General features: G+C 54.3%; 212 protein-coding genes (2 of these 212 only partly in view). 109 read left to right on the forward strand and 103 right to left on the reverse strand.

Annotated elements, in window-relative coordinates; all coding sequences use genetic code 11:
* On the forward strand, positions 1-30 hold the 3' portion of the coding sequence (locus tag O5O45_RS22390; RefSeq protein ID WP_305901552.1) for an acyl-CoA thioesterase. Its footprint begins 366 nt before the window's first position; the window shows 30 of its 396 coding nt (coding positions 367-396); the start codon falls outside the window, past its left edge; its stop codon occupies positions 28-30.
* A 69-nt stretch (positions 31-99) separates the two neighbouring features.
* Here O5O45_RS22390 and O5O45_RS22395 read toward each other — a convergent pair whose 3' ends face one another.
* Positions 100-1,203 (reverse strand): TRAP transporter substrate-binding protein, encoded by a 1,104-nt coding sequence (locus O5O45_RS22395; RefSeq protein ID WP_305901553.1) that lies wholly within the window; start codon positions 1,201-1,203, stop codon positions 100-102.
* A 217-nt stretch (positions 1,204-1,420) separates the two neighbouring features.
* Positions 1,421-3,586: a DNA helicase II gene (gene uvrD / locus O5O45_RS22400; RefSeq protein WP_305901554.1), complete on the reverse strand. Its 2,166-nt coding sequence runs from the start codon at positions 3,584-3,586 to the stop codon at positions 1,421-1,423.
* A 406-nt stretch (positions 3,587-3,992) separates the two neighbouring features.
* Here uvrD and O5O45_RS22405 point away from each other — a divergent pair, with 406 nt between their 5' ends.
* The 5 genes from O5O45_RS22405 (at position 3,993) to O5O45_RS22425 (ending at position 10,474) form a co-directional block, all read left to right on the forward strand.
* Positions 3,993-6,908 (forward strand): EAL domain-containing protein, encoded by a 2,916-nt coding sequence (locus O5O45_RS22405; RefSeq protein WP_305901555.1) that lies wholly within the window; start codon positions 3,993-3,995, stop codon positions 6,906-6,908.
* A gap of 146 nt (positions 6,909-7,054) precedes the next feature.
* Positions 7,055-7,912 (forward strand): MurR/RpiR family transcriptional regulator, encoded by an 858-nt coding sequence (locus O5O45_RS22410; protein ID WP_305901556.1) that lies wholly within the window; start codon positions 7,055-7,057, stop codon positions 7,910-7,912.
* Between the two features lie 180 nt (positions 7,913-8,092).
* Positions 8,093-8,290 (forward strand): PA3496 family putative envelope integrity protein, encoded by a 198-nt coding sequence (locus O5O45_RS22415; protein WP_305901557.1) that lies wholly within the window; start codon positions 8,093-8,095, stop codon positions 8,288-8,290.
* Positions 8,291-8,455: 165 nt separating this feature from the next.
* Positions 8,456-9,256 (forward strand): class I SAM-dependent methyltransferase, encoded by an 801-nt coding sequence (locus O5O45_RS22420; RefSeq protein ID WP_305901558.1) that lies wholly within the window; start codon positions 8,456-8,458, stop codon positions 9,254-9,256.
* A 108-nt stretch (positions 9,257-9,364) separates the two neighbouring features.
* Positions 9,365-10,474, forward strand: a complete 1,110-nt coding sequence (locus O5O45_RS22425; protein ID WP_305901559.1) for an HD domain-containing phosphohydrolase — start codon at positions 9,365-9,367, stop codon at positions 10,472-10,474.
* 111 nt (positions 10,475-10,585) lie between these two features.
* On the opposite strand, the gene O5O45_RS22430 is transcribed toward O5O45_RS22425, so the two are convergent.
* Positions 10,586-11,374: a PEP-CTERM sorting domain-containing protein gene (locus tag O5O45_RS22430; protein WP_305901560.1), complete on the reverse strand. Its 789-nt coding sequence runs from the start codon at positions 11,372-11,374 to the stop codon at positions 10,586-10,588.
* Positions 11,375-11,771: 397 nt separating this feature from the next.
* On the opposite strand from O5O45_RS22430, the gene O5O45_RS22435 reads away from it, so the two are divergent.
* The gene (locus O5O45_RS22435) at positions 11,772-12,440 is read left to right on the forward strand and encodes a hypothetical protein (protein WP_305901561.1); all 669 of its coding nucleotides are present in this window, start codon (positions 11,772-11,774) and stop codon (positions 12,438-12,440) included.
* Positions 12,441-12,462: 22 nt separating this feature from the next.
* On the opposite strand, the gene O5O45_RS22440 is transcribed toward O5O45_RS22435, so the two are convergent.
* From O5O45_RS22440 to O5O45_RS22450, 3 genes are all read right to left on the reverse strand, one after another.
* The gene (locus O5O45_RS22440; RefSeq protein ID WP_305901562.1) at positions 12,463-12,747 is read right to left on the reverse strand and encodes a DUF427 domain-containing protein; all 285 of its coding nucleotides are present in this window, start codon (positions 12,745-12,747) and stop codon (positions 12,463-12,465) included.
* Between the two features lie 118 nt (positions 12,748-12,865).
* Positions 12,866-13,531, reverse strand: a complete 666-nt coding sequence (locus O5O45_RS22445; protein ID WP_305901563.1) for a M50 family metallopeptidase — start codon at positions 13,529-13,531, stop codon at positions 12,866-12,868.
* A 104-nt stretch (positions 13,532-13,635) separates the two neighbouring features.
* Positions 13,636-14,418: a YopT-type cysteine protease domain-containing protein gene (locus tag O5O45_RS22450; protein WP_305901564.1), complete on the reverse strand. Its 783-nt coding sequence runs from the start codon at positions 14,416-14,418 to the stop codon at positions 13,636-13,638.
* A gap of 301 nt (positions 14,419-14,719) precedes the next feature.
* Between O5O45_RS22450 and O5O45_RS22455 the strand changes: the two genes are divergently transcribed.
* The gene (locus O5O45_RS22455; protein ID WP_305901565.1) at positions 14,720-16,087 is read left to right on the forward strand and encodes a glutamine synthetase family protein; all 1,368 of its coding nucleotides are present in this window, start codon (positions 14,720-14,722) and stop codon (positions 16,085-16,087) included.
* Between the two features lie 92 nt (positions 16,088-16,179).
* On the opposite strand, the gene O5O45_RS22460 is transcribed toward O5O45_RS22455, so the two are convergent.
* A complete protein-coding gene (locus O5O45_RS22460; RefSeq protein ID WP_305901566.1) occupies positions 16,180-16,872 on the reverse strand; it encodes a PEP-CTERM sorting domain-containing protein in 693 nt (230 codons plus the stop codon).
* 391 nt (positions 16,873-17,263) lie between these two features.
* Here O5O45_RS22460 and O5O45_RS22465 point away from each other — a divergent pair, with 391 nt between their 5' ends.
* The gene (locus O5O45_RS22465; RefSeq protein WP_305901567.1) at positions 17,264-18,640 is read left to right on the forward strand and encodes an aldehyde dehydrogenase family protein; all 1,377 of its coding nucleotides are present in this window, start codon (positions 17,264-17,266) and stop codon (positions 18,638-18,640) included.
* Between the two features lie 310 nt (positions 18,641-18,950).
* Entirely contained in the window at positions 18,951-19,589 is a 639-nt protein-coding gene (locus O5O45_RS22470) for an alanyl-tRNA editing protein (RefSeq protein ID WP_305901568.1), read from the forward strand.
* A gap of 32 nt (positions 19,590-19,621) precedes the next feature.
* On the opposite strand, the gene O5O45_RS22475 is transcribed toward O5O45_RS22470, so the two are convergent.
* Positions 19,622-20,371 (reverse strand): hypothetical protein, encoded by a 750-nt coding sequence (locus tag O5O45_RS22475; RefSeq protein WP_305901569.1) that lies wholly within the window; start codon positions 20,369-20,371, stop codon positions 19,622-19,624.
* A 193-nt stretch (positions 20,372-20,564) separates the two neighbouring features.
* On the opposite strand from O5O45_RS22475, the gene O5O45_RS22480 reads away from it, so the two are divergent.
* Positions 20,565-20,960, forward strand: a complete 396-nt coding sequence (locus O5O45_RS22480) for a DUF6795 domain-containing protein (RefSeq protein WP_305901570.1) — start codon at positions 20,565-20,567, stop codon at positions 20,958-20,960.
* Positions 20,961-21,258: 298 nt separating this feature from the next.
* On the opposite strand, the gene O5O45_RS22485 is transcribed toward O5O45_RS22480, so the two are convergent.
* The gene (locus tag O5O45_RS22485; protein WP_305901571.1) at positions 21,259-22,026 is read right to left on the reverse strand and encodes an SDR family NAD(P)-dependent oxidoreductase; all 768 of its coding nucleotides are present in this window, start codon (positions 22,024-22,026) and stop codon (positions 21,259-21,261) included.
* 253 nt (positions 22,027-22,279) lie between these two features.
* On the opposite strand from O5O45_RS22485, the gene O5O45_RS22490 reads away from it, so the two are divergent.
* Complete coding sequence (locus tag O5O45_RS22490) at positions 22,280-23,008, forward strand: substrate-binding periplasmic protein (RefSeq protein WP_305901572.1); 729 nt, start codon at positions 22,280-22,282, stop codon at positions 23,006-23,008.
* A gap of 32 nt (positions 23,009-23,040) precedes the next feature.
* Here O5O45_RS22490 and O5O45_RS22495 read toward each other — a convergent pair whose 3' ends face one another.
* The 5 genes from O5O45_RS22495 to norR all read right to left on the reverse strand — a co-directional run bounded on the left by O5O45_RS22495 (position 23,041) and on the right by norR (position 27,120).
* On the reverse strand, positions 23,041-23,514 hold the full coding sequence (locus tag O5O45_RS22495; RefSeq protein WP_305901573.1) for a hypothetical protein: 474 nt from the start codon (positions 23,512-23,514) through the stop codon (positions 23,041-23,043).
* 29 nt (positions 23,515-23,543) lie between these two features.
* On the reverse strand, positions 23,544-23,972 hold the full coding sequence (locus O5O45_RS22500) for a hypothetical protein (RefSeq protein ID WP_305901574.1): 429 nt from the start codon (positions 23,970-23,972) through the stop codon (positions 23,544-23,546).
* Positions 23,973-23,989: 17 nt separating this feature from the next.
* Positions 23,990-24,493, reverse strand: coding sequence for a hypothetical protein (locus tag O5O45_RS22505; protein ID WP_305901575.1), 504 nt, complete (start codon positions 24,491-24,493; stop codon positions 23,990-23,992).
* A gap of 89 nt (positions 24,494-24,582) precedes the next feature.
* Entirely contained in the window at positions 24,583-25,470 is an 888-nt protein-coding gene (locus O5O45_RS22510) for an AraC family transcriptional regulator (protein WP_305901576.1), read from the reverse strand.
* 120 nt (positions 25,471-25,590) lie between these two features.
* Positions 25,591-27,120 carry a nitric oxide reductase transcriptional regulator NorR gene (gene norR / locus O5O45_RS22515; protein ID WP_305901577.1) on the reverse strand — a complete coding sequence of 510 codons (1,530 nt, stop codon included), beginning with the start codon at positions 27,118-27,120 and terminating at the stop codon, positions 25,591-25,593.
* 155 nt (positions 27,121-27,275) lie between these two features.
* Between norR and ytfE the strand changes: the two genes are divergently transcribed.
* The 5 genes from ytfE to O5O45_RS22540 all read left to right on the forward strand — a co-directional run bounded on the left by ytfE (position 27,276) and on the right by O5O45_RS22540 (position 31,778).
* Positions 27,276-27,944: an iron-sulfur cluster repair protein YtfE gene (ytfE, locus tag O5O45_RS22520; protein WP_305901578.1), complete on the forward strand. Its 669-nt coding sequence runs from the start codon at positions 27,276-27,278 to the stop codon at positions 27,942-27,944.
* A complete protein-coding gene (locus O5O45_RS22525; RefSeq protein WP_305901579.1) occupies positions 27,937-30,207 on the forward strand; it encodes a nitric-oxide reductase large subunit in 2,271 nt (756 codons plus the stop codon). The genes ytfE and O5O45_RS22525 overlap by 8 nt, the downstream gene beginning before the upstream one ends.
* A gap of 115 nt (positions 30,208-30,322) precedes the next feature.
* Positions 30,323-30,676, forward strand: a complete 354-nt coding sequence (locus O5O45_RS22530; RefSeq protein WP_305901580.1) for a winged helix-turn-helix transcriptional regulator — start codon at positions 30,323-30,325, stop codon at positions 30,674-30,676.
* Positions 30,673-31,389 (forward strand): serine aminopeptidase domain-containing protein, encoded by a 717-nt coding sequence (locus O5O45_RS22535; protein ID WP_305901581.1) that lies wholly within the window; start codon positions 30,673-30,675, stop codon positions 31,387-31,389. The genes O5O45_RS22530 and O5O45_RS22535 overlap by 4 nt, the downstream gene beginning before the upstream one ends.
* 56 nt (positions 31,390-31,445) lie before the next feature.
* Positions 31,446-31,778: a hypothetical protein gene (locus tag O5O45_RS22540; RefSeq protein WP_305901582.1), complete on the forward strand. Its 333-nt coding sequence runs from the start codon at positions 31,446-31,448 to the stop codon at positions 31,776-31,778.
* 22 nt (positions 31,779-31,800) lie between these two features.
* Here O5O45_RS22540 and O5O45_RS22545 read toward each other — a convergent pair whose 3' ends face one another.
* Positions 31,801-32,649, reverse strand: a complete 849-nt coding sequence (locus O5O45_RS22545; RefSeq protein ID WP_305901583.1) for a substrate-binding periplasmic protein — start codon at positions 32,647-32,649, stop codon at positions 31,801-31,803.
* A 210-nt stretch (positions 32,650-32,859) separates the two neighbouring features.
* Between O5O45_RS22545 and O5O45_RS22550 the strand changes: the two genes are divergently transcribed.
* Complete coding sequence (locus tag O5O45_RS22550; RefSeq protein ID WP_305901584.1) at positions 32,860-33,645, forward strand: substrate-binding periplasmic protein; 786 nt, start codon at positions 32,860-32,862, stop codon at positions 33,643-33,645.
* Between the two features lie 3 nt (positions 33,646-33,648).
* Here the strand turns inward: O5O45_RS22550 and O5O45_RS22555 are convergent, their stop codons facing one another.
* Entirely contained in the window at positions 33,649-35,061 is a 1,413-nt protein-coding gene (locus O5O45_RS22555; protein ID WP_305901585.1) for an aminotransferase-like domain-containing protein, read from the reverse strand.
* A 98-nt stretch (positions 35,062-35,159) separates the two neighbouring features.
* On the opposite strand from O5O45_RS22555, the gene O5O45_RS22560 reads away from it, so the two are divergent.
* Positions 35,160-36,542: a pyridoxal phosphate-dependent decarboxylase family protein gene (locus O5O45_RS22560; RefSeq protein WP_305901586.1), complete on the forward strand. Its 1,383-nt coding sequence runs from the start codon at positions 35,160-35,162 to the stop codon at positions 36,540-36,542.
* A gap of 25 nt (positions 36,543-36,567) precedes the next feature.
* Here the strand turns inward: O5O45_RS22560 and O5O45_RS22565 are convergent, their stop codons facing one another.
* Positions 36,568-37,317, reverse strand: coding sequence for a spermidine synthase (locus O5O45_RS22565; RefSeq protein ID WP_305901587.1), 750 nt, complete (start codon positions 37,315-37,317; stop codon positions 36,568-36,570).
* 429 nt (positions 37,318-37,746) lie between these two features.
* Between O5O45_RS22565 and O5O45_RS22570 the strand changes: the two genes are divergently transcribed.
* The 6 genes from O5O45_RS22570 to O5O45_RS22595 all read left to right on the forward strand — a co-directional run bounded on the left by O5O45_RS22570 (position 37,747) and on the right by O5O45_RS22595 (position 44,310).
* Positions 37,747-39,339: a peptide ABC transporter substrate-binding protein gene (locus tag O5O45_RS22570; protein WP_305901588.1), complete on the forward strand. Its 1,593-nt coding sequence runs from the start codon at positions 37,747-37,749 to the stop codon at positions 39,337-39,339.
* A gap of 68 nt (positions 39,340-39,407) precedes the next feature.
* The gene (oppB, locus tag O5O45_RS22575; protein ID WP_305901589.1) at positions 39,408-40,334 is read left to right on the forward strand and encodes an oligopeptide ABC transporter permease OppB; all 927 of its coding nucleotides are present in this window, start codon (positions 39,408-39,410) and stop codon (positions 40,332-40,334) included.
* Between the two features lie 36 nt (positions 40,335-40,370).
* Complete coding sequence (gene oppC / locus O5O45_RS22580; protein ID WP_305906239.1) at positions 40,371-41,276, forward strand: oligopeptide ABC transporter permease OppC; 906 nt, start codon at positions 40,371-40,373, stop codon at positions 41,274-41,276.
* A 17-nt stretch (positions 41,277-41,293) separates the two neighbouring features.
* The gene (locus tag O5O45_RS22585; RefSeq protein ID WP_305901590.1) at positions 41,294-42,262 is read left to right on the forward strand and encodes an ABC transporter ATP-binding protein; all 969 of its coding nucleotides are present in this window, start codon (positions 41,294-41,296) and stop codon (positions 42,260-42,262) included.
* Entirely contained in the window at positions 42,259-43,302 is a 1,044-nt protein-coding gene (locus O5O45_RS22590) for an ABC transporter ATP-binding protein (protein ID WP_305901591.1), read from the forward strand. The genes O5O45_RS22585 and O5O45_RS22590 overlap by 4 nt, the downstream gene beginning before the upstream one ends.
* A gap of 291 nt (positions 43,303-43,593) precedes the next feature.
* Positions 43,594-44,310: a BamA/TamA family outer membrane protein gene (locus tag O5O45_RS22595; RefSeq protein ID WP_305901592.1), complete on the forward strand. Its 717-nt coding sequence runs from the start codon at positions 43,594-43,596 to the stop codon at positions 44,308-44,310.
* A 38-nt stretch (positions 44,311-44,348) separates the two neighbouring features.
* Here O5O45_RS22595 and O5O45_RS22600 read toward each other — a convergent pair whose 3' ends face one another.
* Positions 44,349-45,710, reverse strand: a complete 1,362-nt coding sequence (locus O5O45_RS22600; protein WP_305901593.1) for a sigma-54-dependent transcriptional regulator — start codon at positions 45,708-45,710, stop codon at positions 44,349-44,351.
* Positions 45,707-47,575: a sensor histidine kinase gene (locus O5O45_RS22605; RefSeq protein WP_305901594.1), complete on the reverse strand. Its 1,869-nt coding sequence runs from the start codon at positions 47,573-47,575 to the stop codon at positions 45,707-45,709. Before O5O45_RS22605 ends, O5O45_RS22600 begins: the two co-directional genes overlap by 4 nt.
* A gap of 268 nt (positions 47,576-47,843) precedes the next feature.
* Here O5O45_RS22605 and O5O45_RS22610 point away from each other — a divergent pair, with 268 nt between their 5' ends.
* From O5O45_RS22610 to O5O45_RS22635, 6 genes are all read left to right on the forward strand, one after another.
* Entirely contained in the window at positions 47,844-48,002 is a 159-nt protein-coding gene (locus O5O45_RS22610) for a hypothetical protein (RefSeq protein WP_305901595.1), read from the forward strand.
* Positions 47,995-49,356, forward strand: coding sequence for a cytochrome ubiquinol oxidase subunit I (locus O5O45_RS22615; protein WP_305901596.1), 1,362 nt, complete (start codon positions 47,995-47,997; stop codon positions 49,354-49,356). Before O5O45_RS22610 ends, O5O45_RS22615 begins: the two co-directional genes overlap by 8 nt.
* Before the next feature lie 10 nt (positions 49,357-49,366).
* Positions 49,367-50,362 (forward strand): cytochrome d ubiquinol oxidase subunit II, encoded by a 996-nt coding sequence (locus O5O45_RS22620; protein WP_305901597.1) that lies wholly within the window; start codon positions 49,367-49,369, stop codon positions 50,360-50,362.
* 591 nt (positions 50,363-50,953) lie between these two features.
* The gene (locus O5O45_RS22625) at positions 50,954-51,463 is read left to right on the forward strand and encodes a porin family protein (RefSeq protein ID WP_305901598.1); all 510 of its coding nucleotides are present in this window, start codon (positions 50,954-50,956) and stop codon (positions 51,461-51,463) included.
* 8 nt (positions 51,464-51,471) lie between these two features.
* Positions 51,472-51,948 carry an MgtC/SapB family protein gene (locus O5O45_RS22630; RefSeq protein WP_305901599.1) on the forward strand — a complete coding sequence of 159 codons (477 nt, stop codon included), beginning with the start codon at positions 51,472-51,474 and terminating at the stop codon, positions 51,946-51,948.
* Between the two features lie 26 nt (positions 51,949-51,974).
* A complete protein-coding gene (locus tag O5O45_RS22635; RefSeq protein ID WP_305901600.1) occupies positions 51,975-52,508 on the forward strand; it encodes a MauE/DoxX family redox-associated membrane protein in 534 nt (177 codons plus the stop codon).
* 18 nt (positions 52,509-52,526) lie between these two features.
* On the opposite strand, the gene O5O45_RS22640 is transcribed toward O5O45_RS22635, so the two are convergent.
* The 3 genes from O5O45_RS22640 to O5O45_RS22650 form a co-directional block, all read right to left on the reverse strand.
* On the reverse strand, positions 52,527-53,552 hold the full coding sequence (locus O5O45_RS22640) for a phosphoribosyltransferase (RefSeq protein WP_305901601.1): 1,026 nt from the start codon (positions 53,550-53,552) through the stop codon (positions 52,527-52,529).
* Between the two features lie 118 nt (positions 53,553-53,670).
* Positions 53,671-54,075: a hypothetical protein gene (locus O5O45_RS22645; protein WP_305901602.1), complete on the reverse strand. Its 405-nt coding sequence runs from the start codon at positions 54,073-54,075 to the stop codon at positions 53,671-53,673.
* Between the two features lie 85 nt (positions 54,076-54,160).
* Positions 54,161-54,454, reverse strand: coding sequence for a hypothetical protein (locus O5O45_RS22650; RefSeq protein ID WP_305901603.1), 294 nt, complete (start codon positions 54,452-54,454; stop codon positions 54,161-54,163).
* A gap of 372 nt (positions 54,455-54,826) precedes the next feature.
* Here O5O45_RS22650 and O5O45_RS22655 point away from each other — a divergent pair, with 372 nt between their 5' ends.
* The gene (locus O5O45_RS22655; protein WP_305901604.1) at positions 54,827-55,660 is read left to right on the forward strand and encodes a peptidoglycan-binding protein; all 834 of its coding nucleotides are present in this window, start codon (positions 54,827-54,829) and stop codon (positions 55,658-55,660) included.
* A gap of 15 nt (positions 55,661-55,675) precedes the next feature.
* On the opposite strand, the gene O5O45_RS22660 is transcribed toward O5O45_RS22655, so the two are convergent.
* From O5O45_RS22660 to O5O45_RS22710, 11 genes are all read right to left on the reverse strand, one after another.
* Complete coding sequence (locus O5O45_RS22660; RefSeq protein ID WP_305901605.1) at positions 55,676-56,695, reverse strand: hypothetical protein; 1,020 nt, start codon at positions 56,693-56,695, stop codon at positions 55,676-55,678.
* Positions 56,662-57,612 (reverse strand): tetratricopeptide repeat protein, encoded by a 951-nt coding sequence (locus tag O5O45_RS22665; RefSeq protein ID WP_305901606.1) that lies wholly within the window; start codon positions 57,610-57,612, stop codon positions 56,662-56,664. The genes O5O45_RS22660 and O5O45_RS22665 overlap by 34 nt, the downstream gene beginning before the upstream one ends.
* A complete protein-coding gene (locus tag O5O45_RS22670) occupies positions 57,609-58,088 on the reverse strand; it encodes a hypothetical protein (protein WP_305901607.1) in 480 nt (159 codons plus the stop codon). Before O5O45_RS22670 ends, O5O45_RS22665 begins: the two co-directional genes overlap by 4 nt.
* Positions 58,075-58,968, reverse strand: coding sequence for a hypothetical protein (locus O5O45_RS22675; protein WP_305901608.1), 894 nt, complete (start codon positions 58,966-58,968; stop codon positions 58,075-58,077). The genes O5O45_RS22670 and O5O45_RS22675 overlap by 14 nt, the downstream gene beginning before the upstream one ends.
* Entirely contained in the window at positions 58,955-59,815 is an 861-nt protein-coding gene (locus O5O45_RS22680; RefSeq protein WP_305901609.1) for a hypothetical protein, read from the reverse strand. The genes O5O45_RS22675 and O5O45_RS22680 overlap by 14 nt, the downstream gene beginning before the upstream one ends.
* A gap of 163 nt (positions 59,816-59,978) precedes the next feature.
* Entirely contained in the window at positions 59,979-60,677 is a 699-nt protein-coding gene (locus O5O45_RS22685; protein ID WP_305901610.1) for a zinc metallopeptidase, read from the reverse strand.
* Between the two features lie 354 nt (positions 60,678-61,031).
* Positions 61,032-62,330, reverse strand: coding sequence for an ATP-binding protein (locus O5O45_RS22690; RefSeq protein ID WP_305901611.1), 1,299 nt, complete (start codon positions 62,328-62,330; stop codon positions 61,032-61,034).
* Between the two features lie 61 nt (positions 62,331-62,391).
* Complete coding sequence (locus O5O45_RS22695) at positions 62,392-62,997, reverse strand: chemotaxis protein CheC (protein ID WP_305901612.1); 606 nt, start codon at positions 62,995-62,997, stop codon at positions 62,392-62,394.
* A 2-nt stretch (positions 62,998-62,999) separates the two neighbouring features.
* Positions 63,000-63,368: a response regulator gene (locus O5O45_RS22700; RefSeq protein ID WP_011394649.1), complete on the reverse strand. Its 369-nt coding sequence runs from the start codon at positions 63,366-63,368 to the stop codon at positions 63,000-63,002.
* A gap of 98 nt (positions 63,369-63,466) precedes the next feature.
* The gene (locus O5O45_RS22705) at positions 63,467-64,054 is read right to left on the reverse strand and encodes an acyl carrier protein phosphodiesterase (RefSeq protein ID WP_459077235.1); all 588 of its coding nucleotides are present in this window, start codon (positions 64,052-64,054) and stop codon (positions 63,467-63,469) included.
* Between the two features lie 69 nt (positions 64,055-64,123).
* Positions 64,124-64,894: a substrate-binding periplasmic protein gene (locus O5O45_RS22710; protein WP_305901614.1), complete on the reverse strand. Its 771-nt coding sequence runs from the start codon at positions 64,892-64,894 to the stop codon at positions 64,124-64,126.
* Between the two features lie 321 nt (positions 64,895-65,215).
* On the opposite strand from O5O45_RS22710, the gene O5O45_RS22715 reads away from it, so the two are divergent.
* Positions 65,216-65,905 (forward strand): hypothetical protein, encoded by a 690-nt coding sequence (locus tag O5O45_RS22715; protein ID WP_127968251.1) that lies wholly within the window; start codon positions 65,216-65,218, stop codon positions 65,903-65,905.
* A 29-nt stretch (positions 65,906-65,934) separates the two neighbouring features.
* Here O5O45_RS22715 and O5O45_RS22720 read toward each other — a convergent pair whose 3' ends face one another.
* Complete coding sequence (locus O5O45_RS22720) at positions 65,935-67,206, reverse strand: esterase-like activity of phytase family protein (protein ID WP_305901615.1); 1,272 nt, start codon at positions 67,204-67,206, stop codon at positions 65,935-65,937.
* 263 nt (positions 67,207-67,469) lie between these two features.
* On the opposite strand from O5O45_RS22720, the gene O5O45_RS22725 reads away from it, so the two are divergent.
* The 3 genes from O5O45_RS22725 (at position 67,470) to O5O45_RS22735 (ending at position 73,554) form a co-directional block, all read left to right on the forward strand.
* Positions 67,470-69,233 (forward strand): di-heme-cytochrome C peroxidase, encoded by a 1,764-nt coding sequence (locus O5O45_RS22725; RefSeq protein ID WP_305901616.1) that lies wholly within the window; start codon positions 67,470-67,472, stop codon positions 69,231-69,233.
* 39 nt (positions 69,234-69,272) lie between these two features.
* On the forward strand, positions 69,273-71,591 hold the full coding sequence (locus tag O5O45_RS22730) for a c-type cytochrome (RefSeq protein ID WP_305901617.1): 2,319 nt from the start codon (positions 69,273-69,275) through the stop codon (positions 71,589-71,591).
* A 283-nt stretch (positions 71,592-71,874) separates the two neighbouring features.
* Positions 71,875-73,554 carry a diguanylate cyclase gene (locus O5O45_RS22735; protein ID WP_305901618.1) on the forward strand — a complete coding sequence of 560 codons (1,680 nt, stop codon included), beginning with the start codon at positions 71,875-71,877 and terminating at the stop codon, positions 73,552-73,554.
* Between the two features lie 78 nt (positions 73,555-73,632).
* Here O5O45_RS22735 and O5O45_RS22740 read toward each other — a convergent pair whose 3' ends face one another.
* From O5O45_RS22740 to O5O45_RS22755, 4 genes are read right to left on the reverse strand one after another with little or no spacing between them, the layout of a single operon-like run.
* Positions 73,633-74,421, reverse strand: coding sequence for an alpha/beta hydrolase (locus O5O45_RS22740; RefSeq protein ID WP_305901619.1), 789 nt, complete (start codon positions 74,419-74,421; stop codon positions 73,633-73,635).
* A gap of 29 nt (positions 74,422-74,450) precedes the next feature.
* Complete coding sequence (locus tag O5O45_RS22745; protein WP_305901620.1) at positions 74,451-75,704, reverse strand: ABC transporter permease; 1,254 nt, start codon at positions 75,702-75,704, stop codon at positions 74,451-74,453.
* Between the two features lie 20 nt (positions 75,705-75,724).
* The gene (locus tag O5O45_RS22750) at positions 75,725-76,498 is read right to left on the reverse strand and encodes an ABC transporter ATP-binding protein (protein WP_305901621.1); all 774 of its coding nucleotides are present in this window, start codon (positions 76,496-76,498) and stop codon (positions 75,725-75,727) included.
* Positions 76,499-76,515: 17 nt separating this feature from the next.
* Positions 76,516-77,097 (reverse strand): DUF2796 domain-containing protein, encoded by a 582-nt coding sequence (locus O5O45_RS22755; protein WP_305901622.1) that lies wholly within the window; start codon positions 77,095-77,097, stop codon positions 76,516-76,518.
* Between the two features lie 222 nt (positions 77,098-77,319).
* Between O5O45_RS22755 and O5O45_RS22760 the strand changes: the two genes are divergently transcribed.
* Both O5O45_RS22760 and O5O45_RS22765 read left to right on the forward strand, forming a co-directional pair.
* A complete protein-coding gene (locus O5O45_RS22760) occupies positions 77,320-77,817 on the forward strand; it encodes a DUF3299 domain-containing protein (protein ID WP_305901623.1) in 498 nt (165 codons plus the stop codon).
* Between the two features lie 104 nt (positions 77,818-77,921).
* The gene (locus O5O45_RS22765) at positions 77,922-79,070 is read left to right on the forward strand and encodes an HD-GYP domain-containing protein (protein ID WP_305901624.1); all 1,149 of its coding nucleotides are present in this window, start codon (positions 77,922-77,924) and stop codon (positions 79,068-79,070) included.
* Here O5O45_RS22765 and thiI read toward each other — a convergent pair.
* A complete protein-coding gene (gene thiI, locus O5O45_RS22770; RefSeq protein ID WP_305901625.1) occupies positions 79,067-80,518 on the reverse strand; it encodes a tRNA uracil 4-sulfurtransferase ThiI in 1,452 nt (483 codons plus the stop codon). The genes O5O45_RS22765 and thiI overlap by 4 nt on opposite strands.
* Before the next feature lie 381 nt (positions 80,519-80,899).
* On the opposite strand from thiI, the gene ppnN reads away from it, so the two are divergent.
* Positions 80,900-82,267, forward strand: coding sequence for a nucleotide 5'-monophosphate nucleosidase PpnN (gene ppnN, locus O5O45_RS22775; RefSeq protein ID WP_305901626.1), 1,368 nt, complete (start codon positions 80,900-80,902; stop codon positions 82,265-82,267).
* A gap of 315 nt (positions 82,268-82,582) precedes the next feature.
* Here the strand turns inward: ppnN and O5O45_RS22780 are convergent, their stop codons facing one another.
* The 3 genes from O5O45_RS22780 to O5O45_RS22785 form a co-directional block, all read right to left on the reverse strand.
* Entirely contained in the window at positions 82,583-82,939 is a 357-nt protein-coding gene (locus tag O5O45_RS22780; RefSeq protein ID WP_305901627.1) for a helix-turn-helix domain-containing protein, read from the reverse strand.
* Entirely contained in the window at positions 82,863-83,189 is a 327-nt protein-coding gene (locus O5O45_RS32040) for an AraC family ligand binding domain-containing protein (RefSeq protein ID WP_371747871.1), read from the reverse strand. The genes O5O45_RS22780 and O5O45_RS32040 overlap by 77 nt, the downstream gene beginning before the upstream one ends.
* A 198-nt stretch (positions 83,190-83,387) precedes the next feature.
* Positions 83,388-83,711: a c-type cytochrome gene (locus tag O5O45_RS22785; protein ID WP_305901628.1), complete on the reverse strand. Its 324-nt coding sequence runs from the start codon at positions 83,709-83,711 to the stop codon at positions 83,388-83,390.
* A 299-nt stretch (positions 83,712-84,010) separates the two neighbouring features.
* Here O5O45_RS22785 and hemH point away from each other — a divergent pair, with 299 nt between their 5' ends.
* On the forward strand, positions 84,011-85,012 hold the full coding sequence (gene hemH, locus O5O45_RS22790; protein ID WP_305901629.1) for a ferrochelatase: 1,002 nt from the start codon (positions 84,011-84,013) through the stop codon (positions 85,010-85,012).
* Positions 85,013-85,028: 16 nt separating this feature from the next.
* Here hemH and O5O45_RS22795 read toward each other — a convergent pair whose 3' ends face one another.
* The gene (locus tag O5O45_RS22795; protein ID WP_305901630.1) at positions 85,029-86,675 is read right to left on the reverse strand and encodes a tetratricopeptide repeat-containing response regulator; all 1,647 of its coding nucleotides are present in this window, start codon (positions 86,673-86,675) and stop codon (positions 85,029-85,031) included.
* A 123-nt stretch (positions 86,676-86,798) separates the two neighbouring features.
* Complete coding sequence (locus O5O45_RS22800; protein WP_305901631.1) at positions 86,799-87,554, reverse strand: ElyC/SanA/YdcF family protein; 756 nt, start codon at positions 87,552-87,554, stop codon at positions 86,799-86,801.
* Positions 87,555-87,793: 239 nt separating this feature from the next.
* Between O5O45_RS22800 and O5O45_RS22805 the strand changes: the two genes are divergently transcribed.
* From O5O45_RS22805 to O5O45_RS22855, 11 genes are all read left to right on the forward strand, one after another.
* Positions 87,794-87,967 (forward strand): hypothetical protein, encoded by a 174-nt coding sequence (locus O5O45_RS22805; RefSeq protein ID WP_305901632.1) that lies wholly within the window; start codon positions 87,794-87,796, stop codon positions 87,965-87,967.
* A 413-nt stretch (positions 87,968-88,380) separates the two neighbouring features.
* Entirely contained in the window at positions 88,381-89,877 is a 1,497-nt protein-coding gene (locus tag O5O45_RS22810; protein ID WP_305901633.1) for a CoA-acylating methylmalonate-semialdehyde dehydrogenase, read from the forward strand.
* A gap of 38 nt (positions 89,878-89,915) precedes the next feature.
* A complete protein-coding gene (locus O5O45_RS22815; protein ID WP_305901634.1) occupies positions 89,916-91,076 on the forward strand; it encodes an acyl-CoA dehydrogenase family protein in 1,161 nt (386 codons plus the stop codon).
* On the forward strand, positions 91,076-91,858 hold the full coding sequence (locus O5O45_RS22820) for an enoyl-CoA hydratase (protein WP_216738836.1): 783 nt from the start codon (positions 91,076-91,078) through the stop codon (positions 91,856-91,858). The genes O5O45_RS22815 and O5O45_RS22820 overlap by 1 nt, the downstream gene beginning before the upstream one ends.
* Positions 91,859-91,900: 42 nt before the next feature.
* Positions 91,901-93,022 carry an enoyl-CoA hydratase/isomerase family protein gene (locus tag O5O45_RS22825; RefSeq protein WP_305901635.1) on the forward strand — a complete coding sequence of 374 codons (1,122 nt, stop codon included), beginning with the start codon at positions 91,901-91,903 and terminating at the stop codon, positions 93,020-93,022.
* A gap of 66 nt (positions 93,023-93,088) precedes the next feature.
* A complete protein-coding gene (gene mmsB, locus O5O45_RS22830; RefSeq protein ID WP_305901636.1) occupies positions 93,089-93,979 on the forward strand; it encodes a 3-hydroxyisobutyrate dehydrogenase in 891 nt (296 codons plus the stop codon).
* A 322-nt stretch (positions 93,980-94,301) separates the two neighbouring features.
* Complete coding sequence (locus O5O45_RS22835; RefSeq protein ID WP_305901637.1) at positions 94,302-96,956, forward strand: bifunctional serine/threonine-protein kinase/ABC transporter substrate-binding protein; 2,655 nt, start codon at positions 94,302-94,304, stop codon at positions 96,954-96,956.
* A 683-nt stretch (positions 96,957-97,639) separates the two neighbouring features.
* The gene (locus O5O45_RS22840) at positions 97,640-98,128 is read left to right on the forward strand and encodes an Hcp family type VI secretion system effector (protein WP_011394613.1); all 489 of its coding nucleotides are present in this window, start codon (positions 97,640-97,642) and stop codon (positions 98,126-98,128) included.
* Positions 98,129-98,805: 677 nt separating this feature from the next.
* Entirely contained in the window at positions 98,806-99,057 is a 252-nt protein-coding gene (locus tag O5O45_RS22845; protein WP_305901638.1) for a BufA1 family periplasmic bufferin-type metallophore, read from the forward strand.
* Positions 99,054-99,908, forward strand: a complete 855-nt coding sequence (gene bufB, locus O5O45_RS22850; protein ID WP_305901639.1) for an MNIO family bufferin maturase — start codon at positions 99,054-99,056, stop codon at positions 99,906-99,908. The genes O5O45_RS22845 and bufB overlap by 4 nt, the downstream gene beginning before the upstream one ends.
* Positions 99,895-100,656: an HvfC/BufC N-terminal domain-containing protein gene (locus tag O5O45_RS22855; protein ID WP_305901640.1), complete on the forward strand. Its 762-nt coding sequence runs from the start codon at positions 99,895-99,897 to the stop codon at positions 100,654-100,656. The genes bufB and O5O45_RS22855 overlap by 14 nt, the downstream gene beginning before the upstream one ends.
* A 47-nt stretch (positions 100,657-100,703) precedes the next feature.
* On the opposite strand, the gene O5O45_RS22860 is transcribed toward O5O45_RS22855, so the two are convergent.
* The 3 genes from O5O45_RS22860 to O5O45_RS22870 all read right to left on the reverse strand — a co-directional run bounded on the left by O5O45_RS22860 (position 100,704) and on the right by O5O45_RS22870 (position 104,175).
* Positions 100,704-101,156 (reverse strand): DoxX family protein, encoded by a 453-nt coding sequence (locus O5O45_RS22860; RefSeq protein WP_305901641.1) that lies wholly within the window; start codon positions 101,154-101,156, stop codon positions 100,704-100,706.
* 78 nt (positions 101,157-101,234) lie between these two features.
* Positions 101,235-103,304, reverse strand: coding sequence for a sensor domain-containing diguanylate cyclase (locus O5O45_RS22865; protein WP_305901642.1), 2,070 nt, complete (start codon positions 103,302-103,304; stop codon positions 101,235-101,237).
* A 115-nt stretch (positions 103,305-103,419) separates the two neighbouring features.
* Entirely contained in the window at positions 103,420-104,175 is a 756-nt protein-coding gene (locus tag O5O45_RS22870) for an ankyrin repeat domain-containing protein (protein WP_305901643.1), read from the reverse strand.
* A 145-nt stretch (positions 104,176-104,320) separates the two neighbouring features.
* Between O5O45_RS22870 and O5O45_RS22875 the strand changes: the two genes are divergently transcribed.
* Positions 104,321-104,608, forward strand: coding sequence for an Rdx family protein (locus O5O45_RS22875; RefSeq protein WP_305901644.1), 288 nt, complete (start codon positions 104,321-104,323; stop codon positions 104,606-104,608).
* Positions 104,609-104,725: 117 nt separating this feature from the next.
* Complete coding sequence (locus O5O45_RS22880; RefSeq protein ID WP_305901645.1) at positions 104,726-106,978, forward strand: ATP-dependent helicase; 2,253 nt, start codon at positions 104,726-104,728, stop codon at positions 106,976-106,978.
* A gap of 6 nt (positions 106,979-106,984) precedes the next feature.
* Here the strand turns inward: O5O45_RS22880 and O5O45_RS22885 are convergent, their stop codons facing one another.
* The 3 genes from O5O45_RS22885 to O5O45_RS22895 form a co-directional block, all read right to left on the reverse strand.
* Entirely contained in the window at positions 106,985-107,296 is a 312-nt protein-coding gene (locus tag O5O45_RS22885; RefSeq protein ID WP_305901646.1) for a putative signal transducing protein, read from the reverse strand.
* Between the two features lie 40 nt (positions 107,297-107,336).
* Positions 107,337-109,157 (reverse strand): ABC transporter ATP-binding protein, encoded by a 1,821-nt coding sequence (locus tag O5O45_RS22890; protein ID WP_371747872.1) that lies wholly within the window; start codon positions 109,155-109,157, stop codon positions 107,337-107,339.
* 166 nt (positions 109,158-109,323) lie between these two features.
* On the reverse strand, positions 109,324-109,806 hold the full coding sequence (locus tag O5O45_RS22895) for a DUF4442 domain-containing protein (RefSeq protein ID WP_305901647.1): 483 nt from the start codon (positions 109,804-109,806) through the stop codon (positions 109,324-109,326).
* Between the two features lie 128 nt (positions 109,807-109,934).
* Between O5O45_RS22895 and O5O45_RS22900 the strand changes: the two genes are divergently transcribed.
* Both O5O45_RS22900 and O5O45_RS22905 read left to right on the forward strand, forming a co-directional pair.
* Positions 109,935-110,207 carry an acyl-CoA-binding protein gene (locus O5O45_RS22900; RefSeq protein WP_127968214.1) on the forward strand — a complete coding sequence of 91 codons (273 nt, stop codon included), beginning with the start codon at positions 109,935-109,937 and terminating at the stop codon, positions 110,205-110,207.
* Between the two features lie 195 nt (positions 110,208-110,402).
* Positions 110,403-110,720 (forward strand): site-specific integrase, encoded by a 318-nt coding sequence (locus tag O5O45_RS22905; RefSeq protein WP_305901648.1) that lies wholly within the window; start codon positions 110,403-110,405, stop codon positions 110,718-110,720.
* 20 nt (positions 110,721-110,740) lie between these two features.
* Here the strand turns inward: O5O45_RS22905 and O5O45_RS22910 are convergent, their stop codons facing one another.
* The 4 genes from O5O45_RS22910 to O5O45_RS22925 all read right to left on the reverse strand — a co-directional run bounded on the left by O5O45_RS22910 (position 110,741) and on the right by O5O45_RS22925 (position 113,179).
* The gene (locus O5O45_RS22910; RefSeq protein ID WP_305901649.1) at positions 110,741-111,115 is read right to left on the reverse strand and encodes a hypothetical protein; all 375 of its coding nucleotides are present in this window, start codon (positions 111,113-111,115) and stop codon (positions 110,741-110,743) included.
* A gap of 104 nt (positions 111,116-111,219) precedes the next feature.
* Complete coding sequence (locus O5O45_RS22915) at positions 111,220-112,191, reverse strand: VanZ family protein (RefSeq protein WP_305901650.1); 972 nt, start codon at positions 112,189-112,191, stop codon at positions 111,220-111,222.
* 17 nt (positions 112,192-112,208) lie between these two features.
* The gene (gene greB, locus O5O45_RS22920; protein ID WP_305901651.1) at positions 112,209-112,712 is read right to left on the reverse strand and encodes a transcription elongation factor GreB; all 504 of its coding nucleotides are present in this window, start codon (positions 112,710-112,712) and stop codon (positions 112,209-112,211) included.
* A 29-nt stretch (positions 112,713-112,741) separates the two neighbouring features.
* Positions 112,742-113,179, reverse strand: coding sequence for a hypothetical protein (locus O5O45_RS22925; protein WP_305901652.1), 438 nt, complete (start codon positions 113,177-113,179; stop codon positions 112,742-112,744).
* 533 nt (positions 113,180-113,712) lie between these two features.
* On the opposite strand from O5O45_RS22925, the gene O5O45_RS22930 reads away from it, so the two are divergent.
* Together O5O45_RS22930 and O5O45_RS22935 are read left to right on the forward strand one after the other, a co-directional pair.
* Positions 113,713-114,369: a TetR/AcrR family transcriptional regulator gene (locus O5O45_RS22930; RefSeq protein WP_305901653.1), complete on the forward strand. Its 657-nt coding sequence runs from the start codon at positions 113,713-113,715 to the stop codon at positions 114,367-114,369.
* 123 nt (positions 114,370-114,492) lie between these two features.
* Positions 114,493-114,789, forward strand: coding sequence for a hypothetical protein (locus tag O5O45_RS22935; RefSeq protein ID WP_127968207.1), 297 nt, complete (start codon positions 114,493-114,495; stop codon positions 114,787-114,789).
* A gap of 70 nt (positions 114,790-114,859) precedes the next feature.
* Here the strand turns inward: O5O45_RS22935 and O5O45_RS22940 are convergent, their stop codons facing one another.
* The 9 genes from O5O45_RS22940 to ftsY all read right to left on the reverse strand — a co-directional run bounded on the left by O5O45_RS22940 (position 114,860) and on the right by ftsY (position 123,726).
* Positions 114,860-116,293, reverse strand: a complete 1,434-nt coding sequence (locus O5O45_RS22940) for a sensor histidine kinase (protein ID WP_305901654.1) — start codon at positions 116,291-116,293, stop codon at positions 114,860-114,862.
* Complete coding sequence (locus O5O45_RS22945) at positions 116,280-116,960, reverse strand: response regulator transcription factor (protein WP_011394559.1); 681 nt, start codon at positions 116,958-116,960, stop codon at positions 116,280-116,282. Before O5O45_RS22945 ends, O5O45_RS22940 begins: the two co-directional genes overlap by 14 nt.
* Before the next feature lie 71 nt (positions 116,961-117,031).
* Complete coding sequence (gene djlA, locus O5O45_RS22950) at positions 117,032-117,838, reverse strand: co-chaperone DjlA (RefSeq protein WP_305901655.1); 807 nt, start codon at positions 117,836-117,838, stop codon at positions 117,032-117,034.
* A gap of 133 nt (positions 117,839-117,971) precedes the next feature.
* A complete protein-coding gene (hyi, locus tag O5O45_RS22955; RefSeq protein ID WP_305901656.1) occupies positions 117,972-118,739 on the reverse strand; it encodes a hydroxypyruvate isomerase in 768 nt (255 codons plus the stop codon).
* Positions 118,732-119,622 carry an NAD(P)-dependent oxidoreductase gene (locus O5O45_RS22960; protein WP_305901657.1) on the reverse strand — a complete coding sequence of 297 codons (891 nt, stop codon included), beginning with the start codon at positions 119,620-119,622 and terminating at the stop codon, positions 118,732-118,734. The genes hyi and O5O45_RS22960 overlap by 8 nt, the downstream gene beginning before the upstream one ends.
* Positions 119,623-119,710: 88 nt before the next feature.
* Positions 119,711-120,565: an RNA polymerase sigma factor RpoH gene (rpoH, locus tag O5O45_RS22965; protein ID WP_305901658.1), complete on the reverse strand. Its 855-nt coding sequence runs from the start codon at positions 120,563-120,565 to the stop codon at positions 119,711-119,713.
* Positions 120,566-120,805: 240 nt separating this feature from the next.
* Positions 120,806-121,840, reverse strand: a complete 1,035-nt coding sequence (gene ftsX, locus O5O45_RS22970; RefSeq protein WP_305901659.1) for a permease-like cell division protein FtsX — start codon at positions 121,838-121,840, stop codon at positions 120,806-120,808.
* Positions 121,841-121,873: 33 nt separating this feature from the next.
* Positions 121,874-122,536: a cell division ATP-binding protein FtsE gene (gene ftsE / locus O5O45_RS22975; RefSeq protein WP_305906241.1), complete on the reverse strand. Its 663-nt coding sequence runs from the start codon at positions 122,534-122,536 to the stop codon at positions 121,874-121,876.
* 59 nt (positions 122,537-122,595) lie between these two features.
* Complete coding sequence (gene ftsY, locus O5O45_RS22980) at positions 122,596-123,726, reverse strand: signal recognition particle-docking protein FtsY (RefSeq protein WP_305901660.1); 1,131 nt, start codon at positions 123,724-123,726, stop codon at positions 122,596-122,598.
* A gap of 183 nt (positions 123,727-123,909) precedes the next feature.
* Here ftsY and rsmD point away from each other — a divergent pair, with 183 nt between their 5' ends.
* Positions 123,910-124,503 (forward strand): 16S rRNA (guanine(966)-N(2))-methyltransferase RsmD, encoded by a 594-nt coding sequence (gene rsmD / locus O5O45_RS22985; protein WP_305901661.1) that lies wholly within the window; start codon positions 123,910-123,912, stop codon positions 124,501-124,503.
* A gap of 96 nt (positions 124,504-124,599) precedes the next feature.
* Here the strand turns inward: rsmD and O5O45_RS22990 are convergent, their stop codons facing one another.
* Positions 124,600-125,793: a DesA family fatty acid desaturase gene (locus tag O5O45_RS22990; RefSeq protein ID WP_305901662.1), complete on the reverse strand. Its 1,194-nt coding sequence runs from the start codon at positions 125,791-125,793 to the stop codon at positions 124,600-124,602.
* Positions 125,794-126,108: 315 nt separating this feature from the next.
* Between O5O45_RS22990 and mutM the strand changes: the two genes are divergently transcribed.
* On the forward strand, positions 126,109-126,924 hold the full coding sequence (gene mutM, locus O5O45_RS22995) for a bifunctional DNA-formamidopyrimidine glycosylase/DNA-(apurinic or apyrimidinic site) lyase (RefSeq protein WP_305901663.1): 816 nt from the start codon (positions 126,109-126,111) through the stop codon (positions 126,922-126,924).
* Between the two features lie 202 nt (positions 126,925-127,126).
* On the forward strand, positions 127,127-127,471 hold the full coding sequence (locus O5O45_RS23000; RefSeq protein ID WP_305901664.1) for a hypothetical protein: 345 nt from the start codon (positions 127,127-127,129) through the stop codon (positions 127,469-127,471).
* Between the two features lie 89 nt (positions 127,472-127,560).
* Here the strand turns inward: O5O45_RS23000 and cysQ are convergent, their stop codons facing one another.
* Positions 127,561-128,394: a 3'(2'),5'-bisphosphate nucleotidase CysQ gene (gene cysQ / locus O5O45_RS23005; RefSeq protein ID WP_305901665.1), complete on the reverse strand. Its 834-nt coding sequence runs from the start codon at positions 128,392-128,394 to the stop codon at positions 127,561-127,563.
* 115 nt (positions 128,395-128,509) lie between these two features.
* On the opposite strand from cysQ, the gene yrfG reads away from it, so the two are divergent.
* The 4 genes from yrfG to O5O45_RS23025 all read left to right on the forward strand — a co-directional run bounded on the left by yrfG (position 128,510) and on the right by O5O45_RS23025 (position 132,268).
* Positions 128,510-129,187, forward strand: coding sequence for a GMP/IMP nucleotidase (gene yrfG, locus O5O45_RS23010; RefSeq protein WP_305901666.1), 678 nt, complete (start codon positions 128,510-128,512; stop codon positions 129,185-129,187).
* 13 nt (positions 129,188-129,200) lie between these two features.
* Positions 129,201-129,614: a ribosome-associated heat shock protein Hsp15 gene (gene hslR, locus O5O45_RS23015; RefSeq protein WP_305901667.1), complete on the forward strand. Its 414-nt coding sequence runs from the start codon at positions 129,201-129,203 to the stop codon at positions 129,612-129,614.
* A 30-nt stretch (positions 129,615-129,644) separates the two neighbouring features.
* A complete protein-coding gene (gene hslO, locus O5O45_RS23020) occupies positions 129,645-130,502 on the forward strand; it encodes an Hsp33 family molecular chaperone HslO (RefSeq protein ID WP_305901668.1) in 858 nt (285 codons plus the stop codon).
* Positions 130,503-130,732: 230 nt separating this feature from the next.
* The gene (locus tag O5O45_RS23025) at positions 130,733-132,268 is read left to right on the forward strand and encodes a phosphoenolpyruvate carboxykinase (protein ID WP_305901669.1); all 1,536 of its coding nucleotides are present in this window, start codon (positions 130,733-130,735) and stop codon (positions 132,266-132,268) included.
* A gap of 77 nt (positions 132,269-132,345) precedes the next feature.
* Here the strand turns inward: O5O45_RS23025 and O5O45_RS23030 are convergent, their stop codons facing one another.
* The 3 genes from O5O45_RS23030 to O5O45_RS23040 form a co-directional block, all read right to left on the reverse strand.
* Positions 132,346-134,436: a TRAP transporter large permease subunit gene (locus tag O5O45_RS23030; RefSeq protein ID WP_305901670.1), complete on the reverse strand. Its 2,091-nt coding sequence runs from the start codon at positions 134,434-134,436 to the stop codon at positions 132,346-132,348.
* 84 nt (positions 134,437-134,520) lie between these two features.
* On the reverse strand, positions 134,521-135,540 hold the full coding sequence (locus O5O45_RS23035; protein ID WP_305901671.1) for a putative solute-binding protein: 1,020 nt from the start codon (positions 135,538-135,540) through the stop codon (positions 134,521-134,523).
* 62 nt (positions 135,541-135,602) lie between these two features.
* Positions 135,603-136,685, reverse strand: a complete 1,083-nt coding sequence (locus O5O45_RS23040; RefSeq protein ID WP_305901672.1) for a hypothetical protein — start codon at positions 136,683-136,685, stop codon at positions 135,603-135,605.
* A gap of 341 nt (positions 136,686-137,026) precedes the next feature.
* Between O5O45_RS23040 and O5O45_RS23045 the strand changes: the two genes are divergently transcribed.
* A complete protein-coding gene (locus O5O45_RS23045; protein ID WP_011394537.1) occupies positions 137,027-137,302 on the forward strand; it encodes an HU family DNA-binding protein in 276 nt (91 codons plus the stop codon).
* A gap of 116 nt (positions 137,303-137,418) precedes the next feature.
* Here the strand turns inward: O5O45_RS23045 and O5O45_RS23050 are convergent, their stop codons facing one another.
* The 8 genes from O5O45_RS23050 to gshB all read right to left on the reverse strand — a co-directional run bounded on the left by O5O45_RS23050 (position 137,419) and on the right by gshB (position 143,780).
* On the reverse strand, positions 137,419-137,808 hold the full coding sequence (locus O5O45_RS23050; RefSeq protein ID WP_305901673.1) for a ComEA family DNA-binding protein: 390 nt from the start codon (positions 137,806-137,808) through the stop codon (positions 137,419-137,421).
* Positions 137,809-137,884: 76 nt separating this feature from the next.
* Complete coding sequence (locus O5O45_RS23055; RefSeq protein WP_305901674.1) at positions 137,885-139,180, reverse strand: dihydroorotase; 1,296 nt, start codon at positions 139,178-139,180, stop codon at positions 137,885-137,887.
* Positions 139,177-140,181, reverse strand: coding sequence for an aspartate carbamoyltransferase catalytic subunit (locus O5O45_RS23060; RefSeq protein ID WP_305901675.1), 1,005 nt, complete (start codon positions 140,179-140,181; stop codon positions 139,177-139,179). The genes O5O45_RS23055 and O5O45_RS23060 overlap by 4 nt, the downstream gene beginning before the upstream one ends.
* 59 nt (positions 140,182-140,240) lie before the next feature.
* Positions 140,241-140,756 carry a bifunctional pyr operon transcriptional regulator/uracil phosphoribosyltransferase PyrR gene (pyrR, locus tag O5O45_RS23065; RefSeq protein ID WP_305901676.1) on the reverse strand — a complete coding sequence of 172 codons (516 nt, stop codon included), beginning with the start codon at positions 140,754-140,756 and terminating at the stop codon, positions 140,241-140,243.
* Positions 140,740-141,216, reverse strand: coding sequence for a Holliday junction resolvase RuvX (ruvX, locus tag O5O45_RS23070; protein ID WP_305901677.1), 477 nt, complete (start codon positions 141,214-141,216; stop codon positions 140,740-140,742). Before ruvX ends, pyrR begins: the two co-directional genes overlap by 17 nt.
* Positions 141,217-141,259: 43 nt before the next feature.
* Positions 141,260-141,817 carry a YqgE/AlgH family protein gene (locus O5O45_RS23075; protein WP_011394531.1) on the reverse strand — a complete coding sequence of 186 codons (558 nt, stop codon included), beginning with the start codon at positions 141,815-141,817 and terminating at the stop codon, positions 141,260-141,262.
* A gap of 94 nt (positions 141,818-141,911) precedes the next feature.
* On the reverse strand, positions 141,912-142,805 hold the full coding sequence (locus O5O45_RS23080; RefSeq protein ID WP_305901678.1) for an energy transducer TonB: 894 nt from the start codon (positions 142,803-142,805) through the stop codon (positions 141,912-141,914).
* Between the two features lie 6 nt (positions 142,806-142,811).
* Positions 142,812-143,780 carry a glutathione synthase gene (gshB, locus tag O5O45_RS23085; protein ID WP_305901679.1) on the reverse strand — a complete coding sequence of 323 codons (969 nt, stop codon included), beginning with the start codon at positions 143,778-143,780 and terminating at the stop codon, positions 142,812-142,814.
* A 381-nt stretch (positions 143,781-144,161) separates the two neighbouring features.
* Here gshB and pilG point away from each other — a divergent pair, with 381 nt between their 5' ends.
* From pilG to O5O45_RS23125, 8 genes are all read left to right on the forward strand, one after another.
* Complete coding sequence (pilG, locus tag O5O45_RS23090; RefSeq protein WP_011394528.1) at positions 144,162-144,548, forward strand: twitching motility response regulator PilG; 387 nt, start codon at positions 144,162-144,164, stop codon at positions 144,546-144,548.
* 59 nt (positions 144,549-144,607) lie between these two features.
* Complete coding sequence (gene pilH / locus O5O45_RS23095; RefSeq protein ID WP_011394527.1) at positions 144,608-144,970, forward strand: twitching motility response regulator PilH; 363 nt, start codon at positions 144,608-144,610, stop codon at positions 144,968-144,970.
* Between the two features lie 18 nt (positions 144,971-144,988).
* Positions 144,989-145,534, forward strand: a complete 546-nt coding sequence (locus O5O45_RS23100) for a chemotaxis protein CheW (RefSeq protein WP_305901680.1) — start codon at positions 144,989-144,991, stop codon at positions 145,532-145,534.
* A gap of 77 nt (positions 145,535-145,611) precedes the next feature.
* Entirely contained in the window at positions 145,612-147,678 is a 2,067-nt protein-coding gene (locus tag O5O45_RS23105; RefSeq protein ID WP_305901681.1) for a methyl-accepting chemotaxis protein, read from the forward strand.
* Positions 147,679-147,742: 64 nt separating this feature from the next.
* On the forward strand, positions 147,743-148,636 hold the full coding sequence (locus tag O5O45_RS23110; protein ID WP_011394524.1) for a CheR family methyltransferase: 894 nt from the start codon (positions 147,743-147,745) through the stop codon (positions 148,634-148,636).
* Positions 148,637-148,647: 11 nt separating this feature from the next.
* On the forward strand, positions 148,648-156,828 hold the full coding sequence (locus O5O45_RS23115) for a hybrid sensor histidine kinase/response regulator (protein WP_305901682.1): 8,181 nt from the start codon (positions 148,648-148,650) through the stop codon (positions 156,826-156,828).
* Between the two features lie 4 nt (positions 156,829-156,832).
* A complete protein-coding gene (locus tag O5O45_RS23120) occupies positions 156,833-157,879 on the forward strand; it encodes a chemotaxis protein CheB (RefSeq protein WP_305901683.1) in 1,047 nt (348 codons plus the stop codon).
* A 136-nt stretch (positions 157,880-158,015) separates the two neighbouring features.
* On the forward strand, positions 158,016-158,486 hold the full coding sequence (locus O5O45_RS23125) for a chemotaxis protein CheW (RefSeq protein WP_305901684.1): 471 nt from the start codon (positions 158,016-158,018) through the stop codon (positions 158,484-158,486).
* 48 nt (positions 158,487-158,534) lie between these two features.
* On the opposite strand, the gene malE is transcribed toward O5O45_RS23125, so the two are convergent.
* Entirely contained in the window at positions 158,535-159,764 is a 1,230-nt protein-coding gene (gene malE, locus O5O45_RS23130; RefSeq protein WP_305901685.1) for a maltose/maltodextrin ABC transporter substrate-binding protein MalE, read from the reverse strand.
* A 362-nt stretch (positions 159,765-160,126) separates the two neighbouring features.
* On the opposite strand from malE, the gene O5O45_RS23135 reads away from it, so the two are divergent.
* From O5O45_RS23135 to O5O45_RS23155, 5 genes are all read left to right on the forward strand, one after another.
* Entirely contained in the window at positions 160,127-160,615 is a 489-nt protein-coding gene (locus O5O45_RS23135) for a Fur family transcriptional regulator (protein ID WP_305901686.1), read from the forward strand.
* Positions 160,612-161,379, forward strand: coding sequence for a zinc ABC transporter ATP-binding protein ZnuC (gene znuC, locus O5O45_RS23140; protein WP_305901687.1), 768 nt, complete (start codon positions 160,612-160,614; stop codon positions 161,377-161,379). Before O5O45_RS23135 ends, znuC begins: the two co-directional genes overlap by 4 nt.
* Entirely contained in the window at positions 161,372-162,163 is a 792-nt protein-coding gene (znuB, locus tag O5O45_RS23145) for a zinc ABC transporter permease subunit ZnuB (protein WP_305901688.1), read from the forward strand. The genes znuC and znuB overlap by 8 nt, the downstream gene beginning before the upstream one ends.
* A 170-nt stretch (positions 162,164-162,333) precedes the next feature.
* A complete protein-coding gene (locus tag O5O45_RS23150) occupies positions 162,334-164,079 on the forward strand; it encodes a PHA/PHB synthase family protein (protein ID WP_305901689.1) in 1,746 nt (581 codons plus the stop codon).
* A 131-nt stretch (positions 164,080-164,210) separates the two neighbouring features.
* A complete protein-coding gene (locus tag O5O45_RS23155) occupies positions 164,211-165,134 on the forward strand; it encodes a hypothetical protein (RefSeq protein WP_305901690.1) in 924 nt (307 codons plus the stop codon).
* A 23-nt stretch (positions 165,135-165,157) separates the two neighbouring features.
* Here O5O45_RS23155 and O5O45_RS23160 read toward each other — a convergent pair whose 3' ends face one another.
* Positions 165,158-166,159 (reverse strand): AraC family transcriptional regulator, encoded by a 1,002-nt coding sequence (locus tag O5O45_RS23160; RefSeq protein ID WP_305901691.1) that lies wholly within the window; start codon positions 166,157-166,159, stop codon positions 165,158-165,160.
* Positions 166,160-166,817: 658 nt separating this feature from the next.
* On the opposite strand from O5O45_RS23160, the gene O5O45_RS23165 reads away from it, so the two are divergent.
* Positions 166,818-167,501, forward strand: a complete 684-nt coding sequence (locus O5O45_RS23165) for an SIMPL domain-containing protein (protein WP_305901692.1) — start codon at positions 166,818-166,820, stop codon at positions 167,499-167,501.
* Between the two features lie 55 nt (positions 167,502-167,556).
* A complete protein-coding gene (locus O5O45_RS23170; RefSeq protein ID WP_305901693.1) occupies positions 167,557-168,603 on the forward strand; it encodes a succinylglutamate desuccinylase/aspartoacylase family protein in 1,047 nt (348 codons plus the stop codon).
* 54 nt (positions 168,604-168,657) lie between these two features.
* On the opposite strand, the gene folE is transcribed toward O5O45_RS23170, so the two are convergent.
* From folE to O5O45_RS23185, 3 genes are all read right to left on the reverse strand, one after another.
* Positions 168,658-169,224, reverse strand: a complete 567-nt coding sequence (folE, locus tag O5O45_RS23175) for a GTP cyclohydrolase I FolE (RefSeq protein WP_216738893.1) — start codon at positions 169,222-169,224, stop codon at positions 168,658-168,660.
* A gap of 35 nt (positions 169,225-169,259) precedes the next feature.
* Positions 169,260-169,988: a dihydromonapterin reductase gene (gene folM / locus O5O45_RS23180; protein WP_305901694.1), complete on the reverse strand. Its 729-nt coding sequence runs from the start codon at positions 169,986-169,988 to the stop codon at positions 169,260-169,262.
* Positions 169,989-170,097: 109 nt separating this feature from the next.
* The gene (locus O5O45_RS23185) at positions 170,098-170,940 is read right to left on the reverse strand and encodes a 23S rRNA (adenine(2030)-N(6))-methyltransferase RlmJ (protein ID WP_305901695.1); all 843 of its coding nucleotides are present in this window, start codon (positions 170,938-170,940) and stop codon (positions 170,098-170,100) included.
* Positions 170,941-171,107: 167 nt separating this feature from the next.
* Here O5O45_RS23185 and O5O45_RS23190 point away from each other — a divergent pair, with 167 nt between their 5' ends.
* Both O5O45_RS23190 and O5O45_RS23195 read left to right on the forward strand, forming a co-directional pair.
* Positions 171,108-172,073 (forward strand): DnaJ C-terminal domain-containing protein, encoded by a 966-nt coding sequence (locus O5O45_RS23190; protein ID WP_305901696.1) that lies wholly within the window; start codon positions 171,108-171,110, stop codon positions 172,071-172,073.
* Positions 172,074-172,076: 3 nt separating this feature from the next.
* Positions 172,077-172,415, forward strand: a complete 339-nt coding sequence (locus O5O45_RS23195) for a chaperone modulator CbpM (protein ID WP_305901697.1) — start codon at positions 172,077-172,079, stop codon at positions 172,413-172,415.
* Between the two features lie 193 nt (positions 172,416-172,608).
* Here the strand turns inward: O5O45_RS23195 and trhO are convergent, their stop codons facing one another.
* Complete coding sequence (gene trhO / locus O5O45_RS23200; RefSeq protein ID WP_305901698.1) at positions 172,609-173,607, reverse strand: oxygen-dependent tRNA uridine(34) hydroxylase TrhO; 999 nt, start codon at positions 173,605-173,607, stop codon at positions 172,609-172,611.
* 269 nt (positions 173,608-173,876) lie between these two features.
* Here trhO and O5O45_RS23205 point away from each other — a divergent pair, with 269 nt between their 5' ends.
* Positions 173,877-174,383: a DUF1993 domain-containing protein gene (locus O5O45_RS23205; protein ID WP_305901699.1), complete on the forward strand. Its 507-nt coding sequence runs from the start codon at positions 173,877-173,879 to the stop codon at positions 174,381-174,383.
* Here O5O45_RS23205 and O5O45_RS23210 read toward each other — a convergent pair.
* The gene (locus tag O5O45_RS23210) at positions 174,365-176,212 is read right to left on the reverse strand and encodes an ABCB family ABC transporter ATP-binding protein/permease (protein ID WP_305901700.1); all 1,848 of its coding nucleotides are present in this window, start codon (positions 176,210-176,212) and stop codon (positions 174,365-174,367) included. The two genes, O5O45_RS23205 and O5O45_RS23210, sit on opposite strands and share 19 nt — an antisense overlap.
* A gap of 269 nt (positions 176,213-176,481) precedes the next feature.
* Complete coding sequence (locus tag O5O45_RS23215) at positions 176,482-177,417, reverse strand: alpha/beta hydrolase (RefSeq protein WP_305901701.1); 936 nt, start codon at positions 177,415-177,417, stop codon at positions 176,482-176,484.
* Positions 177,418-177,587: 170 nt separating this feature from the next.
* Here O5O45_RS23215 and O5O45_RS23220 point away from each other — a divergent pair, with 170 nt between their 5' ends.
* Both O5O45_RS23220 and O5O45_RS23225 read left to right on the forward strand, forming a co-directional pair.
* Entirely contained in the window at positions 177,588-178,472 is an 885-nt protein-coding gene (locus tag O5O45_RS23220) for a LysR family transcriptional regulator (RefSeq protein WP_305901702.1), read from the forward strand.
* Positions 178,473-178,726: 254 nt separating this feature from the next.
* Complete coding sequence (locus O5O45_RS23225; protein WP_305901703.1) at positions 178,727-180,082, forward strand: cytochrome-c peroxidase; 1,356 nt, start codon at positions 178,727-178,729, stop codon at positions 180,080-180,082.
* Positions 180,083-180,094: 12 nt separating this feature from the next.
* On the opposite strand, the gene O5O45_RS23230 is transcribed toward O5O45_RS23225, so the two are convergent.
* Together O5O45_RS23230 and O5O45_RS23235 are read right to left on the reverse strand one after the other, a co-directional pair.
* Positions 180,095-181,213, reverse strand: coding sequence for a GGDEF domain-containing protein (locus O5O45_RS23230; protein WP_305901704.1), 1,119 nt, complete (start codon positions 181,211-181,213; stop codon positions 180,095-180,097).
* A 90-nt stretch (positions 181,214-181,303) separates the two neighbouring features.
* A complete protein-coding gene (locus tag O5O45_RS23235; protein ID WP_305901705.1) occupies positions 181,304-182,638 on the reverse strand; it encodes a DUF2235 domain-containing protein in 1,335 nt (444 codons plus the stop codon).
* Positions 182,639-183,025: 387 nt separating this feature from the next.
* Here O5O45_RS23235 and xdp1 point away from each other — a divergent pair, with 387 nt between their 5' ends.
* Entirely contained in the window at positions 183,026-183,757 is a 732-nt protein-coding gene (xdp1, locus tag O5O45_RS23240; RefSeq protein WP_305901706.1) for an exosortase-dependent surface protein XDP1, read from the forward strand.
* Positions 183,758-183,831: 74 nt separating this feature from the next.
* On the opposite strand, the gene O5O45_RS23245 is transcribed toward xdp1, so the two are convergent.
* Positions 183,832-184,287, reverse strand: coding sequence for a MarR family winged helix-turn-helix transcriptional regulator (locus O5O45_RS23245; protein ID WP_305901707.1), 456 nt, complete (start codon positions 184,285-184,287; stop codon positions 183,832-183,834).
* Positions 184,288-184,480: 193 nt separating this feature from the next.
* Here O5O45_RS23245 and O5O45_RS23250 point away from each other — a divergent pair, with 193 nt between their 5' ends.
* The 8 genes from O5O45_RS23250 to O5O45_RS23285 all read left to right on the forward strand — a co-directional run bounded on the left by O5O45_RS23250 (position 184,481) and on the right by O5O45_RS23285 (position 193,278).
* Positions 184,481-185,698, forward strand: a complete 1,218-nt coding sequence (locus tag O5O45_RS23250) for a GGDEF domain-containing protein (RefSeq protein WP_305901708.1) — start codon at positions 184,481-184,483, stop codon at positions 185,696-185,698.
* Positions 185,699-186,069: 371 nt separating this feature from the next.
* Positions 186,070-186,744, forward strand: a complete 675-nt coding sequence (locus tag O5O45_RS23255) for a methyl-accepting chemotaxis protein (RefSeq protein WP_371748014.1) — start codon at positions 186,070-186,072, stop codon at positions 186,742-186,744.
* A gap of 470 nt (positions 186,745-187,214) precedes the next feature.
* Entirely contained in the window at positions 187,215-187,427 is a 213-nt protein-coding gene (locus O5O45_RS23260) for a hypothetical protein (protein ID WP_127968149.1), read from the forward strand.
* Positions 187,428-187,970: 543 nt separating this feature from the next.
* Positions 187,971-188,993 (forward strand): 2-dehydropantoate 2-reductase, encoded by a 1,023-nt coding sequence (locus O5O45_RS23265; protein ID WP_305901710.1) that lies wholly within the window; start codon positions 187,971-187,973, stop codon positions 188,991-188,993.
* Between the two features lie 149 nt (positions 188,994-189,142).
* Positions 189,143-191,590, forward strand: a complete 2,448-nt coding sequence (locus tag O5O45_RS23270; protein ID WP_305901711.1) for a putative bifunctional diguanylate cyclase/phosphodiesterase — start codon at positions 189,143-189,145, stop codon at positions 191,588-191,590.
* Positions 191,591-191,662: 72 nt separating this feature from the next.
* Positions 191,663-192,073, forward strand: coding sequence for a CoA-binding protein (locus tag O5O45_RS23275; protein ID WP_305901712.1), 411 nt, complete (start codon positions 191,663-191,665; stop codon positions 192,071-192,073).
* A gap of 12 nt (positions 192,074-192,085) precedes the next feature.
* Positions 192,086-192,790: a DUF502 domain-containing protein gene (locus O5O45_RS23280; protein ID WP_305901713.1), complete on the forward strand. Its 705-nt coding sequence runs from the start codon at positions 192,086-192,088 to the stop codon at positions 192,788-192,790.
* Positions 192,787-193,278, forward strand: coding sequence for a glutathione peroxidase (locus O5O45_RS23285; RefSeq protein WP_305901714.1), 492 nt, complete (start codon positions 192,787-192,789; stop codon positions 193,276-193,278). Before O5O45_RS23280 ends, O5O45_RS23285 begins: the two co-directional genes overlap by 4 nt.
* A gap of 56 nt (positions 193,279-193,334) precedes the next feature.
* Here O5O45_RS23285 and O5O45_RS23290 read toward each other — a convergent pair whose 3' ends face one another.
* Together O5O45_RS23290 and O5O45_RS23295 are read right to left on the reverse strand one after the other, a co-directional pair.
* Entirely contained in the window at positions 193,335-193,997 is a 663-nt protein-coding gene (locus tag O5O45_RS23290; RefSeq protein ID WP_305901715.1) for a 2OG-Fe(II) oxygenase, read from the reverse strand.
* A 147-nt stretch (positions 193,998-194,144) separates the two neighbouring features.
* Complete coding sequence (locus O5O45_RS23295; RefSeq protein ID WP_305901716.1) at positions 194,145-195,050, reverse strand: alpha/beta hydrolase; 906 nt, start codon at positions 195,048-195,050, stop codon at positions 194,145-194,147.
* A gap of 279 nt (positions 195,051-195,329) precedes the next feature.
* Here O5O45_RS23295 and O5O45_RS23300 point away from each other — a divergent pair, with 279 nt between their 5' ends.
* Together O5O45_RS23300 and O5O45_RS23305 are read left to right on the forward strand one after the other, a co-directional pair.
* Positions 195,330-195,710, forward strand: a complete 381-nt coding sequence (locus tag O5O45_RS23300) for a DUF3461 family protein (RefSeq protein ID WP_305901717.1) — start codon at positions 195,330-195,332, stop codon at positions 195,708-195,710.
* Between the two features lie 179 nt (positions 195,711-195,889).
* Positions 195,890-196,849: an AEC family transporter gene (locus tag O5O45_RS23305; protein WP_305901718.1), complete on the forward strand. Its 960-nt coding sequence runs from the start codon at positions 195,890-195,892 to the stop codon at positions 196,847-196,849.
* An 11-nt stretch (positions 196,850-196,860) separates the two neighbouring features.
* On the opposite strand, the gene O5O45_RS23310 is transcribed toward O5O45_RS23305, so the two are convergent.
* Positions 196,861-197,364 (reverse strand): GNAT family N-acetyltransferase, encoded by a 504-nt coding sequence (locus O5O45_RS23310; RefSeq protein ID WP_305901719.1) that lies wholly within the window; start codon positions 197,362-197,364, stop codon positions 196,861-196,863.
* Positions 197,365-197,479: 115 nt separating this feature from the next.
* Here O5O45_RS23310 and O5O45_RS23315 point away from each other — a divergent pair, with 115 nt between their 5' ends.
* On the forward strand, positions 197,480-198,808 hold the full coding sequence (locus O5O45_RS23315) for an SLC13 family permease (protein WP_305901720.1): 1,329 nt from the start codon (positions 197,480-197,482) through the stop codon (positions 198,806-198,808).
* Here the strand turns inward: O5O45_RS23315 and O5O45_RS23320 are convergent.
* Positions 198,755-199,717, reverse strand: a complete 963-nt coding sequence (locus O5O45_RS23320) for a DMT family transporter (RefSeq protein WP_305901721.1) — start codon at positions 199,715-199,717, stop codon at positions 198,755-198,757. The two genes, O5O45_RS23315 and O5O45_RS23320, sit on opposite strands and share 54 nt — an antisense overlap.
* A gap of 469 nt (positions 199,718-200,186) precedes the next feature.
* On the opposite strand from O5O45_RS23320, the gene malT reads away from it, so the two are divergent.
* The 3 genes from malT to malK all read left to right on the forward strand — a co-directional run bounded on the left by malT (position 200,187) and on the right by malK (position 205,915).
* Entirely contained in the window at positions 200,187-202,943 is a 2,757-nt protein-coding gene (malT, locus tag O5O45_RS23325; protein ID WP_305901722.1) for an HTH-type transcriptional regulator MalT, read from the forward strand.
* A 199-nt stretch (positions 202,944-203,142) separates the two neighbouring features.
* The gene (locus O5O45_RS23330) at positions 203,143-204,765 is read left to right on the forward strand and encodes an alpha-glucosidase family protein (protein ID WP_305901723.1); all 1,623 of its coding nucleotides are present in this window, start codon (positions 203,143-203,145) and stop codon (positions 204,763-204,765) included.
* A gap of 34 nt (positions 204,766-204,799) precedes the next feature.
* Positions 204,800-205,915 (forward strand): maltose/maltodextrin ABC transporter ATP-binding protein MalK, encoded by a 1,116-nt coding sequence (malK, locus tag O5O45_RS23335; RefSeq protein ID WP_305901724.1) that lies wholly within the window; start codon positions 204,800-204,802, stop codon positions 205,913-205,915.
* 148 nt (positions 205,916-206,063) lie between these two features.
* On the opposite strand, the gene O5O45_RS23340 is transcribed toward malK, so the two are convergent.
* Positions 206,064-206,288: a hypothetical protein gene (locus tag O5O45_RS23340; protein ID WP_305901725.1), complete on the reverse strand. Its 225-nt coding sequence runs from the start codon at positions 206,286-206,288 to the stop codon at positions 206,064-206,066.
* 17 nt (positions 206,289-206,305) lie between these two features.
* The gene (locus O5O45_RS23345; RefSeq protein WP_305901726.1) at positions 206,306-206,833 is read right to left on the reverse strand and encodes a GNAT family N-acetyltransferase; all 528 of its coding nucleotides are present in this window, start codon (positions 206,831-206,833) and stop codon (positions 206,306-206,308) included.
* A 219-nt stretch (positions 206,834-207,052) separates the two neighbouring features.
* On the opposite strand from O5O45_RS23345, the gene O5O45_RS23350 reads away from it, so the two are divergent.
* From O5O45_RS23350 to O5O45_RS23365, 4 genes are all read left to right on the forward strand, one after another.
* Positions 207,053-207,955: a sensor domain-containing diguanylate cyclase gene (locus tag O5O45_RS23350; RefSeq protein ID WP_305901727.1), complete on the forward strand. Its 903-nt coding sequence runs from the start codon at positions 207,053-207,055 to the stop codon at positions 207,953-207,955.
* A gap of 47 nt (positions 207,956-208,002) precedes the next feature.
* Positions 208,003-208,548, forward strand: a complete 546-nt coding sequence (locus tag O5O45_RS23355; protein ID WP_305901728.1) for a hypothetical protein — start codon at positions 208,003-208,005, stop codon at positions 208,546-208,548.
* Between the two features lie 230 nt (positions 208,549-208,778).
* The gene (locus O5O45_RS23360) at positions 208,779-212,909 is read left to right on the forward strand and encodes an RHS repeat-associated core domain-containing protein (protein ID WP_305901729.1); all 4,131 of its coding nucleotides are present in this window, start codon (positions 208,779-208,781) and stop codon (positions 212,907-212,909) included.
* Entirely contained in the window at positions 212,909-213,292 is a 384-nt protein-coding gene (locus O5O45_RS23365) for a hypothetical protein (protein WP_305901730.1), read from the forward strand. Before O5O45_RS23360 ends, O5O45_RS23365 begins: the two co-directional genes overlap by 1 nt.
* Positions 213,293-213,337: 45 nt before the next feature.
* Here O5O45_RS23365 and O5O45_RS23370 read toward each other — a convergent pair whose 3' ends face one another.
* Entirely contained in the window at positions 213,338-214,546 is a 1,209-nt protein-coding gene (locus tag O5O45_RS23370) for an IS256 family transposase (protein ID WP_305901731.1), read from the reverse strand.
* A gap of 601 nt (positions 214,547-215,147) precedes the next feature.
* Between O5O45_RS23370 and O5O45_RS23375 the strand changes: the two genes are divergently transcribed.
* The 3 genes from O5O45_RS23375 to O5O45_RS23385 all read left to right on the forward strand — a co-directional run bounded on the left by O5O45_RS23375 (position 215,148) and on the right by O5O45_RS23385 (position 217,444).
* Complete coding sequence (locus O5O45_RS23375; RefSeq protein WP_305901732.1) at positions 215,148-215,594, forward strand: hypothetical protein; 447 nt, start codon at positions 215,148-215,150, stop codon at positions 215,592-215,594.
* A gap of 101 nt (positions 215,595-215,695) precedes the next feature.
* Positions 215,696-216,181, forward strand: a complete 486-nt coding sequence (locus O5O45_RS23380) for a DUF7919 family protein (protein ID WP_305901733.1) — start codon at positions 215,696-215,698, stop codon at positions 216,179-216,181.
* Positions 216,182-216,256: 75 nt separating this feature from the next.
* Positions 216,257-217,444 (forward strand): aspartyl protease family protein, encoded by a 1,188-nt coding sequence (locus O5O45_RS23385; RefSeq protein ID WP_305901734.1) that lies wholly within the window; start codon positions 216,257-216,259, stop codon positions 217,442-217,444.
* Between the two features lie 57 nt (positions 217,445-217,501).
* Here O5O45_RS23385 and O5O45_RS23390 read toward each other — a convergent pair whose 3' ends face one another.
* A complete protein-coding gene (locus O5O45_RS23390) occupies positions 217,502-219,889 on the reverse strand; it encodes a purple acid phosphatase family protein (protein WP_305901735.1) in 2,388 nt (795 codons plus the stop codon).
* Positions 219,890-220,252: 363 nt separating this feature from the next.
* Here O5O45_RS23390 and O5O45_RS23395 point away from each other — a divergent pair, with 363 nt between their 5' ends.
* On the forward strand, positions 220,253-220,963 hold the full coding sequence (locus O5O45_RS23395) for a UTRA domain-containing protein (RefSeq protein WP_305901736.1): 711 nt from the start codon (positions 220,253-220,255) through the stop codon (positions 220,961-220,963).
* Between the two features lie 3 nt (positions 220,964-220,966).
* Positions 220,967-221,428 carry a GNAT family N-acetyltransferase gene (locus tag O5O45_RS23400; protein WP_305901737.1) on the forward strand — a complete coding sequence of 154 codons (462 nt, stop codon included), beginning with the start codon at positions 220,967-220,969 and terminating at the stop codon, positions 221,426-221,428.
* Here the strand turns inward: O5O45_RS23400 and O5O45_RS23405 are convergent.
* From O5O45_RS23405 to O5O45_RS23440, 8 genes are all read right to left on the reverse strand, one after another.
* A complete protein-coding gene (locus O5O45_RS23405) occupies positions 221,425-222,510 on the reverse strand; it encodes a protein-glutamate methylesterase/protein-glutamine glutaminase (protein ID WP_305901738.1) in 1,086 nt (361 codons plus the stop codon). The two genes, O5O45_RS23400 and O5O45_RS23405, sit on opposite strands and share 4 nt — an antisense overlap.
* Before the next feature lie 50 nt (positions 222,511-222,560).
* Complete coding sequence (gene cheD, locus O5O45_RS23410; RefSeq protein WP_305901739.1) at positions 222,561-223,196, reverse strand: chemoreceptor glutamine deamidase CheD; 636 nt, start codon at positions 223,194-223,196, stop codon at positions 222,561-222,563.
* Between the two features lies 1 nt (position 223,197).
* Entirely contained in the window at positions 223,198-224,046 is an 849-nt protein-coding gene (locus O5O45_RS23415; RefSeq protein ID WP_305901740.1) for a CheR family methyltransferase, read from the reverse strand.
* 13 nt (positions 224,047-224,059) lie between these two features.
* The gene (locus tag O5O45_RS23420; protein WP_305901741.1) at positions 224,060-224,359 is read right to left on the reverse strand and encodes an STAS domain-containing protein; all 300 of its coding nucleotides are present in this window, start codon (positions 224,357-224,359) and stop codon (positions 224,060-224,062) included.
* On the reverse strand, positions 224,356-224,871 hold the full coding sequence (locus O5O45_RS23425) for a chemotaxis protein CheW (protein WP_305901742.1): 516 nt from the start codon (positions 224,869-224,871) through the stop codon (positions 224,356-224,358). The genes O5O45_RS23420 and O5O45_RS23425 overlap by 4 nt, the downstream gene beginning before the upstream one ends.
* Positions 224,871-227,597, reverse strand: coding sequence for a methyl-accepting chemotaxis protein (locus tag O5O45_RS23430; protein WP_305901743.1), 2,727 nt, complete (start codon positions 227,595-227,597; stop codon positions 224,871-224,873). The genes O5O45_RS23425 and O5O45_RS23430 overlap by 1 nt, the downstream gene beginning before the upstream one ends.
* An 81-nt stretch (positions 227,598-227,678) precedes the next feature.
* Positions 227,679-230,012: a methyl-accepting chemotaxis protein gene (locus O5O45_RS23435; protein ID WP_305901744.1), complete on the reverse strand. Its 2,334-nt coding sequence runs from the start codon at positions 230,010-230,012 to the stop codon at positions 227,679-227,681.
* Between the two features lie 89 nt (positions 230,013-230,101).
* Positions 230,102-230,686, reverse strand: the final stretch of a protein-coding gene (locus O5O45_RS23440; protein ID WP_305901745.1) for a methyl-accepting chemotaxis protein. It continues 1,737 nt past the right edge of the window; 585 of the gene's 2,322 nt are visible here — the last part of the coding sequence; its start codon lies off the right edge, out of view — the gene reads right to left on this strand; the stop codon is at positions 230,102-230,104.

A 230,686-nucleotide genomic window follows, 5' to 3' on the forward strand; every position in this document is an offset into this window, starting at 1 on the left:
CGCATTCGCGCAGTGCCTGCCGGAGAGTGAGCGGGCGCAAGACGCGAAGCATAAAAAAAACCGCAGCCTGTGCTGCGGTTTTTGTGTCTATCGAGCGCCTTAGGATCTGGCGTTGATATAAGCTTTTTCTGAGATCTCATGATATTTCCACACATTGCTGCGGAACTTCTCGTAAGACTCATACACTTTCTTCACCGCGGGGTCTTTCTCCGCAATCTCCTGAATCGTCTGACGGGAGATGTCCTGCAACTCCTTCAGCACGTCATCAGGGAAACGTCTGACATCCACGCCGTGGTTGTTGACGAGTTCGTTCAAAGCAGCATTATTACGCGCCGTATATTCATCCAGCATGTCCTGGTTGGTCATACGCGCAGCGACCTCGACGATGGCCTGCAGATCTTTCGGTAGAGCTTCAAACGCTTTCTTATTGAACGTGAATTCCAGGGAAGTACCAGGTTCATGCCAGCCAGGGTAATAGTAATGCTTGGCGGCTTTATGCAGGCCAAACGCCAAATCATTGTATGGACCTACCCATTCGGTGGCGTCAATAGCGCCGGTCTGCAGGGCCGTGAATATTTCTCCGCCAGGCAGCTGCACAGGCGTGCCTCCCGCCCGTTGCAATACTTCTCCGCCCAACCCAGGGATACGCATCTTGAGGCCTTTCAGGTCATCCAGAGAGTTGATCTCTTTGTTGAACCAGCCTCCCATCTGCACGCCGGTGTTGCCGCCAAGCATAGGAATGACGCCGAAAGGTTCATACAGTTCACGCCATAATTCCAGACCCCCGCCGTAGCTGATCCAGGAGTTGATTTCCTGAGCGTTCAAGCCGAAGGGAACGGTGGAGAAAAACTGTGCGGCGGGAATTTTGCCTTTCCAGTAGTAAGCTGCTGCGTGGCCTGCTTCCGCAGTGCCCTGGGAGACGGCGTCAAACACTTCCAGCGCGGGAACCAGTTCTCCGGCGCCGAAGACTTTGATCTTCAGACGACCGTCGCTCATACGTTCGACTTCTTTGGCGAAGCGCTCTGGAGCCTCGCCCAGTCCTGGGAAGTTTTTAGGCCAGGAAGTCACCAGCTTCCACTGGATGGTTTGCTTGGGCGCCTGCTGGGCAACCGGGGCCGCCGCTTCTTTCTCGGCGGAGCATCCGCCCAACAGCATTCCCAACATGCCTGCGCCCATCAGGGAAAACAGATAGCGTCTTTTCATTCGATTGCGTCTCCTTTGTCTTTATTCTTATGTGATCTCGGCGCCTTGCGCAGCCAAGCATCCAGCGCCAGTCGCCAAGCCATCCAAATGGGCGGGTAAAGCCTGCTTAGATGAGCCGGCGAGAAGGCTGCGCTCCGCAGTATAACTCTATTGTCCGGCAAAAGGACACTGGCGGAGCGCGCACAAAATCTAACGGGTCACTTAACAGCCATACAGTTCAAATCACTTCCAGTCTGGCGTATGAAAGCACCAACCATTTACTGCCCTGATCATCAAAGTTCACCTGAATACGAGAATGCGGCCCACTGCCTTCATAGTTCAGCACGACGCCTTCGCCAAACTTCTCATGTCGCACCCGCTGTCCAAGTGAAATACCCGACTGCTGCGCGGATTCGCCAATAGCCCCATGCGCCGGCCCACGATCCCAAAACATAGGCTTGCTTACGACAGAGCGCAAACGCACTTCACGCAATAGCTCATTGGGAATTTCGCGGACAAAGCGAGAAATGGAGTGGTATTTATCCTGACCGTATAAGCGGCGACTTTCCGCAAAAGTAAGCACCAATTTTTCCATCGCGCGAGTGATGCCGACATAGCACAGACGGCGCTCTTCCTCCAAGCGACCCGCCTCTTCCAGCGCCATCGAGTGAGGGAACAACTCTTCCTCCATACCTGTCAGAAAGACCAGGGGAAATTCCAAACCTTTGGCGGAATGCAGCGTCATAAGTTGCACAGCATCCTGATCCGCATCCGCCTGACGCTCGCCCGCATCCAGCGCCGCCTGGGTCAGAAACTCCGCCAACGGCGATTCATTGTCGAGCGTTTCATACTCAGCAACCGCATTCACCAACTCTAGCAGGTTTTCCTTACGCGCTTCCGCCTTATCTCCCTTTTCATTGGCGTGATGCTCCAATAGGCCGCTGACATCCAACATATGCTTGGTCAGATCCTGCAAGCTGTTCTCTTTCGCATACTCACGCAGGGTTTCGACTATTTCAATAAATTGCTTCAGACCAGCCCCCGCCTTGCCTTTAAGCAAGCCTGCGCCAACCGCCGCCACCGTAGTCCGCCATAACGATTCTCTGCGCTCGCGAGCGGCGTCGCGCAATGTCTCCAACGACTTGGCGCCAACGCCGCGAGGGGGGATATTGACCACCCGCTCAAAGGCGGCGTCATCATGAGCGAAGTGAGCCAGACGCAAATACGCCACAGCGTTTTTAACTTCCAAACGATCATAGAAGCGCAAACCGCCATATATCCGATAAGGCACGCCGCGGCGAATCAGCGCTTCTTCCAATACCCGCGATTGCACGTTGGAGCGATACAACAGCGCCACTTCCGAACGGGAGCGCCCCTGATTCACCCAGGACTGCACCGACTCGACGATATAATTGGCTTCATCCTGCTCGTTAAAAGCGGCGTAAACATCAATCGCCTCACCGTCTCCTTGATCCGTCCAGAGCTGTTTGCCAAGGCGGCTCGGATTATGGGCAATGACGTGGTTAGCGGCCCGCAGAATAGTCTGCGTGGAACGGTAGTTCTGCTCCAGACGCACCAACGCAGCTTCGCTGAAGTCATTCTGAAAACGCTGTATGTTCTCAATCTTGGCCCCGCGCCAGCCGTAGATGGACTGGTCGTCGTCTCCGACCACGGTCATGGGGACGCGATCCCCCGCCAACACGCGCAGCCAGGCATACTGAATAGTGTTGGTGTCCTGAAACTCATCCACCAGAATATGTTGAAAGCGTTGCTGATAATGTTGCAGCAAATCCGGCTTCTGCAGCCAGAGTTCATGAGAGCGCAGCAGTAACTCGCCAAAGTCCACCAGCCCACTCTGCCGACAGTATTCGTCGTAACGCTGGTATATCTTGTTCATGGTCTGCCGCCAGGCGTCGCTACCAGGCTCAATATGTTCCGGTCGCAGCCCTTCGTCTTTCTGGCTGTTGATAAAATACTGCGCCTGGCGCGCAGGCCACTTGGACTCATCCAGTCCCAGCTCCCGAATCACCCGCTTCAGCATGCGCTGCTGATCATCGGAGTCGATGACCTGGAAGTTTTCCGGCAGGCCGGCTTCCCGCCAGTGCGCGCGCAACAGTCGATGCGCCAGGCTGTGAAAAGTGCCAAGCCACATGCCGCGCGTAGGAATATGCAACAGCGACTCCACCCGCTCGCGCATTTCCCGCGCCGCCTTATTGGTGAACGTCACCGCCATTATTGCGTGAGCGCCAATGCGCTCAACTTGAATCAACCATGCCATGCGGTGCACAAGAACGCGGGTTTTGCCGCTGCCGGCGCCAGCCAGAACCAGCAGGTTGCCGGCGCTGGCGGTAACCGCCTCACGTTGAGCATCGTTAAGCGGGTCCAATACCGCCGTTACGTCCATTGCTGAGACTTACCTCTCTTTGTTTGAAGGGCTTTGTTGTTAACGGCTTTCCGCGAATGACATGTCAGGGAATTTAACCGCAGACCAATCTCCGATTTTATTCGAAGTGCTTGTGCGCAAGTTCACTATCGGGTTAAATGGGACAACGAACAAAAAATAACAAAATGTTACATACAATAAGCACACTGAACCGCCAACCGGAGTCGCCGCCTTGCACATTTGCGGCGATTAATACTGGATAATTTTACAGCCTATTACAACATTGCATCGCTGCTTTTCAGGTTCGCCGACCGTCAAAAAGCAGATATGACGGGTTTGTTTGTGCGGCGGGATTCCAGTGAAATCGGACAATTATACTAACATGCACCCCGGGACAAACGATATTCAAGCAAGCAGTTTAAAGCTGATGTCGACCATGGCGCGCCCCAAACCTCTTATGGTGCGTCGGGAGCAACTCATAAAGCTGGGGCGACGCAGTCGTCACGCCGCCGCATTGCTTTTTTTAATCACAATGGGGTTCGTCGCCACCGCCTTTCCTCACCACGCTATAGCGCCACTGATCGGTCTCGCTGCGCTGGGTGCTATCTGTTCACTTCTGCTCGCCGCCTTCGGCTCACAGGCTCAGGCGCAATTGCAGGATGAGAGCGTCAACCTACCCCGCAACGTCGCCAACCTTAGCAGGCTTTATGTATTGCTCAGCAGCGCAATCGCCACTGTGTTGGGGCCGATAACCGCTTACGTCATCCTGGATCTCCCTGCATCATGGCTGGACAGCCTCACTATCGCACAATTCTTAGGCGCAGGCCTTCTGTCCTTTTTTCTTGGCGTCTGGCGCACCCCATTTATTATTCTTAGCGCGATGCCTCTTCTGTGGCTTGCGGTGCTGTTACAGGGCAGATCGCCCCTCCCTCCAGAGTTACTGACCAACGCCGCCATTCTCAGCGTCTTCCTGTATCCGCTCGCCGCGCTATGGTACCTCGCGTCCAGTCGCTACCTTAACCAGAATCTGCAGATGCAAGGTTTGATCGACTATCTGGATAACGCCCGCTCCGCCTCAGAGCAGCTTAATCAACAGCTCGCCTATGAAATAACCCGCCGCGAAGCAATCGAACATGAACTGCGGGAAACGCAAAAGGAGCTTGAAGACGCAATCTGCGAGCGCACCCACGAATTGTCCGAAGCCAACCGTATTCTGAGTCAACAAATCAAGCTGCGGAAAAATATCAGCGATGCGCTGATGAAAAGCCAGACCCGTTTATCGCAAGCCATTGAAGCCACCGGGTTGGCCTTGTGGGATTGGGATATACCAAGAAACTCCCTTTATCAGTCTTTCTTTCACGACGCCTTTGGTCCTCGCGAAATGTCGGCGACCGCCTTCGTCGAGCGTATGCATGGACTGATACATCCTGACGACCGTCCACGCATCAGAAAGGAAATGATGCTGTGCCTGAAAGGCTTGAGTAACACTTATCGGGTGCAGTACCGCGTCACCACCGCCAAAGACGCCTGGATATGGGTTGAGGATTGCGGCAAACCGGTAAGCTTCGACAAGCTTGGCCGCATTACTCGCATGATCGGGTCGCGCCGCGACATCAGCAAAGAGAAAAGTCGCGATGAACAGCTGCTTCTGGCCAAGTCTGTCTTTGATCATACGCCTCAGGGCGTCTTCGCGCTGGATACCGAGTTCCGTTTTCTCACCGTCAACAACGCGTTCAGCCAGATTACGGGTTACGAAACTGAAGAAGTGATCGGTAGCAGTCTTGAGGATTTCAGCAAGGCTCCCAACAAGCGACAGGTTTTCAGTCGTATTCGCGACGAGCTGTCATTGCGGGGCCGTTGGCAAGGCGAGTTATATGAAAAGCGCAAGTCCGGCGATTTCTATTGTCAGTGGCTGCAAATTACTTCGGTTATTAATACAGAAGGCGCCACTACGCACTACGCCGGCCTCTTTTCTGACCTGACTGAGCGCAAGCAGGCGGACGAAAAGCTTCACTATCTGCTCAACTACGACGAACTGACCGGGCTGGCGAATCGCATGCTGTTCCGCGAGCGTCTGGATAAAATTCTCCGCAAAGTAAGGGAGCAAGGACTCAGCATTAATATGCTGCTCCTGAATGTCGACCGTTTTCGACAGGTAAACGAAAGCCTGGGGCAGGACCGAGGGGATGAGCTGTTAAAGCAGGTTGCTACGCGCATCTCACAAACCGCATCCCACGCACATACCTTGGCGCGCCTTGGTAGCGATGAATTTGCAATTCTCACCCCCGCGAAAAGCCGCTCCCAAGTGAGCCGCTTCTGCGAGCAACTACTGGATGAACTGAAAGCGCCATTCAATATCGATGGCCACGAGTTTTATGTTTCAACTTCAATAGGCGTCACTCAGGCCCCTGACAACGGCTGGGAAATCCAAACCCTGATGCAGCAAGCCAATATGGCGGTGCGACAGGCGAAATACCTCGGCGGCAACACCTATGAGTTTTACAGTCGCATGTTGCGCAGCATGTCGCGTATGCGTCTGGAGGTGGAAACCGAGTTGCGCCGGGCGATACAGAATCAGCAGATGGAAGTCTTCTTCCAGCCCAAGCTATCGCTGGATAGCGGCCGCATTACCGGAGTTGAGGCGCTGGCGCGCTGGCGGCACCCGCAGAGGGGTCTGATCGGCCCCAGTGACTTTGTGCCCATGGCGGAGGAAAGCGGCTTAATCACCGAGCTGGGAGAACAGATGCTCGGCGCAGCCTGCGCTCAAGCCGCCGCCTGGAGCCGGGAAGGGCTGGATAATATCCAGGTATCCGTCAACCTTTCCGCTCATCAGTTACGTCAAAGCAATTTGCCGCAGATGGTGCGTAAAGTCCTGCAGGACACAGAGCTTCCCCCTCACCTGCTGGACCTGGAGCTGACGGAAAGCACGCTAATGGAAAACATGAGCCGCACCCAGTTTATGCTCTCCCGTCTGAGAGAGATGGGCGTACGCATAACCGTGGACGACTTCGGCACAGGATACTCCTCTCTCTCCTACCTCAAACGCTTTCCGCTAAACGCCCTGAAAATAGACCGGATGTTCATCAAAGACGCACATCACAACGCCGATGATGCCGCTATCACCCGCGCCGTCATAATGCTGGGTAAGAGCCTTAACCTGGAAGTCATCGCCGAAGGAGTAGAACACGAAGGACATTTGGAATTCCTGCGGGAAAGCGGCTGCCACACCGTGCAGGGATACCTCATCGCCGAGCCGCTGGGGGCAGAACAGATGGCGAACCTGTTGCGAAAGCAACGCATCGGTTCTGCAGCCCTGCAAAACCCATCACCGGTTATTCAATAACGTCAGCGACTTTAGTCAGTGTAATCCTGCTTCGCTTTTGTCTATTCTTAAAACACGTTTTTCAATCTCGCCCCAAAGGCGAAATCACGGGCTTACCCTGCCTACTGATTCCGCTATCGGGCTCATAAACACACCAAGGTAGTTGGATGGGACGCCCCCACGATATATTGAATTGGCTTCGACAAAACCGGGACAGGCTACGCAAAAGCGAACAGAAAGTGGCGGAGTGTGTGCTGCGTAACCCCAACGATGTTATTCACATGCGTATCGTTGATCTGGCGACTGAGGCTGGCGTCAGCGAACCGACCATTGTGCGCTTCTGTCGCACCATCAGTTTTGACAGCTTTCAAAGCTTTAAAGTGAGCCTGGCCCAACAGCTTGCAAGCATCCAAAAGCAAACGCCATTCCCAATAAACTCCGGAGATAGCCTGCAGCAGGTAGGCGCCAAGATATTCAGCGACGTGCAGTCGTCATTGCAGCAGGTCTTCAACCAACTCGCCTGGGAGCGAATTGAGCAGGTATGCGCCTGGATTTCCGAATCCTCCCGCTTATATTTTTTTGGCTATGGCGCATCCGCGGCCGTGGCGGCGGATGCGCAACAGAAGTTCTTTCGCTTAAAACTAGATACCCAGGCCTGCCCGGATCCAGATACGCAAATGCTGATCGCGGGTCTGGTGGAAGCGAACGATATTATAGTCGCCATATCTCACAGCGGCCGCACCAATAACCTGATTCAATCCTGCATGCGGGCGCGGGCCTCCGGCGCCAGAGTTGTCGCTATCAGCCCGCCGCAGTCAGCATTGGCCAATATCGCCAATCTCAACATCGGCGTCTCCGTGGACGAAGACACTGACGCCTTCACGCCCTTGGCTTCTCGTTTGGCCCACCTAATGGTTTTGGACACTATCGCCACCAATCTGTTTCAAAAACTTGATGAGCGTCATGCACGAAAACTCAACCAAGCTAAAAAGAATCTCAGCTCGTTGCGACTCTCACCTAATTAATTGTATTATCGGTGAAATAATATACAGCATAAGACCGACGACTCCTCAGTCGGCTGGACAAGGCATCGCACCAACGCAGGAACGGATTGGTAACACGCGTTATCAAGCAGTAAGCCGGTTGTCATTCCAGTGTAAAAAATAACAACTACAGTGAACCGTCACTAGGCTAAGGGGAAAGCCATGCAAAACATGAATCAACCTTCCGATTCCGTCGCCAGTACAATTCTTGACGTTTTTTACGAGTCCGAAACGCAAGAGAGGAAAAGCAAAGAAAAGCAAGCCTCCAAACGACGTCTTCAAGCCCGTCGGGCAATAGAGGACTACCTGGAAAACAAGCGGTTGCGCGAGGCTACCGAAGACTACTACTTTTCTAAATAAACGCATTTCATAGCGTTCTTCGCGTACGCTCCCACTTCCTCCCGGACGCGTACGCACGTCCTCCGCTTGACTAAGCGGACGCTGGATATTTCGTCAAAATAAACCAGACTTGTTGATGCCGGCTAACGGCTGAAACAGCCATGGGAACATCCAGGGAGCATGACGATGGAAACGCTGCAATTGCGAGATATTTCAGAAACCGCACTCCTACCTCTGTGGGCCAGGGCGATGGAAACCTTGCGCCCCGACGCCATCATTCATGACGATAAGGCGCTGGAAATGTACCAGCGCCTCAATTATGACTTCAAACGCTTCAGTAACGCGTGGTTATCGCAGTTAGCCATTGCAATCCGCACGGACCTCATCGACAAACTGGTAACGGATTTTATCAACGCTCATCCCCATGCTGTCATCATTAATCTTGGAGCTGGTTTCGACAGTCGCTACCTGCGCGTGGACAACGGCCAGATTCAATGGTTCGATCTCGACCTGCCCAACGTCATCGCCGCTCGTCGCCTGTTTTTCAGCGACTCTGATCGCTACCACATGCTGGAGCAGTCGCTGTTCGATGTCTCCTGGCTGGAGCATGCCGCCGGAGAGTCTGACAATTGTTTGATTTTGGCTGAAGGCGTGCTTATGTACTTTACAGAACAACGCATCAAACAGTTCTTCAATGACCTTGCCGAGCACATCCCACATGCTCGTATGCTTTTGGAAATGCTGCCTCACGGAGCCCTGGGTCAAGCTCACTTACATGAGGCCATTGGTTGGATGAACGCCGCCTTTCAATGGACTCTGCACAATATCCGCCGCCTGGAAAGCTGGAACTCCCACATCAAAGTCAGACAGGAATGGTGCATTCTCGACTATCACTGGGAGCGCTGGGGGGCGTTAAGCTTGCTAGCCTGGTCTCCCTGGCATCGTTACCTGTTTGGCGAAAAGCTGGCGCTACTTGAGTTTGATTGAGCATCCGCTCGATATGCTCAGCCAGCGTCTATACTAAAAACAATCGCCTCCACATCGCGGCGCAGTCGCACAAGGGGATGTCCGTATTCAACAGGAGCCCGATATGTCATGAAGCCAATTACCTGCCCACAGTTTGTTGAGTTGGAAAAAGACCTGATTGACGAGTTTGTCGCCTGCTTTCAGGAAAATGTCGAAGAGATAGAACATACGATTCAGACCCTGGAGCATCAGGTAAATCCTGATTTGATCAACGAGCTGTTCCGCAGCATGCACTCCCTTAAAGGCAACTGCAGAATGGTTTTTCTGGACGCCATGGTGGACGTTATCCATGAATTAGAGGAAATCGTTTCCGACATGCGTAAAGGAGAACTTCCCTACCAGCCGATGTTCGGGGTTTTCTTTATGAGCATCATCGGCTATGTCGAAACCCTGGTCGGACAGTTGGCGAGTGACCACACCGCAGACGGAGACCTGCAGGAATCCCTGCTTAAAGTCATCGCCAAAGTGCGTAACGCCTCCCCCGGAAATGTTATAGCCGTCATCAACGAAGGCCTGGATGAGTTACTGTCCGGCCCTAAAGACACAGGAGAAGCGCCGCGGCCCGAAGCAGCAATGCCAAGCTACTTCGCCCCCGGAAAAGACTCTGACCAACAGTTATTTCGCTTTCTGGCGCGCCAGCTGGACCAACTCAGTATCTACAGAAAGGATCGCACGCAAAAGGAGCTGGAGCTATGTACGGCCATCAACGGAGAGTTAGGCGGCCCGATTAACGAAGAGCAACTCAGCGCCGCAGTGCTGCTGCACGATTTAGGCATGGCTTTTGTGCCAGTCGGATTGGCTCACAAACATGAGGAGCAGCTGTCACGTGAAGAGCAGAAAATCATGGCCGCCCACGTCGCTACCAGTTCGCAAATCCTGCATCGCTTTGGTGGCTGGGAAGACGCAGCGCAGATCGTCCTTCATCATCATGAACATTATGACGGTAGCGGATACCCTTTCGGCGTGAGCGGCAAGGACATCCCCATGGGCTCCAGAGTACTGGCAATATGTGACGCATTCTTCGAGATAACCAGCGAACGTGAAGATCGCTCGTACAAAAAATCGCTGTTTGAGGCAGTGCGCTACGTTAACAGCTATAACGGCTCACTGTTCGATCCTGATTGTGTTGAAGCATTCAACATGGCGGTGAGAAAGCTCTATATCGCCAAGGAAAGTTGAGATCATCACGCGCTGACAGCGCATAAAAAAACCGCGTAGGGCGTCGCCTATGCGGTTTCTCTTTGAGAGCGGGAGATCAAATCATCCCCCCGCTTCACTACCTATGACTTTTTAAGCAGCCTGCTTGCGACGACGCAAACCAACCGCAGCCAGACCAAGGCCCATCATAGCCAGAACGCCAGGCTCAGGCACAGAGAAAGGAACCTTGCCTTCGATAGTATCGTTACCGCAGGTCATACCCCAATGGAAAGCAATCTCATCACCTTTCACCAGATCAGTACCAGCAATATCAAAGGTGAAAGAAACTTTACCGTTTACAGTGTCGACCAACCAAGAGCCGGAACCTACGGAAGTGACAGTAGCGCTGCCAGTTTTGACAGCAACTTCCTGACCGTGACGGTAGGTAGCGTATCTACCATTGATAAAATCATTGGACAAGTATGCGTTTTCATAGTTGGTCTCACCATTCAACTCATACAGCGCACCTTCACCGCCAGTAGAACTCCAACGGTCGTCGAGGCTGAAACCATAGGTCCACTTTGTACCAGTACGATGTCTGTCTTCTTTGTACCCTGTATCCGCATCACCATATGGGTTCCAAGAGGAAGACAGGAACAGGTCGCCAAACGCAATGCCTTTCTTCTGGCTCAGTGTGGTGCTTGTTACGTTGTTGTTGAAAATACCAACGTTATTAACAAAGTTGGTGTATACGTCGACAGTCAACATAGTGCCAGCCACGCTTACGTCAATTCCCTTGACATCGAATTTTGAGACGTCACCGATAACGTCGCCATATCCATGATCCTTACTACCTACATACTCATCGTTAATTTGATATGCGTAAGCGGAGACAGAGGAACCCAAAGCTACTACTGCAGCCAGTACTTTGAAAGTTTTCATAGACAACTACTACTCGATAATTGGTTTATTGATTTGTAAGCCAAAAGGCCCGTACAAAATTAGTGACGGTATACAAGCATTTTTGAGGCCAACTTTTATACTCCATTGTTATCTATAGTATAAATATAAAAATAGAGCAGCGGACGCTTAGCTTTTAAGTTAATGGTGTAAATTTAACCGACATTCTAACCGGCCAAATGCCAGCTTCGTCAGCGCAATATGACGATAACCTCTCAGAAAGCGACCACAAGAAGCAGGCGCATTGCCTATTTTGATCTATTTTTAAATAAGGAGAGATTACGCGCCCAGCATAGGCGTTAGCAGTATAAGAGCTACCGCAGACAAGCAGCGGCTCAGAGTGGAAGCAATTTACAGTGCCAAGCAACGAGCGAAAGCTATGTCAGATTTCGATGCGCTGTTAGCAATATCAGGTACGGCCCTCGTCGTCGCCGGGCTTATTTTGTTTATTGCGGAAAAGATAATACACCACAACCATCAGGGCCGACTTCCGCCAGATATTTTATACCCTGCCCTTATGCTGACCGTTGCTGGCGCTGGCGTGGCGCTGGTTCCAATGTTACATCCCGAACTAACGGAACTTGAACATTTACCGCCTCCCGGGGCGGGATTGGTTTATGACACAGGCATTGTTGTGCGTGGCGGCCCGACGCTATTCACCGACTCGCTTATTCGAGTTACAGAGCATAGTCCTTCCAAGAAAAAAGACGCTCAAGCTGACACACTCGACCTACTGTCTTACAGCGTGAATGGAATCCCCCAACAGCTCAATGGATCAATGGATATTCGCCCGACCGAAAACGATACGTATGAGTGGATTGCCGATATTGAGTCTTACACCGACTTTGGCTTGCCGGTTATTTATTACTACACGGGCCTGCTCTACCAGGAAAACGACGCTTGGCGTCTCCTTATCACATCAAGCAATGATCAGGCATGGGAAAAAGGCTTCTCGGTTCCTGCACACGTTGAGATGCGTAGTAATTATCTGAGTATGAGTTATGACTACAATGGCGTGAGCGTACTGGCTGAATGGAGTTCGGAATAGCGCTCACGCCATATTAATCTGGCTAGCCTTCTTCTATCGTCACTCCTCTCCAGAAAGCAACATAGTCCTGGATATTGCGGGCTGTTTCTGAAGCCGTAGGATAATACCAAGCCGCATCTCGATTGGTGGATCCCTCTACTTCAATATCGTAATAGCAGGCTGTGCCTTTCCACCCACAGACAGTACGGGTATCACTTGGTTTGAAGTATTCCGAGCGGATAGCGGAAGGGGGGAAATAATGGTTTCCTTCCAATATGATCGTGTTCTGACTTTCGGCAATGACTGCGCCATTCCATATAGCTTTCATAGTCTGTCTCCTGATTATCTATCTATTGTTGTTATTTTTTTCGCATCCCGCGTTTCAATACCGACAGAATTGCATGCGCGAGCTCAGTATAGATATACGGCCTTGCTGGGAAAAGGTATCAATTTTCTTGTGACGAAGGCGGGCTTCGATGCCCGAATTTAAATGCGACGTATATGACAGCCAGACTCAACAGAAACCAGCCTATGCCCCAGATCATACCTGAGCCGCCATAAGCCTCCCCAAGCATAACTGCGTCGGACCGCAGGTGAGAGCGTTCAATTGTGTCGCTGTAAATATCCAATGGCGCGTATAGCATACTGGTGACGCCAATAACCCGCAGCACCGCGTCATTAAATGACACCGGCAACCAGATCGCGCTGGCTATCATGGCGCCCCCGGTAGCGAGTGCAAACCCCAATGCAAAGACATCTCTAATCCACCATGCGGCTATCGCCAATAAAGACAGGCCAAGAATTAGCATAAGCGCACGATCAAGACGACTCAGTAGAGCCGTCAGATAAATCAATACGCCCCAGATCAACGACCCAAGATAGCCGGCGGACAACGTCAAAAAACGATTACCTCCGCGGGATAGCACATGTCCGCCTTGATCAACGGAGATGACCATTTCCACCACTTCACCTCCCGTCGCCACTGTCATAATGGCGTGTGAAGCTTCATGAAAGAAAACCACCAGTAATTTAAGAGGAATCAGCACCGGGTAGGGCCAAAGCACCACAACCAAAAGGATAACGCCAATAAGAGGAAGGTATGCTTTGGCCAAAATAGACTCCTTTATCGCTTTCAGGCTGGAATACTGGATACGTGGCTATGGACGCCTTTCAGGCTACCCGCCCATTATATTCGGCCGCTATCTTACCTGAAAAATTAAGCTACCGTGTCATACTCCATGATTTCATAGGAGTCGCTCAGACCTATCGCTGGCGTTCCATATCCCGCCAGATGCCAGAAGCGGGGAAACCATCCTTGGAAAGCATTTGTCGTAGGGAACCAAAACTCACCAAAGTTGGGATCAAAAAAAGTTACATCCGTCTCACTCCATGCTGCGACAGCATGAGCAAAATTGGGCCCGGCGATACCAATCATTTTGTATGACTTGGCGCTGGAAGTAATCGCCCGACCAATTTCCGCCGAGAAGTCTCTACGACGCCCTCCACGAGCGCCAGTCGCCCCTCGCGACATGCCCTTGAACCAGGATGGACCACTGGAAATATGCTTGCGTCTGGTCACGCCTTTAGATTGCAGCCAGCGTTCCGTCGCATAGGTTTGATCTTCTCTGCCGCTGCCCGGTTGTCCCACAACCGCCCCGGAGTTCATCGTGCTCCCGATAATAAACATCTGCATAATCTGACGGACTTTATTAGGATCAATCTCCCCGCCAGCGCGACTGATCCAGCCCGCCAACGAAGTCGCTTCACCTGAACGAGCATATTTTTCCGCATTGGCATGAACTTCCAGCCACTTCGCCGCCAGCATCTCGCATATTCCGCCACTGGTGTCCGGATTGGTAAGAATCAAGCTTCTTACCGGGTTCTTCACCTGAGAAAAGCGCCAAGTGCAATGACCGCCCGCAGCTGTTGCGGAATTCTGCACTCCCGCCACACGCAAAGACAAAATATTGTGGGCTAACCAATCAAACATAACGGGCATTTTACGTACTCCTAAATACAACTAATCTCGTAAATAACGCGCTTTCCCCAGGTATAAGGGTGCGAAACTGAAGGCTAAACACAGCAGTAGCGGCGGATGTAGATACTAATTCAGACAGACCACTTGCTTGTATCTGGGAAAGCGCGCACAAAACAGTTTTACATTCCTAGACTTTAGTCCAACTTTTCTAAGTAGGTCATACCGAGCATGGTTGGACTAGCAATATCCAATCAAGTTCCCACGGAGCTGTTATATTTAGTTATACGTCCTTTCTTCATCCGCTTAACACACAGGTGATGTTATGGATCCAAGGGAAGTAAAATCCGCAGCAGACGCACGTACGCTTATCGAAGACTCCATGTTCAAGCACATAAAGGTTGGCGTATTTGACATTGATGGCGTCATGCGCGGCAAATACATGTCGCGAGCCAAATTCCTATCCGCGCTGGACAAGGGATTCGGTTTCTGCGATGTCGTTCTGGGCTGGGACGTGAAAGATCAGCTCTATGACAATGTTTCATACACCGGTTGGCATACGGGATACCCTGATGCGCAAGTGCGTATTATCCCCTCTAGCTGCCGAACTTTGCCCCTTGAAAGCGGCGGAGTGTTCTTTCTGGCTGAATTTGCCGATAAAGCGGAAGCAATCTGTCCGCGTGCTCTACTCAAAAGAGTTGTAGCGAAAGCCAGAGACATGGGTGTGGAAGTTGATTGCGGTTTTGAATATGAATTTTTTGTTTTTGAAGAAACGCCTCACAGTATCCGGGAGAAATCTTTCCAGGGCCTCACCCCCATGGCGCCGTCAGAATTCGGTTATTCCGTCATCCGCAACAGCGTGGAGTCAGATACCTATTTGAATCTTTTACAGTTGGCGGATGATATGGACTTTCCTCTTGAAGGCCTCCATGAGGAAACCGGTCCCGGAGTTCTTGAGGCGGCGATTACCCACGATGAAGCAATTAACGCAGCCGATAAAGCCGCACTGTTTAAAACGTTCACAAAAGTTGCGCTGCAAAAGCAAGGCAAGATGGCCACCTTCATGGCCAAGTGGTCGAAAGATTATCCCGGACAGAGCGGCCACATACATTTATCGTTAAAAGACAACAAAGGGCTAAACCTTTTTTATGATGGAGAAAAAGAAGCCAAAATGAGCGCCACAATGCGCCATTTCATCGCAGGCCAACAAAAGCTTATGCCAGAACTCATGGCGATGATTGCTCCCACGATTAATTCTTATCGACGACTCATTCCCGGGTTCTGGGCTCCTACAGAAGCCAGCGTTGGCATCGATAACAGAACCTGCGCTATCCGAGTTATTCCCGGAGACATACAATCTCAACGATTGGAGTATCGAATTGGCGCCGCCGACGCCAACCCCTATGTCATCCTCGCGGCGGTCATCGCATCGGGACTGTGGGGAATGGAAAACAAACTCGAACCGGAATGCATGGTGGACGGCAACGCCTATGATCAGACATTTCCTGAGCATTTGCAGCTTCCGTCGACTTTATGGGACGCGGCGCAACGCCTGAAAAACTGCCAGATGGCCAGAGACTTTTTTGGTTCCCCTTTTGTCGAGCACTTTGCAGCGACTCGCGAGTGGGAGGAGCGGGAATACAGGAAATATATTTCAATGTGGGAGCTGGAGCGCTACTTCGAGATAATCTGAGTATGAGCGTCAGCTAGAAGAGGAAAAGCGATACCTGGACCGGAGAAAAAACTCCCGCCGATCCAGGATCATCAAAGCTAGCTGCGATTATATTATTTAGCGCGCTTTCTAGCTACGAGACCAATCAGGCCCAGACCCAACAGTGCGAAAGTAGTGGGTTCAGGTACAGAGTGAACAGAGATTTTCCACTCTTCAGTTTCACCTTGGTAATAATGACCGGTTGGAGTCATACGATCTTCATAGCTACCAGTGTATTCAGTTTTCCACTGATCATTCCAAGTACCGCCGTACATGTTGGTGATTGAGTGGCTGCAAGTCACGATAGAGCGCAACCAGAAATCGCCCACGTCAGCGTTGGTCAGCGTGTATTCGCTTGAGAAGAAAGAAAAGTCTGGGTTAGTAGGCGCCTGCCACATTCCCAACACTGGCTCAAAGTCAGTCAGTTTGTGTTCGCCGTATGCAATTTCGTCGCTAGCGTCGAATACGCCATTTTGGTCCCAGTCAATCCAGGCTTTCATCAGGTCAGCGTAGTGTGTACCCACATTCTTCTTGTGTACGCTGAATTTGAATTGAACGGTTTGACCGACAGTCAGGTCGTTACGACCCCAGCTTGCGCCGCCGTCAGTAGTCCAGGAAACGCCGTAGGAGTCGCCATTAGGCGCGTCCGCCAGTTCTTGCCACGCAGTTGTGTCGTGAGTAGTAGTGCCGTAAGAAGCTGGAATAGCATATGCGCTGGCCGCGCCCAGCATTAATGGAAGGCTTGCTAGAAATGCGAGTTTCTTCATGATGTCCTCTGAAAAATGTCGGTTAAATTGATTTAGCGTAAATGCTAGTTTTTATAGTGAAGAGTCGTGCCCTTATTGCTCCCGTTACATAGCAACCAGCATGCCAACATTTAGACCTTTGATTTATAAGGACAATGCTTTTTTGTCTTATTAGATATGTAAAAATAATGGACTATTCAACGAAATTAGTGCATGCCGCACCAATAATCTAACGCAAACCAAAACCGGGAGATCACTCCCCTTCCTTCTACCCACACAGAGACGTCCCAAATGCAATAGGAAACGTTCCACAAGATTTGTAAAACCACGCGACAACCCCCAGGAATTTGCAATAATTAAAGCTGAGCAGAGGGAATTTTATTGCGACGACAAGTATAGGGAAGCAGCTATCATGAGAATCATTTCACCCATTGACGGATCACTAGTGGCGGAAAGGGAACCAGCCACAGACTTTCAAATCCACGCAGCACTCGAACGCGCACTCACCGCCCAAAGAATCTGGCGTACAGTCTCCATCACAGAGCGCGCACGCTATTGCCGTCTCGCCATTGCCGCGCTAGCGACGCAAACGCGGGAGATTGCTCCGGAGATTACCCTATTGATGGGCCGTCCAGTGCGCGAGACGCCCCAAGAAATCAAAGAGACGGAAGTGTGTGCCGAACACATGATTGATATCGCCGAAAGATATCTTGAAGACATCATAACGCAACCAAAAACCGGCATTCGCCGTTTTATGAGGCGCGAACCTCTAGGCATAGCCTTGTGTATCGCGCCATGGAGTCATCCTTACCTTACCGCAGCCAGCGCTATTATTCCTGCACTCATGGCGGGCAACTGCGTTATTCTCAAACATTCCATGCAGACGCTATTGTGTGCGGAGCGGTTCTCTCACATATTCTTTGAGGCCGGGCTCCCAGACGGCGTATTTCAGCATTTACACGTCAACGACGCAGATACATTACGCTTGATCAGCGACCAACGAATAGGCCATGTTTCCTTTACCGGGCCCAGTGCGAAAGGCGTCGCTATTGAGCGCGCCGCCGCTGGAACTTTCAGAAGGCTAACTCTTGATTTAGGCGGCAACAATCCTGCTTATGTTTTCTCCGACGCGCCATTGCATTCAAGCGCCGCCAGTATTGCCCAAGGCGCTTTGTTCAATTGCGGACAATCCAATCGCGCCATCGAACGCGTATATGTTCACGAAGATATCTATGACGACTTCTTAGACGCCTTGGTTGCGGACGTTAAACACTACAAATTGGCCAATCCCATGGAACCCTCCACCACATTAGGGCCGATGGTAAGCCCGCAACAGGCCATGGCGGTCAAAACACAACTGAACGCAGCTATCGCACAGGGCGCAACGCCTTGCATTGAGCAAGCTCATTGCTCTGACTCATGCCTGGGTCCAGCCTATCTGCCACCACAGGTGCTAACGAACGTCGATCATTCCATGGCATTGATGACAAGTGAGACCTTCGGCCCGATTATAGGCGTCATGAAGGTGAAGGATGACGCTGAAGCCATCCACTATATGAACGACAGTCTTTACGGTCTAAGGGCCTCTCTGTGGACCCAGGACGCTGCCCGCGCCCAGGCAATAGGCGAGAGACTACAGACTGGCGCAGTGCTGATGAACCAAAGCACTCATATTGACCCTACTCTGGCTTGGGGAGGCGTTAAACAATCTGGATGCGGCGCGCAGCTATCGGAACTAGCCTATGCGCAACTCACCCAAGCAAAAACTTACTATCTGCGTATAGCTTAGCCAGATACATGACATCCTTTCGTTTCAGGGATGATCAGATTATAAAATCAAGCGGCGGCTGAGCCGTCGCGACTTTGCACTGTCGCAAACTATGCAAAGAAGTACTCTGAGTTGGCTGCCTTTTATCAAGGAAATAACGCCCAGGAATCTGGTTACGCCAGCATCTCCCCACTACAGCTTTGGCGCAATATCCTGGAGCGGGTCAAAAGCGGGAATCAGGCTGGTCATTGATCTCCTCCCCTCTTGCAAACGCTGCAATGGTTGGCGAAGATTCCGCGTATCTGTTTAAAGGACTTTTTCAGGCAGAAGTATGACAAGAAAAATATTCTGGGAAGACCCCTACCTCACGACTCTCAGCACCTACGTCACTAGCGTACAAGACGCCGTGATAACGGTCGAGGAAACTATCTTTTATGCGCTCTCCGGCGGACAGGAAAGCGACCATGGGACCATTGGCGGCTTCAGAGTGATTAGCGCGCGCAAGGAAGAGCAGGAAATTTTTTACGAGCTGCCGGACGATCATGCGCTTCAGGTCGGCGATCCAGTGGAAATCACCATTGATTGGGAGAGACGATATCGCCTGATGCGACTGCATTTTGCCGCAGAACTGGTGCTCGAACTCTTCTATCGCAAGCTGAACGGCGTTGATAAAGTCGGCGCGCATATCGCCGAGGAAAAGGCGCGTATCGATTTCTCCTGGCCTCAAAGCATTTCCCCACTGTTGCCGGATATTGACGCCGACGCGCAACGTCTCATCGACGAAAACCGCGACATCATCAGCGATTTCAGTGACGAAGATGCAGAAAGACGCTATTGGCGGGTGGAGGGATTTGCCGAAGTCCCTTGCGGCGGTACGCATCTGACCCGCACTGGGGAAGTGGGACGCATCTCCATGAAACGCAAGAATGTCGGCAAGGGCAAAGAGCGCGTGGAGATTTACCTGGACTAAGCTCCGGGCGCGCCCGGAGCCGCCGTTCTCGGTTATTCGCAGTATTTGATCGTCTTGGTCACGCTGTGCACGTTGACATTGGCTCCGGCGCGTATGACAAATTCACTCAATCCCACTTCCGACTCCGGGTTGCCCCAGTCATAGGTGTAACCCAACCGGGTCCAGGGGTAACCGTTCTCGCCGTACGACGTTTTGCGCAGATTTTTGAACCATTCCTTGTGCTCTTTACTCACGGTGACAAACCGGTCCGAGACCGGGAAGTCCAGCTCTGCTTCATGATCGCTGATTTCCGGATCCGGTGAGGGGCGGAACAGATCTGACGGACTCACCCACATTTCCACAAACTTGGTTTTATTATCCCCAGGCGGCAAACCCAGTAATTGCTCCAGTCGCAATATCGTCTGTTCCGGAAACTTATAGCGGGCGCGACAGAAATTTTTCACTTCAGGAACCACCGTCACCCATACTTCTCTGGACAGAATCTGCGTCTGGCCCACTGAGTTGTCGTAGCCGTCCCAGGAGGTCCATGTCGTCACCAACACTTTTTGTCGGTCGCCACTCCACTCCAGAGCGGGATTCAGCGGCGTAATCGCCGTCAGGTTTTTGGATATCTCATTCGGCTCTACAATTTCAGCATCCCTGACCGCATCAGCGTACGCTTGGCTCAGGTTTTTCTGTATGGGAGGCTTGGCGCCCTGGTGGGCGCATGCGCCTAGCGCGAGCATCGCCCCCAAGGCGAGAATCTTTTTGATATCCCTATATCCATCTCTCCTGAAAATCATTCTTCACTCTCCGTTCTGTCCAGATTCTGTTGAGGCATGCATCTCCCCCGGCCTGCGCCGAGCGCTATCGCCAGTTGGGAGGCCAGCATGAAATATATATTAAAATTAACCCCTTACATAATCTTTACAGGGAAACATGCTATCATTCCCTACGCTAGCCATGATGTCTGCGCAAGACATGGGAGTCTTGGATATGATCGGCAAAGTGTGCCTATTTTCAGAAGTTTACGGCGTGATTACCTACGCCGGCGAACCTGTATCAGGCGCCACAGTGACCCGTTGGGTCGAATGGCGTCAAAAGTCCTCCGACAGCGTACGCACCGCCCAGGATGGAAGCTTCCGCCTGCCCGCTTTATATAAGATTTCTCTGCTGGCGACGCTGTTGCCGATCCCGTTTCGTGCGGCGCAGACCATTTATGTCGAAGTAAATGGTACTGAACACCTGATCTGGAGCACGATTAAAGTGGGCCCGAAGCCCAATGACGAACTGGCGGGACGCCCCCTGCGCTTTATCTGCGAACTGACGCAGGAGCGAAGATACGTGCATCTGGGCGCGGCCAGCATTGAAAGTAACTGCGAGTGGCGCTGATCACTCCGGTTCAGCCCATTGCCGAATCGGCGCGCCATCAACACCTTCGCACCAATCAGCCCCAGCTGCGCTCTCCTAACATCAGATGAATGGAGACAATACCACTGCACGCCAGCTGAGCTTCTTTCGAGTCCGCAAGCGCCACGCTCATTGAGTTGGTAAATCCACACAGCGCAGTCTACTGCTCACCGTCTCATCCACTACACGCTACTCCTGTATGTCGCATTGAGGGGATAGGCGCGGCGCTATAGCAGGGCTCTCGCCGCCAACGCAGCGACGACGCCCTGCATGCGACGAACTAATTGCGTCCCGCCATAACGCCGCCGTCCACGTCCCAGATCGCGCCTGTCACCCAGTCAGCCTGGTCCGACAGCAGAAACATCGCAGCGCTCGCCACATCCCCAACCTCGCCAATGCGACCAATAGGATGGAATGCGTTTAGCGTCGCCAAGGTTTCGTCAACCTCTTCGGGAGCGATAAAAGCCTCATAGATCGGCGTTTTCACTACCGCTGGCGCAATTGCGTTGACGCGAACGCCATCATCCGCCAGTTCCATCGCCATGTGCTGGGTCAGTGCGTGCAAGCCCGCCTTCGCCATCGAATATGCGGAGGACGGCGTGGCTTTTACCGCCTGCTTCGCCCACATGGATCCAAAGTTCAGCACAGCGCCACCGCCATGCTTCCGCATATTTGCAGCGACCGCCTGGGAGATAAAGAACAACGCTTTATTCAAACCCAGATAGGCGTCGTAATCCGCTGGCGTATGCTCCAGGAATGGCTTGGGATTGAAATACCCGGCGGCGTTCACCAGATAACGAATGGGGTCACCCAGATCATTCAGTTGATCTATCAAACCAGCAACTTGCTCGTCGTCATACAGGTCAACGCTCAGCGTCCTGATTTCCGCTTTGCCACGCAAAGCCTCGCCAGCCTGTTGCAGTTTTTCCCGACGCTTGCCAACCAGCATGATATTCACGCCCGCCGCGGCCATCCTACGCGCAATTTCCAACCCCATTCCACTGGAGCCGCCTACAATTAACGCCCAGGAACCTTGTAGCCAATGCATGATGCCTCACCTCTCTAAAGTCATTCGAAACAGGAGCACAGAGTAGGCTTCCAGGGGACGTCAAAAAAGTAAGCACAAATTGGTTCGGTAGGCACTTATCGGTATAGTTTGTTGATTTCACGCAAGAAAAAAATATTATTGCGCGACGAAGCCGGTTAAGGACATACAAAGGAGGCATTCCAGCCTTCGCATTGGATCTGGCTTATACTATTATTCCGCCGGATATCCCGGGCATTATCTGATTGGACGCTAGATGCTCAAACCACTCGCATTACTTATTCTCACCTGTTTAAGCAGCCACTTCTCCTATGCGGAGGAGCCGCTTCGCATTACCTGGGCCACTCCAGAGTGGGAAGGCAGCGTGGAAAAAGACGGAAAAGGGCTTTACAACGAAATCATTTTCGCTGCGTTCAAGCATGTGAATATCGAGGTAAATCAGATTATCGTACCGTGGAAACGGGCCGAGCTGATGGTGAAAGACGGACACGCCGACATGTACGGCGGGCTTGACCCTACCGATGAGTACCCGCAAGCGCTCTACCCTATTTCCGTTATCACTGAGGCCGTCACCTTTTTGCCGGAGCACTTTGGAGAATGGAAAGGACTGAAATCGCTGGAAGGGAAAAACGGCGTATGGATTCGAGGTTATACGGATTATATCGACGATCAGGTGAAGCAGTATCTGCAAGGGGAGGATCTAAACTCCAGAGAAAGCGCTCTCTCCAAAGTCTATCTGAAACGGGCGGACTACTACTTCGACAACCTGCGCCAAACCAATATCACATTCAGCAATATCCTGGTGGACAAAACCCGGTTTCGCACTGAGCCAGTGACCCGTGTGTTCCTGTATATGACTTTTTCCAAAGGCGAACGCGGCGAGTATCTACGAGAGAAGTATAACGAAGGCGTCGCGCACCTCATTGAAACTCATCAGCTCCTGCCGCTTTACGAGAAGTACGACAGAGAATATCCCATTGAGTAAGACCTCTTAACGGGTTACTCATCAGCTGTTAATTACTCACGCCAAAGATAGTCTGAGGAGTAGCTGTAGCGATATAGCGCTTGCGCCACCGCCAGGGTAAACAGCGGATCTATCGCCAATGTCCAATCCAGCGTGGGCGGCTCATTGAACTGAAACACGCCAAATCCGAACGGCAGGATAAAGGCGTACGAGACAAACCAGATGACATACAGTGGTAAGGCGACTTTCCATAAGGTCCGCGCGCCGATACGCTTGGAAAAAGCGTAGCCAAACAAACCGACCAACATGACGCACTGTATCAGCCAGTCAAGGTAGTCTAACGCGCCGGCATGGAAGTCTATCTCCAAATAGTCATCGCCAATGAAGGACATAATCAGAAATGGCGCTGCGATCAGATTCAACAGCACACAAATCACAAAGAATATTTTCCAGATGACGTTTGGCTCTTTAACCAGCATAGAGCCATCCGACACCTGGCTTTTGGGTGGCGCGTACAAGTCACTCATATTTGATCCCTAACTATTTCGATCCCGCTTCACGACGTGGACGGTGTAATGCATGACCCCATCCACAAGCTCTGCGACTTAAATCCATAATTATAAATACACCGCGTGCTGACTAGAGTGACGCCCAATGGGAATATCATTGTCCAGTTAGCGTATGCTCGCATGCCCATGAGGGGAAAGTCATATCCGAACGGCAAGACAAATTGATATAACAGCGACCAGACAGGATAAACCCACAGCAGACCTTTCCAGAACCAGACGCACCCTATTCTTTTGTTAAAAGCGACGCCATAAATCGCCGCCAGATTGAGATAGAAAAACGCCAAGTCTATATAGTCATGCCAGGCAAATTGCGCGTGCGTGACAATCACCGCAAACAGTACGGCAATAAGAGCGCACAGGAAAAAATACAGTTTCCAACCCAGACGCCACGCGGCCAGTTTCGCAGTGAGTTTCATTCAGGGGCTACAACCTGCTACTTGTCAGCGCCTTTGACGGCGATGGGTTTGATCGCTTCTGTCTTACTGGCGACCTCATCAATCCCTTGCTTGACGAGCCGGTTGATCGCCTCACTGTTAAAGTGATGATACGTCACCTTATATTCCGGGTTATCGTCATTCCTGAACATAATCAGCGTCTCTACGCCTTCCCCATTGGTATAGGTTGTCTTGTAAGTTAGTGTCACAAACATACCGGACAAGCCATTTGTCTGCACTTTGTCCTGTGCGCGCCATGTCTCAAGAGAATAACTACGCAAGTCGCCATTGGCCTTTTGCACCAATCGACGAATACTCTCCCACTCTTCAGGGTCCACAGACTCCGTAAAGTGCGAGGAATAAAAACGGTCCGCGCCGGGACCGCCTTCCTTGATTCTGTCGTCAAAAAAGTTCGTGGCGGCGGCCTTGGCGTCATCAACGCCCTCCACAAAACCACAGCTGGTCAACATCAGTAATAATAAAATCCCCAAAATGCGCAGCATCTCTATCTCTCATTTCTGGCTCTCAACTTCGACTCGCATTATTGCTGGATTTGGGTCGAAGAAGAACCTTTTTGGCAACGCGCCGCTAATCAAACCAATGGCAAGTAGATATCGATGATCGCTTCATGCTCAGGGACGTCCGGATACATGGTCACGCGTTGTAGAAAGCAAGGCGTATCGCGCAGCGCTTCCCCGCTCGCAGGCAACCACTCGCCATACAAAAAGTGAAAAGCCGCCCGCAAGCCAGCGTCAGGCCCAATATGACGCAGTACGGCATAACGCCCTGCCGAAAGGGTTTTAGCGATGACGCCGCAGGGGTTTTCTTCAATCTCTGAGTTAACGCCTGCGCACAAGTCCATGCGGAACGCCTCCGCCGGCGCAGACTCTGGATCGTTGTACAGGATGTTATAGGTGGCGCTGATGGAGGGAGGTAGTTTGTTGGCTTTACGCCATTCGATAAAGCGCCTGATGGATTCGCCCAGACGTTCTGAAGCGCCGCGATGTTCCAGCGCCGCTACCGGAATGGCCTCCTGTTCTACGATATTGACTGAATAGTTCGAGTTATCCGTTAGCATAATGTTCGCCCTCGCTCTGAGTAGAAGTTCTTCATGATCGCGCCAAGGCTCCCACCGCGGTTGTCGCCGAAACTGGGAAGGCGTTTGCCCGCACACTTTCTTGAAGGCTCGGGAAAAGGCTTCCAGGCTGTCAAACCCGGTATTCAACGCAATATCCGTCACGTTATAACGGCTGCGATAGGCCAGCTCATGAGCGGCTTTCTTTAACCGCCGCCACTGCACATACTTGTACACGCCCATTCCCATGCTCGCAGAAAACTGCCGGTGGAAATGAAATTTTGAGAAGTGAGCGACCTGGCTCAGCTCTTCGACGCTCAAGCCATCAAGCAAATGCTGATCAATGTATACCAGCACGCGCCGCAGTCGGTTTTGATAAGTGCTTACAGTCGTCTCATTCGCCATATTCGCCTCAACGGAGAGCAGTGTGGCAGTGCGGGCGCAGACTCGCCTGATCGATCTTGCTGACTATCGCTGTCGGCGGCAGTCTGGGCTTAACCAGCATCAGCACCGCCGACGTCGGGCTCATTTCAGACCCAGTTTCTTGGCCATTTTATGCAGATTACTCGAATCCACCTCCAGCTCACGAGCAGCGGCGGCCCAGGAGCCATCGTGACGATTCACCGACTCACGGATCACTTCGCGCTGGCAGTCCTCCACCGCGGTGCGCAGGGAGCGGACGCGCGCATGACTCAAGCTTTCCGACATCAAGCTTTCTCTGGGCGCCGACACAGCGTCGCCGTAGTCCAGGTCCAGTAACGCCGCATCCAGCGTCACAATATCATTGCGGCTGGCGCCGCGGCTGATCGCTTTGAGCGCCGCACGACTGATTACGTGCTCCAGCTCCCGTACATTTCCCGGCCAGGAATATGCGCACAGCGCCTGCTCCGCCGCTCGCGACAGCCGCAGGCTGCGCACGCCCAGGCGGGAGCGGTTAAGTTCCAGAAAGTGCCCCGCCAGCACCAGCACATCGGAGCCCCGCTCGCGCAACGGTGGAATCCATACAGGATAGACGGACAAGCGGTGATACAGATCCGCCCGGAAATCGCCAGCGCGAACACTTTCTTTCAACTGTCGATTTGTCGCAGCGATGACCCGCACATCCACTTGCCTTGGTTTGTCCTCGCCCAAGCGTTGAATCTCTCCGTTCTGCAGAGTCCGCAACAACTTGGCCTGCACGCTGAGCGGCAACTCACCCACTTCATCAAGAAAGATGACGCCTCCTTGCGCCGCTTCAAACCGGCCTGCGCGATCCGCCGTCGCGCCCGAGAATGCGCCTTTGCTATGACCGAACAGCTCACTTTCCACCAGAGATTCCGGCAACGCCGCGCAATTCACGTGGATCAACGGGCGCTCCCGACGCGGCGAACGACTGTGCAAGCGTCGCGCAAACAGCTCCTTGCCCACCCCGGTTTCCCCCATCAGCAGCACCGGCAACTCTGAGTCCGCCACCACGTCCAATTCCCGCAGCAGACTTCGGATACTGTCGCTGGAGCCAATGATCTCGCTTTCCTCCTGCGCTACGCCCCGCCGATCTCCATCCTGCCGCATGAGCGCCAGATTCCTGCGTTCCTGCTCCAGCCGGGTCACTCTTACCGACGCTTCGATGATCAATGTAAAACGCGCCAGATCCTGCTGCGCCTGCGCATCAAAAGTTCCTTCCTGCAGCGCATCCAGGGTCACCGCTCCCCACAGGACGCCATCCACATAAAGGCTCACGCCCATACAATCATGTACGGGCAAAGGCTCACCGACGCAGCTTTCCAGCAGCCCGTCGTAGGGATCGGGCAAACTCGAATCACAAGGGAAACACACTGGCCGCCGACTGGCCAGAATCGCCGCAAGCCGGGGATGCTTTGCGATGATAAAACGGCGCCCCAAGGTTTCCACCACCAGGCCCTCCGCCGCCAGCGGCCGCAGACTGTCGCCATCAAGCCGTAATAGCGCCACCGCGCCGCACCGAAAATATTCCCGCATAGTGTTCATTAGGCGCTGATAACGCACAGCATGGGGCAGTTCCGTCACCAGGTCCGCCAATAGACTGGCCTCAATCATGGTATTAATCACCTTAAAAGGGTTTTTATAACCCTATTCGATTCGGGTAAAAAACACCACATGTAATTTTTATACCAAAAATATCAATGGCTTAGCCAATGGCACAAAGGTTGCCATTGCTATGGTGAGTTAATCACTATCAAAGGAAACCCGCCATGACCTTACTTGATCGCCCCGTCGGCTGGATCGCTCGCAACCTACCCGGCTCCACCCGCCTCTTTCGTGAATATCAACTGGATTTTTGTTGCGGAGGCGCGAAGAAACTACGGGATGCGCTGGCTGAGAAGGAGATAGAGCCGGACCTTGTGTTGCAGCAGCTCAACGCCTTACAGGAGGAGCCGGAGGATAATTGGAGCCAGGCCGGCCGTCCTGAGCTGATCGACCATATCCTCACCCGTTACCACGCTCGCCATCGCGAGCAGCTTCCAGAGCTGATACACCTCGCCCGCCGCGTGGAGCATGTCCATGGAGAGCGAGAGGAATGTCCCAACGGACTGGCCCAGCATCTGACGGAAATGCTTCAGGAGCTGGAAAGCCACATGATGAAAGAGGAGAACATCCTGTTTCCCATACTACTGGCGGGAATGAGCGGCATGCAGGCGCAAGGCCCTATTTCCGTCATGCGTATGGAGCATGATCAGCACGGCGACGCACTGGCGCATTTAGAGGCGTTGACCAACAACATCACGCCCCCCAAAGGCGCCTGCAACACCTGGCGCGCACTTTACGCCGGGCTCGCCCAACTGCGCGACGACTTGATGCAGCATATCCATCTGGAGAACAACATTTTGTTCGCCGACGCCGTGGAGGACGCCCATGTCTGACTATCGCAAACTCTGGTGGCTGCTAATCGCCGTACTGGGCGTCACCTTCTGCTTGCTCGGGTTCTTTGGTCGCGAGGTTTACCGGCAGGCGCCGCCGATTCCAGAGCGCTATGTCGCCACTACAGGCGAGACCATTTTTACCCATGAGAATATCCTCGATGGGCAGACCGCCTGGCAATCCGTTGGCGGCATGCAACTGGGCTCAATCTGGGGACACGGCGCTTATCAGGCGCCAGACTGGACTGCAGACTGGCTACATCGTGAATTGGAGCGCTGGCTGGAGCTGGCGGCGCAGGAGGTTTATGGCGCCGCTTATAAGGACTTGGATGACGAACGGCGAAGCATCCTGCGCCATCGTCTGAAAAACGAATACCGCACCAACACCTACAACGCGGACAGCGGTGCGGCGACAGTCAGCCCGCGACGGGCGCAGGCCATGGCGGATATCGCGGAGTATTACAGCCGTCTGTTCGGCGACGCGGTGGATTTACAGGGAACTCGTGAAAGTTACGCCATGAAGGAGAATACCCTGCCCGACGCTCAACGCAGAGAAAAACTCGCCGCCTTTTTCTTCTGGACTGCCTGGGCCGCCGCCACGCAAAGACCCGACAGCGACGTCACCTACACCAACAACTGGCCACATGAACCCTTGATAGATAACCGTCCCACCGCGGAAAACATCATGTGGTCCATTGTTAGCGTCGCACTCCTGATCGCCGGCGTCGGTCTGTTGATTTGGGGTTGGGCGTTTCTGCATAAACATGATGAGGCGGAGCCAGTCGCGCCGCTGTCAGATCCACTGACTCGTTTCCCGCTGACGCCATCTCAACAGGCGCTGGGCAAGTACCTGTTCCTGATTGTCGCCCTGTTCGCCTTTCAGGTGCTGCTTGGCGGCTTCACCGCCCACTACACCGTTGAAGGGCAGCACTTTTACGGTCTTGATGTCTCCCAATGGTTTCCCTACTCGCTGGTGCGCACCTGGCATATTCAGAGCGCGCTGTTCTGGATCGCCACCGGATTCCTTGCTGCGGGCTTGTTCCTCGCGCCCATTATCAATGGCGGCAAAGACCCTAAATACCAAAAGCTGGGCGTCGATATTCTGTTCTGGGCGCTAGTCGTGGTGGTGGTCGGCTCCTTTGTCGGCAACTGGCTGGCGATCGCACAGATTATGCCGCCAGAACTGAATTTCTGGCTGGGTCATCAGGGATATGAATATGTGGATCTGGGACGCCTCTGGCAGATTGGCAAATTCCTCGGCGTCGCGTTCTGGCTAGTATTGATGCTGCGGGGAATCGTCAATGGTTTGCGACGTCCCGGCGACAAAAACCTGTTAGCGTTGTTGACCGCGTCAGTAATCGCCATCGGGCTATTTTACGGTTCCGCCTTTTTCTACGGCGAACGCACGCATCTTTCCATCATGGAATACTGGCGCTGGTGGGTGGTGCACCTTTGGGTGGAAGGGTTCTTCGAGGTCTTCGCCACAACTGCGCTGGCGTTTATTTTCTCCACCATGGGGCTGGTGTCGCGGCCCATGGCGACCACCGCCAGCCTGGCTTCGGCCTCACTGTTTATGCTCGGGGGCGTCCCCGGTACGTTTCACCATCTTTACTTCGCCGGCACCACAACGCCCGTGATGGCCGTCGGCGCCACTTTCAGCGCGCTGGAAGTGGTTCCCTTGATTGTGCTGGGCTACGAAGCCTGGGAGAACTGGCGCCTGAAAACACGGGCTCCATGGATGGATCACCTGAAATGGCCGCTACTCTGTTTTGTCGCCGTCGCCTTCTGGAACATGCTGGGAGCAGGCGTCTTCGGCTTCCTGATCAATCCGCCGATTTCGCTGTATTACATCCAGGGACTGAACACCACGCCAGTGCACGCCCATTCAGCGCTATTTGGCGTCTACGGTTTCCTGGCTCTGGGCTTCACCCTGCTGGTGCTGCGCTATATCCGCCCCCATATGGTCTTTAGCGATCGATTGATGAAAACCGGATTCTGGTGGCTGAATGCGGGATTGGCGTTGATGGTCGTCGTCAGTCTGGCGCCAATCGGACTACTGCAATTCCACGCCAGCGCCAGCCAGGGTCTATGGTATGCGCGCAGCGAGGTATTTATGCAACAGGACATCATGGAAACCCTGCGCTGGGCCCGTACCCTCGGTGACGTCATCTTTATCGTCGGCGCCTTCGCCATGGGCTGGCAAGTAGTCCGTGGTTTATTCGGCGAATCAGGGGAAACGCTACAAGCTGACGCAATTGCTGAGTAATCCCTTCATATAACGCAAGCCCCGGAAATCTTATTTAGGTTTCCGGGGCTTTTTGTTTATTATCTGGGGTCATCGCAGTCCTGGGCCTTTGTGGCCCGTTAATGGTTTCGAGTCTATGTCCGAAGATACCGTCCCCTTGAAAACGCCGCCATTGGAAAGCGCCCGTATGGTGGAAACCATTTATGGCTGCAAATGGTCGCTGACCGTTTTCAGTCTCTTGGCGAACGGCGTCAACCGCCCCGGAGAAATGGTGCGCCGGGTGGATGGCCTGACGACCAAAGTGCTTAACGACTGCCTGCGCAAAAACCAGAACTTCGGCATTATCAAACGCATCGCTTATCCGGAAATTCCGCCGCGTGTGGAATATGAAATCACCCCATTCGGACGCAAGTTCATTCGAATACTGGACGACCTGGAAAAACTGCAGGACGAAATAATAGCCGCCACCAGGGATTCACATCAGCGATGAAGTCACAACCAAAATTGGTGATGTTGCCAGGCATGGACGGAACCGGGGATTTGTTCTCGCCATTTCTGGAATGTATACCCCAGGTTGAAACGCAAATTATTCCGTTACCGCAAACCGGGGCCCAGGATTATGACTCGCTGGCCAACTATGTTCGCGAACAGCTTCCTGACGATGACTTCTATCTGCTGGCGGAGTCCTTTTCCGGCCCCATCGGCGCACTGTTAGCGGCGGACGGCGTCCCGGGTCTGCAGGGCGTCATTTTCGTCGCCACATTTTTGTCCATTCCCAGTCCCTGGGCGGTATGCGTCGGCCGACGGCTGCCGCTGCAACGCATGATGCGTCTGCCTTTTTCCAGCTGGACGCAGCGACGCCTGCTGCTAGGCGCCGATGTCGGCGATGACTTCCTGCAACGCTTCTCCACCGCAGTGCGCTCCACGCCAGCGGCCACGCTCAAGGCGCGTCTGGAGGCGCTGCAACATCTGCACTGGCGGCGTGAACCCGTCTCTTTGCCGTCTATTTACCTGCAAGCCAGCGACGATTATTTAGTGTCGCCAGGCAAAGCGCAGGAGATCCAACAGTATTTCCCTAACAACCGTCTGGCGCGTATCAAAGGCCCTCACTTTCTGCTTCAGGCCAACCCCGCCGCCTGCGCCCGCACCCTGCTGGATACGTTATCCATCTGGGAAAGCCGTCGGCGCGCAGCCAAGTCCTGACGCCATCCGCCACAAAGGCGTATACTCAAATCAAGTCCATGGGGAAGGGGCCGCTCATGAGCAAGCTTATAAGCTGGGTCGCTTTGGCGACGCTGTGTGTATCGTCCTGGCTGGGTGGATGTGACGCCCAGTTCCACATCGCCGTCAATTCGGGTTGCGATGACCCTGCGCCACTGGAGGGCGACATCGCAGGCCTTGAAAGCGGCGCCACCGTGTTTCTGAAATCAGGGAATGACGCGCTGAGCGAGGCGAACCGCATGTCTGAGCAGTTCTCTATAGAAGTGGCGGCGATTGACGTGGATGGCGGCAGCTTCTTTATTTATACGTCCAGCTCCACTTTGGGTTCTCTGCGCTGTGAAGGCGTCGTCGCCAGTATCCGTATTTCCTGACCCGCTCAGTCTTATCGCAGACTTACCCCGGCCAAGCGACGTCGTTCTCCAACGTTCTTTCCACCTCTAACAGAGCGTCCGCCGGCGGCTCCACGAAGTAACGGCGCATCAGCTCTTTATCCCGTCCCGCCGCTTTCAAACGATCAAAGCTTTTCTGTAACGCCTGTTTGATAGCATCAGACGTTTTCGGACTCACCACCGCCCACAAACGTCCCGACAGCTCTTCAATTCTGAACAGTTTTTCAAAGTTGGACGGGCTGAGATTCACCTCTTTCAGGCGAATGGGAAAACTGACTTCGACCTGCATCATAAGATCCGTAAAGCCACGATACTCCCGCATGATGTTCTGCGAGTTATGCACCACCGTCTCCACCATCGTATTGTCCGGCGGAAAGCCAATCCCCTTGCGTTTCAGCAGTTCCTCAAAGTTACTGCCGCTTTGCACGCTGATACTGTATCCCTTACCAATGATATCCTCCCAGCCCTTCGCTTGAATATCTTCCCGGGAGCTGAGTTTATAAAGATACACATCGTAAGGCGCCACCCATCCCAACCAGTGGAATTTGTTTTCCCGCTCAGGCGTGCGCGACAGCGAGAAGAACACGATGTTAGGCTGACTCTCCGCCAACAACATCGCCCGCTTCCAGGGGGCGAACATGATGCTGCTCTCAATGTTATTTTCCCTGGCGACGTCCGCCATCACTTCCTTCATGAAGTCGATGACGAAGCCGGTGTACTCGCCATGCCCCGTCATCACTTGCAATGGCGGAAACTCTTGCGTGACCAGCAACACTTTTTCTTTCGCCATTGCGCCGTCAATCATGGCGATTAAAGCAAGAGTGAATAGTAATCTTTCCGTTAGGCGCCTCATCGGGATTCCTTAGATAGCAATTGAGTCGCTCTGGGCGACGCTTTATTGATTATAGCCCCGGTCGCCGGTCGCCACTGCGTTCCTGGCTTGCGTTTGCGAACTGCGGCAATTCGCATACACTTAATCTATTAGCGGATTGTCATGATGACAAACGGGAGAGGCTCAACGTCTTTTGCAGGATATGTTTTTCACTTGTACGGCCGTCTAACCATGAATACCTGTCTCCGGCGTTTCTTGTTTCTTGGGTGGGCTTTAAGCCTGTTGTCCTCCGTTCATTCCGCCGAGGCCAAACGCGTCGTCCGCCTCACCAATGGTGAATGGCCGCCCTATGTCTCTCAGGATCTCAAGTACGATGGCGTTGTCTCCCTGATCGTCAAAGAGGCCTTCGCCAGCGAAGGTTACGAAGTCAAATACACCTTCCTGCCCTGGAAACGCGCGCTGCAAAGCGCTCAGGACGGCGAATGGGACGGCTCCATCCTGTGGGCCTATCGTGAAGAGCGCACCCAATATTTCATCTACAGCGACCCCATCTCCAGCACTCAGTATGTGTTTTTTCATCTGCGCAACGCTGATTTTGACTGGAAAGATTTCAGCGACCTGAAAAAGTACCGCTTCGGACTGACGCTGGGTTACAACTACAACGAAAAATTCATGGAAATGGTGCGCAATGAGGAAGTGGCGCACGACTACGCCAGCGACATCGTCAGCAGCTTCAAAATGCTGTTCAAACACCGGGTGGATGTGGTGCCGGAAGATGTTGAAGTGGGTTACTTCATCCTATCCAGCGAATTCGCTCCTGGGGTGGACCGTATGGTCACCAGTCATTTGAAGCCGTTATCCGAGGAGAAACACTACCTTCTAATGTCCCGTCGCGTTCCCGACGCCAATGAGTTGATAGAAGCTTTCAATCGCGGCTTGAAGAAAATGCGCGCAAGCGGACGCCTGGAGTCTTTGTTAGAAAAGTCCCGCATGGGCGACTTCATCCAGAAAAAATAGACGCTAAAGCGTTTCCTCCCGGCAGATTTCCCCCAGCCTGCACACCGCCGCCCGCGCACGTTCATCAAACGGCCAGCCCGCATTCAATCTGATGCAATGACGATAGCGCTCTGTGATGGAAAAAACCGTCCCCGGAGAAATACTCAAGCCTTCCTGCGCCGCCCGTTGAAACACTTGCCAACCATCACACTGCGGCGGCAGGGTCGCCCATAGCACATAACCGCCTTCGGGCTCTGTGACGGTTGAGCCATCAGGGAAAGACTGCAATATCGCCCGGCTCATGGCGTCCACCTGTTGCGCCAGACTCAAGCGTAACTTGCGCAAGTGGCTGCGATACTCGCCGCAATGAATGAAGTCCGCCAAGGCCGCCTGCAAAGGCAGGTTGATGCTGATTGTGAGCGCCCGGCGATGCTGCAGCGCCGCCTGTCGCCACTTTCCAGGCGCGCACCAACCCAGACGATACGCCGGGGTCAGCGTTTTCGATACCGAGCCGCACCAGAACACCCAGCCCGCGTTATCCCAGGATTTAATCGGCAGCGGTCGCTGGCGGCCATAACTGCACTCGCCGAAGATATCATCTTCAATCACCGGGCACTGGTACGCAGCCGCCCAGGCGGCGATGTCCTTTTTCTCCTGCGCCGACAGAGTAAATCCAAGCGGGTTATGATTATTGGCGCTCAACAGACAGGCTTTCACATCCGGCCGCGCCATCGCCTCACGCAACCGCTCTGGGTATATGCCCCGATAATGCAAAGGGATCTCCAGTACTTTGCGCCCGAGGCTTTCTATGACCTGCAACAACCCACTGAAACAGGGGGTCAACACCGCCACCGTTTCTCCGGGTTGCGTACACAGCTGCAATCCCAAACTCACCGCATCCATGCCGCCATTACAGATCATCAGATCATCCGACGAGAATGCCATGCCATCTTCTTTGAAATGCCGCGCCAAAGCCTCCCGTAAACCCGCATCGCCTTGCGCAGGACCGTAATGGAACAAACGCTCGCCCAAGCGCCGGGAGGCGCGGATCAGGCTGCGCTGCAGCAATTCGGAAGGAACCAGCGAAGGCGCTAACAGGGAGACGCCGAAAGGTGCGAAATCCCGACGACTGGACACGGTTTGCACTTCTTCGATCGCTCCGATGTTGGGGACTCGCGAGGCGCGCCCGGTGAAAACCGGCAACTCCGGTCCCGCAGGAGGCTTCTCTTTATGCCTCACGTAAAAGCCGGATTGCGGCCGCGCCTGGACAAAGCCTTCCGCCTCCAGCTGGCGGTAGCATTGCAGCGCCGTCGTCAGGCTCACCTCATGCTGGAGACTGAACCTCCTTACCGAGGGCAGTCGCTCCCCAGGTTGCAGGCGTCCGCTATGGATATCTTGTATCAGGCTTTCCGCCAGGGTCTGGTATAGCGCAGGCAAATTGTACTCTTTTTAGGGTCACCAATTGTCACTGTTATGCTTCCATTCGCGCCCCGATAATGCAATGCCTATTCAGTCACTTATTAAGGAGCGCCGCCATGTCGCTGCTACACGACGACTTTCACGACCTGGACAGACTGACCACTGACGTCCGCCAATGGTGTCTGGACTTCATCCGTTCCGCCGACGATCGCCCAGCCGCCATGATCTCCGACATAACTCCCCCCGCATTAGAAGCGCCGGAGTTTGGTGAGGGCGCGGAAGCCGCCATCGCGCGCTTCATCAAGGAGGTCAGCCCCCATCTCGCCGCCGCCATCGGTCCCAAGTATTGGGGTTTCGTTACCGGCGGAGTGACTCCGGCGGCGCTGCTGGGCGACTGGATTGCGGCTGCAGTGGATCAGAACCTTTCCACACCCGGCGACTCCATCGCATCTGCGCTTGAAGTTCAAACCATTGAGTGGCTGCTCGCCCTTTGCGATCTGCCGGTCAGTTTTTCCGGCTGCCTGACCACCGGCGCCACAGCTTCCAACCTATTGGGCATTCTCTGCGGTCGTCAGTTCGCAGGCCAAAGACAAGGCGTGGATATCGCCGCTGACGGGTTATCCGGCGTAGCCGTGGAGGTGTTCTCCGCCACGCCCCACGCCAGCGCCCTGAAAGGCATGGCGATCGCCGGATTGGGACGCAAGCGACTGGTCCAGGTGGCGCGACTCGCTGACAGTGAGGCCATGGATGTGGACGCCCTGCGCATCGCTCTGGAGCACAGCGACAGCGCAGGAAAAATCGTAATCGCCAGCGCCGGAACGGTAACAGGAACCGATTTTGACGACCTCGAAGCCATCGCCGACCTGTGTGAGCAACATGGCGCCTGGCTGCATGTGGATGGCGCTTTCGGCTTGTTTTCACGTCTGCTGGAAGATCGTCGTGATTGGACCAAGGGTCTGGAGCGCGCGGACTCCATCACCTCCGACGCCCATAAATGGCTGAATACGCCTTATGATTGCGGTATTTTCTTCTGTCGCCACCTGCAGCTCCTGCAGTCCTGTCTGGAAGTCCCCGCCCCCTATCTGGCGGTGAACAGCGCAACGCCGTCGTTCATGAATCTGGGGATCGAGAACTCGCGGCGCTTCCGCGCTCTGCCCCTGTGGATCAGCCTGCTGGCGTATGGCAAGGCCGGTTTCCGGCGCATTGTGGAAGATAATTGTTCGCAGGCGGAGCGACTGGCGCAGTGGTTGCAACAATCACCCGACTATGAATTACTCAAACCGGCCAAACTCAATGTAGTGGTGTTTCGTCCACAGGGAATGGATGACGCAGATGTCCCTCATTTTCTGCAGCGACTCAACGCCACCGGAGAGGTATTCATGACGCCGGGTCAATGGCGAGGACGCAGCGCTATTCGGGCGGCATTCAGTAATTGGCGCACCACGCAGGACGAAGTCGACCATGTCTGCGCCTTGCTGGAGAGAAGCGCCCGGCGATAACCGGCGTCCGAGACATCAACGGCCCCTACGCCTGATACCGGGTCATGCGTTTGACGAAGGGAGCCAGGGAAAAACCCAGCTGCGGCGACAACCTTTTCGCCGCGGCGGTCAGCTGTTTTTCCGTGAGCGCCACAGCGGGCTTGCCCGCCAGAATGATCCAATTGCCTTCCTGGGTCGCGCATAAATAGACGCTGCGAAAGCGCCGCCCCAACTCCGCCAGCATGACTTTTTCCAGGCGATGATCCACCCAGCAGTTCATCACCAGCCAGCCATCGTCGCTCAACAGGCGGTCGCTCTGCTCAAGAAAAGCCGGTTGCAGCAGACGGCCATCCAGTCCATCTCCGGTGAATACGTCGCACAGAAGTAAATCGGCGGAGTGCGCCGGGGCCGTCTCCAAATACGATGCGAAGTCAGCAATGGCGACCTGCACCCGTTCGTCCCGCGGCAACTGGAAAAAGCGCTGCGCCACCCGCACCACTTCCGCCCGCAGTTCCACCGCCTGCAACTGCAGGTCAGGAACCCGATGATACAAACAGCTGATCAGGCTACCGCCGCCCAGACCCAACATGACCGCGCGTCTCGGCTCATGCAGCAACAGACACAACAGCATGGCGCGGGTATAGCCATGGGCCAGCAAAGAAGGGTTGTCCTTCAGAAGACAGCTTTGTTCATCGTTCGAGCCGAACCCCAGGTAGCGCTTCTGGCCATCGTCAAACACCTGGATGCACCCGAATTCATCGTAGGTGCGGAATATTTCTCTACCGGGAATCGCCATAAAAAGCACGCCTGGGCGTCATCTTCGTCTGAAAAAATCGCGCAAAGTGTAAATGGCGCCGGGGACAAAAAACAGTAGTCGGAGCCCTGCGCAACGCCGCCTTGATAGGAACTTACGCCAGGCGTTATGTCCATATAACCGCATTCGCCCTGTTTTGATACGCCCAGCATGGCCGGCGCCCCACATCAATACGTAGATATACAAAAAGTACATATAGGTATACGGCATTTCGATTGACCAAGTTAGCGCCTCTCTCCACACTCGTTGTCCAATGACTGGCATGATGCGTAATTAACAATAACTTAAAACTGATGCTGTACCATCACAGAGGCCTCCTGCGCTCTGAAAACGGGTCAGCCTCGTAACCAGTCCGCTATGGAAAAAACAATAAAACCATTGAGGACATCAACATTAAGACGAGAGGATTTTATGAGTTTTAAATCTCGCACAGGGAAAATATTTTCCGCCTTAACGCTGACACTTTCTCTGCTGGGAGCGCCCATCGCCCTAGCTGACACGACACTAAGAATCGGCAACCAGGGTGAGCCGGCGTCACTGGACCCTCATTTCCTCAGCGGTGACTGGGAGAACCGCATCGCTGGGGATCTTTTTATGGGCCTGACGACTGAAGACCCTGAAGGCAACGCTATCCCCGGCGCCGCAGAGAGCTGGACCGTTAGCGACGACGGACTGGTTTACACATTTAAAATCCGCGACCACAAATGGAGCGATGGCCAACCTGTCACGGCGAAGGATTTCGAATACGCCATGCGCCGCATCCTGCTGCCGGAAACGGCGGCGGAATACGCATCATTGCTTTACATCATCAAAAATGGCGAAGAGCTGAACACCGGCAAGGCCAAACCGGAAGATCTGGGCGTGCGCGCACTTGACGACAAAACCCTGGAAATCACCCTGAAAGGGCCTGCGCCATTCCTGATCAGCATGCTGACCCACTACACCGCTTTCCCTGTGCCCATGCATATCGTTGAGAAATACGGTAAGGACTGGACCAAGAAAGAGCATATCGCCACCAACGGTCCTTACAAGCTGGTGGAATGGCTGCCTAACACCCACGTCAAAGTCACCAAGAACGAACTGTTCTGGGACGCGGCGAACGTCAAAATCGACAACGTTATCTTCTATCCGCAGGAAGACGCAGCGGCGCTGATCAAGCGCATGCGCGCAGGCGAAATCGACTGCATCTACAAGTTCCCCTCCGGCCAGATCGACTGGTTGCGTCAAAACATGCCAGAGGAAACCAAAATCGCGCCTTACCTCGGCACTTACTACTATCCGATCAACACCAAGCGCGCGCCCTTCACTGACAAGCGCATCCGTCAGGCCCTGTCCATGGCCATCGACCGTGAAATCATCATGGACAAAGTGCTGAAAACCGGCGAACTGCCGGCTTACAGCATGGTTCCCCCAGGCACCAGTAACTACAAAGAGCCTTCTTACGTCACCTGGAAAAGCATGCCGATGGCTGATCGCATCGCCAAAGCCAAAGAGCTGATGCAAGAGGCGGGGTACGGCGACGACAAACATCTGAAAGTGCAACTGCGCTACAACACTGACGACAACCACAAGCGTATCGCTATCGCGGTGGCGCAAATGTGGAAAAAAATCGGTGTTGAAACTGAACTGTTCAACAGCGAAGTTAAAGTTCACTATGCTGAACTGAAGCAAGGCAATTTCGAAGTCGCTCGCGCCGGCTGGGTGGCTGACTACAACGATCCGCAGAACTTCCTGTTCCTGCTGGAGAGCTCTTCCAAGTCGCTCAACTACGGCAACTACGACAATCCTGAGTACGATAAGTTGATGGAAGCCGCTTATCTGGAGTCTGACCTGAAGAAACGCGCGCAGATCATGGGCAAAGCGGAAGCAATCGCCATGGAAGACGCGCCAATCATTCCTATCTACTACTACGTTTCCAAAAACCTGGTCTCCACCAAGATCAAAGGCTGGAAAGACGCTATCAACGATACGCACCGCACTCGCTGGTTAAGTATCGAGAAATAATCGCTAAACCTTTTCGCGGAGGCGCCCTTACGGGGGGGCCTCCGCTCAGCCTATTCTGCGTAACCGTTATGTTGAACTATTTCATTCGGCGGGTGTTGGCGTCTATTCCAACCCTGCTCATCGTTATTACTATCGCTTTTTTCATGATGCGGATCGCACCCGGCGGTCCCTGGGATAAGGAACGTTCGCTGCCGCCTGAGATCGAGGCGAACATTATGAAAGCCTACGACATGGACAAGCCTCTGGTGGAGCAATATTTCATCTACCTCGGCAAGATCCTGGTGGGCGACTTCGGCCCTTCATACAAGTTTCGCGACTTCAGCGTCACCGACCTGCTCATGGGAGGCTTCCCGGCAAGCCTGCAGATAGGCGGCATGGCGATTGTCCTCGCGGTCATATTCGGCACGCTATTTGGAGCGATGGCCGCCTTGCGCAAAAACAGCGCAGCCGATTACTCAGTGATGACCATGGCCATGACCGGCATCGCCATTCCCAACTTCGTCATGGCGCCGGTGCTGACTCTGATTTTCGGCGTTTATCTGTCCTGGTTGCCCGTCGCGGGCTGGGGCGACGGTTCATTCCAATACAAAGTTCTGCCAGTGCTCGCCCTGGCGTTGCCGCAGATCGCTTATATCGCACGGCTGACCCGCGGCAGCATGATTGAAGTCCTGCATTCCAACTATATTCGCACCGCCCGCGCCAAAGGTCTGCGCGAGCGCCTGGTGCTGCTGCGCCATGCTCTGAAAGGCGCCATGTTGCCCGTAGTTTCTTACCTTGGTCCCGCCACCGCCGCCGTCATCACCGGTTCAGTCGTTATCGAAACGATTTTCGATATTCCCGGCATCGGTCGTTACTTCATCCAAGGCGCCCTTAACCGGGACTATCCCCTGGTAATGGGAACCGTCATTTTCTACGGCGTGCTCATTATCGTTCTGAACCTCATTGTCGACATGCTGTATGGCCTGCTCGACCCTAAAGTCCGTCTTCACGACTGATGGGAGGCGCAGATGAATCAATCCCAGGACCAAGCAATGTACAGTCAGAAAAGTAAACTCGCCGCCATGATGCCCGACGTGGAAAACACCATAGAAGGGCGCAGTCTGTGGCAGGACGCCAGACGCCGATTGTTCCAGAACAAGGCGGCGGTAGTGTCCATGGTGATACTCGCCATCATCGCGCTCATGGCTATCTTCGCGCCTTTCCTGAGCCCGCACCCACTCGATGAAATCTATTGGGATCGCATTCAGGCCGCTCCGGATTACGCTAACGCGCACTGGTTCGGCACAGACAGCAGCGGGCGCGACCTGTTTATCCGCGTGCTCTACGGCGCCCGCGTGTCTTTGATGGTGGGTATTCTCGCCACCGGCGTGAGCCTGATTATTGGCGTCACCTATGGCGCTATTTCCGGCTATTTTGGGGGCAAGGTGGATAACCTGATGATGCGTTTCGTCGACATCATGTATTCCCTGCCGTTCATGTTCTTCGTCATCCTGTTGATGGTGGTGTTCGGCCGTAACATATTCCTTATCTTCGTCGCCCTGGGTGCGGTGGAATGGCTGACCATGGCGCGTATCGTGCGCGGCCAGACGCTGTCCATCAAGCGCAAGGAATACGTCGAGGCGGCGCATGCAGGCGGCGTCAGCAATCTGAAGATTATCTTCCGTCATATCATTCCGAATGTGCTGGGCCCGGTGATCGTCTACGTCACCCTGACAGTGCCCCAGGTCATTCTGACCGAGAGTTTCCTGTCGTTCCTGGGCTTAGGGGTGCAAGAGCCGCTGACCAGCTGGGGCGTACTGATTTCCGAAGGCGCCAAGCTGATGGAAATGGCTCCCTGGATGCTGATTTACCCGGCTATTTTCCTGGCCACCACCCTGTTTTGCTTCAACTTCATCGGCGACGGGCTGCGTGACGCGCTCGATCCCAAAGACAGATAACGGCGGAGATTTTCATCATGCAACCCTTATTGGAAGTAAGCCACCTGGAAACCACATTCAGCACCCCTGACGGGAAGGTGAATGCGGTTAACGACGTGAGCTTTCAGCTGTTTCCCGGGGAAAGTCTGGGCATCGTGGGTGAATCCGGTTCCGGTAAAACCCAGGTGTTCATGTCGATCATGGGACTGCTGGCGGACAACGGTAAGTCCACCGGCAGCGTGCTTTTCAAGGGAGAGGAAATTCTCGGCCTGCCTAAAGAAAAGCTGAATAAAGTGCGCGGTAGCGATATGTCGCTGATTTTTCAGGACCCGATGACGTCACTGAATCCGTTCCTGAAAGTCTCCAAACAATTGACTGAAGTACTGGTGGAGCACACTGGCGTCTCCATGCAGGAAGCGCGCGCCCGTTGTATCGAGATGCTCAGCAAAGTGGGCATCCCCGAACCGACCAAACGCTTCGATATGTATCCCCATGAGTTCTCCGGCGGTATGCGTCAGCGTGTGATGATCGCCATGGCCCTGTTGTGTCAGCCGGACCTGCTGATCGCCGACGAGCCCACCACAGCATTGGATGTGACCATTCAGGCGCAAATTCTCAAGCTGATGGCGGAGCTGAAGCGTGAAATGAATACTGCGATCATCATGATCACGCATGACCTGGGCGTGGTGGCGGGGCTTTGCGATCGCGTGCTGGTGATGTATGGAGGACGGATCGTGGAGTCAGGCACCGTTCGGGAGATTTTCTATAATCCCAAACACCCTTACACCATGGGTCTATTGGCCTCCATGCCGCGCCTGGATGGCGCCGGACACAGCTCTTTGCAGGCGATCCCCGGGCAGCCGCCCAACCTGCAAAATCTACCTCAGGGATGCTCCTTCCATCCCCGTTGTCCGTACGCCCAAGACCGCTGCAAGCTGGATCATCCGCCGCTGCGTAATGTCGGCGAGAACCGTTTGAGCGCCTGCATTCTGGAGACTCACCCATGACCCAAGCCAACGCAATTGAACAAAGCGCGGGAAATAACGCCATTCCCACAGGAAAACCCATACTGACCGTCAACGATCTGAAAGTGCACTTCCCTCTCGGCAGTGACAGCTTTTTCAAGAAAAACGATCGCTTTGTAAAAGCCGTCGACGGCGTCTCCTTTGAAGTGCGCGAAGGCGAAACTCTGGGCATCGTCGGCGAATCCGGCTGCGGCAAGTCCACACTGGGCCGCGCCGTATTGCAGTTGATCTCGCCCACCGACGGCAAGGTGGTCTGGCTGGGCCAGGACATCGCGGGACTGGATAGCAAAACCATGCGCCCCTATCGCAAGTCCATGCAGATCATTTTCCAGGATCCGCTGGCCAGCCTTAATCCGCGCCGCACTATCGGCGATATCATCGCCGAACCGCTGATGACGTTCTATCCAGAACTCAGTAAGCAGCAGCGTCGCGACAAAGTCAAAGCGATGATGGACAAAGTGGGTCTGCTGCCGCAGATGATCAACCGCTATCCGCACGAGTTTTCCGGCGGCCAATGTCAGCGTATCGGCATTGCCCGGGCGATGATTCTGCAGCCCAAGCTGATTGTCTGCGATGAGCCGGTTTCGGCGCTGGACGTCTCCATCCAGGCGCAGATCATCAACCTGCTGACGGAACTGCAAAAAGAATTCGGCATGTCGCTGCTGTTTATCAGCCACGACCTGTCGGTGGTTCGCCACGTGAGCCATCGGGTGATGGTGCTGTATCTGGGCAAGGTGATGGAGCTTGCGGACAAGGATTCCATTTATCGGGAGCCCAAGCACCCCTACACCAAGGCCCTGATTTCCGCCGTGCCGATTCCTGACCCGGATATCGAGCGCCAGAAAGAACAGATCGTTTTGAAGGGCGACCTGCCTTCGCCGATCAATCCCCCCAGCGGCTGCGTCTTCCGCACTCGCTGCAACTACGCAGAAAGCCGCTGCGCGGAGAAGATCCCCGCGCTGGAGTACGCCGGCGCTGACCATCAGGTCTCGTGCCTGAAATGGAAGGAAATAACCGACTAAATACGCGATCCCCGCTTCCACTTACCCAAGCGGAACCGGGGCTTCCATCAAGTTCTGCAGCAAAAGTTTATTCCACTCTCGCCGGCGTCGCAGTTTGACTGCCGGCTCTTTTTTGCATGTTGCTTAAAGCCTGGCTTGTCTTGACTTCCCATAGGACACTTCACAAAAAAGCTTATACCGCCCTTTGGTTAAGAACAGCGCTGACAGCGGTACAAGTGTTCCACTCTCATCATTTGCAGGGTATTATGCCCTGCCCTTTTTTTAGTTTGACTATTCACAAGGACTAACTTAGTGAACGCAGTATTCAAGTTCATTTCTCTAGCTATTTTTCCTGTTTGCACTTTTGCTGCTGAAGGCGGCGTCGCTAACACCAACTTCGAAGCAGGCATCGATTACTCCCAATCTCGAGACTCTGAAAATTATTCATTAGGGGGTAGCGTCACTCTACCGGTATATAGTTTTGTGGGCGCTAGCCTCAACGCAAGCGCCAATCATCAGGACGGTAAAGACGACCAAATTGATTCCGACAGCCATGGTCTCGGCGGAAATTTATTTCTGCGAGATTTCAATATAGGCAAAATCGGCTTGGGCTACAGTTACAGCAAAACGTCATTCGACTTACCTAGCTGGCTTAGCCCATACGTCGATGATGACTCGGAATCGGATCATTATCGTATATTTGGGCAATACTACCTTGGCGACTTTACCTTATCCGCAATTCGCTATGTTTCAGAGGCTAAGGGAGCGGATGAGCGCTTCAATGGGCTTGCACTTAGCGCAGCGTGGTACGCAACTGAAAACGTACGTACATCGCTTCATGCTTCCGCCATGGATTCAAAAGACAACTATGGTATTACCGTCGAGTACCAGCCAGAGTTATTTCAGAACACAGCAAGCGTAGACTTTTCCTACGCCGATGGTAGAAATGATGACACCTTTTCTGTGGGCTTCAATTACTTCTTCGGAACCAAAGTCAGTCTGAAAGACAGAGACCGTAAGTACCGTTAAGCCTTTGAGCTGGACGTCGCCTCCGCAACGTCCAGCTCTCATCCCCCCACTCCATATCGCGCCATTTTCTTCAGCAAGCCCTGTCTAGTAAGACCTAATTGTGCGGCGGCCCGGGTTTTGTTGCCTTGTTGTTCGCTCAGGGCCTGCTGGATCAGGTGGATCTCCAGTGAGCTGACTTGTTCATCCAGCGTATCGCCTTTTATCTGCGCGACCGGGGCGGAGGCGGTTCCGCTGATCAGGTTGACTTCCTGCATGGTCAGCACGTCTCCCATGCAAATAGCGGCGGCGCTTTCCAAGGTGTTCTTCAGCTCCCGAACATTGCCGGGCCAGGGTTGCGCGCCGAACCAGCGCATGGTTTCGCTATCCACTTGCAATTCGCGCCCGCTCTTACGCGCCATGCCCTGCAGAAAGTGTCGCACCAGCAAAGGAATGTCCGAGCGCCGCTCCTGCAGTGGCGGCGTCATCAGCGTGAGGCCCTTGATGCGATAGTACAGATCGTCACGGAAGCCGCCCTCCTCCACCGCTTTGGGCAGGTTTCGGTTAGTGGCGCTGACCAGACGCACGTCGATATGCTCCACTTCCCGGCTGCCTACCGGGTAGTAACATCCCTCCTGCAGCACCCGTAGCAGCTTCACCTGCATGGGCAGAGGCATTTCCCCAATTTCATCTAGAAACAGAGTGCCTTTATCCGCCAGGAACAGCAGTCCTTTACGGTCTTTATCCGCGCCGGTGAACGCGCCTTTTTTATAACCGAACAGCTCGCTTTCCAACAGCTCCCCCGGAATCGCGCCGCAGTGAACGGAAATAAAAGCTTCCGCCGCGCGCTGACTGAGACGGTGCAGCGCTTGAGCGATGACTTCTTTACCTGTGCCGCTAGGGCCCTGGATCAATACCGGTACGTCAGTGGGAGCAATGCGTCGAATCAATTCGCGCAGAGAGTCCATGCTGGCGCTGGCGCCGATCAGGCCCAAATCATCGGATTCCGTCGGACGCCCCACCACCCGCCGCAGACGCTCCACCTCTTTCGCCAGCCGTCGCCGCTCGATGGCCCGCTGCACCACCACCCGCAGCATATCCGGATCGACAGGCTTACCGATAAAGTCCCAAGCGCCCGCCTGCATGGCTTTAATCGCCAGTTCCTTTTCATCATGCCCGGTCAACACCACCACCGGGGTATCCGCATATAAGGCGATCAGTTGCAGTCCCTCTTCCGGCAGGAATGTGGGCGGCAACGCCAGATCCTGCAACACCAGATCAAAATCCTGCCCGTTGAACAGGCGTCGCGCCGACTCCGCATCGCCGCAACTGCTGACCTCATATCCCGCTTGCTCCAGCCATAATGCGCACAGCTCGCAAAATGCGCTTTCATCATCCACTATCAAAATTTTCGCTGCGCTCATGTTGTTTCCTTTTCATCCTGTTCAAGAGGGAGGTGGATCATGAAACTCACCGGCCATCCTTCCTCATCGCTATGCCAGACATCGCCGCCGTGGGCGTCGACAATACGCCGGACTATCGCCAGCCCTAATCCGCTGCCACCGGCTCGCTTGCTGACAAAGGCCTGAAACAGACGCGGCTTCATCGCGTCAGGCACCGCCGGTCCATTATTGTGAATCGCAATCAGGGCCCCGCGCTCATCCTGCGCAAGCGCCACCAAAATTTTGCCTTGCGGCGTCTGCCTGACAAAGGCGGCGGCGTTATCCAACAGGTTAATCAACACTTGCTGCAGACGTTGTGGATCAACGGATAACCAGACTTCGTCCGGAACTTCCAGCTCTATCTCCACCTCATACAGTTGCCGAATCTGCGCCACAGTGGCGGCCGTTAGCGCGCACAAGTTGGTTGGCTTGGAGTTCAGGCGAATCTGTCCGGCGTAGGTCAGCACATCCTTGATCAATAACTCCGCCCGCTCCACCTGCTTGGAAATATGTTCGCGGATACGCGGGTCGGTCTGCGCCGCCGCCATAGTGATGATATTAAGAGGGTTGCGGAGTTCATGGGCGATCGCCGCCGTCAGGCCGCCCAGCTCCACCAGATGCTGTTGCTCCAGACGTTTGCGCTCCGCCTCCGCCAACAATAACGAACGCTCCAGCGTAGCGCAGGCGGACGGCAACAGTTTCGCCATAAACTCCGCCAGACGCTGGTGAGACGGCGCTACATCCTCCCAGCCTTGCAAACGGCAGTCCCACTGGTCGCGCTTCTCACAGACAAACACCGGACCTTGCGGACATTCAAAACGGCCATCAATATTTACGCTGGCGGTCACTCCACTCTTTTTCAGCCAAAGTTGCTCTGCGGTCTGACGCAACTCTCCCCACCCTCTTACCGCATTGAGACGAGTAACCCATTGATCCAGTGTGGACTTATCCAGCACCGCGCCAGGATATACCAGGCGGTCGGCGAATTCTTTGGCGGGTCCGTAGGCCAACCAGGCAAAAACCAACAGAATGCCGGAGTACACCACCAACTGACTCAACGGCGCCTGCGCCAGCTCCGCCAGTCCCAAGGGCGCCAGTAAAGCCAGGATCAACGACATGGCCAGCATGCTGGTGGCGAGCATCGCCAACCAGATCACCGCCTGATTGACCCAACGATTCACCTCCACCAGGCGGTAACGCACCACGCTGTACACCACCAGCACGGCGTAACTGGGAAGCGCCAGCATAGCGTACGGAAACAGGTTGATATCCAAAGAGGGGAAGATAAAGCTGGTGGAAAGAACGAACCCCCAGCCGCCGGTAATAAACATGGCGGTAATGGATCGTCTCAAGTTGCCCCTGCTACGCTGAAACGCCATTAACAACAGTAAGTGCCCGACAACGCCAATCGCCACGGTATACGCAAGATTCAGCCACCCAGTGAAGGCCAGATGAAAAAATCCGTCGAACTGCATCCAGGGAGAGATATAACCCCCGCCCGTCAACCAACTGGCCAGCACAACCGCAATGGCGGTGAAGTAGAACAGTGGAGCCAGCCTTCTGAGCTGTTGCGGCAACTCCAGCGGGTCGCCCAGCCACAGCAGAACGAAGTGCAGGAAAGCGGTGGGCATCAACGGATTGCCCAACAGGATCAGCGTACCTATCGCCTGATGATCCTCCAGCACCAGAATATGGCCAAAACACCAGATTGCCATCGACAGACAAAAGCCGGACAATGCCTTTAGTGCAGGCTCTTGCCGCCGCCGCGACCATAACCACAGCGAGACGCCCCCGGCGGACAGCACCGTGGTCCACATGGAAACGGAAAAAAGCTGAATCGTATTCATGTCCCCAAGCGTAAACTTTGTTTACGCCAGCCTCCCCAAAAACAGTAAACGAAGTTTACACCCAGAACCATAAATTAGGAAAAAATTGCCGCATATCAAGGCATCTCAGCGCATTTTGTGATTGGCGCGCATGTTGCTCTTATTACTGCATAGCGAATTTCGTACCCAGCCGCACTCGGGGCGACTAGCGATCACCTCAATCAAAGCGGCGAAGTCAAAGTTGTGAAGTCATTGAACGATTGAAGTAATAAGAGATAGGAGTATTCGTATGAGCGCCTGGTTAATCGATCTGCTTTCCGTATCCGCTGTCATCCTGTTGGCTGGTGGCATGACTCTCGCCCCAGTGCTGCAACGTAATCGACGCTCCCGCAAAACCGCGCTCAGAACCTCACGCCTGCAATTCGAGGGAGGAGAGCACAATGCCTGATCCCGCGTTACTGTCACGCATCCAGTTCGCATTCACGATTAGTTATCACATCATTTTTCCCACTATCACCATCGGGCTGTCGCTGTATCTGGCCCTGATGGAGGGGCTCTGGCTTAAAACCAGACGTCAGGTCTACCTGCAACAGGCCCGCTTCTGGCAGAAGCCCTTCGCCATTACTTTTGGTATGGGCGTCGTCTCCGGCGTCGTACTGTCTTATGAGTTTGGAACCAATTTCAGCCGCTTCTCCGAAATTGTCGGACCGGTGCTGAGTCCCCTGCTGACCTATGAAGTGCTCACCGCCTTCTTTCTGGAAGCGGGCTTCCTCGGCATCATGCTGTTTGGTTGGAAAAAAGTCTCCCCCAGAGTGCACTTCATCGCGACTTGCGTCGTCTGCGTCGGCACTATGATTTCCGCGTTCTGGATTCTGGCGGCCAACTCTTGGATGCACACCCCGGCAGGCTATGAAATCGTTGATGGCGTGTTCCATCCGACAGACTGGTGGGCGGTGATCTTCAATCCTTCTTTCCCCTATCGTCTGACTCATATGCTGCTGGCCAGTTTCCTGTCCGCATCGCTGCTGTTCGCCGGCGTCAACGCAATCTATCTGTTGCGGAAGCAGCATACCGAGTTCGCCAAAAGCGGCTTTTCCATCGCCATGTGGGCGATTCTGGTTCTGGCGCCGCTGCAGATTCTGGCGGGCGACATGCACGGCCTCAATGTTCATGAGCACCAGCCAGTAAAAGTAGCAGCGATGGAAGCAGTATGGGAAACCGAACAGGGCGCGGGGTTTCGCCTGTTCGCTCTGCCCAATCAGAAGGAAGCCAAGAACGATTTCGAGATCGTCATTCCCAAGGCCGCCAGTCTGATTCTGACTCATGACATCAATGGCGAAATCGCCGGACTGGATCAAGTAGCGCCGGAAAACCGGCCGCCTGTGGCGGTGGTATTTTTCTCATTCCGCATCATGCTGGCGCTGGGCGGACTGATGCTGCTACTGGGCGTATTGGGCCTGTGGGCGCGCCGTAAAGGACGTCTGTTCGATCACCGTCTGTTATTAAACTTCTCACGCCTGATGATTCCTGCGGGCGTCATCGCCACCCTGGCGGGCTGGTATGTCGTGGAGGTGGGTCGACAGCCCTGGCTGGTGCAGGGACTGGTGCGCACCGTTGATGTGGCGTCGCCATTGCCAGCCTCGCAGGTATTGTCCACCTTGATTCTGTTTGTCGCTGTGTACTCCCTGCTGTTTGGCGTCTATCTGTACTTCATGCGTAAGCTGATACGCCAGGGCCCCGCTGACATCACCGGCGCCGCCCAGGACGAAAAACTGCCCGCAACGCTCAACCCCGCACATTAGGAGAACCGCCATGGACATTGCGCTCATCTACCTGTTACTCATCGCCATCGGTGTTTTGATGTACGTATTGCTGGACGGCTTCTCCCTGGGCGTAGGCATCCTCTCGCCCTGGCTTAGCAAAGCGGAAGACCGCGCTATCGCCATGAAGAGCCTGTCCCATCTCTGGGACAGCAATCAAACCTGGCTGGTGTTCGGCGGCGTCGTGCTGTTCGCAGGTTTTCCCAAGGCTTACGCAACCGTGCTGTCACAGCTCTATCTGCCGATTATCCTGATGCTGATCGCGCTGATTTTTCGCGGCGTGGCGTTTGAGTTTTATTTTAAATCCCATACCAGCCGTGGTTGGTGGGATTTCAGTTTCAGCTTCGGCTCCACATTGGCGACATTGAGCCAGGGTATTATTCTTGGTTCATTGGTGCAGGGCTTCTCCCTCACGCCCCAGCCCTCCGAACAAATCGCCTGGTTTACGCCATTTTCTCTGATGACCGCCATCGCCCTGGTCTGCGGCTACGCCCTGCTTGGCAGTTGCTGGCTGGTGCGTAAAAGCTCAGGACGCCTGCAAGTTTCCGCAAGACGCCTGGGCATCCTCAGTCTGTTCGCAGTCATGTTCTTTCTGGCGCTGGTCAGCGTCTGGATGCTGCTCGCCCAACCACAGGTATTCCAACGCTGGCTGACCTGGCCCACCGGCCTGCTCCTCGCGCCAGTGCCTTTGCTGAGCGCCTATGTGGGGCTCCGTCTGTGGCAAATGCTGCGCAGCGGCGAAGGCAACGACCTGAAGCCTCTAGGACTGGCCATGGCGCTGTTCGGGCTAGCCTTCATTGGTCTGGCCGCCGGCATGTTTCCTTACATCATTCCGGGCCAGCTCACTATTTGGGAGGCCATTGCTCCTGAGCGCAGCACCAGCTTCACTCTGGTCGGGATTGTGCTGTTCCTGCCATTGGTCATCGCTTACAACATCTACAACTATCGGGTGTTCAGCGGTAAAACCACCTCACAGGACGGCTACTGATGAAAAAATGGCGTCAGACTCGCAACGCCGTGCTGCTTTACCTGGCGGGAGTCGTCGCTCTGACGCTCGCCGCCGGCGCAGTGCGTATGGCTCTACAGGCGTTATCTGCTTGAGAGCCCAGGGACTTGAGTGATGAATGAATTAGCGGACATCTGTTTTCATTTACTCCGTTGGTAAGCGCCGTTTACATGACTGGCGGGCGTCATCGCATTTTTCGGGTTTTCCTGCCCTATCGCCGGAACGGCCTGCGGCGCTCTGACCATGCTCTTGCTCAGGTTAAACCTCCTTCTTTTAAGCCACGCATAGCAGAAAACGATGAGCCTTCTCTCTCATGGTTTTCTGGTGCTCCCCTTCCATGAAGTCCGCTCTATCTCCATGTAAGCCTTACAAATCCTTGGAATAATTACCCCGGCACACTCGCATTCCACGGGCCTCGCCAAACGTTTAATTCTCTCTAATCCAGCGAGCCCCAAGGGCTTCAGAAAATCGGCACACTTTCTGCGTTTCAGGATCAGGCAACCGCGCAAAAATTGTTAGCGCGGCGATGAACATCATTCATTGAGTCATTAAGAACGAAAAGGGAAAGTAGCCATGAAACACTTAGTTACCGCCATTTGCCTGATCGCCATCCCCCCCGCCGCCTACTCCGCCCCGGATGTGGGAACGCAGGAATTTTCCATTTCCGGCTCGGGATCCAGCGATAAAGACTTTGATAGCAATATCTTCTCCATGGATGGCGCTTACGGGCAATATCTGTCTCCGGACGCAGAAATAGGGGTGCGCCAATCGGTCAGCGTCTCTGATAACGAAGGAGAAGAGAGCGTATGGAACGGCTCCACCCGCGTCTTTTACGACTACCATCTGGGCCGCGACAATCTGAGACCTTACCTGGGCGCCAATCTCGGCTACATTTACGGCGAGTCGGTGGATGAAAGCTTCATCGCCGCTCCCGAAGCCGGCCTGAAATATTATGTGGCGAACAACACCTTCGTGGTCGGTCAGGTCGAATACCAGTTCTTATTTGAAGATGCGGACGAGGCGGATAACCGCTTCAGCGACGGCGTATTCGTCTACAGTGTCGGTATGGGCTACAACTTCTAGTTTCTGACATGGAAAGCTTTTTTATCGAATATCAAGGGCAGTTGTGGGTGCTGATGCATGTCTGCATCGCCCTTGTCCTGGGCGGCGCCATCGGCTTTGAGCGGGAAATGAAAAAGCGTCCCGCCGGGTTTCGCACCCACATGCTGGTGGCCGCCACCGCGGCGCTGTTTACGGACTTGGCGACTTTGCTGACGTCATCTATCGACGCCGACCTCACATCCACCATCAATGCCGACCCGACCCGGGTGATTGTCGCCATCGCCACGGGCATCAGTTTTCTCGGCGCCGGCACCATCTTTCGTAGCGAAGACGGCGTCACCGGACTCACCACCGCCGCCACATTATTAATGGCCAGCGCACTGGGCGTCGCAACCGCACTGGAGCAGTATGTGCTGGCGGTCGGACTCACCATTATTGTACTGGTGGTCTTGAGAACCCTGGGCTGCATCAGTAACCGTCTGACCAAAAATGGCGACGGGCGCTGACGCCTAAACATCGCAAGGAGGACACTATGAACAGCAAACCCGGCTTTCAGGTGCGTGAAGAAGAGCGAGGCGCGCACCTATCCGACTATCGCCCGCTGTTCGCTTTACTCGCCGTCTCCGCTCTCGCAGCGCTGGCGGCGTCCCTACCCGGACCATTCACTGCAATGGTCTGGATGCATTATTTCATGGGATTCTTCCTGTGCATCTTCGCCATGCTCAAGCTGTTCCACCCCAGCTCCTTCGCCAATGGCTTTGAAATGTACGATCTGCTGGCCAGACGGTTTCGCGGCTACGCATACATTTATCCCTTTATCGAGCTGGGGCTGGGATTGGCGTACTTATCCTTTGCAGCGCCGTATCTGACGTATGCTCTGACGATTATCGTCTTGTCCTTCGGGGCCGCTGGCGTGCTCTCCGCTTTGCGTAAAGGGCTGGACATCAATTGCCCCTGTATGGGCACCGTTCTGGACGTTCCCTTGAGCACAGTGACGTTAACGGAAGACCTGGGCATGGCGGGGATGGCGTTGATGCTTATCCTGATGCGCAGCGGCGTCATTTGAACGCCACTGCGTCAATCGCTACGCCCGCGCCTTGGCGATCGCGTACGTTTCGCTGAAACCCAGTAAAATACTGCCGCCTTCGCCAGTATCAATCTGCAATAGTGCGCTGCTGGCGCCATGGGGCGCTTCAGCCAGACGCTTGGGACAGAAAATGGAAATCTCATGAGGTTTGCCCGTGTCGAGCACACTGAGCTGGAATACATCGTCGCGCGCGTCATAATCCAGGCTCTGCAAGGGCAGATTCTGAAACTTCATTCCCCTGTGACGCTGCATCTCCGCAGGCGCTTCTTCTCGGAAAGACACTAGCCAACCATGATGCTCATGACTGAATTGTCGGCAGTATTCAGGCCAATCCGTCTTCTCCAGGATATGAGGCTCCTCGTCTGAGCAGTTCGCCTCTTGCGCCCAGGCCGCCTTTAAGATTTCAATGACTTCTTTATCTGAGGTCTGGCCAAAGTCCGTGTAACAACCGCCAATGGCGTAAAATGGCTCCGGCGTCGCCAGACACACCACCTCATCAACCATCGCCTGTAACTCCGTTACCGTTTCGCTGGGCGCAACAGGGATTGCCGCCACAATCGTCTCCGGTTGCATTTGTCGTAACGCTGCGACGCCAGCTTTCATGGTGGCGCCGGTAGCCATTCCGTCATCCACTACGATTACACAGCGGCCACTGATCTCTGGCGCCGGCTTATCGCCACGATAGGTCTGCTCTCTTCTGCGCAGTTCCTTCCCTTCTCTCTCCCTGACGCAGGTGATTTCCTCTTCACTGATTTGATGGACGCTAACAACATCTTCGTTCATAACGATTGCGCCGCCGCTGGCGATTGCTCCCATCGCTAACTCTGGATATCTGGGCGCGCCCAGCTTGCGCACCAGTAGCAGATCCAGCGGAGCCGAAAACGCCAGAGCGATTTCATTGGCGACCGGAACGCCGCCTCTGGGTAAAGCCAAAATAAGAAGATTGTTGCGGGAACGATAGGCATCAAGCGCTTGCGCCAGCATCCGGCCGGCGGCGATGCGGTTTTTAATTGGGAGCTCCATGATTATCCCCCTGCATGACAATGAATTGAGAAAGCAAAAAACAGGAACGACCATACCGCTCCTGCTAATAACTGTAACTCTCTCAAGCCAGGTCTGCACAAGGCAATGTCAAATTTCCTTAGTGTTCTTTAGCGACAGCGGCCAGCAGGCTCTGCAACTGCTCCCGATCATTGGCGGAGAAACCGGCGGCAAAGGCGATCGCCACCGACTCAAATGGATATTTTTTGACTAAAACGGCTGCGCTAGCGTAGGGATCATGAGCCTCTGCGCTCGCAGCAGGAGCGTGTCGACGCGCTTTCCTGCGCAGCCCCATCCACATCAACAGGCACGGCGCCGCCAGCACCAAAAAGCAAGCCAGCCCCGTCAAGGAATACGCCGCCGCAGATCCCAGCATGGGCTGCAACAGCATGACCAGCGCCTTAAACTGTAAAGCCAGGCCGCCAAGAATCAACGCTAACGCAAGCAACCAAACACCCATCGCTGTCAGCACATAGAACAATAACCATCGTACCGCTTCTTTCATGGCAGTTTCCTCCATGCCGGGAAAAACAAGGCCGCCAATGCGGCCTCTCGGCGCTCGCTAAACGCGAGCGGGATGCTTCAGCGCATCAGGAATGCTTTCTTGAATCCAACACCTTCGCCATCACCAGTCCTAACACAAAGCTCATCAACAGACTCAGAAATGGACGTTCGCCGATTTTTTCTTCCGCCGCATGTACGGCTTTGTTGGACTTTTCACTGACAGCGCTTATCGCCTCTCCAGCTCGGGATTTGGTGTCGTTGTAAACCCCAGCGGACAGTTTGGCTATATCTTGGCGTAACGCATCCAAGTCTCTTTTAAGATTGGCGTAATCGGGGTTCTCGGTTCTATCGCGAGCAAATGCTTCTTCTCTGACACTCATTTTCGGTCTCCTTGTTGGTTAGCAGGCGTCGCCTGACATGCGCCTGTCTGCAACAGGGAAATGGCAATTATCATGCCGCCGTCCTGATACCCCCACAACCACGCTGATGAGCAGGAGGAGTGATGAGCAACGCAAGAGCCGAGCCGGTGGTCGCCGTCCTCATACAACGTAATTTTTGCAACGCATTTGTGCAAAATTGCATATTTTGCAAAGCCGATTGCATATAACGTTCTCTTAGAGCGAAAGAGGATTGCCTCCAGGTCGATCTTGGACCAAGCTTTAACTTATCCCGAGTCTTTTCCGGACCAATCCAGGGAGGCGCGGTGGAAACTTCCGGTTGCTTTAAATCGCATTTACATCGGGGGTGGGATTATGGTCGACACCTTACACGACAAACGTAACATTCCTTCCGTCGTTCGCGAGGCGCCCGCCTCAGAGCGATCTTCCAGATTCCAGGCGCTGACAGAAATCGCCTTCGCGAGACCGCTGGAAACCCTTAGCGTGGAGCAACTGCGCGAGCTGCAGATCGCGCTCCATCGCCTGGGATATCCAGTGGGTGACATTGACGGCCTTTATGGACCGAAAACCCGCAGCGCCTGGGCCGAATTCAAAATTGACGTGTTTCCGGGCAACCCAACGCTGGTCGGTCCCCAATCCCTGGCGGAACTGATCCGGCTCGCCACGGAGTGCTACGAGTCCGCACACTATGACTTCTCCAGCATGCCCCAGGTCAAACAAGCCATCTGTGACGAATGTAAAAAGCAAGGCATAGGACTGCCGCAACAAATCGCCTATGTGCTGGCGACGGTGCAATGGGAAACCGCGCAAACCTTCGAACCGGTCAAGGAAGCCTTCTGGTTAAGCGAGGAATGGCGCAAGCATAATCTGCGCTATTACCCCTACTACGGCCGCGGCTATGTACAGCTCACCTGGGAAAATAACTACCGTAAATATCAGCAGCTCCTGGGCGCGCCACTGGTGCAGGAACCCGATCTCGCCATGCAGCCGGAAATCGCCCTGTTCGTGCTAACTCATGGCTTCATGACCGGCGCCTTCACCGGCCACAAAATCTCAGACTACATCAACGAGAACAAGAAAGACTTCCTCAACGCCCGCCGCTGCATCAACGGACGCGACCGCGCCCATGAGATAGCGGAAATAGCGCAGGGGTATTTAGCTGGCGGGACGGTAAGCGGCGGCGGATAACCGGTGAAAACCGTATCAAATCGCCGCGCGTAACTGCTTTTTCAATATGGCGCGGGCTCGAAAAATCCCGCGCCACTCTTTAAAAGGGCCGCTGATATCATCAGAACAACAAAAGCTGAAATACTCACACAGGGAAAAGTGAGGGTTAAGGTTCGGGTTTGGAATACGTCTTGCGAAAATGGCTTTCGCCAGTTTATTAAGATCAGATGAAACTCGTAATCCATGAGGGACGAAATAGATAACCAAACCCGCCAGTAGCCATCCGCTATAGTCACCGGAATACAGCTTATACCCAGTGGCGAAAAGCAGAACAAATACAATTAGCAGCAATAGGTTCGCGATCACTTTACGTTCATGCAAAGCTTTGAGTCTCAAGCAAAATGCCGCTCCCTGGAATTCTGCGCCAAAAGCCTCAATCTCCCTTAAAATTTTGTTCCGATTGAAGAAACGATTGCCGACGGAGAAAAAATCATATTTGTGATAACTAAGCACTTCCCCAAACAGCTTCATTCCCAAGCCGCGCATCAGAGGGAGCAGTGTCGTCAGATCCTGAGTCGGCGCAATAAACCTCACATACTGTTTATCCAACACAATCCCGTCAATCCGTTGTAGCGCTTCAAAAAACAGCCGGGCGCCATCGCCATGCAGGGTCCATTCAATCTCCTGCCCTTTTTCTTGCGCCTCAATGATTGCATCAGCAAGTAGTGCTGATGCTTTTCCGATATAGGTATCCTGTGATGCTTTGAGCTTTCCTTTCGACTTCGCATACAAAAAAGGCGGCAAGTAAAACAACTCGTAATCAGGACCTATGGCTTCCTCGCCTTTGGCTCTCCAATTAAAAGGGGCGCAGGTCCATCGCGCCTGTTGACTGATAACCATGTCCATTCCCATGTTCATGCCATTTACCAACACAGAGGAACAGCGAACTCTCTCCCCTCGCTCCCCTGCAATACGGGCCTCTTTTGTCTGATGGATAAGATAAAAGCCCGGCGTTGCGTTCACTAAATCAAAGGAGTCAGCTTCTCTATCCAACATTTCTCTTTCCGTTTACATAAATGACGAATAGCGCCATACAAGACACCATACAACACGAGAGGCGCCACAAAACCACCAAACCCCACAGCGAAGAAAGTCCATTTATCATTTGATTGCTCCATACTGGCGTCAAAGAGTTCGGTGAGAGGCAGCCCAAAGGCGATCCCTAAAAAAATCAGTACGCTATACGCCAACACCAGTGCGTCAAAACCAAGCTGACGCAGCTTCATGTAAAGCTGCCGCACGCCCTGCAAAAACGGTTTACTCCTGGTCTCAATCTGGCTTAACAACTCCATGGCGTCAGCGCTTTTTCTATTCGCCGCAAGCCCCCAGAATATATGGCTTCGCGCTTCTTCATACTTATTCAACTGAATACAAATTCGCGCCATCAACATCAGCGCCCGCTGATTAGTCCCTTCCAGGCGTAATGCGCGATCGCCATAGAAATAAGCCTGATCCCATTCTGAGCTGTCGCAGTAAAACTCCGCCAGGGCGTAAAAGACAGCAAAATCATTTGGGCGCTCAGACAAGAGCTTCTTCAACGGCGCCTGGATATCTGATCCCTGCTGCAGGCGATCCAGCCGAAGAGAAGCGATTTGGTAGGCAGTAGATTGCGGCTCTAATTCCAAAGCCAGCTCAATATGCCTGCGAGCGGCGTCATAGTGTTTGATAGCTTCAGAAACGGCCGCAGCTGCGTAATGGCAAAATGCGCTGCGACGATCTTCCGCCACGCCACGTTGGGCTTCCACCCGCGCCGCCAGCATCCGGTTTTGCGGAATAAGACATAACGCCAACAGAGCATGCCCCTCAGCCGATGGAGTCGAATCCAGTATATCTTTCAGCTGCCACGTAGCTTTTTCATAATCCAGATGGCTATAACTGCGCCATGCCTTACTAAGGCTTCTATCGAGCTTCATATTATACCCATGAGAACAAGGCGCCCTATCTCTGAGAAGTGATCAGGCGCGTCCAAAGCCCCCACAGCCATAGCAAGTACTCCGGCGGCGACTAAATCAAACTCATTGTCTTTGTCCTTGAACTTCGATCTATCGCTCCATGGACTTCGCGACACAAAGAGATAAACAGTGATGCACAACTTCCATGTAACCAACACCAGCAAACATCCCTCATACCCTAGAGAATCGGGAGCAAACAGGGGCAGCAGCAGTCCTGCAAGCAGGTAGCTGCCTGTAACGCCTACCACCACAGCGGCTATTTCCCTGATATAGCGCGGATTACCTGCTATCCATCCCCCTAGAATAAACAAGGGCCAGCCAAGCCAAACGCCATTCACAAGAAAAGCAATCAAGGGCGTTATCGGGTTAGAGATCAAATACGCAAAATAGTACTTGTGGGCCCCGTGTCCTTCATCCGCAAGCTTATAGTCGCTCATTGCCGCTCCCTGGTTTTGTTCCGGTCATTGTCGCCGGCCAGTCGGCCTTTCTCAGGAGCGGGAACCTCCCGGACTCTGTCTCGCTGGATTTGTAACAAACGCTGGCGAGAAACTCCGCCATATTTTGTTTGACCAGTTCCATAAAATTGGTGTCTTTGGTGTCGCTGGGACCTTTTTGCGAGGAAAGCTCTACGGAAACCTGAAGCAGATGCTCGCTTGTCAGCGGAAGCAGGTAGAAAAGTCGCCGATAGGCGCCTGGAATACGCACCTCATAGTGAAACCACGTCAGCCCGTTAGCCTCTTTTTCCATCAGATCGTCCATGGTTATGGGGTACTGAAGCTGCTGTCCCGAATACACCTTGCCCGCTTCAAAGCGTATTACCTTATGCATAGATTTTTTCGGTAAATAGACAGTCGCATACAGTTCCCGCCAGTCGTCCTCACACGCTTTTAATAGCCACCGCTTCAGCGACCCAGCGCTACGAAAGTCAGTGTCGCTATTCATACAGGGCAACCGACATAGTTCCATCTCCAGCAGGGCCTCTCCCACTACTCCCTCATGGTCGCAATAGCCCCACCCGGCATAAACAATGGATAACCTTCTGACCGGAACATCGTCTAGCCTCGTCAGTAAAGTCTCTTTATAAAGATCCGCTTGCTTGGAAATAAAGTACGATTTTCGCTGCTCACCCCAAGAGGTCGTCTGAGAGGCCGAGCTTACTGGCAGCGAAAAGCTTAGTGTGCTCCGAGACAGCAGGATTTCACGCACTGGAGCAGACTTGAAATCCGGCCCCGAGAGACTCGATCTGGACCCTAAAGGCAGGACTGATTCGCCTTGCTGGAGTGCGCCTTTTCGCCGTGCGCGGTTAAACCACTTCATCCGCCCTCCTGTCCGCAATATGGACGTCCGTTCTGGCGTAAGGAGAGTATATGACCCGAATTTCGCGCATCAGATTTCGAATATCGAGAGGGATGACATCGTCAACGTTCAGGTTGGGACTGAAATAGTCAGGTGTTTTGTCGTCGAGATAAAAAGTAAGGGTGACAACATGGCTGGGAGTCACCGCCGCGTGGGCGACCACGTGGCCATGGTCATGAGGTCTATAGGCTTCATATATCAGCCAGGGAACGCCATTGATCAAACAAGTAAGCAGTTCCTCCGGTTGTCGAGGACGTCGCCAAAGTCGCAAGTCTTCGACAATATTTTTTCCTTCCAACTCATTCCCATAAACAGCCTTGATCAATTTACCAAAGGCTTTTACCGAATCTTTATGGCTATCCCGCCCCCCTAGCCCCAATTCTTCGAGGCGTTCGGCAACGATCTGTTTATCTTTCTCCCTAAACGACTTCTGTACGGAGGTTAACACCCACTCAGCCAACTGCTCGATGTCGCGTAAATCCAAACCATCACTGTCTTGCGCCCACACCAACTTGGCGAACACACGCAATTCCGCCACAGGATTCGCTTTCTTTGATGCGCCGGATAAATGATAGGGAAGGACGAACTTCAGGAGATCAATATACGGGAGCCGGTCCCACATCTCGTAACTCAACTCCTGATAGATATCGTACACACCACACAAGCCCAGAGAGATGTGACGAGCTTGCGCCGGGTAAGGAATGTTCAGCACGATGCCGGAAAGGTTGACCAAATAACGAGGCATCGCGGCGAAGTCATGTCGGACAATGGCGTTCTGAGCCGAATGCGGTGCAGCTGATGTGGACATGTACTCCCTTAACTTCGTGTGTCATCCATATAGAAACTGGATGTCGCCTTGGGCGGGCAGGAAATTTTGGGAGAAAAGTTTAAAGAATCGGGCAGTGAGATAAATAATCCATTCAGACTATTTCGCTCCCGCTACCCCTTGAAAGACACGCCCCCCAACGAGCTTAGCGTGCCGCCCCACGCAATATGGCGATCCAGCGCCATAAACGGAACATGTCCGCCAGGGTGTTGGCGACGTAGGTGAAAGACTCCGCTCTCAGTATGCGACGCACGGCGGCTTCCTGTCGGGGGGTAATGTATTCTCCGTCTACCAGGATCGGCAGCGCTTTGTTAAAGCTGGCGTCCCACTCCAGCGGTAATACGACCATCTGCGCCGCCACGGAAGCCAGCAATGCAATCAAGCCTGTGGCGATGGTTAGCAGCACCAGTTGCGGGACGTGCAGCACCGCCAGAATGACAGGGGAAAACATGAAAATAGTGAGCGCCAGTTTTTCCGCAGACTGGGCTGCCGGAGAGTATTTCGCTCGCAGCTTGGTGATGTTCTCGCCGCGAGCGTATTGGATGGCGTGCCCGACTTCATGGGCGGCGACAGCAACGGCCGTCAGGGATTTGCCACGGAATGTCTCAGGACTCAAACGAATGGTTTTTTCTTGTGTCGAGTAGTGGTCGCCGCCGGACTGCGCCATAACCACTCTGACGTCATCCAGTCCGAAGCGTTGGACCAGATGGGAAGCCAACTCGCCGCCGGTGCCCGGCATATCGGCGATATCAGCGGAATACTTTTTCTTTACATGGCGGACCCATAAGTGCGGACCAGCGATGACGATTGCTAATACGGATGCGATTATTATTATCAGGTGCATACTATTACGCTCTCACAAAAACCAAGCCTACCTTCACTACATCCCCACCGGTTATCCGATGCATTTCGTGCAGCAGTTTCTGCTTCGTCTGGGAGCCCTCCGAGCCAGACGAGATTCGGGCTGTCTTCGCCAAGCCGGCTTCCTGCCGCCTTCTTAGTAATAAATTCAACGCTGACGCTCTGCGCCGTCGTGATCGAAAGTTATTTCAATCGATCTTTTTATTCCTTAGACAGGGTTAGAGTGTAGCCTCAATACTCAGCTTAGGCAAAAAAGACTATACGCAAAGGAAGTATGGGCTAATCCACTCTTATTAACCCATAGCGTCAATCTGCCGTCAGAGGCCTCAATGAATATTTAGTCATCCTCTTCCGCCTCCTCCTCAGGCTGGGTTACCGGAAGCCAGATAGTGAATGTCGTCCCCTCTCCTGGCTTGCTGCTCACTTCCATACGTCCATGATGTTTCTGCACGATGCTGTATGACACCGACAGCCCCAATCCCGTTCCTTTACCTACGGGTTTAGTGGTGAAAAACGGTTCGAAGATACGATTGAGATTCTCCGTAGAGATGCCGGAACCGGAGTCGGATATCCGAATGAATACCATATCGTCCTGTAACCCTGTGGAGATTTTGATGACGCCCTGCTTTTCAATTGCATGCGCCGCATTCACGATCAGGTTCATGAACACCTGATTGATCTGGGACGCGATACATTGCACCCGGGGAATATCGCCATAGTCTTTTTGCACTTCGGCTTTAAACTTCACCTCGTTCCATACGACATTGAGCGTGCTGTCCATGCCATTATGCAGATCCGCCAACTGCCAGTCGGATTCGCCGACATGCGAAAAGCCCTTCAAGTCCTGCACAATGCGTTTGACTCGCTCGATCCCATCCTTGGATTCGTTGACCAGCGTAACCAGATCTTCTTTCAGATAATCGAAGTCATATTCTTCCTTGGCCTTGTTGACGGCGTCCCGAATCGCTGTGTCGCCCACCTTCTCAAACTGTTGTTCATAAACTTCAATGACCGCCAACAGATCATTCACCATATGCCCCAGAGACCCCATGTTGGAGTACACATAGCCGGTAGGGTTGTTGATCTCATGGGCCACGCCTGCCGCCAACTGCCCAATAGCCGCCATCTTTTCTGACTGCAGCAATTGATTCTGCGCCTCTTCCAGCTTGGCGATGAGTTTCTTCTGTTCCTGCTTTTCGTGTTCCAGACGGGCGGTCAGCTGCTCCAGTTGCAGGGTTTGTTCAGCCACCTCGGTGACGTCAGTGATCATGATCAATACGCCAGTGACTTCATCCTTTTCATCCGTTAAGGGGGAAAAGGTGGCGTTCTGATACATCACATCAAGCCCTCCTGTCATCGGACGGCTGGTAGGGAAACGAAAGATGTAGGGGCGTTTTTTCCAGTCGGTGAACGCCATGTTTTGAATGGTGTACACCGTGTCGATTTTTTTCTTGAACCAGCTTTGCGGCAGGTCGGGAAATACGTCAAAGATGCTTTTGTCGATCGCGTTCGCTTCGCCGCTGTTGATCTGCATGAATTCGTTCCAAAAACAGATCCGGCAGTCCTGATCCAGAATGACGATCCCCATGCTGATTTGCTGCAGCACATTCTCCAACAGCTTTTGTTCGAACGACATCCCCACTCCTTCCCGCAAGTCCTTTACTTACGCGCGTCTTTCGCCAAACGCGCGCCATGGGTCAAACGCCTTTGAGCAACTTATCCACTGCGGTGACGACAGTGGCGATGGATTCATTCGCAATACAGATCAGTAATTCACAGAAAAAGGCGTGCGCTTCAATTTTGAACTGGATTTCCACCAGCAGCGCTTCTGAATCCTGAGGCAGACGTTGGTTTTCGAGAGCTTCCGCCACGGTCTTTCCCTCCACCAACAGCCCGGGGGTGGAGAACGACGATTTACTGAAATTCAGCTGCTGGCTCAAGCCGGTAATGCAGGCTCCCACCAGAATATTGGTAACGTCGAGAATCAGCTCTTCCTTGATCCGTTGGGTGTCGCCTCCCTGGGAATACCCCATCAATTCGGCCAACTCATTGGCGCCGTTCATGCCGTAAAAGATCACCACCTCACCCCGCAATGGCCCCACAAAGGACTGCCGGGTGGCGATGATGGGCGTATCGCCGAGTCGCTTGATCAACTCCGGGTCGGACTGAGATTTGAGGGAGTAGAGCTTCGGCGCGGACAGGACAACAAAGGTTTCAATCAGGCGAGCAAGCCTGTTAGCGCCCTGCCCCATGGCGATATTGAATATTTCCTGCAGCGCGTCTAACTGGTCTTGAGTAAACATCTTTAAAGTAAACCGATATCGTGAATACGCTTTCTCAACAATTCCGTGGTGACGGGTTTACCGATAAAGCAGGCCGCTCCCAACGCCAGCACTCTCTGCTGCGCCTCGGGCTGAATATCGGCGCTGATGACGCAGACAATTGTGTTCGCTTCCGCTTCCTTCAGCTTTTTCAGCACGGTGTAACCGTCCATTTCCGGCATGGTTAAATCCAGAAACATAACATCAGCCTTACCGGCATAATAGGCGTCGAGCGCTTCTTTACCATTACGGGCGAAGGTGATTTCCACATCGCTAAGCTGCGGAGGCAGGGCGTTCATCACCATTTTCCGTGACAGTGACGAGTCGTCTGCAATAACAATATTCATTGTCATAGGCATTCTCCATTGCGGGCCGTACCGTTTAAGTATAGACAATGAAAAACAGCTGGTGCGGAATCGCCGCCAGCCAGAGACAATAAGTGCTGAAGTGGCTAAAAAGAGTTGGTATCGACGCCTTCGACGTAGGCCAGCAACTGAGGATAAAAGTCCATAAAGCAGACCTCCAGCGCCTGATAATGAAGCTCCACTTCCTCGCCTGAGCCATACATCGTGGTGCGCCGACTCAGTCTGGCGGCAATGTTGTCCAGCGATCGGTGTATATTCGACAGGTGCGCGTAGCCGTTCAGCCAATCATGCTCGCTCATATGGAGCACAGTCCGTTGCGCTCTTGGCGGCATCAGCTCGTATTCTTCCTGGAGTGACGCATAAACGCCGACAGCGAACTCTTCCAACGAGTCCGCATACCAGTCACGCCAACTCCGAGCCAGGAAATGATCAAAGGCCACATCCACAATAATTCCCGCGAAGCGGCGACGATAGGGAGAAATCAACGCCATGGCCTCTTTGACCAAAACATGATTATCCGTATATAAGTCGATGGCCCGATGCAGACGTATTCCAGTGGCCAGCGACGCTGGCAAATAATGCAGCTCCGCGCCCTTTACGAAATCGCCAAGAAAGGCGCCCGTGAATGATGTCGCGGAAACATCCGCCAAATGAAAGTGCGCCAGGAAATTCATAAGAAGCTAAATGAAGCTAAATAGAGAGGAACTGCGGTGAACAGGAAGCCCTCCCTGGCCTCCATTCGGTTAGCGATAACGGGCGATAATTTCGTCGATTTTACCTTCGCTACGCATCTTCGCCAGCGTTTCGTTAAGCAGGTCGACGTACTGTTGCGGCGTATCCACATTCAACGCCAGATACATCTCCGCCTGATTGAATACGTACGCGGGTTGCGGTGAGGGATATCCCGCCTGTTTCGCATAATAAGGGCCTGAATAAGGACCGGAGATCCACAAGTCAATGTACTTGCCGTACAGACGCTTGAGGTTAAGCGTATCATCATCAATCAGGCTGACGTTCACGCCTTTTTCAATCAGATACTCGCTGGCGATATCGCCTTTGTATCCGCCCACCCGGTACTTCTTCAGATCGTCAATGCTGGTGATGCTAACGGACTCATTGGGACGGCTGAACGCAACCCAGGAATCCTCCACCAGCGGCCCCACCCACTTGAACATGCTTTCGCGCTCTTCTGTGCGGGTGGTGGAGAATACGCCGCGATAAGCCTTGCGTTGCGCGTGCTCAAAGGCGTAATGCCAAGCGCGCAGCTTCATGTTGTAGGGCAGTTTGGCGCGTTCGAACAGCATTTTCACTATATCCGCAGAGACGCCGTATATCTGGTCGCCGGAGTGTTCGTACTCACTATTATTCATGCTCATGTTGTACGGCGGGTAGTTTTCCGTAACCAGAAGAAATGTCTCCACTTTTTCCGCCGCAGACGCGGAGCCCGCGCCCAAAAACAGCGCCAGCAATAGAGAATGGAAGGAATGTGCGATCAAAAATTTAAAGACCCGCATTTCGAACAGATGCTCCCCTTATTGGAAATAGTTTTGCTCAAACTAGTTTGGTTCTTGTTTGGAAGATTCGCCAGTATATCAGCTAATTAGCTTAGGAACGCGGAAATAGCGCTGACGCGCCGCATTTTCAGCGTTATGATTGTCGCCTGAAGAGACCGGAAACACCCGAATCCCCCTGACATGCAAAGACAGGGCGAAAATGAATTTAATCGTGTAAAATTAATTGGCCCAAAGTTGATAAGTACAGCCACATGGGCTATTTACGATAAAGGGAAAGCAGAGCAAACTACTCGGAAATAAAATGGATTTAAGGTGATGGACATGCCGACTCTGGTGCAAGCAATATTCGGAAGGGGACAAGCCAAACTCAAACGGCTGCTGAAGGACTATCCGCCTTATCAGGCCCCGCATTCACAGGAACCGTTTTCCTTAACGATTGAGCAAGCCTACGCCAATCTCAACTACCTGATCGCGGAAAAAGCCAACCGTCTGGTTATTTACGGCGAACTGCTACGCAAGTTCGGCCTGGACTTGGACGAAGGGCTGCACAACGCCTCTCCGGAAGCCTTCTTGCGCGATCTTCACGCCTGGGCCTACAAGCACTGGCCGGAAGTCTACGAGCCGCATCTGGCGCGTAAAGACATATGGTTGAACTCCAAACGGGACGGCGATCATATTGTTTTCTCCATGTTGATGGACACCGCTATCGCCTTGGGTGAAATCGTGGTGAAGCATCGCCCGCGCACTTATTGGGGCCTGGATCTAAGCAACAGCAGCTGGCGCCTGCGTTACGTCAGCTATCAGCGGCCGGTATTATTGGGCGTTCCCGATCCATACCAGAATAATGCGTTCATGGCGCTGGACTTCGAGAACACCGCCTTCTTCCATTATTCCAATATTCTGGCCACGCCGCAGCCGGCGCAGCCGTTGGGCGTCAAAGTACTGTACGCCCTGCGCGAAGAAGAAACCCTGACCCAGGATCCCGCTGGCTTGTTCGGCAGACGGGCGTAACCTGCGCCGTACGCCCGTAGCGTTGTGAGTTAGTCGCCGTTCAAGGGTTTCTTCAGGTCAATGACATACAGGGTGTTGGCGTCTACGCGCCCTGTAGACGGCAGTATTTTTTGCGCTACATCGCCATTCCGCTCAGCCACTGCGAAATCATCGTCATTGATCACCGCCACTCTGTTTGCCCCCATAATCCACAACCCTTCCAGCTTATCGTGCGGATAATTCATCTGCGCCAGCAAGTCGACCACCAGCGTCTTGCGCACGGGTTGCACGCCCGCCGCCGCAAGCTCGTCCCAGCTTAGCTCCTCCATCGCCTTACCATTGATTTGCATGCCGTTCTGCGCGTCAAAATCACCGCTGACGTCCGTCGCCCCACGCAGATCAATCTTATATAAACGCTTATATTTGGCTTTTTCTCCCGCGAATCCGCCGTCCCGCTCCACCATCAGAAACTCATTCTGGGAGATAGCGGCGATTTCTGAGTTGGACAGGTTGTCCGCTTCCTGGCGATACAGATACTGATGGGTCTCACCTGTGGCGATATCCAAGGTCAGAATGCGCGTCAGGGTTTTATTCTTCACCGCTTTTTTGGAGGGATTGAACAGCGTGGATTGCATAACGCCCACCAGACGTTGCTCATCCGGCGTAATCGCCAACCCTTCCATGCCACGATTAGGTCTTCGATTGGCGAACACTTTCGGCAGTTTACGCCCCCCCTTCCCTGTTCCGAACGGATTAATGCGCTCCAGCTCATAGCCCGCGGAAGAGTAATGCACGATATGGGGACCATATTCATCGCTCACCCAAAAGCCGCCATCCTTGAGCGCTGCGATACCCTCAGGATCAAGTCCGTAGGGATCGAAACCCAGTACGCGACCAGCGTAATCATAAGGCGTTTCCCCCGTCGCCCCCATGCCTTCAGGGTTGGGCAACCCCGTAATGGGCTCGCCACCGGGCGCATGCAAAGTCAGCATGCGTACGATACGCAGTTCGCCGTTGTCGAGGCGCTCCACTTCAGCGATGCGTGGCGAATATTCCGGCACAGGGAACTTCTTACCTTTCCCTTCCGTTCCCTCAAAGTCCACATTGGGACCGCGATCCGTCAAGACATAGAAGTGGTTGGGTTTCAGCGGATGCGCCGTCATGGCGGAGCCAAATCCGCCATTGCGCACTTCCACGCCATTATCCAGTTTCTTCATCACCGAGTAGGCGAGCGCGCCGACAAGTTCTTCTTGCGCTGACGCCGTGGCGACAAATGCGCTCAAACAGAGTGCATAGGCGCCCTTACTGAGAAATGTTCGCATAGTGATTCCTTAAAGAAGACGTTAAGCCCTCCTCTGATATCAACCCTGCATGACAAATTCATGAAAAATTATCATTTTTTGAACAACTCTCTGAAAAATAAGCAATAAACTCTCACGGTTTCACGGAAACATAAACTATAGTTAATGCGTGCGCGGAGGACATTCATTTTGCGTACGGCCGATCAGTACATCGTTAGTTAACTGGCGGCGATAACAACTAAAGATACCAATCTGCTTTTCAGGGACATCCAGGACTGTACACAATGCTTTGCTGTTTATTCGGCCGGGGCTTATTACGCGCCTTGCCCAGACATTCCTCATTACGCGGCGACGCTAAGTCGCCACTCTCCTGCTCTCCCGCGCCACGTGCGCGGCGCTTGGTCCTGGCCGTATGCGCGCCGGCGTTGCTACTCAGCGTCGCTGCATGCCGCCAGACGGAAGAAACCACAGACACAACGCCTGATAAGCCGAAAACCTCGCCGGGGAATACGCATGAGGTAGTTCATCTGGAACAAGGCTGGTCCAACGCTACTCGCGACCAGGCTCAGTTCGCCTCTTTCGGTTCTCGCATGATTCCCTACGACTGGCTTCTGCATTTGGAGCAGGCGGATAACGAAGCGCCTTTCCTGGCTGAGTCACATATGAATGAGCTGGGATTCCTGAGCGCGCCTGCGTCCGAGCACAACCCCGACGCGTTGCCTGTAGGCTTCGCCAAAGATGTGGACGCAAACGGGACCGCCTGGGCGGGATTGGGGTGCGCAGCCTGCCACACGGCGGAAGTGCGCTATCAAGGAAAGAGCATCCGCATTGACGGCGGCTCAGCGCTGATCAACTACAGCGGCCTGGAATTCGCCATTCGCGACAGCGTACAAGCAACGCTGGCGCAACCCGAGAAGTTCTCCCGCTTCGCAAAAGCGTTATCCGCTGAACCAGAAGCGCAACTCAAGGCGGCCCTCCAGCAACGCCTGGATTATTTCACCGAGCGCTTCGCCATGAACAGCACCGAGGTCCCCTACGGTCGCGGAAGGCTGGATGCGTTCGGACAGATCTTTAATGTGATCACCTCTGAAATCACTCATCAACCGGAAAACCGACGTTCTCCGGATGCGCCAGTCAGCTTTCCAGTTCTCTGGGGAGCCCCGCGCATGGACCTGGTGCAATGGAACGGCTCCGCCAGCAACGCCGCTCCAGGGCCTTTGGCGCAAAACGTTACTACCGCGCTGGCGGTGTATGGCTCCGCGACTGTAGACGGTCATAGCGAGCTTCCCGGTTATCCCAGCAGCGTCAACTTCAGCAACCTGGGCGATATTCAAAAGCGCAATGAGGCCCTGCGGGCGCCGAAGTGGCCCGAGTCGATTCTTGGCAAGTTGGATACACAGCAAGTGGAAAAAGGACGCAGCCTGTATGCGGAGCGTTGTCTGTCCTGCCATACGCTGACGGACCAGAACGCGCCTGACGCAAAGATCAACGTCGCCCTGACGCCGCTTGATGAAATCGGCACCGATCCTAAAATGGCCATAAATTTCCTTCGCGCCAGCGCACAAAGCGGACCTTATCAGGGACGTAAGCTGATGGTATTCGGCGGCGCGGAGCTCGGAGCGACGGAGCCCAGCATCAAACTCGTCGTTCACGCCGCCATCGGCGCTATAGTGCGTCATCCCATCGCCGCCGCCCTGGATGTGGCGGAAGCGTCACATCCCAGCGGCAAACCCAGCGCGACGGCGATTCCACGCTATTACAAGGGGCGCCCGCTGGATGGCGTCTGGTCATCCGCCCCCTATCTGCATAACGGCTCCGTCCCCAACCTGCAATCACTGCTGCTGCCGCCCGAGCAGCGCCCACAAACATTCTATGTCGGCGATCATGAGTTCGATCCCGTCAAGGTCGGCCTCAGCACACAGCAAGCGCCCGGCGCGACGCTATTCGACACGCGTCTGCCCGGCAACAGCAATGCTGGACATTTGTTTGGCGTGGACCTGAGCGACGACGACAAGCTAGCGCTGCTCGAATATCTGAAATCTCTGTAGAAACCCAATAAGAATGAAATAGGAGCGAAAGGAAAGGATATGACCTCCAAGGGAAGTATGAAGTTTGTCCAGCAAAAACGCAGCGCGCCGCTGCGACTGATCAAATGGCTGACACTCGCCGTTATCGTATTGGTCGTCGCCGCTTGCGCCGGGTTCGCCTGGTTTGTGCTGTATCCCAATAAAAGCCTGCCGACGGCGGAGCCTGTCGACGAATATGTGTATCTGGATCAGGGCTGGGAAGGCGACAACGCATCCTTGCGAGAGCTTTACTACTACACGCCCCAGGGGGTTTCCATGCCCCAGGGCGCATCCGCTGGAGCCGTGCGATATAACTGGTTCATACACCTGGAGGAGCCTTTCAGTGAACAACGTCTGGCGGACCCGGAGCGCATGCGGCTTTTCCGCTTTATCGTCGATCCGGTCCCCAGCGCCGCCAACCCCGACCAGCTTCCGTTAGGCTTCAGCAAGCATCTCGACCCCGCTATTGGCGAAGAGGTTCTGGATATCTCCTGCGCCGCCTGCCATAGCGGCGAGCTTCACTATCAGCGCGATGGCGTCCGTTATGCGGTGCGCGTCGACGGCGGCCCCGCCATGCATGCGCTCACCAGCATGGAGCGTGGCGCCTTTGCGCCAACTTTGGTGGCCTCGCTGTTTTATACTGCCGTCAATCCCTGGAAATTCGACCGCTTTGCGCAAAAAGTGCTGAGTGACCGCTATCCAGAAGGCAAGGACGAACTCCGCTCCGCCTTGTGGCGCAGTGTCGGTGGGTTTGTCGGCGCGGGCCAGAATAACCCTCTGCGTAAACTCTACCCTGTGGAGGAAGGTTACGGCCGCACTGACGCCCTGGGCCGCATCGGCAATACCCTGTTCGGAGACCGTCTGAGCGCGTCTAATTATCAAGTCGGCGCGGCGCCGGTCAGCTACCCCTACCTGTGGGATATCTGGAAATTCAACTGGGTGCAGTATAACGGCTCGGTGGTGCAGCCTCTGGCGCGTAACATCGGTGAGGCGCTTGGCGTCGGCGCGCGCGTTGATCTGGTCAACGCCGACGGCTCTCCTGTCCCTCCCGGCGAACGCTTTCACAGCGCCGTGCGCATCGAGGATCTCGCCCGCATCGAAAGCGCATTGCAGACGCTCAAAGCGCCCACCTGGCCGGAGAAGATATTCGGTCCGGTGGATCAAACTCTCGCCGCCAAGGGCGAAGGTCTGTTCCGGCGCTATTGCCAGGGCTGTCACGGACCGCATGAGGCGGACGTCGTCGACCTGGAGATCAATGCGCCCCTGAAACCCGCACCCTGGTCGGAGTGGATGATTTCCGTGGCCCCGCTCAGTGTGATCGGCACCGATCCCAGCGCCGCCCAAGCCTTCATCGATAAGCACTACGACTTGTCTGCAACTGGATTGAGTAATCAGGATATCGACGACGCCTTACGCCCCTTGTTGACGCAACGACTGATCCGCGAGGTGCGCGCCAGACTGCGTCAGATCATCACAATGCGCCAGGAACGAGAGCTGCCGCTGGGCGAACTGCAAGAACTGCTGGCCGCTTATCCCTCCAACGACATCATTCCTGTCGTAGCGCCGATTGGCGATTTCGCTGCTATCGCAGCAGCGCTCAATAATCTGTCGACGCCAGCGGACAGCGCTCCGCCAAAACCCTCTTATCGTCCCCATTACGTAAAAAGTTGCGATTTGCTCTGCCTCAATAAGGAATTGTTAAGGCTCACGCAACAGGGAACCAAAGACATCGACAAACTACTGGCGAAACAGGACATCCACAGGCTATCCGAAGGCCTTGCATTGAATCTTATTGGCGTCCTGGTGAAAAACCGCTACTACGCCGACAACAACATCGACTATGCGCAACGCCAATGTCTGGAAGGCTTCGGCACGCTCGACCTGCCTCAGGAAGTCGCGGGCTACAAACCTCGTCCTCTGGCGGGAGTCTGGGCGACGCCGCCCTTCCTGCACAACGGTTCGGCGCCAAACCTCTATCAGCTGTTATCGCCTCCTGAGCAACGGGACAGCCGCTTTCAGGTAGGCTACAGAGATTTCGATCCCCAACGCGTTGGCTTCGTCACCCAGCCGCCGCAGAGCGCGGACGCTAACGGCTTCTGGTTCGATACCCGTTTGCCCGGCAACAGCAACAGCGGCCATGCCTTCTCCGCCTCTGTGACGGATTGGCGCGCGTTCCTGCGGGACCCGGAAGCGAATCCGTTGCCCAAAGGCGTCATTGGCCCCATGCTCACCGAGAAGCAGCGCATGGCGATTATTGAGTATCTGAAAGTGCATCGTGATGAACCGGAAACGCCCTTGGAATTCAAGCCTTCCGGGTGTGCGACAGTCCCGGAAAATTAAGCGCCGAATGGCGCTCCCGACGTCTGACGGTGAAGGAAAGAGGCCAGCAAAGGGGGCTTGCAACAGCCTGCTGTTAAGTCGACAATGCGGCCTTTATTGGTAATACTAACCGACAATTGCGCCTTTCCTCCGGCGTGAGCTAGGAGAGGGCATGGAAGCTATTTCTTCCAAAGGAACATAAGTTAGTCAACTTTTTGGAGATGGCCAAATGCCTCGCCATAGCTATACGCTAGCTTGCTTAGTGTTTGTGTTGCTTTTTGCCCGCAGTTTGGAGGCTGCCGCGGTGAACGCCGAGGCCGTGACTCCGTTCAGCGTGGACAAAGGCCTCGACATGGCAGGGCTGACGCCGCATCTGGCGCTGCTGGAGGACCCATCTCAATCCCTGCGCTTTGAAGAAGTCAGCTCTGCTGAATTCGCCGACCGCTTTAAGCCCACGGGAGGCCAGTCCCCTAATTTTGGTTTTTCTGAGTCCGCCTGGTGGGTCAAGTTCACACTGAAAAACACCACAGCGGAAGAATTAGCGGTCACACTGCGTCAGGACTATCCCTTGATTGATCACCTGACGCTTTGGGAGCCTCTGGCGGACGGCGCCTGGAAGCGCCACGCCACAGGCGACCGCCTCTCCTTCTACTCCAGAGACGTCGAGCACCGCGACTACTTATTTCCTCTGAAGCTGCCGGCCTATGCGTCTCACACCTATTACATGCGCTTCAGCAGCGACGGCTCCATGAACATCGGTCTCTCTCTGTATGCGCCAGACTCTCTTCTGGAGCAGATCGGCAAGGAGCAGTTGGCCTACGGCGCCTACTACGGCGGCTTCCTGGTCCTCGTCATCTACAATTTTTTCATGTTCATCGCAGTTCGCGACCGCACCTTCGCCCACTATCTGCTGTACGTCACCAGTTATGGTCTGTATATGGCGGTGCACAACGGGCTGACCTTCCAGTTTCTATGGCCGAACTTTCCCTGGTTCGCCAATCACAGCCTGTTGATCCTGCTGATTCTTTCTTTATTGGGGGCGTTACAGTTCGCCCGCTCAATTCTGGTGACCCAGCAAATTGCGCCCCGAACCGATTTCGCCGCCAGAGTGCTGGAGTGGCTGATGCTGATCAGCCTCGCCTGCACGCCATTCTTTACCTACCACACGATGATCGTGCCGATTTCCCTGCTGACCTTCGTCATCGCCGCCCAACTACTGTTAATGGGCGTACTGGCGTTAATGGCGGGATCACGCCCTGCGCGCTATTACATGACCGCCTGGACGGCGCTGTTGATCGGCGTGCTGGCCTACATGTTGAAAACCTTTGGTCTGCTGCCCCATAACGTGCTTACCCAGAACGGTTTCCAGATCGGTTCACTGACTGAAATGGTATTGCTGTCTCTGGCGCTGAGTAGCCGGGTGAACGAGCTGCAGCGCAAAACCTACACGGACGCCCTGACCGGCCTGTTTAATCGTCGTCATTTCGACGACAAGTTCGCAACGGAATTTCATCGCGCTCAACAAAGCAAACAGCCGCTGACTCTCCTGGTCATCGATATCGACTGCTTCAAGCAGTTCAACGACACCTACGGTCATAACGTTGGCGACCATGCGTTGAAGGAAGTCGCCCGCATATTGGCGAAAGGCGTACGCAAGCCGAACTGCCCCTGCCGTTACGGCGGCGAAGAGTTTGCAGTCATCCTGCCCAATACCGATCACGAAGCCGCCATGAACCTGGCCAATCGCCTAAGAGTCAAAGTGGCGGAAGAAACCGAGTCCGGCTATAAGCTGTCTATCAGCGTCGGCGTGGCGAGCATGGATCACGACGAATTCGACTGCCCCAACAAGCTGTTTGAGCGCGCAGACTACGCACTCTACACAGCAAAACAGCAAGGCCGGAACAGAGTGGTGGATTATCGTTCCTGCGCCCCGCGCCGGGAGTCGGATGTATCGAAAGAGGGTCTGGTGGGCGCGGAAAGCTGACCAAGACTTGTTGGCGCTGCTGCGTTGCCGCACTTCGCCAAGGAACAGGAACTACACGCGGGGTAAATTCCTGACGACTTAAAGGCTCTCAATAAACTGACTAATCGTGCGCCAGTATTCGGGATACATGCTGATATCATTGTGATCCGCTCCATCCAGCGTGACCGTCCGTTGCGGACCGCCCCAAGCCGCCATCAGGCGCCGCCCGTGCTCCGCCGGCACAACCCGGTCCCTCCCCGCCAACAAAGCCAACGCAGGCGCTTTGATCGTCGCTGCATGAGCCAGCGAATTGAAGGGATGACGCACCAATAAGCCGACCGGCAACCAGGGATAATGCCGCTTGCCGACAGCGGCCAGACTGTCGAATGGCGTGGTCAGCACCACCGCCCGCACCGGACGGCGGTCCGCCAGTTGCACCGCCACGCCGGAACCCAGGCTGCGTCCCAGCAGAACAATATGTTGAGGGTCGATTTTCAATTTGCGAGTGAGATGGTCATATAAGGCGACGGCGTCGCCCACCAACGCCTCTTGCCCCGGAGACCCCTCGCTGTCGCCGTAGCCCCGGTAGTTCATCAGCAGAAATGAGTCCACCGGCAGCTTTTCCATCTCCCAGGCGTTCCAGGACACTTCTTCGCCATTACCGCCAAAGTACAGCAGCAACGGCCTGCGCGCAGAGATCTCTCCGCGCTGAAACCAGCCGGACAGGGTCACGCCATCATGCTCAAACTTAAACTCTATAGATTTCAATCTGCTGCGATTGGCGGCGTCCACCGGCTGTGGAAAGAAGATCATCCGGTCTTGATATAACCAGAAGAACGCCGCGCCGGAGAAGCAAATGAGCAGAAGAGTGCTGATGAGAGCCCACATGAATGTTCGCGCCTTAGCCCAGGATTGTCTCATGTTCGAATTGTCATTCCGTCCGCCAGAGAATAGCGATAGGCCCGATAGGCCGGCGCCGCTCCGATTAATACGCCCGCCAGGATGATGCCGCCCAGGACGGCCAGGTTATCCACGGTCAGCGGGTCCACGCCGATAAACAGACCGAAGTAACTCTCCAGCGCCGGCTGAGCGGCGAACAACGTCAGGAACAGCATTGCGACACCGACCAGCACGCCGCAAACCGCCATCAAACCGGCTTCGATCATCAGTAGAACGAAAATGTGCCGTGGCCTGGCGCCTACGGAACGCAGGATGGCCATTTCCCGGCGGCGTTCGTTCAACCCTGACCAGATTACCGTCAACATGCCGATCAAGCCAGTCGCGACGACAAATGCCGACACGGCAAGCAAGGCCACCTCCGCCACGCCCATCATGCTCCATAGCTCCTGGAGCGCCACGCCCGGCAGAATGGCCAGCAGCGGCTCACCGCGGTAATTATTGATCGCGCGTTGCAGTGTGAAGGTGGCGATTTTGGAGTCCAGTCCAACCAGAAAGGCGGTTATCAGCTTGGGCTGCAAATCTGCATGCCGCGCCTGCTCCGCGCTGATGGAGCCACTGGGCGCGCCGCTGTCCCATCCCAAATGAATGGCTTCAATGCCTTGCAGGGAGACATGCACTGTGCGGTCCACCGGCGTACCGGTCTTCTTCAAAATGCCGACGACTTTGAAAGGTTTATCATCATGATTGGCGAAGCTGACTTCACCTGCGCCGTGGGAAATCACGATAGGCTGGCCAAGTTTATAGCCCAGCTTCTCCGCTACTTCCGCGCCTAATACCGCGTCGTATACGTCATCGAAACGACCGCCTTCGCTAAACGCCAACGCACGTTTGGCTCCATAGCGAAAGTGTTCAAAGTAATCCGTATTGGTGCCCAGCACGCGGTAGCCGCGATGAGAGTCGCCTAACGACAGCGGAATCGTCCACTTAACCCGCTTCATGCCAGCCACTTCCTGATAGCTGCGCCAGGAAATATTGTTGGTGGCGTTGCCGATGCGAAAAACCGAGTACAACAATAGCTGCACGGAACCACTGCGAGCGCCCACAATCAGATCTGCGCCGGAAATTGTGTTGGCGAAGCCGGCTTTGGCTTCCCGGCGAATGTTGTCCACCCCCAACAGCAGCATGACGCTGACGGCGATGGAGAAAATAGTCAGCAGCGCCGTTGTTTTGCGATTCAACAGGCTGCGCAACGTCAAACTGTAAATAGACATCGAAAAGCGACTCCCGCAGGTCAAGATTCCGGTGGCTGATAAGCGCGATTGATTTCCGCCAGGCTGACCGTGCGGTCGAACAGGTCCTGTAAAGCGGGATCGTGGCTGACGAACACCAGCGTCGATCCACTGGCGGCCACTTCCTGAAACAACAGCTCGATAAACGCCACACGGGCGTCCGCATCCAAAGCAGAGGTGGGTTCATCAGCGATAATCAGCCCGGGCGAGCCGATCAGGGCCCGCGCCACGGCGACCCGTTGCTGTTGCCCCACACTGAGGTCAGTTACCGGCCTGCGCCCGAGTTTGCCCACATCCAGACGTAAATGAGACAGCAAGCGCTCCGCCTCCTGCGTCAGACTGACGCCGCGGGCGCTCACTCTTTGTCGCCGCGCCTTGGAAAAGCGACAGGACAATGTCACGTTATCCACCAGCGACAGATAAGGTATCAGATTAAACATCTGAAAAATGAAGCCGATGTTATCCGCCCTGAAGCTATCCCGGCGTGAAGCGTTGAGCGCGCTCAGCTCCGTCTCCATTACTTTGATGCTTCCTTCCTTGGGCTGGATCACGCCGCCAAGCAAGCTTAGCAGCGTGGTTTTGCCGCTGCCGCTGGCGCCGCGCAGAAAGATGCGTTCTCCCTCCCGCACCTGTAGCTCAGGGATATCCAACACGTCGTCATCAGCCCCAGGCCAACGAAATTTCAGACCTTCCAGCCGCACAAGCGCACGCGCCGGGTCAGCCGCAGCCGTCGTGTCTCGCCCTGGCGCGATGGCGGGTTCGCTTACATTCTGCATGACGCCATTCTCACTACTTACAAATTAATCTGATGTTTTTCCGGATTCAGCTCCAAGGCGGTCTGCCCCTTCGGCCCAATCACCTGTACGTCGAGATCTTTCAGGCCAGGGAAGTACTTGAACAGTAAAACGTCCACTGAGGTGAGCTTGCCCGAGTCACCGCACTCAAAAATATAGGAGGCGTCGATATCGGAGTGACCATCCTCATGATGATCATGCTCGCCTTCATCGTCGCCATGTTCATGCTCCTTATGGCCGCCATCTTCATCATAATCGAAGATATCGCCGTCCACTTCCGCCGACAGCAGCTTACAACCTGCAGCTGGCGTTAAACCAAACAGTTCTTCGCCCTTATTCAGTAAAGCAGCCGCCTTTTCCACTTGCTGACGCTCTTCGTCAGTAGCGGGAGCGTGTTCAAAACCCACCAGGTTCATCGCGGGGCTTTCAAGCTCCACGACCAGATTCCCCTCTTCCAGCGCCAGATTCATGGTCGCCGCGCCATGCACATGCGCCCCATGCTGTTCAAATTCTTCCGCTTGCGTAAGCTGGCTGGCCGCTAGCATCATCATACCTGCCCACAGGCGATTCCTATAACTCATAAAATTTAATACTCCTGAACTTAGAGAGTGATTCTTCCGCTTGGCTTTTTATGTTATAACATAACGAAACGAAATAGTTATAGGGCGAATTTAATTCAAAACGGTTAACCTTGGGCTCGCGCGGACATACAATGTGTTGCGCCTAACCAGGGTTGGGAACGGCTGTCGGCGGTCTGGATCGCCTTCCACGTTTTGACGAAACACTGACTCCATAGGGTATTTATGAACAGATTGCTCTCGACGCTGATCGCGCTCGCATTCTCCTCCCTGCTCTCCGGCGGCGTACTTGCGGAGGATTTCAAGACCGTACAATGGCAGGACCTGATCCCTAAATCCGCACAACAAAAAACCGTTAGCGGAACGGTTGAACATGGCCAGATCGCCATGGAGCCGCAGCCCCAGGCCAACGCGCCAATCGTACCGGAACTGAACAAACAGAAAGTTCGCATCGCGGGCTTTGCAGTGCCTTTGGAAGGCGACGAAAGCGGCGTGACCGAGTTCCTGCTGGTGCCCTACATGGGCGCTTGCATCCACGTGCCGCCCCCTCCCTCAAACCAGATCGTATATGTCAAAGCCAACAAGAAGCCGTTGCCGCTGGACTACCTCTACGACGCGTTCTGGGTGTCTGGAGCGATCAGCGTGGAGACGGTCAGCAGCGAGCTGGCGGAGAGCGGTTACAGCATGCAGGCGGACGCCTTCGAGCCTTATCAGTACAACTGAGCGGCCCGACATTATTCCAGAGTCATGCTCCTGATCTCGACTACACTTTAAGTATCCGCGCCCCTGCGGAGCTTTAATGGAAGTTGCATCGACAAACCGGGAGAATGTTTGTGGCCAGCGAGTATCAGCCGGATTCTCTGGATATCCTCAATCACCAGGGCAGCGTTCAGCAGAAACTGGAATTTCTGCTGGAAAACCTCCAGCAGACCTATCCTTTTGTCTGCCGCGTGGCTGTCGCCATTTATGACGCCTTGCAGGATCAGCTCAAAACCTTTGCCGCCGCCGGCGCCAGCCATCCCTTGCTGGAACATTACCAGACGGCGCTGCATGACGTCGCTTCCCTGCAACAAATGAAAGACAACACGTTCATCCGCGTCATTAATGACATCAGCGATGAACTGGGCGGCGGAGAAAATCCAACCCAGCACACGGAGGCGCTGCTGAAAGCAGGATTTCGCGCCTCTTACACCTTCCCCATGCGCTACAACGAGCGCTTCCTTGGCTTCGTATTTTTCAACGGCGCGGAAAAAGACTGCTTTCAGGGCCGGGCGCTGTCGGATATGGATATGATCGGACACATGATCACCTTGATCGTGTATAACGAGCGCAGCAACATCCGCACGCTGATCGCCACAGTCAAGTCGGCCATGTTGTTGACCCACTCCCGCGATCCGGAAACCGGCGGCCATCTGGAGCGCATGGCTCGCTATTCCAGACTGATCGGCGCGCGCCTGGCGCCGAAGCATGGCTTCTCCGACGAGTATGTAGAGCACATTTGCCTGTTCGCGCCCTTGCATGATCTCGGCAAAATAAAAGTGCCCGACAGCATATTGCTAAAACCGGGTCGTTTGGAGGGGGAAGAACTGGATGAAATGCGTCGCCACCCGATGTATGGACATGAGTTGGTGGACGCCTTGATCGATAACTACGGCCTCAATGGCGTCAGTCATGTGAACATGCTGCGCAACATCGTGCTGTATCACCATGAAACCTTGGATGGAGCAGGCTATCCTGAGCATCTGCGCGGCGAGGATATTCCCATTGAATCCCGAATCGTCAGCGTCGCCGACGTCTTCGACGCCCTCACCAGCGCCCGTCCCTACAAACCCGCCTGGAGTAATGACAAAGCGTTCGCCGAACTCAAACGAATGGCGGGAACCAAATTAGACAAGGAGTGCGTGGTGGCGCTGATGGATTGCCGCAAACAGATTGAAGAAATCCAACAGCGCTTCCGCGAAAACGAATACGGTTAAAGCGGGCGATACACCAGCACTTTACGCCCGTTTCCGTTGAGATGGCTGGCGTGCAACTGGCTCATTACGCCTTTGTCGCAGAACAGCAGGTAACGGGCTTCGCCGTCCAGCTCCGCCATGCGGCTTTCCAGCTCGTAGAAAGGAATCTGCAGAATTTTGTTGTTGGTCAGGGTCAGCGGCGCCTTTTCCTGCTCGTTGGGGTGACGGATATCGATAATCACGTCCTCCAGCGAAGGCGTCGACACTACTTCCACTTCATCAACCGTCAATTCCGACTGCATGATCTCGTCGATATTGATCGCCCGGCGGTTAGCCAGCGCCTGCTCCAACACCTGCATATCGAACCGCTTCTCATCGTTCTCGATGCGATAATCCCGCGCTTTGGTGGTGGGGCGATCGGAAATAACGCCACAGTATTCCGGCATATTGCGGGCGAACTCTTCCACGCCAATCTGGCTGGCCATGCGGATAATATCCTGCTTGTCAGTGACGATCAGCGGGCGCAGCACCAGCATGTCAGTCGCGGAGTCAATCACATTGAGGTTGGTCAGGGTCTGGCTGGACACCTGCGCCACACACTCGCCAGTGACCAGCGCCGTGGCGGACAGATCTCGCGCGACCTGGGTCGCCGCCCGCAGCATCATACGCTTCAACACCACGCCCATGTTGGAGTGATAGATCTTATCCAGGATTTCCGCCACGACGCCTTCAAAGGGCACCGTGATGAATTTTACCCGCTGGCCGCCGCCGTACTTCTCCCACAAATACAGCGCCGCCTGCTTCACTCCCACTTCGTGGGCGGTCCCCCCCAGATTGAAGAAGCAGAAGTGCGTGCGCATACCCCGCTTCATGGTCAGATAGCTCGCCACGCCGGAGTCATAGCCGCCGGACATCAGAGACACGACCGGCTCCAGACCGCCGACCGGATAACCGCCCAGGCCTTCGTAGCGCTTCTCGACCAGATAGTATTTATCGTCGCGCACTTCGATGGAAATAATCACTTCTGGATTCGACAGGTCCACTCCCGCCGCCTTGGTGTGCTGGCGCAATCCGCCGCCGACGTAGCGCTCCAGGTCCATGGAAGTAAAGTCATGTTTGCCGGCGCGCTTGACCCGCACCTGGAAACGTTTGCCTTCCAGTTGCTCTTCGTACAAGGCTTTCGCATTCAGGTAGATGGTATGGAAGTCCGCCAGGGGATATTCATGCACCACCAGGAAGTTGGTGATGCCGGACACCCTTTGCAGAGCTTCAATCGCCCGTTTACTGGTGCGCTCATCCGCGTCCGGCAACCAGACTTCGATTTTGTCCCAGGATCCCTCCACCACCACGTTTTCGTCAATTTGACGCAATACGCGACGAATATTTATGCGTAACTGCTTGACCAGATCCTTACGCACCGGTTTACTTTTAATTGTGATTTCGGGAAATAATTTGACGAGAAACTTCATAATCTGGCCTGATCCAAATCTCAGCGGGGGCGCTATTCTACTATCATTCCCCCTGTCATGCATGGGCCGATCGCCAAAAATCCCCCTGCGCGGGCGACGCCAGGGAGTGATAGCCAACTTCGCCCAGACGACTTACTATTTAGACTCCATCCGGAAAACCCGCTTACCTGCGCCGCCCCGGTCATCCTTGCATAACCCTGCTCCCGGATGGGCTCTTATAAATGATAACAATAGCAGATTAGGCTTTATTGGCATTGCAGCGTCGCCACCGTCACGCATGCACCGCCGTCAGGCTCTGGCTTGCTCCCACAGCCGTCCGCCGGAATCGGAACCGCTGGCCTCGCCGGCAAGTAGAAGTATTAGAAAAGGAAAGATATAGATATGAGTAACAAAATAACCGCACGCATCGCCCCGGAAGGCAGCCTCGATCTGGTCTCACAACACGAAGTCAATCTGTTGAAGGACCGTAGCAATCGCGGCGTGTATCGCCTGTTCCGGCAATGCGCCCTGGCCGTATTGAACTGCGGCAACGAGTCCGACGATCCCAACACCATTCTGGCTGAATTCGCCGATTTCGATATCCAGCTGATCCAACAGGCCCGCGGCATCAAGCTGGAGGTGATTAATGCGCCCCACAATGCTTTCGTCGACGGCAAGATGATCAAGGGGATACAAGAGCACCTCTACGCCGTGCTGCGCGACATCATTTACGCCAACAACGTGCTGTCTCACAACACGCAGCTGAATCTGAACAACGGCGAGGACATCACCAACTTTATTTTTCATATGTTGCGGAACGCCGGCGTATTGATTCCCCGCCGTTATCCCAACATCGTCGTGTGCTGGGGCGGCCACTCCATCAGCCGGGACGAGTATGACTTCACCAAAGAGGTCGGACACTCCCTGGGTCTGCGTGGGCTGGATATCTGCACTGGATGCGGCCCTGGCGCCATGAAGGGACCAATGAAAGGCGCCACCATCGCCCACGCCAAACAGCGTATTCAAAGCGGACGTTATATCGGTCTGACCGAGCCTGGCATCATCGCCGCCGAGTCGCCGAACCCCATCGTTAACGAACTGGTGATTTTACCGGATATCGAAAAACGCCTGGAAGCTTTTGTGCGTCTGGGCCACGGCATCGTGGTCTTCCCAGGCGGCGCTGGCACGGCGGAGGAGATTCTTTACTTGTTGGGCATTCTGCTCAATCCCGAGAACGACTCGCTGCCCTTCCCAGTGATTTTCGCCGGGGCCAAGAAAAACGAAGAGTACTTCGGTCAGATCAACGAGTTTATCGGACTGACATTGGGCAAAGCCGCTCAGCGTCGCTACCGCATCATTATCGACGACCCTGAGCTGGTCGCGCTGGAAATGAAGAAAGGCATCCAAGACGTCACCTATCATCGCAAAGGGTCCAGCGACGCTTACTATTACAACTGGCTGTTGAAGGTTCAGCCTGAGTTCCAGCACCCTTTCCAGCCCACTCATGAGAGCATGCGCGCGCTGGCGCTGCACCGGGAGCAACCGATCCACGATCTGGCGGCGAACTTGCGCCGGGCGTTTTCCGGCATTGTCTCCGGCAATGTCAAGGAAGAGGGCGTGCAACTGGTGGAGCGTCTGGGACCATTCGAAATCAGCGGCGACAAAACCATCGTCGGCGCTTTCGGATCGTTGCTGGAGTCTTTCGTGAAGCAACAGCGGATGAAGTTGCCGGGCAGCAAATACGTGCCCAGCTATCGTATTGTGGACTAACGTCAGTTCCTTTGCGTACGACTGAAAAGACTGGCGGCGATACGCCGCCAGTTGTTGGGATTTACGCGTCCTGCAGCCAACGCGCCGCATCCAGCGCGTGATAGCTGATAATCATATCCCCGCCCGTTTCATACTTATTAATCAGGCAGACAAATAGCTTCCTTCTATTTGTCTGAAACGACAGAGCCTGCACATGTCAGGCCCTGTCTCCCTGATAGGCTTTCCTTCAACCCGGCCATCCTACGCCTGTGCAGCCCGCCCTACTTCCTGAGAGAAGCCAATGTTTACGCCGAACCGGACAAGCCCAACAAAAAGTCAGCTTTCTGATTGGCGCTGAAAGTAGAGACTGGGAGCGACACCCATAATGCGCCGAAACATAGCGGAAAAGGCGCCCGGTGTTTCGTAACCGAGATCGGCAGCGATCAGCGTCACCGGGTCACCGGTAGCGAGCCGGGGAATGGCGTTAAGCACGGCGACTTGCTGACGCCAGTATTGGTAGGACACTCCCAGCTCATTGCGAAACAAGCGGGACAGCGTACATTCGGACGCGCCGATCGCCATCGACCAATCTTTCAGTTCGCGCGGATCGTCCGGATTAGCCAGGATAGCCCGGCATAGATTCTGTAGCCGGGAGTCGCGGGTGGCCACGGGCGCGCATGCCATGCTCCACATTAGGCGGCATCCACACCGCCCGCTGCGGGGGTACCAGCCATATTCCTTCGTCTGTGATCAGCTCCATCACTCCTGAGGTGGCGAAAATAAGCTGGCAACACTCGTGTTTATGCGGCGTAACCCGATATCCACTGGAAAATTCACGGGACCTGGCGACGATAGGTCGCTCGCCCTTGATAGGCATATATTCTCCGGAATCAAAATCGGCTGCCGTCGCATCGGCCTGCTGTCTGACTGTCTGTTCTGTCATAACGCCCTGTTTTAACTCCTTTAGCAGCGATAATCAGCGTAACGGGGCTAATAATCCATGGCGTAAAGACAAGCTCAAGAAAGGAAAGCTCCTCGAACTATTAAAATATATGGGAGGATGACGGGAAAACGGCGAAAAACTGGAATTGGGGAGCAGGACAAGCGCAGCCGTTGATCCGCGGCTGCGCGAACGTTTGGTTTACTTCAAACTGGAGTAATACGCCGCCAAATTGGCGATATCATCGTCAGACAACGCCGCCGCCTGACCTTGCATGATAACCGCCTGGCCGCCATTGCGGTTTTTGCTGCGATAGGCTTTCAAAGCCTCCGCCAGATACTGCTCATTCTGGCCCGCCAAGTGGGGATAAGTTGGGATAACGGCTTTTCCATCCGCGCCGTGGCAAGCCGCGCAGACGGCGGACTTGGCTTTGCCCGCAGCGGCGTCCGCCGCTTGCGCGGAAACGGAAAGCGCTATGGATGCCATACCGGCCAGGATTAGAGGGACTTTCTTGGCTACTCTCATCAGTATTTCTCCTTCTTGGAGTGTTGGAATTTTTGTCAAGCCTTTATAGCATAGGTCGCTCGCCGCCCACCAGCCGCCAAAAACTTATGCTTATGCGGTTGCCTGGACGCTGGAAATGATCCGTCCACGCACGGGAAGCGTAGACACATTTCGTTCTGCGAACGCGCTATAATTCAACGCCATACGCTCGGGATCGCAATTGTAAATAGTCAAACTGCGCGCTTGCATTGACCCATTGCAGTTTTCAAAGCGTTCTCCCGTTATAAAATTAATGTCCCTTAGCTGGAATGCCTATCTGAATGATCATTAGTCCCGATAACACCCGGAGCGCCGTGCTGCTTGTCAACCTGGGCACGCCGGACGCCCCAGACGCACCCTCCATACGCCGTTACCTGAAGCAGTTCCTCAGCGATCCCAGAGTGATCGAAGTCCCGCGCCTGATCTGGTGGGCGGTGCTGAATCTGGTCATTCTCCGCCTGCGTCCCAGAAAGCTCATTCCCAACTATCGCAAGATCTGGACGCCGAAGGGCTCGCCGATCAAAACCATCACGCAACAACAGGCCTGCGGACTACAAAACGCACTGGGGCAAGAACTGGGCGCCCGTGTGCTGGTGGATTTCGCCATGACCTATGGCGCGCCGTCCCTGCCGGACAAGCTCGCAGCGCTGCAACGCCAAGGCATAGAGAAAGTCCTGGTGCTGCCCTTGTATCCGCAATATTCCGCCACCACCACCGCCGCCAGTTTTGACGCGCTGGCTCAGGCCCTGGCGAAGATGCGCGACATTCCAGAGCTTCGCTTCGTGAAGCGCTACCACAATCATCCCGCCTATATCTCTTCTCTGGTGGACAGCGTGCGCGCCCACTGGCGGGTGAGAGGACGTCAGGGCAAATTATTGTTTTCCTTTCACGGACTGCCCAAAGCCTATGTGGAAAAGGGCGACCCTTACCGCCGTGATGCGGAAGAGACCGCCCAGGCCGTGGCGAGAGCGTTGAAGCTGGATGAATCGCAATGGCTGATGAGCTTTCAATCCAGGGTTGGAACAGCTGAGTGGCTGAAGCCTTACACCGACGCCACCGTTACAGAACTGGGCGCGAACGGCTGCGAAGCCTTGGACGTTATTTGCCCCGGCTTCTCCGCAGATTGCCTGGAGACGCTGGAAGAGATCGAAGAAGAAAACCGGGGGTTGTATGAACAGGCTGGCGGCAAGGACTTCCATTACATCCCCGCCTTAAATGCAGAGCCGGAGCATATCGAACTGTTACAGGAGCTCTGTGAACAACACTTACGAGGTTGGATCTGACCGGAGCGACCGCCTGTTATCCGGCGCTTTGCGCCTGGACGCCGCCATGGGTTCCCTCGAACTTACTGCGCAGATGTTGAAAGCGGGGGTATTGTTTGTGGGTTGTCTTGATATGCACAATCCGGTCAAAACAGGCGGCGCAGGCTCTGCGCGCCGCACCATCTCCCGGAGATAAACTCAGCTGCTTCAACAACACCTGAGCCAGATTCAGATTTAAAGCCGGATGTCTGGCGGAATACTCCAGCGCCTCGTTAAAGGCCGCGACAGCGCCTTTAAGGTCTTCCTGTTCGGCCAGCTTAATCCCCTGTTTGTTCAACTCCGCCGCTTTTTGGCGCGCCGCCGGACTGACCGGCTCGTCACGCATTTCCTCAATTCGTTTTTGCAGCTCCGGCTCGTCGCCGTGCATCAATGACAGTTGCGACAGGATGAACTCCGCCTCCAGATCTTTGCCACTGGCCAGCAGCACCTGGGCGTATTCCATGACCCGTGAGCTTGGCAGGTTGAACCCAACCGATTGATACAGGGTTTCCGCATTCGCCAACCGCTCGTCTCGCTCCTCTTCATGCTTCAGCATGCAACAGGCCTTCGCCGCCACCACTTCATATTGAAAACGAGCGGCGTCGTTCATGACAAACCGCTCGTCCACATTGCGCAGGACTTCAAAGGTTTCCTGCAGCGCTGCTTCACGCATGACTTTTGGCTGAGCGCCAGCGCGTTCACAGAGGCTGCGGGAAAATCCCAGATGATTATCGAGCCGGTCGAAGATGCTTTTGCGTCCCAACTCAACAGCATTACGAAACGCCTCCACCGCGCAGTCCACATCCTGATTTTCCCAGGCGATATCCCCCAGTCTGGCATGCCTGAGGATGGCCGTCGGCGATAAACTCACCGCATCCACCAGCCATTCCTGTGCTTCTTTACCCCGATGCGTATCCACCAGCACGCGCGCCAGCAAGTCATAGGCCACCAGACAGTTTGGAGCCGCCGCCACCACCTTGCGCAATAATTCTTCCGCCAGATCGTAGTCCGCCTGAGCGATATAGACTCTGGCCACCCCCACCTGCGCCCAAATCAGCGTGCGCTCAGACAGTACCTGTTGATACACCCGCAAAGCCTCGTTGAGCGCGCCAGTCTGGAAATACAGCTCCGCCACGGTTTTTTCGCACCAGCGCAAGTACTTGCTGCCACGGGCGATTTTTTCTTCGCAGCGGGAAATGGCTTCGCTCCAGCGCTCCATATCGATGGCGTGCTTCAGCTCATATAACACCTCATTGTCCACCAGCAGGTTATCCAAACGCTGTTTCAGAACATCGGAGGTGATCGGCTTGTTGATGTAGGCGTCAGGTTGATGATCAATGGCCGCGAGCACCATTTCCCGGGTGGTTTCCGCCGACATCATGACAAACAGGGAGGTATAACGCAGAATCTTGCGCTCCCGCAGCTCTTCCAGAACATGCTGGCCATTTCTGCCCGAGAGCTGGTAGTCGCAGATAACGACGTCGAACAGTCCATGCTCGCACTTGTTGATAGCCTCATCGCCATCCGCCGCCATATCTATGAACCAGGCTCCGAATGATTTCAGCATTTTCTCCAGAGCCAGACGCAATTGAGTATTGCCGTCCACTATCAGGAAGCGTGCGTTGCGATATTCCCTGTTAAACATCAGTCTTCAGCTCAGTTTGAAATCTAGTAGGAAGCGTGCGTCAACTTCTTCGAAGCGAGAATGATTTAAGCATAGCATCGCCGCCACAGAGCGTCGGGGGACTCGCCCGTTTTTTGATCCATTTCAACTAATGCTTGCGACCAGGTTAGCCCACAATGCGCCTAAATATTCGTGCCAGGCCTTCTGTGTCGCGGCGAGTCCGCCGAGAGCCGGCCGAAAGCGTCGCCAGTCCAGTTCCCGATGATGTTTGATGGTATGTCCTGTGGGCGCCGGAACGGGATGCAGCCCCACACCTTCAAATAACTGCATCGCTCGGGGCATATGGTAAGCCGAGGTCACCAGCGCGAAAGGCTGATCCCCCATTCGCGCCTGCGCCGCCAGGGCCTCTTCATGGGTATCCCGAGGATCTTCCTGCAGATCAATCCGTTCACGGGGAAAACCCAGTGACTCCGCCAACCTCGCGTAAGCTTCCGCATTGGAGAGAGGGTCCGTACGCGCATAGCCGGACACCAGCAGCCTCGCCTCCGGATTAAGCAGGGCCACGCGCACGCCTTCAATAATGCGATAAATCGCATCCCCCTCTATATAACTTGTAATAGGAAGACTCGGATCGGACTCATGATAACCGCCCAGCACCACGACATAGCGCACTTCTTGACCGGCGTAGGGCGGGTACTGGCTTTCCAGCGGCTCCATCACTTTGTCAGCAAACCACGGAGTGCTGATGGTGAGCAGTCCCAGCCAAACAACGCCGAGCATGCCCAGCGCCAATTTTCGTCTGCGCCCCCTGATCAGCATCATTAGCGCAATAAATGAGAGCAACAGAGCGAGAGGCAAGGGCATCGCCCAATAGCTAACAAACTTTTTCAATAAAAACATAAACTTGCAACTTTTCCCGGTGGACATAAAAACGCCAACAAGACCAAGCTTTGCACAATTTGACAAAGCTGCGCCTTGAACCGCTGGCTCTAATTGGTTATTCTGCGGCCGCTTTTTCGAACAGCCGTTTACTCCTTGAGAACGTTAAATTTTCACTAACACACAGGAGGAAAGCTTTGGTTAGCTCGATGCAGTCAGTGCGCTAACCAAAGTTTTCATCTTAAATCTCGGGAGAAACCATGTTATTGGAAGCGCCTATCGAATCAACTCTAGCTGCGGCCCTGACGTTGTTCGGCATAACCTATACTGTTCGCACCGTCCTTAATCACATGATCAAGCGCGCGCAGGAAAAGCGCGACGCAGCCACCGTCGAAGCGGAAGACACAGGAGCCTCCTCCACCGCTGACGCCTGATCGGACATTCGTCCAGATTACACAAGCAACTGACTCCATGTCAGTTGCTGCCCTTACCTATCCAAACCACCTCGTCACTCTCAAATACAACCGCTTGGGAACTCTAAAAACTTAACAGCGTTTACTCGCATACTCCGGGCCCCTCGCGCTATCGCCGCTTTCATAAAACGTTTCTTGGCTATTCCGTTTTACGCCCACAGCCACAAGATTTTCTCTTTTTAAATAGCGCATTTACGTTACCTCTTGGCGGTTATGGCTAATTCCCGTGGTGGATTCTGCAATGCCGTTGCGCCGCCATAAGGTCTAGAATGGCCCTATGCGAGCCAAGGCTCAGAGCGTAGAGGAAGACAGTGTGACATCTTCCAGAGCAGGCTCATTCTATCCATAAAAATAAGATTACAAGGAGTCCCAAAATGCAAACCAGGGTCCCGTTATATATAGATGGCTCATTTACGGAAAGCGCAGCCACACGCCATATTCCAAACCTGAATCCGGCCACCCAGTTGAATCTGGCCGACACTCCCTGCGCCACCCCGGACGAGGTTAATCGGGCGGTGGCCAGCGCCAAACAGGCTTTCGAAACCTGGAAAGACGTTCCGGTCATCGACAGGGCGCGCCTGATGATGAAGTTCGTGCATCTTCTCAAGCAGAATCAGGACGAAATCGCCGAAATTCTAAGTCAGGAAACCGGCAAGATCTTCGCCGACGCCAAAGGCGATGTCTGGCGCGGCATCGAAGTTGTCGAGCATGCCTGTAACATTCCCTCGATGATGATGGGCGAAACTGTTGAGAACGTAGCGCGGGATATCGACACCAGTTCTTATATGCACCCGCTTGGCGTTTGCGCCGGCATCACGCCGTTCAATTTCCCGGCGATGATCCCCTTATGGATGTTTCCCATGGCGCTGGCCTGCGGCAACACCTTCGTGCTCAAGCCCTCTGAGCAGGATCCGCTCACTCCCATGCGCATCGCGCAACTGTTTGACGAAGCGGGCTTTCCCAAGGGCGTACTGCAAGTTCTACACGGCGATCGCGAACAAGTGGACATGCTGCTGACGCATCCAGATATCAAAGCCATTTCCTTTGTCGGCTCAGCGCCCGTCGGGCAGCATATCTATCGCACCGGCACGCAGCATTTGAAGCGAGTGCAATGTATGACCGGCGCCAAGAACCACATGGTCATCATGCCGGATGCGGACAAGAAACAGGTCATCTCGCATCTGACCGGCGCCTCGGTCGGCGCAGCAGGACAGCGCTGCATGGCTATCTCCGTGGCGGTATTCGTAGGCGAGTCCGCACAGTGGCTGGACGAACTTAAAGACTCCATGGCGGAAGTGAAGCCCGGGGCCTGGAACGACGAAGCCGCAGGCTACGGCCCGCTGATCAGTCGCGGCTCCAGAGATCGCGTATTGGGGCTGCTCGCCAAGGGCAAAGAGGAAGGCGCTCAGTGTCTTCTCGACGGCTCCAGCTTCACTCACCCGGATTTCCCGGAAGGCAACTGGGTAGGACCGACGCTGTTCAGCAAGGTCACACCGGACATGACGATCTATCGTGAGGAAATCTTCGGCCCAGTATTGCTCGCCATGCAGGTGGACACCATTGACGACGCCCTCAAGCTGATCAATGACAATCCTTACGGCAACGGCGTCTCGCTGTTCACCAACTCCGGCGGCGCTGCGCGCCACTTCCAGCGCAATGTGCAAGTGGGACAGGTTGGCATCAACATCCCTATCCCCGTGCCTCTCCCCTTCTTCTCCTTCACCGGCTGGCGCAACTCTTTCTACGGCGACCAGCATGCCTACGGCAAACAGGCGGTGCGTTTCTATACCGAGACCAAAACCGTTATCAGCCGTTGGTTCCACCATGGCGAAGAAGTGCAAGGTCCGAACCTGACCATTCAAATGCGGTAAGGATACGGTGATAGGCAACTGTTAAGAGTGTATGTATCGTGAATTTTGAACTATCCGAACAGCAAATTGCTTTCCGCGACAGCGCCCGCGCCTTCGCCGAGAAAGAACTGGCGCCTTTCGCCGCCGAATGGGACGCCACCGCTCACTTTCCTGTGGACACGATCCGCAAAGCGGGCGAAATGGGCTTTTTGTCCCTGTACACCCCAGAAGAATGGGGCGGCCTGGGCCTCCCTCGTCTGGACAGCTCGATCATTTTCGAAGAGCTGGCACGCGGCTGCACCTCCACCACGGCTTACCTGACCATTCACAACATGGCCACCTGGATGATCGCCAGCTTCGGCCATGATGAATTGCGTCAGACCTGGTTGCCCAAGCTGGTCTCCGGCGAACTGCTGGCGTCCTACTGTCTCACCGAGCCCAACGCCGGCTCTGACGCCGCATCCCTGCGCACGTCGGCGAAGAAGGACGGCTCCGATTACGTCATCAACGGCTCCAAGATGTTTATTTCCGGCGCCGGCAGCACTGACGTATTGGTGGTGATGGCCCGCACCGGCGAGCCCGGCGCCAAAGGCGTGTCCGCTCTGGTTGTGCCCGCTGACGCCCCAGGGGTCACTTACGGTCGCAAGGAAGACAAGATGGGCTGGAACAGCCAGCCCACACGCGCCATTACGTTCGATAATGTGCGTGTTCCGCAGACCAATCGCCTGGGCGCGGAAGGCGAAGGCTTCAAGTTTGCGATGATGGGGCTCGACGGCGGTCGCATTAATATCGCAACTTGCTCCATCGGCACCGCCCAGGCGGCGCTGGAAACCGCACAGCGTTATATGCAGGAACGGGAGCAGTTCGGACGTAAGCTGTCCGACTTTCAGGCGCTGCAGTTCAAACTGGCGGATATGGCCACGGAACTAGTGGCGGCCCGGCAGATGGTGCGACTCGCTGCGTTCAAGCTGGACTCCAAACACCCGGAAGCCTCCACCTATAGCGCCATGGCCAAACGCTTCGCTACGGATGCAGGGTTCAAGGTCTGCAATGACGCATTGCAAATCCATGGCGGCTATGGCTACATCAAGGAGTATCCACTGGAGCGCTTCGTTCGCGACAGTCGGGTGCACCAGATTTTGGAGGGAACCAACGAAATCATGCGCGTCATCATTGCACGCCGCCTACTCCTCGAACACGCCATGGAGGCGATTCGCTAATGACAGGCACAGAGAAACTTCAACTTGAAATCATTGAGCGCACCGCCGTGCTCACAATCGCCAACCCGCCTGCTAATACCTGGGATGAAACCAGTCTGCCGGCGCTCAAGGCGTTGATTCAGCAACTCAACGACAACAAAGACGTCTATGCGCTGGTGATCACCGGGCAAGGTGAAAAATTCTTCTCCGCTGGCGCCGACCTGAACTTGTTCTCCGACGGCGACAAGGCCAGAGCGCGCCACATGGCGCGTATCTTTGGTGAAGCATTCGAAACTTTATCCAACTACCGCGGTGTATCCATCGCCGCAATCAACGGCTACGCCATGGGCGGCGGCTTGGAGTGCGCGCTCGCCTGCGACCTGCGCATCGCCGAAACTCATGCGCAAATGGCGCTACCCGAAGCCAGCGTTGGCCTGCTGCCCTGCGCGGGAGGCACACAGAATCTACCCTGGCTGGTCGGCGAAGGCTGGGCGAAGCGCATGATATTGATGGGCGAGCGAGTCAACGCGGAAACCGCGCTTAATATCGGGCTGGTGGAAGCAGTCGTAGAAAAAGGCGCCGCCCGCGAGACCGCACTGGCCTGGGCGGAGAAAGTCGCGCGTCAGAGTCCTCCCGCAGTGCGCGCCTGCAAGGAACTGATTCAATCCGCCCGCAGCGCCCCTCAGCGTATGGGCCTGCCGGTCGAAAGAGAACTATTTGTGGATCTGTTTGATACGGAAGACCAGAAAGAAGGTGTAAACGCCTTTCTTGGAAAACGCTCGCCGCAATGGAAAAACCGCTAAAAGGCGACTCCTGACAATGTTGAATAGATGGAAGAGAGTGGAATGAGCGAAAAACCTGTTTTATTTGAAGAACGCGAATGCAGCGATGGTCACCGCATCGGCGTGATCACCCTGAACGTGGAGAAATCGCTCAACGCGTTGAAGCTGGGCATGATCGAGTCGATGTACAGCGTCATGCAGGAATGGCGACTGGACGACAAAATCGTCGCGGTATTTATGCAGGGAGCGGGCGATAAAGCCTTCTGCGCCGGCGGCGATATTGTGCAGATGTATGATTCCATGTGCGACGCAGGCGAAGGCCCGCCCGCTTATGCAGAAGAGTTCTTCACGCGGGAATATCGTCTCGACTACCTCATCCATGTTTATCCTAAACCTGTCGTCTGCTGGGGCAACGGCATAGTCATGGGCGGCGGTTTGGGACTGATGGCCGGCGCAAGTCACCGTATTGTCACGGAGTCTTCCCGTATCGCCATGCCTGAAGTCACCATAGGACTCTTTCCTGATGTCGGCGGCACCTGGTTCCTCAACCGCATGCCCGACGGCGCAGGCCTTTATCTGGGCTTAACCGGGGCCGCCTGTAACGCCGCTGATGCGCTTGAGCTGGGTTGGGCCGACGGCTTTTTACCCCATGCGCAAAAGGAAGCCTTTCTACAAGCGCTGACCCGAACCTCCTGGAGCAGCCCTGAAAGTAACCATACCCGCGTCACGCAACTGCTGCGCTCCTGGAATGAGCAGCATCAGTCGCAACGTCCGGGCGGTCAAGTGGCGCAGCATCGCGCCATGATCAAGCAGGTTACCCAGGGCGATTCCGTCACTCAGGTGGTGGACGCCATTCTGAACTACCCCACCGTGGATGAATGGGTCGGCAAAGCGCAGAAGTCTCTGCGTAATGGCTGCCCGACTACGGCGCATCTTGTGTGGCGACAAATTCGCGAGGGCGGCGGACTGAGTCTGCCTGATGTCTTTAAACGTGAACTGATCATGGCGGTGCAGTGTGCGATGCACCCCGAGTTCCGCGAAGGCGTGCGAGCCCTGCTCATAGATAAAGATTTCAAGCCGCAATGGCGTTATCCGTCATTTGCGGACGTTCCGGAAGCGTGGGTGGATGAATTCTTCTCTTCCCCCTGGGAAATCAATCCTTTACATGACTTAGCAGTACTGTAAGGACAGGTAACGGTCCCGGACCTTCAATTAATCACCCAGACAAAAATAACAATCTGGAGGGAAACCATGAAAATTATCGGATTTATCGGCCTCGGGCACATGGGCGGCCCTATGGCTCACAACCTGCTGAAAGCCGGATTTGAGTTACGCGTTTTCGATTTGGTCAAAGATGCAGTCTCCGCCGCAGAGAAGGCTGGCGCCACCGCTTGCGGCAGCGCCCTGGAGGCCGCACAAGGCGTCGATGCTGTAATCACCATGCTACCGGCCAGTGAGCACTCCGAAGCCGTTTATCTAGGCGAAAACGGCCTGTTAACCCAACTAGAAGAGCGCCCGCTGCTGATAGATTGTTCCACCATCGCGCCAGAAACATCTCGCCGCATCGCTGCGGAAGCCAACAAAAAAGGCTTCGCCATGTTGGACGCGCCCGTTTCCGGCGGTACCGCTGGAGCCACAGCTGGGACGCTGACCTTTATTATTGGAGGCTCGCCTCAGGACCTGGAAAAGGCGCAGCCGGTTCTGTCAGCAATGGGTAAAAACCTGTTCCACGCCGGCGATCACGGCGCCGGACAAGCCGCGAAAATCTGCAACAACATGCTGCTGGCCGTTCACATGATCGGCACCGCGGAAGCGCTCCAGCTGGGCGTCAACCTGGGACTCGACCCCAAGGTGCTTTCCGATATCATGCTGAAAAGCTCCGGCAGAAACTGGTCCTTGGAACTGTATAACCCTTATCCTGGCGTTATGGAGAACGCACCGGCCGGGCGCGAGTATGAAGGCGGATTCGCCGTTAATCTGATGAACAAAGATCTGGGCCTGGCGTTGGAGGCGGCCATTCAAAGCCGCTCCAGCACGCCCATGGGCGGCTTGGCCAAGTCTCTGTATCAAGCGCACAGCAGACAAGGTTCAGGCCTGCTGGACTTCTCCAGCATCCAAAAATTATTCGCAGACAAAACGTGACAACTTTGTAAAATCTCGTCAAAAAAGGCGGTCTGAATACCGCCTTTATTTTTTAATAAAGCCCCATTCTATGGGCTCTCACGCCTCACCCTAATAGCCTAGACCATACTCACTAAATAAATATGAGAGAATATCAGGCAAGATAAAAACTGATCAAAGTTGAACCGGCTTTGATCAGATTCCGGCCACACATTTAGGCCCGGCAGTTGGAATCCAAAACCATCCTTCAGTCTCCGCGGAATCTTCCGGCGTCAACGCGCCCACCCCGCTTTTGTCCGGATGGGAGACAGAATAATTTGTCCAGATCTGAATAGGGACGTTGATGACGGCTATTGCAAAGTTCACAACAGACACTCCGGCGCCCGCCTCGTTCGAGGACGCCACAGGCTATAACGCCGCTGACTCAATGATCGGCCGCGTGCTTAAAGGCATGTACCGCCTGGAATATCTCCTGGCCGATGGCGGTATGAGCCGGGTTTATGTCGCCCGTCAGTTGTCGCTGGACCGGCTGGTCGTCGTCAAAGTATTGCGCTCAGGCGCTCCCAATGTAGGCTACATCCAGCTATTCTATCGCGAAGCCCGCATCGCCAGTCAGCTAAATCACCCTAATGTCATGCAGGTATTCGACTTCGGCGCAACCGAAGACAATATGCTGTACCTGGTGGCGGAGTTTCTGCAGGGAGAAGTCCTGTCCGATCTGATGGAAAAGCATGGGAATGGACTGCCTCTGGAAAATGTCGTCTGGCTAATCGAGCAGATGGCGGCGGGTCTGCAGGCGGCGCATCAGCTCAATATCGTCCATCGTGACCTGAAGCCTGGCAACATCATGGTGGCCAAAGTATCAGGCAATCATTCCGTCGCCAAGCTGCTCGACTTCGGCATCAGCAAACCGCTGGAAGAGCAGGATCTGCAGTACACCCAAATGGGACTGGTGGTGGGCACTCCCGGCTACCTCGCCCCCGAACAGATAGACAGTTCGAAAGACATCGACGGTCGCGCGGATATCTATGCGCTCGGCGCAGTCCTTTATTACTGCATCACGGGCGAGCGTCCTTTTAATGGCGAGACGCATCATCAGATCATGGCGCAGCAGCGCAAATACCTGCCGCAGCCTTTAAGCGATAAGGAGCTGGCTGACCCGCGCAATAAAATACTGGAGCCCGTACTCACCAAAGCCATGGCGATCGCCCCTGCGGATCGCTACGAAAGCTGCCTTGATATGGTCCGCGATCTGCAATTGCGGGCGCGAAACGCCGTACGCAATAGCAATGATCACGGCCTGAAGCTGGTCAACCTGACAACTTATGCGTTTATCTTTGCAGGCGAACTGGCGGAAGGCGCCGAGCGCGCCGTCGTCCTGAAAAAACTTCAGTCTAAGTTTTCCATCAGCGACGCCGGACTGAAAAAAATGTTCAGCGGTAAACGCATTATCGTTCGCAAGAACCTCAACCTAAGTCAGGCGAAAAAGTTTCAAGCAGCCTTTAAAGCCGCCGGCGCCATCGGCCATGTAGAAGACATGAATCCGGCGACGCTGGTGGACCCTGCTCATTCAAGAGAAGAACGCGCCTTCAGTCAGCCGATTGAAGTAGACTCAACCACGCTGACTAAGTCATTGCACCTCACTCGAAATGGAACATCCGGCTCAACCAATCAGTCTCATTCAGGCATTGCCACGCAATTGCCGCAGGCGCAGGAGTCGAAGAGGCGCGCCGCATTCCACATTCCGACTGGAGTAAAATACTTTTTCGCTGGGGCCGCCATCGTCTTAGGCTTGTTATCCACCAGCCTGTTATCTCCACAAGTGCGCTATCAACTGTCCGATCTGAATGCAGGCCTCAATGGTTGGTCCGCGCCACGTGGTGTGAACGAAAATGAAATTCGCATAGGCATGAGCGCCCCAATAAGTGAAGATGGCCAAGCGCAAGGCAGCTCCGCCAGGCGCGGAGTACTGGCCCGTTTTGAAGAGCTCAACGCCAACGGCGGCATACATGGCCGTATGCTGACATTACAGGCCTTCGACGACGCGAATCAGCCGCTGAAGTCCCGTATCAACATGCAAACTCTGCTCTCACAGAACGGCTCATTCGCTCTTATTGGCAATATTGGCGCGCCGGAAGTCCTCCTCCCAGCGATTATGGAGCAACAGACGTTGGTGATCGGCGTGCAATCCGGCGCTGCTGCGCTTCGCCGGAATCCCCCTGATCGTTACGTTTTTAATTTCCGGGTCGGATATGCAGATGAAACCTTCGCTATCGTGCGCCACTTTGTGGATATCCAGGAAGTTGAACCCAGCCGGATCGCCGTACTTTATGAAGATACCGCCTCTGGACGTGACGGGCTTGCGGGCATGGAGCGGGCTCTTGCTTTCTATAATGTGCACGCACGGGATATTCCGCAGTTCACCTACCAGCCCTATATAGAGCAAATCGAAGGCCCTGCCCGTCTTTTTCTCGAAGAGCAAAGTGAAATACAGGCTCTGGTCGTTATCGGCAACCATGCCGCCACAGCCAAAACGGTTAGTCGCATCCGCAAAGCAGGTTGGGAAGGACGAATCGCCGTCGTGTCCTCCGCCAGCGCTGATGCACTGGCGCAAGACTTAAAAAGTCTGGAGGCGCCGCACACAGCCGGACTTATCGCAACCCAGGCAACCCCTCCGGTGCATTCGTATGCAACCGGCGTCCTGCGCCACCGTCAGGCTATGCATCGCTACTTCCCTGATCACAAACCTGACGCGCAATCCCTTGAAGGCTATCTGGCTGCATCACTACTTACCGAAGCCTTACAGCGGGCTGGCCGCAATTTTAATACAGAAACAATGGTCTCCACGCTGGAAAGCCTGAAAGATATCGACCTCGGTATCGGAGAATTGATCTCTTTCAGCTCCATTGATCATCAGGCCAGCGAAAACGTCTGGGCTCTTCAGCTCAACAAGTCCGGCGCTTTCGAACCGCTCACGCTGACCTCGAGAAGCTGGTGACGGCCGGTCTTCTCGAATGAGCGACTCTCACTCAATCAACTCTGCTCGCTTATAGTTCCATTCTCTTCCTAACTTCTTTTTCTTACCCCCCAGACAAGAACAAAATATATACAACCCGTTAGCCGCACAGCTTAAACCCAACTTAAATTCATCGTTAACACCCCCAGATAAAACAATAGGATTATGCCTTTTGATTGACTTTATCTCAGTTATAACTCCTCTTATGAAAGAGTATAAAAATAATTTCAATTAATAAGACTCAGAGTGAAGAAGTGAAATTTATATCAGACAAATTAAAAGGTGTCAGAGTGATTTAAAAAATAGGGACAGAGTGAAACCGCAGTCATATAAGTAATCTAAGGACATCATTACACTTCCAACAAAATAAATGGGGTCAGAGTGAACTTGATTTACTCAAAATAAAGCCTTCAGAGTGACGTAAAAGTTATACACCCTCTCCAATAAAATAGTGTCAGAGTCGATTTAAGTCATTAAAAAATAAGGATTTTACGTATTGCCATGCCTTACCCTCTTCTCTATTATGCTGTCTCAACGGAATGCCGCAGGCCTCTGAAAAAAGATTCACTTTTTCATGAAATTTTTTGACGGCATTTTCCATTGATAGACGCTTTATATAATGTCGATCACAATACATTCGTAAACTACAGAATAGGGAATACACCATGGCTATTTACATGAACTACGACGGTCTGAAAGTTAAAGGCAACGTAACTGCTGAAGGCTACAAAGACTGGATTCGTCTGGACAGCTTCCAATTCGGCGTTGGTCGCCACATCACTATGGAAGCAGGCCATATGTCCAACCGTGAAGCTACTCGTCCCAGCATCAGCGAAATCTCTGTTTCCAAGCTGATGGACAGCGCATCTTCCGGTCTGTTCAAAGAGTCTTTGACTGGTACTGCTGGCGTTAAAGTTGTGGTCGATATCGTTCGCACCCAGGCTGACAAAATCGAAAAATACGTTTCCTACGAAATGGAAGACGTAATGATCAGCAGCTACAGCGTTTCCGCTGGCGCAGAGTCCGCTCCTAGCGAGTCTGTATCTCTGAGCTTCTCTAAAGTGACTATGTCTTACACTGCTTCCGACAAGAAGCACGCTGGCAAGACTCCAGAGCGCGTTGGTTACGATCTGGAAGCTGGCAAAAAACTGTAATAGTTTTTTCGCTAACCAGCAGAAAGTGCGGATGGGCTTCAGCCCCTCCGCATTTTTATTCGCCAGCTCCCAAGCAGCTCAAACCTTATTATTTCCTCGTTGATATCCTCTCTTTATAAGCCTAAGTCATAGGCAGTTCAGACAGAACGTCCTCGTCCATGTTCCTGATGTAAATCCGGGAAATCTCCCTACAATCTCAAGTTTTATTAACCGTTTAGATTCCGACGGTTAGGACTCAGACTTTAAGTTGGAGGGGAAATATGGATTGGGAAATAGACTCTATCATGCAGGAGGCTGAGCACAGCTCAGGCTTAAAGGTCGCATTCAAACTCACTGGCGGCGAGCTCAGCCAGATAACGCCATTCAACGTGCCAACCAGTATGGACCCGACCACACTGTGCGCGCTTATACGATCCGCCCGTGAAACCATTCTAGCCCACCAACACGCCAGGCCCTATAATTCCCGATACCCAGCCCAGAATTCGTCGCAGCCGCCTCGAACAGAGGTGAAGGTTATACGTCGCCGAAAACTGCTGGTTAAGGAAAATTAATCAAAGAATTGGCTTTGTTGCAGAAAGGATTTGAACTTTTTTTTTCGCAGCAGGTCAAAATTGCCAGCACCAAACATTCAGTGCATTGCAATTTATCAAACCAAATCAGTTAAAGGATAAAAGTAGATGAAAGCAAAAAATACTGCCGCAGCCACCGCTATCGCAGCCGTACTTGCCCTGGGCGTTGCGGGTTCCGCAAACGCAGCCAAACCAGGCTTTGAAAAATGCGCTGGCGTCGTCAAAGCCGGCATGAATGATTGCGCCGCAGGCAGCCACGGTTGCGCAGGCCAATCTACAGCAGACAATGCATCTGATGAGTGGATTTACGTTCCCGCCGGTACTTGTGAAAAACTGACAGGCGGCAAAGTCAAGTCATGATTCCAATGCCGCTTTGGCGGCAGACGACTGGGCCGATTTCCGGAGCGGGAATCGGCCTGCGTTCTTGCCACTTCGGTCATATCCTCGAAAAACACCCTTCTCTTCCCTGGTTCGAAGCTCTCACTGACAACTACCTCACTGCCGGCGGCGTGGCTAAAAAGCGTCTGCTTGATATCGCCTCAAGCTACCCTGTCGCATTACACGGCGTAGGCATGTCTTTGGGGGGCACAGAGCCGTTAGATAAGGACTATTTGCGCAAACTCCAAATCTTAAGCCGTGAGTTACGCCCGGCCTGGATCTCAGAACACCTTTGTTGGACCTCTGTCCATGGCGTCGATTTGCATGAGCTCATGCCGCTGCCATATACAGAGGAAACCATACACCATGTCGCTGAGCGTATAAAAATCGTGCAGGATATTTTTGAGAGCCGCATTCTGTTGGAAAACGTCTCCAGTTATCTCACTTATGACAGCTCTTGCATGAGCGAGTGGGAGTTCCTGAGCCAGATTGCAGAAGAAGCGGACTGCCTGCTGTTACTCGATATCAACAATATCTATGTCAGCGCCGCCAATCATGAGTTTGACCCGCGCACTTATATCGACGCTATTCCCGCACAACGTGTAGCGGAATACCATTTGGCGGGATTCGAAGACAAGCAGACCCACCTTCTTGATACCCACGGTGCGCCAGTTGATCAGCGCGTCTGGGATTTATATGGATACGCCCTGAGAACCATTGGGGCAAGGCCTACCCTTATCGAGCGGGATAATGATATTCCCGGCTTTGAAGAAGTCGCCGCCGAAGCCGCAATCGCTCAGCGTATGTTGGAGGAAACAGATGTCGCTGCGTGATTTACAGCTCAGCATGCTCGCGGAGATACGTCAGCAGGGCGAGTGCGTGCAGGTCAAGGACAAAGCCAACTTGAGCGCACGCACCTGTGTGGGTATTTATCGCGATAGTTTACGGGAAACTCATGTTCGCGCTTTGCAAACTATGTTTCCAGTCTGCCAGGAACTCTTAGGTGAAGAGTGCTTCCGCGCGACGAGTCGCCGCTATTTTGCGGAGATTCCCTCTAGAGAAAATTCCTTTACAGAGTTTGGCGCAGCATTTGTAGCATTTCTCTCTGGCTTTACGCCTCTGCAGCATATCGAATTTCTTACGGATGTAGCCAAACTGGAGTTGTTGATCCATGTTGCGGAAGAAGCGGACGATCATGTTAGCGATGACTGGACGCAGTTCAATGATTACTGCGCTCAAGGTCTGCCACTGCAATTTCGCCTGCCTGCAAACGCCACACTTTTGCAGTGCGCCTACCCAGCGCACGAAATATGGGCCGCGCATCAACCCGGTGGAGATCTCGCCTCCGTCGAGTTATCTGAGAATGGCTTTCATTTGATGATCTGGCGTCCAGAGTGGAGCGCCAGAATAGACTCGCTGGACGCTCCGACTTTCTATTTTCTGCAGCTCATAGCAGAACTCTCAGACTTTGAAGAGGTGTGTGAGCGCTTCGCCGAGGACTTTCCGGAAGTTGACCTGGGCAGCTTGCTACAACAATGTATTCAAACTGGATCTATCGCCGGATTTATTCCTTTACCATAAAAAAGGGGAGCTAAAACAGCTCCCCTTTTTTCGATCGGTTGTTGGAATCAGGCGGACGGCAAATAACGTTTACGCAACCAATGATCCGCAGACAGCAAGCCTGGACCGTAGGCGACAATCACAGACAACAACCCACCCCAGAACAACAGTTCTTTCACTCCAACTGCGCCAATCAACTCAGCCGCAGAGTATATACCAACAATACTCAGCACCAACAAACCAGCCGCGCCGATGCGAGCCCCAAAACCCACCACCAACAGAACAGAGCAGATCAGCTCAACCGCCGTAGATGAGTACGCGGCGAAAGCAGGAGAGACAACAGGAACGGAGTACTCATACTCGAACAACGCTAATGTGGTGCTCCAGCTCTTTATCTTGGTCATTCCGGACATGAAATAGATTTTCGCCAGATAGATCCGGATGGCCAGCAAATATATTGGCTGCAACATCTCCACTGCCTTGATTCCCCATTGAAAAGGCATGATCAGCGCGTTCGGCATTGTTATTTCCTCTAGATATATTGAATTGCACAGTTAGACCGGGCGGCGGGCCGAAGGTTCCCTGCGTATTGCAAATGATCACGAATATTGCTTTTCCTGGTACATCCTGCTGTCCGCCACGTTCAACAATGTATCCAGGCAAACGCCGTCTCCTGGATAGGCGGCGTACCCAATACTGACATCCACGTTACAACTGACGTTTTTGATATGAATAGGGCCGCGCAGGCTGTGTTTGGTCTTGTGGATGATGCCGTGGAGTTGATCTTTGGAGCAGTGACCATTCAACAGAACGACAAATTCATCGCCCCCTATTCTCGCCACCGTATCGGACTCGCGGAAACTTTCCCGCAAACGCTGCGCCACCGCCATCAGCACCGCATCGCCGACATCATGCCCGTATTGATCATTGATCGGTTTGAACTTGTCCAGATCGCAATACAGAACCACAATTTCATTCGCACATCGTCGGGCCATATGTTCCGCCTTGGTGAACAGCTCATCCAGCAGGCGCCGATTGGCGAGACCAGTCAGGTCATCATGATTCGCCATCTCTTTGAAGCGAGACTCAGCCTCTTTCAGCTGGGTGACGTCGATCACTGACCCCAAGATGGACGTGCGCCCATCCCGGTGAGTGATGGGACGACTGGTGTAATTGAAATAGCAGAGGGAGCCATCTTTACGGATCGTACGCAGACAGCCATGAAATGGCTGATTGATCTTCAGTGCGCGTTCCGTTGCGTTGCGCAGTTCTTCCCGGTCCGACGGATGTATAAAGCTCATGAAGGTTTCCACACTGAGACTTCTTGCTTCGAAAGGCAGCCCCACCATGGAACAAAACTCTGCGTTGCAGCATACGCTCCACTGCTCGGGCAAATACTCAAAAGAGCCCAATTGCGCGATCGCCTGCACCAGACTGAGCTGTGTGTTTTTCTCCTCCAGTTGCTCCGTGCGCTCCTTTACTTTAGATTCCAGGTCTACATTGATTTTCATTACCTCCCGTTGAGTTCGCACCCGCATGCGCAAACTGACAATCAGAAGCATAACCAGCAAGGCGAGAAAGCCCACAATCAGCACCACGCCCCAAAACAACGCCTTGTGCTGCTGATACAAGGTCACCGGTCGAAACAACAATATACTTTCCGGCGGCAACTCATCCTCTCCAATACCAAACCGAAGCATCTCACTATAATCAAACACGTAGCGATTTGGGCTGTCGGTGACGACCGGAATGTCGCCAACTGTTTCGCCCCTCAGCGCCCTCATACCAATATTGGCGGCGACACGCGCCTGCTCGAAATGTGAGACCACTTTCCCCCCCAGAATGCCTTGGCCAATACCATGCATCCATAAATGAAACAACGGCGCTTTCAGGTGATCGCGGATCAAAGACAGGCTTTTCTGAAATTCAAGGGTCGCGCCATTCTTGTCTCGAAACAGGGAGATCAGAAGCACAGGATCACTGACAGGTATCGCGCGTAGCTCCGCATAAAGCTCGCCAAAAGTCAGTTGCTCCAATGACAGCACCCGAAAGTTGCGATCCTGACTTCTCGTCATGAAATGAATAAAACTGCGAAGATCGTTACGCCCGGTGGTAGTCGCGTCTGTAATGACGGTGATCGGCGCCTTGGCGCCATATAAGCGCCGCATCAACTGCACAGTGTCATCCATTGAAATGGCCTCGACAACGCCTGTCACCCCACTTCTTCCGCTCAGGCTTGCGGCGAGACGCGCGTCATTGACGCCGAAAAAGACGATTGGCGTCGCGGCGAAGAGCTCCGCTTGACGCTCCAGAGCAAAGTGAAGCGCATTATCATCCCCTACGATCAACAGCTCGTAGGAAGGCAGCGCTTGCAACTTTCCCTTCAATAATTCGTAAAAGCGTTGATAGTGCTCGGGGCTGCTGAGGCGCTTGCTGTCCATGAACTCAATATCGAGTTCAATGTTCTGCCCATCGAAGGCGCTGTTGAGCCCCCTGACCTGCTCAGAAAATGTGGGGAACTGTGGATGATACGAACTGATAAACAACACGCGACGGGTTGCATCTTGAATACCAGGGGTTATCGCAGACACTCCGTTACACGCCAACATCACGCAAAGGACGCCGACGGCGACGAACACCCCCAGACTTCGTCCAGGAGATACGCACATAAACCTGATCCCGACCAACACCGCAGCGCATTGAAATGGGCGAACGCCACGCTGATTGTTATTTTCCGCACCCTTTATCAGTCTAGGACGCAGTTCAATTTTTATCCAACCTCAGCTAAGAGCGAGCGCCAGACTGCAACAACAGCATTTGCAGGTCCTGCAGGCCTTTGCGTTGCGCCATACTCAGCGCAGAATCGCCGCTGGCGTTGCGATAATTAACATCAACGCCGGCATCAACCAGCAGTTGCGCCATCAGTAAGGAGTTCTGCTCCACCACATACATCAAAAGAGAACGCCCCGCATAGACGACATTGACGTCAGCGCCCGCCTTTATCAGCGCTTTGGCGGTGGATAAATGGCCATTTTGCACCGCCAGCGCCAGCGCTGGGGCGCCACTCGCCATCGGATAATCCAGCTTAGCGCCGGCAGCCGCCAGCACCTTGACGCCAGTGGCGTCACCTCGTTCAGCCAAGTAGTGCAAAGGTGACGGCGCTCCCGCGCGAAGCCCTACATTAGGATCAGCGCCAGCTCGCAGCAATGCGATTACTGCTTCCGTATCACCATTTTGAGCCGCGACATCCAAAGCGGAACCCACTGGCGCTACGACATTCACAGGACTGCCCGAGGCTAGAAGACTGCGCAGACGTCCCTGATCGCCCTGCTGCGCAGCCATAATCACTTCCGTCGGCTGCTCTGCCGTGAGCACCTCGGTTTGCTGCTGAGACGGATGCGAACTGCAGGCGCTCGCAACAACGCCGATCGCCAGCGCGTAAAACGTTCTTACAAATAGCGCCCAACGAGTTTCATCGTCAGACCTGCAGGCGAAAAAAAGAGAAAATAGGGGGAGTTGACGGTATCGAATGCAAAGCATGTTTGTTTCCTATGCCGCTGCTTATGACTTAATTATTATTCGCGTTGGAAAGTCAGGCGTCCGACGAGACTTACCGCACACTCATCGTCGTCTCACCTGCAATTTATAATAGGGAAAAACTGATGAGGAATATGCGGACCACACCATGAAACCCAAAATATCCATACGTTACTGTCCTCTGTGCGGCTGGCTGCTGCGCTCAGCCTGGATGGCGCAGGAGTTGCTGACGACATTTACCGACGAATTAGAAGAAGTCGCCCTGGTTCCCGCTGGCAAAGGCGAATTCAAAATACTTTGTGACGCGGAAACTATTTGGGATCGCAGCGTAAACGGCGGCTTTCCCGATGTCGCTACGCTTAAACAGATAGTCCGAGACGCCGCCTGTCCGGATAAGTCACTGGGCCATATAGACAAATCCCGTAACAACGGATAATCCCACTCCCCCACGCCTGAAATTAGGCTGGAGGCCAACCTCTCCTGTGGTTAAACTTAGGCCCCTCTATCAGGGGCCAATGAGCCCGGACTCCCCAACCATCACTATCAGGCGAGCATGCAGTTAACCGAAGAGCAGCAGCGGATCATTCAGTCCGGCTTTGAGCACAGCGTTATCACCGCCGTGGCCGGCAGCGGCAAGACAACCACTCTCGCTCACCGTATCCATCATCTGATGGACCAGGGACATGACCCGCGCCGCATTTTGATATTGATGTTCAACCGCGCCGCCAAAGAGGATTTCGAGCGCAAGCTGCGCGAGGTCGCGGGCGCGCATTACCGCGAGTTGCCGGAAGTCCGCACCTACCACGCCATGGGATTGCGCCTGTATCAACGCTTCATCCGCGAAGGCGCGCTGCCGGCGTTTGTTGGGCAAGTGTTGTCGGATCAGGAGATTCACTTCCAGCTCTGGCAGTTGTTGCGTCGACACGCGCCCGAATCGCACCAGGACAGCGTCAAGCGCAATAAGAAAGAATACATCGAACTGGCTTCTCGTCTGCTGGATATGAGCAAGACGTCACTGCTGCCATTACAGACAGTTTTCGAACAATTGGAGTACCGCAAAGAGCTGGCGTTTCTGCTTGATGTCGTCAACGGTTTTGAAGCCTGGCGCAAGTCGCATGCGCGCATCAGTTTCGCCGACATGCTTTACGAGCCGGTCAAATGTCTGCAGGAGTCCCCGGACCTGGTAAAACTGGTCGCGGACAAAATGGATGTGATCCTGGTGGACGAATATCAGGACACTAACGAGATTCAGCACTTACTGCTGCGCTATATCGCAGGAAAGCGCGCCCGGGTCACTGTTGTGGGGGACCCCGATCAAACCATCTACGAATTTCGTGGCGCGCAGCCAGAGTTTATTCTCAATCGTTTCGCGGAGGAGTTTGAAAGCCCTCGTGAGTTCACTCTGTCATATACGTTTCGCTACGGCCATAAAGTCGCTTTACTCGCCAATCACCTGATTACCCACAATCACGGACGCAAGGATGTTCTATGTCGCTCCCACATGGGGACGCCCGCCACGGAGGTCAACGTTCTGCAAGGCGGCGATGAAACGCGCCAACTGGTGCTGCAATTAGGGCGGCTGCTTAACGGCGGCTGCGAGCCGGAAGAGATCGCCATTTTATTCAGAGTCTGGTCCCAGGCCGTGCCTATTGAACTGGCTCTCCTGGCCCATCGCATCCCCTATCGCATTGACGGCGATAAAGGCGCTCTGGCGAATCGGGAAGTCATGCACATCCAATATGTGCTGGAAATGGCGTCGGGACGACTGAGCATGCTGGAAGAAAGCAAACGGGCTGAAGTGCTTGCCGGCCTGCTGCGTTTCCCCCATGTGGGGTTGAAGGACGATACCCTGCGCGAGTTGGCGCATACACTCGCACAACACGACGCTCACTGGGGCGACCAGCTAGTGGAGTGGATTCCTGACTCGCTCCACGCCCTGCAGAAACGCAAGTTGAAACGCACGGCTCAGGCCTGGAGCTTGCTGCCAAAAATGAAAGGATCCGCAGCGGATATCGTGCGCTTTTATATCGACGATACCGAGTTGTTCAAGTCTCTTGAAGAGCTTGCTCTCACTCATGAGACCGCTGATGAGCGCATTAACAACGTGCTCGGCATTGAGCACTATCTCGCCACGCTAAATCTACCCTCGCTGGAGACGCTGCAGCATTTCGATGAGCTGCGGCGGCTGGCCGGGGCGCAAAAGCAACAAGGCGGCGTCACCTTATCCACCATGCATCGCACCAAAGGTCTGGAGTGGCCCGTGGTGATGATCATCGGGCTGAATGAACAATACCTTCCTTACAGTATGCGCGGCGGCGAAGACATCGTTGGTCATCTGCAAGCAGAACGGCGTCTGCTGTATGTGGCCATGACCCGGGCCAAAAAAGCCATCTATCTGTTCACCCCGACACTGGACGGCAAGGCCGCGCTCAGCAAAGATGACAAACCCAGCCGCTTTGTCAAAGAAGCCAGCATTGACGTTTCCACGACCGTGGGCGCGTTTCTGGATCAATGCAAGCATTCTAATACCAACGGCTCGGCCCATTATGAATCAACGCAACGCTTAACGCCCATCGCTACTCGCTATCTCGAATGGCACGACGTTAACTATGAACAGCCAGCGCAAACCACAGCCAGGGAGCCTGAACAAATCTGGTCCGGCGATCGGGTGCGCCACAGCATTCTGGGCGAGGGTGAAGTCATCGCCGATCTCGACGACGCTTTTCAAGTGGAGTTTGAGGATGGGCGCAGAATGAATTTCAGCAAGAAAAGCGCCCATTTGTATTTCAATTCTCTGGGCGGATGACGCGAATTACATCAGCCAAAACGCCGTCACCAGTCCAGTGATGAAGCCGAATAAAAAGATGCCGATCCATCCGGTAAAGTGACTGGCCGGGGTATGCGCTTCTTGTACTTGGGAGTTTTCCCAATCTCGCAGGATTAAACGCGCCTGCTCGTAATCCACATCATTGACGGAAATTCTCACCAGCCCTCCCGCCGGCAACTCACCCATCCCTCCCTGCAGGAATTCTCCGTCGATAAATCCCGTGACGCCGGATTGCTCCAATACGCCTTTAATCATATGGGCTTCCAAGGCATTGGCGGCTTCATAGACCTGACGCACACGCTTCTCCTTTCATCGCCAAATATCGTCAGAGGCCAGCTTAGTGCTGACGCTCGCCATAAAGCTGCGCATACAAACCTCTTTGCTGCAACAACTCTTCATGTTTACCTTCCTCTGCAATGCGGCCGTCTTCAAATACATAGACACGGTCCGCCTGCTTCACAGCGCTGAGGCGGTGAGCAATGATCAATGTAGTGCGCTGGTCGAGAAAATCCGCCAGCGCCCGATGCAGGTTGTACTCGGTTTCCGCATCCAAAGCCGACGTAGCCTCATCCAGAATCACCACTTGTGGGTCAGCCAGAATCATCCGGGCGATCGCCACTCGCTGCCGCTGCCCGCCGGACAGTCTGACGCCTTGTCGACCGACCAAAGTATCCAGCCCGTCCGGCAAGTTCTCCACTACCGCCTTCAATTGCGCCACTTCCAACGCCTGCCAGAGTTGCGCGTCAGTATGCGGTCGTCCCATCGTCAGATTCTGTCGCAGGCTGTCATTGAACAACGTGGGATGCTGCAATACCGTGACCACATGCTCCCGCACCCGATGATGCCCGATTCGCTGAATCGGAACGCCATCGAACCTGACAGAGCCCTGAGAAGGCGAATACATCCCCAACAACACCTGCACCAAGGTGGATTTCCCTCCGCCGCTGGCGCCGACGAGCGCCGCCTTCTCCCCAGGATTGATATGCAAAGACACCCCCTGCAACACCTCGGGGCCATCGCCGTAGGAAAAGTGCACATTATCCACATCCAGCGCGACGGTCCTTTTTCCGGCGAAGGGGTTGGTTTGCGGCGGATAAACCGGCTCCCGCCGCAACTGCAGCAATTGATTAATCCGCCCCAGCGCAGCGTTGGCGGCATAGAAACTGTATTGCATGCTCAGAATATCCTGCACTGGCGCCATCATGAACCAGAGGTAGCCAAATATCGCGAACATATGACCAATACTTAGATCAGAATAAAACACCGTCAACATGGCGGCGGCGCGAAACAGATCCACTCCAAACAGAAACAGCATAAAGCTGACTCTGTTGGCGGCGTCGCTCTTCCATTCATACTGAACCGCGTGATTGCGAACGCCCCAGGCGTGATCCAAAAGGCGACGGATGTAATGTTGTTCACGGTTAGCGGCGCGGATCTGATGAATCCCGTCCAGCGTTTCCGTCAGCGCCTCCTGGAACAGCTCCAACGCCTGATTTTCCCGGCGCTTGAGTTCTTTGACCTTTTTGCCGAGGCGCGTAGTCAGATAAATTACGAAGGGATTAAAAAACAGAATCAGCAGCGCCAACTGCCAGTGCACCCACAATAACACCACCGCAGTGCCGACTATCGTCAACAACGCCACCAGCAAACGGCTCACCGAACTGCCGATGAACTGGTCGATGGTATTGAGGTCGGTCACATAACGGGACGCCACCGCGCCGCTCCCCATGACTTCGTACTCGGCCATAGAGATGCTGCTTAGCCGGCTCAATAGATTCTGCCTGATGCGACAAATGATATCTTTGGAAATACTGGCGAACTGCCTGCCCTGCCAGACATTCATGAGCAGAGAAAACGAGCGCAGGAGCAGAGCGGCGAACACCATGACGCCGATGTAAAACGCCGCCCCGTGCAAAGACTCTGGAGAATACTGGTTAATCAGCGCAATCACCGGACCGGGTTGCTCCAGCAATACCTCATCCACCAACAAAGGCAATAACAGCGGCACGGGGACAGCCGCCAATGTGGCCAGCACCGCAATCAGGTTCGCCCTCGCCAACCGCGGCTTGTAGGCCAGCACCATATTCCGGATTCGCCGCCAGTCATATCTTTCGTTGGCGGTTTCAGTGCGGTCAGTATGGCGTTGTTGGTCTGGCAAAATGTCCTCCGCGACTTACTTCGGTCAAACGCAATAAAACGCGTCTGAGCGACAGCCAGAACGGCGACGCAGACGCCTGTTGCGATGACTCCATTCTAGTGCGACGGCCTGACGGGCGCTAGCCGCATCTCGCCCGCCGCCAATCGTCTTTAGCATCGGGTTGCGATCAACGCCGCTTAGGCGTCCAGGCCCAGATCATTTCCGCCATGACCGGCTCTTTGTCTTCACTGTCGGTTATGGCCACCGCCACTGTCACTTCGCCTTTTTCCAGCGTCTGAATGGCGTGTATCTGCTCTTCCGTCAAATGGGCTTCCGCGCGCATGTCGCCCTTCGCCCGCTTCACGTAGTCCAACTTCATGGTTTTGATAACAGGGACCGCATGATCCGGTACGTTCATCCCCACCAGGAAGCCCGTGGCCGACTCTGCAATCAATGCATTGGCGACAGCGTGTACGGAACCAATATGATTTCGCACCGCGCGACGATTCTTGAGCGTAATGACGCAACGACGCTCAGTAAGCTCCTCCACTACGATTCCCGTGGTTCCGGCGTATTTGACCATTTTCCCGAAGAACAAAGTCAAGGCCCTGCTGCGGGCGATTTCCGGCAACAAATTAATTTTGCTGACAATTGACATTAATTTATTCATGTTCTTTACCTGCGTTTATTATTGGACCCCAGACGACGAAACCGATCACAGGGTGTTAAATGACCTTCAGTCAGTTTTGCCGCCGGGCTATAATGCCCTTTCACACCCAAACAGTTAAGGACTATGCAATGAGTGACCTACAAAAAGCGTTCGAAGAAGCGCTCAATTACGTCAAAACCGCCGAGGGCGATTTCTCTCCCTCCAATGAAATGAAGCTGGAAATGTATGCGCTGTTTAAACAGGCTAGCGAGGGCGATGTCAGCGGCTCCCGTCCCGGCATGATGGATTTCGTGGGACGCGCAAAATACGACGCCTGGGCGAAGTTGCAAGGGGTGTCCAAAGATGAAGCAATGCAGCGTTATGTGGACGTGATCGCCGATCTGAAAAAGCGCTACAGCTAAGCGCTTGCAGGGAAATGAGCGCTGCGCTCGTTTCCCTTGCCCCCAGTTACGCCTTTATCAAGGCATCAACTCCTAACATAAAATCAAACCGGCCAAAGCTTGCAAAAGGTTCATCAAACCAACTTTGCAGGCAACATTTCGTTGTAATAGAATTTACTGATAATTATAAAAAGAAGAACCAGCGAGGTTATCGTAATGGAAACTGCTGAATTACTGTTGCCGAACGAACCTGAATTTATCTGCCAATTGAAGCAGGCGATTGAGTCGCAGGGCTTCAGTCCCCGTACCGAACACTCTTATCTGCATTGGATTTATCGCTTCATTTCCTTTAATCAAAATCGCAGTCCGAAAGAGCTTGGCGAGAAAGACGTCCGACGCTTTCTACGCTATGTCGCCACGACTCTGAGCGCTTCGCCCGCACGCTGTAAACAGGCGCTGAAAGCATTGCGTTTCATGTATCAGGATGTACTGAAAAGGCCGCTGCCGGGTCTGGACGACATGCAGCCCGCCTGACGACAGCCTTGGCCTTGTAGTTAGCGCTCTGTCGTAATCAGATAATCGTAATTATGGGTGGTCGGCGTCACTGGCGTGAAGCGAGGCTGTGGGGCATCAGCGGGAATGGACAGCGCCCGAAACTCATCCTGTGTTTCCCTTTTTTCGGCTTGTGTGGCGCCTTCCTTTAATTCAAAAGGCGCTTCGGTCTCTTCTCCCGCCGCTGGGGCGTCCAAGGAGCCGCCGATGACGGCGGCGGATAAGGCGGAAGAGTCCAGTGACGGCAAAGGGAAGGTTTCCAGTGTCGACTTTTCTTTATACCCCGCCTGAACGACAGGAGCTTCCGCCGCCATCACCTGAGCGCAGAAACAAAAGGATGCGGTAACAGACAATAATATTTTTCTTGTTGTAAACATGACTATCCCCAGCAAAAATTGATCAGGGTGTCGTCATATTCTATTGACGGCGTAGGCGGGTTCACCGCCTTTCGCTGTCATTCGTGACCAAGTTCACAAGGAGATTACTTTTCCAGGCGGATATTATCGACAATCATCCACTTGGCGCCGTAATCATGGGTCGTGAAGATGAAGAAATTGCGCACATCAGATACATCCAGACGACGACCGGATTTAGTCATGGTCCACTCGTCAAAATCCAGAGTGTAATGATTCCATCCCTTCTTGGCCTGGAGGCGAATATTAACCCGGTCCTCAAACTTGTCTGTCGGCATATCCAAATAGAACCCATCGTCCAAACGAACGGCTACATGCATGTCTTTCTGTGCGTACACAGAGAACGCCAATTTGGAATAGCCTGTCCAGTCGCGAGGAAATTCAATGAAAGAAGCACCGGGGAAAACATCTTGTTTACGCAACTCGATATATAGAGCCTGCTCGCCGTGACTGGCGTGCTCCCGGGTAAGCTTGATCACCCGCCCCGTCCAACGCTGACGGTCGCGGGTGGTTTCAAAGTCCGCCAGCACCGGGAACTCTGCGCGTTGATGCAAAGAGATGTTAACCGCCTTCGCCACCGGCAAGCATGTGTACAAAAACGCAGCAATGGCAAAGAAACAACGCAGGACGATAATAAAGCGATGGCGCACACCTTCAGACGGCATCACCAGCATCAACCCCATCAGGGCGCCAGCGACATCAGCAAACACATCACCCCATGAGGGAGAGCGGCCGATACGCGCTTGAATCAACTCCACAACGCCCGCGAACACGAACGCCGCTAAAGGCGTCAGCAACCATAATCTATTGGCGCCGAACCGGCGTACCTGCGGCAGCCGTAGCGCCAACGCCACCACAACGGCGGTCCAAACGACGTGTCCAAAGTCCCAGAGCGCGTTGTATAGCATGGAGGAGCTTTTATGTGGCCCCACATCCGCAAACAACAAATACAGGCCAGCGACAAACGCCAGACCGAACATCCAATGAAACTTACTTCTCTGAGCAGACGCCTGTGGCGCAGTCGCATACATCATAGTCACCCGCGGAACCAAACGCTTTACGCGCCGCAATACTCAATATCAATTACAAAATAGGACTTCCTGCCGGAAGGCGTCGTCACTATCACTTCATCATCCACTTGCTTCTTCAACAGTGCTTTCGCCATGGGAGAGTCAACGCTGATATAGCCTTTCTGAGCGCCCAGCTCATCAGACCCGACAATGCGGTAACGGTGTTCATCGCCTTCTTCGTCTTCCAGCGTCACCCATGCCCCGAAATAAACCCGGCTCTGGTCCTCCGGCGGGCGATCCACCACCTTGAGTTCATCCAGACGCTTGGTCAGGTAACGGACACGCCGATCTATCTCACGCAGTTGTTTCTTGCCATAGATATACTCGGCGTTTTCACTGCGGTCGCCCATCGCCGCTGCTTCGGAGACGGCCCTGGTTACTTCCGGGCGTTTTATTTTCCACAAGTACTGTAGCTCTTCGCGCAATGTGCGCTCGCCTTCAGATGTGATATAACGAGCTTTCGGCGGGCTGGGAGGACGATAACGACTCATCTTAAGTTCTCACCATATACTCGGCGCATTCAAGGACTCCTGCGCTTGCTTTTTTTGAAGAGATAAGCGCCAGTGAACGCCGCAATCAATCCCCCGACATAGCCCACGACAACCACGTATGAGGGAAGAGACACCGCATCGCCCTCCCCGACTCCGGAACTGAGCGCAAGCTGCAGGACCGTCAACAGCCCCCACATGGCCAAAACATGCCAATACTCCAGGAACCCCGCCATTTTGGCCGTCAGATAGCCCGCCAGCCCATCAAAAGCAATACCCACTCCCATTAGAATCGCCATTAGCTCAAAGGCGTCACTGGGGTTGCCAATCAACGCCTCCAAATCTTCCTTGGAGGCGCCTCCCGCATGCATCATCGCCAAATAAAAACCGCTAACAATATTGAAAGCGATAAAAGAGCCGCCAATATCGAAAACGGTACCTAGAATGACTGCTCTGAAATTCAACGTCATAAGAAAATTAACTGCCATATCTGCACAATGAATTGACGGACGCCACATGCTCCCTTGTTTGATGACAATCGGAAACAGGGACTGAGGCGCTGGTACAGGGTCAAATTCTATCGCGGCGGACAAAAAAAATCCCCTGCAAAACAGGGGATAATCTAGGCAGTGGCTAACGCTCTTAAAAAAAACAACACTCAAGGGCAGGACAACAACTACGTCAACTAGCACATAAAAAAACAAACCTAAAACACTGTGCGTTGCGCGTTTGGGTGAAACCTTCTTTTCACCATCCTTGGAGCTAAGACTACGGGATGGCTTATTGCCCCAAGGTGGATTAATTATTAACCTTTTTTAAAGGGCGAAATTAGTTTGCAAATATGACTTAACTTTCTGTTTTCATAGAATATTCAGGGATACTTGACTTTCATCATGAAAAATTCCCGTTTTCCTGCATTCAGTAGTTGAATTTAGGGTTCCGCCACTGTTATTGTCACGAACTAATCTGATGCAATCGGAATACCCCAGGTTAGATAGAGCTAATGCGCCCAGTCAGGCCCCCCGAAGAAGTTGAGCAACTTAAAAGGAATATTCTGGATGTGGCCTTGCGCCTCATCGTTCAGGAAGGATTCGCCGCCCTTACCATGCGCAGGCTTGGCAAAGCCCTCGGCATGACCGCGCCGAACCTCTACAACTACTACCAAAGCAAAGACGAAATCTACGTCACCCTGATGATTCAGGGCTTCAGCAAGCTCCGCGCCTATCTGATGAAGAGAGCGGATGCGGAACAAGACGCCATCGCCCGCGGACGCGCCATAATGCGCGGCTACATTGAGTTTGGACTCAGCCAGCCCGAGCATTATGAGCTGATGTTCTCATCTCACGCGCCCAAGTTCCGTGAGTATAAAGGAACAGACATAGAACCTCTGTCCAATCAGGAATACGCGCTTTCCATGGAAGTGGCCAATTTCGCAGAGACCTGCCTGCAATCAGTTCTGGATAGAGTCGGTCTAAATGCATCCAGCGATCAACGCCGCACCATGTTGATCGAGCTATGGAGTCTGCTGCATGGTATGGTCAGCCTTCATTTGACAGGCAATACCGCCTATCTGACCGATACGCCGCTGGAAACCTACGAGCACATATTGGATTTGCTGTTGCAGCGATTTGTGGATCGTCACCGCGAACAACAAAGCTAAAGTACTCTGTCCAAGCAGGGCCTGACCGGATGGAAAAATTAGGTTGTCTCCTCTATTTTTTGTAGGTAGGTTTTCCACAACTTCATCACCTATCCTAGCGGACAGCCCAGGGAAAAATTCATCATGAAGACCCAAGACATTCTCAATAATGCATTGAACGGGCTCGATTACATCGGCTACCAATTGGAACACTACGGCGTCACAGACAAAATAAACCGCCACGCCGTCCTGGCGTTCATCATGGCGGAGCAAAAACATCTTGAAGGCGAACTCGACAGCATCAGCGCTCGCGTAGGCGTACAGAAAGCCCGAATTGAGCGGGCGCGCAGGCAAGTGGAAGGGCTCGTAAATACCACCTTGGAAACGGCTGCTTATCCGCTCAAGCAGACTCTGAGCCTGATAAGATCCCGTCTGAACTAAGTTTTCATACGATACGATTGAAGAAGACTTCAGGAGAGGAAAAAGCGAGACTTTCCCTCTCCTCTATGGGTTAGCTTGGCAAAGCTGGCGTTTTCCCCGCCGAATCCTGTTCCGGCGCAGGCGCAGCAGAAATCGCTTTGGGCAGAGGCAACTTCATCTCTGCGCGCAAACCAGGTTGATTATCCCTTAACTCCAGCGTGCCTTTGTGCATTTCGCACACGGCCTTCACCATACTCAAACCCAATCCGTTGCCTGGCAGTCCGCGCGTCTTATCTACCCGATAGAAGCGCTGCACCACCTTATCGCGCTCGTCTTCCGTAATACCGGGGCCTTCATCCCATATGCTGATGACGGCTTGATCAAACGCCCGTAGTCTTACGCCGACGTTACCGTTTACGGGTGTATACTTGATGGCGTTATCCAGCAAGTTGGCGATAGCCTGGAAAAGTAAATCCCGGTCGCCCTTCACGATAATGCCCTGGGCAAGATCCAGCGACAGCGTCTGAGACTTATCCGCCGCCAGAGCGTCATAAAGCTCTACGGCGTCAGCCACCAAACCATGCAGATCCACTTCAGAGAAGTTCGCGCTGTATCCGCCAGACTCAATACGCGCAATACGCAGCAACGCATTAAAAGTCTGTAACAGCTGATCCGCCTCGCCGATAATTTCCTGCACCACCGCACGAGCGTCTTCAGGCAGATCCTTCTGACATAACAACTCCAGTCGACTGCGGACACGGGTCAATGGCGTTCGCAAATCATGTGCAATGTTATCGGAGACATGACGAACTCCCGCCATCAGGGCTTCGATCTGGTCCAGCATACGATTCAGGTGATCCGCCAGTTCGTCGAAGTCATCACCAGAACCACGCACCGGCACACGCAAGGACAGGTTACCCTGCATAATCTGTCGGCTGGTGTGGGTGATCGCTTCGATTCGCCGTCGCGTACTTTTCGCCAACGCCACGCCCCCCAGAAAGGCCAGTCCCAGGGTAATGGCCACTCCCCAGGTCAGTGAGCGCTCAATCAACTCACGCACCCGGAAAAGATCAAAAATATCCCGCCCCACTAACAAGCGGTAACCGCCTCGTAGCGTGAATACCCGCGCACGCGCCATGTGGGGAGCTGCGAAGCGGCCTCCAGAACGATTCAGATAAAAGCCGATCCAGCCGTCTTCATCCTCCACCAACGCCGGCCATTCATTAAGGTTGCCCGCCAGCGGCTGCAGGTCGGAATTGACCAGCAGATACAATGACTCGCCTTGAGGATCGTTCAGAACTCGCTCATTCATGACGCTAACCATACCGCGCAGCCCCTGCCGCCGATATTGCTCAGCCAATCCTTGAATCTCAGCCTGGATAGTCTCGTCGAACTGGGCGGACATGAAACCCACCGTCGCCCAGTAAATGAAGCCTAGAAGGAAGAGTACAGAGGCTGCGAAGAGCAGCATGTACAATATTGCGAACTGAAATGCCGAGGTGCGTAATAGCTTAGGCAGCTTCACGTAGGACGTACCCTGCTCCACGAATGGTGTGCAACAAGGGAGTCTCAAAATCCTTATCGATCTTGGCCCGCAGACGGCTGATATGAACATCGATAACGTTGGTTTGCGGATCAAAGTGATAGTCCCACACTTTCTCCAGCAACATGGTGCGCGTCAGAACCTGGCCGGGATTACGCATAAAGTATTCCAGCAAACGGAATTCCCGCGGCTGCAAATCAATGGACAAGCCATTGCGCTTGACTGTGCGCGCCAGCAGGTCCATTTCCAGATCCGCCACTTTCAGCGTAGTAACCACGTCCTGCTGTTGCTGGGAACGGCGCAGCAAAGCTTCGATACGCGCCAATAACTCGCTAAAGGAGAAGGGTTTAACCAAATAATCGTCGCCGCCGGCGCGTAAGCCCTGGACGCGGTCGTCCACTTCGCCGAGCGCGCTTAAAACCAACACCGGCGTTTTGGAGCCGCCCGCACGCAGCATACGCACGACAGACAAGCCGTCCAACTCCGGCAACATGCGATCCACAAGCAACAGATCATAACTTTCAGTTGTAGCCATATGCAGGCCGGTTTTTCCGTTGTCAGTGGCGTCCACCACATATCCGCTTTCTTTGAGTCCCTTACTCAGATAGGCAGCTACATCTTTGTCGTCTTCAATAACTAAAACTCGCATTTTTCATCCCCGTCTCTTCACTACCTGATACCACTACAGAAACAGAAGTTCCTTGCCAACAGCGCCCAAACTCACCCGCCCCTCGCCCGCTTGATTTGCTCGTAGGCGGTGCGGATCTCCTGAGTTTTTTCCGTCGCTATTTTAACCATTTCCTCCGGCAGGCCCTTCGACACAAGCTTATCCGGATGGTGCTGACTCATCAGACGCCGGTAGGCTTTCTTAATTTCATCATCAGTAGAGTTTTCATTCACTCCCAGCGCGGCGTAAGCGTCCGATAGACTCGGCGTCTTTTCTTTCGCGCCGGCGTGGAAACCTTCCTGGGCGTATCGCTGTCTGGCGATAGCCATCGCCAGCAAGCCTTCAAATTGATGACGGCTGAATCCCAGAGTTTCAGCCACTTCACGCAGTATACGTTGTTCATTGGCGTGCAGATCCTGATCCGCCAGCGCAGTCGCCAGCAATATTTCCAGGAACATCTGCAGTAAGTTGGCGCGACGATGACATTCATCCCGGAACTGGAGCAACACCGCTTGCAGGTCGAATTCCGGCTGCTTGCCGCGATTGAACAATTCAATCGCCAACTTTTCCTGTTCCGGATTCAGCTGCATGCCTGCCATGATGTGGCGCGCAGCCTGGATTTCCACCTCACTGACGCGGCCGTCAGCTTTGGCGACATGCCCCATTACGCTGAATACGGCGGTGAAGAAGGCCGTTTGCACCCGCTCCTGGTCGCCTGCGCCCCAGTTCGGCGGCTCTAACTCGATCCGCTGTACGCCGACGTCAAAACTATGTCCGATGGCGGCGCCGAGCAATCCTCCTAAGGGACCACCTAATGCATATCCAAATGCGCCACCGATAACCTTTCCCCACCAGCCCATTAAATTCCATGTCTCCAGTCGTCGTCTGATGTTAATTTATTAAGCTGGTAGTTCATTATTTACCCATTGCGTAGTCTAGGTATAGGGTAAATAAACGCCCAGTTAAGATTTAGTAATTTGGGGGCGACGCCGCTTATTGCAACCACCCCAGCGTCTCCCGCGTATTTCCGAGGGGAATATACTCTGCGCTCACCCATCCCTGATACCCCATTTCATCCAGCTGGGAGAAAACATACGCAAAGTTGATTTCGCCGGTTCCTGGTTGATGACGCCCTGGATTATCGGCGAACTGAATATGTCCGATATTGGCGATATGGCGTTTGATGGTCCGCACCAAATCTCCCTCCATCACTTGCATATGATAGATATCGTATTGATATTTAATATTATTAACACCAGATAATTGAATCGCACGCAGCGCTTTGTCTGTGCTGTCGATCAGAAAATCAGGGACATCCAGGCTATTGATCGCTTCCAACGTCAGCATAATGCCCTCGTCACCGAGTTTTCGCGCCGCGTAGCGCAAATTATCGACCAGCGTGAACCATGCCTGTTCATCACTCACTGACGAGGGCTTTATCCCCGTCAGGCAGTTCAACCTGGGCGCGCCGAGAGCCTTGGCGTACGCGATAGCCAATTCCACGCCTTCCCGAAACTCTCTCTCCCGGCCCGGAATGCATGCAATTCCGCGCTCGCCGGTCTCCCAATCACCAGCAGGTAAGTTATGCAACACCACACTGACTCCCGCCTTCTCTCGGCTGGCGGACAATAAAGCTTTATCCCAGGCATAAGGAAACTGCATTTCCACTCCTGTGAATCCAGCATGGGCGGCCGCTGCGAAACGCGCCCCCATGGGAACGTCCGTAAACAGCATGGAAAGATTGGCGGCGAACTTAGGCATCCTTGTTTTCTCCATCAAGACGAATCTGATTGAGCGCCTCTATGTGCAGCAATAGACCACTGTGATCCACATTTTCATGCCCGGCTTCCAACAAGGCCTGATATTCCTCGAAAACCTGTTCGGTGAGGGGCAGGGTTATCCCTTCCGCTTTGGCCTCATCGAGGATCATGGTCAAATCTTTGTGCTGTACTCTGGCAGTCGCTCCAGGCTGGAAGTCGCGCTCCAGCATCCGGCGGCCATGTAAATCCAGAATACGGCTTGATGCAAATCCTCCCAACAACGCCTTTCGCACCGCCACCGGATCAGCGCCGCCTTTGGCGGCCAACATCAGGGCTTCAGCCACAGCGCCGATGGTGATTCCCACAATCGCTTGGTTGGCGAGTTTCGCCAGTTGCCCTGCGCCATGCGGACCAATGTAGGTGGTTTCGCCCAATGCGCCGAAGACAGGCTGGGCTTTGTCATACTGACTCCGCTCCCCTCCCACCATTATTGATAAAGCCGCCTGCGCCGCCCCCACGGTCCCGCCTGAGACTGGCGCATCCAGATGGGCCACGCCCCTTGCCTGTAGATAGCTTGCGTGTTTACGCGCCAATGAAGGCGGAATAGAGCCCATATCAATAACTAAAGCCCCAGGCGAAACAGCATCCGCCACGCCCTGCCGCATAAGGATATCGTCTACCACCGGGCCGTTTTCCAGCATCAGAATAACGACATCCGCTTTTTCGACAGCCTGCGCAGGCTCATCAGCAATCTGGGCCCGCTCAGCAAAGGCTTCAACCTTTGAGCGAGTGCGGTTCCAAAGCGTCAATGAATAACCAGCGCTTAACAGATTCTCCACCATGGGCGCGCCCATCAGGCCGACACCAAGAAAAGCGATATGCATGGGTATTGTTTCCTCTAGAGATGGGCAGCAGAGTCACCGCAAAAAAAAAACCGCCGTGCGGCGGTTTTTTTTCAGTAGCTGGCGTCGCTTATGCTTCAAGCATCAGCTTAACCTTCTTCATCGCGTTCTTTTCCAACTGGCGTATACGCTCAGCGGAAACGCCGTATTCATCAGCAAGCTCATGCAAAGTGGCTTTACTTTCAGCCAGCCAACGCTTTTGAATGATGTCTTTGCTGCGTTCATCCAACTGGGTCAGCGCATCGTGGAGACGACTGTTGGAGTCTTCCTCCCAGTTTTCATTTTCCAGCATCATCGCTGGATCGTAGCGACGATCTTCCAAATAGTTCGCGGGCGCTTTAAACGCGGTTTCGTCATCTTCATCCGCGCCTGCGTCGAAAGACGTATCCTGGCCAGCCAATCGGCTTTCCATTTCCCGCACAACATGGGTATCGACGCCCAGATCCTGCGCAACGGCTTTGGCTTCATCATTGGTCAACCAAGCCAGACGCTTCTTGGCGGAGCGCAGGTTAAAGAACAGTTTGCGTTGCGCTTTGGTGGTCGCCACTTTGACGATACGCCAGTTACGCAAAATAAATTCGTGGATCTCCGCCTTAATCCAGTGCACCGCAAAGGAAACCAGACGAACGCCGAACTCAGGGTTAAAGCGTTTAACCGCTTTCATCAATCCAATATTCCCTTCCTGAACCAAGTCAGCCTGAGACAGACCGTATCCGGAATAACTCTTGGCGATATGCACAACAAAGCGAAGATGAGCCATGACTAACTGCCTGGCTGCATATAAGTCCTCGTTTTGGTGGAAACGTTCCGCCAATTCGCGCTCTTCTTCAGCGCTGAGAACAGGAATGCTGTTTACCGCGTGAACGTATCCCTCCAGATTCCCTACTGGAGCAAGCATTTCTACAGGCCGTAAACTGGTACCCATTCAAAATCTCCAATTAACTTACTCGACGTGAAAATATAGCACTTGACGATTAGACTGCCAACGCAGTAGAAAGTTCCCCATTGTAACGAAATGTATCACTGCAATCGACTTTCTCGTCCGCGTCCAAAGCCTCTGGGGGCCTATTCCTATAAAGCCCGCCGCCCGCACTGGATTTCTGAGCTTAACTGTAATTAAGGCCTGCTGTATTTATTTCAATAGCTGGCTGATATTAAAAATTCGTCATTTAGGCTCAATATCATCCAAATGCCGTCTCACTGCGAGCCAGGCGCCGCCGCATCCCAGGAAGGATCCCGTCAGCAACAGCAAGGATGTGGCTTCAATAGAGAGGCCGGACAGGTTGAAACTGCTGTAATACAACGCCGCCAACTGGTTCACCGGTCCGCTCAGCCAGAGCAACGCCATATTCACCAATAACCAAGCCAATAAGGCGCCGCCTACCCCATACCAGAAGCCGGTATACAAAAACGGTCTGCGCACAAAGGGATCGGTTCCGCCCACCAGCTTTACCACCAGAATTTCGTCTTTACGGTTCTCAATCGCCAGCCGGATGGTGTTGCCGATAATCAGAATAACCGCCAACCCCAATAAAGCCCCTATGGCCAGGGTGCTGCGCCCCAACACTTCAAACAACGCATTCAGGCGCTTCACCCATTGCAGGTCCAATTGCACATTGTCCACTTCAGGGAGCTTGGACAGCGATTCCGTGAAAGCCTGCACCTTTTCCGCCTGTCCGTATTCGGGCGACGGTTGCAACACAATCACCGCCGGTAACGGATTATCGTCAAGATAGGCCAGAACATCCCCCCATCCAGACATAGACTTGAATTCCTCCAACGCCTGACTGCGGTTGATGAATTGCATCGACTGCACCTCAGGCCGTTCCTTAAGCTTCTGCGCCAACTGGTAAGCGGTCTGATCGTCCACATTCAGCTTCATGTAAAGGGAGACTCGCGACGCGCCTTCGAGTCCTTCCGTCAATCCTCCCAAATTGCCCAGCATGACAAACAAGCCAGATGGTAAAGCCAGAGCCACGGCGATCACCAGCCAGGTCATCAAACTGGACAACGGGTTCCGTATCAGGCGCATCAAACTGTCACGAGCGATCAGGCGATGGTGGGAAAAGTAGGCTTCCAGGCCGCTTTGCTCCAACCCAGCGGAGGCGCCTTGCCGAGGCGGCCCCTCGGCAGGCGGAGGGGGCGGCTGTTTGCGTCCCGACCTTGATGGGCTGGCTCCGCGCGGTATGTTTTCTTTCATATTCTTCTAGTCTCTTCGCTCGGAAGGTTTCACTCAGCCGCGACCGGCCACCAGCTGGCCATGATCCAGTCGCATAACGCGATGCCTCATATGGGAGATCAACGCCAGATCGTGACTGGCGATCAGCACCGTCACCCCTACCTGATTAAACTGCTGGAACAACCGCATAATCTCGGCGGACAGTTCGGGGTCCAGGTTGCCTGTAGGCTCATCAGCAAGCAACAGCGGCGGCTTGTTCACTACCGCCCTGGCGATCCCCACCCGCTGCTGCTCCCCACCAGATAAAGTGATGGGCAGTGAGTTTTCTTTCTTCAGTAGCCCCACTTTGTCCAGAGACGCGCGCACCCGCCTACCGATCTCTCGGGGGGAAACACCTGCAATTTCCAATGGCAAGGCGACATTTTGAAAAACCGTGCGATCAAACAACAGATGGTGATTCTGAAACACCACACCGACATGGCGACGAAAATACGGAATTTGCCGACGGGGAAACTTCTCCAGATTCTGGCCGCCGATAAAGATGCGTCCCTGGTTGGGGCGCTCCATTAGCATGATCAGCTTTAGTAGCGTGCTCTTGCCCGCGCCGGAGTGCCCGGTCAGAAACGCCATCTCACCGCGCCGCAATGAAAAACTGACCTCAGACAGGGCTTCAAATCCGCCGCTATAGCGTTTTGAGACTCTGTCAAAGTGGATCATGCTGTCGCCGATCATAAGTTTCCCCTATGCCTCATCGCCTTGCCATTCAGGACTCGGTTTTATGCGTCAAACAGCGCATCCACAAATTCGCTTGCGTCAAACGGGCGCAGATCGTCAATGCCCTCGCCCACGCCGATATAGCGGATCGGCAATCCGTGTTGCTTGGCGATGGCGAACAAGATGCCGCCTTTCGCCGTGCCATCCAGTTTGGTGATAGTGATGCCGGTGACGCCAACCGCCTGGCGGAACAACTGAGCCTGGCTCAACGCATTCTGTCCTGTGCCCGCGTCCAGCACCAACATCACTTCATGAGGCGCATCAGGATCATGCTTCTTGATGACGCGAACGACTTTCTCCAGCTCGGACATCAGATTCTCTTTATTCTGCAGCCGTCCCGCCGTATCAGCGATAACGACATCCACCCCACGTGACTTGGCCGCCTGCACCGCGTCGAAAATGACGGAGGCGCTGTCTGCGCCAGTATGCTGAGCGATTACCGGCACATTATTACGCTCACCCCAGACTTGTAATTGCTCCACAGCTGCGGCGCGGAAAGTATCCCCGGCGGCTAGAACGACGGAACGTCCTTCCTGCTGGAATTTATTGGCCAGTTTGCCAATCGTGGTGGTTTTGCCGACGCCATTCACGCCCACCACCAGAATTACATAAGGAGTTTTCTTCTCTATTTGCAGAGGGCTGGAGCATGGCTCCAGCAAGCCGCGGAGCTCTTCTTTCAAGGCTTCGTAAAGCGCAGTGGAGTCCTTTAATTGGTTGCGATCAAGCTTTTCAGTAATGGCCTGAGTAATCTGGGTCGTCGCCTCAATACCCACGTCGGCGGATAACAATAAGGTTTCGATTTCTTCCAGCAGCTCTTCATCAATCGCTTTAGAGCCAGCGAATAGCGCCATAAGATTCTGGCTAAACTGACCACGGGTTTTGCTCAACCCTGAACGCACTCTCGCCAACCAGCCGCCGGAAGGCTCCTCCGACGCGACCTCTTGGACAGGCGCAGGTCGCGCCTTCGTTGGCGCGACGCCCTTCGCCTCCGCCCTTTTCTGCGTTTCAGGCGGGCTCAGCTCAAATGAGCGCGGACGCGGGAGGCTACTTCTACGGGACAGAATGTCGGCGATCAATAACAATACCGACAGCCCCATCAGGGCCATAAACACATAGTTGATCATTGAATGCATATCAGAGATGTCCAAAACTTAGGCGAAGATGCAAATGGGGCCCTATTCTATTAACCTGCGATGTTCGTACGCAAGGCTAACAGCCCTACCCGCTCCATCGCGTCCAAACATAGACGGTAAAATCGGGGGCGTTAGGCCCTAAACGCTTGGTTATTTTCATTTCATTCGGACCATACACACAGCATGAGACAAAAAGGCAAGTCCGCCCCTGAGTTGGGCCAATTGCGCATTATCGGCGGCTCCCACCGGGGTAGAAAACTGACGTTCCCCGCTCTGGACGGCGTGCGCCCCACCCCTGATCGAGTGCGGGAAACGCTATTCAACTGGCTAATGCCCATTTTTCCCGGCCCTCGCTGCCTGGACGTATTCTGCGGTAGCGGTGCGCTGGGATTGGAGGCGCTTTCCCGTGGCGCGGCGGATGTGACCTTTATTGACCAGAGCCCAGTGATCGCATCGCATTTGAAAACCCAAATACAGCTTCTACGCGCGGATAACGCCAATGTGGCGAACGCCGACGCCCTGAGTTGGTTAAGAGCGGCATCGCCGGATAAACCCTGGGAAGTTGTATTTCTTGATCCACCTTTCAGGAAAGAGTTACTCGCTCCGGCGCTGCAACTTCTTGTAGAGAGAAAGCTGCTCTCAACGGATGCTTACGTCTATATAGAGGCAGAGGCGGAGCTCAACCCGCTTCCACTGCCTACCGGCTGGACGCTTTCTCGTCATAAGACAGCAGGGCAAGTTCAATACGCGTTATGTTTGGCGCGGCAGACAGGCTGAACCTCGCCTGAGTCAGAGAAAAGTATGGTCAAAGATCAGGAAAAGAGGAGGCAAAAGACCGGCTTGCACCGGTCTTTCTAGAGACATGTCAGGCCGCTATCGCGCCCCTGCAGGCGCAGGGACCAAAGAGAAGGATTTCAGCCAGGCTGCAAATTCCTCCAAATGGCGCACGCCGCTTTGCTCCGCCTGATGACACCATTCACGTAAAGCCGCGACCTTATCCTGATACTGCATACCAGGCTGACGCTTCCAGATCGCCTGCAGTTCTTTGCTCTTTTGATAGATCATCTGCAGGGTTTCATGTTTCGCCAACACTTCCTGCAACCGATGATGCTCTTGTGGGGGTATGAGCGACTCCTCCCGATACATCAGCTTGCGCACTTTCTGCAGCAATGTGCGTTCTTCCGGTGGAAGCTGCTGCTTGCGTTCCTTCAATAATGGAGCCAGCACCTTCTTACGATACTGCACCATCACCTGAAAGCGGTTGTTGGCGATGGCCATCAATGTATCCACGTCCAGCAACGCCTTACCGGGCACTTGGTGTGCGATAGGGCCGACAGGCTTGGCTTTCGCCAGGCGAAGGAACTCAAAAATCTTGATCCACATCCAGCCAATATCAAACTCCCAGGGTTTAACGGAGAGTTTTGGCGAGTGGGGATAGGTATGATGATTGTTATGCAACTCTTCGCCGCCAATAAAAAAGCCCCAAGGAGAAATATTCCTGGCATTGTCAGTGCATTCAAAATTGCGGTAGCCGAAGAAGTGCGCAATCCCGTTGATAACGCCAGCGGCGAATAACGGAATCCACATCATCTGCACCGCCCAGACTGTAATCCCCTTGGCGCCGAACAACAGCAGATCAATCACTGCCATAACGGTGATGCCAATCCAGTTGTAGGGTGCGTAAAGATTACGCTCCAACCAGTCTTCGGGGGTGCGTTGCCCGTAGCGCTTTAGAGTTTCTTCAGTAGCGCCAGCCTTATACAGCTCCGCGCCACTCCAAAATACGGTTTTCAGCCCTTTTTTAACCGGGCTGTGCGGATCCTCTTCGGTCTCACACTTCGCATGATGTTTACGGTGTACAGCTGTCCACTCTTTCGTAATCATGCCTGTTGTCAGCCACAGCCAGAAACGGAAAAAATGTGCTAACGCCGGATGCAGATCGACTGAGTTATGAGCCGAATGACGGTGTAAGTAAACAGTGACGCTCACAATGGTGATTTGCGTAAGAATCAGGGTCGCCAGGACGGTTTGCCAAGCAGTCAGCCCCAGCAGGCCTTCATACCACATGTGGAAATCTCTCTTGTTGTATCCCGAAATTTGAGCGTACAAGTGTACGCTAAACTTCACGCGCCCGCATATTAAAGTTTGTAAGAAATTGCTGGAAAACCGGTCTGAAACGGGACGATGTTCGCACTCTGCAAACAGCGATTACAAAGGCTAACTCAAGCTATCTCAGGGAAGTTCTCTATAGGATTTTCACAACCTCATGGTTAGACTGTGATTTTTAGGCGGCGAGCGCTCAACGCTCCACCTTTTCCGTGGGGCATGGTCAAGCCGATAACTTTCACTCGCTTACCCAGTTCGAAGACAAAGGTTTACCCCGTGCCAGAATTACCTGAGGTGGAAACCACCCGCAGAGGCGTCGCGCCTCATATCACTGGACGCAAAATACTTAACGTAAATATTTATGAGCCGCGTCTGCGTTGGCCTGTGCCGGCGGACTTACCCGCCGCCGCAGAAGGTAAAACGGTCCAGGATGTCACACGTCGCGCCAAGTATCTGTTAATTAATCTGGGTGAGGACGAACTGCTCTTTCACTTAGGCATGTCCGGCAATCTGCGCATCGTGGCGCCGGAAACCCCGCGAATGAAGCATGATCATGTGGACATATTGCTTGAGGGCGACATCGCCTTGCGTTACAACGATCCGCGGCGTTTCGGCTGCCTATTGCTGCTACAACCGCCAGCGCATGAGCATCCCCTGCTAAGACATCTCGGACCAGAACCATTAGGCGACCAATTCAGCGGAGAGCTTCTGTATAAGTTGTCCCGACAGCGCAGGTCGCCGATAAAAACATTCCTGATGGACCAGGCCATCGTGGTCGGCGTCGGCAATATTTATGCGAATGAGGCTCTGTTTCTGGCAGGCATTCGACCCACGCGGCCAGCGGGAGAAGTTAGTCTCAAACGTTATCAGGCTCTGGCGGAGGCGGTAAGAAAAGTACTAAGCGACGCCATCAACATGGGCGGCACCACTTTGCGGGATTTTGTAGGCGGCGACGGCAAGCCAGGTTACTTTCAGCAAACACTGCGGGCTTATGGCCGAGGCGGACAGCCCTGCACCGTATGCAAAACAGAACTAAAAGAAATCAAATTAGGTCAACGGGCCAGCGTCTTCTGCCCCTCCTGCCAACGGTAGGATAAGCCGGTCATCGCCTCAGGCGCCTGATGGGAGAATGTCACAAACTCGACAAAAGGCGTCGACAGGGGCGCGGCAAAGTTAGAAAATACACAAAATATTATTGCAAAACAGCTGATTCTTTTTTAGAAAGTTTTCAAAAGCCTGTTATATTTGTCTTAATAGATAGACTATTGGATTTGTTAATTGGGAGAGTTCACCCATGCGCCAGACGCTTGTTCGTTGGATTAGTATTGTTGTCGCCACTGCAGCTTTTATCATGCCTACTGCAGGATACAGCGAAACCGTGGAGGAGAAGCCATCCGCGTTGGCCATGACCGGTGACGCTCTGTTCGCCCGTCCAGTGCTGTTCGGCATCACCGTCATCGGCTCTGTCGTCTATGTCGCTTCACTTCCCTTCTCTGCATTAGGTGGAAACGCTGGCGAAGCAGCGGAGACTTTGGTTATCGGCCCAGCCAAAACCACCTTCGTACGCTGCTTGGGCTGCACCCGGGTTGGCCGCAAAGAGAAAGTGGTGACTTTGGGCGACGAAAGCGCTCAAAACTAAGTCGACAGACTACCTTTTAAACACAAAAAGCCGGTATATGCCGGCTTTTTCGTTTTAATCCCCATGCCTTTAAAGCAGGGCTTCAGCATTTAGAGCACCAGCTCTTTCCATACCTCACCATCGTCTGCGATAGCGTGAAAATGCGGGTTCAAGATGCTTTCTTTGCCGTTGTAGCGCAGGGGCTTGTATTCTGCGTCCACCATCACGCCGCCTGCGCCAAGCAGCACAGCGTGAGCCGCCGCGGTATCCCACTCGGATGTCGGAGCCAAACGGGGATACCAATCCGCTTTGCCTTCCGCCACCAGACAGATTTTCAGAGAGCTGCCAATGCTCTTGCGCTCCAGCTTCGCAAAACGCGCTTCTGCTTTATCCAGCATAGGCTGCAGCGCTTCGCCGCCATGACGACGGCTAGCCACCACCACGACCTCCGCTTCTGGATTCAATTTGCGGGCGGCGATCGCATGGGACGCGCCATTTTCCGCCAGGAATGCAGCCGCGTCGCCATCCAGACTCCAGCCATAATATAACTGGCTTCTCACAGGCACATACACCCAACCTGCTACTGGAAAGCCTTCATGAATCAACGCAATATTGACCGTGAACTCACCGTTTCTGCTGATAAACTCCTTGGTGCCGTCAAGCGGGTCAACCAGCCAATAGGTAGTCCATTGGCGACGCAACTCGTAATCCGGCAGAGTGGACTCTTCCGAAAGCACAGGAAACCCCTCCGGCATCTTACGCAGGCCCTCAGCAATAATTGCATGGGCTCTACGATCAGCCTGGGTCAATGGAGAGTCATCTTCTTTGGTGGTGATTTCAATGGATTCCGCTTTTTCGTATACATCGAGAATCGCTGCGCCGGCCGCATTCATAATCCCTTGAATTTCGGCATGCATACGCTCAATGGTGTTTTTATCTATCATGTAACCTTGTCCTGATGGGAAGGGGGACGACGCCATCTTTGCGCGCGCCTGTCCTGTACTCTTTGAAAGAGTTACAATCTAACAGACTTACTCATGAAGTAAAGAAGGTTATTGCATGCTGGATTGGAGCGCCATCGACACCATATTGCTTGATATGGATGGCACATTGCTGGACTTACATTTCGACAACTTTTTCTGGATGGAGCACCTGCCAAAGCGCTTGGCGGAGCTTAAAGACCTTCATCCGGAAATCGTGAGCAAGGATCTGCTCGATAAAGTCCGCCAACTGCAAGGGCAGCTGAATTGGTACTGTCTCGACTATTGGAGTCGCGAGCTGGATGTGGATATCCCTACTCTAAAAGAGGAAATCCAACATCTTATTGGCTATCGTCCCTTTGTTGAGGAATTTCTACAGGCAATGCGAGACAGCCATCACCGAGTGGTGATGGTGACCAACGCCCATCGCAAAAGCCTTGAGCTCAAGTTACGCCAAGTCGACCTGACGCCTTATTTCGACAACATTGTCAGCTCCCACGACTTTGGCGTTCCCAAAGAGGACGTTGCGTTCTGGAGCCTCTTGCAGGAGGTTGAGCCATTCCAACCAGACAGAGCGATATTGATAGACGACAGTTTACCCGTATTACGCTCAGCCAAAGAATATGGCGTCGCGCACTTGCTCGCGGTATTGCACCCGGACAGTCAGCGCCCAGCACAAGAAGAGACGGAATTTAAGGGCATTCTGCACTTCGACCAGATTTTGCCTACCAACGTCTACGCCAACAGTAAAGTTTAGAGACAGGTAATAAATGAAGGAGCAGGCTTCAGCGACAGAACACAAAGTGCGGTTGGATAAGTGGTTATGGGCCGCACGCTTCTATAAAACCCGCACCCTCGCCAAAGAGGCTATAGAAGGCGGCAGAGTGCACTATAATGGAGCCCGCGTTAAGCCCGGACGGGTAGTTGAAGCCGGAGCGGAGGTTACGCTTAAACAGGGCTGGTCGGAAAAGACTGTGCTGGTATTGGATGTCTCCGAAAAACGCGGCCCGGCCCCCGTGGCGCAGAAGCTATATCAAGAAACGGAAGCCAGCGTCGAAAAACGCGAAAAACTGGCTTGGCAGCAGAAACAGATTCAGGCGGCGCAATTGCCTCCGGCGCGCAGGCCGACCAAGAAGCAACGACGTATGATCCACCGCTTCAAAGAACAAGCTGAACACGATTAATATTGATTAGAGCAGGGTATTTCCTCACTCATGAAAGCCGATTTACTGCAACGCTTTATTTTTGACGAACTGGACATCCGCGGCGAGCTGCTGGTATTGGAAAAAACCGTGCAGGACGCGCTGTCCCGCCATGATTATCCCCAAGCGATCCAGTCTTTATTAGGCCAGGCCTTAAGCGCAGGCCTGCTGCTGAGCGCGACGCTCAAAATAAAAGGCGACACCACCCTGCAGGCCACCGGCGAAGGCGAGTTACGCCTATTGATGGCGGAAGCGACCCATCGCCGCACCGCCCGCGGCATCGCACGCTGGGAAGGCGCGCCGAACAGCGCGTCACTAAAGCAATTGCTGGGAAATCGCGCCGCTCTCGCGATAACCATTACGCCTCAAAACGGTCAGCGTTACCAAGGCATTGTACCCCTCTCTTCGGATTCACTTTCCGCCTGTCTGGAAGAATATTTTGAGCGCTCCGAGCAGTTGGCGACCAGAATCTGGCTGTATGAGTCCAACGGTCGCTGGGGCGGACTGCTGCTACAACAGCTTCCCGCAGCCCGGGGCGGCGAGCACTCTGCTGAAAACTGGGAGCGTATCGTTGCGCTTTCCGCCACATTAACGGCGGAAGAGTTATTCAGTTTACCTGCGGAAGAAGTGTTGCATCGCCTGTTCCACGAGGAATCCGTCAGAGTACTGCAGGAAGAGCCCGCCAGTTTCTGGTGCTCCTGCTCGGAAGAAAGAACCCTGGAAGTGGTTAAGTCACTGGGCCGCGAAGAGGCCTTCTCCATCCTGGATGAGAGCGGCGAAATAGAAATGAACTGCCAGTTTTGCCTGCAGCGCTATAGCTTTGGCCGCGAACGTATAGAGCAGTTATTCGACTCTCCCACCCTTCACTGAACCTGACGCGCGCGCGAACCGTTTCGCGCACCCCGGCCAGCCCCCACAGGGCGGGCCGGAAACGCCCACAGGACTAGGCCTTACGCACACCCGGAAACTGTCGTCTTTTCAACCTGCTTTTGGCATAATAGCGCCCCTGTTTGCGATAACGCAGCGCGTCCCGAGCATAACAAAACCTAAAAGAACGGCGGCGTCTGCGCCTATGATTGTTATAATGAGGGCGAGGTTAAGTGAGCAATTTATATACAGATCTTAGTTCAGCCGAATTGGTTGAACAGTCTATTTGCCGTAAAGAAGGCCGTATGGCCGCCAACGGCTCCCTGGTGGTCAACACCGGAAAACGAACGGGACGCTCCCCAATGGATCGTTTCATCGTACAGGAGCCCAGCACTGCGGATGCAATCGACTGGGGCGCGATTAACCGCCCCTTCGATGCAGAGAAATTCGACGCACTTTGGGACCGCGTCGAAGACTACATCTCCACCCGCGACCGATTCGTTTCCCACCTGCACGTAGGCGCTGATCCCGAGCACTACTTACCTATCAAAGTCACTACCGAAACTGCCTGGCACAACCTGTTTGGCCGCAACCTGTTTATCCGCCCCGAGCGATACAATCCTGCGGACAAACAAGAATGGCAGGTAATGAACATTCCTGATTTCGTGTGCGAGCCTGAGCGCGACGGCACTAACAGCGACGGCGCAGTGATCATCAACTTTGCGCGCCGCAAAGTGCTGCTGGCTGGCATGCAGTACGCAGGCGAAATGAAGAAGGCGATGTTTTCCGTGCAAAACTTCCTGCTGCCGGAAAAAGATGTGCTGCCCATGCACTGCTCCGCCAATGTCGGTGAAGACGGTCAGACATGCCTGTTCTTCGGTTTGTCCGGCACCGGTAAAACCACTCTGTCCGCTGACGAGTCACGTTTTCTGATCGGCGATGATGAGCACGGCTGGGGCCGCGGCACTGTTTTCAACGTGGAAGGCGGCTGTTACGCGAAGTGTATCGATCTAAGCCAGAAAAACGAGCCGGTTATCTGGAACGCTATTCGTTTTGGAGCCATCGTCGAGAACGTCGTCATTGACGATCAAGACCGTACGCCGGACTACACTGACGTATCTCTGACCGAAAACACCCGCTGCGCTTACCCGCTTGAGCACGTGGAAAAGCGCGTGCTGGAAAATCGCGCAGGCGAGCCATCCGCGATCGTCTTCCTGACTTGCGATATGACCGGCGTATTACCTCCCGTATCTATCCTGAGCAAAGAAGCCGCGGCTTATCACTTCCTGAGCGGCTATACCGCCCTGGTAGGCTCCACCGAGATGGGCTCCAGCTCCAAGCTGAAATCCACTTTCTCCACATGCTTCGGCGCACCGTTCTTCCCCCGCCCCGCAGGCGTTTACGCAGAACTATTGATGAAGCGTATGGAAGAATTCGGCAGCAAGGTTTATCTGGTCAACACAGGCTGGACCGGCGGCTCCCACGGGGTAGGCAAGCGCTTCAGCATTCCTGTGACCCGCGCCATCATCAGCGCCATCCAAAGCGGTGAGCTGGCGGATGTCGAAACGGAGCACCTGGAAAAGCTGAACCTGACCGTTCCAAAAGAGCTGGAAGGCGTAGACAGCGTACTGCTGAACCCACGCAACACGTGGGCGGACAAAGAAGCTTACGACGCCAAGGCGCAAGATCTGATCCAGCAGTTCGTGGAAAACTTCAAAAAGTTCGATGTTTCCGACGCCATCCGCGCAGCGGGTCCTTCTCTGGATTAAGCGACGGCTCTATCAAAAAACCCGGTTCGCCGGGTTTTTTTATGTCCGGAGTTTACCGTCAATCCATCAAAAACAAACTAGCTCCATGCTTGATAAGCTAAAGGCCCGAAAGCCACGATGATCAATGCGCTGCCCAGCACCAACAGCGGCATCAGAATACGTTCATGGCGCTGATAGAAACTTCCCTCCTCCATTTGCGCCAAGCGGATTTCCTCCTCTCCAACTACTTGCCGGGTCAATAAGTGATTGAGCGCCACCGGCGGGCTTAAATAGCCCAATTCAAAGGCCACCAGGGTCACCATCCAGAAATGGACGGGATCGACGCCATTGTCATAAGCGATTCTGGCGATGGTCGCGCTGACAAGTATCACCGCGCCATAAGGGTCCATCACCATCCCAATCACCACCAGTATCGCCACCAACATCAACATGACCATCCAGACGCTGGCGAAGCTGTGCGGAAACACCTCCATCAGGCCAGAACGCTCTATCACGCCGCCCACACTGACGGAAAGCCCCATCAAGAATAATAAGGCGCCGATGTGAGTCGTCGTTTCATTCGTCGCTGAGCGCAATGCTTTCTCGAAGCCAGCTTGTTTTCCTTCTTCGGAAGATTCTTTTCTTCCCGCCACGCTCGGCCTTCGATAGCGCTCGTAAATCAGGATAGCCAGCATCATCACCGGCAATATACGCGGGGCGGTGAACTCATTGAGAGCAACGCCCAACCCCCAGGAATAAATCAGACCGACAGCACTGATCACCAGCACATAAGGGATAAGCGGTTTTAACGCCGCCAGCATCGCTGGCGCAGCAACGCGCACCGGAGCCAGAGCAATAGGGCTGCACCGATTCATGGTCATACTGAAGACAGCGAACAGCATCAGCGTCAATACGAACACTTTGCCGCCCCAGCCGAACAATTGATCCGTGGTCACTTCCCGGTTCAAGTAGGCGATGATCACTACCAGCAGACAGGGACGCAGCACTACGCCGAGACTGCCGGAAATAGCGGTGGCCGCCAAGGCCAGTTGTCGGCGCGCTCCGGCCTTGCGTAGTTCAAGATAGATTACCGAGCCCGCCGCGATCACGAATATGCCCGAAGCGCCGGTATATGCTGTTGGTATGGCTGCGACGGCAATCGCCACAAAGGCGAACATTTCCGGGGGCATCTTCCAAGGGTGGAATACGTTGAACACCAGGCTGGCGAGTCTCGTTTCCTTCAGCATCATGCCAATCCAGACATATAACCCGACATTCAGGAACATGTCGGATAAGTCCATCATCTTATCCAGATAGATACCGACGCCTGCTACATGGCCTTCCAGCATGAAGTAGGTTCCAGATATCAGACACATGGTGGTATACAGCGGGACGCTCAATAACGCCCCGCCAAGACGCCCCCCTGGTTTGGCGTCATCCGGCGTTTTGATCAGCTGCCAGAGACTCATCAGGGTCAGAGCGCCGAAGCCAGACATCCACAATAGATGCAAAGCGTCCCGTTGCGGCGACTCGCCGCCATGAGCCAAACCAAGCTCGCGAAAAGACCAGGACGATGCAAACAGCATCGCGTTGGCGACCAGTTGCAAAACGGTGGAAACGCGGTGATCCAGCGTCGTCACCATAGGCCTCATGGCGATATGATGACGCCCCGCCGTCGCAGTGGCCGCGCAAATCAGCACCAGAATGACCAGAATAAAGCGCTGAGAAGTCAGACCGAACGCGATGACGTCCGCCACAAACAGCTCCCCCGCCCGGAACGCCCTCAGACCTGGGGTGATACGATCCTTGGTGGCCTCATAGCGCTGAAACTTCTCGACGCAAGCAGCTTTGGCGTTAAGTAAGGACGCGCGCAATGTCGCAGGGTCGACAGGATCTGGCTCGAACAGTCCCAAATCGTCTTCAGGGGCTTGCTGTTGCGCCATTAAACGCTGCAACTCGGACTCAATATTGGGATCGGGATTACACTCTGGCGCTACCGGCTCTGTGCGTAGCTCGTAATATCCCGGCCAAATCGCCTGCCCCATTTGCAGAATTTTATTGTGGATATCGCTGGCGGCGCCAAACGCCACCACCGCCGCCAAAAGCAGACAAACCGGAAATGATGAAAACCACTCCCGCTTGCTCCGGCCGAGGGTTACGCCGGACTCATAGGCTAGGGAACCATTCATGATTTAGTGCAATCCAGATGATGTTCAAAGACCGCCCGTCAGCCTCCGGGCTCTGCGCCAAAGCCGGAACAACGCGATAACGGATTATTCGAGGTTTTCCACACATTCCGCGGCAGTGGGGTTGGTCTTGCAACGGACTTTACGCATCAGCGTCAGAGCGCGACTGTCGTAGGCGCCCTCGTCCCGCAAAGCTATGCGCACCTCGCGCAGCAACTTGTCATAGCCTTCCAGCTTTTGCGCCGCCGGGCGCATCCAGTACTCGTCCTTAATCTCCGCTTCCGCATCGCGGATGATTTGGTAGGCTTCCTCATATCGACCCGCCGCGTACTCCCGCGACAATTGGCCATACCCTTCAGGAAAGCGGTCCTGGCGAATAATGATCTGGAAGTTCATCTGCGCCAGTTTGTAATTGAACACGCCGCCATCCGGCTCCAGTCCTTTGTACAGCTCCAGAGGTGTGTAGGCCACTGCCGGAGCGTAGGCGACATCCACATTGCCGTTATTGAACTTACCGGCGAAGTTGCTGGAGTTAGCGCTCACTACCGAGGCGCCTACACGGCGAACCATCGTTAAAGCTGCATTGTCATAATCCAGGGTGGCGACCTTTTTGCCTTGCAGCTCCTCTACGGAATCCAGATTACGATCTCTAATAAACAGGTAAACGGCGCCGGCAGGTAGAATGCCTGCCACTTCAAACTCACCCTGCGTCAACAGCGCCGCCGCCCTGGGTTGATTCAGCGTCTGCAGCAGCAGCTTCATTTCCTCGTCGCCAGGAATAGCGCCCATCGCCTCCAGCGTGCCGGTAAACCGGTTGAACTCTCTGGCCCGAGTGCCCGTCAACAGCACGGCGTCACACTGCCCGGCCTTGAAATCCTCAGCCGCTATTTTTTCATCGGTGTAGGCGCGCAAGTCCAGATTCACACCCCAGCCCAGCGCAGATGGCTTCGCCGTCTTCATGATGTTAAACAGTGGACCATTGGCGCCGATCGGATCAAACACACAGAACGAACGCTCCACCATTTCCGCGTTGGCTAAACCCGCCAGCGTCATAGCGGCGACGCACGTCAAACCCGCCAGTTGTTTTCTTATCGCCCTTGTTTTCATTCTAATTTCCCAGTCGTTGCTTCTTTGAGATTGATCCGGAGCGCTCCCGTCATGCCGGCCAGCTACAAAATATCGCTGAGATCCACAGTCTCCGCTGTGGTTTGCTTCTTATCGTCCCAAAACCTCCCCAACGCGCCCACCGGGGTGCGATGGCCGGTATGCTCCGTCCACATGCGGTCGGACAATCCAGTCAGCATGGTCGTCGCCAATTCGTCCAACAGTCGCGCCTCGGGAGGGGCTTCTTTGTTAGCCTTGGACTTGGCGTGGGCGCGAATAACCTGTTTCACAGCAGCCATATCCCCTTTCCCGTAGGCCGCCAAGGCTTGAAATACGTGAGCCAGACGCACGCCGGCCCGCTCGCCTTTCTTCGCTGCAGCAGCCAGCCTCAGGGAGGCGTCCTCACCCTTGGGTTCAGCGCCAGGCAGCATGGACCACACTGTCGCTCGAATCGCCATGGGCGCGCCCCACCACTTGTCGTCATCCACACAAGCTGCGGAGCGTTCGACTTTCGCTGCGATATTTTTGGGAACGCCCAGCCCTGCTCCCGACGCAATTTCGTTATTAAGCGCCTGCAAGCCGGCGATCATGCCCATCATCCATATGAACTCGTCATAGTCCTCGTCCAATTCCGGACAAGTCCCACCGGGCTCGCCATATTGGGCGACGAGATGTTGATACGCTTCGTAGTTACGCTTGGCCGCGAGCGTGTTGAAGCGTTTTTGCGCAATCAACGCATCCTCGGCTTCCGCAGCGTCCTGATCCCGAATCGCTCGCATATAGCGCAGCTCTTCATTGAGGGCGCGGGATTCTGCGCACATACCGGCGGAACCGTAGATCATGACGGCAAGAGAATGGGGTTCGTCGCGGACGCGACCAAAGGACATCAACATCGGCGCCAGGGCTTCCGACATACCGCAGTTCATGGAGACATCGTCCGTGCTGAGAACAAAGGGAGTCTGATGTTCCTGCGCAAAACCCACCATGACGTCGCCAGTGGTCTTATACATCACATTGCGTGTCGCGCCGCATCCAGCAAGCGCCAGAGTTGTGGCGAGAACCGCCACGAGCTTAATGGAAAACAGCTGTCGGACGGGTCTGACGCAATACAGTAACGCGGATGAAAACCTCAAGAAATGTGGGCTCACAAAAACCTCCCAGTTGCCTTTTGTCTTTATTCTTTGATGTCGCCGCAGTCGGGCGAGCATAGGGGTTTATGCTTAGGACGGGCCAGATTATGGACAAACTGGAAGGTTTTTTGTGAGATGAACGGCACAAAGCGCAATAAATTTGGCACAAAAAGACAAAAAACGATAAATACCGTTACCAAAGTCCCTTTCAAAAAAGGCCGAAATTACGCCGCCGCGCATTTGACAGGGCTCCGGGAGCCGCTATAACTAAAGGAGCGCTGGGCCTGAAGCAGGGTTTGTAGGACTTCGGCTCACAGCGTTCGCCACCAATAACAATACAAACCCGATAGGAGAAGAGTATGCGCAAACCTGAACTTGCCGCAGCGATTGCAGCACGCACGAATTTGTCGAAAAGCAAAGCTGCGGAGGTACTGAACGCGTTAACCGATGAAATAGCCGACGCGGTATCCCGCAATGAAACCGTCTCACTGATCGGATTCGGAACCTTCAGTCAGCGCAATAGGAGCGCACGTACAGGTAAAAACCCCAAAACTGGAGCCGCTATTAAAATTCCCGCCAGCAAAACCGTTGGGTTCAAGGCTGGCAAGCTCTTGAAGGATGCGGTCAATAAATAATATTAGCGGCGGAAGCCCCGCCCTGCCCGCTATCCGTCCGGACTGGCAGGAACTGGGCGTTTCCGCCGCAGAAGTCTAAGAAGCCCTGAAGGATCAGGAGGTTGTAAACAACGGACTTAAACCGTTATTTTTTCCGCCAGGTCCGCAAAGATATCTTCATTGATTCCCTGCACCAGTTTCAGGTCTTCCGGTTTGGAGAACGGCCTCGCTTCAGTTATCTTCTGAGCCGTAGCGCGGCCAATTTTGGGTAAGGTAGTCAACTGCTTGAGCGTGGCGTGGTTAATGTTAACCAGCTCATCCACATCGACCATGGCTTCGCTCTCCCGCTCGCCCTCGGATTGTCGCGCGCTCAGCAATTCGGTCAACTCATCCAGACGCTTCTCGACAGCGACGATTTCATACTGCAACGCCACCTGTTTATCCAATGCGTCCGCAGTATTGCGGGAGATGTTCGATAACTGATAAATAATAACCAATACCGCTATAAACAGGATGAAAGATCCCATTTTCCAACCTCCTTAAATCAACTCGTCATTGTCTCGTCAGAACTGACAACCGTCTCTGATAAGTGAACGTTGTATGCTACTCCATCATCAGCGAGCGATCATACACCACACGTCCTTCCACAATGGTTTTAAAAGCCAGTCCAACCACTTCCGTATCCAGCCATGGGCAATTCTTACCTTTGGACACCAGATCTGACTCGGTCACCAGCCACTTTGTAGTCGGATCGACCAGCGTCACATCCGCCGCGCTTCCAACCTGTAAACTCCCCATAGATAGCTCAAGCACCTGCGCCGGACCTGACGTCAGCGCCCGCATCGCCGCATCCAGACGCAACTCGCCAGACGTCGTCAGTGCAATGATCTGCGGCAGCACCAGCTCAATCACCGACATGCCCGAGCGGGTTTCCGCAAACGGCGCCAACTTGGCCGCGCTTTCATGGGGCTGATGATGAGAACAGATGGCGTCGATCACGCCGTCATTCACGCCATTCAGCAGCGCTTTGCGGTCTTCCTCCCGTCGCAATGGCGGACGCACGTGAAATGCAGGGTTAAAGTCTTTGATCACCGCATCGGTATAAATCAAATTCGCCAGCGCCACATCGCAGGTGACTTTCAAGCCGCGACGTTTGGCGTCTGCGACCAGCTCGACTGACTTCGCGCAGGATAATTGTCCAAGGTGTATCCGCGCCTCGGTCTCCTCCGCCAGAATCAACCACTGCGCCACCGCCATGGTTTCCGCAATAGCGGGAATACCGCTCAACCCCAGCAACCCGCTGGTGGCGCCTTCATGTACGCAGCCGTCTTTCGCCAATGCATAATCTTCCGGGCATACGAACACCGTGATGTCCTGAGAACAGGCGTATTCCAGACAGCGCTTCATGACCTGGTTGTCCCGGAAAGGATAGCGCAGATTGGAAACGCCAACGCAGCCCGCCTCGCGCAGCGCGTGCATTTCACTCAGTTGCTCACCGGCCAGCCCTTTAGTCAGGGCCCCAATAGGCAATATCTTCGCCTTACCTGCGGTCAGCGCCTGATCGTATATGAGATTGGTCACCGCTGCGGTATCGTTCACTGGCGATGTCGCAGGTGGACAGCATAGCGTCGTAAAACCGCCCTTCACCGCGGCCAGGGACTCGCTGGCGATGCTTGCTTTATGCTCATAGCCCGGCTCGCGCAGGTACGCACACAGATCCACCAACCCGGGCGTCACCCAGGAACCGGCGGCGTCAATCACCATATCTGCGTTGAAGTCGCCCGGCGCTGCGCCGATCGCGACCACTTCGCCGTTAGCAATATATAAGTCAGACAGGGTGTCCAGACTTTGAGACGGATCGATAATGCGACCGCCTTTTATGAGTATCCGCCCGCTCACGCAACCTCCTCATCCGCTGTCAATTCAGCTATCTGGCCGCTCATCGCCATGGACATGACCGCCATCCGCACCGCAATGCCATTGGTCACCTGATTCAATATGACGGATTGCGGACCGTCAGCGACTGCGGACTCTATCTCCACGCCGCGGTTAATCGGGCCCGGATGCATGACAATCGCATCAGGTTTGGCCAAGACCAGTTTGTCCTGCGACAATCCGTAGAGACGGAAGAATTCCTGCTCGCTAGGCAGCAGGGCGCCTTCCATTCGCTCTTTCTGCAAACGCAGCATGATCACCACGTCGACGTCCCGCATACCTTCTTTCATGGAGCTAAATACTTTGACGCCAAACTGATCGATATAGGGTGGCAGCAACGTATCCGGCGCAATGACCCGAACTTCTTCGGCGCCAAGCAGGTTTAGGGCCTGAATCTGCGAACGCGCCACCCGCGAGTGCAGGATGTCACCCACGATGGCGACCTTCAACCCTTCAAACTTATGCTTGTGCTGGCGAATAGTCAGCATATCCAGCATCGCCTGAGTCGGGTGCGCATGACGGCCATCGCCAGCGTTAATGACGGAGACTCTTGGCGTCACCGATTTAGCGATAAAATGCGGCGCGCCGCTCTGGGCGTGACGCACTACGAACATATCCACCGCCATCGCTTCCAAATTGCGCAGCATGTCGGACAATGATTCGCCTTTGCTGGTGGCTGAGGTGGTGATGTTGATATTCAGAACATCCGCCGATAAACGTTTGGCGGCCAGTTCAAAGGTAGTGCGGGTGCGGGTGCTGGCTTCGAAGAATAAATTGGCGACGGTTTTGCCGCGGAGTAAAGGAACTTTCTTGATTGATCTGGAGCCGACTTCAATAAAGGTATCCGCCGTGTCCAGGATGTCCGTGAGATGCTTCCGGCTCAGGCCTTCGATGGTCAGAAAATGTCGAAGTTGCTGAAACCGGTTCAACTGCAGGGGACTGAGTTCGTCGTCTATGCTAGGCATGGAAATCAATTCTCAGGTTGATGGATTTCGCCCATGTGTGAACTTGTCGCTAAGGTCTTTCAGCTGGAGCCTGTTTTCTCCCGCAGCTCCACCGCCAGAGGGTCCGGCCCCAGCAGTTTCACACGTTGATTTGACTGTAGCCGTCGGCTGGCGCCGACCACATCCGGCTGTATGGGAAGGTCGCGACCGCCCACATCCATGAGCGCGACGAGAAGGATACTTGCCGGCCGGCCAAAGTCAAAAAGTTCGTTCATGGCGGCCCGAATCGTTCTTCCGCTCATAATCACGTCATCCACCAGCACCACGTCCCGACCTTCTGTTTCGAAAGGCAAAGAAGAGGCTTTAACCTTAGGATTCAAGCCGATGCGAGTGAAGTCGTCGCGATAGAATGAGATATCCAGCTCGCCTACTGGACCATCCCAGCCCAACAGGCTTTGCAATCGTCGCGCAACCCACACGCCGCCTGTATGAATGCCGACGAGCGCAGGCTTGTCTATGTTGCGTTCCGCGCAGAGCTGTTTGAGTTTTTCGACCATGTCCCGCATGGCCGCATCAACATCAATCAATGATGTCATCAGATTTTCCTTGTTTACGAGGAGGATGAAGAAATGCGTCCAGATTGTCGGCGTGGGTTTCCAGCCAGCTTTCCACGATAAAGACCGCAGCAATAGAGTCCACGGCGTAACGTCCGAAGTTGCGCTGCCCGTAGCGTTCTCTCACCATGGATTTGGCTTCGCTGCTGGTGAGCCGCTCGTCCGCCATTTCGACGCGCAGATTATATCTTCCGTGCAAACGCCGGGCGAACTTCCTGGCGCGCAACGCCATTTCGCTGACGCTGCCGTCCATATTCAAAGGCTCACCCACAATCACCAACGCGGGCTTCCATTCTTCCAATAGCGCTTCGATTGCTTCCCATCGGGGAATACCGTCCTGAGCAGGGATTTCCTTGAGAGGAGAAGCCGTCATCGATACCGACTGTCCGACTGCCGCGCCAAAGCGCTTGAGCCCGAAGTCAAAGCCTACCACTGTCGCCATAATCTATGTGTCGAGCCTCCCGAACGTCCTCTGCGTCACAGCTTCAGGCATGCCCGGAAATCGACGAGAGACGGTGATAATCGATGCCCACCCGTCCCAATGCGGAAACGACTTTTTCACTGTCCGGCGTACGGAAAATGATAGCGGAGTCAGCAGGACAGGTGATCCAGAAATTGTTGGAGATTTCCTTCTCCAATTGGCCGGCGCCCCAGCCTGCGTAGCCAAGCGCCACTAAGGTACGATCAGGCCCAACGCCGCGAGCCATGGCTTCCAGGATGTCTTTGGACGTGGTGATGCAAATGTCTGGAGCGATCTCGATGGAGGATTGCCAGTCGCCTAAAGGCGAATGCAGAACGAAACCGCGCTCAATCTGCACGGGACCGCCGGAATACACCGGCATGGCGATGCCTTCTCCGCCCAGTTCAAGTTGCGCCAGCATATCGCTGAGCCGGATATCCAAAGGCCGATTAATGACAATCCCCATGGCGCCTTCATCATTGTGATCGCAAATATAGCTGATGGTCCCCTCAAAGTTAGGGTCCTTGAGGTGAGGCATGGCAATCAGAAATTGATTGCGTAATGTAGACATTGATGAACTCATGCAGTTGCGGCCTTTTTAACTGCCTGTATAGTTCTAAGCATAAACCAGTTAACCCCAATGCAGCAAAAATCCAAAGGAATTAACCGGAAAATTCTCACGAATCAGTGGCGTACATGCGCTCTCCAAAAGAGAAGGTGCGAATGATTTCCAACAGGTCTGATTCTTTACGCATCTCTTCGGTGAAGGGGGGAAATGGTTCAGCCAAACGAATGATACGGATCACCGCGTCATCCAGTATCTTAGCCCCTGACGAAGCCAGAATATTGATTTCCTGCACCTGACCATCCGGTTCAATGATCACCGCCACGCGAACTTTGCCTTCCAGTTTGCGCTTACGCGCTTCTTCTGGATAGTTGATGTTGCCGATGCGCTCCAGCTCCCGGCGCCACTCTTCCATGTAGTAAGCACTGGCGGTCTTTCTCGCCGATACGGCAGTCAAACGCGTCACACGGGGGCGCTTGGCGTACGCCTGTTGCTGTTCGGAGAGCTTCGCCTCCAAACTGGCGATCTCCAGACTGCGCTGCAACAACTGACTGCGCTCTTCTGGAGGCGCCTCTTCCGGGTTATCCTTCTTCGGCTTTTCGGACATGCTCATGTCGCGATCGGAAGTCTTGTTCGCAACCACCTGACGCTCGGCGGAGGCTTCCCTCGGCTTTACCGCCTCTGGCTGAAGCTGCGCCACTTCATGGGTTTCTATATCACGAAAGTCCGCCTGCTCAGTGGTGGTAAGCTCTTTCTTATCTTCTTCCGAGCCGCTGCCTTTTTGATTTGACTGCGCGAGAAAATCGGCGTCCTCCGGCTCTTCTTTATCATCAAATTGAGCCAGGGTGACCTCTACTGTCAGAGGGACAGGACGCTCTGGTTCGATAGTAAAGGTAATTCCCAACACAATCGCCGCATGCACGGCGATGGCGAAGAACATACAAAAACCCAGGCGATCAAAAGCGGTGACTCCCGCAGCCGGAGAAGAAAGCGACTTATCACTCATATCTATTTAAACAACAATATCCCGACGTGACTTTAATAAAGACGACAAATAATCCATTAATTGTCCTGCTATATCCAAATGATAAAGTTTATCCAACTCTCTAATACAGGTTGGACTAGTGACATTTATTTCTGTGAGGTAGTCGCCAATTACATCCAATCCGACAAAGTGCAGACCTTTTTCTCTTAATACCGATCCAACACGTGCGCAGATTTCTTTATCCCGCTCCGTCAACTCGCGACCTTCGCCACTACCTCCCACCGCCAGATTACCGCGGTTTTCGCCTTGCGCAGGAATACGCGCCAAAGCATATGGGACCGGCTCGCCGTTAATCATCAAAATACGCTTGTCGCCGTCTTTGATCTCCGGCAAGTAGCGCTGCGCCATAATCTGGCGGCGGCCATTGTCAGTCAGCGTTTCAAGAATAACGCCAAGGTTGAAGTCCCCGGTTTTCACCCGGAAGATAGACTTGCCGCCCATGCCGTCCAACGGCTTGAACACCACGTCTTCATGCTCTGCAAAAAAGCGGCGCAGGCGCATTGCGTCGCGACTGACCAATACAGGCGGACACAGATCCGGGAATTGGGTGGCGAATAACTTCTCGTTACAATCGCGCAGGCTCTGAGGTCGATTAACCACCAGCGCGCCCTCACGCTCAGCAGCCTCGAGGATATGGGTGGCGAACACAAATTCGCTATCCACTGGCGGATCTTTGCGCATCAGAATCAGGTCGAGCGACGCCAGCGCATCCACAAATTCATCCTGAATCTCGAACCAACTGGAAGGATCGTCCGCCACCTGCAGCGTGCGCATCCGCGCATAGGCCCGCCCCTGCTCCAGGTACAGATCGTCCTGTTCCATGTAATACACGGACCAACCGCGTTTTTGGGCCGCCAACAGCATCGCGAGCGTGCTGTCTTTTTTAACGTTGATGTCGGCGATGGGGTCCATCACCACACCCAACCTGATAGTCATATCCGCACCTACTTAAATGCGTTAAAAGACGGTTGCAAAAATTAACTGGGCGCCCGGCGAACGGGCGGGCATAATGATGCCACTTTCCGGGCCCAAAGCCCACTTCTGTACTATCTTATTTTCTGTACTAATCTGCTAATTAAAAGGTAGTCAGGTTCCAATTGTTAAGGTTGTTAGTGGTTTTGTGACATTTATACACAAAGATTTTCTTTGCCTTACTGGGCATCTGAACTATAAATAGTATTTACTTATAGATTGCGTTGTAATTCTATGTTAAAAAAGCCATTAACATGTCTGACGCCGCTTTCCGACGTAAATCAGCCAGCCGAATTAGTGACTCACACAACGAAAACATGACCTCATTACCAGGGCCATATTGAGATGGAAGATAACTTTGAAAACCTCAAAATTATGGTGATTGACGATAGTAAGACGATTCGTCGTACTGCCGAAACGCTTCTAAAAAAAGTCGGCTGCACTGTAATTACCGCGACAGACGGTTTCGACGCCTTGGCAAAAATCGCCGATTCTCACCCGGACATCATTTTTGTCGATATAATGATGCCCCGGCTCGACGGCTACCAGACCTGCGCGCTTATCAAAAACAACAGCGCATTCAAGAGCACTCCCGTTATCATGCTGTCAAGCAAAGACGGACTCTTCGACAAGGCCAAGGGACGCATTGTGGGGTCGGACCAGTATTTGACCAAACCTTTCAGCAAGGACGAACTACTGGGTACAATTCGAAATCATTTGCCGAAGAAATGATGTCAGTTTATTAAGCTACACTTTTTTTACAGGGTTACACATGAGTTTTCGGGGGAATTATGGCTCGCATACTTATCGTAGATGATTCGCCAACTGAGGTCCGCAAGATCTCAAGCATTCTGGAAAAGCATCAACACGAAATCTTAACCGCCGACAACGGCGCTGACGGCGTGGCGCTGGCCCGCTCGGAAAAACCTGACCTTGTCCTGATGGACGTCGTTATGCCCGGACTGAACGGTTTCCAGGCGACTCGTCAGCTGACTCGCGCAGAAGAGACCGCCAATATTCCGGTGGTCATCGTCACTACCAAAGACCAGGAAACTGACCGCGTATGGGGTACGCGTCAGGGCGCCAAGGGCTATCTGGTCAAACCTGTCAATGAAAGCGATCTGATCAATACGATCAACGAGCTCATCAGATAGGCGGAGCCACTTTTTATCATGTCAATTACTACGGACCCGTTTGCCGTACTTGCCGAGATTGAAGCCAAGAGCAAGGCCTTAGCAGAGGGTTTGCCTGCGCAGGAAGACGTCATTGAGTTATGGAACGGAATCGGTTTCTCTCTGGCGGGACTTAACTTCGTCGCAGCAATGGGAGAGGTGGTTGAAATCCTCCCGGTCCCCCGTTTCACGCAGATTCCGGGCGTTAAAACCTGGATGCAGGGCGTCGCCAACGTACGTGGGCGGCTTCTTCCTATAATGGACCTGACTTCTTTCTTCGAGCTGCCGCAACAAACTCGCAGCAGCACGAGAAACAGGCGCGTATTGGTCATTGAGCAGGGCGATGTTTTCAGCGGCCTGATAGTGGACGGCGTGCTTGGCATGCAGTACTTCCCGGTGGACAGCTTCCAAAAGGACGCGCCGGATATCCCGGAAGTGCTGAGACCTTATGTAAGCGGCTTTTACGCCCGTAGTAACGAACGCTGGATTGTATTCGATACGACCAGTCTGGTGGCAGATTCCAATTTCATAAACGTAGCGCAGTGAGAAATCGCTGCGCAGCTATTACAGCGTCTGCTACGCTGTTAGATGGTTAGAGTTGAAAAGGCTGGGGAGCCAAAGCAATGATATCAATATCTGGAAAAACTTCGTCCGGACAGGGTGCGAACCCTATTCAGCTAGCCATGTATGGCGTGGTGATTGTGGCGGTAATCGCCCTTCTCTACGTTATATTTACGGTAAACCTTAACGCGAGTCAGGATAAGACGTACATCAGTTACGCTTCCGAGCTGCGGGTACTTTCTCAGGAGATCGCAAAGAACTCCTCGGAGGCCGCGGACGGTAAATCGGAAGCTTTCGAAGAATTGCGCCGCTCCCGGGACGACTTCCAACGCTTGTGGGATTATCTGACCAAAGGCAACCCAGAGCGTAACCTGCCAGCAGTTGAAAACGTGCAGATGTCTAACGTAACCGGCCTGTGGGACGACGTACGTGAGGCGGCGGACCAGATCCTCGGCTCCAAAGACACCGTTCTGCAGTTACACCAGGTCGCCATCACACTCAACGACACCATTCCCCAGCTACAGGTTGAGTATGACGACGTTGTACAGATTCTTTTGGAAAACAATGCGCCCGCCGATCAGGTTGCGGTAGCCCAGCGTCAGTCGCTGCTGGCGGAACGTATTGTACGAAGCGTTAACAAAGTACTCGCCGGTGGCGAGGACGCGGTAACCGCAGCGGACCGTTTCGGCCGCGACGTAAACTTGTTCGGTCGCGTACTGAACGGGATGGTTGAAGGCAACCAGGTTATGGGCATCACCAAAGTGGCTGACGAAGACGCCACCTTCGGCCTGGAAGCTATCGCGGAACTGTTCGAATTCGTTAACGAAAACGTAGACACCATTCTTGAAACGTCCCCTGAACTGTTCCGGGTGCGTGAAGCTGCGAACAACATCTTTGAGAAATCTCAGGCGCTGTTGACCGAGACTTCTAAACTGAACGAAGTATTCCAGACTCAGGCTGAAGGCCGTCTGGTTAGTGACGAATTGGGTTACGCCCTGCTGTTCCTCATCATCGTTGCGATCTTGATCATCTTCTACATTGGTTCTCAGGAATCTAAAAAGCGTTACGAAAAAGAGGCTTCTCAGAACGAACAGAACCAGAACGCGATCCTGCGACTCCTGGACGAACTGGCCGACCTCGCGGACGGCGACCTGACTACAGAGGCGACGGTAACCGAGGACTTCACGGGCGCGATCGCCGACTCCATCAACTTCGCGATCGACCAGATGCGTCAGTTGGTAACCTCCATTAACGAAACCGCCGTACGGGTAGCAGGCGCAGCCCAGGAAACTCAGGCGACTGCGATGCATCTGGCCGACGCTTCCGAGCACCAGGCGCAGGAAATTGCTGGCGCATCCGCGGCGATCAACGAAATGGCCGTTTCTATCGACCAAGTATCTTCCAACGCCGCCGAATCAGCAGCGGTTGCGGAGCGGTCGGTTGCGATCGCGAAGAAAGGCGCAGAAATCGTACAGTCCACTATTCGCGGCATGGATAACATCCGTGAACAGATTCAGGAAACGTCCAAGCGGATCAAGCGTCTGGGTGAATCATCCCAGGAGATCGGAGATATCGTATCGTTGATTAACGACATTGCCGACCAAACCAACATTCTGTCTTTGAACGCTGCGATTCAGGCATCTATGGCCGGTGACGCAGGTCGAGGCTTCGCGGTTGTTGCGGACGAGGTACAGCGCCTTGCGGAACGTTCCTCTGCAGCGACCAAGCAGATTGAAGCACTGGTAAAAACCATCCAGACCGACACCAACGAGGCGGTAATCTCCATGGAACAAACCACCGCAGAGGTGGTGCGTGGAGCGCGCTTCGCACAAGACGCGGGTGTCGCCCTGGAAGAAATCGAGAACGTATCGAAAAACCTTGCGGACTTGATCCAGAACATCTCGAACGCCGCACGTCAGCAGTCGTCTTCAGCAGGCCATATTTCCAATACGATGAACGTTATCCAGGAAATTACCTCGCAGACCTCCGCAGGTACGAACGCGACAGCGAAGTCCATCGGTAAACTGGCGGAACTGGCCAACCAGCTGCGTAACTCCGTAGCAGGTTTCAAGCTGCCTGACCAGGTAGGTCACAGCAACGAGGAAGACTTGGACATCGACGCCGCCTAAACCTGTGTTGATGTTTCAATGACCTATCGTCCGACAACAGCAAGGACACGACTAAGGCGCCACTATGGCGATCAATGATGGCACTGAAGTTGAGGGATCATGGAGTTTAAAAACCCTGCCGCCAATGGAAGATCAGGAATTCTTCCGGTGGCAGGCGTTGCTGGAGAAACGCACTGGAATGAACTTGCCAATACAGCGCAAGACATTTCTGCAGACCAGCTTGGGCATTCGGATGCGGGAAATCGGCTGCCCCTCCTATCAGGAGTACTTTCACAAAATCGTTGACAGTCCATCCGGCGTCGTCGAATGGGCCATCCTGGTAGATCGGCTGACGGTTCAGGAAACCCGGTTTTACAGAGACGAAGATGCGTTTGGATTGGTCAAGGATTATCTGCTGACCCGGCCGGTTGAAGCACTGGCCAAGTCCACCATCGAAGCCTGGAGCGTTGGCTGCTCAACCGGAGAAGAGCCTTATACGCTGGCCATGATCATCGAAGAGTGTCTTGAAGCTCTGGGATTGGCCAAGTACTACGGCGTTACCGGCACGGACATATCCTCGCCGGTGCTGGAGAAGGCTCGAACCGCTGTTTACCCGGCACGCAAACTGGTCACCCTGAACGAAGAACGCAAAGAGAAATTTTTTGAAAAGCGTAACGGGAATCTCTACGCAGTAATCCCGCGCTTGAAAGAGAGAGTGTGTTTTGCAAGGGTTAACGTGCTTAACCTTAAAGACGCGCCGATGCATGGCATGAACATTATTTTCTGCCAGAACTTATTGATTTATTTCAGACGCTGGCGGCGTAAGGAAATCCTCAACCGCTTGGCTGAACGCCTGGTGCCAGGTGGCATACTGGTATTGGGACTGGGAGAAATCGTTGACTGGACCCACCCTCTTTTGCAGCGGGTCGGAAGTGACAAAACTCTCGCTTTTATCAGGCGAAACGAGCGCAACAGTTAATTGGAGAAGTTATGGCGGGCAACCATGACTATGTAGCTCTTGATTGGGTTAAGGGCGAAATCGACAGTACACTTAAGCAAGCGCAGTTAGCGCTTGAGGACTACGTCAACAACACTGAAGACAGCGCCAAATTACGCTTTTGTCTGAACTACATACATCAGGTTCATGGAACTCTGCAGATGGTCGAGTTCTATGGCGCCGCCTTATTGGCGGAAGAAATGGAGAAACTGGCGCAAGCAGTTCTGCAGGAAACCGTTCCGCACCCCGATGAAGCTATCGAAGTGCTGATGCGGGCGATTCTGCAACTGCCAAACTATCTCAACCGCCTGCAGTCCAGCCGGCGCGATCTCCCCGTTATTCTGCTGCCGATTCTGAATGATCTGCGCGCTTCGCGTGGCGAATCACTGCTTTCCGACACCTCTTTATTCACCCCTGACCTTTCCATGGCCCGCATCGCCGCGCCACCAGGAGTGAATCAGCGCCTGCACGACGACAAAGTCATCATGCAGTTGCGTAAGCTGCGGCAAATGTATCAGTTCGCCCTCGCCGGAGTGATCCGTGAAAGCGAACTGCCGGCTAACTTCAGCTATATGGGCAAGGTGTTCAAACGTCTTGAGTCCCTCTGTCGCGATACCGCCCAAGGGCAGATCTGGCGAGTCGCCCATGCTTTCATCGAAGCATTAGTGAATAACGGCATCGAACTGTCTTCCGCAATCAAGAATCTGCTGCGCGCACTGGATTACCGCATCAAGAAAGTCATTGATGAAAACATCGACATTCTGGTGCAGGCGCCGCCTGAAGATTTACTGAAGCACTTGCTTTACTACGTCGCCCGTTCCGACGCCCGCACTCCCGCCATAGAAGGCGTGCGTGAAGATTACCGCCTGGATCAGGCTCTCCCCAGCGACGAAGAAGTGGACATTGAGCGTCAGAAAATGTCCGGCCCGGACAAAGGCGCGATTGAATCTGTGGTGGAAGCGCTTAACGAAGAGCTGGCTCGAGTTAAAGACCAACTGGACCTGTTCGTCCGAGGCGAATTCAAAGACAGCAGCGACCTGGCGGAACTGTTGCCGGGGCTGCATCAAGTCGCCAACACCATGGCGGTTCTGGGTCTGGGCATTCCCCGGAAAGTGGTGCAAGAGCAGATCGACTTAATTGAAGCTCTCTCTTCCAGCACGGATACACCGGACGACAATGTCTTGATGGATATCGCCGGCGCCCTTCTCTATGTCGAAGCCACTCTTAGCGGCTTCAGCGACGACGCGGGTTCCCAGCGCTCCAGCAGCGGCGATAACGCCGGCGGCGCAGCAATTCCCAAAGAGCAGGTCGACAACGCCCACGAAGCCGTCATCCGTGAAGCCCGCAACGGTCTGGAGCAGGCGAAGACCGATATTGTCGAGTACATCGCCTCTCACTGGGATCGCTCCGAAATCGAAAGCGTGCCGAAGCTGCTGCAGAGCATTCGCGGCGGGCTGCGCATTATTCCGTTGGAACGCGCCGCCGACTTGTTGGACGCCTCCGCGCGCTATATTCAGGACCGGTTGCTTGACAGCGATCAGTCCCCTGACTGGAACCAGCTGGATACGTTGGCCGACGCCATCACCAGTATTGAGTATTACCTGGAGCGCCTGAGCGAAGGCAGCCAGGACAATGAGCTGATTCTGCAGGTCGCGGAAGAAAGCTTGGCGCAACTGGGTTATCCAGTGGGCGACGCCGTCGCCGTGGCCCCACAAACCGTGGCGGGAACTGCGCCGGCGATATCTACGCCGCCCGAGTCATCCCGCGACAAAGCCTCCGACAAAGAACTTATCGACGACGAAATCGTCGAAATCTTCGTCGAAGAAGCAGAAGAAGTTCTTGCGACCATTCATAACTATTTCCCCAACTTCCAGAGCAACCCTGACGATCAGGCTGCGCTGGCGGAAATTCGTCGCGCATTCCATACCCTTAAAGGCAGCGGCCGTTTGGTCGGCGCCACCACGCTGGGCGAGTTGGCGTGGAGTGTGGAGAACATGCTTAACCGTGTGATCGACGGCTCCATTACCGCCACGCTGGAAATGTTCGAACTGCTGGAAGGCGTTATCAACAAGCTGCCTGAGCTGATTGAGCGCTTTAAGACTGGTCAGGAAATCAACGATGTAGATCAGTTCGTCGCCAAAGCCGAAGCACTGGCGGCGGCCCGTCGCCTCTCCCGCGAGAAAGGCGCCGCTTCTGATATCGACCTGTCCGTACCTAAGGAAGAGCCCGCTCCTGCCCCAATTGAAGAGCCTGTAGCGGCTTCCGAACAGAAAGCGCCTGTCCTTGAAGAAACGCCTGAGCCCATAGAGCCTCCGTCTATCCCCGAGCCTGTCGCTGAAACCGTTGTGGTTCCAGAACTGGAGGAAGAAGACGAAGATGACATGATCGATGACGAGATCATCGAGATTTTCGTTGAAGAGGCGGCGGAAGTACTGGACACCATTGGTCAGTACCTGCCCTCTTATCTGGCCAGTTACGACAATCAGGAAGCGTTGATTGAAGTACGCCGCGCCTTCCACACCTTGAAAGGCAGCGGTCGCCTGGTCGGCGCTACGCTCGTAGGCGAGTTGGCCTGGTCCATTGAAAATCTGCTGAACCGTATCATCGACGGCACTATTTTCATGAGCCAGGATATTGGCGAGCTGATGCAGGCCGTGACCAAGATCCTTCCTGACCTTGTCGAAGACTTCAAACTGCGCCGTAAGCCCAGCCATAATACGCAGCCGTATATGGATCAGGCTCACGCCATCGCCAAGGGTGAGATTCCCAAGCCATTGAAGCTCGATCAGGACGCTTCCGCCACAGCGGCGGGCGAGCCGACCCTGGACATAGATCCTGCTCTAAAAGACATTTTCAAGGCGGAAACAGAAAGCCACCTTGAGACGCTGGCGACGTTCATCGCCAAAGCCGCCGCGAATAGCGAGCCTACGCCGATTACGGACGAAATCTCCCGCGCCATGCATACGCTCAAAGGCAGCGCCAATACCGCTGGTATTGAGCCTATCGCTACCGTCGTGGTGCCGCTTGAGAAGTTTGTAAAAGAAGCCCGCGCTCGCGGCGTCAGCGTAGACAGCGATATTCGCGAACTGTTGCAGGAAGGCGCAAGTTTTGTGCGTCGCGGCCTGGATCAAATTGAAAGCACGCCGCTGAAGCCGCTGGACGGCGCCAACGAATACCTGGAGAAGCTGGCTACTGTCAGCAATCGCATCCTGACTAACGCTGCTCAAAGCGACGTATTGCAGGCCACCAGCAAACCCGATCCACAACTGATCAATCTGTTCTTGACGGAAGGCGTGGATATTCTGCTGGACGCCGAGCGCATCCTGAACGAATGGAGTCAGAACCCGAACTCCAAAGAAGATCTGCACAAGCTGGTCACTGAGCTGACCACATTATCCCGCGGCGCAGAAGTGGCCGGTCTGGAAGATGTCGCAGAACTTTCCCGTGCGCTGGAAACCGCCTACGAACTGGCGGAAGCCGGCGGCGCCAACACGGACGATCGTTTCTTCACTATCGCGAAGCGCGGGCACGACGTGCTGATCAGCATGATGGATCAGGTTGCTGCGGGTCTCGCCACTCAGCCTGACGCCTCTCTGATCCAAGAGCTCTATGCTCTCGCCAAGCCAGTCGAGTCAGCGCCTGCTGATAACGTTCCTCCCGTCGAGGAAGTCGCCGAAGAAGAGAGCATAGAACTACCAGTCGTCCACTCAGCCGATGACGATATTCCTCTTTTGGACGACGTAATCATCGAAGAGGCGGAAGAAGACGAACTCGCCGAAGATATTAATTTTGATATCGGTTTACCGGAAGAGCCAGAGGTGATTGAACCTTCTGCAAGCTTCATGGAGGAGATCGAAGAAACGCCTGCGCCTGTCGCTTCCGGCGGCGTAGTGTACGAACTGGACCCAGAGCTGGCGGATGTGTTCCTGCAAGAAGCTCAGGACATCATTCAATCCTCCGCGGATGTGATGCAGCAGTGGTCGCAGGATCTTCATAACATGGCGTTAGTTCAGCAACTACAACGCGATCTGCACACCTTGAAAGGCGGCGCCAGACTGGCGGGCATTCCTCCTATCGGCGACCTCTCCCATGAACTGGAAAGCCTGTTCGAAGGCATCGTAGAACAGCGGGTCACGCCGGATGAAGAAGCCAGCAACTTGTCTTTGCTGGCGCACGACACCTTGGCGGGCATGGTCGATTCCGTCACCGCCACGCGCACCTGTAATGACGCTCAGGATCTGATTGACGCCCTGCATGCTTACCTGTCCGGCGAGCGTTCTTCTGAGGACGATGAGGATGAAGGCGACGAGGTTTCCTACGACGAAACCAGTCTGCCGACGATGGATTTGAGCGAAGAAGAAGAGATCCCTGTTCTTGAGGAAGTCGCTCCCCTTGATCCAGAAATGGTCGAAATCTTCCTGGAGGAAGCCCAGGACATTATCCAGCGCACCGGCGAGACTATGCACAACTGGTCTGAAGAGCTGGGCAATCTGGAATATTTAAAAGAACTACAGCGTGATCTGCATACGCTGAAAGGCGGCGCCAGAATGGCGGAGATCAAGTCCATCGGCGACTTGGCTCACGAGCTGGAAACGCTGTTTGAAAGAATGACCGAAGGCCGTCTGGCGCCGGAACCAGCCATGGTTGGCCTGGTGATGGAGTGTCACGACCGTCTGGCGGGTATGGTGGACGCCGTCGCTCAGAACCAAGTGGCTTCCCCTGCTCGCGATTTGATTGGCCGCGTTCACGACATGGCGCAAGGCGCCGGTCATCACTACGCGGATGGCGAAGACGACTATATTGTCGACGCGCATCCAGAAGTGGAAGCCGCTGTTGAAACGACGCCTGAGTCTCAAGTCGATGAGATGGCGGAAGGGCTGCAAGACCTTGCGGACGTCGAAGAAATCACTGCAGAGCCTGCGCCGGTTGAAGAAGCGCCTATCGAGAATCCAGTTTACGACATCAGTGATCTGGATCAGGAGCTGGTCTCCATATTCCTGGAAGAAGCCAATGAATTGGTGGACTCCACCGCCCGCAACCTGCAAAGCTGGTTGGGCGAGCTCGAAAATATCGAGCATGTGAAGGAACTGCAACGCGCGCTGCATACGTTGAAAGGCGGCGCACGCATGGCGGAAATCAAGCCTATCGGCGATTTGGCTCACGAACTGGAAACATTGTTCGAGGGCATTGTCGAAGGTCGTTTCCTGGCGGAGCCGTCACTGTCTGATTTGATGCTGGCCTGCCATGACCGCCTGGCGGAAATGGTGGATAGCGTCACCAGCAACAGCCCGGTGCGTGCGGCGAACGATCTCGCCCAGCAAGTCATTAAGTACTGCGCGCAACATGATCTGGCTGCGAAAGGCCCTCATGATCGCGGAGACACCATTGCGGAAATCGAGCGCGAACAACAGTCTCTGCAGGCATCCGCTCAGGAAACCAGCGACGAAGACCTGCGCAGCATCTTCCTGGACGAATCCAGGGACATCATGGACGCAGTAATTGACTGCTTCGATCGCTGGAAAGCCAATCCGGATAACATTACGCCGGCGAAAGAGCTGGTTCGGGATCTGCAAACCCTGAACGGCGGCGCCAAGCTGGCGAATATCGACAGCGTGCATGCTCTCACTGAAGCGCTGACCGAGCGCATGGAGAGCGTCGTCGACGGCAAGCATCAGGTCCCTGACGAACTGATCACGCTGGTGGACCGTTCCATCCGTTACATCGGCCGTCTATTGGATCAGATTGAGCAGCTGGAGCAACCGGAAGTTCCCAACGAGTTGATTCGCGAACTGAAAGAAGTCGGCAGCGGCGATGAATTACCAGCCTCTGAGTTCGCGTTGGATGTCGACCCGGAAATCCTGCAAGTCTTCGTAGAAGAAGCGAATGAACTGCAGGCGAGCCTGGAGCGTGAGTTCAACGACTGGACCCGCGAGCCCCGCAACAGCGTGCATGCGGACTCCATGTCCCGCGCCCTGCACACGCTGAAAGGCGGCGCGCGTCTCGCTACCCTGACTAACATCGGCGACCTGGCGCAGGAAATCGAGTCCATCGTTAAAGAAGCTTATGACCATAAGCATGAGCTGGACGACGCCCTGCGCAGCGAGATCGAAATTCTGTTCAATCGCCTGAAAAGCGAAATCGGACAGGTTAAAAACTATTACAGCAGTCAGCAGGAAGCCGAGGCGGAAGCAACCGCGGCGGAAGCGCAGAAAAGCGAACAAGAAATTCTGGCTGAGCGCATGGTGCAGATGCAGCGTGAGCAAGCCGTTCCTGCTGTCAGAAAGGAAGAACCGGCCAAAACCGAGATGCAGCCCGCACAACCTGCGGCGCAACGTCAGGCAGCCGCAGAAACCGTCAGGGTCTCCGCCAACCTGCTCGATAACTTGGTTAACCTCGCAGGTGAAACCAGTATTACCCGTGGTCTGCTTGAACAGCAGATCAGTGACTTCACCTACACTTTGGAAGAAATGCAGTCAACCATCGACCGTCTGCGCGAACAGTTGCGCCGGATGGATATGGAGACGGAAGCTCAGGTTCTGTTCCGCATGGAAAAAGAGAGCGGCGTCAAGTACGAAGACTTTGACCCGCTGGAAATGGACCGCTACTCCTCTATTCAGCAGTTGTCGCGAGCGTTAAGCGAGTCCTCTTCGGACTTGACCGACCTTCGTGAAACCATGATGGATAAGGCCCGTGACGCGGAAACCCTGCTGCTGCAACAATCCCGTATCAATACGGAGCTGCAGGAAGGGTTGATGAAGACCCGCATGGTTCCGTTCACCTCGATCGTTCCCAGGCTGCGCCGTATCATTCGGCAAGTAAGCTCCGAACTTGGCAAGAAAGCCGATTTCGAAGTGTACAACCCGGAAGGCGAGCTGGACCGTACCGTATTGGAACGCATGCTGGCGCCATTGGAGCACATGCTGCGTAACGCGATCGACCACGGGGTGGAAATGCCCGAGCAACGCCGCTCCAAAGGCAAATCGGAAACCGGACGCATTGAGCTGTCGGTAGGCCGTGAAGGCGGCGACGTTGTACTGATTCTTTCCGACGACGGCGCCGGCATCAACGTCGACGCAGTCAGACGTAAAGCCATCAAGAGCGGTTTGATCGACGAAGGCACGCACATTAGCGATCACGATATGCTGCAGTTTATCTTCCAGGCAGGCTTCAGCACCGCGGAAAAAGTCACCCAGATTTCCGGACGCGGCGTAGGTATGGACGTTGTGGCCAGCGAGATCAAACAGCTTGGCGGACGCGTCACCATTGACTCCAAGCCCGGACACGGCACGCGCTTTATCGTCCACCTGCCATTCACAGTTTCCGTGAACCGGGCGCTGATGGTGAACACTGGCGAGGACTATTACGCGATTCCGTTGAACACGATTGAAGGTATCGTGCGCGTCAGCACTTATGAGTTGGAAGAGTACTACAAACCCAACGCGCCGCTGTACGAGTACGCAGGCCAAAAATATCGCCTGCAGTACCTGGGCAACCTGTTGAAGAGCGAACACCATCCGAAACTGCAAGGCCAACCCCTGCCCTTGCCGGTCATTCTGGTGCGCGGCGGCGGCGATCAGCCTCTGGCTCTGCAGGTGGACAGCCTGATGGGCTCCCGCGAGATTGTTGTAAAAGGTCTCGGCACCCAGTTCTCCTCAGTACGCGGCGTCTCCGGCGCCACCATTCTGGGGGATGGCAGCGTGGTCGTGATTCTTGACTTGCCTGCGCTTATCCGCAGCGATATGACTCACTTCGGCCCCAGCATTACACCGACGCTCAAACCAGCGGCGGAGCCTGCGCGCGCAGCATCCGGCCCGACTACCGTTATGGTGGTGGACGACTCGGTTACAGTACGGAAGGTTACTTCCCGCCTGCTGGAACGGAACGGTATGGAAGTCATTACCGCGAAGGACGGTGTGGACGCGATCGCGCTATTGCAGGATCACAAACCGGACGTCATGCTGCTGGATATAGAGATGCCGCGTATGGACGGATTCGAGGTGGCGAGTCTGGTGCGTCACGACGAGCGCCTGAAAGATGTGCCGATCATTATGATCACCTCGCGTACCGGACAGAAACACCGCGAGCGTGCGCTTTCAATCGGCGTTAACGAATATCTCGGTAAACCCTTCCAGGAAAAAATTCTGCTTGAGACGATAGAACGACTAGTGGAATAACTGGATGTCAGTGCAGGCTGCAAAAGTTGGCATTATTTCAGACTGCCCTTTACAGCGGCATATCATGCAAAGCGCGGTGGAAGGATACGGTTTCTCGGTGATCGCCAGCTGTGATCCTTCCCGGCTGAGCACGGCGCTCCTTGAGCGCCACGCCGCTGCAGAGGTGTGGATCGTCATACTGGCCGACGAAGACCGTTGGGCGGACGCCATTGATACGCTGATTGATCATAGCGAAGCCCCCGTCTTGTTTGGATTAGGGGAAGCGCCCAATAAGCACAGCCTCGATTACGCCAAATGGGAGCGGCGCCTGTTCACCAAATTGGTGGAATTGCTGGGCGAACCGCCCACGCTTACCCAGGCCAGCGCCTCATTAACTGCACTGGAAGCCTCACCAGGCGGCCCTTCCGCACTGCCGTTGCCCCATCATATCCGGCCCGGCGGCGTTAACGATCCTGTGGAAAGGGTATGGATTCTGGGCGCATCCTTAGGCGGCCCGGCGGCGGTAAAGAGTTTTCTCGACTGCTTACCTTCAGGCCTGCCCGTGGCCTTCGTTTACGCTCAGCATATCGACCAGAACGCCGCTAATGTACTGGTGCGGGTGTTAGGCCGTCACTCGGCTTTCGACCTGAAAGAAGTACAGGACGGCGCGCGTCTGCATTACGGCGAAGTGGTAATCATGCCTGTCGACCACGAAGTGGTGTTCAGCGCGGAGGGGACGATGGAGGTCAGAGAAAACGCCTGGCCAGGCCCTTATGGGCCGTCCATTGATCAGGTTATGTTGAATGTTGGCGGCTATTATAGCGGCCGTTGTAATGCAATTATTTTTAGCGGCATGGGTAACGACGGCTCTCTCGCCGGCCCCCTGTTGCGTGCTTATGGAAGCCGTATCTGGTCTCAGACTTCGGACACCTGCGCCAATAGCTCAATGCCGGACTCCGTCGCCGCAACGGGGTGCGTGGAGTTTCGCGGCGCACCGCATCAGTTGGCGGAAAAGTTACTGAAAACCGTAGAGCTTGAGGAGCTGGCGAAGCGCAAGCGCGGCCTGGCCTGACGTTCCCTAACCCGGTCTGTTAAGCTAGACTCAGACTGAAGCTCTATCGGCTTGGACCTGCGGCTGGTCCAGAGATGATATTCGCGCCCGCCGTGAGACAGGCGCCGGTAAGACAAACGATTTCGAGGATAGATTCATGGTGGAGCAAACCTCCGGACAGATCTCCTGTTTACTGATTCCCGTACAGGGAAAGAACTTGCTATTACCCAACGCCAGCATCGCTGAAATCGTTGACTATCAGGCGCCGGAGCCCGTTGAAGACGGTGCGGACTGGTTTCTGGGCTACATTCGCTGGCGCGGCCTGCGTCTGCCTCTGGTGTCTTATGACAAGGCCAACAAATCCGCCACAGGCGCGCAATCCGCCCATACCCGGATCGCTGTCACCAACACGATTGGCGACAAACACAAACTACTGCCATTTATGGCGTTCGTGACCCAGGGTCTGCCTCGTTTGATGAAGGTGCGGAGCGAGGAAGTCAGCGCCCATGAAAAAGCCGAGCTGGGCCCTATGGATAAAATGATGGTGAAGGTTAGCGGCGAAGAGGCCATTATTCCCTCTCTGGAACAAATGGAGCTGCTCGCGCTACAGGCGGTTTCCGCACGCTGATCGATTTACCGGGGCGCTCATGCGCCCCAGTCGTTCGTATATCAAAGCTCAGCTTTCCTTATCTGAAAGATAGTGCCTCCGCCCCCAGCCTTTCAATTCATCCAGTTTCCGCAATCGATCCGCCATGTCGTTCAGTGTTGCGCTGATCGCCGCCTCCCCTTTCAACATCGCTGGCAGCTTATAAGTAAATAATCCCCAGAAGCGCTTCATTTCCGGCACATCCGGCATCAGCTCTCCTTTTTCAGCGGATACAAATGTGTGACGGATCAAAGGATCGGCGGAAAGCTCTTTCATTAGCTGAACATTGGCTACCGCGCCCAAGGGCTTGTCTGTATTCACTTTCTTTAGCCCCTCATAAGTCAGCAGATAGTCTTCCAGAAAGCGCTGGGCGGCTTCTTTGTTTCTTCCCGCGGAATTAATTCCCGCAGCCAGAACGCCAACAAAAGGACGCCCTGGGTGCTCCACCGTCAGCCCGGGAATGTAGTCCACACCAAAGTTGACTCCCGCATCGCGGATCTCACGCCACGACCAGGGACCATTGATGATCATCGCCACCTCGCTTTTCTTGAAACCACTCATCATCGAACCATAATCTGCAGTCTTTTCCAGTACGCCCTGATCCAGCAATTGCTTGATTGCTTGCACAGCGTCAACTGAACCGCGACTGTCAAAGCCGACGTCCGCCAGATTGTATACGCCATCTGCCTTGCCAAAGCTGTAGCCGCCAGCGCCAGCGATAAAAGGCCAACTGAAGTAAGTATTCTTATAGTCCCACTCAATGGCTTTTTTACCTTGCTTACGCAGGTCGCGATCCAGCGCTATGACATCCTGTAGCGTACGAGGCGGCGTTTTCACCAGCGCCTTGTTATAGATCAGACTCACCGCTTCTATGGCGATGGGAAAGCCGTATATATCATCGCCAACCGTCAGCGCCCGCCAAGTGAAAGGCGCTACGCTGTCGCGCATCTTTTGAGAGGGAGTAACCGGCTCCAGAAAGCCGTCATTGATCCAGGGACCAAAACGCTCATGGGCCCATATGACAATATCCGGACCTTGCGCCGTAGGGGCGAGGCGGTCGAATTGAACGGTGAGATCGTCCGGCGTCTCCACCTTCACTTTCATGCCAGTGGCGGCGGTGAATGCGGCGCCGGCTTCGGCGACGCCTTTTGAGCCTTTGTCGGCTCCTATCCAGACAATGAGAGAGTCTTTTTCAAACGCGCAGGCGAAAGCGCTGACCAAGCATAACGCCAGTGTGAAAAGGTTCTTTAGCGCTGACATTCTTATTTTACCTCTGAAGTCTCACGGGGTTCGAAGTCTCGACCCGAGGACTCAGCGCGACCTTCCTGGCAATCCGGCATGCGCCGGTTTCATTCCGCCCTGATTTATTTTTGTAATGCAGATGTCGACAAGCGCCTGCCAAACATCCAGCAAAGGATTATGGACCCTAACCGGCGGTTTTGCATACAAGTAACCTTATAAAAACGCGAAATTTTGCCGCTTTGGCGACCTGTTTCACGCCAGATGCCGCTATAAGCGCCGTTGACGGTTTCAGCGCAAGCTCAATTGTTATAACATTACATTTCTTACGCCTCCGCCGACAACGGCGCTAACGCCTGCATTGCAACTCTTGCGGAATCATTATGAACAGCCAACCTGACAACGCCGTGTTTCAGCAACATAATCACGCCTCCTGCATTCATGACGCGCTGATTACCGCCAAGAGACTCTGTAAAGAACGCGGTCTGAGACTGACTGACACACGTTTGCGGGTGCTGGAGCTGATCTGGCAATCTCACAAGCCCATCGGCGCCTACGACATCCTTGCTCAGTTTGGGCAGGAAGGCCGTAACTCCGCGCCGCCAACCGTATATCGGGCGCTGGAGTTCCTGCAGGAAAATGGCCTGGTGCATCGCATCGCGTCACTGAACGCCTTCATGGGCTGCGTTTGTCCCCAGGAAGGCCACCAGGGCGGCTTTTTGATTTGCAAACAGTGCAAGCGCGCCCAGGAAATTACTGAGGACGCGCTGCGCAAGCAGTTGTTGAGCCTGGCGCAGGAACAGGATTTTGAAGTGGAAAGTATGACGCTGGAAATCAGCGGCCTGTGTACTGCCTGCAGGACAGCCCAATGAACGCGCCGCCATTGATTCGCCTGCAAGACGTCACCGTCGAAATTCAGGGTCGCACGCTAATAGAGAACGTCACGTTCGATATTAATCCCGGCGAAATCATCACGGTCATCGGCCCCAATGGCGCCGGCAAGTCCACCCTGGCCAAAGCGCTCTTGGGCATACAGACGTTGAGCCGCGGGGAAGTGTTGCGCCGTCCCGGCCTGAGAATCGGGTATATGCCGCAACGCTTTCATATCGATGCTTCTTTGCCTCTTACCGTCAAACGGTTTCTACAGTTGGCGCACAACCCTCAGCGCTGGCGCGAAGCCCTGCAACGAGTGGAAATGGAGCATGTCGCCAAACAACCCATGCACACCTTATCTGGCGGCGAACTGCAACGGGTGTTGCTGGCGCGTGCGTTGCAGCGGGCGCCGGACTTATTGGTGCTGGATGAACCCGCGCAAGGAGTGGACGTTACCGGCCAGGCGGAGCTGTACCGCCTTATCCGCTCGCTTCGGGATGAACTGCACTGCGGCGCGCTGCTGGTTTCTCACGATCTGCACTTGGTGATGGCCTCTACCGATCAGGTGCTGTGCCTGAACCGGCATATCTGCTGCGCCGGACATCCAGAAAAAGTGTCCAACGAGCCCGCCTTCATTAACCTGTTCGGAACCCAGGCGGCGCGCTCGCTGGCGGTCTACCACCACCATCACGACCATCACCACCATGCCGACGGCACCGTCGCCGCAGGCAGCGAATGCTCTCACGGCGGCCAACATGCTTGATATCCTCATTCCCGCCCTGTTGGGGGGCATTGGCCTGGCTTTTATCACCGGCCCCCTGGGCTGCTTTGTAGTGTGGCGACGCATGTCCTATTTCGGCGACACCTTGTCCCACTCGGCCCTGATGGGCGTCGCTTTGGGATTAATGCTGGAGGTGAACGTCAGCCTCGCCATCACCGCCGGATGCGTATTGATGGGCCTGACGCTGGCCCTGATGCAGAGGCAAAAACACATCGCTACCGACACACTGCTGGGTATCCTGGCGCATAGCTCCTTGTCCTTGGGACTGGTGGCGCTGAGCTTTATGCGGGATCAGCAAGTGGACCTGATGAGTTACCTGTTCGGCGACCTGTTGGCGCTCAATTACCAGGATGTCATTTGGATTTTCGCCGGGGCGGTGGTCGCCATCATCATGCTCAAGCTGCTGTGGCGCTCCCTGCTGATGATGACATTGAACGAGGATCTCGCGGCAGTAGAGGGCTACAACGTACTGCGCACCCAGTTATTGTTGATGCTGATGATGTCCCTGGTCATCGCTCTCGCCATGAAAGTCGTCGGTGTACTGCTGGTGACTTCCTTGCTGATCATCCCGGCCGCTGCGGCCCGGCCTTTCAGCGATACGCCAGAAAAAATGGCGGCGCTCGCCATCGCCAGCGGCGTCTTCGCAGTCGTGGCAGGACTAAGCCTGTCCTGGTGGTGGGACACTCCCGCCGGGCCATCCGTCGTCGTCGCGGCATTCGTCCTGTTTCTAAGCAGCATGGGCGCGCATCGTCTACGCCCCGCTTGATCCAAGGCAAAAACCGGCGAACATTGCGTTTCGCCGGCCGCCTTTCACGGTTGCTTTCACTGCCTCAACTCCTTACTGTGATCATTCCACAAGCAGTCCCCGGATCCAACCAGGACGCGCTCCTGCGTTTCGCGTCGTGTTTTAACGTCTACTAAAACAAAGAGGCTAACGTGGACGACAGCTCTTTATTTGCGGAATCAAAGGCAATTGACCGCCTATTGCATGCGTTTATCGGGTACGGTACTGGCGGCAACTCTCCCGCCGCTTTCATTCAGGCATACACAGACTGGGTCAGTCACGCGGTGATGGCGCCCGGTAAGCAGGCCGAACTGGCGAAGAACATCTCCCGCAACCTGCTGCGTTATGGCGTCTATTGCTCCCGCGCCATCGCCAACCAGAACCCGGAACCGGTCATCGAACCCCTTCCTCAGGATATCCGCTTTCGCAACGAGGAATGGGGACACTTTCCCTTTAACCTGGCCTACCAATGGTTCCTGCTTTATGAACAGTGGTGGCACTACGCAACCACGGATATTCCCGGCGTGTCGCCCCGCAACGAAAATATCGTCTCGTTTTGCGCGCGCCAGTTATTGGATTTAATGTCTCCATCCAATATTCCCTGGTTGAATCCAGAGGTCATTAAGAAAACCCAGGAAACCGGCGGCAAAAATTTACTCGACGGCTTGGAGAACTGGCGCGAAGACGCCCAGCGTCTGCTCAATGGCGACCCGCCTGTCGGTTCGGAAAATTATAAGGTTGGCGAAAACCTCGCCATTACTCCGGGCAAAGTGATCTATCGCAATCGCCTGATAGAGCTGATTCAGTACTCGCCTACGACAGAGAGCACGTACAAAGAACCGGTGCTTATTGTTCCTGCGTGGATCATGAAGTACTACATTCTCGACCTGTCGCCGCATAACTCCCTGACTCGCTATCTGGTGGAGCAAGGCCATACGGTGTTTATGATTTCCTGGCTGAATCCAGATGGCAAAGATCGCAATCTCGGCATGCAGGATTATCTGCGTCTCGGCGTGATGGAGGCGCTGGACGCGATCTCCGCCATCGTTCCCGACGCCCCGCCAATGCATGGCGTCGGCTATTGTCTCGGCGGCACCCTGCTCAGCATCGCCGCCGCCGCGATGGCGAGAGATGAAGATAAACGGCTCGCCACCATCAGTCTTTTCGCTGCGCAAACAGACTTCAAAGAAGCCGGCGAACTGATGCTGTTCATCAATGAAAGTCAGCTCACCTTCCTGGAAGACCTGATGTGGGAGCAAGGCTATCTGGACGCCACGCAAATGTCCGGCGCCTTCATGATGCTGCGCTCCAAGGATCTGCTTTGGTCGCGCATCGTGCGCGAATACATGCTGGGCGAACGCAGCAGCATGAACGACCTGATGGCCTGGAACGCGGATACCACCCGCATGCCCTATCGCATGCATTCACAGTATCTGCGCAGTCTGTTTCTGAATAACGACCTCGCCGAAGGCCGTTTTGAAGTGGACGACAGTCCAATATTCTTGCGCGATATTCGCATTCCCATCTTCGCCGTCGGCGCCACCAAAGATCATGTCGCGCCCTGGAAATCCGTTTATAAAATCCGCCGCCTCACCAGTTCCGCGGAGATTACTTTTTTACTGACCAGCGGCGGCCACAACGCCGGCATCATCAGCGAACCTGGTCATCCAAGGCGCAGTTATCAAATCAACACCCGATACGGTCAGGACCGCAATTACAGTCCTGACGACTGGCTTAATATCGCAACTCGCCATGACGGCTCCTGGTGGCCGGCCTGGAGCCAGTGGCTGCGGGATCACAGCAGCACCGAGCAGACCTCCCCTCCGCCGCTTGGCGCGCCGGATTCCGATTATCCGCAACTTTGTGACGCACCGGGCACTTATGTATATCAAAGATAAAGGCTTTCAGGCTTCCGCTTGATGCGGATAATGGGGAACTCTATAGTTACCGACTGTCACGAATATGGAGTACGCTTTCAGCGGAAGTAGGTTGGTAACCGCCTGGGGGCGGCAATTATCCGGAGGATTCAATGCAGTCCCGCAATATGTACGGGTTTTTACTTTCTCTGCCATCACTCCTGGCGCTATTGGTGGGGTTGTCGCTAACGGCGGCGATGTCCTATTTTTCCAATAAGCAGCAAGAAAAAGACGCTCATGCGCGTTTTGTCCAGGAAGCGCAGTTCATTGCGCAAACGGTGCGCCGCACATTCGAACAGAATCGCGCCGCCGCGGAGTTATGGTTTACCATGTGTAGCGCTCGTCCCGAGTCGGAAGACGCGGCCACTGACGCCACACGAGTGTTTTTGCAGGGATTTCCCAACATCAGCACCATTGAGCACTTGGTTATCGCCAAATCCGCCGATGATGGCCGTCGTTTCAGCGTAACAGACATCAACAGCCTGCAATCTCTGACGCTCAACGACATCAAGCGCGTCACCGAATTGCCCGAACTTCAACCCGCCTTCGACGAAGCATGGCGCAGCGGGGAGACCATCGCTACGCCGGTGACCCGCATCAACTCCCAGAATCCCGCCTATCGCGGCGAAGTTCGTTATATCCGTCGGGTCGATGATATGCTCATCGCCATCAGCTTCGATCTGGAGCATAGTCTGAAAACCGCGGTCGCCGACTATAAACCGGAGGGCTTCACCCTATCCGTGTTTGACTTGATGCGCTACGCCAGCGACCCGCTGGTGAAACTGGTGTTACCGTCGGACGGAGAGGAGAATATAAAGAAACGCAAATCCTGGCTGTACAGCGATACGTTGGATCTGCCAGAACGGCAATGGCTGTTGCGCATTACGCCCAATCAGGCCTTCCATGATCAAACCAATAACCGTTACACCGTCACCCTGTTCATCTCCGGCGCCATCATCAGCATTCTGTTGTCATTACTGCTCGCCCGTCCCACACGGAAGAGTGGCGAGACCAATAGCGAAGCGGAAGGGTTTTAGAAGGCTAAGTCTGATGACGCCAGCTATTGCTGACTGCGATAGCTGGCGGGACTTTCCCCGGTCCAGCGCTTAAACGCGCGGCTGAAAGCACTCAGCTCGGAAAACCCCAGTAGAAAGGCGATTTCACTGAGGGAATACTTGCCTTTTTGCAAATAGTCCAAGGCTTTATCCTTACGCACCTGCTCCACTAGCTCCTGAAAGGACACGCCTTCCTGTTTCAGCTTGCGGTACAGGGTATGGCGCGACATGTTCATTTTCTCCGCCACTTTTTCCGCTTCGATATCGCCACGGGACAGGCGTTTGGCCACAATCGCCTTCACTTTGTGCGACACCGTGCGGCGCAGAGACAGCTTTTGCAGCAGCGCCTCCACCTGGCGAGTCAGCGCCTGATGCAGGTAGGGATTACGCTGGGGCAGTTCAAAGGTAAGAAAGTCTTTATTGAAGGCGAGAGAGCAACAGGGCTGGCCGAAGCTCACCGGGCATTGAAAGATGCGCTCGTATTCAGAGACATACTCAGGCTCAGGGTGGGAAAAGCCCACTTTGGTCAGGTAGATCTTCTCGCTGACAAAACGCCGCGCCCTGGTCACCGACAAGGCCAGCATTCGATCCATACCCGCACGGTGATAATACTCAGGACGTTCACAGTGGTACTCAATTACCGCATCATCGCCCTGCAGGTGAAATTCGGTACGCACGCCTTCGTTCACTAGCGCAGACAGACGCACGTACTGCTTTAAGCCCTGCTCCAGGGTGCGGTTGTTGAAGATGATGTGTCCGATCACCCCCATGCGGCGCGAATCAACCCACTCTCCGACATGCAGACCAACGGCAGGATCTTGCAAGGTTTCTTCAGCACGCGACCACAACAGATTATAAGCCGGTAATGGGACACGATAGTCCTGATCCTCCAGCATGGAGAGATCCAGCTCAGCCTCAAGCGCCAACGCATTGATATCCATCCCACGCTCAGCAAGCCAAAAGCAAAGCGCTTTAACGGTGGAACCGGCGACAGTGGGCTGATCCATATCAACTAATCTCAACCAATTAAATGGGACTGTTAATTATTATTAGCGGCCAATATAACAATCATCCACGTATGGCGGTAAGAGTCGGGGGCGTTTTTTCCGCAACAATGCAGACGCTGTAGCAATTACAGAAGAAGCCGACCATAGCTGCGCAAAGTTGCAACAGAATGTCAAAACCTTAACACAGGCAGTCAAGCCGACATTGCTTCACCTTGATAATATAGATCCCGTAAACGTGAAGCAGTAGCCATCGTTTAACTGTGTTTTCAGGCCCTAGAGAACCGACTCAGGCCACTTGACTTAGGGAGAGACAAGTATGATGTATGATGAAAATTGGAAAGTCTGTGTTCCAAATACTGACCAAGAGCAAGCAAATTTTGCAGCGTTGGATGAGTATCTCAACAGCATCTACTACTGTTGACCCTTTGGACTCCAGCCTGATGAAAGTGCACAATTCCTGCCGCGAAATTTATTTCGCGGTTTTTTTTGTCCTGAATAAAGCACGTCCCTGATTTTCCGTCTTCCCCTTCGTAACTATCGCCCCCTCTTTCCAGGCTAGTTCGCCGCCCAATCTCCTTAACTAAATTTATCTTTAGCCCTTAGTATCATTTTGCTATGTTGCTGAGCAGCAACTACTTTTAGGATTAGGGAGAAAATCATGTCGATAAGCAGATTTCTTGTACTCAGCGTTCTGGCCATGCCGGCGTTCGCTGCAGAGCAAACCAATTACGATCGCATTCAACTCTCCACAGAAGCCAAGGGCGAACTGGAGAACGACATCATGCGCGTCGTACTACACTCCCAATCACAGCAGAAAACCGCGCAGCAAGCGGCGGATGATGTAAACAAAGCCATGCGTTGGGCGCTGGATGAAGTAAAATCCGCTAAAAGCGTGAAGTATCAGACTCAGGACTACCGCACGGATCCCCGCTACAAAGAGCAAAAAATCGTAGCCTGGAACGCGGAGCAGTCTCTGAAACTAGAAAGTAAAGACATTGAAGCTCTGTCTGGTCTCATTGGCGAGCTACAAGAGCGGTTAAAGGTGCAGAACGTGGAGTTCGACGCCTCAGACGCCCTGAAAGCAGCCAAAGAAAATGAGCTGATCGGCGAAGCGCTGAAATCATTTGGCGAGCGCGCCAAACTGATTACCTCCCAGTTGGGCGCCCAGAGCTACAAAATCGTAAACATGAATATTTCAAGCAGCGGCCCTGTTTACTATGCGCGCCAAGAAATGCGCAGCTTCGGCGCAGCTAAAATGGCCGAAATGGCTACGCCAGCCGTAGCAGCAGGCACGCAAACGGTCACCATGACCGTCAACGGCGAAATCGAACTGGTGCGATAACGCCAGGCGAACTTCGGACGCCGCCGCAGCTTGAAAACAGTCAGGATGTGCAACAATGGCGGTTAAGTCCAAACCTTTTGAGTTTCTCGGCGCGCAAGTCGCGCCGGGACATCGTCAACAATTCGAGCTCCCCGTCGGACAGCTCTACACCCAGACAGACGTCTCCATTCCTGTGGAAGTGGTGCATGGCAAATCCAAAGGTCCGCGCTTGCTGATTTGCGCCGCCATACATGGCGACGAACTCAACGGCGTGGAGATCGTGCGGCGCGTATTGCACGCCACTTGGTTGAAAAATCTGAAAGGCACCCTGATCGCCGTACCCATCGTTAACGTGCTGGGCACCATTCACCGATCCCGTTACTTACCTGACCGACGCGACCTCAATCGATGCTTTCCCGGCAGTGACAAAGGCTCACTGGCTGCGCGGATGGCGCACCTGTTCACCACCTGTGTACTGCAACAGGCGGATTACGCCATCGATCTGCATACAGGAGCGATCGATCGCAGCAACCTTCCACAAATTCGAGTACACCTGGATAACCAAAAAGCGGCGGAGTTAGCGCACATGTTTGGCGTGCCCGTCATTATCGATGCGGAAATCCGCGACGGCTCCTTTCGTGGCGCCGGAGACGATCTTGGCGTGCCGATCATCACCTATGAAGCGGGGGAAGCGCTGCGCTTCGATGAAAACTGCATCGCCGCCGGCGTTCGCGGGGTGCGCAGGGTAATGGAGGAGCTGGGGATGCTCAAGATGCGCGTCAAAGGCAGAGCCAAGGCCACGCCAGTGGTAGCGCGTTCCTCTCAATGGGTGCGGGCGCCAGTGGGCGGATTCCTGCGCGCGGTGAAACCCCTGGGAAGCCGTGTAAACAAAGGGGATTTGCTGGGTTATCTGAATGGCCCCCTGGACAGCCAGGGCGAACCCATTTTATCGCCGTGCTCCGGCATCATCATTGGACGCAGTAATTTGCCGCTGGCCCATGAAGGCGAGGCGATCTTTCACATTGCGCGCTTTAATCAGGTGGACTTGGCGGAACAGGTAGTGGAGACATTCCACTCGGATATGGAGGACCATATTTCCCGCAGCGAAGCGCCCATCACCTGACAAGCGCCTGTGCGGAGGCCGCCGCGGCATGCGGCGCCCCTGTCGGCAGCGTGTTTAAAGCGCCCGACGGCTATGCACCAGCGTGAGGAACTCACTGCGGGTGGAAGGGTTGTTGCGCATAGAGCCCAACATGACGGATGAACTCATGACAGAGTTCTGCTTCTCCACGCCGCGCATCATCATGCACATGTGGCGCGCTTCGATGATCACGCCAACACCATGGGCGTTGGTGACCTTGAGGACGGCTTCGGCGATCTGTCGGGTCAAATTCTCCTGAATCTGCATACGACGCGCGAACATATCCACAATGCGCGCAAACTTCGACAAGCCCAACACCTTGCCATTCGGGATATAGGCAATGTGGCAACGCCCGATAAAGGGCAGCAAATGGTGTTCACACAGGGAGTATAATTCGATGTCCTTAACCAGAACCATTTCGTCCGTATCCGACTCGAAAATCGCCCCGTTGGTGACTTCCTCTAACGACTGGTTATAGCCGCGACACAGAAACTGCATCGCTTTGGCGGCGCGCTTAGGCGTATCGCGCAGTCCCTCACGGTTAACATCCTCGCCGAGGGATTCAATAATTGCGCTGTACTGCGCGACCAGTTTGTCTAACATGTTGGTTCCTCTACATTACCTATGGATCATTATGATCAACGGATATGACGTCCGCCATCGAGCTTGATTTCCCGCCCGGTCATATACGAGCAGTCCAGGATAAAGGCGATTGCCTGCCAGACCACGTCGGGACCGGGCTCGATCCCAAGGGCGGACTTCCTTAAGGTTTTGGTTCGGTAGTCCGGATCGTCGCCGTCATTGAACATCAATAACGACGGAGCGATAGTGTTTACCTTGATATGCGGCGCGTAACGTTTGGCGAAAGATCGGGTCATGCTTTCCATTCCCCCTTTCGCGGCGGCGTACGCAATATGGTTGTCACTTCCTTTTTCAACCACGTAATCGGAAATATGAATGATATCGGACCATGGGTTACGTCCCTGCTCCAGCAAGTCGTAACAATGCATATTCAGCAGATAAGGCGCCGTCATGTGTATCGCCACCATATCCTGCATCACCGCCCGGTAGTCCGTATCCTCACTCCGGTCGGGAGCCCATGAGGACGCGTTATGTATCAACGCCCTAAGTGGGCCCACTTCCTCCTTTAACCGTCGTATCAGCCGTTCGACGGAGCCTTGTTCCGTAAAATCCACCTGCAGACAAATCGCCCCGCGCTCGCGCAGTTCGGCGATCTCCGGCCGCTCAGAGCGATAGGTCATGGCGACCCGCTCGCCTTTTTCAAGCAACTGCTGCAGACAATGGAGCCCAACCCTTTGGGCCGCTCCGGTTATCAATATTGTTCCTTGGCTAGTCCAATTCACCACACAAACCTGTATCCAATGAATTCATGTCCAGTAGGTTGCGGCGCCGGCCGCACACCCTTTGTGTCATCCTCAAGCGTCGGCGCTCCCAGGCCAGCTTGTCGCTGCGGAATTACTCCGCTATCAGCCAATCAGCGCTGCAGGAGGCTTTTGGATCGCCGCGAAGGGCTTCGCTGAGGCGCTCCCAACCCGCCTGCAGCTGCTCATCGAGCCGCCAGGGCGGATTGACCACAAGCATACCACTTCCGTACATTCCGCGCGCCACCGGCGTTAAGATCAACTCGCTGCGCAGCGTCTTGTTTAAAGGAAGCTGGCGCATCAGCTCCAGCATTTGTTCGTGACGTCTTTCCGCCAGAACGGGATACCAGATGGCGATAACCGCATTCGACCACTTCTTGGTCAGTTTGCTCACATAGGCAGGAATACGTTGGTAGTCTTCCTTTAGCTCATAGCTGGGGTCAATCATCACCAGCCCACGCTTTTCCGGAGGGGGCGAAAACGCCATCACGCCTTCGAAGCCATCTCGTTGATGGATATGGATTTGCTTGTTTCTGCCGAATTGACGCTTTAGCTCTGCGTATTCCTTAGGATGCAGCTCGCACAAAGCCAACCGATCCGTCTCACGCAGGAAGCTAGCGGCGATAGCCGGAGAGCCGGGATAGCGGGTCAATTTTCCAGCATCGGGATTCAACGCTCTCACCGCCGCCAAATAGGCGTCGAATTCCGGCGGACAGTTTCCCTCGGCCTGCATCAACGGCAAGATACCCGCCGTCCACTCTGAGGTTTTTTGCGCTTCTGCAGAAGTCAGGTCATAGTCACCGCGACCGGCATGAGTTTCCAGATAACGCCAGGGCGTGGATTTTTTACACAACGCCTGCAGTAATAATGACAGCACCCAATGCTTGTGCGCATCGGCGAAATTGCCCGCGTGATAGACATGTTGATAGCTCAGCATAAAGGGCGCTGACTCCTTCCCCTGAAAAAGCCGCCTATTTTATGTGGTCCGGCGTTGAATGTCGCCTTTTCAGCATTATATCTGACCTATGGCAATGCCCGCCCGACCTTGGGCTGGATATTCTAACGGCAATGAGACGCAGGGTCTGTGAAGGTTGGTAAAAATCTATGGAATTCAAAGACTATTACAAGATTCTCGGCGTCGCGGAAGCAGCGTCCGCCGATGACATCAAAAAAGCGTACCGCAAGCTCGCCCGTAAGTATCATCCGGATGTCAGCAAAGAAAAGGATGCAGAGGTCAAATTCAAAGAAGTCGGCGAAGCTTATGAGGTGCTGAAAGATCCGGAAAAGCGCGCGGAGTACGATCAGCTCAAGCGCATGGGCGCCTATGGCGAAGATGGCCGTTTTCGCCCGCCGCCGGATTGGGAATCCGCATCCCACTTTAATGGTGGCGGCTTCACCGAAGCGGACGCGCGTCATTTCAGCGACTTTTTCGAGTCGATCTTCGGCCGTGGCGGTTCTGCGCACCGCACCTACAAACAAGGTCATCAACAGAGCTTCCGCATGCGCGGCGAGGACGTGCACGCCAAAATCGCATTATTTCTGGAGGAAGCCTTCCACGGCTGTGAGAAACAAGTGCAGGTGCAAGTGCCGGAAATCGATGAGTATGGGCTGGTAGGTCACCGCAGCAAATCTCTCAACGTAAAAATTCCAGCCGGCATGGGACCAGGTCAACACGTCCGCCTGCGCGGCCAGGGCGCGGCAGGCTTTGGCGGAGCTGAAAACGGCGACTTGTTTCTGGAGGTGGAGCTGGCCCCCCATCCTGTGTATTCCGTCGACGGCAAAGATATTTACCTAACCCTGCCCATATCGCCATGGGAAGCGGCGCTGGGCGCGACCGTAACAGCCCCGACGCTGAACGGCAAGGTCAATGTGAAAGTTCCCAAAGGCGCCAGCAGTGGACAAAAGCTGAGACTGAAAGGCAGAGGGTTGCCTGGCAATCCCGCTGGAGACCAGATTATCGTACTGCAGGTAACCTTGCCCAAGTCTCACAGCGTGGACGCGGAGGCGCTTTATAAGGAGCTTGCGGAAAAAGAAAAATCCTATAATCCGCGCAGCAAGTTGGGGGTGTGAAAGATGACGCGTAAAACTATCGTCAGCACGGTGGAAGTGCTAAGTCAAAGCGATACCTACACTTTGCGCGAATTGTGCGAGCGCGGCGGCGTCAACGCCGAGTTCATCATTGAGCTGGTCAGCTACGGCGTCATCGCGCCGGTGGAGGAACGTCCCGCCCATCAATGGCAGTTCGATACTCTGGCGTTGGCGCGACTAAGCCGGGCGATGCGCTTGCAGCGGGACCTGCAACTCAATCTGCCCGGACTCGCCATGTCATTGGATTTGCTGGATGAAGTCAACGAACTCAGACGCGAAGTCGCACGACTAAACCAACAACTCAACCGCCTGATGTCGGATTAAGGAAGGGGAAAACACAACGAAAAAGGCCAGCGTTCAAGCTGGCCTCTTTACTATTAATCAGGCAGACAAATAGCTTCCTTCTATTTGTCTGCAACGACAGGGCCTGCACATGTCAAGCCCTGTCTCCCGCGGCTAGCCGCCGCACAGGCGCATCCATGAGCCTGAGTATTAACATGCCAATATCATTGCCATGTTAATATTCAGCGCCTTGAGTCAGATGCTGATGGTAGTTTTTGCGCTTCAGCTTTTTCTCAGCCTGGCGCTTCTTGATGGCCTTGGCCGCCTCAGAGCCGATATGCTCTTCGCCACGGGATTTAGCCAGTTCAATCTGCTGTTCACGCGCTGCGAAACGGCGAAGCTGGTCTTCAGAGACCTTGTCGTGACAATGAGGGCAGCTCACGCCTTTCTTGTAATGCTCGCTCTGCATATCTTCCGCGCTGATCGGCATACGACAGGCATGGCATTGGTCATAACTGCCTTTGTTGAGGCTGTGATCCACCGCCACCCGGTTATCGAAGACGAAGCACTCGCCTTCCCAGGTTGACTCTTCCTGCGGCACTTCCTCCAGGTACTTCAGAATACCGCCTTCCAGATGATACACATCCTCAAAGCCCAGCTCTTTCAAATAAGCGGTGGACTTCTCACAGCGGATGCCGCCGGTGCAATACATCGCCACTTTCTTGTGTTTGGCCGGATCAAGATTGCTTTTGACGTAATCCGGGAACTCGCGGAAAGTTTCCGTATTCGGGTTGATCGCATTCTTAAATTTACCGATTTGCACCTCGTAATCGTTACGAGTATCAATCAGCAACACCTCGGGATCGGTAATCAGCGCATTCCAATCCTGCGGTTTGACATAGGTGCCCACCACACGTTTCGGGTCAATGCCCTCCACGCCCATGGTGACGATCTCTTTCTTCAGTTTGACTTTGGTGCGATAGAACGGAATGTTCTCATCGTAGGATTCTTTGTAGCTCAAGTCCGCCAGGCGAGGATCAGACTTCAGCCAGGCCAGTAGCGCATCCATCCCCTCGCGGGCGCCGGAGACCGTGCCGTTTACGCCTTCGCGGGCCAGCAACAGAGTGCCTTTGATTTCATTTTTCTCCATGACTTCAAGCAATGGAGCGCGCAGCGCCTCAAAGTCGTCGAGGGCGACAAACTTGTACAGCGCACAGATAACATACTGTGACATTCAATTTTCCTATATTGCGTACTGGAACGTAAAACCAGAGCAAAAAATTTGCGGGCGACATTATACTCAAATTTTAACCAATCGCACGTCGGAAAACCGTAACCGATAAAAAGTCCTACATTAAGATACGCCATCTTTCTCATAGCCGGTTAGAATGGGAAGCCCGGCGCCAGGATCAGTCGGCGCCGTCTGGTTAGCTTGTATTTACCGGCCATGGCCGGCCTTAAGACCGCAAATAACCGACTCTGATCATCGCTGGAGGCGATACTATGTCCATATCCATGTACCAGACTTCTGTCCCTGTCTTCATTCGCATGCTCGGCAACCTTAATCAGATCCTGGAAAAAGCCGCCGCTCACGCGGAGAAAAAAGGCTTCAACTCACAAAATCTGGTTAATTACCGCCTGTATCCGGATATGCTGCCGCTTTCTTCTCAAATCCAAATCGCCACCGATACGGTGAAAGGCTGCGTCGCCCGCCTATCCGGCCAGCAGCCGCCAGTCTACGAAGACAACGAAGCAACGTTGGCGGAGTTATCCGCCCGAGTCACCAAGACCATTGATTACGTGAAGACATTCACGTCGGAGCATATTGACGGAACGGAAGAAAAGACTATCCAACTGAAGTTGGGCTCTTACACGCCGACCTTCACCGGTCAGCGATATCTATTGCACTTCGTGCTTCCCAATCTGTATTTCCACATCACCACCGCCTACGCCATCCTGCGCCATAACGGGGTGGAAATTGGCAAAGCCGATTATTTGGGCGCTGAATAATCCTCGCCTGAGTCTTCCTTCTCCGGCCTGACGGCCGGAGTTTCCGCATCCTCGCGTTGTTGAATGCGCCAAAGGTTGGCGTAAACGCCGTTGCGCGCCAGCAGTTCAGAGTGAGTCCCCTGCTCAGCGACTTTTCCTTCCTGCAGCACCACGATCAGGTCAGCGTCGACAATCGTAGACAACCGATGTGCAATCACCAGGCTGGTCTGCCCCCGGGAGACTTCCCTGATCGCCTGCAACACGCTTTGCTCAGACTTGCTGTCCAGCGAAGACGTCGCTTCGTCGAACACCAGAATAGGCGGGTTCTTCAGAATTGCGCGGGCAATGGCGACTCGTTGTTTTTCGCCGCCGCTCAGTTTCAATCCGCGCTCTCCCACCAACGTATTCGCGCCGTCCGGCAGGCGCTGGATAAAGGCGTCCAGATGCGCCATACGGATTGCGCGCCACACCTCTTCCTCCGTTGCCTCTATACGACCATAACGGATGTTTTCGTATATGGTGTCGTTAAACAGCACCGTATCCTGAGGCACAATGGCAATCGCGGAGCGCAGCGACTTCAACGTTACCTCCCGAATGTCCTGCCCATCCACCTTTATAGCGCCGCCATTGACGTCATAGAAACGGAACAGAAGTTTAACCAGCGTCGACTTTCCTGCGCCGCTGCCTCCCACCACCGCCACTTTGCGCTGCGGCTCAATGCGGAAGCTAACGCCTTGCAATATAGGGCGTTGCGTCGAGTAGCCGAAATGGACGTCAGAAAACTCAAGCATCCCCTGTTCAACCCGCAACTCCGGCGCGTCCACCTTGTCAGGCACTTGCGAGGTCCTGCGCAGCAGCACGAACAATTGCTCAATGTTGGCGAGTGAGCCTTTCATCTCGCGGTAGATAAAACCCAGGAAATTCAGCGGCATGAATAGCTGCATCATAAAAGCGTTGATGAGGGCGAAGTCGCCCAAGGTCATCTCTCCCGCCACGACATTTTGCGCAGCCAGAATCATCATCGACGTCATGGCCAGCGCCACAATAAGCGCTTGCCCGCCGTTCAATACGAATAACGACAGGCGGTTCTTGCGCCGCGCCTGCTCCCAGCGCGCCAAATCGGCGTCATAGCGCTGCGCCTCGTATTCTTCGTTGGTGAAATATTTCACTGTCTCGTAGTTGAGCAGACTGTCCACCACCCGGGTATTACTCTCAGAGTCGGCGCGATTGGCTTCCCGCACGTGCTCCGTACGCCAATCCGTGGCCACCACGGAATAAGCCACATACAACACCACGGCGACGAAGGTGATCACTGCGAACCACAGAGAGTAGTTCATCAACAGCAGGCCTATCACCATGAGAATTTCCAACAGCGTAGGCGCGATATTGAACACCATAAATCGCATCAGAAAGCTAATGCCGGACAGCCCCCGCTCGATATCCCGAGACAGGCCGCCGGTATTGCGGTTTAAATGGAAATCCAGATCCAAAGAGTGCAGGTGTTGAAAAGCCTGCAAGCCAATACGCCGCATGGCGCGCTCCGTCACTCTCCCAAACAACGCGTCACGCACCTCGCCGAACAGCACATTGCCAAGTCTTGCTGCGCCATAGGCCAACAACAAGGCTAACGGCAATCCCACCACAATGTTGGCGCGCCCCGAATCGAGGCCATCGATAATGTATTTAAGAATGAACGGCAGGCCGACACTGGCTCCCTTCGCCCCCATCAGACATAACAAAGCCAATAAAACCCGGCGTTTATGCTCAAGCAGATAAGGCCACAAAGAACGGAGAGTTTTGATCCCCGCTTCGTTGTCCGGCGCATCGGTGGCGGAACTGGAACGTCGCATAATGATATATATCAGTCGTCATCAGGGTCAGTGTTGGCATAGCGCTGGCGTGCGAAAGGCGCTGCGGATGTAGCCGCAGACAAGCGCTTCCCATGCTAGTGGTCAGAATCGGGAACCCACCACTATAACAAGTACTTATAGTTCATTCTCCACCAATTCTCTTATTGCGATTCAAGATCGCGACGATTGAAAGAGTTTATGAAGAGCGTCGAAGGAATCGGCAAAGCGACCCTTAGCTCAAACGCCACTGCGACGCTCCCCGACCCGCCCTAAAAGTGAGAAACAAGAAACTCAGACATCAATTGCATGGCGCGCTCCGCCGCTTCAATCTGAGCAAATGCATTTGGAAAGACATGCGGCATCGCCTCCCAGACATGCGCAGTGACAGAAGCGCCTGCGGCCTGCGTCCGCCTCGCGTATTCCAGGGAGTCGCTCAGCAGTATCTCGGCCGTCCCCACATGAATCTGCAAAGGAGGCAAGCCAGAATGGTGACCATACAGAGGCGAGGCTTTGGGATCATAGGCATCATGGCCGGCAAGGTAATATTCGGCGAATGCCGCCACCGCGTCCTGCGTCAGATAGAACTCCTCTTCGGCGCGTTCTTCATGGCTCGCACCAGTCAGAGCCAGATCGGTCCATGGCGACATAGTTACACAGCAAACCGGCGCAGGCCCATAGGCGCCCTCTTTGTCAGCGCCGATCTGCTCAGCCAACGAGAGAGCGAGTCCACCTCCTGCGGAATCTCCTAGGATAGCAATCTGTTGGCGTCCCGCTGCAATCAGTCCGGCGTATACCGCCTTCGTCTGGTTCAACGCTGACGGAAACGGATGCTCTGGCGCCAGTCCGTAATCCGCGATAAACACATCAATACCCGTCCGGGCGGCGAACTGCCCTGCGAAATGCCGGTAGGCATGCGCTGAACCGACCACATAACCACCGCCGTGCAAGTAGAGAATGACGGCGTCAGAAAGAGCGTTCTTAGCCCGCACCCAGACTCCCGGCACACCGCCCACGGCATCGGAGTGATACTCCACACCATCGGCCGCAGGCGTTTCCTCTATCATCTGATTATAACTATCGCGCGCCTGCGGCCCGTTGAGCATGCCTTTGAAAGGAGCGGATTGCTGGCGTATGGCGCCAACAACGGCGAGGTCAGCCGGGCTGACGGGATGGTTGATGAAGAGTTCGTTTTGTTCTCTGGACATCTTTTTATACCTTTAATAACTCGGACAACTTACAGCTGGCGCGACACAAGAACCGCTACATGGCGGGATTTAAGAGTCGTCTGCTTGCGCCCAGCGGATGGAACTCAGGTAGAATAGGCCATCCCACAAATGACATTAAACACCCAGTATTCCGACGGAGCGTTCCATAAATGAAACAGGCTATCGTCCTGGACGCCCTGGCGCACTTTGACCTCGTCGCACGCCATGGCGGGTTCAGTCGCGCGGAACAGGCTTCCGGCAAGCCCAAAGCCACGCTTTCCCGACAGGTTCGGGGATTGGAGGATCAGCTGGGCATTCGTCTTATCAACCGCGACAGCCGGGCTTTCGCCTTGTCTGAAGAAGGACAATGGCTGCACGAGCGAACCCGTGACCTGCTGGCCGACTTAAACGAAGCGGTGACTGCGTTGACCCACGACCACGCTCCTGCGCGCGGTCGCCTGCGCGTCAGTTGCCCGATGATGTTTGGTCATATAGTGATGGGACGACGCGCCGCAGAGTTCGCGCGGGCCTATCCGGAGATCCAATTGGAAGTGACAGTGGAAGAACGCGAGGTAGACCTGATAGAAGAGGGTTATGACGTCGTCATTCGCGTCAATCCCCGCCCGGATAGCCAGCTTGTCGGCCGCTGCATACTGCGTAACGTTCAACATCTCGTAGCCCCGGCCGGGCTGTCGCAACCCAGTGATGAGACAGTTCCCATACCCGCGGTCACTCGCTCCAGCACGCCGGACGAACGCACGCTACGCGTACTGGATGGCCAAAACGAACGGGCCTACCTGCTTCGCAGCGCGCTACGCCTGCCCTCCCCGCTGATGCAACGCGACGCCGTGCTTACCGGCGGTTTGGTCGCCGTCTTACCCTACGCATTAATAGCTCAGGATCTGGCCAAAGGAACCCTGGTCGACTGGGGACGTCTGCCCACCCCGCCAGTTGAAGTTTGGGCGCTACACGCCAGCCGCCGCCTCGCCAGCGCTAGAATAAAGGCCTTTATAGATTTTCTAAGCGACCGGGCGACGCTGTGGCCGACCAGTTGAATATCACCGCCTCCAGAAACGTAACATTCTGTTTACAAAGAAAATTCATTTTAATAAAGTCGCGTACACCTACCTAACGAAAAAGCAAAGGAGAGCTACGCCACCAAAAATATAAATTCGGGTCAATTTCTGAGGCTCCGGGTTAGCCACAATACGAAAAATGATGTTAGAACCCGCGTCGTCTCATACAAGCTAACAACAAATAGTACAAAGCAGAGGGAGCATTACTGCGACATTTTTACAGGGAGAATGCTGTGATTCGTTCCAACCAAAATAATCTCTTACGTCGTTCTATCGCACTTACTATCTTAACCAGCGCGCACGCCTTAGCCGGGCCTTTACCAACGCCCGTTGTCGATTCGGATTACTACGATAATGGCGATCCGGCTCCGGCTAAATATGAGTTGGGGCGCATGCTCTTCTTCGACAAAATTATGAGCGGCAACCGCAATATATCCTGCGCCACTTGTCATAACCCGCTACTCGCCACAACGGACGGCCTGTCATTGGGCATTGGCGAAGGCGGGCGCTTTATCGGGCCTTATCGCACCACAGGTTCCGGCGACGACGCCGTACCCGGCCGTATCGGCCGTCATGCGCCACACCTTTATAACCTGGGCGCGCGGGAATTCATTCACCTCAACTGGCAGGGCATTATGGAAGGCAATGCGGACAAGCCCAGCGAAATCAGCATTCCAGCCGGCCCGGAAAAACCAGGCGGACTGGATAATGTTCTGGCCGGACAGGCATTGTTCCCTATCGCCAATATCAATGAAATGATCGGGCAACGGGGCGAAAATGAAATCGCCGATTCCGTCCGCCCAGGTAATGGCCGCTTTCGCCCCATTTGGGAAGGCTATCTGAAACGCATCCGCGCCATTCCCGAATATGTCGAGTTATTCCAGGCTGCCTATCCCAACATCAGCCTGCCTGAAGATATCAAGATTGCTCATTATGCAAACGCCATCGCCGCCTTTGAAACCAGCGCCTTTCGCGCCGACAACAGCCGTTTTGATCAGTATCTGCGAGGCGATGTCGACGCACTCAGCCCCAAGGAAGTGGAAGGTATGAATTTATTCTACGGCGCGGCGGGTTGCGACAGTTGTCATAGCGGTAAATTCCAGACTGACCACAGCTTCCATAACATCGCCATGCCGCAGATCGGTCCGGGTCCTGAAGCGCGCATGCCGTTGGAAGACCGTGGCCGCTCGGAAGCGACGCGTGAACAAGGAGACTTCGCCAAGTTCAAGACCCCCTCCCTGCGTAATGTCGCTCATACCGCCCCTTACGGGCATGACGGCGCTTACGCGACCCTGGAGGGTATTGTCCGGCATCATCTGAACGCGGAGGAATCCCTGGACGACTATGACACCACACAAGCGCTGATGCCTTCGCGCAGCGATCTGGACGAGATTGACTTTCAGGGGTACGAGGATGTTTCGTTACGGGACAAGATCGCTCAGAACAACGCGCTTCGCCCCAATCCGTTATCCGATGCGGAGGTCAATGCATTAATCGCTTTCCTGCATACCCTGACGGACACGGACAGCCTTAATCTCCATAAACTGATTCCTAGTCGAGTTCCAAGCGGCATTGCAGTCAGCGACTGATATTGGGTTGTTCTAGGTGAGGGTATCCGCGGTTTGCTCCGCGGATACCACGCGATTACGCCCCGCCCCCTTTGCCGCATACAACGCTCGATCCGCCCTGGCTATCAAGGCTTCCATCGCCTCACCCTCTTCCAGCTCCGCAGCGCCAAGAGAAATCGTCACACGAAACTCCGGCGCCACCTCAGGGAAAGGAATATCCATGACCGCACGCCGCAGTCGCTCGGCAGTAATGAAAGCGCCGTCGAGGGGCGTTTGCGGGAGAATCAGCAGAAACTCCTCACCTCCATAGCGTCCCAAACAATCGATGGAGCGCACCAGAGATTGCATGGTTTCCGCCACTTTCTTCAGCACGGCGTCCCCCGCCTGATGACCATAAGAATCGTTGATACGCTTGAAATGATCGATATCCAGCAAACAGAGCGACAAAGCCCCTGTACTACGCCGACAACGATTGATCTCATTGGATAGCTGCTTCATTAGTTCGCGTCGGGTGCAGAGCCCGGTCAATTCATCCGTGCTGGCCATCACGCTGATTTTTTCCAGCGCTTCATTCAGTTGATGATTCTTTATCCTCAGACTTGCGCGTAATTTACTGATGAAGCCGCCGATCAAAGCCATCTGCGCCATTACCATGAAAAGCGCGGTCAACAATACAAATTCCGAGCTTGGCGTCACCAGGCGCGGCTTCAGCCATAGCAGCAGACCAAGCAACCCCAGATACCCGCCGAAATAAGCTGCAGCGACGCGAATATAGCGTTTGGTGTCGATGCCGAGGATACCGTATAACAGAGGAATAATAGCCACCATCGCCACCGCGCTGCGGGCCTGATTGTCATCCATGAAATACATGATATATAGCGGAGGAAACAGCGAGATGAGCATCTGCTCTTCCGTGAGGTTGGGATCTTTTCGACTTAGATTCCAATTACTCAGAAAACACAGGTAAAAACCGCCGTTGATGGCGACGCTCATGATGAGAAAATGCACCGCATATTGGAGTTCAAGCAAGTCCGACGCCCACCCCGCCATGGCGACGGCTAAGGTAAGGAGATAAGACCCAAACGTCATCAGCGTGCGGCGCTTGCGGATGTACTGATGACTCTTTATGCGTTCGTCCAGGCTGCTACTCACTTTCCTTCGCGCTCCTTTCCTTTCGATTCATATCTACGCTCTGGAGCCGCTCTGATCTCCAGACGCAAAGGAACGGAACCGCTTAATCCGTTATGCGGCGAATGCTAACCCCGCCTCCTGCCCATTACGCCATTTCACTTCCGCAAAACGCTCACCCCATAAAGGATGTCGAACGGTGACCCGGTTGTGCTCGCTGATGGCGCCAATCGCCTCCAGACGGGCGCCTGCGCCGGAATAATCCAGCACCCGACAACGCTCGCCAGTTCCGGTGAGAGTAGCGCTTTCGGTCGCATCATCCACAAGAATACGCTCACATTTGCGGGGATAAAACAGCGGCACATGGTCATTGAAGGCGGCGTACAAATTGCCTTTATTGAGTCCAGATCCTTTATTGTCCGACCTGACTTTTGCGCAGTAATGAATTTTTTCATTCACACCCGGCTCAAAGCCAAACTCTTCCCGCTGCTGCGGTCCAATCGGGCGACAGAACTCCCCCATCGCGGAGTAAATGCCTTTGAACTCATCATGTAAGTAACCCATTTCACGATGTTCCTCGGCGGTGGACATCACCATGGACGGGTCGGTATAGAGGCCGTGTGTCCTGGCTTGTTCACTCATGAACGCCAGAGTCAAATCAGACAATTCCGCTTCGCTGTAACCGCCCCCCACATCGGAATGATTACCCGGCAACCAAACCTGCAATATGCGCTGGTTATCCCGGTCTCGACGCAGCTCGGAGGCATCCGGATGATGGGTCCACAGATCAGGGGAGAACGGCTTGCGTAACTCATCAATCGCCAGTGCCTGTACAGCGAACTTCACCGTATCGGACAACTGAGTGTCATGGAATCCCACCCAACGTCTGGATAGCGTGCGCAATCCGGCGATGGGCGCCCCCAACGCGCCAACCGTGTCCCATACTCCCATAAATTCTATTTCCACGCGCCGATGCTGACTTTCCACCAAATCAATCAAGCGGCGTGCGGTATAGGCCTGCGTTAATTGCTCACGCTCTTCTGGCCGGGTGCGATAATAACGGTAGGCTAAAGGGAAGTTCTTCATCTCATATTTCGGCAATAGCCCAAATAAATGAATGAAACCGGCTAGAGACCTGATGGTGTAGGCGCCGCGGCTGAAGCCAAACAAATAAATGCGATCCCCTTCCGCCCAGTTGTTAGCCAGGAAGCGGTAAGCGTCCATGATATTATCGGATAGCCCCACTCCCAAGGCGCCTCCCACTAAACGGTCCCACAGGCCGTTCACGCCGACGCCCATATCGTAGAACACTACTTGGTGTATCCCTTGGTGACAGGGCGTTATAGAGCGCACCAGCTTAAGCACATTAGTAGGATGACAATTCACATCCTGTTCGGATTCTGGTCTATTCCAGGTACCATCGCAGCAGACAACTATCGACTTACCCATACATCCCTCCCCCGTATTGCATTGCGGGCTGGTCTTCGATCCTTCTTGGCGTGGGCGAATGAGGCGTCAATCGCGCGTGCTCCTGACGAATCGAGAGACATCAGCGACCAGGGAAGTTTCACCCATTGTTTCCCTTTACACATGTTTAAAAAATAGTCTACCGCAATAAAAATGCAATCCGCCCTGAAGGCCTTGTGCGCCAAGGCCACGCACCATGAAAGTTACCACGCATCGACGCCATTGACTCAAACACAGTGTCATACTCTTTTACACTCAGCCAGCATCAACAGATCATAAGTCTTTGTTTTTAAATGCATGGCATGCGTATTGCTATAGAGAGTCGAAATTTCTCTACAACCTCAAAACGCTCACTAACGGAGTAACGACATGTTCAAATTTATCGCAAAAAGCGTATTGGTCTCCGGGCTGACGGTTTCATCAGCATTCGCAAGCACTATCTCCTGGGATCTGAATGATGGCGTTGCTTACGGTTCCTACAACAATTCAATTTCATACTCTAAAGACGGCCTGAACCTGACTGTCACCGCTTGGAGCGACACCAAAGGTTCCTCCGACAACAAAATCGAAGACGCGCGTCTGGGACGTTGGGACGGTCTGGGCGTTTGTAATGACGACGAATACCGAGCTGACCGCTGCGCCTCTCCCGAGCACTCCACTGACAACGACAGTGGCTACGGCGCAGACTATGACATGATCATGCTGTCCTTTTCTGAAGCCGTTAATCTGAGTTCTTTCAAAAACGGCTGGTATTACTCCGACTCTGACGTTTCCATTCTGGCCTACACTGGCGGCGCTTCCGCTTACGACCTGAATGACAAAGAGTGGAACAGCCTGCTGGGCGACGGCTGGAGCGTGGCGGGCAACTACGCTGACACCAAGAAAAACGAAACTGCGACAGGCACTGATATCGCGTCCAAATTCTGGTTGATTGGCGCCTACAATCCGGCATTCGGCGGAAGCTGGTCTTCCTACAATGACCACTTCAAACTGAGACATGTCACCATTGAGACTGTCGATGTTCCAGAACCTGCGACAGTAGCGCTGATTGGCTTGGGTCTGGCTGGTTTCGGCTTGTCCCGTCGTCGTAAAGCAGCATAATTCACGCTTAAATAAAAAGCCGGCGACGCCGGCTTTTTTTATCTTTTAACTTTTTTCTTTACGCATCACTCTAACTACTCACGCGCAGACAACGCCTGACGCAGTTCTTCCAGTTGCTTCCGCAATGCTTTCGCCTCTTCCATCCCTAAACCAGAAATGCAAAGCACTTGCTCTGGAATGCTTTCTGCAGAGTCTCTTAATTTTTTCCCCGCTTCCGTTAAAAAGAGACGCACGACTCTCTCGTCTTCCCTTGAGCGTTTGCGTTGCAGCAGCCCCTCTTTTTCCAGACGCTTAACCACAGGACTCAGCGCACCAAGATCCTGGGTCAATTGCTTCGCCAACTCCGAAGAGGTCAACCCTTCCCGTTCCCAAAGCACCAGCATGATCAGATACTGTGGGTAGGTCAGCCCCAATTCACCCAATAACGGTTTATAGAGTTTGCTCATCGCCAATGAAGTGGAGTAAAGAGCGAAACAAAGCTGTTCGCCAAGTTTTGGGGCTTTTCCGGGAGTGGTCGTCATAGTCGTCATTCTCTTTTCTAGTCTCGCAGCACACTCAATGCGGGGAATACGGCTAAAATTTAAATTATCCGCAGCTGCCCGGAGCATTGTACGCCATCCATCCGTCGGGTCGAGACGGAGGAGCAGGCATGCGCGCTTCAAGGCGTGAAAAAATAGCAGTATGCGCTTATAGTCAAAATTTTAATCCTATTGGGAATATCCCATGCGAGGATTCGCCTTCCATCGTAATTCGCCAAATAATCGGGACCTCCCACCAGAGTTGCGAGACGAACTGGAACAACAGCGCAAACGGGACTTGGCCAACCGCCAGCGTCCCGGAATCCTGTTCTACCCCGCAACCTGGGTGTTCATCTCGGCGGCGATCATGTTCAGCTCTCCCACACCAGAGAAATCTCTTTGGCTGGCTTATGTCGCACTGCTGATCGTTGCCGTATCCAGCTACCGTTATTACGCGATGCACCAATTCATGCGTAAGCTTGAGATAGGGCGCGAGGCTTCTTATACGCCTCTATTATTTGGCGCCAGCTTCAGCGCAGGTTTATGGGGCGGCATCGCCGCGTTATCCGTGCTTCCTACGCCCTTTTCCCCGCACTTCCCTTTGTTTCTCACATGCACTCTCGGCTTGTGCGCCGGCGGAGCCGCATCCCTGGCGATTCTGGGACGCATGGTGAACCTGTTCATCATTTGCCTGCTAGCCCCGATGACACTGGCGCTATTTTCCCCTTACGCCACCCAACCCGGCGCCGTCGGCTTTCTACTGATGACATTCGGCCTGGGCATGAGCTGGATATCCACCCTGCCTCGCCACGAATACGAAGTCGCAGTGTTAAGTATCATAAAGCTGTCCCAACAGGCCAAATACCTGACAGAACTAACCATTCAAGATGGTCTGACCGGCGTCAAGAACCGCCGCTACTTCGACCAGATTTTGAATGCCGACTTGCGACGAGCCTCCCGGTTGAACTACCCCATATCACTCCTGCTTATCGACATCGATCACTTCAAGCGGGTCAATGATCGCTACGGCCACTTGGTCGGAGACGAATGTCTGGTGCAGACCGCACAAACCCTGATGCGACAATTACAACGCAATAGCGATGTTCTGGCGCGCTATGGCGGCGAGGAATTCGGCATCATTTTGCCAGGCGTCGATGCGGAAGAGGCCGCCGCGCTGGCGGAGAAATTACGCAGAGCGGTGGCGGCGTGCGCCGTGTGGAACCTATCGGATCCCGTATCCGTCACGATCAGCATTGGCGGGGTCAGCGGCGTTCCCAGAGAGACCATGACGCCCAAGCAACTCCTGGAGCTTGCGGACAAAGCGCTCTACCAAGCCAAGTCTTATGGTCGCAATTGCGTATTCTGGTCATCGCTGGATGGCGTTCTGACGCCCATAGATTCAGAGAAAGGAGCGCAATACTGACCCCTCATCTTTATGAATTTTAAATAGATTTGCGCAGGCGAAATTTACTGCCTGCGTCTACACTCAAGAATACTCCTTGACGCCATCCACTGGCGCAGGCCCGCGTCAATCGGGCGATGACAAAAATATGACCACAGGCGGATAAGAATATGTTCGGATTCGGCAAACCACGCGCAAATGACGACCAAACCATCATCGACAACTCGCGTTTGCGGGAGTTGGAGCGCAAAGCGGAATTGCTAGACAGGCTTATGGAGAAGAACCCTGCGGGCATGGCGAAATCCATCCAGGACAACGCCGTCAAGGTAAAAAAATCCACTGAAAAGCGCCTGTCTGAGATTCAGGACAGTTGTCATCAGTTAGAAGCCTTTATGGATCACTCTGCACAAATCAAAGGGGTGACGGAACAATCCGTGGAAGTAGCGGTGGGCACTGTCGACACGACTCAGCAAAGCGTGGCCGACATCAAGCAACTGTCCTCAAACATTGAGGCCTCATCGCGCTACATCAACGAATTTACCGATCTGCTGTCCTCTCTGGAAGAAAGCAACAAGACGATCAACCAGCTAGTCGAATCCATCAAGGCCATCGCAGACCAAACCAACCTGCTCGCCCTTAACGCCGCCATCGAGGCCGCCCGGGCGGGTGAGCACGGCAGAGGGTTCGCCGTTGTCGCGGACGAAGTGCGTCAATTAGCGACCACCGCCAACGAGTCGGCGGAAGAAATACAAAGTGAAATCAAGAAAATCACCGACATTTCAGGACGCGTCATCCAGAAGCAGCAGGAGGTGTCCGAAGTCATAGGCAGCAGCGTCACTATCGCCAGCGAAACCGTTCGCAACCTCAATCAATTAATGAGTTCCGCCACGGAAAGCGCGGAGGCCGCAAAAGGCGTCGCCCGGGATTTCGATCACCTTGCGCAAGAGCTCGATTCACTCAATCGTCGCACTCAGAATCTATTGGAAGACACTCATAAGTCGGTTGAAGGCGCTGATGAAAATATTCATCTCAGTGAAGAACTCCGTCAACATCTCAGCGTCAAGTAAGCCCTTCTTAATTACGGAAGTGCGATCAACCCATTGATTTATTAGCACTTCCGTACCACTTCATTTCCGCTTATATGTGCGTATAAACACATAGTCTTCATATTCATTTTCTATCGAAAACAATTTTTAACTTAAGTAATTTCCGAAATTTTTAAATTATTGTGCATTTTTTAACTGACTTATTAAAAACTTTGTCTAAACTACTAAATAAATAAGATTTTGCTCATTCCTCCCTTGGTTGAGCACAGTAAAAAATTATGTCGTAAGGTTGCAAATTCTTTTCTTATGGCAATAATTCACAACAATTTTCAATCAAGGGAATTATCTAGGTTCAGCGCTTTCTAAAGTATGAGAGCCTTTTAAAGTGAGACAGAGAAGTTAAAGTCCAAAGGCTGTAGTAAAGGGAGATAGGCAAGCATTTTGCTTATCTATAGATGAGAGTAAAACTGCCGATATAGTGAGCAAGGATCATGGCAAAAGTATTACAGACAGAAATTTTGGAGGTAACAGCAATGACCAGCCAAATTTCACACTATAACAAACGCTTAGAACGTTTATATAGTAGCAAGATGGAACAACTTAACCGTGCGATGACCGCAGGCAACAAATTTCGTTGTCTGGTATTGCAGGCGGAAGCTGACGCGATTTGTCAGGAACTTAAACAATTTGTCGGCGCTAAATAGTCTTCTATTTATCGCCGACGCCCCTCTCCTCCAGGGAGAGCTGTAGTCAGCGACATCGATAAAGCCTCTTATCCATTGAAATTATTAGCTTTTATTCTGTTTCTCTTACAGAGTCCCCTCCGTCGCCCCCTTCTGACGATCTTTATAATAATTTAGATCATATATATCTATTTTTATATTCATTTATGACTCAATAAACTTTACATGGGTTTTGTAAAGTATTTAACAAAAGTGGAAATATACGTCTGAAAATTTTACACCTTCATTTGTTGTAGCTTTTTCGTCTCCTGACGACTCAGATGATATTACACATATATTTTGTAACCCGTTGAATTTGTTCCCTGTATGAGCCTCCCATTCATTTTATTATCCTGTTTTTGATGCTACATTCATTGAGGGTATGGGCTCTAATGCTCTCCCCCTTGGGCATGGCGGCAATTAAAAGAAGATAGAACTCGCCGTCAAAAAGTGTCTGCCTGCGTCTGGATATCCGGACAGAATCTGCCGCCCAGCATGCTGAAAAACAACAAAAGGAGTGGAAAAATGAGGTACGCCGTCCTCGGCGCAGGAACTATAGGCTGTTTTTTGGGAGGAATGCTGCAGGCAGGCGGCAATCCCGTCTGGTTTGTAGGCCGCTCCGCACAAGCGCAACTCATTGCTCAGGAAGGCCTGCATCTACGCGTCCTTAAAGGCGGACGACGTTACTTCGACGGCGCACAGCTTCATTTCGGCGATGATCCCGCCGTTCTGGCCAACGCCGACTGCATATTAGTGACAGTCAAAAGCCAGGATACGGCCAGCGCAGCGGAGATTCTGCGTCGCCACGCCCCAGAATCCGCCATTATCGTGAGCTTCCAGAACGGAGTCCGCAATGCTGGACAGCTAAAAGCTCGCTTACCCCATAAGATTATCCCCGGAATGGTTCCATTCAACGTCATTCAGCCCCATCCAGGCGATCTGCGGCAAGTCTCCTCCGGTCACCTGGCTATACAGGCCTCTCCCTTTTCAGAGCAGATTCAGAAAGATTTCAAGGCGGGCGGATTGCCAGTGGATATTCACGAGCGGATGGAGCCGGTGCAGTGGAGCAAGTTGTTGCTCAACCTCAACAACGCCATTAATGCTTTATCGGGACTGCCTTTGCGCACCATGTTGCTCAACCCCGGTTATCGGAAAGCACTGGCGGCGGCGCAACGGGAAGCGTTGAGGGTGATTGAGCAGGCGGGCTTCCAAACCGTTCGGTTGGGCGCGATTGTGCCTGAATGGTCCCCTTATCTTCTGCATCTTCCGACGCCTCTGTTCCGCCTTATCGCCAATGCCGCGCTGGCCATTGATCCCGAGGCCGGCTCATCCATGCAGGATGACCTTCGCCTGGGTAAAAAAACGGAAGTGGAATATATCAATGGCGAAGTAACGCACTTGGCCGACAAGTTAGGCGCGCCCTGTCCAGTTAATCGGACACTGATGAACCTTATTAAACAAGCAGAAGCCGAAGGCAGGGACTACCGTAAGCTCAGTGCGGAAGACATCCTCAACGCCATTGCGACGGCTTGCGCAGCGGAAGAATAAAGCCCACTGCAATCACCTGAAGATCCAATGTTTCCCGTTAGCCGGCGCCGTAGATTTTCCGACTATACTGATTAGATAACATTGACTCAGCATCCCTTCTCACCGCTGCACCGATCATGTCGAGGGATGCGCCTGACGCAGTTTCAGACATGACACTGAAGTTTCACCGACGTATATCCTTCAAACTGGCGCGTGCAGGGGTGATTCTGGCTTTCATTCTTGGAGGTCTGCTCAGCTCCATACAGGTGTATTTCGATTATTTGAGTCACGAAAAGGATTTTCAGGATTTTATTGAGCGCGTGTTGCAAGCCGCCCGCCCTCCCGCCGTGCGCGCCGTACACACCTTAGACGCTCGTCTGGCGGAAGAAGTCGTCACCGGTCTCATGCAATATGATTATGTTCATCAGGTGCTGATCGTCGACGAACTGGGGCAAACCCTCGCGGAGGGGGCCAAGCCTGTCGCAGACTCCAACACTGGCTGGATCACGTCCAGCATCGGCGCAATTTATCGCACCTATCCCATCGCGCTGCAGATGGAGTCTTACCACCAGCTCCAGACTGGTCGTATGGAAGTGGTAGTGAACATGGACAAAGCCTTGGAGCCTTTCTTCAACCGCGCCTATTACGTGCTGATTATCGGCATCGTGCGCAACATGGTGCTGGTGTTACTGCTGTTTATCGCCTTCTACTACATGATTACTCGACCGCTGATTTCTCTCGCCGCCAGCTTTTCCGAGGTGAACCCGGAAGACCCCGGCGATCGTCGGTTACGCCTGCCTCGCAGTCATGATGGCGATGAACTGGGCTATCTGGCGCAGATTGGCAATCAGTTTCTCGATACGTTGCAAAAGCGCCTGGAAGAGCGGCGCCAGGCGGAAGACACTCTGCGCGACAGTGAACGCCAGACCCGGCAGATTATTGATACCGTTCCACACCTGATTTACGCCAAGGATCGCAATGGCGCTTTTGTCTTCGTCAATCAGGCGTTAGCGAGCTTCTATGATCGCAATATCACGGAAATCGAAGGCGCGGATCATCACTCGTTGCATCATTTGATCTCCAACCTGGAGTCCGTGCGCTTTGACAATGAAGACAGGGAAGTCATCGACAAACAGAAAGTCATGTTCATCCCCGAACACGGCCTCACGGATATTTACGGCCGCCGTCGCATCTTGCAAAGCAATAAAATCCCGTTCCGTTTTTTCGGCAAACCCTGCGCGTTGATCGTGTCCGTGGACATCACCGACAGAGTTGAGGCGCAATCCCGCGTGGAACAACTGGCCTTTCACGACCCTCTCACCGGCTTGCCCAATCGCAATCTGTTCTATGACCGGCTCACCATGGACATCGCCCGCTCCCGCAACCACGGAGCCTACGGCGCTTTATTGCTGATCGATCTGGACAACTTCAAGAACATCAATGACTCGCTGGGGCATTCAGTCGGCGATGAACTATTACGGAATGTGGCGAAAAATCTGCGTAGCTGTCTGGATGAAGAAATCACTGTCGGTCGCCTTGGCGGAGATGAATTTACCGTGATCATGCCGGAGCTGGGACGCACGCCGGAGGAGGCGGCGCAAAACGCCAATCTGATCGCAGCGAAAGTCCTCTCCGAACTGTCCACCCCGTTCTTTTTCAACACCCAGGAGTTCACCGTGACGGCCAGCATGGGCGTGGCTTTGTATCCAGATAAAGACGCCAACACGGAAGTCATCCTGCGTTACGCCGACACGGCGCTGTTCCAGGCCAAACATGAAGGTCGCAACAAAATGACCATCTTCAAAGCGGAGATGGCGGATGCAGTGAGCAAGCGGCTCAGTATTGAAAACGAATTGCGCACGGCGGTGAAGGATAAAGCGCTGATGTTCTACTACCAGCCCCAGGTCAGCGTCACCGATGGACGCATTATCGGCGCAGAGGCTTTAATACGCTGGAACCACCCGCAGCGAGGACTGATTACTCCCGATGAATTCGTCCCGGTGCTGGAAAACTCCAATCTGATTCTCACCGCCGGCCTGGATATGTTCACCCAGGCCTGTATGCAGGTGAAGGAGTGGCTGGACAAAGGGTGGTGGGAGGAAGACATGCGCGTCGCCATCAACGTCAGTCCCAAGCAGTTCTACCAGCCGGAGTTTGTTGAACAGATCATTGAGATACTGGAGGCCACCCGGCTGCCCGCGCACTGCATTGAACTGGAAGTCACCGAGTCCGTGGTCATCCAGAACGTCAAAGACACTATCAACAAGATGCTCAGCCTTAAGGGTTTGGGCGTTCGCTTTTCTCTGGACGACTTCGGCACCGGCTACTCCTCCCTCAGTTATCTGAAGAGACTGCCGGTAGACTCCCTCAAAATCGACCGCTCCTTCGTCACCGACATCAACAGCGATGTGAACGACGCCGCCATTGTCGCCACCATCCTGGCCATGGCCGCCCACCTGGACTTGGAAGTGGTAGCGGAGGGCGTGGAAACCGTTGAGCACCTGGAGTTCCTGAAAGAAAACGAATGCGATTACTACCAGGGCTATCTGTTTAGCAAACCCTTGCCCGCCGCAGAGATGGGAGAGTTGCTGAGATTGCAGCCGAAAAACCCCAAGTAGCCTGAGCGCAGTTGCAGGGGGCGGCGACGCTCCGCATAATGCTGACAGCTTATCAGCGGAGCCAACGACACCATGCCCTCAGCAGCCGAAATCAGCCGAATATTGAAAAGCGTACATACCATTGCAATGGTCGGCGCCAGCGATAAGCCGGGGCGTGACAGCCACCATGTCATGCTATTTCTGCAAAACAAGGGATACCGGGTCATTCCCGTCAACCCTGCGCTGGCAGGCGCCACCTTGCTGGGCGAGACCGTTTACGCCTGCTTACGCGACATTCCACTACCTGTAGATATGGTGGATATTTTTCGCCGCCCGGACGCGGTTCCCGACATCGTCGACAAGGCTATCGCCATTGGCGCCGGCGTCGTGTGGATGCAATTGGGCGTCATTCATGAACAAGCGGCGCAGAAAGCTTCGGACGCTGGGCTCAAAGTCGTTATGGACCGCTGTCCGAAAATTGAAATTACCCGACTGGGACTGTAATTCCTGACCTTTATGACAAAACTGAAGTTGTTATTGCGCAACGCCTTTATCGGCGGCGTTATCGTACTCTTGCCGCTGGCCATATTGGGTTTATTCTTCAATTGGCTTTTCCGCGCCGTCACAGACCTGATTCAACCTATCACCAATATCGTGATTCGCATGGTGTCGGCGCCGGAAGTGGTTGGCGACATGGTCGTCATCCTGGTGATCGCTGTCGCCTGCATCCTGGTCGGCAGCCTTACCGCCACCAGCATCGGCCGCTATCTGCATTCGCGGTTTGACGGACATTTACGCCGTATTGCGCCGGGCTATCAAATGGTGAAAGAGATCGTCACCCAGTTGCTAGGCGACAAGAAAAACTCGCCGTTCAGATCCGGCGCTGTGGCGGAAGTTAAAATATTCGGTCCTTCAACACCGACCACCGTCACCGCCATTGTCACCAGCACGCACGAAGACGGCCGCTACACGGTCTTTGTCCCGACCGGCCCCAACCCCACGACCGGTTTCGTTTTCCACGTCCCGGGCGAAGCGGTGACGCTAAGACCGGATATCAAAGTGGAGGCCGCCATCCGCACCATCATTTCATGCGGCGCCGGCAGCGCGGCCTTACTGGCGATCGCCGGCCCCGCCAGCGCTAAAACGGATCCCGCCGTCGCGACGACGAACGGTGAACCGGCTCCCTCCCATCCAGAACAACATAAGGACATCCAACTATGACAACGCTTTACGATTTCACCGTTAAAGATATTCATGGCGTCGACATGCCGCTGGAGCAATTCAAAGGTAGAACGCTGTTGTTGGTGAACGTCGCCAGTGAATGCGGTCTGACGCCCCAATACGAAGAGCTGCAGTCGCTATATGAAGAGCACAAGGACGACGGCTTAGTGGTGCTGGGACTGCCCTGCAACCAGTTCGGCGGGCAAGAGCCTGGCGACGAGGCCGCCATTCACGCATTCTGCTCCACGCGTTTTCAGGTGAGCTTCCCCATGACCTCCAAGATAGAGGTGAACGGCCCGGGACGGCACCCGCTTTACCAGTGGCTGATCGGTGATGGCGAGGACATTCATTGGAATTTCGAGAAGTTTCTGGTCAATGGCGAAGGCCGCTGCGTAGCGCGCTTCGATCCGCGTACGCCGCCCAGCGATGAGGAGTTGCTGGATAAAGTCGACGAGCAGCTCCATCTCAGCAAAGTCCTGCTGGGCTAGTAGCCCAGACCATTATCCTCCGGTCAGAAGAATGCTCCGCGCATCCGCGCGGAGCCTCAGAACGGCGAGGAGCTGGTGCGCAGCCAGCAGGCGATGCTCCAACGGGCGCGGTGAGTCAGCCTGACTTCATGGGGAAAGTCTTCGCTGAGAAAGATCACTGTTCGGCCCATCTCGGGAGTGATGTCCGCAATGAGACCGCCGTTACCGCCATCGTATAAACCCAGCTCGCCACCCTCACCTGGAAGCCAGTCCTGATTCAGGTAGTGCACCAGTGTCACTTTACGGGGGCTGCGCCCGCGAAAGTTGTCCACATGACGGCGATAATACGCCTGCGCTTCGTAAACAGCGTAGTGCGCTTCCACTTCCTGCAGCCCCAGAAATAAGGTGCGATTCAGAACCTGGCGCACATTTTCCAGAAAGAGCAGAAACTGTTGCTGTGTCTCGGTGCGTCCATCCAGCCAACAGGACCAGTCGCGCCGCACCGAATCATTTAATTGCCGGTCTTCCGCACGCCCAATATGGGCGGGGTTAAAGCCGCCTTCGGTATAGATGAACTCCGCTTCCTGTCGCAGATGCGAGGCCAGCTCAAGCGGAACCAAATCGTCAAATACGCCCCATCCTTGCTGCGCCAAAGCGTCAGCCATCCGCTCATGCCATTCCTGAGAAGGAAGCACGCAGGCCGAAGCGCCCGACTGGGCGATATCTTGATTCAAGGACATAGGTTGAAATTCCTTCCGCGCCAACGGCGAAAACAGTAGTAGGGCGTCAAGGTCAATGGCGGCTGCCGTGCTGACCGGGCGAAGAATTATAGAGCGGAAATTACCCAGCGCGAATTGTTTTTTTACTCAGATCCCGCAAGGCGAATTTTAAGCCGCCGCCGTCGCTCCCAAAGGGGTATGCGAGCGAATGAAACCGCCGATTTCATGAATGGCGCGCCCACCCTGCGGCAACAGACGGGAAGCAAAATGCCAGACGTGGAACATATGCGGCCACACCTGCAATTGCAGAGGCACTCCCTGCATTCGGGCGCGCCGGTGAAACTGCTTACACTCGGAGAGCAAAATCTCATCGCCGCCCACCTGTATCAACACCGGCGGCAGATCGTGCAAATCGCCAAAGAAAGGCGAGATGCCAGGCAGTTTGGGATCATGCTCTCCCGCATAATGACGCGCGAAAAAACGTATACGCTCCGGCGAAATAACGGGGTCATGAGGTAAGCGATGAGATTTGCTCGACAACTGGCAGGTCAGATCCAGCCAGGGCGAAATACATACCGCCGCCGCTGGCGTCGGCAGATCCAGATCACGAATGAATTGCAGCGCCGCCATGGTAAGCCCCCCACCGGCGGAATCTCCCGCAATGACGATATGCCTGGCCTTAACGCCCCGGTCCAGCAAATGTTTATAGACCGTCACCACATCATGCAACGCCGCTGGAAAGGGATGCTCCGGCGCCAGCCGATATTCCAACATCAAAGTCCGCGCCTTGGCGGCCTTACTGATGCGACAGGCCAGTTCAAGATGGGTGCGATTGGAGCCAATGACATATCCGCCGCCATGCAGATACAACACAACGCGGGATTCGCACTCAGTGCGATGACTCAACCATAACGCCTGTAACCCGTCGATTTCACAAGGCTCGCTGGAAAAGCCCGGCGGAGCGTGAATAAACCACGAGGTGTGAGAGGCGCACAGACGATAAGCCATCAAGTTATTGGGAATGAAATTCATCCCCAGGCGAATCATATCTTTCAGAATATTTATGCGAGTCATACGAGCAAACAGCCGTCCAAGTTACAACTGATGGACCTACTTTTGATTTATAGACCAACTTACACAGTTGTACAAAAAACATCCGCCGCTCACAGAAATAGACACAAGTCAAAAAGGTTACCGTTGGTAACATTTTTGTCGGGTTGTACCTATAGCAATTTTTTATCAAAAGTTCAAGATATGCCCAATACAGTTTTTTATCGTTGTTTTAACAACTTACCGATTTCTTAACTAAACTGACTTTTAAGGTTTAAATTTTAAAACTAATCTGGAGTACCCATGACTGACCACCTCAAGCACATCGGCGTCGCCGATCCCCAACGCATCGAAAAATACACGCTGCGCACCGAAGCTGAGAACGACATCCTCAAGATCTACTACAAAAAGGAAAAAGGCGACCTTTTCCACAGAAGCCTGAAAGTAAAATTCCCCCGTCTGCAGAAGCAGTTGCTGGTGGACTCAGGCGGCACCAAGCGTTATGAAAACACTTCTGAAATTGCGCCCAATCTGCTGCACGTTCTGGATGAGCTGGACAAAATCACCAGCAAAGAAACCGAACAGGTTGATGTTAAAGAGAAGATTCTGAAGGATCTGCGCCACCTGGAGCGCGTCGTGAACAACAAGATCAAGGAAATCGAGCGCGACCTGGAAAAGCTCTAAGTCATCGCGCCGATTCGTAACGATCGATCTCGGCCGGGCGGTCTTCCAACGTAGCCGCCTGGCCAACCTGACCGCCAGCGATTGAATATTTCCCTCTCGTCATACTGACCTCTCATTCATACGCTGCGGCAATCTCGCTTAAACTCCTCAACCAAGCCAATAGATTCCAGAGTCCGCCCATGTTTGAGTTGTTGCTGCAAAGCGCCGTTTTCGCCGCTGGTGTGGTGTTGCCGATATTCTTTCTCGTCATCCTTGGTTTTCTATTGCGACGCAGCAACATGATTGATGGCGCGTTCATAGAGACTGGCTCCCGTCTGGTATTCAAAATTGCGCTGCCTACTCTCATCTTTCTCAACGTCGCCGAACTGCAGTTAGGACAGGTGGTCAATCTAGCGCAACTGGGCTACGCCATCGTCTCCACGACGGTTGGCTTTATTGCAGTCTGGATCATCGCCAAACGCTATATTTCTGAACCCACACAACTGGGCGTATTCGTACAGGGCGCGTTTCGAGGCAATCTGGGCATCGTCGGCTTGGCGTTATGCGCCGGCGCCTATGGCGCACAGGGCGTTGCGGTGGGATCGGTGCTGCTGGGATTCGTCACCTTGCTTTACAACCTGCTGTCGGTCTGGGCGTTAACTGCCTCCCAGCACCAAAACGCCAAGCTACCCTGGGCTGGCGTGCTGAAAGAAATCGTCCGCAATCCCCTCATCATCAGCATCGTACTGGCGCTTGGGTTTGCGGCATTGCAGATTCCATTGCCCGAAATGGCGAAAAAAGCCGCCGGTTACTTCGCTGACCTGACCCTGCCTCTGGCGCTGCTCTGCGTCGGCGGCTCTATCAACGGCAAAGTATTGCGGGCGACTTCCCGGCTGGCGTTGCACGCCACGCAACTGAAATTGATCTGGTTGCCAGTGGCGCAGATCGTTATCGCGTTCGCCATCGGCATACGCGATATTTACCTGGGTTCTCTCTTTCTCATGTTCGCCAGCCCGACCGCCACCGTTAGTTTCGTCATGGCGAAAGCCATGGGTGGAGACAGTGAGCTGGCCGCCGCCATCGTCGCCTTATCCACTCTGGCGTCCTTCGTCTCTCTGGCGATCGGTATTACGGTGCTGAACACTATCGGCTGGATGTAAGGCGCACGGCGTCAGTCCAGCGCTTTGATCATACGCACTTCGCAGACCTGATGACCGGTATCTCCCATGGGTTCGGTCAACAGCTCGAAGCCCAGGCGTTCGTATAAGGCGATGGCTTCTTGCAACGCAGCTGTCGTTTCCAGATAGCACTGCTTAAACCCGTGATCCTTGGCGAACGCCTGCGCCATCAGCGCGATCTTATAACCAAGGCCTTGCCCACGGCAGACCGGCAGGAAATACATTTTCTGTAACTCCGCCACTGAACCGTCTGCTCCCGCCAACGGGGCCACACCACCGCCGCCAACGATGCGTCCTTCATACTCCACCACCCAATAGGCTGCGCCAGCCGTTGCATAGGTTTCATACATGGCGTCTACACTGGCGTCTCCGACAGCGAACCCTCGCTCAGGCGTGAGCCCGTATTCTGCGGAGACCTGACGGATGACCTCCGCCATTTGCGAGTTATCTGCAGCAGTGATGCGTCGTAGGCTAAACTGAGAGGCGTTTGAGGTCATTGGCGTCCTTTTGCGTTATATCAAGTCAATTACTCTATGAAAAACCGATGATTACCCCATTTTTGGCGTTACATCAACCAAGACGTCGCCACAAGGAAAGGATGACTGGTCTACTATGCGAATGAAATTGATCTGGATAATCCTGGCCGCAGGGCCGCTATGCCTGGAAACGCTGATACAGGCGCCCGCCGAGGCCCGTCATGGGCTCTCCATCCTCTGGATAGCCGCCGTGTTGTGGATGACCGAGTTGCTGCATGTCACCGTCACCGCCTTGTTGATTCCCATCATGGCGGTAACGTTGGGCTTACTGTCAGTCAAGGAAGGTTTTAGTGAATTCGCCAATCCCATTATCTTTCTGTTCCTCGGCGGTTTCGCTCTGGCTTCAGCACTGCATAAACAGCAAGTGGACAGCGCCATCGCCGCCAAAGTGCTGCGCCTCACTCGCGGCAAAATCAGTCACGCCCTGATTTTGCTATGCGCCCTCAGCGCGCTGCTCTCCATGTGGATCAGCAACACCGCTACTACCGCGATTATGATGCCCCTGGTTCTGGGGCTGCTGAGTCAGGAAAGTGATCGCCCGGATAATCCCCGTGTATTCGCGCTTCTGGCTGTGGCCTATTCCGCCAGCATCGGCGGCGTCGCCACCTTGGTGGGCAGTCCGCCCAACGCCATTGTCGCCGCTCAGTTGGATATGTCCTTCAGCGACTGGATTCAACTGGGCCTGCCCGTGACGCTCATGCTGTGGCCGGTCATGCTGTTTATTCTCCACAAGGCGCTGCGGCCGGATCTTAGCGGTCGCGCCCAGACCGTGACGCGCGCCGACTTTATCTGGACCCGCGAGCGTCTGATACTACTGGGCATATTCAGCGCCACCGTTGCGATGTGGCTATTCAGTAAACCTCTAGGCGAGCTGCTGGGAATAGAAAAAGACCTGGATAGTTGGATCGCCATACTGGCCCTGGTCGCGCTAACCATCAGCAAAGTCGTCTCCTGGAAAGACGTCAGCGCCACCACAGACTGGGGTGTGCTGCTGCTATTTGGAGGAGGCTTGACCCTAAGCGTAGTGCTGAAAAGTTCAGGAGCCAGTCAGTTGCTGGGTGAATCACTGGCGGCGCTAGTGTCCGCCTGGCCCGCTTATTTGTTGCTGCTGACCATCACCGCCTTTGTGATATTCCTGACCGAGCTGTCCAGCAATACCGCCACCGCCGCTTTATTGGTTCCGATCTTTCTGGCTTTGCCGACAGGTCAGCTGAGCCCTGAACAAACCGCGCTGACGATCGGCATCGCCGCATCCTGCGCCTTCATGTTGCCAGTGGCGACGCCGCCCAACGCCATCGTGCATGGAACCGGGCTTGTGCCTCAGAAAACGATGGTCAGGGTGGGCTTTTATTTAAACCTCGCCTGCGCTCTGCTGGTCAGTGCGTTTATTTTCTTCTTCGCTTAACGGAACAACCAACACTGGTGCGCTGATCGGCCGCAGCCAACGCAGCGCCTTACGCGGCAAATCAAAGTATAACGCCAACCCCAGCAGGATGAGGCAGCCGCCCAGCAGCACCGTGGGATGAATCGTCTCATCGTTCAGCGTAACGCCCAGCAGCAACGCCAGGACCGGCGTGACCAAAGTCGCCATGGCCACCGTGGACGGCTGCAGTTTCTGCAACACGTAATAGTAAGCAAAGAAACCCAATACGGAGCCCACCAGCGCCAGGTAAACCACCGCCCACAGACCACGATCGTTCAGGGTAATCTGGGGTATTTTGCCGTCCATCAGCGCCCAAAGAATAAAGTAACCGGGCAAGGCTAGCAGAATCGAGCCGAAGGTCAGCGCCAGCGGATGCGGCGTCGCTTTCTGTTTCTTCAACAGCACGCCACTGAGGCTAAACAACGCCACTGCGCCCAAAACCAGCAGCAAACCAAATGCGATGGCGCCTGAGGCATGCAGATCCTTGCCAAATACCGTCGCCAAGCCGCTAATAGCCAGCCCCAAGGCCAGCCATTGCCTTTTCTGAAAGCGCACGCCGTCCAGCAGATACACGCCAAGCAGGCCGGACATAATCGGCGACAGCCCATACATCACGGAAATTAATCCAGAGGGAACGGTTTTCGAAGCGAAATAGGTCAACATCATGGCGCCGAACACGCCCATAGTTCCGCACAGATAGCTATACAGCGAGTCTCTGTCCCAGTGCAGCGGAATGCGATACAGACGGATAACCACGCCGGTGACGATCGCTGCGATCGTCATGCGCAAACCCACCGCCACCGTTGGATGAAAAGACTGACTGCTCCAGACGACTCCCAGGGGCGTCGTGGACCAGACCAATATCACCATTGCATATGCAAGAATAACCACCGCCAACCTCCGCGCCTTTCCTTAAACACAGCCGCTCGTCGTCACAGATTTATCGCAGTCGGGGAACTTTAGATCGGGCCCTCAGGGCAAAAAAAAAGCCGCAGGGGAAGAACCGCTGCGGCGTCAAAAACTGTTACGATCCCGCTATTCCACCACCGCCGCATGCGCACATCGCAGAATGGACGCGCAAGACATTGCGGGCAAAGTGAAATAATGAAAACGCACTGTCGTATACATCCGCGTATGGTGGTCTTACAGCCCTATACCGGCAATACGCAATAACCACATAAGCGCCCGCCGTCAGGGCGTATACGGTGAATGGGCGCTGACTTTCCAAAGCGATATTTGCTAAAGTCTGATGTAACTGCGTCCAGGGAGCCCCGGCTCCATATAACCACAAATTCATGACCGGCGTATGAACCGGCCAATAATGGACGACATTAGCGCTGAAACATAATTAGGGTCGCCGATGACAACTACAATAAAGCCCGAGTCTTTAACCTTGATAAAAGCCAAGATAATGCCGCCGTCCAGGCCGGCCCGCCTGTTGGAGCGGGAGAAGTTCGACGACCTGCTGCATGAAATCGATCCGGTCAACCTGATCCTGGTGCAGGCGCCTGCGGGTTACGGCAAAACCACGATGATCGACGATCGCCTGAACGCACTGGGCGCCAACGCCGCCTGGTTTCGTCTGGACGCTCAGGACAATCTGAGTGAGCAGTTCGCCTTTTATGTCGCTCACTCGCTGAATGAAGCCACCCGAGGCGCCTGCCCGGAAACCCTGCGCACGTTAAACCAACAAGGTTATCCAACGTTGCAGACGTTTCTCACCGACCTGCTGTCTGAGTTACCTTTGGAAGGCGATCCGCTGCATATGGTGCTGGATGATTATCACCTGATCACCAATGCGGAGATCCACAGCGGCGTGACTTTCCTGCTGCGCCACCTGCCTCCCTACATTACGTTAGTGCTGCTATCCCGCACTACGCCGCCCATCGGTGTGGCGCAATTACGCATGCAGGGGCGGATGCTGGAAATCACCGCCAAGGACCTTTCCTTCAGCGCCGACGAAGCTCAGGCCTATTTTGAGCAGCGTTTGCGATTCGAAGTGTCCCGGGAAAGCATCGAGCGCGCCAACCGCCGGGTCGAAGGCTGGGTGTCGGCCTTGCAACTATTGGCGGCGACCGCCTCCACCGGGGTGGAGTTCAACGAATACGTCGAACAATTACACAGCGGCAATCACTATATATTCGATTACTTTGATGAACTGACCCGCACCAGCATTGATAACGAACAGCGGCTGTTCCTGCTACGCACCAGCGTACTGGAGCGCTTCAATGCGTTGATGGTGATGCGTCTGGCGCAACAACAGGACGGCCAGTTTCTATTGAACTCCCTGCTGAATCTTGGCTTGTTTATCGTGCCATTGGACAGCAGCGGCTTGTGGTTCCGTTACCATCCGCTGTTCGCCGCCTATCTACGCCACATGCAAACCTGCGTGCTGCCGGATGAAACCGCGCGACTCCACCAGCGCGCCAGCGACGCCTGGCGTGAAATGGGCTTTTTCGAAGACGCCGCCCGTCACGCAGTGCTGGCCAAAGACCAGCAACGCATCAAGGATATCCTGCTGAGTTGCGGCCGCGACTTTTTCACCGAAGGGCAGTTCAATCTGCTGCAACGCTGTTTCGACGCCCTGAATAAAGAAGTCATCGCCGATCACCCCATTCTCACCCTGCTGCGCGCCTGGGTGGCGCAAGGACAGTATCAGTGGTCTGAAGTGGAATCCTGGTTGAAAGCGGCGGAGCAACACTTGAAGACCCACTGCAGCGAAGAAGAGTGGGAAGCGATCACCGGCGAATTCAACGCGGTGCGCGCTCAGGTAGCCATGAACGTCGGGGACGCGGAACGGGCGCAGACCTTTGCAAAATCCGCGTTGGCCCATGATCCCGTGTACCTGCCCACCTCCCGCACCGCCGCCTCTTCGGTTATTGGCGAATCCTTGTTTGTGCAGGGCCACCTCAAGGAAGCCATGAACCGCATGCAGGACACAGAACAACTGGCGTTGGCGGAACATGCGCATCAGAACGTTATTTGGGCGTTGTGCCAGCAATCGGAAATCAGCGTCGCCCAGGGCTATCTGCAGAAAGCCTACAACATCCAAGAGAAGGCGCTGCAATATGCGGAGGACCACAGCCTGGAGCGTCTGCCCATTCTGGAGTTCCTGTACCGCATACGCAGCCAGATCATGTGGGAGTGGCACCATCTGGAAAGCGCGGAACGATGTGCGCTAAAAGGCATCGAGATTCTGGAAAGCCAGGGTGAGCGCTGGTTCATCCAAAGCTACGTGATGCTGGCGAAGATCGCCCAGGCGCGCGGTCGTCAGTCGTTATGCGCAGACTACGTGCAGAAGATTCACAAGATGCTGGCCTCCGGCGAATACCATATCGACTGGACCGCCAACGCGCACGCCGCCATGCTGTCCTATTGGGACGCGGTGCGCGACAAGGAGTCCATTCAACGCTGGCTGACCGCAGCGCCAGAGCCGGCGCCGGAGCAGGCCACCAACCACTTTACCCAGTGCAACATCCGCAACTGGGCGCGGGCCTACGTCAGTCTGGGAGATTTCGACAAGGCGCTGCCGCTGTTGGAAGGCATCCAAAGCATGGCGGAACAGTTTGGCCTGAAAACCGATATCAACCGCAACCATATCCATTTATCGCAGCTTTACTGGCTCAACGAGCAACGTGAAGACGCCCTGCGCCACATGGCCATCGCACTGAAACTCGCCAGCACCACCGGCGCTGTGGGCAGCTTTCTGCGCATCGGCAAAGTGCTGATCAATATTCTCAAAGCCTTGATCAGCGAAGAGCAGTTGGATGAGATGGAAAAACAACGGGCGGAACGCCTGATCCAGCTGGCGCAACAACAACGGGATTTCAGCCGCGCGATTCGTATCTCGCTGGACGAAGCCATCATCCAGGATATTATCGACCGCCCTGACGTACCGGAACTCATCCGCACCTCACCCCTCACCCGCCGGGAGTGGCAAGTGCTCAGCCTTATCCATGCAGGTCTGTCCAACGACCAGATCGCCGAGCACATGAAAGTGGCGCCCACCACCGTGAAAACACACATCCGCAGCCTCTACCAAAAACAGAACATCACCCACCGCTCCGAAGCCATCAATCTGGCGCGGGATCTATTGAGTAAGATACAGGGGGAGTGAGCGCAGCTCCCCCTCATACCCACCCTCCGCCTCCTCCTCCCCCCTCATCCCCACTACTACGCCAAGAAAAAAGAGGGAGGGAGGATGTTCGCCCGGTTCGCCGCAGGCACCATCTTCATAACTGTAAAAATAACAACGTCTTCCACTTATCTGTGGGTGCACGTGCGTTACCTGGTTTGGAGTTGTTAAGAGAGGCGACATGCAGGTTGATCGTGATTGGTGGCGCGGCGCAGTCATCTACCAAATTTATCCCCGTAGTTTTTTTGATTCCAACGGCGACGGCATCGGCGACCTGCCTGGCGTCACCGCAAAGCTGGACTATGTCGCCAGTCTGGGAGTGGACGCTATCTGGCTGTCTCCTTTCTTCACTTCCCCCATGAAGGATTTCGGTTACGACGTTTCCGACTATCGCAACGTCGATCCTATTTTCGGAACCCTGGAAGATTTCGACGTGATGGTGGCGGAAGCGCACAAGCGCGGCCTGAAAATCATCATTGATCAGGTGCTCAGCCACACCTCCGACCAGCACGCCTGGTTCAAGGAGAGCCGCAGCAGTCGCGACAATGCGAAGGCGGACTGGTATGTGTGGGCGGAAGCGAAACCCGACGGCACGCCGCCGAATAACTGGGTGTCTGTCTTTGGCGGTTCCGCCTGGGCGTGGGACAGCCGTCGTCGTCAGTATTATCTGCACAACTTCCTGACCAGCCAGCCGGACCTGAACTTCCACAATCCTGACGTGGTTGAACAAGTGCTCAGCGACGTCGAGTTCTGGCTGAAAAGAGGCGTGGACGGCTTCCGTCTCGACGCCATCAACTTCTGCTATCACGACAAGCTGCTGAGGGATAACCCCGCCAATACCGAAGTGGCGGAAGGCTCCATTGGCGTGCGTAAAGAAAACCCCTACGCCTATCAGCGTCACCTTTATGACAAGACACAGCCGGAGAACCTGCCATTCCTGCAACGGGTGCGCGCCCTGTTAGAAAAATACCCGGGTACAACCACCGTAGGTGAAATCGGCGACGACAACTCCCTGGACACCATGGCCGCTTACACCTCCGACGGCGACAAGCTGCACATGGCGTACTCCTTCGATTTCCTGACCGAACAGTGCGACGCCAAGTTTCTGCGCAAGACTGTGGAAACTATCGAGTCAAAACTGGTGGACGGCTGGCCCTGCTGGGCGATCGGCAACCACGATGTCGCCCGCGTCGCCACGCGCTGGTGCGGCCAGGAAGCGCCGCTGGCGTTGAACAAAGTTTTCATGACGATGCTGCTGACTCTGCGCGGCAGCGTCTGCCTCTATCAGGGTGAAGAACTCGGTCTGGTGGAAGCGGAGCTGGAATACGAAGATCTGGTCGATCCCTACGGCATCGCCTTCTGGCCGGAATACAAAGGCCGCGACGGCTGTCGTACGCCGATGCCCTGGGAAGCGGAGCAAGAGCATGCCGGCTTCACCACCGGCAAGCCCTGGCTGCCGGTCTATCCAGAGCATGTGGCCGCCGCCGTGGCGGAACAGCAGGACGCAGAAGATTCCCTGCTGCACATTTATCGGGAATTCCTGATCTGGCGCAAGACGCAACCGCTGCTGCAGAAAGGCGACATCCGCTTCCTGCCGAGCCCACAGGACACGCTTCTGTACGAGCGCAGCCTAAATGGCGAGCGCCTGTTAGTGGCGTTGAACCTGTCGGCGCAAAGCGTGGATATCGAATTGCCCGCCGGCGCCAAAACGGTGGTGAGCGATCTCAGCGTTCTCAATGCGGAATGGAGCGACGCCTGCGTTCATCTCCCCGCATACGGAATCGGTATTTGCCAACTGGCGTAAGCAACGCCGGCAATCAAGTTAAGAGGGTCCAGCCATGGCCAGCGTAACGCTAAGAAATGTCTGCAAAAGTTATGACACGGTAGAAATATCCAAAGACATCAACCTGGATATTGAAGACGGCGAATTCGTCGTCTTCGTCGGCCCGTCCGGCTGCGGTAAATCCACCTTGCTGCGTATGATCGCAGGCTTGGAGGAAATCACCTCCGGCGATCTGTTCATCGGCGAAGAGCGCATGAATGAAAAGGCGCCCATGCAGCGCGAAGTGGGCATGGTGTTCCAGTCCTACGCCCTTTATCCCCACATGAACGTGGCGGAAAACATGGCGTTCGGTTTGAAACTGGCGAAAACCGCCAAGGCAGAGATCGACAAGCGCGTGGAAAACGCCGCGCGCATTCTGCAACTGGAGCACCTGCTGCAACGCAAGCCGAAAGACCTGTCTGGCGGGCAACGTCAGCGGGTAGCCATTGGCCGGACCATGGTGCGCGAGCCCAAAGTGTTTCTGTTCGACGAGCCTTTGTCCAACCTCGACGCCGCACTGCGCGTGCAGATGCGCATTGAGATCTCCAAACTGCACAAGCGCTTGCAGAGCACCATGATTTACGTGACCCACGACCAAGTGGAAGCCATGACCATGGCGGACAAAATCGTCGCGCTCGATCACGGACGCATCGCCCAGGTTGGCAAGCCCTTAGAGCTATACCACTACCCGTCCAACAAATTCGTCGCCGGCTTCATCGGCTCTCCCAAGATGAACTTCGTCACCTGCACGGTGCTGGAAGCTGGCGCTCAGTCCGTCAAAGTGTCTCTGCCCGGCGCCATTGATCTGGTTGTTCCAGTCAATGGCGCGGCACTGAAAACCGGCGATAAGGCGACCCTGGGCATCCGCCCGGAGCATTTCGTCAGCGCAGAAGAAGGCGAAGTGATCCTCAACGGTGTGGTGAATGTGGTTGAACGTCTCGGCTATCAAACCCTGGTGCACGCCGACGTAGAAGGGTTCGACAGCACCCTGACCCTGCGCACGCCGGGCGCCAACCCGGTACGGGAAAACAACCCGATTGCTTTGGGTCTCAAAGCGCACAACTGTCATCTGTTCAAAGAAGACGGCAGCGCCTGTCCGCGTCTTTATGTGGAGCCCGGCGTAGAGCTGTAAGCACACGCCGGAACAGAAGCTGGCGATTCGCCTGCCGCCGGTATTAGTCCGGCGGCGTTAATGAATTACTGCGACCGCAGTGATGCGACGGATAAAGCGATTCCTGTGTCGCTCACTCCGTTTATGTAAGCACCTCGACCCTGAGTGTTTACTCAGCGCTTTGCCCGGCCTTCGCCGGGTTTTTTTCGTCTGCCGCTATTGTTTCCTGTTCATTCCCATCGCTTTCCTGCTGCGCCTTCTCGTCCTCTAACAAGTCGGCGGCTCCGGAAAAATCAAACCCTGTGTCTTCGTCCAACTGTTCTGGATCGAAACGTACGCCACATCCCGCTTTCACTAATTGGGCGGGCTTACTCTGTCCTGTCTTTCTCGACATATCGACTCCTCCACAGGTTAGGATTTTGGAATGCTATAAAGCAGAACCTGCTTCTGCTGGATTTCCAGGGTTTTATTGGCTTTCCCTCCCAGCTTCTCCGCCACCCGCCGTGAGCGGGCGTTCATGGGATGGATCAGGCTGACCAGCGATGATGCGCCGACATGGGAGTACGCCACGTCTCTGATCGTTTGCGCCGCCTCATAGGCGTACCCCTGCCCCCAGGAGGCGCGACGCAGTAACCAGCCAATCTCTATGCCCGGCCATCCCTGCGGATAGTATAGACCCGCGCGCCCCAGCAGACGCCCGCTTTGAATATCCTCCAGCGCCCACAAACCATAGCCGCGCAAGCGCCAGTGGCCAAGCATCAGCGCCAGACTTTTCCATGCCGCATCCAAGTCGTAGCCCTGTCCATTCGCCATATAACGCATGACTTCGTCGTCAGCCAGCATCTTGGCGTACTCCGGCAAATCCGCTTCCGTGAACTGGCGCAACTGCAAACGCGCGGTCGTCAGGGTAAGCGGCGCTTTAATCTCAGTGCTTTGCATAAGCTTCGCGTCTTTCCGTAGAGTCCGTGCAGATAATGGCTTTACTCAGCTTTCTACTACACTTGAATGAAGTTAATACATTATAGGCATCCGGGATTGAGTCAGCTATTTATTAAAAACATATCAACCAATTGATTAATAAATATATTTCCTAAAAGTAAGTAGCTGCGGGCAGATTTAACTAGACTTAAAAGTGGAACACCTGCAATTGGGACAGCAATGAACGCACTGGAACAAGAGTTCGGTTTTCAAGACATTGTGGAAAACGCCGCTGACGGCGTCTTAGTCACCAAAGCCTCGCCCTTGGACGACCCCGGTCCGGAAATCGTTTACGCCAACAGCGCCATGGAGGACTTGTCCGGTTACAGCAGAGATGAACTTCTCGGCGCCACTCCCAGAATGCTGCAAGGCCCACTAACCGATGCAAGCGCCTGCCGACGCATTCGTCGCGCCTTACAGGAAAAGTCACAAGTACGTTGCCGACTGCTGAACTATCGCAAAGACGGCAGCCAATACTGGATCGAAATCAGCATTATGCCGTTGTTGGACAAAAGCGGCGCGGTCAGCCATTTCGCCGCAATCCAACGGGACATTAGCGCCTACGTGAAACTGGAGGAGCACTTCTCCAAAGCCGCCGGCAAAGACGGGACCACTTTGCTCGCCAACAAAGACCATTTCCTTGATGGACTGGATAAAGAATGGCGGCGCGCCTACCGGCATCATTCACTGTTCTCGCTACTCACTTTTCAGGTAGACCAGTTCAACGCCTCCCATGCCCGGGATTCGGAGCAAAGCCAGCAAATGCTGGCGCTCATTGGCGCGACCTGCAAAGCGGTATTCCGTCGCGAGGACACGCTCGGACGCATCGGAGAAAACGAATTCGCCGTATTGATGCCGGAAACGGATCTGCGCCAGGCGGGACTTGCCGCAGAGCGGTTGCGTAGCAAACTGGCGGCGCTGGTGGACCGCCACCCCAGCATCCGGCCGCCGTTTACAGTCAGTATCGGCATTACCCAGAACCAGTTGTTGGATGAACGCCCGGAAAGCGTTCTCAACCGCGCCCGTCAGGGCCTGATTAAAGCCGGCGCGCAGGGCGACCGGGTCACGGTGGTGGAAACCTGAAAGGCGAGACAGGACGTAAGTTCAGAACAAACATTAGAGGCAAACGGATGAGCAAGACAGAAACCCCTTTGGAGCTGAGCGAAGAACAATGGCTGCACATCAACGAAACCATCACCATGCTCACGCTGGCGGTAGCGCAGATCGAAGCCTCCATCCTGGAAAGCGAAAAATCCTTCGGCCGTTTGACCCAGTCCTTCACGACTATCGTGGAAACCGTTAACTCTGCCCCTGACCCTTCTACACAGGCCCATGAACTGAAATTGCAATTGGACGGACTGAAGAAAGACGTCCATAACGCCGTGGTCGACTTCCAGTTTTTTGATCGCTTGGCGCAACGCCTTTGCCACGTCAAGGAGAGCCTCGGCGACCTCGGCGGGCTCCTGCGGGCGCGTGAGCGGCTGGACAAGCCGGAAGAATGGCGCAACCTGCAACAAGACCTCAAAGGTCGCTACACCATGGCCTGCGAGAGAGAGATGTTCGACATGATCCTCAATGGCGTCGCCATCGAAACCGCATTAGCCCACTTCAAAGCCAACTATCTGGATGAAATGGCCCAGCAAAACGAAGAAGATGGAGATATCGATCTGTTTTAAACAGACTAATTACCTCCCCCCTCTACAACGCTATTTTTACTTACTCCTTTCTCATGACTGACGTTAGTCCCAAAGGACGATTGATCAAAAAACAGACACAAATACAATAACGCCAGTATTATTTCTGTTTGTAACCCGGCCTCTTCTTACAGCAATTCAGGTTCCCCGACCCCAATTTACCTGAGCCTTCGTGCGTCCAGAAGCGGCCTGCAACATAGGATGTTTCCTGCATGCATTACCCCCGTCGCTTCCAAGTCAAACATCACTTGGATATCGTCGCTGATGAACTGACGCGCATTGAGTCGCCCACTACCGCCATCGGCTATATCGAAAAATGTCTGAACGACGGGGATGGACGCGGCAAGGATTTCGACGCCTTTATCGCCTCGCTGCAGGGAAGTCATTTCCAGTCCACCTCAAACAAGTTTCCCGGCCGCGGCGCGGCGGCGTTCAATACCTGGCGCAATACCCTGATTCGCGAAGCCCGCCATGGCAATGTGTTATTAGTGGTGGATGCAAGCGAAAAGCCTTTTCATCCGCTGATCATTGAGAAAGACAAAAAGCTGACGCCAGGGCAGTCCAACACCCATGCCGCCACCCAGTTGTTGAACCGTCTGAAGCCAGTGAAAACGCCCTCGCCCAAACGTCCGGCGGGGACCGCCGCAGGGGGAGCGGCCGCCTCCAATCCCATGGCGGAAAGCCATCCGTCGTTCAACGGCAATGTGGGCTGGGCCAGCGTCCAGAGCGAAAAAACCAGCTACGGCGCGCCGCCGCCTCCGGCCCCATCAGCGTCCAATCCCGAAGAGACGTCCGTCAGCGACGCCAGCGGCCACAACGACAACGGCGAAACTCAAACCGCCAACGACGAGGCCTGCGTCAGCGGCGACCCTGTGAGCATGATCACTGGCGAGGAGTTGCTGGATCTGGTGGATTTCACCTTGCCTGGTCCTATGCCTTTAGTGTGGAAGCGCACCTACAAGTCTTCCAACAACCACCAGCGCGGTTTGGGCGTCGGCTGGACGCATCTGCTGTGTCAGACCCTGGAAGAGGACAACGGGCGCATTACCTTCACCACCGACGAAGGCCGTTATATCGACTTCCCGCGTCCCCTGATCGAACAGTCCAGCCGCAACGCCGCGGAGCGCATGACTCTGCATCGTGTGGACGAGAACATCTACGCGCTGCAACAGCTGGGACAGCCGGACAAAGTCTTCGTCGGCGGCAACGGCGCCTACCGGCTGGAAGCTCTGGTGGACGCCTTGGGCAATCGCATCGACATTGCTTACTGGCAGGACGTGGACGGCTATGCGCGTCCCATCACACTCCTGCAAGCCAACTGGGGACCGCGCCTGCATATCCTGCACAACGCCCAGGGACTGATGTGCGAGATTCAGTCGATCCAGACCAACGGCGCCGTCGCGACCTTGGCGACTTACGACTATGACGAGCAGCAGGATCTGATCCGCGCCGCAGACCGAGCCGGCGCCAGCGAAAGCTACGCCTACCGCCATCACGTCATCACCCGTCGCACCCTGAAAACCGGCTTCAGCTTCTATTTCGAGTGGAGTCAGTACAGCCCCAGCGGCAAGTGTCTGCGCCAGTGGGGCGATCGCGGCATTTACGATTACCGTTTTGAATGGGATACCGCCAATAAAGTCTCCCACGCTTTCGACAGCAATGGCGGCAAAACTACTTATTACTACGACCACCGCGGCAAGATCATCAAGGAAATCGATCCCGAAGGCGGGGTCACGCGCATGGCCTACAACAAAAACGGCCAGCTGATCCAGCATATCGACCCGGAAGGCGGCGTCACCCGCTACGTCTACGACGAGCAGGGGTTACTGACGCAACTGACAGACGCCGCCGGCGCGTCCTACAAAATCCGTTACAACCACCGCGGCCAGCCGGTGGAGATGATCAATCCCCTGGGCCACAGCTGGCGTCGCGAGTACGACGGCAAAGGGCTGCTGACCTGCGTCACCGATCCGCTGGGCAACCAGACCCGCTACGCCTACAACGAACGCGGCCTGCCGCAGAGCATCACCGACGCCGCCGGCAATGAAAAAACCTTCGTCTGGAACGCCCTCGCGCAGTTAGTCAGCGAGAGCGTCAACGGCCGCCGCACCGAGTACCTGCTGAACGAAGACGGCGATATCGGCGCGGTTGTGGACGCCGACCAGCGCACCACCGAGTACGAATATGACCTGCTCGGCAACGTCACCCGCGTACAGCATCCCGACGGCTCCGCCGTGCAGTTGCGCTACAACGCCAACAGCCAGCTGACCCACTTTATCGACGCCGCCGGTCGCTGCACAGAATACGTGTACGACGGCCTGTCCCAGGTGCGCAAAAAGATCGACGCCAACGGACAGGTGTTTGAATACCTGTACGACAAAGAACGCAACCTGATTGGTCTGATCAACGAGAAGGGCGAGCGCTATAAGCTGGGCTACGACCGCAATGAACGCCTGATCCGGGAGATCGGCTTCGATGGGCGCATTCAGGAGTACCAGTACAACCGCGCCGGGCATTTGATCTCTCATCTGGAAGGCGTTCATATCGACCTGCCGTCGGAACAGGCCAACACCACCCGCTTCAGCCGCGATCCGCTGGGCCGACTGCGGGAAAAACACAGCCCGGACGGCGAAATCAGCCAGTTCCACTATGATGCAGCGGGACGGCTCACTGAGGCGAGCAATCCTCACCGACAGCTGCGCTTCGCCTACAACGCCCTGGGACAGCTAACCGAAGAGCGTCAGGACCAGCATGTGCTGCGTCATGATTACAATCCCCTGGGCCTGCGCACGCAAACCCAGTTAGCGGACGGAACCCGGTTGAACTTCGCCTACGATCAGCATGGCCTGTTCAGCGAAGCCCGCTACAACGACAACCTGCTGACGCAGATCACCCGCGATGCGCAGGGACGGGAAGTCGCCCGCCAGCAGGGCGCACTGCAATCCCAGTACGAATACGACCTGATGGGCCGCCTGAGCCGCCATCGCGTCGGCCATGAGGCCAACAAAACGCAACTGATCGACCGTCGCTACCAGTACGACCACCACGGCAATCTGGCGCTGATCGACGATCTGCAGAAAGGGACGACCCGCTACCATTACGACGCCCTGGACCGTCTCAAGCAGGTGGAAAGTTACTGCAACGAGCAGTTCGACTTCGACCCGGCGGGCAATATTCTGAGCGGAGAAAGCGATAGCGCGGTGAGAAAAGGCAACCGCCTGCAATTCCATGGCGACCGCCACTTTGACTATGACGACGCCGGCAACCTGATCCGCGAACGTCGCGGCAAAGGCGGCAAACTGGAAACCCGCTACCTCTACAACAAGCAGAACCAGCTGATTGCGGTGGAGAAAGACGGCCAGCGCACCGAGTATCGTTACGACGCCCTGGGCCGCCGCATCGCAAAACAGGACGCCTTCGGCCAGACCGAATTCCTGTGGAACGGCGACGTGCTGCTGTCCGAACAACGCCAGCACCTGCGCAAGCTCTACGTCTACGAACCCGACTCCTTCCGGCCGCTGGCGTTCATCCAGGACGAAAAAGTCTACCACTACCACCTGGATCACCTGGGCACGCCCCAGGAAATGACCGACGCAGAAGGAACCCTGGTCTGGTCCGCCCGCTACAAAGCCTACGGCGCCCTGGCCCTGCAAGACCTGGAAAACGTCCACAACCCGCTACGCTTCCAGGGGCAATACTTTGACGAAGAAACCGGCTTCCATTACAACCGCCACCGGTACTATGATCCCCAAAGCGGCCGCTTCATCAACCAAGACCCCATCGGCCTCCTGGGCGGCGCCAATGCCTACCAATATGCGCCAAATCCAGTGGGATGGGTTGATCCGTTTGGGTTGACGGCGAAGAAGGAAGATCCGTGGCGACAGGCTAAGGCTATTGCTGCTTCAAACATAACAGTGGGGCAATTTGACGATGCTATTGCTCTAGGTCTCCAGGGGAAAAATAGTAAAGGAGCGCTGTTACCTAAGCACGAAGCGAGGGATGTTAAGTTTGAGGCAGAAGTAGCTCAAGCACTACGCGATCACTTGGTATCATTTAGGCGAGAAGTACCACATCCTACTGAAGCGCGTAATGTTGGTGAAATTGATATTGAAACACCGAACTTCATTATTGAAGCTACTATGGGCAGGGCGAGCAAAGCTGATCAGGTTGGAACGCGGTTAACTAACGCAATCGTTAACCCTCATAATAAGCCAATAGTTGTTGTCGCTCCTAGATTAAAAAATAGTACGAAGGTTCAAAATACAATTGATGCAGGGGCATCTGCAGTGGTTCATTCTATTGATGAACTGCTAGAGTATTTAGCAAAAAATGGAGGGCCGTGATGTCCACCTCGATTTACTTGGTTAGTAGCAATAAAATTCACCCCGAAGATGCACTGGCATTTTTGGCAGACTTGAATGCTGTCAATATTGATAAAGAAAGGGCTAGTGGTTTGATCGCCGAGGGAAACGCTAATATCTGGATCAAATTCTTAGGAACTTCAGTGCTTGAGGAGAGTGACGAGGAAGAGCTTGACGCTTGGTCGAATTACTTAGGCAAAGATGCATGCTCATTTTTTGAACTAACAATAGGTAAAGGTGAAGGAGGTATGCAGCTTGCTGTAAAAGTAGCAAGAGAGAGTATGCAGCGATGGAGAGTAGTGGTGGATGATCTTTATGACTTTATTTATTGCGAAGAAAATTTAGATGAGATATTAAATTCATAATTTCAATTTTGACCCTGTAAATAATTCTGTGTATCTGCCTGGTTATTAAAGATACTCTGTTAAGCGATCTTCGAACTCGATCATAAATCGGTTCAGCGCTGACTTCCAATTCCTGATCGGCATCGTCCATTTCTTCGACGCATCCATGATTGCCAGATACACCACCTTCCTTGCGGAATCATCCGTGGGGAACAGCTTCCGTTTCTTGATCACCTTCCTAATGACGCTGTTAAGGGACTCTATGGCGTTGGTCGTGTAGATGGCCCTGCGAATGTCTTCCGGGTAGCGGAACAGAGTGTTGAGGTTCTCCCAGTGAAGCCGCCAGGATCGGCTGATCTGGGGATATTTCTCATCCCATCGTTCGGCAAACCTGTCCAGCTCTGAGAGGGCTTCCTCCTCGGTGGCCGATTGGTAGATCCGCTTCAGATCTGTTGTGACCGGCTTATAGTCTTTCCACGGCACATACTTCACCGCATTGCGCACCATGTGCACGATACAGAGCTGTATCTGGGTTTGGGGATACACGGTATTGATCGCTTCGGGGAAACCCTTCAGGCCGTCCACACAGGCGATCAGAATGTCCTTCACGCCCCGGTTCTGCAACTCGGTCAGCACATTCAGCCAGAACTTCGCCCCTTCGGTTTCCGAGAGCCACATCCCTAGCAATTCTTTGTGGCCTTCCAGGTTGCCCCCCAGGGCCAGATAGATCGCTTTGTTGATCACCTGCTTGTCCTGGCGGATCTTCACCACAATGCAGTCCAGGTACACGATGGGATAAACCGCATCCAGAGGACGAGACTGCCATTCCACCACCTGCTCAATCACGGCATCCGTCACTTTGGAGATTAAGGTGGGAGAAACATCCGCACCATACATTTCCTTGAAGGTAGCCACGATCTCTCGGGTGCTCATGCCTTTGGCGTAGAGGCTGAGAATCTTGTCATCCATGGTGGTGAAACGGGTCTGCTGCTTCTTGACCAGTAGAGGCTCAAAGCTGCCCTGACGATCTCTGGGAGTATTAACTTCAAACTGACCGTCCTCGGTACGGAGGGTCTTGCTGGAATAGCCGTTACGGCTATTGTCTGAATTTGAAGATTGATGTTTCTCGTACCCCAGATGCACATCCAGCTCTGCATTGAGCGCGGCTTCCACGGTCGCCTTGGTGAGCATCTGACGGAACTCGTTGAGATCCTTTTCTGTTTTCAGAGATTTGGCTGCCTCACGGGCAAATGCTTCTAATTCTTTCTGGTTCATTGTCTACCTATCCTTAACCCCGCTATAGGGTACTAGTGATAGGCAGATACACAAATTAAATTACAGTCTCTCAATTTTGGAAACTATGTGAGCTTTCCGGCCGTTCTAAACAAAAGATTTAACCCACTTAGCGCACATGAAAAAATTTCAGCCAATCTGCTTAAGCTCATGGTTTTCTATAGTCTTCCCACAACCAATCAAGTTGTCATAAATTATGAAAAATCTTAACAATAATATTTAAAAAATGGATTCAAAAAAGAGAAAAAATCGACACACACATTTAAATATTGATTACTAAAAAACTCAAACACTTAATAATAGATTTTTTTCCTACGCTACAAATAAGGCGAAAAATAGATCAAAAAACACTCTATTTTTTATACGGCCTCGAAGTGAAAGTGGATTTCGAGATCGAAAACCTCATAAGCTTTAATAACATTATAGATATATTTAAAACTTTGCCTATTTTTAAAATAGTATTTCCAAAATATAAATACTTAAGTATATCCTACCTATAAGAACCGAAAAAATATTTTCGAGATACGTAAAAACATCATTTTTATCAAATATTTATACACTAAATAATGAAATTTCGTTTGTTGTGAAAACCATAGTCGCACTCCATGAAGGGGTGAACGCCTTTCGAACAATTTCTGACACTGAAGAGCAGGCTTTTACGAGCAGCAACAGTCGAACCCTAAACATAACTGTCACTTTCAGTAACAAAGGAGAAACAAGCTACTTCCTGGACAAAAATCTTGCCTTCCATAATGGCATATACACAATTTCATGCTTGTCATTAAATGCAGAAGGAAAAGAGATAAAAAGAAGGATAAATATAAAAGTAAAGCCGTCTTCGTTTCCTGATGACTATATAGAAATCAGGCCTCATAGTTCATACAGAGGCAGCCTTGTTCTAAATGAGTACTTCAACCTACCTGACTCCGAAAGCATTTCGATACAGTACCAGGCTTCGGCCAGAAACCCTGTAACAGGGAATATTGACGTCATTAATTCAACCATAACAGAAATAGAAATTGGAGGCTAAAGTATCTCTGATGCAGCGAGTATTATCATTCAGTCACTAAGAGTGATCTGAAATACTCCGTATAAGCCATTCAAAAACTGCCCTCTGCACTACCTCTGCCTATGAAAATCCCAGATTTCCACCATTACGCTTACTGCCCCGAAATGCACGGCGACTCAAACGTTCGGACGATTGGCTGGCTGGGTGATTCTGTTCCGAGTACTGGACCCAATCCTGATTTCGTGTTGGAGATTCTGCAGCATTTCCGGCAATGTCATTTTGCCCATGATGGTGAGTTGGGCAAACATGCGTGTGAGATGTGTGATGCTGACGAGAGGTTCCATGGGGAGTTCTGGGTTGAGGTAGGCGACATTCGCTATGTTCTGCCTTTGGCGATTTTTCATTATATAAACGCCCATGACTATCAATTACCTCCTCAGTTTGTGGAGCATTTACTCCAGCACTGGCGCTCCGAGGCGTCGTTATCCTGCCGGAATGGAAGCTGCGCTGCGAAAAACCAGAACAGGAAGGGGTTCGAATGGCGTAGTGAGGTCAGTTGTATTCCCCGAGAGCCTGTGAAAAAGTGGTGGCGATTCTGGCGCAGATAGTTCTGTGATACGGATAGCACTCAGCAGCTCAGGGTATTGCCCGCCTTCCATTCACTGCCTATAGGGACACTGAATATGACATTTCCAAAAGCGTTTCTTCCCCTCGTCGCGCTGGTCGCCGCCTCTTCTCTATCGTTCGCGTCCGATGAGGCGCCGGGTTGGGTGACGGAGGGTCCTTACGTAGCGGAGAACGCATTCTCTTTCGAACTTCCCTTGGAGGTTCTGGCCAACAAGTTATTTGTTGAAGTCGAGGTTGGCGGCGCTCCCCGGCGTTTTGTCTTTGATACCGGTTCGCCGTCGATGATGAGCGCGCAGCTCGCGAAAGAGTTGGGGCTTAAGGCCATCGACAAACGCCAAGGGCGAGATTCTCACGGGGCGATCGTCGAGAGTGAGATTGTACAGGCGGATTTGAATGTGGGGGGAACAGTTTTCCATAAAACACCGCTCTTCGTGGCGGATTTTCCAAAGACGGCGCAGTGCTTGTTTGATGGCGTGCTCGGCTCTGAAGTGCTGCCGCTTTGCGCCTGGCAGATTGATTTATCCTCCTCTGTGCTGCGTTGTCACTCTGAGTTAGCGAAACTTGGCCACCTCGACAAAGCCAAAAAGCAGCCCCTGTATGATTTTGGTTACCCGCATGCGCCGATATTCGATATTCAGTTCGCGGACAAGGCCAAAAGCAAAGCAATGTTTGATACCGGTTCGCCTGAGTATCTGGCGGTTTCTCCCCCCGATTTCGAGGGCGCAAAGCGCAACGGCGGCGTTAGCGCCAGCCTCTCGGGCGCAGGCTCGCTCGGCGGTTCGCTGGGCGGCGCGGCGCCAGACAAAGAGCAGCTTCAGGTGCAGTTCAATAACCTGTCAATCGGCAATGTTGAGTTGGGACAGGTCGGCGCGCTGTTGCGGGAAGCGCCACCCAGTCTGATTGGCGCATCGGTACTGGAGCACTTCATTGTCACGCTTGATTCACGGTCTTCCTCTGCTTACTTTCTCCCGTATCGCAACGGGCCTTTCTCGCGCTCATCGTATGGATTTGGTCTGAACTTCGAAGAAACGCCGACGGTTTCCCTGGTTTGGGACGACTCCCCCGCCAAGGCCGCTGGCTTAAAGGTCGGTCTGCACATTACCTCCATTAACGGCGAGCCGGCCAACACCTCTTGCGTAGGCATTCGTAGCGCTATGCGCGCAATGTCGGAAGGCGACGTCATTGAACTCACGTGGGAGGGCGGTGCGGCCAAGCTGAAAAGGGAAAGAACGTTAACGGACTGATCCCCGCTAACGTTCGCATGCGGAAGCAATGCCGAGGCGCGACTTTCCGCACTCCGCTCAGTAATACAAAAACAGCTTTAAATCATCAAAGTACACGTCGTTGTCGTTACCGGCTTTGCGTACGCCTCCCATGCTCACGCGCAGGGTGCGGGCGCCGTTGGGGAGTTGGCCTGAGACTTGGCGGGCTTCCCAGGATTGCGAGCTGTTACTGGTAAGGACGTCATCTCCTACCCAGGCCAATTCGGCGCCGTTGGCGTCCAGGGCGGTCAGTTGCAGGCGGGGTTCATCCGCGCCGCTCCAGGTGGAAAGCATGGCGTTGAATTCCACGTAGGCGCTTCCAGCATCTATTTCAGTCGCATAAGCGGATACGTCAATGTCCTGTATTGCCTGCTCCTCGCAACAGTCGGAAGGCGCGCCTTTGCCGAAGCCGCGTCCGGCGAAATAGTAGGTTCCTGCAGCGGGACCAAAACCGCCGTTGTCGTTGGCGGTGATGGCGTTCATCATGCCTTTTTGCAGATTCCATCCGCTCATGTCCCCGGCCTCCGCATCGCCATTGACGATCAGGTTATCAGTGCGGGTTCCGGTGATATCGAAGCTGGCGACGTCACTCCAGGCGGACCAGTTCATCTGCGCATCCCGCACCCGGGCGCGCCAATGCCAGGTCGTCCCCGGACGCAATGTCAGTTCCGGACGGCTCTGGCCAGCGTAGGCGTCATAACTGGACGTATGGGTATTCTGCTCACTGTAGCGCTTGTTCCAGCGGTAGTAGTCATCGCCGCCGACGCGTACGGGAGCGGCGTTCAACATGTCACTCAGCTGCAGATTAAAAATGTCCGCATCCGCCTGCGTGTCGATAGCGACATAGCCGCTTTCATGATTGCCCTCGACCTCATCGGCGGGACCGTAGTACCAGTTCTGGCGGCGCGTGCGATTGCCCCAGATATCGTAGACCACGCCGTCAAAATCCGCGCTTTCCGACACCTGCCAATGCACTGCGCGCACCGCATCCGGCATGGCCACCTGCACACCCAACTCCACGGCGTTGGCGTCCTGCTCGCCGGTTCCCGCCGTCACCAGAGGTAGATTGACGTTGTCTTCAACAGCAAAGGTGAGACTGTCCACCACCGCGAATTCGGTGTCGCCGTCAAAGCCGCCTTTCTTCCGTTCCAACGTCATCGTCGGCGCGTCGCCAAAATGGAAGGTCAGCAGGTTGTAACCGAACTCGCTGCGACTGATCTCGAAGGTGTCGTAATCGCGGATCTGCTTGGCCTGATGATCCGCATCGTCCAGCGGTTCGATGTACCCGGAGGCGCTGGCGGCGTTGAGCCACAGATGGTTCACATCCCGGGACTGTCCTCGGGAATAGGCGTGAGTGTGGCCAAACAGATGCCCCGTCACGGCGCCAGTGCGAGCGCTGTATTGCTCCAGTTCCGCCACCATTTCGCAACTGCCGATACTCTCTCCGACGTTCCACATTTCCGACAGACAGCCATGGTGGAACATTCCCAGCACAAAGTGCTTGCCCTGCACTTCCGCATCGCTCAGCGTTTCTTTCAGCCACTGCCGTTGCACCGCCAGCGTATCCCGGTTGAACGCGCCATGGGCGCCGGAGATCGTGTAGCTGTCCAGCCCGACCAGACGCAGGTCCATGTAGTCCAGGTAGTACCACTTGTCTTCGTAACCGATAGAACCGTTTTCCGGCGGAGCCATATAGCTGCGATACAGACGTAATTCAGCGTCGCTGTAGTAATCGTGATTCCCGGGCACAGTCACCAGCGGCACATAGGGCGTGATGGCGGCGAGACTGCCGAACAACTGCTCGCGCCAGTTCTGGCGATTGCCGCCCACTTGCACCACATCGCCGGAAATCGTGATGGCGGCGATGTTTTCCGCGCAGGTCTGTGGTTTCGCCGCGTCACATTCATGTTGCAGAAAACCCTGGTTCACCACATTGGTGAGCACCTTGGCGTACTCATCCCGATCTAACTGGGTGTCGCTCAACGCGATGACGCGCGCCTGCTCCACGCCATCCCCCGCCTGGGGCCAGGTTTTGAAAGCGTAACGCGGCGTCGCCCGCTGTTCCCCCAACACCTTGGTGACCACGTAGTACTCATACAACGTATTGGAGCTGAGCTGATGTATCGGCGCTTTACGCACCAAGCCGTCGAGGGAATGAGACTCCGCGCTGACGCGGGTGAATTCGCCCTTGCCGTCGAAGGGGCGCACCCATACTTCCGCATTGCTTTCTCCCGTTTCGAACATCACCGTCATTTGGTCAGATGCGGGAGCCTGCAGATAGGGTTGCACGATAAAATCCGGCGCGGTGGCGCTGCTCGGCGGCTCGACATCAGAGCCAGGCGGGTCGGTGGGGTCCTGGTCGCCGGAACAGCCGGCCAGAGCGAAGGCGAGACCGCAGGCCAACCAAGCAAGTCGTTTATGAAGCATGAGATATTCCTTGTAGGTTATGAATCCGGCAGCCAAACAGCGTCCCTCTATTTGTCTGAAGCGACAGGGCCTGTATGTGTCAGGTCCTGCCTTCGCGGCTTGCCGCCTCGCAGGCGCATCCCGGCGCCCGGTTACCAACACGTCAATATCAGCGTCGTGTTAATAACTGGCGAATCATCTGGTTCGGACCAAGATAAAGTTGGAATATTTCATTGGAATTTCCATAAAATTTCATAAACAAGGCAGTTTTATGACCGCTGGTACGAACCAGACTGTCATATTTATGTCATGCCGATTCGCTGTAATGCGCCAAAGCCAACACCGGGCGCGGGTCCGCGCCGGAAAAGACGTAAGGAATGAATTGTGAATCAGGCAGCCGCTTATCTGTCTCTCGCCGCCAAACTGCAGCAGCGCATTCTCAACGGCGAATTGCCCGCCGGCAGCAAGCTTCCCTCGGAACGCGCCTTATGCGCCCTATTCGAAGTCTCCCGCGTCAGCGCCCGCGACGCCCTGCACGCGCTGGAGTCACAGGGATTGATCTATCGTCTGAATCGCATGGGCTGGTTCGTGGCGCCGCCAGTGTTTATCTACGATCCCACCCGCAGCAGCAGTATTCAGGAAGAGGCGATCAGTCAGCATCGGGCGCTGACGACGGAATTGCTCAGCGCCGTGCAGGAGACGCCTCCAATTCAGGTTAGCAAGGCGCTAAAACAGGCGCCGACGCAGAGCGCCTTTGTCGTCACCCGTCGCCGCGCAGTGGACCAGCGCTGGGTACTGCTGGAAGTCTGCTACTTTCGGGAATCGGCCTTCCCTGACCTGCTCTCCCACGATCTGGCTGGGTCTCTCACCGCACTGGTGCGGGAACAATACGGCTATCGGGCCAGAGAGCTGGACGTCAGTATTTCCTCCTCGCCTCTCAGCCACAGCCATGCGCAACATTTGCAGGTGCGGGAGGGCTGCCCTTCTCTGAAACTGGAGCGGCAGGTAAAAGTCGCTGGCGAACCTATCGCGCTGGAGCGAGAATTCTGGCTGCACGACGCTATTGAAATGCGAGTGAAAGGACAAGGTAGCTGAGGCATGCGCGAAGACGCCGACGTAAGATTTATCTCTCTCAAGACACACCAGCTCAGCGAGGCGTTCGCCGCTTATAAAGCGGGGCTCTATACGTCCATCGACACCGCGTTCGGATGGGATGAAGACTATCAAACCCAGCGCTTCCACAGCCGCTACGCGTTGGAGGATCTGTACTGGATCGTCAGCGCCGACAGACGGGTCGGCCTGCTCTGCTATCGGTTGCATGAGGACGCGCTGCATCTGCATTTGGCGCTGATTTTTAGAGAGGCGCAAAGTCAGGGACTGGGGTCGCAAGTGATGGCGCAATTACATCGTCTGGCGCAAGAGACGCAGCGCCGAATCACCCTTTCCAGCTTCAAAGACAACCATGGGGCGATTCGCTTCTACCGTCGCCATGGCTACCGGATTACCGGGGAAGATGCGCATTTTGTCGAGCTGGCGCGCGACGGCGATCAGCGCGCCTAGCCAGGGTTCTCCGCATACCAGCGCTTCACGGAGGCAGCGATTTTTTCCAGGGGTAAAACGTCATCGGCGGCGTTGAGTTTCACCGCCGCGCCGGGCATTCCCCACACCACGCTGGACGCTTCATCCTGGGCGATGGTGTAAGCGCCCGCTTCATGCAGACGCAACAGTCCAGCGGCGCCGTCTTTGCCCATGCCGGTCAGCAATACCGCCATGGCGTTGGCGCCGGCGGCTTTGACCACTGAGTCGAACAACACATCCACGCTGGGGCGATGACGATTCACCGGCGGGGTCTCACTGAGACGACACACATACTTGGCGCCAGTGCGCACCACTTCGAGATGATATTCGCCGGGGGCGATGTACACCCGTCCCATGGTAATGGGGGCGTTATCATAGGCCTCTTCCACCTTCATCGGCAGACGCCGGTCCAGACGCTCCGCAAAGGAGCGCGAGAAGGCGCCGGGAATATGCTGGGTGATGACGATGCCCGGCAGGTCCATGGTCAACCCGTCCAGCAGGTCGCGAATGGCGTCCAGTCCGCCAGTGGAAGCGCCGACGGCGATCAGCTTGTCCGTAGTGGCGAAAACCGGTTGCGGCCTCTCGCCGGCGGCGACTTTCTGGTGCTGCGTTTGCAGCCGTTGTTGCTTGAGAAGCAGTTTGTCGTGAGGGATGCGCGCAGCGGTGATGACCTTATCAATAATTTCCTGGGCTTTTTCTTCGATGCCTTCGCGCAAATCAATTTTGGGCTTGGCGATGAAGTCCACCGCGCCGCATTCCAGAGCGTCCAGGGTCACGGCGGCGCCCTGCTCGGTGAGACTGGAAATCATCACCACCGGCATGGGACGCAGACGCATCAGGTTGCGCAGGAAGGTGAGTCCGTCCATGCGCGGCATTTCCACATCCAGGGTGATGACGTCCGGATTAAGCGCCTTGATTTTCTCTCGCGCCTGATAAGGGTCGCCGGCGGTGTCCACCACTTGCAGATGCGGCGACTGATTGAGAATTTCCACCAGGATTTTGCGCATCAGCGCAGAATCATCCACGACCAGGACTTTGTATACCTTCCCCGCTCCGCTGCTCATATTGTTCCTCGTCATTATTCGTTCAAATGCGCCGGAAACCTCCATCTCGATCAGAACAGGTCCACATCTCCCGCTACCTTGGTATGGCTCAACTCGTCCATATAGTGTTCTTCACGTTGAATCACCGTATCGTTGTGCAGAGACTTCAGTCGCTTCATCATGACTTTGCCGTTGGTGGGGTCATACAGAATCTTGCGCGGATAATCGCCGCCTACATCCTCAGAGGAGATTTTGAAACCGTCCACCTCCAGATAGCGGCGCACAAAGTCGATATTCTTCTCTCCTACGCTGCTCATGCCGCGAATCACATTGGCGCCGCCGAATATCTTCACCTCCAGGGTGCTGCGCTTGCCGGTCAGCTTCATGACGTCATTGATCAAATGCTCCATGGCGTAGTTACCGTAGCGAAATGCATCGCTGAGGATATCCATGCGGCCGCCGCCTGCATTTTGCGGCAGCATAAAGTGATTCATGCCGCCCACGCCCGAAGCCGGGTCGCGCACGCAGGCGGAGATGCAAGAGCCGAGCACAGTGCCGATCAATTCCTGCTGGTTGGTGACGTAATATTCTCCGGGCATGATTTTGGCCATGAAGCGGCCCTGGTTCTGCACCCAGAAGCGGTTCACATTCTGGAACCATGGCAGACTCAGCGGCGGCGGTTGCGGTTTTTTCTGTGCGGAGTTCACGCTAGGTCACCTTCTGATAAATGGTTTGCCCCAGGGAGACAAACTGGCTGGACACGCCGTGCAGAGATTCGGAATGGCCCATAATCAGGTAGCCTTTGTCCACCAGGCTGTCCGCATAGCGGGCGATGAGTTTCTGTTTGGTTTCGCGATCAAAATAGATCACCACGTTACGACAAAAAATCACATGGTATTTGTGCTGAAAGGAGAACGGTTTGATCAGGTTAACCTGCATGAACTCAATATTCTTCTGCAGCTCAGACGACACTCGCGCCATACCCGCATTGGCCCCCTTTCCGCGCAGAAACCAGCGTTTCTTGACCGGCGCCGGAATCGATTCAACGCGCTCCAGGGGATAAACGCCGCGTTGGGCTTTGCCCAACACCTCAGTGTCGATATCTGACGCGGTGATCCGCCAGCTCATCTTGGTTCCTTCCGTAGCCTCCGCCAGGGTCATGGCGATGGAGTAGGTTTCTTCTCCGGTAGAGCAGCCCGCCGACCACACCCGAAATTCCTTGACGCCAGCCTTGGCGTATTCTGGAACCACTTTGTCCCGCAAAAACACAAAATGATGATTCTCCCGGAAAAAAGACGTGAGGTTGGTAGTCAGCGCGTTAATGAAATGAGTGAATTCTTCGTCCTTATGGCGCTCCAGATAGGCCACGTACTGGTCAAAGTTACTCAGCTTCAAAGCGCGCACGCGCTTGGCCAGGCGTGAGTAGAACATTTCATATTTGTTGCTTTGCACCACGATCCCGGTATGGTCGTAACTCATGGCGCTGAGTTTGGCGAAATGTTCCTGAGTGAAGTTGAATTCCCGCGCCCGTTCGCCGGTATGCAGCTTATCGTTCATAAGCCGCCTTCCTTCAATCCGCAAGCCCGGGGAATTGCGATTGCAGGGACAACATGCGCACCACCTGCTTCATGTAGTCCGACGCATCCAGCCAGTCGACGCCGCCGCCATGACTGGCCTGTCGCCTTTGCGCCGCCAGCAGCAGTTGCAGCGCCGCCGCATCCATAACTTCCACATCTGAACCATCGAATTTGATGCGTTGCGACGCAGGCGCGCCATTCACCTGCTCATATATTTTTTCCACCGAGCTGATGGAAAAAGTGCCGGGCAACTTAATGGCGCCGGACTCATAGCTTTCATGCTGTTCGCTCATTCCTTGCTCCAGGATTCCATCTGGGTGAATGTTTCCGGATCGAGCAGTTTGTCCACATCGATCAGCACCACCATGCCTTCGTTGCGATTGACGACGCCGGTGAGATAGCGGGTGTCTAGCTTGGAGCCCAGTTGCGGGCGCGCCTTGATATCCTTCTCCGCCACATCCATGACGTCGGCCACCCGATCCACCACCATGCCCATGGTGTGATGCTCAGCTCCCCCTTCTTTATCCAACTCCACGGAGACGATGATCACCACGGTCTCGCGATCGTAATCCGCTTTGGGCAGCGCGAAGCGCACCCGCAGGTCGACGATGGGCACGATGCCGCCGCGAAAGTCGATAACGCCCTTGATGTACTTGGGCACGTTGGGAATTTCCCGTGGTCTGTTCCAGCCACGAATCTCCCTCACACGCAGGATGTCGAGCCCGTAGGACTCGTCACCCAGCCAGAAAGTCAGAAATTGCAGGTTATTGTCTGCGCTCTGCTGCGCATTCTGTCGCTTATCCATCAGAACACTTCCCAGTCTTCGTCTGTTTGCGTTTTATCCGCTTGCGGTCGCGCTGCCGCTTTCGCGGCAGGTCTGGCTTGCGGGGCCTGCGCCTTAGACGATTTTGGCTTCACTGACTTCACCAGGGCGCTGCTGGCGCCTTGCACTTTGAAGAAAGACATCAGTTGCACCATCTGCTGAACGCTCTCCAACGAAGACTCCGCCGAGGACGCGGTCTCCTCCGCCAACGCAGCGTTCTGCTGGGTGATTTCGTCCAGCTCCATCACCGCCCGATTGACCTGCTCGATGCCGGAACTCTGTTCTTCGGTGGCGGAGGCGATGTCAGAAATCAGGTCGCTGACCTTCTTCACGTGCAGAATAATCTCATCCAGATTCTTGCCGGACTCATCCACCAGATGAGAGCCCGTCTGCACCTTCTTCACGCTGTCTTCAATCAGATCCTTGATTTCCCGCGCCGAGGTGGCGCTGCGCTGCGCCAAGTTACGCACTTCCGTCGCCACTACCGCGAAGCCACGGCCCTGATCGCCGGCTCGCGCCGCTTCCACCGACGCGTTCAACGCCAGCAGGTTGGTCTGGAAGGCGATGTCGTCGATCACGCCGATAATCTCAGCAATCTTGCGACTGGCCTCGTTGATTTCCCCCATGGAAGAAACCGTACGCTGAGTAACTTCTCCGCCTTTGGCGGCGGCGCTGCGCGCGAAGTTGGCGAGCTGATCCGCCTGCCGGGCGTTGTCCGCCGTGTTGCGCACGTTGCTGGACAGTTCTTCGATACTGGAAGCGGTTTCCTCCAGGCTGGAGCTTTGTTTTTCCGTCCGCTCCGACAGTTGGTTATTTCCGGTGGAGATCTCCTGATTGGAGGCGCGCACGCTTTCGCTGCTTTGATTCAATTGCGAAATAATGTTGTCCAGGCGCACCATACTGCCGTTTACCGCCTCCGCCAGATTGGCGTACTGGCCCTCATAATCATCCCGCATGCGCCCCTGCAAATCGCCTTCCGATAAGGACCCCATCACTGAACTGATATCCTCCAGCACTGAAGACATCACCTCTATCAGTTCATTCAGCCCTTGCGCCAGCGACTGGAAGAACCCGGTCTTGCCCTTCATGGCTACCCGTACCTTTAAGTCGCCTTTCCTGGCGCTTTCGACGATATGCTGCACTTCCCGTTCGGTAACGACCTGATTTGTGACGTCACGCCACTCCACCACGAAGCCAATGACCGCATCGTTCTCACCGCGAATGGTCCCGGCGGTGAGATCGAAATACGCGTCGCCTAGCTGTAGTTTGGCGTCATGGGGGCGACGCAGTCCTGTCAGTAAGGTGCGCTGATGGCTTGGATTCTGATGAAAGAAATCAATGCATTGACCATCCAGCTTGTCGGCGTCAAATTGAGGTAGACGTTTTTTGATTTCAGATTCCGCATCCTTCAACACCTTTCTCACGGCTGGGTTCATATAGACAATGTTGAACTTTTCGTCGGCGACCATAATGGCGGTGGAAGTGGTGTCTACGGCCTGTTTTAGACGACTGGTGACAATCAGCTGCTTGCGATCTCTTTCGATTTGCTCCTTCAGCTGATCCCGCATTAAGCGGAGCTGGCCGTACACTCCAGCACGCTCATCCAATTTTTGCTCCAATCGACCCGCAGCGATATTTTGCGCGATAGTATCCAGCTCCGCCGGTTCGCCTCCCAGACTGCCGGTAATCGAACGCACGATAAGGTAACCGCAACCCAGCAGCGCCAGAAGTATCACAGCGCCGAAGATACCGGCTAAATTACGTGCGAAAGCGGCTTCGGAAATCTCTGCTTCAATTGCTTTTTCCAGCCCACTCACCGCCATATCCCACAGCTCGAAAGAGTGGGAAAGCGCCGCCGTCGCATCAGTAAAAAACTGCTTGCCGCTGTCTCCGGGAATCGTCTCATTACGATCTATTGCGGCGGTCAACTGCCTGGCTTTCATCACCACGTCGCGGGAAGCAGCCAGCGACCTTTCCAACAAGGGGGGCAACTCACTGTATCGTTCCGCAACCAGACCGACATTGTGCTCAATGTCCGCCAATCGCTGCATAACGGAGTTACCCAGCCCCACTGCCTGAGTCAGAGCAGTCAAATCAGTATTCCTTGAATCCGCGTAGCGCGCCAACTGTCCTGCAAAGCCGCCGCGAAGTTTGCCCATATTTTCCATCAGGACCGGCATATTCACCGTGGTAACAGTAGTCAGAAACCGAATATCAACATCTCGACTTACCGCCATGCTGGAGTTTTCCGCCACCTGCTTGAAATACTCCGTCAGCCCCTGAATGATTTCCGTATGCTGTGCGAAGCTATCCGCCCCATTTAAAGCGCTATAACTGCTTTTCAGGCGGGTCCAGTCATTGTAAAGGGCTTGAACGGCCTGTAGAGCTCCCAACGCCTGATCCCGTTGACGCGCCGTGTCCTGCAACGCGCTCCAGGCCGCCTCCAGTTTCCCCTCATTGACCTGCAACGCAGCCATCACGCTATTGTCGCCATTTTTTAGCAAAGCTGTGGTTCCCCGGTGCTCCGCTATCAGCTTTTGCACTGGAATCACCAGGCGCACGATATCCAGTCCCTGCTCCCCAAGTCTTTGTTCATTTAGACGCTGTTGCGCATCAACGATGCTCTTCCCCAGTAAAAAAGCCAGAGGAAGGGAAAAAACCAATGCGAAACTCAGCAGTTGCTGCCAGACTTTTAGCTTCTTTAACATACGTCCTCCTGAATAATCACCGATGCCGCCCTTTGATCCGTTTTAGATTGATTTTTCACCCTGTCGTAAAAGAGGCGATGGTCAGAACACTTCCCAGTCCTCATCCTCTCCCGAACCAGTCTTGGTTGAAGTTTTGGCGGTCGGCTTGGATGCTTTTCTGGCTGAGGGGGCAGAGGTTCTCCTTGAACGAGGCGCGGCCGCTGATGCGTTTACGGCGCGCTCCTGGTCGCCTTCTACCTTAAAGAACGACATCAACTGCACCATCTGCTCGACACTATCCAGGGAAGATTCCGCCGACGACGCGGTTTCTTCCGCCAACGCGGCGTTTTGCTGCGTAATTTCGTCCAGCTCCATCACCGCCTTGTTGACTTGCGTTAGCCCGGAGCTTTGCTCCTCCGTCGCCGCAGCAATATCGGAAATCAAATCGCTGACCTTCTTCACATGCAGGATGATTTCATCCAGGTTCTTGCCGGACTCATCCACCAGCTTCGAACCGGCCTGCACTTTCTTCACGCTGTCTTCAATGAGATCCTTGATCTCCCGCGCCGAGGTGGCGCTACGTTGCGCCAGGTTGCGCACCTCCGTCGCCACCACCGCAAAGCCGCGCCCTTGTTCGCCCGCGCGGGCCGCCTCCACCGAGGCGTTGAGAGCAAGCAGATTGGTCTGAAAGGCGATGTCGTCGATCACGCTGATAATTTCCGCAATCTTGCGACTGGCTTCATTGATCTCGCCCATTGACGCTACAGTGCGCTTGGTGACTTCGCCGCCAGTGGCGGCGGCGTCCCTGGCCAGGTTGGACAACTGATCCGCCTGGCGGGCGTTATCCGCAGTGTTGCGCACATTACTGGATAGTTCTTCGATGCTGGAGGCGGTTTCCTCCAGGCTGGAGCTCTGTTTTTCCGTACGCTCTGAGAGCTGGTTATTGCCGCTGGAAATCTCCTGATTCGACGAACGCACGCTGTCACTGCTGTCTATGAGCTGACGCATAATGCTGTCCAGCCGCTCCATACTGGAGTTAGCGGCCTGCGCCAGTTCGTCATAACCTCCTTGGTAATCATCGCGCATGCGGCCTTGCAGTTCTCCTTCCGCCAGCCGCTGCATGAGCTCCCGAATATCCTCCAGAACCAGATCAACCACGCCGACCAGTTCATTCAGCCCTTCCGCCAGCGTGCGCACAAAGCCTTCTTTACCTTCCAGTCCAATACGCTTTTTCAGGTCCCCCAGTTTGGCCTTGTCGACCATTTCCTGCACTTCGCGCTCAATGGCGATCTGCGCACTGATGTCGCTCCACTGCACTACGAAACCCAAAATAGTCCCTTGTTCGTCGCGAATAGTCCCCGCCGTCAAATCAAAGAAGGCGTCGCCCAGTTGCAGTCTGGCGTCATGGGGGTGTTGAAGCTGAGTCAGCAAACGACGTTGATGACCGGGGTCCTTGTGAAACACATCAATGCATTCGCCGATCAACTTGTCGGCGTCAAACTGAGGCAAGCGTTTGCGAATCTCCGGCTCCGCATTCTTCAACGCCCGCATCACAGCGGGGTTCATGTAGGTGATTTTGAACTCTTCGTCGGCCACCATCAGCCCAACGCTGGCGGTCTCTATGGCCTGCCGCAGCCGCGACATGCGCACCATCTGGGTCTGATCCCGCGCTCTTTGCTCCCTTAACATGTTGCGCATTGCATGCAAGCGCCCGTACACCCCTGGTCGTTCCTCCATCTGTTCATCCAGACGTCCTTCAGATACGGAAGTGGCGATGTTTTGCAATTCCACAGGCTCACCGCCAAGCACGTTGAACAGCCATTTACGCAGACGCCAAATGCCGAAGGCGCCGCCCAGCAATCCCGTCAAAACCACTGCCAGCACAACCGTAAAAGTACGGTTCATTTCAATATGGTTCATCTCGCCAATGCTGGCCGTACTGCCTTCAATTATCTCGCTTAGCGCGCCCAGCTTTTGTTCCAACACTTCAAACGTCTCCTGGAACTTCTGCGCATTGGCTTCGACGCCAGGGAGCGATGCGCTGCCCAAGACCGCTCTCGCCCCATTGAAATAGCGCTCTATATCTGGTTTTGCGTTTTCCAAGGCGTCACGCACCGCCTTTGAGATATTCGATTTCACTATTACATCAACGTCACTGCGCATGGCCGCCTCATGTTCAGCAAAATCATTACGGGCCAGTTGCATATCTTCGTCTAGACCTTCCGACATGCCGTAGGCGTATTGATACACAACGCCTCGAATGCCGTCATGACGCATATCCAGATCCCCCGCCGCCCGCACAGCGACGACCACAGCCTCCATCTGATGTTGGTTAGAGCTGTTCGCCGACCTTTGCGCCACCAGGGCGGCGACGATCACAGCAAATACCAGAGTGAGGAGAATTAAAGCCAACCACAGCGTACGCTTTAGAGTCATGTTGGTTCTCCAAATAGCGTCGTTATCAAAGCGTTATCATTATTGGCGTTACCTGGGTCGCCTTTGCGCTGACTGAAGCGCTATGACCTTTAGAACACCTCCCAGTCTTCCTCTCCACCCTCCGTTTTCGGCTTGCCGGCAGGCTTGACCGACTTTCGCGGCGCCGACTCAGACACAGACGCCAGCTTGGGTTTGGACGCTTTCACCGGGGCGCGCCCCGCCTCTTCACGCACTTTGAAAAAAGACATCAACTGCGCCATTTGCTCCACGCTTTCCAGAGAGGATTCCGCCGAAGACGCGGTTTCTTCAGCCAGGGCGGCGTTTTGCTGGGTGATTTCGTCCAGCTCCATTACCGCCTGATTCACTTGATCCAAACCGGAGCTTTGCTCTTCCGTCGCCGCTGCGATATCAGAGATTAAATCCGCCACTTTTTTCACATTGCCGATAATTTCTTCCAACTTCTGTCCCGACTCGTCAACCAGGCTGGAGCCGGCTTGAACTTTCTTCACGCTATCTTCGATCAGATCTTTAATTTCTTTCGCCGAAGTGGCGCTACGCTGCGCCAGATTACGCACTTCCGTCGCCACTACCGCGAACCCCCGTCCCTGTTCGCCGGCGCGCGCCGCCTCTACCGATGCGTTGAGGGCGAGCAGATTGGTCTGGAAAGCGATGTC

Origin of the sequence: Hahella sp. HNIBRBA332 (assembly GCF_030719035.1) — a bacterium.
In the GTDB taxonomy this organism is placed as follows: Bacteria; Pseudomonadota; Gammaproteobacteria; order Pseudomonadales; family Oleiphilaceae; genus Hahella.

Coding starts and splice junctions, on each gene's coding strand:
- O5O45_RS22605 (WP_305901594.1), bottom strand. CDS start 47,575: ATGAATACGATTCAGCTTTTTTCCGTTTCCATGTGGACCACGGTGCTG.
- O5O45_RS22685 (WP_305901610.1), bottom strand. CDS start 60,677: ATGCACCTGATAATAATAATCGCATCCGTATTAGCAATCGTCATCGCT.
- O5O45_RS22405 (WP_305901555.1), top strand. CDS start 3,993: ATGTCGACCATGGCGCGCCCCAAACCTCTTATGGTGCGTCGGGAGCAA.
- O5O45_RS22990 (WP_305901662.1), bottom strand. CDS start 125,793: ATGTGGTATGAAGGCCTGCTGGGGCTGACTGCTTGGCAAACCGTCCTG.
- O5O45_RS22855 (WP_305901640.1), top strand. CDS start 99,895: ATGTCGCTGCGTGATTTACAGCTCAGCATGCTCGCGGAGATACGTCAG.
- O5O45_RS22925 (WP_305901652.1), bottom strand. CDS start 113,179: ATGACGTTGAATTTCAGAGCAGTCATTCTAGGTACCGTTTTCGATATT.
- O5O45_RS22695 (WP_305901612.1), bottom strand. CDS start 62,997: ATGTTTACTCAAGACCAGTTAGACGCGCTGCAGGAAATATTCAATATC.
- O5O45_RS22760 (WP_305901623.1), top strand. CDS start 77,320: ATGAACAGATTGCTCTCGACGCTGATCGCGCTCGCATTCTCCTCCCTG.
- O5O45_RS22725 (WP_305901616.1), top strand. CDS start 67,470: ATGCTTTGCTGTTTATTCGGCCGGGGCTTATTACGCGCCTTGCCCAGA.
- O5O45_RS23435 (WP_305901744.1), bottom strand. CDS start 230,012: ATGACTCTAAAGCGTACGCTGTGGTTGGCTTTAATTCTCCTCACTCTG.
- O5O45_RS23190 (WP_305901696.1), top strand. CDS start 171,108: ATGGAATTCAAAGACTATTACAAGATTCTCGGCGTCGCGGAAGCAGCG.
- O5O45_RS22640 (WP_305901601.1), bottom strand. CDS start 53,552: ATGGAGCTCCCAATTAAAAACCGCATCGCCGCCGGCCGGATGCTGGCG.
- O5O45_RS22460 (WP_305901566.1), bottom strand. CDS start 16,872: ATGAAGAAACTCGCATTTCTAGCAAGCCTTCCATTAATGCTGGGCGCG.
- O5O45_RS22755 (WP_305901622.1), bottom strand. CDS start 77,097: ATGAGTTATAGGAATCGCCTGTGGGCAGGTATGATGATGCTAGCGGCC.
- O5O45_RS22835 (WP_305901637.1), top strand. CDS start 94,302: ATGACGGCTATTGCAAAGTTCACAACAGACACTCCGGCGCCCGCCTCG.
- O5O45_RS22645 (WP_305901602.1), bottom strand. CDS start 54,075: ATGAAAGAAGCGGTACGATGGTTATTGTTCTATGTGCTGACAGCGATG.
- O5O45_RS22475 (WP_305901569.1), bottom strand. CDS start 20,371: ATGATTTTCAGGAGAGATGGATATAGGGATATCAAAAAGATTCTCGCC.
- O5O45_RS22720 (WP_305901615.1), bottom strand. CDS start 67,206: ATGCGAACATTTCTCAGTAAGGGCGCCTATGCACTCTGTTTGAGCGCA.
- O5O45_RS22505 (WP_305901575.1), bottom strand. CDS start 24,493: ATGCTGCGCATTTTGGGGATTTTATTATTACTGATGTTGACCAGCTGT.
- O5O45_RS23080 (WP_305901678.1), bottom strand. CDS start 142,805: ATGAGTGATAAGTCGCTTTCTTCTCCGGCTGCGGGAGTCACCGCTTTT.
- O5O45_RS22630 (WP_305901599.1), top strand. CDS start 51,472: ATGGAAAGCTTTTTTATCGAATATCAAGGGCAGTTGTGGGTGCTGATG.
- O5O45_RS22795 (WP_305901630.1), bottom strand. CDS start 86,675: ATGTTTAACAGGGAATATCGCAACGCACGCTTCCTGATAGTGGACGGC.
- O5O45_RS23315 (WP_305901720.1), top strand. CDS start 197,480: ATGCGAATGAAATTGATCTGGATAATCCTGGCCGCAGGGCCGCTATGC.
- hslO (WP_305901668.1), top strand. CDS start 129,645: ATGAAAGCCGATTTACTGCAACGCTTTATTTTTGACGAACTGGACATC.
- O5O45_RS23415 (WP_305901740.1), bottom strand. CDS start 224,046: ATGAACGATAAGCTGCATACCGGCGAACGGGCGCGGGAATTCAACTTC.
- O5O45_RS22910 (WP_305901649.1), bottom strand. CDS start 111,115: ATGTTTACAACAAGAAAAATATTATTGTCTGTTACCGCATCCTTTTGT.
- O5O45_RS22565 (WP_305901587.1), bottom strand. CDS start 37,317: ATGGCGATTCCCGGTAGAGAAATATTCCGCACCTACGATGAATTCGGG.
- O5O45_RS22395 (WP_305901553.1), bottom strand. CDS start 1,203: ATGAAAAGACGCTATCTGTTTTCCCTGATGGGCGCAGGCATGTTGGGA.
- O5O45_RS22545 (WP_305901583.1), bottom strand. CDS start 32,649: ATGAGGCGCCTAACGGAAAGATTACTATTCACTCTTGCTTTAATCGCC.
- O5O45_RS22610 (WP_305901595.1), top strand. CDS start 47,844: ATGAGCGCCTGGTTAATCGATCTGCTTTCCGTATCCGCTGTCATCCTG.
- O5O45_RS22495 (WP_305901573.1), bottom strand. CDS start 23,514: ATGAGTGACTTGTACGCGCCACCCAAAAGCCAGGTGTCGGATGGCTCT.
- O5O45_RS23195 (WP_305901697.1), top strand. CDS start 172,077: ATGACGCGTAAAACTATCGTCAGCACGGTGGAAGTGCTAAGTCAAAGC.
- O5O45_RS22930 (WP_305901653.1), top strand. CDS start 113,713: ATGCGCCCAGTCAGGCCCCCCGAAGAAGTTGAGCAACTTAAAAGGAAT.
- O5O45_RS23330 (WP_305901723.1), top strand. CDS start 203,143: ATGCAGGTTGATCGTGATTGGTGGCGCGGCGCAGTCATCTACCAAATT.
- O5O45_RS23270 (WP_305901711.1), top strand. CDS start 189,143: ATGACACTGAAGTTTCACCGACGTATATCCTTCAAACTGGCGCGTGCA.
- O5O45_RS22820 (WP_216738836.1), top strand. CDS start 91,076: ATGACAGGCACAGAGAAACTTCAACTTGAAATCATTGAGCGCACCGCC.
- O5O45_RS23310 (WP_305901719.1), bottom strand. CDS start 197,364: ATGACCTCAAACGCCTCTCAGTTTAGCCTACGACGCATCACTGCTGCA.
- O5O45_RS23075 (WP_011394531.1), bottom strand. CDS start 141,817: ATGAGTTCATCAATGTCTACATTACGCAATCAATTTCTGATTGCCATG.
- O5O45_RS23300 (WP_305901717.1), top strand. CDS start 195,330: ATGACTGACCACCTCAAGCACATCGGCGTCGCCGATCCCCAACGCATC.
- O5O45_RS22480 (WP_305901570.1), top strand. CDS start 20,565: ATGATCGGCAAAGTGTGCCTATTTTCAGAAGTTTACGGCGTGATTACC.
- O5O45_RS22600 (WP_305901593.1), bottom strand. CDS start 45,710: ATGAGCGCAGCGAAAATTTTGATAGTGGATGATGAAAGCGCATTTTGC.
- O5O45_RS23365 (WP_305901730.1), top strand. CDS start 212,909: ATGTCCACCTCGATTTACTTGGTTAGTAGCAATAAAATTCACCCCGAA.
- O5O45_RS23000 (WP_305901664.1), top strand. CDS start 127,127: ATGCGCCAGACGCTTGTTCGTTGGATTAGTATTGTTGTCGCCACTGCA.
- O5O45_RS22960 (WP_305901657.1), bottom strand. CDS start 119,622: ATGCATATCGCTTTTCTTGGTGTCGGCCTGATGGGCGCGCCCATGGTG.
- O5O45_RS22785 (WP_305901628.1), bottom strand. CDS start 83,711: ATGAGAGTAGCCAAGAAAGTCCCTCTAATCCTGGCCGGTATGGCATCC.
- O5O45_RS22485 (WP_305901571.1), bottom strand. CDS start 22,026: ATGCATTGGCTACAAGGTTCCTGGGCGTTAATTGTAGGCGGCTCCAGT.
- O5O45_RS23425 (WP_305901742.1), bottom strand. CDS start 224,871: ATGGATAAGCGACAGAATGCGCAGCAGAGCGCAGACAATAACCTGCAA.
- O5O45_RS22800 (WP_305901631.1), bottom strand. CDS start 87,554: ATGTTTTTATTGAAAAAGTTTGTTAGCTATTGGGCGATGCCCTTGCCT.
- O5O45_RS22700 (WP_011394649.1), bottom strand. CDS start 63,368: ATGACAATGAATATTGTTATTGCAGACGACTCGTCACTGTCACGGAAA.
- O5O45_RS23100 (WP_305901680.1), top strand. CDS start 144,989: ATGTCAATTACTACGGACCCGTTTGCCGTACTTGCCGAGATTGAAGCC.
- O5O45_RS22620 (WP_305901597.1), top strand. CDS start 49,367: ATGGACATTGCGCTCATCTACCTGTTACTCATCGCCATCGGTGTTTTG.
- O5O45_RS22865 (WP_305901642.1), bottom strand. CDS start 103,304: ATGTGCGTATCTCCTGGACGAAGTCTGGGGGTGTTCGTCGCCGTCGGC.
- bufB (WP_305901639.1), top strand. CDS start 99,054: ATGATTCCAATGCCGCTTTGGCGGCAGACGACTGGGCCGATTTCCGGA.
- trhO (WP_305901698.1), bottom strand. CDS start 173,607: ATGTCACAGTATGTTATCTGTGCGCTGTACAAGTTTGTCGCCCTCGAC.
- ftsY (WP_305901660.1), bottom strand. CDS start 123,726: ATGCATTCAATGATCAACTATGTGTTTATGGCCCTGATGGGGCTGTCG.
- O5O45_RS22805 (WP_305901632.1), top strand. CDS start 87,794: ATGTTATTGGAAGCGCCTATCGAATCAACTCTAGCTGCGGCCCTGACG.
- O5O45_RS23370 (WP_305901731.1), bottom strand. CDS start 214,546: ATGAACCAGAAAGAATTAGAAGCATTTGCCCGTGAGGCAGCCAAATCT.
- O5O45_RS22490 (WP_305901572.1), top strand. CDS start 22,280: ATGCTCAAACCACTCGCATTACTTATTCTCACCTGTTTAAGCAGCCAC.
- O5O45_RS23265 (WP_305901710.1), top strand. CDS start 187,971: ATGAGGTACGCCGTCCTCGGCGCAGGAACTATAGGCTGTTTTTTGGGA.
- O5O45_RS22880 (WP_305901645.1), top strand. CDS start 104,726: ATGCAGTTAACCGAAGAGCAGCAGCGGATCATTCAGTCCGGCTTTGAG.
- O5O45_RS23250 (WP_305901708.1), top strand. CDS start 184,481: ATGCGAGGATTCGCCTTCCATCGTAATTCGCCAAATAATCGGGACCTC.
- O5O45_RS23280 (WP_305901713.1), top strand. CDS start 192,086: ATGACAAAACTGAAGTTGTTATTGCGCAACGCCTTTATCGGCGGCGTT.
- O5O45_RS22680 (WP_305901609.1), bottom strand. CDS start 59,815: ATGTCCACATCAGCTGCACCGCATTCGGCTCAGAACGCCATTGTCCGA.
- O5O45_RS23045 (WP_011394537.1), top strand. CDS start 137,027: ATGCGCAAACCTGAACTTGCCGCAGCGATTGCAGCACGCACGAATTTG.
- O5O45_RS22810 (WP_305901633.1), top strand. CDS start 88,381: ATGCAAACCAGGGTCCCGTTATATATAGATGGCTCATTTACGGAAAGC.
- mmsB (WP_305901636.1), top strand. CDS start 93,089: ATGAAAATTATCGGATTTATCGGCCTCGGGCACATGGGCGGCCCTATG.
- O5O45_RS23255 (WP_371748014.1), top strand. CDS start 186,070: ATGGATCACTCTGCACAAATCAAAGGGGTGACGGAACAATCCGTGGAA.
- O5O45_RS22745 (WP_305901620.1), bottom strand. CDS start 75,704: ATGTCTATTTACAGTTTGACGTTGCGCAGCCTGTTGAATCGCAAAACA.
- O5O45_RS23060 (WP_305901675.1), bottom strand. CDS start 140,181: ATGCCTAGCATAGACGACGAACTCAGTCCCCTGCAGTTGAACCGGTTT.
- O5O45_RS22665 (WP_305901606.1), bottom strand. CDS start 57,612: ATGAAGCTCGATAGAAGCCTTAGTAAGGCATGGCGCAGTTATAGCCAT.
- malT (WP_305901722.1), top strand. CDS start 200,187: ATGACAACTACAATAAAGCCCGAGTCTTTAACCTTGATAAAAGCCAAG.
- hyi (WP_305901656.1), bottom strand. CDS start 118,739: ATGCCTAAGTTCGCCGCCAATCTTTCCATGCTGTTTACGGACGTTCCC.
- O5O45_RS23155 (WP_305901690.1), top strand. CDS start 164,211: ATGCAGTCCCGCAATATGTACGGGTTTTTACTTTCTCTGCCATCACTC.
- cysQ (WP_305901665.1), bottom strand. CDS start 128,394: ATGATAGATAAAAACACCATTGAGCGTATGCATGCCGAAATTCAAGGG.
- O5O45_RS23245 (WP_305901707.1), bottom strand. CDS start 184,287: ATGACGACTATGACGACCACTCCCGGAAAAGCCCCAAAACTTGGCGAA.
- O5O45_RS23290 (WP_305901715.1), bottom strand. CDS start 193,997: ATGTCCTTGAATCAAGATATCGCCCAGTCGGGCGCTTCGGCCTGCGTG.
- O5O45_RS23285 (WP_305901714.1), top strand. CDS start 192,787: ATGACAACGCTTTACGATTTCACCGTTAAAGATATTCATGGCGTCGAC.
- norR (WP_305901577.1), bottom strand. CDS start 27,120: ATGATTGAGGCCAGTCTATTGGCGGACCTGGTGACGGAACTGCCCCAT.
- O5O45_RS22560 (WP_305901586.1), top strand. CDS start 35,160: ATGTCGCTGCTACACGACGACTTTCACGACCTGGACAGACTGACCACT.
- hemH (WP_305901629.1), top strand. CDS start 84,011: ATGATCATTAGTCCCGATAACACCCGGAGCGCCGTGCTGCTTGTCAAC.
- O5O45_RS22430 (WP_305901560.1), bottom strand. CDS start 11,374: ATGAAAACTTTCAAAGTACTGGCTGCAGTAGTAGCTTTGGGTTCCTCT.
- O5O45_RS22450 (WP_305901564.1), bottom strand. CDS start 14,418: ATGCCCGTTATGTTTGATTGGTTAGCCCACAATATTTTGTCTTTGCGT.
- O5O45_RS22875 (WP_305901644.1), top strand. CDS start 104,321: ATGAAACCCAAAATATCCATACGTTACTGTCCTCTGTGCGGCTGGCTG.
- O5O45_RS23170 (WP_305901693.1), top strand. CDS start 167,557: ATGGCGGTTAAGTCCAAACCTTTTGAGTTTCTCGGCGCGCAAGTCGCG.
- O5O45_RS22670 (WP_305901607.1), bottom strand. CDS start 58,088: ATGAGCGACTATAAGCTTGCGGATGAAGGACACGGGGCCCACAAGTAC.
- O5O45_RS23030 (WP_305901670.1), bottom strand. CDS start 134,436: ATGAATGGTTCCCTAGCCTATGAGTCCGGCGTAACCCTCGGCCGGAGC.
- O5O45_RS23185 (WP_305901695.1), bottom strand. CDS start 170,940: ATGCTGAGCTATCAACATGTCTATCACGCGGGCAATTTCGCCGATGCG.
- oppC (WP_305906239.1), top strand. CDS start 40,371: ATGTACAGTCAGAAAAGTAAACTCGCCGCCATGATGCCCGACGTGGAA.
- pyrR (WP_305901676.1), bottom strand. CDS start 140,756: ATGACATCATTGATTGATGTTGATGCGGCCATGCGGGACATGGTCGAA.
- O5O45_RS22845 (WP_305901638.1), top strand. CDS start 98,806: ATGAAAGCAAAAAATACTGCCGCAGCCACCGCTATCGCAGCCGTACTT.
- O5O45_RS23215 (WP_305901701.1), bottom strand. CDS start 177,417: ATGTCCAGAGAACAAAACGAACTCTTCATCAACCATCCCGTCAGCCCG.
- znuB (WP_305901688.1), top strand. CDS start 161,372: ATGCTTGATATCCTCATTCCCGCCCTGTTGGGGGGCATTGGCCTGGCT.
- O5O45_RS23115 (WP_305901682.1), top strand. CDS start 148,648: ATGGCGGGCAACCATGACTATGTAGCTCTTGATTGGGTTAAGGGCGAA.
- O5O45_RS22650 (WP_305901603.1), bottom strand. CDS start 54,454: ATGAGTGTCAGAGAAGAAGCATTTGCTCGCGATAGAACCGAGAACCCC.
- O5O45_RS23390 (WP_305901735.1), bottom strand. CDS start 219,889: ATGCTTCATAAACGACTTGCTTGGTTGGCCTGCGGTCTCGCCTTCGCT.
- O5O45_RS23350 (WP_305901727.1), top strand. CDS start 207,053: ATGAACGCACTGGAACAAGAGTTCGGTTTTCAAGACATTGTGGAAAAC.
- rsmD (WP_305901661.1), top strand. CDS start 123,910: ATGAGACAAAAAGGCAAGTCCGCCCCTGAGTTGGGCCAATTGCGCATT.
- O5O45_RS22415 (WP_305901557.1), top strand. CDS start 8,093: ATGCAAAACATGAATCAACCTTCCGATTCCGTCGCCAGTACAATTCTT.
- xdp1 (WP_305901706.1), top strand. CDS start 183,026: ATGTTCAAATTTATCGCAAAAAGCGTATTGGTCTCCGGGCTGACGGTT.
- O5O45_RS22675 (WP_305901608.1), bottom strand. CDS start 58,968: ATGAAGTGGTTTAACCGCGCACGGCGAAAAGGCGCACTCCAGCAAGGC.
- O5O45_RS22440 (WP_305901562.1), bottom strand. CDS start 12,747: ATGAAAGCTATATGGAATGGCGCAGTCATTGCCGAAAGTCAGAACACG.
- O5O45_RS22945 (WP_011394559.1), bottom strand. CDS start 116,960: ATGCGAGTTTTAGTTATTGAAGACGACAAAGATGTAGCTGCCTATCTG.
- O5O45_RS22625 (WP_305901598.1), top strand. CDS start 50,954: ATGAAACACTTAGTTACCGCCATTTGCCTGATCGCCATCCCCCCCGCC.
- O5O45_RS23380 (WP_305901733.1), top strand. CDS start 215,696: ATGAAAATCCCAGATTTCCACCATTACGCTTACTGCCCCGAAATGCAC.
- O5O45_RS22730 (WP_305901617.1), top strand. CDS start 69,273: ATGACCTCCAAGGGAAGTATGAAGTTTGTCCAGCAAAAACGCAGCGCG.
- O5O45_RS22425 (WP_305901559.1), top strand. CDS start 9,365: ATGAAGCCAATTACCTGCCCACAGTTTGTTGAGTTGGAAAAAGACCTG.
- O5O45_RS22740 (WP_305901619.1), bottom strand. CDS start 74,421: ATGTGGGCTCTCATCAGCACTCTTCTGCTCATTTGCTTCTCCGGCGCG.
- O5O45_RS22465 (WP_305901567.1), top strand. CDS start 17,264: ATGAGAATCATTTCACCCATTGACGGATCACTAGTGGCGGAAAGGGAA.
- O5O45_RS22825 (WP_305901635.1), top strand. CDS start 91,901: ATGAGCGAAAAACCTGTTTTATTTGAAGAACGCGAATGCAGCGATGGT.
- O5O45_RS23125 (WP_305901684.1), top strand. CDS start 158,016: ATGGTGGAGCAAACCTCCGGACAGATCTCCTGTTTACTGATTCCCGTA.
- O5O45_RS22585 (WP_305901590.1), top strand. CDS start 41,294: ATGCAACCCTTATTGGAAGTAAGCCACCTGGAAACCACATTCAGCACC.
- rpoH (WP_305901658.1), bottom strand. CDS start 120,565: ATGGGTACCAGTTTACGGCCTGTAGAAATGCTTGCTCCAGTAGGGAAT.
- O5O45_RS22905 (WP_305901648.1), top strand. CDS start 110,403: ATGGAAACTGCTGAATTACTGTTGCCGAACGAACCTGAATTTATCTGC.
- O5O45_RS22635 (WP_305901600.1), top strand. CDS start 51,975: ATGAACAGCAAACCCGGCTTTCAGGTGCGTGAAGAAGAGCGAGGCGCG.
- oppB (WP_305901589.1), top strand. CDS start 39,408: ATGTTGAACTATTTCATTCGGCGGGTGTTGGCGTCTATTCCAACCCTG.
- O5O45_RS23235 (WP_305901705.1), bottom strand. CDS start 182,638: ATGGGTAAGTCGATAGTTGTCTGCTGCGATGGTACCTGGAATAGACCA.
- ppnN (WP_305901626.1), top strand. CDS start 80,900: ATGAGTAACAAAATAACCGCACGCATCGCCCCGGAAGGCAGCCTCGAT.
- O5O45_RS23105 (WP_305901681.1), top strand. CDS start 145,612: ATGATATCAATATCTGGAAAAACTTCGTCCGGACAGGGTGCGAACCCT.
- O5O45_RS23205 (WP_305901699.1), top strand. CDS start 173,877: ATGTCCATATCCATGTACCAGACTTCTGTCCCTGTCTTCATTCGCATG.
- O5O45_RS22530 (WP_305901580.1), top strand. CDS start 30,323: ATGTCCGAAGATACCGTCCCCTTGAAAACGCCGCCATTGGAAAGCGCC.
- ruvX (WP_305901677.1), bottom strand. CDS start 141,216: ATGGCGACAGTGGTAGGCTTTGACTTCGGGCTCAAGCGCTTTGGCGCG.
- O5O45_RS22550 (WP_305901584.1), top strand. CDS start 32,860: ATGAATACCTGTCTCCGGCGTTTCTTGTTTCTTGGGTGGGCTTTAAGC.
- O5O45_RS23405 (WP_305901738.1), bottom strand. CDS start 222,510: ATGAGCAGCGGAGCGGGGAAGGTATACAAAGTCCTGGTCGTGGATGAT.
- O5O45_RS22715 (WP_127968251.1), top strand. CDS start 65,216: ATGCCGACTCTGGTGCAAGCAATATTCGGAAGGGGACAAGCCAAACTC.
- O5O45_RS23385 (WP_305901734.1), top strand. CDS start 216,257: ATGACATTTCCAAAAGCGTTTCTTCCCCTCGTCGCGCTGGTCGCCGCC.
- malE (WP_305901685.1), bottom strand. CDS start 159,764: ATGTCAGCGCTAAAGAACCTTTTCACACTGGCGTTATGCTTGGTCAGC.
- O5O45_RS23165 (WP_305901692.1), top strand. CDS start 166,818: ATGTCGATAAGCAGATTTCTTGTACTCAGCGTTCTGGCCATGCCGGCG.
- O5O45_RS23035 (WP_305901671.1), bottom strand. CDS start 135,540: ATGAAAACAAGGGCGATAAGAAAACAACTGGCGGGTTTGACGTGCGTC.
- O5O45_RS22660 (WP_305901605.1), bottom strand. CDS start 56,695: ATGTTGGATAGAGAAGCTGACTCCTTTGATTTAGTGAACGCAACGCCG.
- O5O45_RS22705 (WP_459077235.1), bottom strand. CDS start 64,054: ATGAATTTCCTGGCGCACTTTCATTTGGCGGATGTTTCCGCGACATCA.
- O5O45_RS23355 (WP_305901728.1), top strand. CDS start 208,003: ATGAGCAAGACAGAAACCCCTTTGGAGCTGAGCGAAGAACAATGGCTG.
- O5O45_RS22750 (WP_305901621.1), bottom strand. CDS start 76,498: ATGCAGAATGTAAGCGAACCCGCCATCGCGCCAGGGCGAGACACGACG.
- O5O45_RS22655 (WP_305901604.1), top strand. CDS start 54,827: ATGGTCGACACCTTACACGACAAACGTAACATTCCTTCCGTCGTTCGC.
- O5O45_RS22840 (WP_011394613.1), top strand. CDS start 97,640: ATGGCTATTTACATGAACTACGACGGTCTGAAAGTTAAAGGCAACGTA.
- O5O45_RS22470 (WP_305901568.1), top strand. CDS start 18,951: ATGACAAGAAAAATATTCTGGGAAGACCCCTACCTCACGACTCTCAGC.
- O5O45_RS22540 (WP_305901582.1), top strand. CDS start 31,446: ATGAGCAAGCTTATAAGCTGGGTCGCTTTGGCGACGCTGTGTGTATCG.
- O5O45_RS22690 (WP_305901611.1), bottom strand. CDS start 62,330: ATGTCGTTCGAACAAAAGCTGTTGGAGAATGTGCTGCAGCAAATCAGC.
- O5O45_RS23345 (WP_305901726.1), bottom strand. CDS start 206,833: ATGCAAAGCACTGAGATTAAAGCGCCGCTTACCCTGACGACCGCGCGT.
- O5O45_RS22420 (WP_305901558.1), top strand. CDS start 8,456: ATGGAAACGCTGCAATTGCGAGATATTTCAGAAACCGCACTCCTACCT.
- pilG (WP_011394528.1), top strand. CDS start 144,162: ATGGAAGATAACTTTGAAAACCTCAAAATTATGGTGATTGACGATAGT.
- O5O45_RS32040 (WP_371747871.1), bottom strand. CDS start 83,189: ATGACAGAACAGACAGTCAGACAGCAGGCCGATGCGACGGCAGCCGAT.
- O5O45_RS23360 (WP_305901729.1), top strand. CDS start 208,779: ATGCATTACCCCCGTCGCTTCCAAGTCAAACATCACTTGGATATCGTC.
- O5O45_RS23430 (WP_305901743.1), bottom strand. CDS start 227,597: ATGTTAAAGAAGCTAAAAGTCTGGCAGCAACTGCTGAGTTTCGCATTG.
- yrfG (WP_305901666.1), top strand. CDS start 128,510: ATGCTGGATTGGAGCGCCATCGACACCATATTGCTTGATATGGATGGC.
- O5O45_RS22510 (WP_305901576.1), bottom strand. CDS start 25,470: ATGGCGAATGAGACGACTGTAAGCACTTATCAAAACCGACTGCGGCGC.
- hslR (WP_305901667.1), top strand. CDS start 129,201: ATGAAGGAGCAGGCTTCAGCGACAGAACACAAAGTGCGGTTGGATAAG.
- O5O45_RS22525 (WP_305901579.1), top strand. CDS start 27,937: ATGTCTGACTATCGCAAACTCTGGTGGCTGCTAATCGCCGTACTGGGC.
- O5O45_RS23110 (WP_011394524.1), top strand. CDS start 147,743: ATGGCGATCAATGATGGCACTGAAGTTGAGGGATCATGGAGTTTAAAA.
- O5O45_RS23400 (WP_305901737.1), top strand. CDS start 220,967: ATGCGCGAAGACGCCGACGTAAGATTTATCTCTCTCAAGACACACCAG.
- ftsX (WP_305901659.1), bottom strand. CDS start 121,840: ATGAAAGAAAACATACCGCGCGGAGCCAGCCCATCAAGGTCGGGACGC.
- O5O45_RS22535 (WP_305901581.1), top strand. CDS start 30,673: ATGAAGTCACAACCAAAATTGGTGATGTTGCCAGGCATGGACGGAACC.
- znuC (WP_305901687.1), top strand. CDS start 160,612: ATGAACGCGCCGCCATTGATTCGCCTGCAAGACGTCACCGTCGAAATT.
- O5O45_RS23420 (WP_305901741.1), bottom strand. CDS start 224,359: ATGAGCGAACAGCATGAAAGCTATGAGTCCGGCGCCATTAAGTTGCCC.
- pilH (WP_011394527.1), top strand. CDS start 144,608: ATGGCTCGCATACTTATCGTAGATGATTCGCCAACTGAGGTCCGCAAG.
- O5O45_RS22455 (WP_305901565.1), top strand. CDS start 14,720: ATGGATCCAAGGGAAGTAAAATCCGCAGCAGACGCACGTACGCTTATC.
- O5O45_RS22765 (WP_305901624.1), top strand. CDS start 77,922: ATGTTTGTGGCCAGCGAGTATCAGCCGGATTCTCTGGATATCCTCAAT.
- O5O45_RS22870 (WP_305901643.1), bottom strand. CDS start 104,175: ATGCTTTGCATTCGATACCGTCAACTCCCCCTATTTTCTCTTTTTTTC.
- O5O45_RS22900 (WP_127968214.1), top strand. CDS start 109,935: ATGAGTGACCTACAAAAAGCGTTCGAAGAAGCGCTCAATTACGTCAAA.
- O5O45_RS23135 (WP_305901686.1), top strand. CDS start 160,127: ATGAACAGCCAACCTGACAACGCCGTGTTTCAGCAACATAATCACGCC.
- O5O45_RS23160 (WP_305901691.1), bottom strand. CDS start 166,159: ATGGATCAGCCCACTGTCGCCGGTTCCACCGTTAAAGCGCTTTGCTTT.
- thiI (WP_305901625.1), bottom strand. CDS start 80,518: ATGAAGTTTCTCGTCAAATTATTTCCCGAAATCACAATTAAAAGTAAA.
- O5O45_RS22500 (WP_305901574.1), bottom strand. CDS start 23,972: ATGAAACTCACTGCGAAACTGGCCGCGTGGCGTCTGGGTTGGAAACTG.
- O5O45_RS22780 (WP_305901627.1), bottom strand. CDS start 82,939: ATGTGGAGCATGGCATGCGCGCCCGTGGCCACCCGCGACTCCCGGCTA.
- malK (WP_305901724.1), top strand. CDS start 204,800: ATGGCCAGCGTAACGCTAAGAAATGTCTGCAAAAGTTATGACACGGTA.
- djlA (WP_305901655.1), bottom strand. CDS start 117,838: ATGGGCTGGTGGGGAAAGGTTATCGGTGGCGCATTTGGATATGCATTA.
- O5O45_RS23260 (WP_127968149.1), top strand. CDS start 187,215: ATGGCAAAAGTATTACAGACAGAAATTTTGGAGGTAACAGCAATGACC.
- O5O45_RS22590 (WP_305901591.1), top strand. CDS start 42,259: ATGACCCAAGCCAACGCAATTGAACAAAGCGCGGGAAATAACGCCATT.
- O5O45_RS22615 (WP_305901596.1), top strand. CDS start 47,995: ATGCCTGATCCCGCGTTACTGTCACGCATCCAGTTCGCATTCACGATT.
- O5O45_RS23340 (WP_305901725.1), bottom strand. CDS start 206,288: ATGTCGAGAAAGACAGGACAGAGTAAGCCCGCCCAATTAGTGAAAGCG.
- O5O45_RS22435 (WP_305901561.1), top strand. CDS start 11,772: ATGTCAGATTTCGATGCGCTGTTAGCAATATCAGGTACGGCCCTCGTC.
- O5O45_RS23050 (WP_305901673.1), bottom strand. CDS start 137,808: ATGGGATCTTTCATCCTGTTTATAGCGGTATTGGTTATTATTTATCAG.
- O5O45_RS23305 (WP_305901718.1), top strand. CDS start 195,890: ATGTTTGAGTTGTTGCTGCAAAGCGCCGTTTTCGCCGCTGGTGTGGTG.
- O5O45_RS23295 (WP_305901716.1), bottom strand. CDS start 195,050: ATGACTCGCATAAATATTCTGAAAGATATGATTCGCCTGGGGATGAAT.
- greB (WP_305901651.1), bottom strand. CDS start 112,712: ATGAGTCGTTATCGTCCTCCCAGCCCGCCGAAAGCTCGTTATATCACA.
- O5O45_RS22935 (WP_127968207.1), top strand. CDS start 114,493: ATGAAGACCCAAGACATTCTCAATAATGCATTGAACGGGCTCGATTAC.
- O5O45_RS23275 (WP_305901712.1), top strand. CDS start 191,663: ATGCCCTCAGCAGCCGAAATCAGCCGAATATTGAAAAGCGTACATACC.
- O5O45_RS23220 (WP_305901702.1), top strand. CDS start 177,588: ATGAAACAGGCTATCGTCCTGGACGCCCTGGCGCACTTTGACCTCGTC.
- ytfE (WP_305901578.1), top strand. CDS start 27,276: ATGACCTTACTTGATCGCCCCGTCGGCTGGATCGCTCGCAACCTACCC.
- O5O45_RS22410 (WP_305901556.1), top strand. CDS start 7,055: ATGGGACGCCCCCACGATATATTGAATTGGCTTCGACAAAACCGGGAC.
- ftsE (WP_305906241.1), bottom strand. CDS start 122,536: ATGATCCACTTTGACAGAGTCTCAAAACGCTATAGCGGCGGATTTGAA.
- O5O45_RS22860 (WP_305901641.1), bottom strand. CDS start 101,156: ATGCCGAACGCGCTGATCATGCCTTTTCAATGGGGAATCAAGGCAGTG.
- uvrD (WP_305901554.1), bottom strand. CDS start 3,586: ATGGACGTAACGGCGGTATTGGACCCGCTTAACGATGCTCAACGTGAG.
- O5O45_RS22570 (WP_305901588.1), top strand. CDS start 37,747: ATGAGTTTTAAATCTCGCACAGGGAAAATATTTTCCGCCTTAACGCTG.
- folE (WP_216738893.1), bottom strand. CDS start 169,224: ATGTTAGACAAACTGGTCGCGCAGTACAGCGCAATTATTGAATCCCTC.
- O5O45_RS23210 (WP_305901700.1), bottom strand. CDS start 176,212: ATGCGACGTTCCAGTTCCGCCACCGATGCGCCGGACAACGAAGCGGGG.
- O5O45_RS22710 (WP_305901614.1), bottom strand. CDS start 64,894: ATGCGGGTCTTTAAATTTTTGATCGCACATTCCTTCCATTCTCTATTG.
- gshB (WP_305901679.1), bottom strand. CDS start 143,780: ATGACTATCAGGTTGGGTGTGGTGATGGACCCCATCGCCGACATCAAC.
- O5O45_RS23120 (WP_305901683.1), top strand. CDS start 156,833: ATGTCAGTGCAGGCTGCAAAAGTTGGCATTATTTCAGACTGCCCTTTA.
- O5O45_RS22895 (WP_305901647.1), bottom strand. CDS start 109,806: ATGAATAAATTAATGTCAATTGTCAGCAAAATTAATTTGTTGCCGGAA.